Origin of the sequence: Corynebacterium sanguinis (genome assembly GCF_007641235.1) — a bacterium.
Taxonomy (GTDB): domain Bacteria; phylum Actinomycetota; class Actinomycetes; order Mycobacteriales; family Mycobacteriaceae; genus Corynebacterium; species Corynebacterium sanguinis.
Genome location: NZ_CP038157.1, coordinates 1366961 through 1596029, shown reverse-complemented (window position 1 = coordinate 1596029; position 229069 = coordinate 1366961). Strand labels below are relative to the sequence as shown.

General features: G+C 65.4%; 209 protein-coding genes, 3 tRNA genes, 1 other RNA gene, 6 pseudogenes and 1 riboswitch (2 of these 220 cut by a window edge). Of the genes and pseudogenes, 82 read left to right on the top strand and 137 right to left on the bottom strand.

Going from position 1 to position 229069, the window contains the following annotated elements:
* Positions 1–954, top strand: partial view of a GTP pyrophosphokinase gene (locus E3227_RS07725; RefSeq protein WP_144318092.1) — the 3' portion only. It extends 84 nt beyond the left edge of the window; 954 of the gene's 1038 nt are visible here — the last part of the coding sequence; the start codon falls outside the window, past its left edge; the stop codon is at positions 952–954.
* Between the two features lie 97 nt (positions 955–1051).
* Here E3227_RS07725 and E3227_RS07720 read toward each other — a convergent pair whose 3' ends face one another.
* Genes E3227_RS07720 through E3227_RS07710 form a run of 3 tightly spaced genes read right to left on the bottom strand, consistent with a single transcriptional unit; the run spans position 1052 to position 2351 of the window.
* Positions 1052–1429 carry an RNA-binding S4 domain-containing protein gene (locus tag E3227_RS07720; protein ID WP_136651534.1) on the bottom strand — a complete coding sequence of 126 codons (378 nt, stop codon included), beginning with the start codon at positions 1427–1429 and terminating at the stop codon, positions 1052–1054.
* An 8-nt stretch (positions 1430–1437) separates the two neighbouring features.
* Positions 1438–1680, bottom strand: a complete 243-nt coding sequence (locus E3227_RS07715) for a hypothetical protein (protein ID WP_136651533.1) — start codon at positions 1678–1680, stop codon at positions 1438–1440.
* A gap of 11 nt (positions 1681–1691) precedes the next feature.
* A complete protein-coding gene (locus E3227_RS07710; protein WP_144318091.1) occupies positions 1692–2351 on the bottom strand; it encodes an IMPACT family protein in 660 nt (219 codons plus the stop codon).
* 31 nt (positions 2352–2382) lie between these two features.
* Between E3227_RS07710 and treZ the strand changes: the two genes are divergently transcribed.
* Together treZ and E3227_RS07700 are read left to right on the top strand one after the other, a co-directional pair.
* Positions 2383–4134, top strand: a complete 1752-nt coding sequence (gene treZ, locus E3227_RS07705) for a malto-oligosyltrehalose trehalohydrolase (RefSeq protein WP_246062653.1) — start codon at positions 2383–2385, stop codon at positions 4132–4134.
* Between the two features lie 10 nt (positions 4135–4144).
* Positions 4145–4507 carry a hypothetical protein gene (locus tag E3227_RS07700; protein WP_144318089.1) on the top strand — a complete coding sequence of 121 codons (363 nt, stop codon included), beginning with the start codon at positions 4145–4147 and terminating at the stop codon, positions 4505–4507.
* 10 nt (positions 4508–4517) lie between these two features.
* On the opposite strand, the gene ilvA is transcribed toward E3227_RS07700, so the two are convergent.
* A complete protein-coding gene (gene ilvA / locus E3227_RS07695) occupies positions 4518–5801 on the bottom strand; it encodes a threonine ammonia-lyase IlvA (protein ID WP_136651529.1) in 1284 nt (427 codons plus the stop codon).
* 181 nt (positions 5802–5982) lie between these two features.
* On the opposite strand from ilvA, the gene E3227_RS07690 reads away from it, so the two are divergent.
* The gene (locus E3227_RS07690) at positions 5983–7779 is read left to right on the top strand and encodes a choice-of-anchor I family protein (RefSeq protein ID WP_144318088.1); all 1797 of its coding nucleotides are present in this window, start codon (positions 5983–5985) and stop codon (positions 7777–7779) included.
* Between the two features lie 52 nt (positions 7780–7831).
* Here the strand turns inward: E3227_RS07690 and dnaE are convergent, their stop codons facing one another.
* From dnaE to lspA, 7 genes are all read right to left on the bottom strand, one after another.
* Positions 7832–11392, bottom strand: coding sequence for a DNA polymerase III subunit alpha (dnaE, locus tag E3227_RS07685; RefSeq protein WP_144318087.1), 3561 nt, complete (start codon positions 11390–11392; stop codon positions 7832–7834).
* Between the two features lie 69 nt (positions 11393–11461).
* Positions 11462–12736, bottom strand: a complete 1275-nt coding sequence (locus tag E3227_RS07680; protein WP_144318086.1) for an ABC transporter permease — start codon at positions 12734–12736, stop codon at positions 11462–11464.
* Positions 12733–13449: an ABC transporter ATP-binding protein gene (locus tag E3227_RS07675; RefSeq protein WP_136651667.1), complete on the bottom strand. Its 717-nt coding sequence runs from the start codon at positions 13447–13449 to the stop codon at positions 12733–12735. The genes E3227_RS07680 and E3227_RS07675 overlap by 4 nt, the downstream gene beginning before the upstream one ends.
* A gap of 22 nt (positions 13450–13471) precedes the next feature.
* Complete coding sequence (locus E3227_RS07670; protein ID WP_144318085.1) at positions 13472–14992, bottom strand: efflux RND transporter periplasmic adaptor subunit; 1521 nt, start codon at positions 14990–14992, stop codon at positions 13472–13474.
* A gap of 184 nt (positions 14993–15176) precedes the next feature.
* Positions 15177–15749, bottom strand: coding sequence for a hypothetical protein (locus tag E3227_RS07665; RefSeq protein ID WP_144318084.1), 573 nt, complete (start codon positions 15747–15749; stop codon positions 15177–15179).
* Complete coding sequence (locus tag E3227_RS07660; RefSeq protein ID WP_136651523.1) at positions 15746–16672, bottom strand: RluA family pseudouridine synthase; 927 nt, start codon at positions 16670–16672, stop codon at positions 15746–15748. Before E3227_RS07660 ends, E3227_RS07665 begins: the two co-directional genes overlap by 4 nt.
* Positions 16662–17108, bottom strand: coding sequence for a signal peptidase II (gene lspA / locus E3227_RS07655; protein WP_425456919.1), 447 nt, complete (start codon positions 17106–17108; stop codon positions 16662–16664). The genes E3227_RS07660 and lspA overlap by 11 nt, the downstream gene beginning before the upstream one ends.
* A 166-nt stretch (positions 17109–17274) precedes the next feature.
* On the opposite strand from lspA, the gene E3227_RS07650 reads away from it, so the two are divergent.
* Positions 17275–18192, top strand: a complete 918-nt coding sequence (locus tag E3227_RS07650; RefSeq protein WP_144318083.1) for a DUF6263 family protein — start codon at positions 17275–17277, stop codon at positions 18190–18192.
* A 1-nt stretch (position 18193) separates the two neighbouring features.
* Positions 18194–19879, top strand: coding sequence for an ABC-F family ATP-binding cassette domain-containing protein (locus E3227_RS07645; RefSeq protein WP_144318082.1), 1686 nt, complete (start codon positions 18194–18196; stop codon positions 19877–19879).
* Positions 19880–20093: 214 nt separating this feature from the next.
* On the opposite strand, the gene E3227_RS07640 is transcribed toward E3227_RS07645, so the two are convergent.
* Complete coding sequence (locus E3227_RS07640; protein ID WP_136651519.1) at positions 20094–20696, bottom strand: WKL family lipoprotein; 603 nt, start codon at positions 20694–20696, stop codon at positions 20094–20096.
* Between the two features lie 86 nt (positions 20697–20782).
* Between E3227_RS07640 and E3227_RS07635 the strand changes: the two genes are divergently transcribed.
* Complete coding sequence (locus tag E3227_RS07635; protein ID WP_144318081.1) at positions 20783–21715, top strand: asparaginase; 933 nt, start codon at positions 20783–20785, stop codon at positions 21713–21715.
* Here E3227_RS07635 and E3227_RS07630 read toward each other — a convergent pair.
* The 22 genes from E3227_RS07630 to E3227_RS07525 form a co-directional block, all read right to left on the bottom strand.
* The gene (locus E3227_RS07630) at positions 21712–23085 is read right to left on the bottom strand and encodes a DNA polymerase IV (protein WP_144318080.1); all 1374 of its coding nucleotides are present in this window, start codon (positions 23083–23085) and stop codon (positions 21712–21714) included. The two genes, E3227_RS07635 and E3227_RS07630, sit on opposite strands and share 4 nt — an antisense overlap.
* 76 nt (positions 23086–23161) lie before the next feature.
* Positions 23162–26350, bottom strand: coding sequence for an isoleucine--tRNA ligase (ileS, locus tag E3227_RS07625; RefSeq protein WP_144318623.1), 3189 nt, complete (start codon positions 26348–26350; stop codon positions 23162–23164).
* A 327-nt stretch (positions 26351–26677) separates the two neighbouring features.
* On the bottom strand, positions 26678–27595 hold the full coding sequence (wag31, locus tag E3227_RS07620; protein ID WP_144318079.1) for a DivIVA-like cell division protein Wag31: 918 nt from the start codon (positions 27593–27595) through the stop codon (positions 26678–26680).
* A 222-nt stretch (positions 27596–27817) separates the two neighbouring features.
* Entirely contained in the window at positions 27818–28126 is a 309-nt protein-coding gene (locus tag E3227_RS07615; RefSeq protein WP_136651514.1) for a YggT family protein, read from the bottom strand.
* Positions 28127–28227: 101 nt separating this feature from the next.
* Positions 28228–28707 (bottom strand): cell division protein SepF, encoded by a 480-nt coding sequence (locus E3227_RS07610; RefSeq protein WP_136651513.1) that lies wholly within the window; start codon positions 28705–28707, stop codon positions 28228–28230.
* Between the two features lie 40 nt (positions 28708–28747).
* Complete coding sequence (locus E3227_RS07605; protein ID WP_144318078.1) at positions 28748–29464, bottom strand: YggS family pyridoxal phosphate-dependent enzyme; 717 nt, start codon at positions 29462–29464, stop codon at positions 28748–28750.
* Entirely contained in the window at positions 29457–30212 is a 756-nt protein-coding gene (pgeF, locus tag E3227_RS07600; protein WP_144318077.1) for a peptidoglycan editing factor PgeF, read from the bottom strand. Before pgeF ends, E3227_RS07605 begins: the two co-directional genes overlap by 8 nt.
* A gap of 205 nt (positions 30213–30417) precedes the next feature.
* Entirely contained in the window at positions 30418–31647 is a 1230-nt protein-coding gene (gene ftsZ / locus E3227_RS07595; RefSeq protein WP_136651510.1) for a cell division protein FtsZ, read from the bottom strand.
* Positions 31648–31800: 153 nt separating this feature from the next.
* Positions 31801–32466: a cell division protein FtsQ/DivIB gene (locus E3227_RS07590; RefSeq protein ID WP_144318076.1), complete on the bottom strand. Its 666-nt coding sequence runs from the start codon at positions 32464–32466 to the stop codon at positions 31801–31803.
* Between the two features lie 3 nt (positions 32467–32469).
* Positions 32470–33921 (bottom strand): UDP-N-acetylmuramate--L-alanine ligase, encoded by a 1452-nt coding sequence (murC, locus tag E3227_RS07585; RefSeq protein WP_144318075.1) that lies wholly within the window; start codon positions 33919–33921, stop codon positions 32470–32472.
* A gap of 49 nt (positions 33922–33970) precedes the next feature.
* Positions 33971–35050 (bottom strand): UDP-N-acetylglucosamine--N-acetylmuramyl-(pentapeptide) pyrophosphoryl-undecaprenol N-acetylglucosamine transferase, encoded by a 1080-nt coding sequence (locus E3227_RS07580; RefSeq protein WP_144318074.1) that lies wholly within the window; start codon positions 35048–35050, stop codon positions 33971–33973.
* An 18-nt stretch (positions 35051–35068) separates the two neighbouring features.
* On the bottom strand, positions 35069–36637 hold the full coding sequence (locus E3227_RS07575; protein WP_425456895.1) for an FtsW/RodA/SpoVE family cell cycle protein: 1569 nt from the start codon (positions 36635–36637) through the stop codon (positions 35069–35071).
* A 144-nt stretch (positions 36638–36781) separates the two neighbouring features.
* The gene (murD, locus tag E3227_RS07570) at positions 36782–38209 is read right to left on the bottom strand and encodes a UDP-N-acetylmuramoyl-L-alanine--D-glutamate ligase (protein WP_144318073.1); all 1428 of its coding nucleotides are present in this window, start codon (positions 38207–38209) and stop codon (positions 36782–36784) included.
* On the bottom strand, positions 38206–39315 hold the full coding sequence (gene mraY / locus E3227_RS07565) for a phospho-N-acetylmuramoyl-pentapeptide-transferase (protein WP_144318072.1): 1110 nt from the start codon (positions 39313–39315) through the stop codon (positions 38206–38208). The genes murD and mraY overlap by 4 nt, the downstream gene beginning before the upstream one ends.
* Positions 39316–39321: 6 nt before the next feature.
* On the bottom strand, positions 39322–40878 hold the full coding sequence (locus E3227_RS07560; protein WP_144318071.1) for a UDP-N-acetylmuramoyl-tripeptide--D-alanyl-D-alanine ligase: 1557 nt from the start codon (positions 40876–40878) through the stop codon (positions 39322–39324).
* A complete protein-coding gene (locus tag E3227_RS07555; RefSeq protein ID WP_144318070.1) occupies positions 40865–42481 on the bottom strand; it encodes a UDP-N-acetylmuramoyl-L-alanyl-D-glutamate--2,6-diaminopimelate ligase in 1617 nt (538 codons plus the stop codon). The genes E3227_RS07560 and E3227_RS07555 overlap by 14 nt, the downstream gene beginning before the upstream one ends.
* Positions 42482–42545: 64 nt before the next feature.
* Positions 42546–44555, bottom strand: a complete 2010-nt coding sequence (locus E3227_RS07550) for a peptidoglycan D,D-transpeptidase FtsI family protein (protein WP_144318069.1) — start codon at positions 44553–44555, stop codon at positions 42546–42548.
* 88 nt (positions 44556–44643) lie between these two features.
* Complete coding sequence (ftsL, locus tag E3227_RS07545; RefSeq protein ID WP_246062652.1) at positions 44644–45435, bottom strand: cell division protein FtsL; 792 nt, start codon at positions 45433–45435, stop codon at positions 44644–44646.
* Positions 45436–46437 carry a 16S rRNA (cytosine(1402)-N(4))-methyltransferase RsmH gene (rsmH, locus tag E3227_RS07540; RefSeq protein WP_144318620.1) on the bottom strand — a complete coding sequence of 334 codons (1002 nt, stop codon included), beginning with the start codon at positions 46435–46437 and terminating at the stop codon, positions 45436–45438.
* Between the two features lie 243 nt (positions 46438–46680).
* A complete protein-coding gene (gene mraZ / locus E3227_RS07535; protein WP_144318068.1) occupies positions 46681–47115 on the bottom strand; it encodes a division/cell wall cluster transcriptional repressor MraZ in 435 nt (144 codons plus the stop codon).
* 440 nt (positions 47116–47555) lie between these two features.
* Positions 47556–47939 carry a DUF3040 domain-containing protein gene (locus E3227_RS07530; RefSeq protein WP_136651500.1) on the bottom strand — a complete coding sequence of 128 codons (384 nt, stop codon included), beginning with the start codon at positions 47937–47939 and terminating at the stop codon, positions 47556–47558.
* A gap of 127 nt (positions 47940–48066) precedes the next feature.
* Positions 48067–48507, bottom strand: coding sequence for an SAV_6107 family HEPN domain-containing protein (locus tag E3227_RS07525; RefSeq protein WP_136651499.1), 441 nt, complete (start codon positions 48505–48507; stop codon positions 48067–48069).
* 159 nt (positions 48508–48666) lie between these two features.
* On the opposite strand from E3227_RS07525, the gene E3227_RS07520 reads away from it, so the two are divergent.
* Genes E3227_RS07520 through E3227_RS07510 form a run of 3 tightly spaced genes read left to right on the top strand, consistent with a single transcriptional unit; the run spans position 48667 to position 51877 of the window.
* Positions 48667–49266 carry a GNAT family N-acetyltransferase gene (locus E3227_RS07520; protein WP_144318067.1) on the top strand — a complete coding sequence of 200 codons (600 nt, stop codon included), beginning with the start codon at positions 48667–48669 and terminating at the stop codon, positions 49264–49266.
* Between the two features lie 45 nt (positions 49267–49311).
* The gene (locus E3227_RS07515) at positions 49312–50424 is read left to right on the top strand and encodes a polyprenyl synthetase family protein (RefSeq protein ID WP_281281329.1); all 1113 of its coding nucleotides are present in this window, start codon (positions 49312–49314) and stop codon (positions 50422–50424) included.
* The gene (locus E3227_RS07510; RefSeq protein WP_136651497.1) at positions 50417–51877 is read left to right on the top strand and encodes an alpha-(1->6)-mannopyranosyltransferase A; all 1461 of its coding nucleotides are present in this window, start codon (positions 50417–50419) and stop codon (positions 51875–51877) included. Before E3227_RS07515 ends, E3227_RS07510 begins: the two co-directional genes overlap by 8 nt.
* Here E3227_RS07510 and E3227_RS07505 read toward each other — a convergent pair.
* Entirely contained in the window at positions 51849–52289 is a 441-nt protein-coding gene (locus tag E3227_RS07505) for an Rv2175c family DNA-binding protein (protein ID WP_136651496.1), read from the bottom strand. The two genes, E3227_RS07510 and E3227_RS07505, sit on opposite strands and share 29 nt — an antisense overlap.
* On the opposite strand from E3227_RS07505, the pseudogene E3227_RS07500 reads away from it, so the two are divergent.
* Positions 52288–53529 (top strand): annotated as a pseudogene (locus E3227_RS07500) (protein kinase domain-containing protein); the annotation flags it as partial. The gene E3227_RS07505 and the pseudogene E3227_RS07500 overlap by 2 nt on opposite strands.
* Positions 53530–53564: 35 nt before the next feature.
* On the opposite strand, the gene E3227_RS07495 reads toward E3227_RS07500, so the two are convergent.
* The 14 genes from E3227_RS07495 to ctaC form a co-directional block, all read right to left on the bottom strand.
* On the bottom strand, positions 53565–54953 hold the full coding sequence (locus tag E3227_RS07495) for a class II 3-deoxy-7-phosphoheptulonate synthase (RefSeq protein ID WP_136651494.1): 1389 nt from the start codon (positions 54951–54953) through the stop codon (positions 53565–53567).
* A gap of 59 nt (positions 54954–55012) precedes the next feature.
* Complete coding sequence (locus E3227_RS07490) at positions 55013–55546, bottom strand: polyadenylate-specific 3'-exoribonuclease AS (protein WP_136651663.1); 534 nt, start codon at positions 55544–55546, stop codon at positions 55013–55015.
* Between the two features lie 5 nt (positions 55547–55551).
* Positions 55552–55743 carry a hypothetical protein gene (locus E3227_RS07485; protein WP_136651493.1) on the bottom strand — a complete coding sequence of 64 codons (192 nt, stop codon included), beginning with the start codon at positions 55741–55743 and terminating at the stop codon, positions 55552–55554.
* Between the two features lie 14 nt (positions 55744–55757).
* On the bottom strand, positions 55758–56495 hold the full coding sequence (locus E3227_RS07480; protein WP_136651492.1) for a lysophospholipid acyltransferase family protein: 738 nt from the start codon (positions 56493–56495) through the stop codon (positions 55758–55760).
* Between the two features lie 8 nt (positions 56496–56503).
* Positions 56504–57475, bottom strand: a complete 972-nt coding sequence (locus E3227_RS07475) for an ROK family protein (RefSeq protein ID WP_136651491.1) — start codon at positions 57473–57475, stop codon at positions 56504–56506.
* An 11-nt stretch (positions 57476–57486) separates the two neighbouring features.
* Positions 57487–58623 (bottom strand): glycosyltransferase family 4 protein, encoded by a 1137-nt coding sequence (locus tag E3227_RS07470; RefSeq protein ID WP_136651490.1) that lies wholly within the window; start codon positions 58621–58623, stop codon positions 57487–57489.
* A 1-nt stretch (position 58624) separates the two neighbouring features.
* The gene (locus tag E3227_RS07465) at positions 58625–59671 is read right to left on the bottom strand and encodes a C40 family peptidase (RefSeq protein WP_375543037.1); all 1047 of its coding nucleotides are present in this window, start codon (positions 59669–59671) and stop codon (positions 58625–58627) included.
* A gap of 222 nt (positions 59672–59893) precedes the next feature.
* Entirely contained in the window at positions 59894–60649 is a 756-nt protein-coding gene (locus tag E3227_RS07460; protein ID WP_136651488.1) for a C40 family peptidase, read from the bottom strand.
* 12 nt (positions 60650–60661) lie between these two features.
* Positions 60662–60870, bottom strand: a riboswitch (cyclic di-AMP (ydaO/yuaA leader).
* A gap of 370 nt (positions 60871–61240) precedes the next feature.
* Positions 61241–62872: a cytochrome bc1 complex cytochrome b subunit gene (qcrB, locus tag E3227_RS07455; protein ID WP_144318066.1), complete on the bottom strand. Its 1632-nt coding sequence runs from the start codon at positions 62870–62872 to the stop codon at positions 61241–61243.
* Positions 62872–64095 carry a cytochrome bc1 complex Rieske iron-sulfur subunit gene (qcrA, locus tag E3227_RS07450; RefSeq protein ID WP_144318065.1) on the bottom strand — a complete coding sequence of 408 codons (1224 nt, stop codon included), beginning with the start codon at positions 64093–64095 and terminating at the stop codon, positions 62872–62874. Before qcrA ends, qcrB begins: the two co-directional genes overlap by 1 nt.
* Complete coding sequence (gene qcrC, locus E3227_RS07445; protein WP_144318064.1) at positions 64092–64940, bottom strand: cytochrome bc1 complex diheme cytochrome c subunit; 849 nt, start codon at positions 64938–64940, stop codon at positions 64092–64094. Before qcrC ends, qcrA begins: the two co-directional genes overlap by 4 nt.
* Positions 64941–65008: 68 nt before the next feature.
* Positions 65009–65629, bottom strand: coding sequence for an aa3-type cytochrome oxidase subunit III (gene ctaE / locus E3227_RS07440; protein WP_186365960.1), 621 nt, complete (start codon positions 65627–65629; stop codon positions 65009–65011).
* A gap of 413 nt (positions 65630–66042) precedes the next feature.
* Positions 66043–66474 carry an aa3-type cytochrome oxidase subunit IV gene (ctaF, locus tag E3227_RS07430; RefSeq protein WP_136651483.1) on the bottom strand — a complete coding sequence of 144 codons (432 nt, stop codon included), beginning with the start codon at positions 66472–66474 and terminating at the stop codon, positions 66043–66045.
* Positions 66475–66488: 14 nt separating this feature from the next.
* On the bottom strand, positions 66489–67583 hold the full coding sequence (gene ctaC / locus E3227_RS07425; RefSeq protein WP_136651482.1) for an aa3-type cytochrome oxidase subunit II: 1095 nt from the start codon (positions 67581–67583) through the stop codon (positions 66489–66491).
* A gap of 431 nt (positions 67584–68014) precedes the next feature.
* Here ctaC and asnB point away from each other — a divergent pair, with 431 nt between their 5' ends.
* On the top strand, positions 68015–69937 hold the full coding sequence (gene asnB, locus E3227_RS07420; RefSeq protein WP_144318063.1) for an asparagine synthase (glutamine-hydrolyzing): 1923 nt from the start codon (positions 68015–68017) through the stop codon (positions 69935–69937).
* A gap of 327 nt (positions 69938–70264) precedes the next feature.
* Here asnB and E3227_RS07415 read toward each other — a convergent pair whose 3' ends face one another.
* Positions 70265–70609, bottom strand: a complete 345-nt coding sequence (locus E3227_RS07415) for a HesB/IscA family protein (protein WP_136651480.1) — start codon at positions 70607–70609, stop codon at positions 70265–70267.
* Between the two features lie 129 nt (positions 70610–70738).
* Here E3227_RS07415 and E3227_RS07410 point away from each other — a divergent pair, with 129 nt between their 5' ends.
* Both E3227_RS07410 and E3227_RS07405 read left to right on the top strand, forming a co-directional pair.
* Positions 70739–71476, top strand: coding sequence for a DUF3043 domain-containing protein (locus E3227_RS07410; protein ID WP_144318062.1), 738 nt, complete (start codon positions 70739–70741; stop codon positions 71474–71476).
* Between the two features lie 11 nt (positions 71477–71487).
* The gene (locus E3227_RS07405; RefSeq protein WP_311197364.1) at positions 71488–72450 is read left to right on the top strand and encodes a nicotinate-nucleotide--dimethylbenzimidazole phosphoribosyltransferase; all 963 of its coding nucleotides are present in this window, start codon (positions 71488–71490) and stop codon (positions 72448–72450) included.
* Positions 72451–72455: 5 nt separating this feature from the next.
* On the opposite strand, the gene E3227_RS07400 is transcribed toward E3227_RS07405, so the two are convergent.
* A complete protein-coding gene (locus E3227_RS07400; RefSeq protein ID WP_211346219.1) occupies positions 72456–73592 on the bottom strand; it encodes a branched-chain amino acid aminotransferase in 1137 nt (378 codons plus the stop codon).
* Between the two features lie 85 nt (positions 73593–73677).
* Here E3227_RS07400 and E3227_RS07395 point away from each other — a divergent pair, with 85 nt between their 5' ends.
* Positions 73678–75153, top strand: a complete 1476-nt coding sequence (locus E3227_RS07395; protein WP_144318060.1) for a leucyl aminopeptidase — start codon at positions 73678–73680, stop codon at positions 75151–75153.
* Here E3227_RS07395 and E3227_RS07390 read toward each other — a convergent pair whose 3' ends face one another.
* Positions 75154–75549 carry an oxidoreductase gene (locus tag E3227_RS07390; protein WP_136651476.1) on the bottom strand — a complete coding sequence of 132 codons (396 nt, stop codon included), beginning with the start codon at positions 75547–75549 and terminating at the stop codon, positions 75154–75156.
* A gap of 104 nt (positions 75550–75653) precedes the next feature.
* Between E3227_RS07390 and sucB the strand changes: the two genes are divergently transcribed.
* The 6 genes from sucB (at position 75654) to lipA (ending at position 84254) form a co-directional block, all read left to right on the top strand.
* Complete coding sequence (gene sucB / locus E3227_RS07385) at positions 75654–77849, top strand: 2-oxoglutarate dehydrogenase, E2 component, dihydrolipoamide succinyltransferase (protein ID WP_144318059.1); 2196 nt, start codon at positions 75654–75656, stop codon at positions 77847–77849.
* Between the two features lie 166 nt (positions 77850–78015).
* Positions 78016–80892, top strand: coding sequence for an aminomethyl-transferring glycine dehydrogenase (gene gcvP, locus E3227_RS07380; protein ID WP_144318058.1), 2877 nt, complete (start codon positions 78016–78018; stop codon positions 80890–80892).
* A gap of 14 nt (positions 80893–80906) precedes the next feature.
* Positions 80907–81986 carry a glycine cleavage system aminomethyltransferase GcvT gene (gene gcvT / locus E3227_RS07375; protein ID WP_136651473.1) on the top strand — a complete coding sequence of 360 codons (1080 nt, stop codon included), beginning with the start codon at positions 80907–80909 and terminating at the stop codon, positions 81984–81986.
* Between the two features lie 4 nt (positions 81987–81990).
* Complete coding sequence (gene gcvH, locus E3227_RS07370; protein ID WP_006839910.1) at positions 81991–82383, top strand: glycine cleavage system protein GcvH; 393 nt, start codon at positions 81991–81993, stop codon at positions 82381–82383.
* A gap of 21 nt (positions 82384–82404) precedes the next feature.
* A complete protein-coding gene (gene lipB, locus E3227_RS07365) occupies positions 82405–83181 on the top strand; it encodes a lipoyl(octanoyl) transferase LipB (protein WP_144318057.1) in 777 nt (258 codons plus the stop codon).
* A gap of 29 nt (positions 83182–83210) precedes the next feature.
* On the top strand, positions 83211–84254 hold the full coding sequence (lipA, locus tag E3227_RS07360) for a lipoyl synthase (protein ID WP_136651471.1): 1044 nt from the start codon (positions 83211–83213) through the stop codon (positions 84252–84254).
* Positions 84255–84339: 85 nt separating this feature from the next.
* Here lipA and E3227_RS07355 read toward each other — a convergent pair whose 3' ends face one another.
* The gene (locus E3227_RS07355; protein ID WP_136651470.1) at positions 84340–86415 is read right to left on the bottom strand and encodes an acyl-CoA dehydrogenase family protein; all 2076 of its coding nucleotides are present in this window, start codon (positions 86413–86415) and stop codon (positions 84340–84342) included.
* Positions 86416–86444: 29 nt separating this feature from the next.
* Positions 86445–87788: an acetyl-CoA C-acetyltransferase gene (locus E3227_RS07350; RefSeq protein ID WP_144318056.1), complete on the bottom strand. Its 1344-nt coding sequence runs from the start codon at positions 87786–87788 to the stop codon at positions 86445–86447.
* Positions 87789–87877: 89 nt separating this feature from the next.
* Here E3227_RS07350 and E3227_RS07345 point away from each other — a divergent pair, with 89 nt between their 5' ends.
* The 3 genes from E3227_RS07345 (at position 87878) to E3227_RS07335 (ending at position 91069) form a co-directional block, all read left to right on the top strand.
* Positions 87878–89212: a 3-oxoacyl-ACP reductase gene (locus tag E3227_RS07345; protein WP_144318055.1), complete on the top strand. Its 1335-nt coding sequence runs from the start codon at positions 87878–87880 to the stop codon at positions 89210–89212.
* A 4-nt stretch (positions 89213–89216) separates the two neighbouring features.
* Positions 89217–90182 carry a MaoC/PaaZ C-terminal domain-containing protein gene (locus tag E3227_RS07340; RefSeq protein WP_136651467.1) on the top strand — a complete coding sequence of 322 codons (966 nt, stop codon included), beginning with the start codon at positions 89217–89219 and terminating at the stop codon, positions 90180–90182.
* Positions 90183–90280: 98 nt separating this feature from the next.
* Positions 90281–91069: a DUF4191 domain-containing protein gene (locus E3227_RS07335; protein ID WP_144318054.1), complete on the top strand. Its 789-nt coding sequence runs from the start codon at positions 90281–90283 to the stop codon at positions 91067–91069.
* Positions 91070–91097: 28 nt separating this feature from the next.
* Here E3227_RS07335 and E3227_RS07330 read toward each other — a convergent pair whose 3' ends face one another.
* Positions 91098–91544, bottom strand: coding sequence for an RDD family protein (locus tag E3227_RS07330; protein WP_136651465.1), 447 nt, complete (start codon positions 91542–91544; stop codon positions 91098–91100).
* A 111-nt stretch (positions 91545–91655) separates the two neighbouring features.
* Between E3227_RS07330 and glnA (E3227_RS07325) the strand changes: the two genes are divergently transcribed.
* The gene (glnA, locus tag E3227_RS07325; protein WP_144318053.1) at positions 91656–93092 is read left to right on the top strand and encodes a type I glutamate--ammonia ligase; all 1437 of its coding nucleotides are present in this window, start codon (positions 91656–91658) and stop codon (positions 93090–93092) included.
* A 115-nt stretch (positions 93093–93207) separates the two neighbouring features.
* Here glnA (E3227_RS07325) and E3227_RS07320 read toward each other — a convergent pair whose 3' ends face one another.
* From E3227_RS07320 to E3227_RS07305, 4 genes are all read right to left on the bottom strand, one after another.
* Positions 93208–93744: an NADPH-dependent FMN reductase gene (locus E3227_RS07320; protein WP_144318052.1), complete on the bottom strand. Its 537-nt coding sequence runs from the start codon at positions 93742–93744 to the stop codon at positions 93208–93210.
* Positions 93745–93805: 61 nt separating this feature from the next.
* Positions 93806–94726 carry a 2-dehydropantoate 2-reductase gene (locus E3227_RS07315; protein ID WP_144318051.1) on the bottom strand — a complete coding sequence of 307 codons (921 nt, stop codon included), beginning with the start codon at positions 94724–94726 and terminating at the stop codon, positions 93806–93808.
* Positions 94727–94736: 10 nt separating this feature from the next.
* The gene (locus E3227_RS07310) at positions 94737–95309 is read right to left on the bottom strand and encodes a glycoside hydrolase family 25 protein (RefSeq protein WP_136651461.1); all 573 of its coding nucleotides are present in this window, start codon (positions 95307–95309) and stop codon (positions 94737–94739) included.
* Complete coding sequence (locus E3227_RS07305; RefSeq protein WP_144318050.1) at positions 95309–95833, bottom strand: NUDIX hydrolase; 525 nt, start codon at positions 95831–95833, stop codon at positions 95309–95311. Before E3227_RS07305 ends, E3227_RS07310 begins: the two co-directional genes overlap by 1 nt.
* A gap of 46 nt (positions 95834–95879) precedes the next feature.
* Between E3227_RS07305 and E3227_RS07300 the strand changes: the two genes are divergently transcribed.
* Positions 95880–96671: a hypothetical protein gene (locus tag E3227_RS07300; RefSeq protein ID WP_144318049.1), complete on the top strand. Its 792-nt coding sequence runs from the start codon at positions 95880–95882 to the stop codon at positions 96669–96671.
* On the opposite strand, the gene E3227_RS07295 is transcribed toward E3227_RS07300, so the two are convergent.
* The 3 genes from E3227_RS07295 to thrC are packed head-to-tail and all read right to left on the bottom strand — an operon-like array spanning position 96668 to position 99243.
* Positions 96668–97651 carry a trypsin-like serine protease gene (locus tag E3227_RS07295; RefSeq protein ID WP_246062651.1) on the bottom strand — a complete coding sequence of 328 codons (984 nt, stop codon included), beginning with the start codon at positions 97649–97651 and terminating at the stop codon, positions 96668–96670. The two genes, E3227_RS07300 and E3227_RS07295, sit on opposite strands and share 4 nt — an antisense overlap.
* Positions 97638–97766 carry a hypothetical protein gene (locus E3227_RS11820; RefSeq protein WP_258562603.1) on the bottom strand — a complete coding sequence of 43 codons (129 nt, stop codon included), beginning with the start codon at positions 97764–97766 and terminating at the stop codon, positions 97638–97640. The genes E3227_RS07295 and E3227_RS11820 overlap by 14 nt, the downstream gene beginning before the upstream one ends.
* Before the next feature lie 25 nt (positions 97767–97791).
* A complete protein-coding gene (gene thrC, locus E3227_RS07290; RefSeq protein WP_144318048.1) occupies positions 97792–99243 on the bottom strand; it encodes a threonine synthase in 1452 nt (483 codons plus the stop codon).
* 45 nt (positions 99244–99288) lie between these two features.
* Here thrC and E3227_RS07285 point away from each other — a divergent pair, with 45 nt between their 5' ends.
* Positions 99289–100551 (top strand): MFS transporter, encoded by a 1263-nt coding sequence (locus tag E3227_RS07285; RefSeq protein WP_246062650.1) that lies wholly within the window; start codon positions 99289–99291, stop codon positions 100549–100551.
* 291 nt (positions 100552–100842) lie between these two features.
* Here E3227_RS07285 and E3227_RS07280 read toward each other — a convergent pair whose 3' ends face one another.
* From E3227_RS07280 to glnA (E3227_RS07270), 3 genes are read right to left on the bottom strand one after another with little or no spacing between them, the layout of a single operon-like run.
* Positions 100843–101097 (bottom strand): hypothetical protein, encoded by a 255-nt coding sequence (locus tag E3227_RS07280; RefSeq protein ID WP_144318047.1) that lies wholly within the window; start codon positions 101095–101097, stop codon positions 100843–100845.
* 17 nt (positions 101098–101114) lie between these two features.
* Entirely contained in the window at positions 101115–104132 is a 3018-nt protein-coding gene (locus E3227_RS07275) for a bifunctional [glutamine synthetase] adenylyltransferase/[glutamine synthetase]-adenylyl-L-tyrosine phosphorylase (RefSeq protein WP_144318046.1), read from the bottom strand.
* Between the two features lies 1 nt (position 104133).
* Positions 104134–105468 carry a type I glutamate--ammonia ligase gene (gene glnA, locus E3227_RS07270; protein ID WP_144318045.1) on the bottom strand — a complete coding sequence of 445 codons (1335 nt, stop codon included), beginning with the start codon at positions 105466–105468 and terminating at the stop codon, positions 104134–104136.
* Between the two features lie 82 nt (positions 105469–105550).
* Between glnA (E3227_RS07270) and E3227_RS07265 the strand changes: the two genes are divergently transcribed.
* Positions 105551–107191, top strand: coding sequence for a CYTH and CHAD domain-containing protein (locus E3227_RS07265; protein WP_144318044.1), 1641 nt, complete (start codon positions 105551–105553; stop codon positions 107189–107191).
* A gap of 6 nt (positions 107192–107197) precedes the next feature.
* Here the strand turns inward: E3227_RS07265 and E3227_RS07260 are convergent, their stop codons facing one another.
* The gene (locus E3227_RS07260) at positions 107198–107404 is read right to left on the bottom strand and encodes a hypothetical protein (protein ID WP_136651453.1); all 207 of its coding nucleotides are present in this window, start codon (positions 107402–107404) and stop codon (positions 107198–107200) included.
* Positions 107405–107517: 113 nt separating this feature from the next.
* Here E3227_RS07260 and E3227_RS07255 point away from each other — a divergent pair, with 113 nt between their 5' ends.
* Positions 107518–108750: a galactokinase family protein gene (locus tag E3227_RS07255; protein WP_144318043.1), complete on the top strand. Its 1233-nt coding sequence runs from the start codon at positions 107518–107520 to the stop codon at positions 108748–108750.
* Here E3227_RS07255 and E3227_RS07250 read toward each other — a convergent pair.
* The 6 genes from E3227_RS07250 to E3227_RS07225 all read right to left on the bottom strand — a co-directional run bounded on the left by E3227_RS07250 (position 108747) and on the right by E3227_RS07225 (position 114729).
* On the bottom strand, positions 108747–110144 hold the full coding sequence (locus tag E3227_RS07250) for an RNB domain-containing ribonuclease (protein ID WP_144318042.1): 1398 nt from the start codon (positions 110142–110144) through the stop codon (positions 108747–108749). The genes E3227_RS07255 and E3227_RS07250 overlap by 4 nt on opposite strands.
* A 138-nt stretch (positions 110145–110282) precedes the next feature.
* Positions 110283–111194, bottom strand: a complete 912-nt coding sequence (locus E3227_RS07245; RefSeq protein WP_144318041.1) for an endonuclease domain-containing protein — start codon at positions 111192–111194, stop codon at positions 110283–110285.
* A 156-nt stretch (positions 111195–111350) separates the two neighbouring features.
* An RNA gene (gene rnpB, locus E3227_RS07240) (RNase P RNA component class A) lies at positions 111351–111756 on the bottom strand.
* Between the two features lie 21 nt (positions 111757–111777).
* On the bottom strand, positions 111778–112884 hold the full coding sequence (locus tag E3227_RS07235) for a bifunctional RNase H/acid phosphatase (protein WP_144318040.1): 1107 nt from the start codon (positions 112882–112884) through the stop codon (positions 111778–111780).
* 3 nt (positions 112885–112887) lie between these two features.
* The gene (locus E3227_RS07230) at positions 112888–113574 is read right to left on the bottom strand and encodes a zinc ribbon domain-containing protein (protein ID WP_170228652.1); all 687 of its coding nucleotides are present in this window, start codon (positions 113572–113574) and stop codon (positions 112888–112890) included.
* Between the two features lie 18 nt (positions 113575–113592).
* A complete protein-coding gene (locus E3227_RS07225; RefSeq protein WP_136651447.1) occupies positions 113593–114729 on the bottom strand; it encodes a Nif3-like dinuclear metal center hexameric protein in 1137 nt (378 codons plus the stop codon).
* 34 nt (positions 114730–114763) lie between these two features.
* Here E3227_RS07225 and E3227_RS07220 point away from each other — a divergent pair, with 34 nt between their 5' ends.
* The 4 genes from E3227_RS07220 to E3227_RS07205 are packed head-to-tail and all read left to right on the top strand — an operon-like array spanning position 114764 to position 117338.
* Positions 114764–115396, top strand: coding sequence for an HAD-IA family hydrolase (locus tag E3227_RS07220; RefSeq protein WP_136651446.1), 633 nt, complete (start codon positions 114764–114766; stop codon positions 115394–115396).
* Positions 115386–115865 carry a low molecular weight protein-tyrosine-phosphatase gene (locus E3227_RS07215; RefSeq protein ID WP_144318039.1) on the top strand — a complete coding sequence of 160 codons (480 nt, stop codon included), beginning with the start codon at positions 115386–115388 and terminating at the stop codon, positions 115863–115865. The genes E3227_RS07220 and E3227_RS07215 overlap by 11 nt, the downstream gene beginning before the upstream one ends.
* Before the next feature lie 6 nt (positions 115866–115871).
* Entirely contained in the window at positions 115872–116729 is an 858-nt protein-coding gene (locus E3227_RS07210) for an SURF1 family cytochrome oxidase biogenesis protein (RefSeq protein ID WP_136651444.1), read from the top strand.
* A 15-nt stretch (positions 116730–116744) separates the two neighbouring features.
* On the top strand, positions 116745–117338 hold the full coding sequence (locus E3227_RS07205; protein ID WP_144318038.1) for a hypothetical protein: 594 nt from the start codon (positions 116745–116747) through the stop codon (positions 117336–117338).
* 946 nt (positions 117339–118284) lie between these two features.
* Here the strand turns inward: E3227_RS07205 and E3227_RS07200 are convergent.
* Together E3227_RS07200 and E3227_RS07195 are read right to left on the bottom strand one after the other, a co-directional pair.
* A tRNA-Val gene (locus E3227_RS07200) sits at positions 118285–118357 on the bottom strand.
* Positions 118358–118399: 42 nt separating this feature from the next.
* Positions 118400–118810 (bottom strand): DUF3052 domain-containing protein, encoded by a 411-nt coding sequence (locus E3227_RS07195; protein ID WP_006839877.1) that lies wholly within the window; start codon positions 118808–118810, stop codon positions 118400–118402.
* A gap of 205 nt (positions 118811–119015) precedes the next feature.
* On the opposite strand from E3227_RS07195, the gene aceE reads away from it, so the two are divergent.
* Together aceE and E3227_RS07185 are read left to right on the top strand one after the other, a co-directional pair.
* The gene (gene aceE / locus E3227_RS07190) at positions 119016–121736 is read left to right on the top strand and encodes a pyruvate dehydrogenase (acetyl-transferring), homodimeric type (RefSeq protein WP_374058463.1); all 2721 of its coding nucleotides are present in this window, start codon (positions 119016–119018) and stop codon (positions 121734–121736) included.
* Positions 121737–121742: 6 nt separating this feature from the next.
* On the top strand, positions 121743–122267 hold the full coding sequence (locus E3227_RS07185; protein WP_144318036.1) for a hypothetical protein: 525 nt from the start codon (positions 121743–121745) through the stop codon (positions 122265–122267).
* A 562-nt stretch (positions 122268–122829) separates the two neighbouring features.
* Here the strand turns inward: E3227_RS07185 and E3227_RS07180 are convergent.
* Positions 122830–123777 carry an alpha/beta fold hydrolase gene (locus E3227_RS07180; RefSeq protein ID WP_144318035.1) on the bottom strand — a complete coding sequence of 316 codons (948 nt, stop codon included), beginning with the start codon at positions 123775–123777 and terminating at the stop codon, positions 122830–122832.
* Between the two features lie 23 nt (positions 123778–123800).
* Here E3227_RS07180 and E3227_RS07175 point away from each other — a divergent pair, with 23 nt between their 5' ends.
* Positions 123801–124085: an acyl carrier protein gene (locus E3227_RS07175; protein WP_144318034.1), complete on the top strand. Its 285-nt coding sequence runs from the start codon at positions 123801–123803 to the stop codon at positions 124083–124085.
* Positions 124086–124153: 68 nt separating this feature from the next.
* Here E3227_RS07175 and E3227_RS07170 read toward each other — a convergent pair whose 3' ends face one another.
* The 3 genes from E3227_RS07170 to E3227_RS07160 all read right to left on the bottom strand — a co-directional run bounded on the left by E3227_RS07170 (position 124154) and on the right by E3227_RS07160 (position 126952).
* The gene (locus E3227_RS07170; RefSeq protein WP_144318033.1) at positions 124154–125533 is read right to left on the bottom strand and encodes an NAD-dependent succinate-semialdehyde dehydrogenase; all 1380 of its coding nucleotides are present in this window, start codon (positions 125531–125533) and stop codon (positions 124154–124156) included.
* Positions 125534–125552: 19 nt separating this feature from the next.
* Positions 125553–125855 (bottom strand): hypothetical protein, encoded by a 303-nt coding sequence (locus tag E3227_RS07165; protein WP_144318032.1) that lies wholly within the window; start codon positions 125853–125855, stop codon positions 125553–125555.
* A 191-nt stretch (positions 125856–126046) separates the two neighbouring features.
* Positions 126047–126952, bottom strand: a complete 906-nt coding sequence (locus tag E3227_RS07160) for a DMT family transporter (RefSeq protein ID WP_144318031.1) — start codon at positions 126950–126952, stop codon at positions 126047–126049.
* A 160-nt stretch (positions 126953–127112) separates the two neighbouring features.
* Here E3227_RS07160 and E3227_RS07155 point away from each other — a divergent pair, with 160 nt between their 5' ends.
* Positions 127113–127937 (top strand): DUF4190 domain-containing protein, encoded by an 825-nt coding sequence (locus tag E3227_RS07155; protein WP_144318030.1) that lies wholly within the window; start codon positions 127113–127115, stop codon positions 127935–127937.
* Here the strand turns inward: E3227_RS07155 and E3227_RS11815 are convergent.
* The 6 genes from E3227_RS11815 to E3227_RS07125 all read right to left on the bottom strand — a co-directional run bounded on the left by E3227_RS11815 (position 127934) and on the right by E3227_RS07125 (position 134283).
* Entirely contained in the window at positions 127934–129598 is a 1665-nt protein-coding gene (locus tag E3227_RS11815; protein WP_144318029.1) for a hypothetical protein, read from the bottom strand. The two genes, E3227_RS07155 and E3227_RS11815, sit on opposite strands and share 4 nt — an antisense overlap.
* Positions 129599–129772: 174 nt before the next feature.
* Positions 129773–131122 (bottom strand): IS256 family transposase, encoded by a 1350-nt coding sequence (locus E3227_RS07145; protein ID WP_144317273.1) that lies wholly within the window; start codon positions 131120–131122, stop codon positions 129773–129775.
* A gap of 54 nt (positions 131123–131176) precedes the next feature.
* Entirely contained in the window at positions 131177–131716 is a 540-nt protein-coding gene (locus tag E3227_RS07140) for a DUF3558 family protein (RefSeq protein ID WP_170228651.1), read from the bottom strand.
* Positions 131717–131901: 185 nt separating this feature from the next.
* The gene (locus E3227_RS07135) at positions 131902–132726 is read right to left on the bottom strand and encodes a serine hydrolase domain-containing protein (RefSeq protein ID WP_144318027.1); all 825 of its coding nucleotides are present in this window, start codon (positions 132724–132726) and stop codon (positions 131902–131904) included.
* 10 nt (positions 132727–132736) lie between these two features.
* Positions 132737–133612, bottom strand: a complete 876-nt coding sequence (locus tag E3227_RS07130) for a trimeric intracellular cation channel family protein (protein ID WP_246062649.1) — start codon at positions 133610–133612, stop codon at positions 132737–132739.
* A gap of 41 nt (positions 133613–133653) precedes the next feature.
* Positions 133654–134283: a DUF4230 domain-containing protein gene (locus tag E3227_RS07125; protein ID WP_246062648.1), complete on the bottom strand. Its 630-nt coding sequence runs from the start codon at positions 134281–134283 to the stop codon at positions 133654–133656.
* 130 nt (positions 134284–134413) lie between these two features.
* On the opposite strand from E3227_RS07125, the gene E3227_RS07120 reads away from it, so the two are divergent.
* Positions 134414–136030 carry an AbgT family transporter gene (locus E3227_RS07120; RefSeq protein ID WP_246062647.1) on the top strand — a complete coding sequence of 539 codons (1617 nt, stop codon included), beginning with the start codon at positions 134414–134416 and terminating at the stop codon, positions 136028–136030.
* A gap of 106 nt (positions 136031–136136) precedes the next feature.
* On the opposite strand, the pseudogene E3227_RS11945 reads toward E3227_RS07120, so the two are convergent.
* From E3227_RS11945 to E3227_RS07105, 4 genes and pseudogenes are all read right to left on the bottom strand, one after another.
* Positions 136137–136352: pseudogene (locus E3227_RS11945) on the bottom strand (DUF6308 family protein); the annotation flags it as partial.
* 359 nt (positions 136353–136711) lie between these two features.
* Positions 136712–137260: a hypothetical protein gene (locus E3227_RS07115; protein WP_144318025.1), complete on the bottom strand. Its 549-nt coding sequence runs from the start codon at positions 137258–137260 to the stop codon at positions 136712–136714.
* A 47-nt stretch (positions 137261–137307) separates the two neighbouring features.
* Entirely contained in the window at positions 137308–138273 is a 966-nt protein-coding gene (locus tag E3227_RS07110; protein WP_170228650.1) for a thermonuclease family protein, read from the bottom strand.
* Between the two features lie 172 nt (positions 138274–138445).
* A tRNA-Asn gene (locus tag E3227_RS07105) sits at positions 138446–138518 on the bottom strand.
* Between the two features lie 159 nt (positions 138519–138677).
* On the opposite strand from E3227_RS07105, the gene E3227_RS07100 reads away from it, so the two are divergent.
* Positions 138678–138751: transfer RNA gene (locus E3227_RS07100), tRNA-Ile, on the top strand.
* Positions 138752–138812: 61 nt separating this feature from the next.
* On the top strand, positions 138813–139100 hold the full coding sequence (locus tag E3227_RS07095) for a hypothetical protein (RefSeq protein ID WP_006839857.1): 288 nt from the start codon (positions 138813–138815) through the stop codon (positions 139098–139100).
* On the opposite strand, the gene E3227_RS07090 is transcribed toward E3227_RS07095, so the two are convergent.
* Entirely contained in the window at positions 139097–140029 is a 933-nt protein-coding gene (locus tag E3227_RS07090; protein WP_144318023.1) for a Ppx/GppA phosphatase family protein, read from the bottom strand. The two genes, E3227_RS07095 and E3227_RS07090, sit on opposite strands and share 4 nt — an antisense overlap.
* The gene (locus E3227_RS07085; protein ID WP_144318022.1) at positions 140026–140571 is read right to left on the bottom strand and encodes a DUF501 domain-containing protein; all 546 of its coding nucleotides are present in this window, start codon (positions 140569–140571) and stop codon (positions 140026–140028) included. Before E3227_RS07085 ends, E3227_RS07090 begins: the two co-directional genes overlap by 4 nt.
* A 139-nt stretch (positions 140572–140710) precedes the next feature.
* Here E3227_RS07085 and E3227_RS07080 point away from each other — a divergent pair, with 139 nt between their 5' ends.
* Complete coding sequence (locus E3227_RS07080) at positions 140711–141220, top strand: acetamidase/formamidase family protein (protein ID WP_246062646.1); 510 nt, start codon at positions 140711–140713, stop codon at positions 141218–141220.
* Here E3227_RS07080 and E3227_RS07075 read toward each other — a convergent pair.
* Positions 141217–141795, bottom strand: coding sequence for an FtsB family cell division protein (locus tag E3227_RS07075; RefSeq protein WP_144318021.1), 579 nt, complete (start codon positions 141793–141795; stop codon positions 141217–141219). The genes E3227_RS07080 and E3227_RS07075 overlap by 4 nt on opposite strands.
* A gap of 359 nt (positions 141796–142154) precedes the next feature.
* Here E3227_RS07075 and E3227_RS07070 point away from each other — a divergent pair, with 359 nt between their 5' ends.
* Complete coding sequence (locus tag E3227_RS07070) at positions 142155–142604, top strand: NYN domain-containing protein (protein WP_342778819.1); 450 nt, start codon at positions 142155–142157, stop codon at positions 142602–142604.
* A 67-nt stretch (positions 142605–142671) separates the two neighbouring features.
* Here E3227_RS07070 and eno read toward each other — a convergent pair whose 3' ends face one another.
* A complete protein-coding gene (eno, locus tag E3227_RS07065; protein ID WP_144318019.1) occupies positions 142672–143946 on the bottom strand; it encodes a phosphopyruvate hydratase in 1275 nt (424 codons plus the stop codon).
* Between the two features lie 69 nt (positions 143947–144015).
* The gene (locus E3227_RS07060; protein WP_136652903.1) at positions 144016–144768 is read right to left on the bottom strand and encodes a lytic transglycosylase domain-containing protein; all 753 of its coding nucleotides are present in this window, start codon (positions 144766–144768) and stop codon (positions 144016–144018) included.
* A 227-nt stretch (positions 144769–144995) separates the two neighbouring features.
* Between E3227_RS07060 and E3227_RS07055 the strand changes: the two genes are divergently transcribed.
* On the top strand, positions 144996–145418 hold the full coding sequence (locus tag E3227_RS07055; protein WP_144318018.1) for a hypothetical protein: 423 nt from the start codon (positions 144996–144998) through the stop codon (positions 145416–145418).
* Here E3227_RS07055 and E3227_RS07050 read toward each other — a convergent pair.
* The gene (locus tag E3227_RS07050; protein ID WP_144318017.1) at positions 145407–146009 is read right to left on the bottom strand and encodes a MazG nucleotide pyrophosphohydrolase domain-containing protein; all 603 of its coding nucleotides are present in this window, start codon (positions 146007–146009) and stop codon (positions 145407–145409) included. The two genes, E3227_RS07055 and E3227_RS07050, sit on opposite strands and share 12 nt — an antisense overlap.
* 45 nt (positions 146010–146054) lie before the next feature.
* Here E3227_RS07050 and E3227_RS07045 point away from each other — a divergent pair, with 45 nt between their 5' ends.
* Positions 146055–146693 carry an 8-oxoguanine DNA glycosylase OGG fold protein gene (locus tag E3227_RS07045; protein ID WP_144318016.1) on the top strand — a complete coding sequence of 213 codons (639 nt, stop codon included), beginning with the start codon at positions 146055–146057 and terminating at the stop codon, positions 146691–146693.
* Between the two features lie 116 nt (positions 146694–146809).
* Here E3227_RS07045 and dnaG read toward each other — a convergent pair whose 3' ends face one another.
* The gene (gene dnaG, locus E3227_RS07040) at positions 146810–148705 is read right to left on the bottom strand and encodes a DNA primase (RefSeq protein WP_144318015.1); all 1896 of its coding nucleotides are present in this window, start codon (positions 148703–148705) and stop codon (positions 146810–146812) included.
* A 95-nt stretch (positions 148706–148800) separates the two neighbouring features.
* On the opposite strand from dnaG, the gene E3227_RS07035 reads away from it, so the two are divergent.
* Positions 148801–149217: a guanyl-specific ribonuclease gene (locus E3227_RS07035; RefSeq protein WP_246062645.1), complete on the top strand. Its 417-nt coding sequence runs from the start codon at positions 148801–148803 to the stop codon at positions 149215–149217.
* Positions 149218–149221: 4 nt separating this feature from the next.
* Here E3227_RS07035 and E3227_RS07030 read toward each other — a convergent pair whose 3' ends face one another.
* Positions 149222–150526 carry a deoxyguanosinetriphosphate triphosphohydrolase gene (locus tag E3227_RS07030; RefSeq protein ID WP_136652781.1) on the bottom strand — a complete coding sequence of 435 codons (1305 nt, stop codon included), beginning with the start codon at positions 150524–150526 and terminating at the stop codon, positions 149222–149224.
* Positions 150527–150584: 58 nt separating this feature from the next.
* Here E3227_RS07030 and E3227_RS07025 point away from each other — a divergent pair, with 58 nt between their 5' ends.
* Positions 150585–152588: a TPM domain-containing protein gene (locus E3227_RS07025; RefSeq protein WP_136652782.1), complete on the top strand. Its 2004-nt coding sequence runs from the start codon at positions 150585–150587 to the stop codon at positions 152586–152588.
* A 19-nt stretch (positions 152589–152607) separates the two neighbouring features.
* Here the strand turns inward: E3227_RS07025 and E3227_RS07020 are convergent, their stop codons facing one another.
* Genes E3227_RS07020 through E3227_RS07010 form a run of 3 tightly spaced genes read right to left on the bottom strand, consistent with a single transcriptional unit; the run spans position 152608 to position 154943 of the window.
* Positions 152608–153030, bottom strand: a complete 423-nt coding sequence (locus E3227_RS07020) for a hypothetical protein (protein WP_144318013.1) — start codon at positions 153028–153030, stop codon at positions 152608–152610.
* Positions 153027–153536: a hypothetical protein gene (locus tag E3227_RS07015; RefSeq protein ID WP_144318012.1), complete on the bottom strand. Its 510-nt coding sequence runs from the start codon at positions 153534–153536 to the stop codon at positions 153027–153029. The genes E3227_RS07020 and E3227_RS07015 overlap by 4 nt, the downstream gene beginning before the upstream one ends.
* 24 nt (positions 153537–153560) lie before the next feature.
* On the bottom strand, positions 153561–154943 hold the full coding sequence (locus E3227_RS07010; protein WP_136652784.1) for a glycine--tRNA ligase: 1383 nt from the start codon (positions 154941–154943) through the stop codon (positions 153561–153563).
* Positions 154944–155150: 207 nt separating this feature from the next.
* Here E3227_RS07010 and E3227_RS07005 point away from each other — a divergent pair, with 207 nt between their 5' ends.
* Positions 155151–155615 carry an ArsR/SmtB family transcription factor gene (locus tag E3227_RS07005; RefSeq protein WP_170228649.1) on the top strand — a complete coding sequence of 155 codons (465 nt, stop codon included), beginning with the start codon at positions 155151–155153 and terminating at the stop codon, positions 155613–155615.
* Positions 155616–155624: 9 nt separating this feature from the next.
* The gene (locus E3227_RS07000; protein ID WP_144318011.1) at positions 155625–156086 is read left to right on the top strand and encodes a Fur family transcriptional regulator; all 462 of its coding nucleotides are present in this window, start codon (positions 155625–155627) and stop codon (positions 156084–156086) included.
* Here the strand turns inward: E3227_RS07000 and E3227_RS06995 are convergent.
* From E3227_RS06995 to E3227_RS06980, 4 genes are read right to left on the bottom strand one after another with little or no spacing between them, the layout of a single operon-like run.
* Complete coding sequence (locus tag E3227_RS06995; RefSeq protein ID WP_144318010.1) at positions 156083–156823, bottom strand: isoprenyl transferase; 741 nt, start codon at positions 156821–156823, stop codon at positions 156083–156085. The two genes, E3227_RS07000 and E3227_RS06995, sit on opposite strands and share 4 nt — an antisense overlap.
* 7 nt (positions 156824–156830) lie before the next feature.
* Positions 156831–157556: a DNA repair protein RecO gene (gene recO / locus E3227_RS06990; RefSeq protein WP_136652788.1), complete on the bottom strand. Its 726-nt coding sequence runs from the start codon at positions 157554–157556 to the stop codon at positions 156831–156833.
* Positions 157546–158460, bottom strand: coding sequence for a GTPase Era (gene era / locus E3227_RS06985; protein WP_136652789.1), 915 nt, complete (start codon positions 158458–158460; stop codon positions 157546–157548). The genes recO and era overlap by 11 nt, the downstream gene beginning before the upstream one ends.
* A 9-nt stretch (positions 158461–158469) precedes the next feature.
* Positions 158470–158934, bottom strand: a complete 465-nt coding sequence (locus E3227_RS06980; protein ID WP_144318009.1) for a hypothetical protein — start codon at positions 158932–158934, stop codon at positions 158470–158472.
* A 160-nt stretch (positions 158935–159094) separates the two neighbouring features.
* Between E3227_RS06980 and E3227_RS11725 the strand changes: the two genes are divergently transcribed.
* The gene (locus tag E3227_RS11725; protein WP_246062644.1) at positions 159095–159607 is read left to right on the top strand and encodes a hypothetical protein; all 513 of its coding nucleotides are present in this window, start codon (positions 159095–159097) and stop codon (positions 159605–159607) included.
* A complete protein-coding gene (locus E3227_RS11720) occupies positions 159579–160529 on the top strand; it encodes an HNH endonuclease signature motif containing protein (protein WP_246062643.1) in 951 nt (316 codons plus the stop codon). The genes E3227_RS11725 and E3227_RS11720 overlap by 29 nt, the downstream gene beginning before the upstream one ends.
* 63 nt (positions 160530–160592) lie before the next feature.
* Here the strand turns inward: E3227_RS11720 and pdxY are convergent, their stop codons facing one another.
* The 10 genes from pdxY to E3227_RS06925 all read right to left on the bottom strand — a co-directional run bounded on the left by pdxY (position 160593) and on the right by E3227_RS06925 (position 170975).
* On the bottom strand, positions 160593–161444 hold the full coding sequence (pdxY, locus tag E3227_RS06970; protein ID WP_144318008.1) for a pyridoxal kinase PdxY: 852 nt from the start codon (positions 161442–161444) through the stop codon (positions 160593–160595).
* Between the two features lie 32 nt (positions 161445–161476).
* Positions 161477–162796 (bottom strand): hemolysin family protein, encoded by a 1320-nt coding sequence (locus tag E3227_RS06965; RefSeq protein ID WP_144318007.1) that lies wholly within the window; start codon positions 162794–162796, stop codon positions 161477–161479.
* Between the two features lie 5 nt (positions 162797–162801).
* On the bottom strand, positions 162802–163365 hold the full coding sequence (gene ybeY / locus E3227_RS06960) for an rRNA maturation RNase YbeY (RefSeq protein WP_136652793.1): 564 nt from the start codon (positions 163363–163365) through the stop codon (positions 162802–162804).
* Positions 163362–164369 carry a PhoH family protein gene (locus E3227_RS06955; RefSeq protein WP_144318006.1) on the bottom strand — a complete coding sequence of 336 codons (1008 nt, stop codon included), beginning with the start codon at positions 164367–164369 and terminating at the stop codon, positions 163362–163364. The genes ybeY and E3227_RS06955 overlap by 4 nt, the downstream gene beginning before the upstream one ends.
* Positions 164370–164380: 11 nt before the next feature.
* The gene (locus tag E3227_RS06950) at positions 164381–165085 is read right to left on the bottom strand and encodes a 16S rRNA (uracil(1498)-N(3))-methyltransferase (protein ID WP_136652795.1); all 705 of its coding nucleotides are present in this window, start codon (positions 165083–165085) and stop codon (positions 164381–164383) included.
* Positions 165082–166215 carry a molecular chaperone DnaJ gene (gene dnaJ / locus E3227_RS06945; protein WP_144318005.1) on the bottom strand — a complete coding sequence of 378 codons (1134 nt, stop codon included), beginning with the start codon at positions 166213–166215 and terminating at the stop codon, positions 165082–165084. Before dnaJ ends, E3227_RS06950 begins: the two co-directional genes overlap by 4 nt.
* 29 nt (positions 166216–166244) lie before the next feature.
* A complete protein-coding gene (hrcA, locus tag E3227_RS06940; RefSeq protein WP_144318004.1) occupies positions 166245–167264 on the bottom strand; it encodes a heat-inducible transcriptional repressor HrcA in 1020 nt (339 codons plus the stop codon).
* Positions 167265–167285: 21 nt separating this feature from the next.
* Positions 167286–168389 carry a radical SAM family heme chaperone HemW gene (hemW, locus tag E3227_RS06935; RefSeq protein WP_136652798.1) on the bottom strand — a complete coding sequence of 368 codons (1104 nt, stop codon included), beginning with the start codon at positions 168387–168389 and terminating at the stop codon, positions 167286–167288.
* Positions 168390–168392: 3 nt separating this feature from the next.
* Entirely contained in the window at positions 168393–169061 is a 669-nt protein-coding gene (locus tag E3227_RS06930; RefSeq protein ID WP_136652799.1) for a hypothetical protein, read from the bottom strand.
* A 96-nt stretch (positions 169062–169157) separates the two neighbouring features.
* Positions 169158–170975, bottom strand: a complete 1818-nt coding sequence (locus E3227_RS06925; RefSeq protein ID WP_136652800.1) for an AMP-dependent synthetase/ligase — start codon at positions 170973–170975, stop codon at positions 169158–169160.
* 91 nt (positions 170976–171066) lie between these two features.
* On the opposite strand from E3227_RS06925, the gene E3227_RS06920 reads away from it, so the two are divergent.
* Positions 171067–173181, top strand: coding sequence for a 4-alpha-glucanotransferase (locus E3227_RS06920; RefSeq protein WP_170228695.1), 2115 nt, complete (start codon positions 171067–171069; stop codon positions 173179–173181).
* A gap of 3 nt (positions 173182–173184) precedes the next feature.
* Here E3227_RS06920 and E3227_RS11555 read toward each other — a convergent pair whose 3' ends face one another.
* Genes E3227_RS11555 through E3227_RS06915 form a run of 3 tightly spaced genes read right to left on the bottom strand, consistent with a single transcriptional unit; the run spans position 173185 to position 175456 of the window.
* Entirely contained in the window at positions 173185–173325 is a 141-nt protein-coding gene (locus E3227_RS11555; protein WP_170228648.1) for a hypothetical protein, read from the bottom strand.
* A 6-nt stretch (positions 173326–173331) separates the two neighbouring features.
* Positions 173332–173466: a hypothetical protein gene (locus E3227_RS11810; RefSeq protein WP_258562676.1), complete on the bottom strand. Its 135-nt coding sequence runs from the start codon at positions 173464–173466 to the stop codon at positions 173332–173334.
* Complete coding sequence (locus E3227_RS06915) at positions 173459–175456, bottom strand: M3 family metallopeptidase (protein WP_144318002.1); 1998 nt, start codon at positions 175454–175456, stop codon at positions 173459–173461. Before E3227_RS06915 ends, E3227_RS11810 begins: the two co-directional genes overlap by 8 nt.
* Before the next feature lie 34 nt (positions 175457–175490).
* Here E3227_RS06915 and E3227_RS06910 point away from each other — a divergent pair, with 34 nt between their 5' ends.
* Positions 175491–176756 (top strand): carboxylesterase family protein, encoded by a 1266-nt coding sequence (locus E3227_RS06910; RefSeq protein WP_144318001.1) that lies wholly within the window; start codon positions 175491–175493, stop codon positions 176754–176756.
* Here E3227_RS06910 and E3227_RS06905 read toward each other — a convergent pair.
* Positions 176753–177301: a hypothetical protein gene (locus E3227_RS06905; RefSeq protein ID WP_144318000.1), complete on the bottom strand. Its 549-nt coding sequence runs from the start codon at positions 177299–177301 to the stop codon at positions 176753–176755. The two genes, E3227_RS06910 and E3227_RS06905, sit on opposite strands and share 4 nt — an antisense overlap.
* Before the next feature lie 75 nt (positions 177302–177376).
* On the opposite strand from E3227_RS06905, the gene E3227_RS06900 reads away from it, so the two are divergent.
* The 12 genes from E3227_RS06900 to E3227_RS06850 all read left to right on the top strand — a co-directional run bounded on the left by E3227_RS06900 (position 177377) and on the right by E3227_RS06850 (position 192281).
* Positions 177377–179263 (top strand): ABC transporter ATP-binding protein, encoded by a 1887-nt coding sequence (locus E3227_RS06900; protein WP_136652805.1) that lies wholly within the window; start codon positions 177377–177379, stop codon positions 179261–179263.
* Between the two features lie 85 nt (positions 179264–179348).
* Positions 179349–179540 (top strand): hypothetical protein, encoded by a 192-nt coding sequence (locus E3227_RS11715; protein WP_246062642.1) that lies wholly within the window; start codon positions 179349–179351, stop codon positions 179538–179540.
* A gap of 33 nt (positions 179541–179573) precedes the next feature.
* On the top strand, positions 179574–180254 hold the full coding sequence (locus E3227_RS06895) for an alpha/beta fold hydrolase (RefSeq protein ID WP_246062641.1): 681 nt from the start codon (positions 179574–179576) through the stop codon (positions 180252–180254).
* Positions 180255–180563: 309 nt separating this feature from the next.
* The gene (locus E3227_RS06890) at positions 180564–181691 is read left to right on the top strand and encodes a MalY/PatB family protein (RefSeq protein WP_144317999.1); all 1128 of its coding nucleotides are present in this window, start codon (positions 180564–180566) and stop codon (positions 181689–181691) included.
* An 11-nt stretch (positions 181692–181702) separates the two neighbouring features.
* Positions 181703–183409 (top strand): maltose alpha-D-glucosyltransferase, encoded by a 1707-nt coding sequence (treS, locus tag E3227_RS06885; protein ID WP_136652807.1) that lies wholly within the window; start codon positions 181703–181705, stop codon positions 183407–183409.
* Positions 183410–183413: 4 nt separating this feature from the next.
* Positions 183414–184514 (top strand): phosphotransferase, encoded by a 1101-nt coding sequence (locus E3227_RS06880; RefSeq protein ID WP_144317998.1) that lies wholly within the window; start codon positions 183414–183416, stop codon positions 184512–184514.
* A 67-nt stretch (positions 184515–184581) separates the two neighbouring features.
* On the top strand, positions 184582–185979 hold the full coding sequence (gene brnQ / locus E3227_RS06875) for a branched-chain amino acid transport system II carrier protein (protein WP_144317997.1): 1398 nt from the start codon (positions 184582–184584) through the stop codon (positions 185977–185979).
* 790 nt (positions 185980–186769) lie between these two features.
* Positions 186770–187756 (top strand): LLM class flavin-dependent oxidoreductase, encoded by a 987-nt coding sequence (locus E3227_RS06870; RefSeq protein ID WP_136652810.1) that lies wholly within the window; start codon positions 186770–186772, stop codon positions 187754–187756.
* 29 nt (positions 187757–187785) lie between these two features.
* On the top strand, positions 187786–189249 hold the full coding sequence (locus tag E3227_RS06865; RefSeq protein ID WP_144317996.1) for an ABC transporter substrate-binding protein: 1464 nt from the start codon (positions 187786–187788) through the stop codon (positions 189247–189249).
* Complete coding sequence (locus E3227_RS06860) at positions 189246–190163, top strand: ABC transporter permease (protein WP_144317995.1); 918 nt, start codon at positions 189246–189248, stop codon at positions 190161–190163. The genes E3227_RS06865 and E3227_RS06860 overlap by 4 nt, the downstream gene beginning before the upstream one ends.
* Positions 190160–190942 carry an ABC transporter permease gene (locus tag E3227_RS06855; RefSeq protein WP_136652813.1) on the top strand — a complete coding sequence of 261 codons (783 nt, stop codon included), beginning with the start codon at positions 190160–190162 and terminating at the stop codon, positions 190940–190942. The genes E3227_RS06860 and E3227_RS06855 overlap by 4 nt, the downstream gene beginning before the upstream one ends.
* Positions 190929–192281, top strand: coding sequence for an ATP-binding cassette domain-containing protein (locus E3227_RS06850; protein WP_144317994.1), 1353 nt, complete (start codon positions 190929–190931; stop codon positions 192279–192281). The genes E3227_RS06855 and E3227_RS06850 overlap by 14 nt, the downstream gene beginning before the upstream one ends.
* A 145-nt stretch (positions 192282–192426) precedes the next feature.
* On the opposite strand, the gene E3227_RS06845 is transcribed toward E3227_RS06850, so the two are convergent.
* The 3 genes from E3227_RS06845 to E3227_RS06840 are packed head-to-tail and all read right to left on the bottom strand — an operon-like array spanning position 192427 to position 195066.
* Positions 192427–193707, bottom strand: coding sequence for an acid phosphatase (locus tag E3227_RS06845; protein ID WP_246062640.1), 1281 nt, complete (start codon positions 193705–193707; stop codon positions 192427–192429).
* A 46-nt stretch (positions 193708–193753) separates the two neighbouring features.
* Positions 193754–193891 (bottom strand): hypothetical protein, encoded by a 138-nt coding sequence (locus E3227_RS11550; RefSeq protein WP_170228598.1) that lies wholly within the window; start codon positions 193889–193891, stop codon positions 193754–193756.
* An 8-nt stretch (positions 193892–193899) separates the two neighbouring features.
* A complete protein-coding gene (locus E3227_RS06840) occupies positions 193900–195066 on the bottom strand; it encodes an alpha/beta fold hydrolase (protein WP_144317993.1) in 1167 nt (388 codons plus the stop codon).
* Between the two features lie 26 nt (positions 195067–195092).
* On the opposite strand from E3227_RS06840, the gene E3227_RS06835 reads away from it, so the two are divergent.
* Positions 195093–196106 (top strand): CPBP family intramembrane glutamic endopeptidase, encoded by a 1014-nt coding sequence (locus E3227_RS06835; protein WP_144317992.1) that lies wholly within the window; start codon positions 195093–195095, stop codon positions 196104–196106.
* On the opposite strand, the gene E3227_RS06830 is transcribed toward E3227_RS06835, so the two are convergent.
* Entirely contained in the window at positions 196037–196702 is a 666-nt protein-coding gene (locus E3227_RS06830; RefSeq protein ID WP_006839797.1) for a TetR/AcrR family transcriptional regulator, read from the bottom strand. The two genes, E3227_RS06835 and E3227_RS06830, sit on opposite strands and share 70 nt — an antisense overlap.
* Before the next feature lie 109 nt (positions 196703–196811).
* Here E3227_RS06830 and E3227_RS06825 point away from each other — a divergent pair, with 109 nt between their 5' ends.
* Positions 196812–197708 carry an NAD-dependent epimerase/dehydratase family protein gene (locus tag E3227_RS06825; RefSeq protein ID WP_144317991.1) on the top strand — a complete coding sequence of 299 codons (897 nt, stop codon included), beginning with the start codon at positions 196812–196814 and terminating at the stop codon, positions 197706–197708.
* Positions 197709–197714: 6 nt separating this feature from the next.
* Here E3227_RS06825 and lepA read toward each other — a convergent pair whose 3' ends face one another.
* Positions 197715–199571 carry a translation elongation factor 4 gene (gene lepA / locus E3227_RS06820; protein WP_006839795.1) on the bottom strand — a complete coding sequence of 619 codons (1857 nt, stop codon included), beginning with the start codon at positions 199569–199571 and terminating at the stop codon, positions 197715–197717.
* A gap of 159 nt (positions 199572–199730) precedes the next feature.
* On the opposite strand from lepA, the gene E3227_RS06815 reads away from it, so the two are divergent.
* On the top strand, positions 199731–200213 hold the full coding sequence (locus E3227_RS06815; protein ID WP_246062639.1) for a type II toxin-antitoxin system PemK/MazF family toxin: 483 nt from the start codon (positions 199731–199733) through the stop codon (positions 200211–200213).
* 33 nt (positions 200214–200246) lie between these two features.
* On the opposite strand, the gene E3227_RS06810 is transcribed toward E3227_RS06815, so the two are convergent.
* The 4 genes from E3227_RS06810 to E3227_RS06795 form a co-directional block, all read right to left on the bottom strand.
* Positions 200247–201305, bottom strand: a complete 1059-nt coding sequence (locus E3227_RS06810) for a glycosyltransferase family 4 protein (RefSeq protein WP_144317990.1) — start codon at positions 201303–201305, stop codon at positions 200247–200249.
* A 1-nt stretch (position 201306) separates the two neighbouring features.
* Complete coding sequence (locus E3227_RS06805) at positions 201307–202632, bottom strand: sugar transferase (RefSeq protein WP_144317989.1); 1326 nt, start codon at positions 202630–202632, stop codon at positions 201307–201309.
* A 119-nt stretch (positions 202633–202751) separates the two neighbouring features.
* Positions 202752–202994 (bottom strand): phosphopantetheine-binding protein, encoded by a 243-nt coding sequence (locus E3227_RS06800; RefSeq protein ID WP_144317988.1) that lies wholly within the window; start codon positions 202992–202994, stop codon positions 202752–202754.
* An 18-nt stretch (positions 202995–203012) separates the two neighbouring features.
* A complete protein-coding gene (locus tag E3227_RS06795) occupies positions 203013–203516 on the bottom strand; it encodes a holo-ACP synthase (protein ID WP_144317987.1) in 504 nt (167 codons plus the stop codon).
* 308 nt (positions 203517–203824) lie between these two features.
* Between E3227_RS06795 and E3227_RS06790 the strand changes: the two genes are divergently transcribed.
* The 6 genes and pseudogenes from E3227_RS06790 (at position 203825) to E3227_RS06765 (ending at position 210793) form a co-directional block, all read left to right on the top strand.
* Positions 203825–204802 (top strand): class-II aminoacyl-tRNA synthetase family protein, encoded by a 978-nt coding sequence (locus tag E3227_RS06790; RefSeq protein ID WP_144317986.1) that lies wholly within the window; start codon positions 203825–203827, stop codon positions 204800–204802.
* A 42-nt stretch (positions 204803–204844) separates the two neighbouring features.
* Positions 204845–206689 carry an alpha/beta hydrolase family protein gene (locus E3227_RS06785; protein WP_144317985.1) on the top strand — a complete coding sequence of 615 codons (1845 nt, stop codon included), beginning with the start codon at positions 204845–204847 and terminating at the stop codon, positions 206687–206689.
* Positions 206682–206867, top strand: coding sequence for a hypothetical protein (locus tag E3227_RS06780; RefSeq protein ID WP_144317984.1), 186 nt, complete (start codon positions 206682–206684; stop codon positions 206865–206867). The genes E3227_RS06785 and E3227_RS06780 overlap by 8 nt, the downstream gene beginning before the upstream one ends.
* A gap of 16 nt (positions 206868–206883) precedes the next feature.
* Positions 206884–207380 (top strand): annotated as a pseudogene (locus E3227_RS06775) (helix-turn-helix domain-containing protein); the annotation flags it as partial.
* 114 nt (positions 207381–207494) lie between these two features.
* Positions 207495–208617: pseudogene (locus E3227_RS06770) on the top strand (IS256 family transposase); the annotation flags it as partial.
* Between the two features lie 328 nt (positions 208618–208945).
* On the top strand, positions 208946–210793 hold the full coding sequence (locus E3227_RS06765) for a condensation domain-containing protein (RefSeq protein ID WP_144317983.1): 1848 nt from the start codon (positions 208946–208948) through the stop codon (positions 210791–210793).
* A 1-nt stretch (position 210794) separates the two neighbouring features.
* Here E3227_RS06765 and E3227_RS06760 read toward each other — a convergent pair whose 3' ends face one another.
* Both E3227_RS06760 and E3227_RS06755 read right to left on the bottom strand, forming a co-directional pair.
* Positions 210795–211832 carry a cellulase family glycosylhydrolase gene (locus E3227_RS06760; RefSeq protein WP_144317982.1) on the bottom strand — a complete coding sequence of 346 codons (1038 nt, stop codon included), beginning with the start codon at positions 211830–211832 and terminating at the stop codon, positions 210795–210797.
* 28 nt (positions 211833–211860) lie between these two features.
* Positions 211861–212988 carry a glycosyltransferase family 4 protein gene (locus E3227_RS06755; RefSeq protein WP_144317981.1) on the bottom strand — a complete coding sequence of 376 codons (1128 nt, stop codon included), beginning with the start codon at positions 212986–212988 and terminating at the stop codon, positions 211861–211863.
* Between the two features lie 159 nt (positions 212989–213147).
* On the opposite strand from E3227_RS06755, the gene E3227_RS06750 reads away from it, so the two are divergent.
* On the top strand, positions 213148–214497 hold the full coding sequence (locus tag E3227_RS06750) for an IS256 family transposase (protein ID WP_144317273.1): 1350 nt from the start codon (positions 213148–213150) through the stop codon (positions 214495–214497).
* A gap of 314 nt (positions 214498–214811) precedes the next feature.
* Positions 214812–215075 (top strand): 30S ribosomal protein S20, encoded by a 264-nt coding sequence (rpsT, locus tag E3227_RS06745; protein ID WP_144317980.1) that lies wholly within the window; start codon positions 214812–214814, stop codon positions 215073–215075.
* A gap of 13 nt (positions 215076–215088) precedes the next feature.
* On the opposite strand, the gene E3227_RS06740 is transcribed toward rpsT, so the two are convergent.
* The 6 genes and pseudogenes from E3227_RS06740 to E3227_RS06715 all read right to left on the bottom strand — a co-directional run bounded on the left by E3227_RS06740 (position 215089) and on the right by E3227_RS06715 (position 218255).
* The gene (locus E3227_RS06740) at positions 215089–216135 is read right to left on the bottom strand and encodes a glycosyltransferase family 4 protein (protein ID WP_246062637.1); all 1047 of its coding nucleotides are present in this window, start codon (positions 216133–216135) and stop codon (positions 215089–215091) included.
* Position 216136: 1 nt separating this feature from the next.
* Positions 216137–216475 (bottom strand): annotated as a pseudogene (locus E3227_RS06735) (sugar transferase); the annotation flags it as partial.
* A 94-nt stretch (positions 216476–216569) separates the two neighbouring features.
* Positions 216570–216710, bottom strand: a pseudogene (locus tag E3227_RS06730) (IS256 family transposase); the annotation flags it as partial.
* Positions 216647–217393: a nucleoside-diphosphate sugar epimerase/dehydratase gene (locus E3227_RS06725; RefSeq protein WP_375545405.1), complete on the bottom strand. Its 747-nt coding sequence runs from the start codon at positions 217391–217393 to the stop codon at positions 216647–216649. The pseudogene E3227_RS06730 and the gene E3227_RS06725, both read right to left, overlap by 64 nt.
* Before the next feature lie 214 nt (positions 217394–217607).
* Positions 217608–217862, bottom strand: coding sequence for an acyl carrier protein (locus tag E3227_RS06720; RefSeq protein WP_144317978.1), 255 nt, complete (start codon positions 217860–217862; stop codon positions 217608–217610).
* On the bottom strand, positions 217863–218255 hold the full coding sequence (locus E3227_RS06715) for a holo-ACP synthase (protein WP_170228645.1): 393 nt from the start codon (positions 218253–218255) through the stop codon (positions 217863–217865).
* Positions 218256–218472: 217 nt separating this feature from the next.
* On the opposite strand from E3227_RS06715, the gene E3227_RS06710 reads away from it, so the two are divergent.
* The 4 genes from E3227_RS06710 to E3227_RS06695 all read left to right on the top strand — a co-directional run bounded on the left by E3227_RS06710 (position 218473) and on the right by E3227_RS06695 (position 224148).
* On the top strand, positions 218473–219417 hold the full coding sequence (locus E3227_RS06710) for a class-II aminoacyl-tRNA synthetase family protein (protein WP_144317976.1): 945 nt from the start codon (positions 218473–218475) through the stop codon (positions 219415–219417).
* 2 nt (positions 219418–219419) lie between these two features.
* The gene (locus tag E3227_RS06705) at positions 219420–221219 is read left to right on the top strand and encodes an alpha/beta hydrolase family protein (RefSeq protein ID WP_144317975.1); all 1800 of its coding nucleotides are present in this window, start codon (positions 219420–219422) and stop codon (positions 221217–221219) included.
* A gap of 83 nt (positions 221220–221302) precedes the next feature.
* Positions 221303–222742 (top strand): oligosaccharide flippase family protein, encoded by a 1440-nt coding sequence (locus tag E3227_RS06700; protein WP_170228644.1) that lies wholly within the window; start codon positions 221303–221305, stop codon positions 222740–222742.
* Positions 222743–222795: 53 nt separating this feature from the next.
* A complete protein-coding gene (locus E3227_RS06695) occupies positions 222796–224148 on the top strand; it encodes an O-antigen ligase family protein (RefSeq protein WP_144317973.1) in 1353 nt (450 codons plus the stop codon).
* Here E3227_RS06695 and E3227_RS06690 read toward each other — a convergent pair.
* Positions 224145–225296 (bottom strand): glycosyltransferase, encoded by a 1152-nt coding sequence (locus E3227_RS06690; protein ID WP_144317972.1) that lies wholly within the window; start codon positions 225294–225296, stop codon positions 224145–224147. The two genes, E3227_RS06695 and E3227_RS06690, sit on opposite strands and share 4 nt — an antisense overlap.
* A 24-nt stretch (positions 225297–225320) precedes the next feature.
* Positions 225321–226463: a YveK family protein gene (locus E3227_RS06685; RefSeq protein WP_144317971.1), complete on the bottom strand. Its 1143-nt coding sequence runs from the start codon at positions 226461–226463 to the stop codon at positions 225321–225323.
* 177 nt (positions 226464–226640) lie between these two features.
* On the opposite strand from E3227_RS06685, the gene E3227_RS06680 reads away from it, so the two are divergent.
* From E3227_RS06680 to E3227_RS06670, 3 genes are read left to right on the top strand one after another with little or no spacing between them, the layout of a single operon-like run.
* Complete coding sequence (locus E3227_RS06680; RefSeq protein ID WP_144317970.1) at positions 226641–226883, top strand: hypothetical protein; 243 nt, start codon at positions 226641–226643, stop codon at positions 226881–226883.
* 6 nt (positions 226884–226889) lie between these two features.
* On the top strand, positions 226890–228320 hold the full coding sequence (locus E3227_RS06675; protein ID WP_144317969.1) for a condensation domain-containing protein: 1431 nt from the start codon (positions 226890–226892) through the stop codon (positions 228318–228320).
* Positions 228301–228507 carry a hypothetical protein gene (locus E3227_RS06670; RefSeq protein WP_144317968.1) on the top strand — a complete coding sequence of 69 codons (207 nt, stop codon included), beginning with the start codon at positions 228301–228303 and terminating at the stop codon, positions 228505–228507. The genes E3227_RS06675 and E3227_RS06670 overlap by 20 nt, the downstream gene beginning before the upstream one ends.
* On the opposite strand, the gene E3227_RS06665 is transcribed toward E3227_RS06670, so the two are convergent.
* Positions 228504–229069: the end of a cellulase family glycosylhydrolase gene (locus E3227_RS06665; RefSeq protein ID WP_170228643.1), read on the bottom strand. Its footprint extends 571 nt past the window's final position; 566 of the gene's 1137 nt are visible here — the last part of the coding sequence; its start codon lies beyond the right edge, outside the window; the stop codon is at positions 228504–228506. The two genes, E3227_RS06670 and E3227_RS06665, sit on opposite strands and share 4 nt — an antisense overlap.

Below are 229069 nucleotides of genomic sequence, written 5' to 3'. Positions count from 1 at the left end.
GCCTGGGTCGCGGTACACCCGGACGCCGGCACCGCGTTCCAGCAGGCGCTCGTCGAGCTGCTTGGCGACGCCGGCGTCAACTTCGACCGCGTCGACGTCCGCATCAAGTCGTGGCCCTCGCTCAAGGCCAAGGCCCGCAAGCAGCGCGACGGCGCTTACGTCTACCCCGACCCGTGGAACGACATTCGCGACGTCGTCGGGGCGCGCATTACGGTGCTGCACTCCACGGAGATTCCGGCGGTGCTAACGCTGTTGGCGGACGAGTTTGAGGTGCTACGCAGCGTCGATAAGGCTCAGGAGACGCGCATTGCTGGTGGCTTCGGGTACGGCTCGCACCACGTTGTGCTGCGGGTGACGGACAATTCGGAGAACCTCGAGTCATACGCGGGCACCCAGTTTGAGGTGCAGATCCGCACCGTGCTGCAGCACGCGTGGGCGGAGTTCGAGCACGACATCCGCTACAAGCGCTCCGGGGAGGCCCCGGACCCGCAGATCGACCGCGCGTTCACGCTTGCCGCCGGCCTGATCGAGCTCGCCGACCAGCAGTTCGACCAGATCGCCAGCATCAACAACCCCCACCACTCCGTGGACACGGGCGTGGATGCCGAGCTCGCGCCGGAGACGCTGCCCGGCGTGCTCACGGTGCTTCTGGGCAGCCGCTTTCCGCTGTCGCGCCCGAGTGACTACCGCTTCCTCATGGAGCTTCTGCGCGCCCACGACATCGAGACGGTGTCGCAGCTGGCGGAGCTAGTCAACGCCGCCGACTTGGAAGCCGTGGGCAGCGCGATGAATTACGCCTTCGTGCCCGGGCAGGTGCGCATTATCGACGACGTCCTGCTGAACCGTTTTGCCACCGAGCACATCGAGCGCACCGCGGAGCTGGGCAACCGCCCGAAGCTGCGCCGCGACCGCTTGGGCACGCGTTTGGCGGCGTTGCGCGCCGGCCGCGGGTAGGCGCCGGGTTCCGCGTAAACCCGCTCGCTGCAACCTGCGCCGAGTTTAGGCTGAGCACCCGCACTCTTACCCGTGCGGGTTTGGGGTGAAGCGCGAGCTAGAACCCGCGCAGCCGATCGATGGCGCGGCGGTCCTTCTTCGTCGGGCGCCCGGCCCCCCGGTCGCGCACCGGCAGCGTGGCAAAGATGTCGCGCGGCGGCGGTGGCGGGGACTTATCGACGTACATCGTGCGCGCCACCGGAGCCCCCACGCGCTTGCGCACTGTGCCCGTGACCTCGAACTCTAGGTAGCGGTGGTCCTTCCAGACGCGGATGTGGTCGCCCGGCACCACCTGGGCGGCGGGCTTGGCGGACACCCCGCCGAGCTTGACGTGCCCGGCGCGCACCGCTTCAGCGGATTGCGAGCGGGTCTTGAAAATACGCACCGCCCACAGCCACACGTCGAGGCGGACGGGCGCGCCGTCGGGTTCAGTCATGGATGCCTTTAGTAGTTGTCCCTGTGGTTGACGATTTTCTGCACCTTGTTGTAGTTCACAAACCCGCCGACCACGCCGATGATCAGGCCGAGGATGAGGATGGTGAAGGAAAACGGCGAGCCGATAAGGAAACCGAGCGCAATGCCACCGACCACGCCGCCGCCGGCGAAGGCCACTGCGTTGCGGGAGTAGCGGCGCACGGCCTGCTTGCGCGCTTCGATCGGGTTGTTGGGGCGGGGCTGCATTGTCATGGCTCTAAAGTCTAGCCACGCGCGGCCACTTCCACCCACTGGTACCCGGCGCTGCGTGCGGTGGCGCTGCCGTGGGTGGCGGCGGCGAGGAGGGCGTCGACACGCTCGCGCTGCCCGGCGGGGAACGCGAGGGTGTACTCGGCCAGGCTGCCGTAGGTGATGTCGGCGATGTCGACGCCAGCGTTGCGCAGCTCGGCCTCTATGCGCCCGGCGTCGGCGTGCGGCAGCGCCACGGTGGCCAGCTCGGCGACGCGGCGCCGCACCCTGGGGACATAAATCAGCGCTTCCGAGACGGCGTTGGAGTACGCGTGAACGAGCCCGCCGGCGCCAAGCTTGACGCCTCCGAAGTACCTGGTCACCACAGCCGCGATGTCGCGCATTCCGGAGCCGCGCAGCACGTCGAGCATCGGGGTGCCCGCGGTGCCCGAGGGCTCACCGTCGTCGGAGGAGCGCTCGATCGGGTTAGCCGCCTCGCCGCTGACGATGCAGGCGAAGCAGTGGTGGCGGGCGTCGGGGTATGCGGCGCGGGCGGCGTCGACAAGCGAGCGGGCGGCGGCCTCGTCGTTGGCGCGGGCGATCCAGGCGATGAAGCGCGAGCGTTTGATCTCAAGCTCGGCAACGACCGGCTCGCCCGCAGCGGGCAGGTCGTAGGGCAGCGGAGTAGTTGACATGGTTGCCTTTGATGTTACTACTGTCGGTTATATGTCTTGCGTCGAAATGTTCGAGGTGTGGGCCCCGTTCGCCCACGATGCCCGCCTGCTTGTCGACGGCGCCGAGCATCCCATGTCAAGGGACGGCACGCGCACCGGGTGGTGGGTTCTCGACCCGGCCGTCGTGACCCCGCGCGATGGCCAACGGTACGCGTTTCGCCTGTTCGACGGCTCGGATTGGTCAAAGCCGCTGCCGGATCCGCGCAGCCGCGCCCAGCCCGACGGCGTGCACGGCACCTCCCAAGTCGTCGGCACCGACTTCGACTGGACGGACGAATCCTGGGCCGGACTGCACCTTCGCGGCCAGCTCATCTACGAGCTGCACGTCGGCACGTTTACGGACGCCGGGACGTTTGAGGGGGTCGTCGACAAGCTTGATTACCTGCTCGGCCTTGGCGTGACCACCATCGAGCTGATGCCGGTGCAGCCGTTCGGCGGAACGCGCAACTGGGGCTACGACGGGGTCGAGTGGTTCGCCGTGCAGGACTCCTACGGCGGGCCCAAGGGGCTAAAAAAGCTTGTCGACGCCGCCCACAACAAAGGCATCGCGGTGATCTTGGACGTGGTTTACAACCACTTCGGGCCCGAAGGGAACTACAACGGCTCCTTCGGCCCGTACACCACCGCCGGGCACACCGACTGGGGCGATGTGGTCAACCTCTCCGGCCCCGGCTCCGACGAGGTGCGCGCCTACATCCTCGACGCTGTGCGCCAGTGGCTCGACGAGTTCCACCTCGATGGGTTGCGCCTCGACGCCGTGCACGCCTACGACGACCGGCGCGCGTTTTCCATCATGGAGGAAATCCGCCGCGTCTCCGACTCGGTGGCGGAAGCAACCGGGGTGCCGCGCACGATCATCGGCGAAACGGATCAAAACGACCCGCGCATTGTCAACGACGAGTCCGTCGGCGGCTACGGCCTGAGCGCGCAATGGCTTGACGACGTCCACCACTGCATCCACACCCTGGTTAGCGGGGAGCGCCAGGCGTACTACGTGGACTTCGGCACCGTCGACATCCTCGCGGACACCCTGCGCCACGCCTACCGCTTCCGCGACACGTGGTCGGAGTACCGGCGGCGCACGCACGGGCGCCCCCTGGACCTCGACGCGATTGGGCCGTGGCGCATGATCACCTACACCACCACCCACGACCAAACAGGCAACCGGGCGGCAGGTGATCGCCCCTCGCAGTACCTCTCGCCTGCCCAGCAGGTGCTCAAAGCGGCGGTCGTTTTGTGCTCCCCGTTCACTCCGATGCTGTTCATGGGCGAGGAGTTCGGCGCCCGCACGCCGTTTCCCTTCTTCTGCTCGCACACTGACGAGGAGCTCAACCGGCTCACCCGCGAGGGCCGCTTCCACGAGTTCTCGCGCCTCGGCTGGGACCCCGACGACGTGCCCGACCCCTCCGCCCCGGCGACCTTCGAGTCGGCCCGATTGAAGTGGGAGTTCGACCGCGACCAGGACGAAGTCTTCGAGGCCTACCAGGCGCTCATCGGCCTGCGCGAGCGCTACGGCTTCGCCCGCGAGGACCTGCGCGATCTCCACGTGGACAACTCAGAGACCTGGCTGACCATGAGCTACGGCTCCCCCGAGCCTGTCACCCTCGCCTGCAACTTCAGCGACGCCCCCGTCACCGTGCCCGTCGGCGGCAACCTGGTGTACTCCTTTACCAACCCGGAGGTCACCGCGGACTCCACAACCTTGGAGCCCTGGGGGTTCGCGCTGATCGAGCGCACGGTATAGGCGGCGCGAGGTGCCCCTGACCAGCACGGAAAGACGCCTCAACCTCGCGTGGTTGCTCGTGGTCGCGCTGCCGTCGGTCGGGCTGTGCATCTCCTGCCTTCGCAGCGCGCACACCCCGTGGCAGTTCGCACTCGGGGTAGCCTCAGTGGCCTGTATCGCTGCCGCGCTGCTGCGCCACGTTCCCACGTACTCGGCGCTTGCCCCGAGGGATTTTATGAGCCGCTCGTTCCCGCTGCTCTTCGCCAGCTACGTGCCCAGCGTCATCGGGCACTGGCAGGGTGGGCTGGCGCTGGTAGCGCTTGTCCACCCGCTCATCTGCTACTTGTTCATCGCCAGCCGCGAGCGCCTGCACGAGTGGGCGCGGCGGCGCTAGGTAACCGCTCTTACCCGGAGACGATGAAGTCGTACTCCTGCGTGCCGGGCTGCAGCCGGCGGCAGTCGATCGGGGATGCGTCCATGCGCTCCATGAGCGGCTCCAGATCCCGCGCGCGGGTCAGCTCGAGGCCGACGAGCGCGGTGCCGGTTTCGCGGTTGTTCTTTTTCAGGTACTCGAACAAAACGATGTCGTCGTCAGGTCCGAGGATATCGGTGAGGAAGGTGCGCAGCTGGCCCGGCTCCTGCGGGAAGTTCACCAGGAAGTAGTGCTTGAGACCGCGGTGGATCAGCGAGCGCTCCATGATCTCGGCGTAGCGCAGCACGTCGTTATTGCCCCCGGAGATGATGCACACCACCGTGCTGCCCGGCTCGAACTTCACGCCGTTAAGTCCCGTGACCGCCAGCGCACCCGCCGGCTCGGCGATGATGCCCTCGTTTTGGTACAGGCTGAGCATCTCGGTGCACACGGCGCCCTCGTCGGCAATGACCATGTGGATGCGGCTTAGGTTGGCGTCGATGACCTGAAACGGCAGCGCGCCGATGCGCTTCACGGCCGCGCCGTCGACGAAGGGGTCGATCGACTCGAGCGTCACCGGCTCACCCTGGGCGAGCGCCGCGTGCAGCGATGCCGCCCCTTTCGGCTCCACGGCAATGATCGACGTCAGAGGCGACATGTCGGCGAGGTAGGACGCCACACCAGCAAGCAGCCCGCCGCCGCCGACGGGGACAGCGACGCTGCCGAGCTCGCGACCGAGCCCGGTGAGCTGGCTGAGGATCTCCGCGGCGACGGTCCCCTGCCCGACCATGGTGGCGCGGGCGTCGAAAGGCTCGACGACGGTTGCGCCGCGCGCGATCGCGTCGGCACGCGCAGCCTCAGCCGCCTCGTCGAAACTATTGCCCACGACGACGAGCTCGATCGCGTCGCCGCCATGGACGAGGATGCGGTCGCGCTTCTGCTTCGGCGTCGGCTTGGGCACGAAGATCTTGCCGCGAATGCCCATCGCACGGCAGGCGTACGCCACGCCTTGGGCATGGTTGCCTGCCGACGCCGCCACGACGCCCGCCGCCTTCTCCTCCGGCGTGAGGTTGGCGATGTTGTAGTAGGCGCCGCGGATCTTGTACGAGCGCACGTCCTGCAGGTCCTCGCGCTTGAGGTACACCTCCACCCCGTACTGCTGCGACAGGCGGGGGCAGTACTGCAACGGGGTGGGCTCGATGACGGACGAAATCCTCGCCTGCGCCGCCTGGATGTCGGCTGCGTGCACGGGCTGGAAGTTCGTTGTCTCGCTCATGGACAGCCAGTTTATCCGCAACGGTTCCGGCCCGAGGGCGCGAGGCACCCAAGAGGGGCCGTTTACCGGGCCTTAACCAGACCTTCACCCAAACCTGCCCCCGATTCCATCTCGGGGCCACACGGCTCAGTTAAGAATAACCTGTCAGTTACATCCATTATTCGTGAAAGGTGCCCCTTAAGTGAGCATCCCCCGCCCCGCAGCGCTCGGTGCTGCTGCGACCGCACTTGCCTCCGCATTCGCCCTCGCTACTCCTGCCCACGCGGCGATTGTCACTGACCCGGTCCACGACAGCGCTCCCGACGCCACCGTCTCGATTAAGCCAATCGGCTCCTACGACACCAAGGTGTTCGACAAATCCGCCGCTGAGATTGTCGCCTACCACGCCGCATCGAAGCGCCTGCTCACGGTCAACGCCAACGCGGGCGTCATCGACGTGCTCGATGTCAACAACCCGGCCAACCCAACCCGTATCGGCTCGGTGTCGGGCGGCGAGGGCACCACGATCAATTCCGTCGCCGTGCGCGCCGACGGCCTCGCGGTCGCCACCGTGGAGCCCGCCACCAAGACCGAGGAAGGGGAGCTGATCTTCTTCAACGCGGGTGCTAGCGAGTTGGCTTCTGAGCCGCTCGGCCGCGTCACCGTCGGCGCGTTGCCCGACATGGTCACCCTCACCGCGGACGGCAGCTACGCCTTGGTCGCGAACGAGGGTGAGCCCGCCAGCGACTACTCCGTCGACCCCGAGGGCTCCGTGTCCGTTATCGCGCTGCGCAGCGGCGTCGATGCATCCGAGCAAGAGGATGTGCGCACCGCGGACTTTTCTGCCTTCAACACCCCCGGCGCGCTGCCGGACGGTGTCCATGTCTTCGGCCAAGTCGGCGACTCCGCCACCGTCGCGCAGAACCTCGAGCCGGAATACATCACCGTCTCCGGCGGCACGGCATACGTCTCGCTCCAGGAGAACAACGCCATTGCGGTCGTCGACATCGCATCCGCCTCCGTGAAGCACATCTTCCCCCTCGGATACCAGGACCGCACAACCGTGGCGTTCGACGCCAGCGACAAAGACGATCGCATCAATTTATGGAATTGGCCCATCAAGGGCATCCTCCAGCCGGATGCCATCGCGTCGTACTCGTCAGCGGGCGAGACCTACATCGTCACCGCAAACGAAGGCGACTCCCGCGACTGGGACGCCTACTCCGAAGAAGAGCGCCTGAAGGACTTCGGCAAAAAGGGCATTGCCCCGGTCTGCGACAACATCGGCGGCCTGTCGCCTGAAGAGGTTGCCGCGATGCGCTCCGATGCCGGCGCCGGACGCCTCAACATGAGCACCGCCTTTGGCCTGAACGACGAGAGCGGCTGCTACGACGAGCTCTACGCTTTTGGTGGCCGCAGCTTCTCCATCTTCTCCGCCGACGGCACCCCCGTGTTCGATTCCGGCGAGGACTTTGAGCGCATCACCGCGCGAGTGCTCCCCGACTACTTCAACTCGAACCACACGAAGGCCGAGTTCGACGCACGTTCCGATGATAAGGGCCCCGAGCCCGAGGGCGTCACCCTGGGCACGATCGACGGCCGCACCTACGCCTTCATCGGCTTCGAGCGCGTCGGCGGTGTCATGGTCTACGACATCACCGATCCCTACAACGCGAAGTACCAGACCTACCTCAACAACCGCGACTTCGCGACCAACGCCGGCGACCTCGGCCCGGAGGGGCTGACCTTCATCCCGGCGAGCGACTCCCCCAACGGCAAGAACCTGCTCGCGGTGGGCAACGAAGTCTCCGGCACCACCACCGTCTACCAGGTGGATTCGCTCATCGCCCCGCCCGCCGCGGGTGAAACCTCGCCCGGTTCGTCGAGCTCGTTGAGCTCGTTCGGCCTGGTCGCTGGCATCCTCACCGCACTGCTCGGTGCGATCGCGGCTCTCGCCGGCGCCGTGATGGCGGGAATCCTGCCCAACCCGCTGGGCTAGGCGGCGTCAGCGCGGAGGCTTCCGGGGCGCGAGTGAGGGCGTCGATAAGCAGCTAACCCACAATCCCCGCGCCGAGGTTGGCCTTGAGGTCGCCCATCAGGCTGGCCGAGCGCTCCACGCGCAAGTGGTCGCCGAGAACCATCAGCTGCGACTGGTCGCCGTGGACGAGGTTGAGGTAGACGTCGGAATCGCCCGGGTTGGTCGACAGGACGTGCTTGAGCTTGCGGATGTTATCCAGGGTGCACTGCTCCGTGCGCATGGTCAGGCGCAGCGGTAGGCCGGCGCCGTTGCCCGGGCCAAGCTCAGGCACCTTGACGTCGTCGCCAAACAGGCTCATCCGCTCGTCGCGGATGGTCACGTGCGCCTTGACTAGGACAATGTTGTCTTCGACGATCTGCGGGGCAACCAACGAGTAGACCTTGTTGAACAACAGCACATCGACCTGGGCACCGTGGTGATCCTCGATGGTGACAATCGCCCAGGGCGAGCCGTCCTTCTTAGAGAACCTGCGGTCGACGCTCGAGATTAGACCGCCGATGGTGATTTCGGCGCCGTTGCGCAGCTCGCCCGACAAAATGTCCGTGAGCTGCGTGTCCGTCTGCGCATCGATGGCCTCCTCGTAACCGTCGAGCGGGTGGCCCGAGACGTAGAGCCCGAGCATCTCCCGCTCGAGCGCCAGGGTGTGCTTCCGGTCCCACTCGTCGTCAGGCACGTCGATGGTGAACACGGCCTGCTCCGCGCCGCCCTCGCCCGCGAAGCTGGCGAACAGGTCGAACTGGCCCTTGTCCGCGGCCCTCTTGGTGGTCAGCACCGAATCAACCGCGTCCTCCTGCACGAGCATCAGCCCCTTGCGCGGGTGGCCCAGCGAGTCGAACGCACCCGCCTTGATCAGGGACTCCGTGATGCGCTTGTTACAGGCGAGCAGCTCGATCTTGTCCAGGTAGTCGGAGAAGCTCGAAAACGCCCCCTTCGTGCGGCGGGTTTCCTTGATCGACTCCACCACTTCCACGCCCACGTTGCGCACCGCGGCGAGGCCGTAGCGGATGTCGCTGCCCACAGCCACGAAGTTCTCTTCGGACTCGTTAATGTCCGGCTGCAGCACGCTAATCCCGAGGTGGCGGCAATCCGCGAGGTAGATCGCCGACTTGTCCTTCTTATCGCCGACAGAGGTCAATAGCGCGGCCATGTACTCGGCGGTGTAGTTGGCCTTGAGGTAGGCCGTCCAGTAGGACACAAGCGCGTAACCGGCGGCGTGGGACTTGTTAAACGCATACGAGGCGAACGGCTCAATCGTGCCCCACAGCGCGTCGACGGCGTCCTTAGAGAACCCGTTGGAGAACATGCCCTCGGAGAACTTCGTGTACTCCTTGGCCAGCACCTCGGGCTTCTTCTTACCCATGGCCTTGCGGAAGCCGTCTGCTTCACCGGCGGTGTAGTTCGCCACCTTCTGCGAGATCCTCATGATCTGCTCCTGGTAGACGATTAGGCCGTAGGTCTCGTCGAGGATCTCCCTCAGCGGCTCCTCGAGCTCCGGGTGAATCGGCGTAATCGGCTTGCGGCCGTTCTTTCGGTCCGCGTACGCCTCGTGCGCCCTGACGCCCATCGGGCCCGGGCGATACAGCGCGAGGGAGGCGACGATATCGTTAAACCCGGTCGGCTTCATGCGCTTGAGCAGCTCCTGCATGCCAACGGAGTCGAGTTGGAACACGCCGAGGGTGTCGCCGCGCGAGAGCAACTCGTAGACGGCAGGGTCGTCGATGTCGAGGGTTTCCAGGTCGATCGTCTCGCCCCGGTTTTTCTCGATGTTGGCCATCGCGTCACCGATGACGGTGAGGTTACGCAGGCCGAGGAAGTCCATCTTCAGAAGGCCGATCGCCTCACACGCCGGGTAATCCCAGCCGGTGATCAGCGCGCCGTCCGCCGGGCGCTTCCACATCGGGATGTGGTCCATCAGCGGCACCCGGGACATGATCACCGCGCAGGCGTGCACGCCTGCCTGGCGCACCACGCCCTCGAGGCCGCGGGCGGTTTCGTAGATCTTGGCCACGTCCGGATCCGTCTCAATGAGCGAGCGGACCTCCGCGGCCTCTGGGTAGCGCTCGTGCTCCGGGTCCGTGATCCCCACCAGCGGAATGTCCTTGGCCATAATCGCGGGCGGCAGCGCGCCGTTGATGCGGTCGGCCATCTGGAAACCAGGCTGGCCAAACCACACCTTGGCCGCGTCCTTAATGGCCTGCTTCGTCTTCACGGTGCCGAAGGTGATCACCTGCGCGATCTTGTCCTCGCCCCAACGCTCGGCCGCGTAAGTGATCATCTCCCCGCGGCGGCGGTCGTCGAAGTCGATATCGATATCCGGCGCGGACGGGCGCTCCGGGTTCAGGAATCGCTCAAACAGCAACCCGTGTTCGATGGGATCGATGTTGGTAATCGTCAGCGCGTACGCGACCAGCGCGCCGGCGGCCGAGCCACGGCCAGGGCCGACGCGGATGCCGATTTCGCGGGCGTGCTTGATGATCTCCGCGACGATAAGGAAGTACGAGGGGTAGCCCTTCATGTCGATCACGTCGACCTCGTAATTCGCGCGGTCGATGTACTCCTGCGGGACCTCTTGGCCCGGGAAGCGTTCCTCCAGCCCGCGCATGACCTCCTTGCGCAGCCATGACGTCGGGGTCTCGCCCTCGGGCACGTCCGCTACCGGCATGCGGTCGTGCGGGTGCTCCTCCCACAGCTCGGAGTAGTCGCCGACGCGCTCGGCGATCCACAGCGTGTTGTCGCAGCCGTCGGGCACGGTCGAGTCCCAGAGCTCGCGCATCTGCGCCGCGGACTTGATGTAGTAACCGGTGCCGTCGAACTTGAAGCGGTCCTGGTCCATCATGGTCTTGCCGGTCTGGACGCACAGCATCGCCTCGTGCGCCGGGGCCTGCGACTCGAGCACGTAGTGGCAGTCGTTGGTCACCAGCGGCGGCAGCTCGAGGATCTCACCGATTTTGAGCAAGTCATCGCGCACCCTGCGCTCGATGTGCAGGCCGTGGTCCATCAGCTCGAGGAAGTAGTTGTCTTTGCCGTAGATGTCCTGCCACATCGCGGCGGCCTCCAGGGCCGCGTCGAACTGGCCGAGGCGCAGGCGCGTCTGCACATCACCCGAGGGGCACCCGGTCGTGGCGATGATGCCGTCGGCGTGCTCGGCGATCAGCTCCGCATCCATGCGCGGCCACTTGCCCAGCTGCCCCTCGTAGGACGCGAGCGTGGACAGCTTGAACAGGTTGCGCAGGCCTGTGGCGTTCTCCGCCAACATGGTCTGGTGGAGGTACGCGCCGGACGCGGAGACGTCGTCACGCTTCTGGTCCGGGGTTCCCCACAGCACGCGCTTTTTGTTAAAGCGCGACTCAGGCGCCATGTAGGCCTCGATGCCGATGATCGGTTTGACGCCCGACTCGACCATGCGGCGGTAAAACGCGTTGGAGCCGAACATGTTGCCGTGGTCGGTCATCCCCACCGCGGGCATGCCCTGGCGGATTACCTCGTCCGCGAGCAGGTCCACCTTTGCCATGCCGTCCAACATGGAAAATTCTGTGTGGTTATGCAGGTGGACGAACGAGGAGTTTTTAGCCATGCGGCTATCCTAACCCCCACGCCGACACAGCAAAACCACCCAAATCACAGGGGTGTAACCCGGACGGTTCTACTCGTAGCGCAGGGCGTCGATAGGCTGCATCTTGGCGGCCTTCGACGCCGGGTAGGCACCGAAAAACACGCCCGTGGCCAGGGAGAATGCCAGAGACATCAGCACGGCGCCGATGGGTGGCCAGACAAACGCGTTAAACGCCGAGGTGGCAATCATGCCGGTCGCGGAGCCCAGCACGATGCCGATGATGCCGCCGACGAGGCAGACCAAAATCGCCTCGACGATGAACTGTGTGCGGATGTCGCGTTGCGTCGCACCGAGCGCCTTGCGCACGCCAATCTCGCGGGTGCGCTCCGTGACGGTGATCAACATGATGTTCATCACGCCGATGCCGCCGACGACCAGGGAGATGCCACCGATCGAAGACAGCACCGTCGAGATGATCCCAAACACGTTGGTCAGCTCTTCGAGGCCCTTGGACAGATCAACCACCGTTATCTCATAGTTCGGGTTGCGCTCGTACCAGCGGTTGACGTAGCGCTGCAGCTCCGATTGGAACGCCGCCGTGTCTTCGCCCGCGCTCGACTGCACAGAGAACCCCGTAATAGCCGTTACTGGCGCGCCCACCCGCTCCGCCGCACCAATCGGGATGTACGACTCGGCCGTAGTAGTCCCACCGGAGAACATCCCGGCGTTGCCCTCGTCTTCCAACACGCCCACGACAGTGAAGACGGCCGTATGGCTGCCGACGGCAACGTCAATGCGCTCGCCGAGGGCCGACTGGGAGTCGCCGTTGAAAAGTGCGTCGATAAGCGGCTTCGACACCACGGTCACCGGCCGGCCCTGGGCGATGTCGTCGGCGTTGAGCGCCCGGCCGAACTGCACATTCTTGTTACGCATGGTCAGTGTGTCCGCCAGCGAGGGGTAAACGGTGATGGCTGTGTCGGTTTGCTCGCGCGTGACCTGGCCCGAGTTGGACACCGAGCTAACCACGTCAACGCCCTGGATGCGGGGGCCGAAGTGGGCGCGCATCTGCTCGAGCTCCTCGAACGAAATCTTGTCCTGGTCGTCCCTCGGTGGTGCTGAGCTCGGCCCGGCGACAGCCGCGTTCGGGTCAGTTTCCTCGGACCGTTCGTGCACCAACACCATGTGATTGGTCGCGCCGACGGCCTCGAGCGATGACATAACCTGCTTCTGCAGGCCGGCGCCAAGCGTCATGATGATGATCACCGCCATGATGCCGATGATGATGCCCAAAAGCGTCAGAAGCGAGCGCAACTTGTTGTTGTTCAGGCTGGACGCCGCCAGGCTGAGGGATTCGCGCAGGTTCATCGCACAACCCCTGCCTTGGGGCGGCGGATATTCGAGATGTTGCCGTCCTTCATCTCCACGATTCGCTCCGTCTCCTCGGCAAGGTCGGGGTTGTGGGTGATGAACACGATCGCTTTGCCCAGCTCCTGGTGAAGCTCGTGGAACAGGTCCATGACCATGCGCCCGGTCGAGGAATCCAGGGCGCCGGTTGGTTCGTCGGCAAGCAGCAGGTCTGGGTCGTTGGCGAGGCTGCGCGCGATGGCGACGCGCTGCTTCTGACCGCCCGAAAGCTCGTTTGGCAGGTGCTTGAGCCGGTCGCCCATCCCCATCTTCTTGAGCAGCTCGGCGGCGATTTCTTCGCGCTCTCGCTTATCGACGCCCGCGTACATCATGGGCATCGCAACATTCTGTAGCGCGTCAATGCGCCCGATCAAGTTGAAGTTCTGGAAGATGAAGCCGATGTTCTGGCTGCGGTAAGACGCCAACTCCTGGTCCTGCTTGGCGTAGACGGGCTCGCCGTTGAACGCGTAGGCGCCCTCTGTGGGGCGGTCGAGCATGCCGATCAGGTTCATCAATGTCGATTTGCCGCAGCCCGAGGGCCCGACGATAGAGACGAACTCGCTTTGCTCGGTGTAGAAGTCGATTCCGTGGAGGACCTTGACCTCGCTGGGCTCGTCGGGGTTGTAGGTTTTGACAATGCGGCGCATGTCAATCAACAGGCCGGATTCGGCCATGGAGGTAGGTTCGCTCACGGGCCTACCCCTTGTTCTGGGCGCTCGTGGTGGGAGCGGGCGCGGAGCTGGCTCGGGCCTGGGCGACCTCGTCGGGATTGAAGTTCGGGTCGACCACGGCGACGGTGTCGCCGAGCTTGTCGCGGTACTGATCGGGCCAGTTGATCACGATGTCACCCTGCTTCAGGTCGCCGCCGGTCACGGCGACGTCGACCTCGTTGGCCGCGCCGGTTTCCACCGTGCGCTCTTCGACGGTGCCGCGCTTGTCGCCCTCGTCAGTGCTCAGCACGAGGACCTTATTCGTCCCGGCGTCGTCGTAGACCGCGTCGAGGGGCACGGACAGCGAGTCTGGGGTTTCTTCCGTGATGATTTCCGCTCGCGTGCTGCCGCCGAGCAGCAGCCCTTCCTTATCACCCGTGACCTCGATGTCAACGGGGAACATCACGGAGGCGTTGGCCTGCTGGTCGCCCTCTCCCGGCGCGCCAACGGGCGAAATCCATGACACCCGGCCCGCGAATTCCTTGGGACCCGTCGCGGTGCTCGTGAACGTGACGCGGTTACCGGTCTTGATGTTGGGCATATCCACCTCTCGCACCTGGGTGCGGATCAGCAGCCGCGAATCATCGACGATGGTCAGCAGCTTGCCCTGGGGCACGTCGCCTTCTTTGACGTCAACGCTGGTGACCAGACCGCCCATCGGGGCGTAAACAGTTGCGGACTGCACCTGGTATTCCAGGGCACCGTCACCGGTTGCATTGCTCGCCATTTCGGCCTGACGCCACGCCGATTCGGCCTGACGCTTGAGCTGATCGCGCTCCTGGGCGGCCTGGGTGCGCGCGACGTCAAGCTGGGCGTAGGCCTCGCGCAGTGCGGCTTCGGCCTGGGCCACGCTGAGCTGGGTTGCCACCTGCTGCTGGGCCTGGGCGGCCTGCTCCTGCTCAACGATGCGCTGCTGGATCAACTGCTGCTGTTCAGGGGAAGGAACAGGCACCGGCACCGGGACTGGAACCGGCTGCGGCGCGGGGTGCGGCGCGCCACCGGAGCTGATGTCGCCGATAAAGCGCTTGATCTGGTTGACCGAGGCGTCCATGGCGACAGCGCCCTGGCCAGCGACGGCTGCGTCGTAAGCCGCCTGGGCCTGGTTCACGGCGGATTGCGCCTGGGCGATCGCGGGGTAGGTCCCGCGGTTGATCTGGTCCCGCACGGCGTTGAGCTGCGCCTGGGCCGCTTCCGCCGCCTGTACCGCATCCGCCTGCGCGTTGGCCTGCTGCTGCTGTTGCTGAGCAAGCTGGGCTTCCGCGGCGGTGGAGTTCATGTCCAGCAGGAACTGGTCCACGGCTACGCGGTCGCCGGCGGCCACAGCAACGTTTTCCACCTCTGTTTGCAGCGGGGTGGTCAAGTTCATCGTGCGGGCTGGTGAGATGTTGCCGTTGACAACGATGCTGTTGGTGACGTCGTCTTCGCGCACGACGGTGTAGTCACCGGCGGCCAAGCCGTTTTTCTTCTTCTCATCCCCACCAGCACCGCACGCCGTGGCGAAAAGCAATGAGGCGACCGCAAGTGCGGTCGCTGCTTTTGCCCTCCCGAGGCCCCGCTTCCGACCGGGCCGCGCGGTCGTGCGGTCACGGGATGTGTCGATTCCGGGGACGGAAACCAAAGCTGCTCCTCACAGGGCGTGTGAACTCCAACTCGAAAAACTATACACGCCAGCGCGACATGCTTCCTGGGCGTTAAGTAGACATTGGTGAAACGTAAGATGAAGGCGCTGCGTCGAAACTGTGAGGTCGCACGGGTGAAATCCCGAACGCGCCGACGCGCGCGTCCGGCGGCAGAGCTTCCACAGCGAAAACGCTGCTGTCCGCGGCGATGTCGCGCAGCACCGCGGGCGCATCCTTAACCAACACCGACTGCGGGGAGTCGGCCACGTCGAACCCCGCGGCGCGCGCCCGGTCGGCCTCGTGGGTAAACACCTCAGCGCGGCTGCGCCCCGCCACGGGCTCCGGTATTGGGCGCGGGGGCGCACCTGGAAACACCACCGCGCTGACGCGTCGCACAGGCTCCACCACGCCCGCCGCCTCGGCGGGGCTGAGCTCGCCTTGGAAGGACACAAGCGCCCACACAGCCTCCTCGCCCTCGCTTATCGACGCCCGCGCCCGCGCCACATACTCCTGAGGCGACTCCCTCTGCTCCATGCCCAGCTGGTCGCCCTGGTACGTCGGCGCGGGCTGCGCCGCAACCCCCAGCGCCCACAGCCCCGCCACTAGCGCAACGACCAGCAGGGCAACTATTGCGATGCGTCTCACGCGCGCAGCACCTCGAGCGCGTGGGCGAGATCGGCCGGGTACGGGGATTCAACCTCCATGAAGTCGCCGGTGCGGGGGTGGATGAACCCGAGCTTGGTGGCGTGCAGCCACTGGCGGATCAGCCCGACGCGCTTGGCCAGGTTTGGATCCGAGCCGTACATCGGGTCGCCAACGCACGGGTGGCCCACGGCGGACATGTGCACGCGGATCTGGTGAGTGCGGCCGGTTTCTAAGCTGATCTCCAGCAGGCTCGCCTCGCGAAACGCCTCGACGAGCTCGTAGTGCGTGACCGCGTGGCGCCCGTCCGAGGTTACGGCGAACTTCCACCCGGAGGAGGGGTGGCGCCCGATTGGGGCGTCGATGGTGCCCACGATCGGGTCAGGCAGGCCCTGGACCACGGCGTGGTAGGTCTTCGACACCGTGCGCTCCTTAAACGCGCGCTTGAGCACCGAGTAGCCCTGCACGCTGTTGGCCACCACCATGACCCCGGAGGTGCCCACGTCGAGGCGTTGGACGATTCCCTTGCGCTCGGGCGGGCCGGCGTCGGGAAGCGGAAAGCCCATCGCCGTGAGACCGCCGACGACGGTGGGGCCCTCCCAGCCCAGCGTGGGGTGCGCGGCGACGCCGACCGGTTTGTCCACCGCGATCACGTCGTCGTCGCTGTAGATGATGCTCAGCCCGTCGACGAGCTCGGCCTTCGGCGCCGGGGGCTTCTGCGGCTCGGGCAGCGTGACTTCGAGCAGTGCGCCGGCGCGCACGCGGTCTGACTTGGCGACCCGGGAGGCGTCGATAAGCACGCTGCCCTCGGCGACGAGCTCGGCGGCGACGCTGCGCGAGAGCCCAAACAGCTTCGACACCGCCTGGTCCACCCGCATCCCATCGAGCCCCTCCGGCACGGGTAGGGCGCGGAACTCACCGCCCATGCGCGTTCTTCCTCTCGGCGGCGAACACCGCCAGGACGAACACGATCACACCCACGGTGATCGAAGCGTCCGCGATGTTGAACACCGCGAAGCCGCCCACCGAGATGTAGTCCACAACGTGGCCGAACCAGAAGCCGGGCTCGCGCAGCAGGCGGTCGATGAGGTTGCCCAGGGCGCCGCCCGCGATCATGGCCAGCCCCAGGGCTTCCCATCGGTCCTTGATGCGCGGCGCGGCAATCAACGCGCCCACCACGAACGCCAACTGGATCGTGGTGAACAGCCAGGTTGAATCCTGCCCCATCGAAAACGCCGCGCCGGGGTTAAACAGCAGGTACAAACGGAACCAGTCGCCGATCACGGGCACGGGCTCGCCCGGGGTCAGCATGCTCAACATGAGCTGCTTGACCACCTGGTCGATCGAGGCGATCGCCAGCATGATGCCCACGATGTACCAGGTCCACCGCGCGCGGGGGCCACTTTGCACGTTCACGTTGTCCTCCATCGCCTGACAACTTTAGCCGTGCACGGTGCGGTAAGTTCAAAGGGTGATAGTAAAGCGTCGACTCCTCGCAGGGGCCCTCACCGGGATACTCGCCAGCACCGTGGCGCTGACGGGCTGCAGCCGAGGTGAGCCCGATCCCGTCGCTGACGTGCCCGCTTTCGCCCCGGATGCCCCCAGCGTCACCCTCGTCGAGGCCGGCGCCGACCCGCGCCCGCTGCGGTTCGACGACACGGGCGACACGGGCGACACCGAACCGTGGGAGACCGAGGTGCGCGTCTCCGGCGGAATCGACCAATCCGTGCAGGCCACCAGTGCTGTGGAGCAGCAGGCCCCGGCGGGCGGCGACGTCAACCGCGTGACGCTGCCGCTGAGCGTGACCGCGCAGCCCGCCCCGGCGCCAGGCAGCGGTGAGAACGACGCGGCGCGGCGCATCGACTTCACTGTCGGGTCCGGCTCGCACTCCGACCTCGCCTTCGGCCAGGAGGTCGCCACCGCGGAAGGGTTCCTCATGAGCTGGCGTGCCGACGCCGCGGGGCGCGTCGATACGCTCAAGCTCTTGGCCCCGCCGGAATCTTCGTCGACCGGCCGGCAGATCGTTGAGTCTTCCCTGCTCACCCTGGCCTCGACCAACGTGGTCTTCCCCGCCGAACCCGTCGGTGTGGGCGGGTCGTGGACGGTGACCAACCGCATCACGGGCGACGCCAGCATGCGGCGCACCACAACCTACACCGTCACCGCTCTTGACGGCGACACCGTCACCTTGGACGTGACTGTGGACGAGCGCCCCACGCAGCAGGAGGTCACCATCGACAACGAGGTCGCCGGCGAGCTCAACGGCGCGACCCTGACCGTCGACGCGGCGTCGACCACCTCCGAAGGCGAAATCACGGTCGACCTTCGCCGACCTCTGCCCGTGGCGGGCGCCGTCAAGGCCACCACCCGCGTCGTGTACGCCGGCCCCCAGGCCGAGACGCGCGTTGTCCAGGACATCACCAGCGCCGTCGAGTACGGGGGTTAACATGGTCGCGCCATTGCACATCGGCCTGGACGGCATCTCCTTTTCCTACCCCGGCGGCCACCGCGTGCTCACCGACATCTCGTTCGCTGTGCCCTCCGGCTCGGTCACCGGGCTCATCGGGGAAAACGGCGCGGGCAAATCGACGCTCCTCGGCGTGATCTCGGGCGAGCTTCACCCCGACGCAGGCACGCTGGTCACTCCGCCGCTGACAGGGTTCATCGCCCAGGAAACCTCCCTGCCGTTTACCGAGCCAGCTTCGTCGCTTATCGACGCCGCCGTCAACGAACTGCGCCTCATCGAACGCGACATCACGGAGTTCGCCGAGCGCATGGCCAGCGAGCCGGACAACGATTCACTCGCCGCCTCGTTCGACCGCGCCCTCGCCCGCGCCGAGAACTCCGGGGTGTGGGAGCTCGACGCGCGCATCGCGACCGTATTGGCTGGGCTGGGCCTTGCCAACGTTTCGTTGGCGACCCCGCTGGGTGAGATGTCCGGTGGCCAGCGTCGCCGCTTCGCCCTGGCGACGCTGCTGCTGCGCCCCGTTGACGCGATGGTGCTTGACGAGCCAACCAACCACCTCGACGACGAGGCCGTGGACTTTCTCATCGACGAGCTGCGCGCGTTTGACGGCCCCGTGCTCGCTGCCTCCCACGACCGCTTCTTTCTTGATGCCGCCTGCGACGGGCTCGTCGACCTCGACCCCTCGCTCGGGGCAGAGGGTGGCTTCGGTGAGAGCACGCGCCAAGGCGCGCGCTTTTCCGGATCCTTCAGCGACTACCTGGCGGCGCGCCACGCCCGCCGCGTGCGCTGGGCCAGCGACTACGCCGCCCAGGAGCAGGAAAGGACGAGGCTGGCGGCCGCGGCCCAGCAGAGTGCGGATGATGTCTTTCATTCCCACGAGAACAAAACGGAGTCGCGGATCGCGGCTAAGTTCTACGCCGACCGCGCGGCCAAAACGGTCGGCAACAGGCGTCGTTCCGCCGAAAACAGGCTCGAGGCCCTTGAGCGCTCCGAGATCCCCGCGCCCCCAGCGCGGCTTGAGTTTCGTGGCCTGCCGCCGCACACGGTGACCAGCCTCGGTCTGCCCGCGGTGGTGGCCAAGCAACTCAGTGTCGCCGACCGCCTCGCACCCCTGGATGTGAAGGTGCAGCCCGGCGACCAACTGCTGGTGGAGGGACCGAACGGGTCCGGTAAATCCACGCTGCTGAAGATCCTTGACGGCACCTTGTCCGACTACGGCGGCGAGCTAATCATGCCCGAGGAGATGACGATCGCGAGGCTTGAGCAGGACGACTCTTGGCCGGACCTGACGCGCAGCGCGGAGGACGTTTTCGATTCCCTCGTGCCCGACGGCACACCCTCGCTGGTCAGCCTCGGGCTGATGAACGAGGAGCAGGCGGCGACACCGCTCGAGGACCTTTCGTTGGGCCAGCGCCGCCGCGTCTCCCTCGGGGTCATCCTCGCCTCTCCTCCAGACTTGCTGCTGTTAGACGAGCCCACCAACCACCTCTCCCTGGTTCTCGCAGAAGAGCTCGAGGTCGCGCTCGCCGATTTTGAGGGCACAGTGATTATCACCAGCCACGATCGGTGGCTGCGCAGGCGGTGGCGCGAGCGCATTAGTAAGGGGGACTCGCGCGCTCGGGTGTTGACGCTGTCCACGATGTGGACGGATGAGGTGTGGCGTTAGTTTCTTGGGTGGTTGGTGACAAAAGTTGCAACCCCACTGCAGCATTTGCCATTTCCCAGGTCGCTTTTAGGGGCCGTGCAACATTTGTCACTCGTGGGCGCAGGGCCTCGCCCTAGACGCGAGGTAGTGACAAAAGTTGCAACCCCGCTGCAACATTTGTCATTTCCCCAGGTCGAATCTAAGGGTTGTGCAACATTTGTCACTCACATGCGCTCTACAGCGCCGGTGCCTCCGCAGGAGCAGGCGCTTCAGCAGGAGCAGGCGCTTCAGCCGGAGCCTCAGCAGGCGCCTGCGCCGGTGCCGCCTGGCACATCGCCGGGATCTGCTCCGGCGGCAAGGTGTGGGTCACCAGCGTGCAGGCCCAGGTCTGGGAGAGCTTCCAGTTGCCGTCCTCGAAGACGAACTCGACGTTGTCGGCAAGCTCGGTGGCCTGGTTCGGCTGGGTAAAGCTCACGCTCGCGAGCACGGTGTTCGGCTCGTAGCCAGGCAGGACGGGGTCGACGACCTGGAAGTTGGCGCCGGATTCCTGCTGCGACTGGGCCATGACGTCGAACAGTTCGGGCGCGGTCTGGCCACCCTGCACCGTGTTGACGCGCTCTTCCATCGGCAGGTTGGGGTCGGTTGCTCGCATGAGCACGCCGTTGAGCTCAGCGGCGGTGGGAAGCTGGGCCGCCGGAGCTGCTTCGGCGGATCCCGGGGCGGATGCCGTGGTGGCCTGGGTGGTGGTGGGGGCGGTTTCCCCGTCGGTTGAGCATGCTGCCAAGCTCAGGGCCGCGCCGAAAGCTGCGACAGCGGCGGTGAGTTTCCTTGCATTCACTTTGTCTCACGTCTCCTTCATACGGGTGTAACCTTGCCGAGGTTACCGTTTAATAACAACAAACCCCAACCGACACTCTGGTAAACATGACTCTTCCCCAGCCCGGCGAGCCCTTCGTCCTCGTCATCGCAACCGGCGGCACAATCGCTTGCACCACCGATTCCTCGGGCGCGCGCGTGCCCACGCTCTCCGCCGAAGAACTCGTCACCTCCTGCGACGCATCGGAACCCACCCGTGTCTACGACTCGGTGCTCCTTGACTCCTCTTCTATGGGGCTCGGGGACGTCGATACGCTCATTGCGCTCGTGAGCCTTGCGCTTGACGACGCGCTCATCTCCGGCATCGTGATCACCCATGGCACCGACTCCATGGCGGAAACGGCGCTCGCGCTCGACCTGGTCCAGCGCGACCCGCGGCCCGTGATCCTCACCGGCGCGCAGCTGCCCGCCGACCACCCGCACGCCGACGGGCCCGCCAACCTGCGTCGCGCCATCGAGATGGCCGCCGACCCCCTGGCCCGCGGTCGCGGCGTGACCGTGCATTTCGGCGGCGACAGCCTCGCCGCCCGCGGTCTGTACAAGCACGACACCGATAACCGGCGCGCCTTCGCGCTCACCGCCCCGATGACGCTGCCGCGCCCCGCCGCCGTCGACCCCGCTCCCCTGGCCAGGTTCAACGTGCCTATCCTGCGGGCGTGGCCCGGCGCGGGCCCCGAGCTCGTCGACTTCACCATCGACAGCGGCGTCGACGGCATCGTCGTCGAGGCGCTCGGCTCCGGCAACGTCTCCGAAGAGATGGGGCGCGCGCTGGTGCGCGCCGCCGAGGCGGACATTCCGGTGGTGATAAGCACCTCCGTGCCGTCCGGCGAAGTCAGCCTCGCCTACGGCGGCGGTGGCGGCGGTGCGACACTCGCGCAGCACGGGGTGCTCTCTGCCGGCTGGCTGCGCGCAGGCCAGGCGCGCATGGCACTGCTCACGGCGCTGGCCACGGGCACCGACCCGCGGGCGCTGCTGGACTAGCCGCCTTCCTGCCCCAGCCACTCGTCCCAGGCCAGGGAGTCGATGGGGTCGGCGGGCGTGAGGAGGGAGTCGTCGACACGCAGGCTCACCGCACGGCCCGGGCCCGTCGCCCTGGTCTCGAAACGCACGGTGACCCACCCGTGCCCGGTGCCCTGGATCCAGCCGTGGCCGTACTCGGGGTGGTAGACGTCTTGCGTGGCGCGCCAGCCTAAGGGGGCATCCGTCACCGTGGCGTGCACCGGCTCCGCGTAGTCGCTGACCCCGACCTCGACATCGGAGGTGACGCTGCCTGCGGAGATCACCTGGTCAAGCTCGGGGAACAGCACGTCTTGCAGCGCGTCCTCCAGCCCGGAGTATGAGACCCCGACGAGCCGGATCGGCCCAACTTCCTCGGGGTAGCGCACGAGTTTGAAGGCGGTGGCAAGAAGCGTTTCGGCGTCGTCGGTGGCGTACGGCAGCGTGGCCGAGCGCGACTCGATACGAAAGTCGGCCATGCGCAGCTTCACGCTGACGGTGCGCGCCCCGCGGCCGTCGTGAAGCAAGCGGCGATGCGACTCGGCCGCCGCGCGCTTGAGCGCCTCGTCCACCTGTGGCGGGGTGGTCAAATCCTGCGGGTAGGTGTGTTCCGAGGAGATCTGCTTCGCCTCGGCGCGCGGCGCGACCTCGCGGTTGTCGATGCCACGCGCCAGGCCCCACAGCTGCTTCGCCACCGCACCGCCGAGCGCGATCTCTACCTCGCGCTCGCTGAGCGCCGCGAAGTCGCCGATCGTCTCGATCCCCACCGACGCGAGCTTCGCCTCGGTCACGGGCCCCACGCCCCAGAGCTGGTTGACGGGCAGCGGGTGCAGGATTTCCAGCTGCTCCTCGCGCGGGATGACAAACACCCCATCCGGCTTCGCCAGCCCGGAGCCGATCTTGGCGTACTGCTTGCCGGAGCCCGCGCCTATCGACGACGGCAGCCCCGTCTCCTGTTTAATCTCCGCGCGCAGCCGGTTCGCCCATTCACGGATGTCGTCGGGGCTCGCGTCCGCGAGCTCGGCGGGTTCCATAAAAGCCTCGTCGATGGAGAGCTGCTCGACGACGTCCACGTGGCGCGCGATCACCTCGAACACCCGACGCGACGCCGTGGTGTACACCGCCCGGCGCGGGGCGACAAGCACGGCTTTTGGCCCGACGAGCCGGGCCGCGCGGTGGGTCGGCATCGCCGAGCGCGCGCCGTACTTGCGCGCCTCGTAGCTCGCGCCAGCGACCACTCCCCGACCGCTCACGCCGGCGACCAGCACCGGGCGCCCCTTGAGCGTCGGGCGGGTGAGCTGTTCGCAGGACGCGTAAAACGCATCCATATCGATATGCAACACCCAGCGCGACATGATCCCAGCTTAAACGCAGGCCTTCACCCTCAACCCGAAACGCTGCAACCTGCGCCGGGTTGAGGGGGAAGCGAACCTAAGCGTTCTTCGCCACCGTAGCGCTCACACCCGCGACGACCTCGTGCTCGAGCGCCTCACCCTCGACCACCTCGAAGGAGGTAGCCAGTGTCTCGGCGGCGATGTGCTCTGCGTGACGACGCGCCCACTCATGCTTGTCCCCTGGCACGCTGAGCACAACGGAGATGCGGTCGGAGACCTCGAAGCCGGAGGCCTTGCGCGCGTCCTGCAGGCCGCGGATGACGTCCGCCGCCCAGCCCTCGGCCTCGAGTTCCTCGGTGACGGTGGTGTCGAGCACCACGAGGCCGTCGACGCCGGTGAGGGCGTCGATACGCGCCGTGGACTCGGGGTTAACGGCGACGAGCCGCTCGGTGTAGAGCTCAGGGGTGAGCACGATGTCTCCGTCCACCACGACGTTGTCGCCCTGGCGTTCGTAGTTGCCCGCCTTGACGCCCTTGATCGCGCGCTGCACATCCTTGCCCAGCTTCGGACCCGCCACCTTCGCGTTGACAACAACCTCGAACGAACCGGCGGACGCGACGTCGTCGGTCAGCTCGACCTCCTTGACGTTGACCTCGTCGCGGATCGCGGCCGCGAAGTCGGCGAGCCGCGCCGACTCCGGCAGGGCGACGGTGAGCTTCGGCAGCGGCAGTCGGTTGCGAAGCTTGTTGGCCTTGCGTACCGACGACGCCGCGGAGCACACCGCGCGCGTCGCGTCCATCGCGGCCACAAGCGAAGCGTCGGCCGGGATCTCCTCGGCGCGCGGGTAATCCGCCAGGTGCACGGAACGCCCGCCCGTCAGGCCCCGCCAGATCACCTCGGTGATGTACGGCAGAAGCGGTGCGGTGACCCGCGTGAGTACCTCGAGCACCGTGTAGAGCGTGTCGAAGGCCTCCGGATGCGCCTCCTGGCCCTCCCAGAAGCGGTCGCGGGAGCGCCGCACGTACCAGTTGGTCAGCGTGTCGGCGAACTGGCGCACCTCGTCGCAGGCGTCGGCGATGCGGGTATCGCTCAGCGCCTGGGCGACACCCGCGACCAGGTCGTGGGTCTTGGCCAGGATGTAGCGGTCGAGCACGTTGTCGGAGTCGACGGACCAGCGCGCCTCATGCGAGGAGTAGAGCTGCAGGAAGCTGTACGCGTTCCAGATCGGCAGAAGCGCTTGGCGCACACCGTCGCGGATGCCCTGCTCGGTGACAACGAGGTTGCCGCCGCGCAGGATCGGGCTGGACATGAGGAACCAGCGCATCGCATCCGAGCCGTCGCGGTCAAAGACCTCGTTGACGTTCGGGTAATTGCCCTTCGACTTCGACATCTTCTGCCCGTCGGAGCCCAGCACGATGCCGTGCGCGACGACCTTCTTAAACGCCGGGCGGTCGAACAGCGCGGTGGACAGCACGTGCTGGACGTAGAACCAGCCGCGCGTCTGGCCCGAGTACTCGACGATGAAATCGGCGGGCTGGCGCGCGTCGTGCTCGGCGACGTTCTCAAACGGGTAGTGGTACTGGGCAAAAGGCATGGAGCCGGATTCGAACCAGCAGTCCAGCACATCCGGCACGCGGCGCATCGTGGACTTACCCGTCGGGTCATCCGGGTTGGGGCGGGTCAGCTCGTCGATGTAGGGGCGGTGCAGGCTTTCCGGGCGCACACCGAAGTCGCGCTCGAGCTCGTCGAGGGAGCCGTAGACGTCGACACGCGGGTACTCGGGGTTGTCGGAGACCCACGCCGGCACAGGCGAACCCCAGTAGCGGGTGCGCGAGATGTTCCAATCGCGCGCGCCCTCGAGCCACTTACCGAACTGCCCGTCGCGGATGTGCGCCGGGATCCATTCGATCTCCTGGTTCAGCTCCACCATGCGGTCACGGAACTGGGAGACCTTGACAAACCACGCGGGCAGCGCCATGTAGATCAGCGGCTCGCCCGAGCGCCACGAGTGCGGGTAGGAGTGCACGATGGTTTGGTCGCGCACGACGCGGCCCGCTGCCTTCAGGTCGCGGATGATGTCGCGGTTAGCGTCGAAAACGAGCTTGCCCTCGTATTCGGGCACCAGCGATGTGAACTTGCCGTCGGCATCGACGGGGATGACCAGCGGGATCGAGTACTTCTCCGTGGTGGCCATATCGTCCTCGCCGAACGCGGGAGCCTGGTGGACCACACCGGTGCCGTCTTCGGTGGTGACGTAGTCGGCGGTGAGCACCATGAACGCGTTGGCGGTGTCGGCGAAGTAGTCGAACACGGGCGTGTATTCAAGGCCTTCGAGCTGCGCGCCGCTAAACGTGGCCACGACTTCGGCGTCCTCGCCGAGCTCCTTCGAGTACGCGCCGACCAAGTTGCTGGCGAGCAGCAGCGTGGCGCCGACAAAGCCCTCCGCGCCCGTGGAGCCGACGCGCACGAGGGAGTACTCGACCTCGGGGCCCACAGCGAGCGCCAGGTTCGACGGTAGCGTCCACGGCGTGGTGGTCCAGGCGATGGCGGCGGCGTCGTGAAGCTCGGGGTGCTCGGCCCACGTCTTCTCGGCCTGGTAACCCGCGCGGGCGCCGGTAAACGGCATGGTCACGGTCACTGTGGGGTCTTGGCGTTCGCGGTAGGCGTCGTCAAGCCGCGTCTCCTGGTTCGACAGCGGCGTGTGCTCGGCCCAGGAGTACGGCAGGACGCGGAAGCCCTGGTAGATTAGGCCCTTGTCGTAGAGCTCCTTAAACGCCCACATGACGGACTCCATGAAGTCCAGGTCCATCGTTTTGTAGCCGTTTTCGAAGTCGACCCAGCGCGCTTGGCGGTTGACGTAGTCTTCCCACTCGCTGGCGTAGTTCATCACGGACTTGGCGCAGTACTCGTTGAACTTCTCCAGGCCCATGTCCTCGATCTGGGCCTTGTCCGTGATGCCGAGCTGCTTTTCCGCCTCCAGCTCGGCGGGCAGGCCGTGGCAGTCCCAGCCGAACACGCGCGGCACGTGGTGGCCGGTCATCGTGCGGTAACGCGGCACGATGTCCTTGACGTAACCCGTGAGCAGGTGCCCGTAGTGGGGCAGGCCGTTGGCGAACGGGGGCCCGTCGTTAAAGACGTATTCCTCGCAGCCTTCGCGGCCTGCTAACGACGCCTGAAACGTGCCATCCTCATCCCAATACGCACCAACGATGCGCTCCATCTCCGGGAAGCTACTGCTGCCGCCCGTCATATCGACCTTGGGGTACACCCCGCCGACGTCAACCATACGACCTACTCCTTCACTCACGTTTAATGCCTTGACGTTGCAGGGACGCGGGCAACCGCGCGGTACCACCCTGCTTGAGGCCAGCGAACTGACCCCCACTTCGTTTGTGGTGAAGGAAGTGACGTCTTCCCGGTGACGTCCGGTTCTACTGGGCCGACCCCGTAGGGTGCGGCTGTTCTTCCGGAAACGCTCCCCGGTGATGGCCGGATCAACGCGTGCGTTCGATGCGCGTTAAGTTCAACGCATCGGCGACGTGGTTTATTCTAGCGCAACGAAACGCACCCCCTGACCCGGGTGAGGGTCAAGGGGTGCGCGTGGGCGTAAGTCTTACTTCTCGCCAGCGTCGCCGCTCGGTGCGGAGGTCGAGCGCGACTCGAGCTCCTCGAGCTGGGACTGCAGCAGCGTCTTCAGGCGCGTGCGGTACTCGCGCTCGAAGGTGCGCAGTTCAGCGATGCGGTTTTCCAGAGCGGCCTGCTGCTGCTTCACCGTGTTCATGATCTCGGTGTGCTTGCGCTCGGCGTCAGCCTGCAGCTTCTGGGCCTTCTCCTCAGCCTGGCGGACCTGCGCCTCAGCACGGGAGTTGGCGTCGTTGGTGGTCTCGTCGGCCCTCTTCTCGGCCTCAGACACGAGCTGCAGGGCACGGGACTCAGCGGCGCGGGTGGTCTCGTTCGCCTTGGACTCGGCCTCCTGCAGCTGGCGCTCAGCGGCACCGCGGGCCTCGTCGAGCATGGAGCGTGCCTCAGCCTGCGCGTCGGAGGTGAGGCGGTCGGCCATCTCTTGGGCGAGGCCGAGGACCTTCGCAGCCTGAACATGGGTATCGGCAGAAGCCTCTGCCTTCGGCTCTGCAGTGGCAGCAACGGTGCTTGGCTGGCTGCGGTTGGAGCCAGCCTCCCCTGCCTGCTTGCGAGCGCGTTCAGCGTCCTCGCGGGCGGAGCGTGCCTCAGCCTCGGCGGCGCGGACCTTCTGCTCGTACTCGGCGCGAATCTCGGCCTCGATGTCGGCGCGGAGGGCCTTCTCATCGACCTGGGGGGCGGCAGCAACCGGCGCGGAGGGAGCCTGCGTGGCTCCACCGCGGCTGAGCTCCTCCACCTGGGCGCGCAGATCGTCGTTCTCGTCCAGAAGCTGGGCGAGAGTGTCCTCTACGAGGTCGAGGAACTGGTCAACCTCGTCCTCGTTGTAACCCCGCTTGCCGATCGGAGGCTTGTTGAAAGCGACTTTGTGCACGTCTGCTGGAGTCAGCGGCATTAGAGTTCCCTTCGCGTTAATGTCAGGCCCACAAGTGTGAGCGGGCGGGTGCTCCCCCAAAGAAAAGGAACGCCCTGAATAAAAGTACGTTTTGTATTGTGTTGACACGCTAAGTGTATCCGAAGCACACCCACGTCAATACATTTATACCCTCAATCTACCGTGGACGTTGACCTGTTGCACGCCAAGCGCCCCACAGCGCCCGAAAAAGTACCCCCACGCTTAGCGCAAGAACGGCATCACGAGCAGCGCCTGGACGCCAACCTGAAGCAGCATGAGGATGAGGAACAGGGCGATCACACTGATGTCGATGCCAATGCCGTTGCCCATCTGCAGCGGCGGGATGAGTCGGCGCAGCGCTTTGACCGGGGGATCCGTCGCCACGAAGATGTACTCGGCCGCGACCATGAACCAGCGCGGCGGATCGAAGTGCTTGGAAAACGACTGGATCATCTCCACGATGATGCGAATAACCACCATGAGGGAATAAAGCCCGATGAGCGCCACAAGAATTGATCCGAATAAAGCCACGTGTAGCAGCCTACCTGTGCTGCCCCGAGAGCACTAATGCCCCTTCCCTCACCCGTAACGGGTGTCAGAAGGGGCATTGACCTGCTAGCAGCGGGCGAACGCTAGCGCAGGTGCGCCGCGCGCTCGAGCTCGCCCTCGGAGATGTGCGAGCCTTCGGGAACGATGGCGAACACGCGGCGATCAGTCGCCATACCCTTGGTCAGGTTGTGCATCTTGCCGCGCAGCGCGAAGCACAGGCCAGCGGCGAAGTCGACGAGACGCTTGGCGTCGGCTGCGTCGAGGTCGGTCAGGTCCATGATCACGGCGTCGCCGTCACGGAAGGGCTCGCCGATCTCGCGGGCGTCGTTGTAGCTGCGGGGCACAGCGTTGACCAGCGCCGAGGTGTGGACGCGGGTGGAGCCGTACTCACGGGTGTGCGGGGCGTCGTAGGCGCGCGGCTCGCGCTCCACACTGGTCTCGCGGGCGTATCCGGCGCCCGCCGCAGCGTAGCGCGGCTCGTCGTAGTAGTAGGCCTCGTCTGCGTCGTTGACGTCCTGGACTCCGAGGCCGAAAAATTCCTTGGCGTTGCCGAGAATTGACATAGGTTTGGTGCTCCTGCAGGTAGTTGCCGTCCGTTGAGGGCTAGCCTACGGGCCGGGCGCCAAACACCCCGGTTCCGACACGCACGATGTCGGAACCGCAGGCGATCGCTGTCGCGAAGTCCCCGGACATGCCCGCGGACAGGTCCATGGGACGCCCGATGCGGTCACCCAGGGCGTCGGCACGCTCGCGCGCGCCCGTGAACACCGCGGTCTCGTCCGAACCGAGCGGCGGGACGACCATGAGCCCGCCGAGCTCGATGTGCGTCGCCGCCTCAATGGCGTCCGCCACCTCGTCGAGGCCCTCGTAGGCGACGCCGCCGCGGGCCGTGTCGCCGTCGGCGGAAACCTGCACCAGGCAGCGCAGCCGTGTGGATGTGCGGTCGCCGCGCTCGAGCGCCAGCTCCATGCCGCGGTCGAGCCCGGTGGCGAGTCTCACCGAGTCGACGGAATGCACCTCCGCCGCCCACCGCGCCACGGCGTTGGCCTTTTTCGACTGGATCTGGCCGATCATCGCGATCCGCACACCCGCACCCGCCTGCACCAACTCCTCGGCCTTGGCGCGCGCTTCCTGCTCGCGGTTCTCCCCCACGAGCTCCACGCCGAGCTCACCGAGCACCGCGATATCGGCCACCGGGTGAAACTTGGACACCGGGATCAGCCGCACGCTGCCCTCGGTGCGCCCAGCAGCCGTGACCGCCTCGCTGATCTGGGCGCGCACGCGCTCAAGGTTTGTGGCCAGCTCGTCTTTTCTATCCATCGCTTTCTCCCGTCAACCAGATCACACCGGCCTGGCGGCCTGTCGTGCCCTCGCGCCGGTACGAAAAGAAATCCTCATCGGCCACGGTATCGCGCGGGTCCGCGTCGATGTGGGTGACCCCCATCGACATCAGCTGGCGCACCAGCCCGGCGCGGATATCCAGCCCACTCGTTCCCTGTGGCGTTGTCACCCGAGAGCCAGGCAGCTGCTTCTCGACGTCCGCAGCCATGTCACCGGGCACCTCGTACGACTCCCCCGCCGCCGCGGGCCCCAGCAGCGCCTGGATGTTGCGCGGGGATGCGCCCAGCCCCACCATGGCGTCGACCGCCTTGCGCACAATGCCGTTGCGTGCCCCGACGCGGCCGGCGTGCACCGCGGCGATCACCCCCGCGGCGTGGTCGGATAAAAGCACGGGCACGCAGTCGGCGACCAGCACGCACAGGGCAAGGCCGGGCGTGATGGTGACCAGGGCATCGGTCGCCTCCACGGGCTGTGACTGCGGGCCATCGACGACGGTGACGGTGTTGGTGTGCAGCTGCTCCATCCAAACAAGTCGCTGCGGATCAAGCCCGAGGACGCGCGCTAAGCGCGCGCGGTTGTCGGCGACGGCGTCGGGGGCATCGCCAACGTGCTCAGCAAGGTTGAACGATGCGTACGGGGGCGCCGACGCCCCGCCAGCACGGGAGGTAAACACCATGCGGACGGGGCGCTCGCTCACGCTGTGGGGATCAGATGTGGCGTTTCGCATACGGTCCAGGCTAGTGGGACGCGGCGGGTAATGCCTGCGTGGCTGGTCGTCTCACCCGGTGCGCGGCAGCGCATGGGCCACTGCGCAATGTCTACTGCGCAATATGGCCACACAGGCCTGACGCGACCTGCGGGTTCGCCGGCCCGGCGTCGTAAAATGCGCAGTCCATACTGCGCGGAGGCCCCCCGAACCCGCAGCCGCCTACTTACTGCAGGAAGTCGGGGACGTCGACGTCGTCGTAACGCGGCGCGCGGCGCTCCTCGCGCTCGGTGAACAGGCCGGTGCGGCGCTCCTCGTAGCGGTGGCGCGGCTGGCGCGACTCGCTGGTGCGGTCGTAGTCACTGGTCGGGGCGTCGGCGCTGCGGTCGTCGAAAAGCGAGCCGCGCTGCGGCGCCGGTGTAGCAGTCTCGGAGGCGGGCTCCGGCTCAACGGTCACGGCGCGAGTCGAACCCTCCGACTGCGGCTGCTCGGCGTCGGGGCGCACGTTGGCCTTCTCGTCGAAGCCGGTCGCGATGATGGTCACGCGCACCTCGTCGCCGAGGTTGTCGTCGATGATCGTGCCGAAGATGATGTTGGCGTCATCGTCGGCCTTCTCCTCGACGATGGAGGCGGCGTTGTTGACCTCCATCAGTCCCAGGTCGGAACCGCCGGCCACCGAGATGAGAACGCCCTTCGCGCCCTCCATCGTCGCCTCCAGCAGCGGCGAGTTAATCGCCTGCTCCGTGGCCGCCATGACGCGGTTGTCGCCGCGGGCGGAGCCGACGCCCATGAGCGCGGAACCGGCGTCGGCCATGACGGAGCGCACGTCGGCAAAGTCGACGTTGATCATGCCGGGGATGGTGATCAGGTTGGTGATGCCCTGCACGCCGTTGTAGAGCACCTCGTCGGCGGCGCGGAAGGCTTCCATCATGGACAGTTCGGCGTCGCCAAGCTGGAGCAGGCGGTCGTTGGGGATGACGATGACGGTGTCGCAGACCTCTTTGAGGTTGGCGATGCCCTCCATGGCCTGGCGGGTGCGACGCTTGCCCTCAAACGAGAAGGGGCGGGTAACAACGCCGATGGTCAGCGCGCCCATCTTCTTAGCAATCCCAGCGACGACCGGGGCCGCGCCGGTGCCGGTGCCGCCGCCCTCGCCGGCGGTGACGAACACCATGTCGGAGCCCTTAAGCGACTCCTCGATCTCCTGCTTGTGATCCTCTGCGGAGGTGCGGCCGACCTCCGGGTTCGCGCCCGCGCCGAGTCCACGGGTAGCCTCGCGACCGATGTCGAGCTTGGTGTCGGCGTCGGTGAACAGCAGCGCCTGGGAGTCGGTGTTGACGGCGACGAATTCGACGCCTTTCAACCCTTCCTCGATCATCCGGTTGACGGCGTTGACGCCGCCGCCACCGACTCCGACGACGCGGATCATGGCGAGGTAGTTAGCGGGAGATGTCATGGGGGGTGTCTCGCCTTTCAGGTAACTCTTGGTTCATGGGCCTTACGTGGTCTCCATCATGGGCGAGAAATTGCACTTTTGATGTTTTTAGGCCGGCGTGTCACTACCCTAAACCTTTACTTTAGGGTTTTAACCTGGGGTTTTGCCGCGCCCCTAGCGCACCGTCACCTGCTGCGGGTTGGAAATGTTGAACTCCTGGCCCTCGCGCTGCAGCACGGTCTCCAGCGCCAGCGCCTTGTTGGCGTTGTTTTCGCTCGCCCCCCACACCACGGTGCGGCCGTCCTTGAGCTTGAGAACAAACGTGTTCGGGCTGCGCGCCTCAATCGAGGCGACTGCCTCGCGGCTCGGCCCGCTTATCGACGACACCACGCCCATCGCTCCGGACAGCGCGGCGCCGTCTCGAGCCGCCGCACCGGTGATCTCCACCGCCCCGGCGGGCGGGTCGTCCACGGCGAACACCTCCCCTTGTGCGTTGATCAGGTGGCTGCCGTCGGGCTCGGCGACAAAGGCCACCGCGGTATGCTCCACCAGCTCTATCTTGATCTTCGACGGCCACGACCTGGTGACCGTCACGCTTTCGACCCACGGGAGCCCCGCCACACCGACGGCCGCGTCGTGGGTGTTGACCGCCCCGATCGGGGTACCGTTGACAATCCCTGTTGCAGCTTCGACCTCCTCCGGGCTCAGCTGCACCGCGCCCTCAACGGCGATCTCTTCGACCGCGAATACCTGGGTGCGCGGCAGGACTACAGCGGCGATCGCAATGAGGATTGCCGCGACCACGGCCCCTATGAGAATGCGGCGTTGTAGGCGAGCCATTGTCTAGCCCTCCCCGAGCGTGGCGAGGATGTCGTCGCCAAGCAGCGTGACTGTGCCCGCGCCCATCGTCAGCACGAGGTCACCAGCCTGCGTGATCCCCGCGATCGTGGACGGGGCGTGGGAGAAGTTCGGTTCGTACACCGTTCTCGCTGAAACTTCCGGATCCATCTGGTCGATGATGATGCGCGAATCCACCCCCTCGACGGGTTCCTCGCGGGCGCCAAAGATGTCGAGGAGCACCACGGAGTCGGCCAGCGAGAGCGCGGCGGCGAACTGCTGCGCAAACGCGATGGTCCGCGAGTACAGGTGCGGCTGGAAGCACGCCACAACGCGGCCCCCCTGGCCCGCGGCGCGCACGGTGTCGCGCGCGGCGGTGAGCACCGCGGTGACCTCGGTGGGGTGATGCGCGTAATCGTCGTACACGCGCACTCCCGCGAAGCGCCCGCCCGTGATCTCGCCCTTGAGCTCGAAGCGGCGGCGCACGCCGGTAAAGCCAGTCAACCCCTCGGCCAGCTTGTCCGGGTCCGCCCCGACGAGCGTGCACGCCAGCAGCGCCCCGGCCGCATTGAGCACCATGTGGTGGCCCGGGATGCTCAACGTGTAGCGCACCGTGCGGCTGACACCCCCGACGCTGAGCTCAACCTCGGCCGAGGTCGCATCCGAGGTGGTGATCACGGCCGCCGCCTCGATATCCGGGTAGCGAGACGCCGCGGCGGCCGTGCCGTACCCGACCACGGTGACGCCGCGGGCGCGGGCGCGCTGCCCGCAGGCGGCCGCGTTGGCGTCATCCAGGCACACCACGAGGTGGCCGCCGGGCTGGATGCGGTCGGCGAAGCTGTCGAAAACCTCGAAGTACTTCTCCGCCGTGCCGAAGTAGTCCAGGTGATCCGGCTCGATGTTGGTGATCACGGCGACGTCCGGCTTGTAGCGCAGCAGGGAGGCGTCGGACTCGTCGGCCTCGGCCACGAACACCTCGCCCGCACCCTGGTGGGCGTTCGTGCCGGCGAGGTTGAGCTGGCCTCCGATGGCGAACGAGGGGTCCTCGCCCGCCGCCTGCAGCGCCACGACCGACATCGACGTCGTCGACGTTTTCCCGTGCGTCCCCGCGAGCAGCAGCTGGGTCGAGCCCTCCATCAGCTCCGCGAGCAGGTCAGAGCGCCGAATCACGGGGATCGACTCCTCGGCGGCGCGCATCAGTTCCGGGTTGTCCTTCGGGATCGCCGCGAAACTGGTCACCACCACCGTCGGCAGCTCCCCCGCGAGCTCGAGGTTGCGCCAGTCGTGGCCGACCGCAATCGTCGCGCCCTGGGTGCGCAGCGCCTGCACCGGGCGCGAGTCTTTCACATCCGACCCCGTGACCACCGAGCCGCGGCGCAGCGCGATGTGCGCGAGCCCGGACATGCCGGCGCCTCCGATTCCGATGAGATGGACGCGTGACAGGTCGATGCTGGGCATCGGCAACCTCCCGGGTAGGTAAACGTTAACGGTGCTGTGGGGGTGGTGGTTAGCGGGGTGATCTCGCGGAACGGACAGTGCGCAGCGCCAGCTCGCGCGCGACGTCGCCCGCGCCGGAATCCTTCAACGAGGCCCGCATTTGCTCCAAGCGCTGCGGATCGCCGAGGATGGCATCGACCTCGTGGATCAGCCGCTCGGCGCTGAGGTCGGCGTCGTCAATGCGCGCGGCGGCGCCCATGTCCACAAGGTGGGCGGAGTTGAGCCCCTGCTCACCGTTGCCGTGCGGCAACGGCACGTAGATCGCGGGAAGCCCGGCGGCGGAGTTTTCCGCCACGGTCATCGCCCCCGAGCGGCACACCACGAGGTCCGCGACGGCGTATGCCTGCTCCATCGCGTCAATGTAGGGCACGGCCGTGTAGTGCTCGTGCGCGGCGGGCGCGTCGTTCTTGCGCCCGTAGGCGTGAAGCACCTGCCACCCCTTCGCCGCGAGCGTATCGACGGCCCCCGCAAGAGCAGCGTTAATGCTTACCGCGCCCTGCGATCCCCCGGTGACCAAAATCGTCTTCCGGCCCGGGTCCAGGTTCCACATCTTGTAACCGTGCTCGGCCTTGGTGCCGTCCGGGTCGCTGCCCACGCCGGGGCGAACGGGAATGCCCACGACCTCGCCCGGCATCCCGGAACCCGCCACCGCGTTGAATCCGGTGCCGCCGAGGCGCACCCCGAGCTTGTTGGCCATCCCGGCCAGCGCGTTGGTCTCCAGTACAAAGAACGGCAGCCGCAGCGACGCCGCGGCCAGGTACGCGGAGGCGGCGACGTAGCCGCCGGTGCCGAAGACCACGTCCGCGCCGACGCGCTTGAGCGCGGACCGGGTCTGGTACACGGATTTGGCCAGCTTGAACGGCACCCCCGGCAGAAGCCACGGTGTGGAGCGCGGGATCGGCACCGGGTCGATCAGGTTGAGCTCGAAACCGCGCGACGGGACGATGGCCGTCTCCAGCCCTTTCTCCGTGCCGAGTGCGGTAACAAAGGCACCGAACTCATCGCGCAGCACCTCCCCCACCGCCAGGGCGGGTTCGATGTGTCCGGCGGTGCCGCCACCGGCGACGACGACGCTTAGCTTCTCAGCCATACGGCGGGGGACTCCCTTCTAGCTGGCGCGGCGGTCTCCGCGCCAGGAATTGTCTCTGCGGACATCGTAGCGCGGGCGCTCCGGGGCGCGGACACCCGCAGCGGGGCGCTGCACCGGGCGCTGCATCGGACGCCGTGACACCGGCGGGCGCGCGGTGACCGGGTCGCCGTAGCGCTCGCGGTGGCCGGCGCTAGCGCGCTGCTCGGGACGGCGCGCCTGGGGCTTGGCAAGCTGGCCTGGGGACTTCGGCTCGCCGATGCCCAGGATCCGGTCGAACGCGGGGCGGCCGTAGTTCTGCATGGATGAGACCGCGTCTGGCTCGTGGCGCGCCACCGAGGCGAGGATTCCCATCGCGGCCAGTGTGATCACCGCGGAGGTACCACCTGCCGAGAGCATGGGCAGCTGGATGCCGGTCACGGGCAGCAGACCCAGCACGTAGGCGATGTTGATAAACGCCTGGGACACCACGCCCGTTGTCAGCGCCGCGGCGAGCAGCGCCTGGAACTGGTTCTGGGCGCGGCGCGCGGCGCGCAGGCCGAAGAACGCCAGCAGGCCGAACAGGATGATTACCAGGGCGCCGCCCCACAGGCCCAGCTCCTCGCCGATGACGGCGAAGATGAAGTCGTTGCGCGCCTCGGGGAGGTAGAACCACTTGGCGCGTGATTGGCCGAGGCCGACGCCGAACAGGGAGCCGTCGGCAAGCGATAAGTAGCCCTGGTGGGACTGGAAGGCGGTGTCGCGCGTGTCCTCGAAGCGGCCGAAGAGCGCGTCGAAGTAGACGTGGAAGCGGTCGGAGCGGTAGCCGCCGGAGAGGAAGACGAACACCATGCCCACCATCGCCACCGCCGCGGCGGCGCCGATGAGGCGCCAGGAGATGCCAGCGAAGAGCAAGATGAAAGCGACGACGACGGAGAACGACACCGCCATGCCGTAGTCGCCCTGCAGCCCGATCAGCCCGACGCAGAGGATGGCTACGGCGATAAACGGCGCGAAGCCGTTGTCCAGCTTGGAGGGGCGGGTGTAATCCTTGTTCGCGAGCACGCTCGCACCCCAGATGGCGATGGCGACGCGCGCCAGCTCAGAGGGCTGAACGCTGATCGGGCCGAAGACCAGCCAGGACTGCGACCCCACCTCATCGCGGCCGGTGCCGATGGGGGTGAGCACGACGATCAGTAGCAGCACGGCGACAATCATGATCACGTGGGCCAGGCGGCGCAGCCGGTCCGGGGGCATCTTCAGCATGATCCAAAAAAGGAACAGGCCGCCGGCGACCATGACGGTCTGGCGCAGTGCCTGCGACCACACGGATGCGGACGAGGCGAACGACGATGCCATCGAGGAACTGAGCACCATGACCACGCCGAGGCCGGTCAGGACCAAAACGATCGTCCGGATCAGGGTGTAGTCCGTCAGCGCGCGCGAATCCATTGCCGCCTGGGTGCGGCGGATCAGTCGCGCCAGACCCGACTGCTGGCCGGGCTGGTCCGCCGAGGCGGGCTTGCGTTGCGTGGGGCGCTGGGACGTGCGCGGTCCCAGTGGCGCTGCCTCGCGTGGGTGCCGCGGGCGCCCGCCTCGAGTTGTCGTCATAAAAGCTGCCCCTTCGCCTTCTTGTGCTCTCCGTTGTCGCATCAGTTGCTGTCGTTTCCCGCCTTCGGCGGCGAGATATTCACTACAGTCACATTAGCCCCCCAAAGCACTCCAGCGACAGTAGCAACACGGGGTGCAAATGAATTACACGCAGTGTCTCATTGCAGCCGCGGCAAATTCGTCGCCACGCGCAGACATCCCGGAAAACATATCCAAGCTCGCCGCAGCCGGGGCCAGCAGCACCGTGTCCCCCGGCAGGGCCTGCTCGGCGGCGAAACGCACGCACTGATCCATCGCCTCGGCCGGGTCCGTGGACTCGCTCACGAACACCGGCACGCCGGGCGCGTGTCGACGCACGGCCTCCAGCACAATCTCCCGGTCCACGCCGAGCATCGCCACAGCCCGAAACAGGTGAGCGTGCGTTGCGACGAGCTCATCGACGCTCGCGCCTTTGAGCTGGCCACCCGCAACCCACACCACGGTGCCGGGCTCGCCGGCACCGGCAAGCGCGGAGTCCGCCGCGTGGGGGTTCGTCGCCTTGGAGTTATCCACCCACCTGACCCCGTTCGCCTCGTGCACGACCGCGCCGCGGTGGCCCTCGATGCGGTAGGACCGCAGGCCGTCGTCAATGCGTTGCGACGACACCCCCTGGGAGACCGCAACCGCCGCGGCCGCCAACGCATCGAGCACGCCAGCGATCCCGGCTGGCTCAATGCCCGTGACCGAGGCGAGGTCCTGCAGCTCGGCGCCGCTGTTGAAAACCAGCCTGTGGCCGATCACGCCCGCCTGGTTCGGGCCCGGCTCACCAAGGGTGAAACCAATCACGTCGTCCCTTCCGGTGCGCGCCGCGAGGCTCGCTACCTCCGCGTCATCGACGCCCGCGACAGCAACCCGAGCGCGCAGCACCTTTGCCTTCGCCTGCGCGTACGCGGCAAAGGAACCGTGCCAGTCGATGTGGTCATCGGCGAGGTTGAGCAGCACGCCCGCGTCCGGAACGAGCTGATGCGACCAGTAGAGCTGGAAGCTCGACAGCTCGGCGACGAGGACGTCGACCCGGTGGGCGTCGACAAGCGCATCGCTCACCGCGACCCCGATGTTGCCGCAGGCCTGGGCGCGCAGGCCCGAGTCCTTGCTGGCCTCGCCCATGATGGAGGCGAGCATGCCCGTCGTCGTGGTCTTGCCGTTTGTTCCCGTGACCACGAGCCAGGTGCGCGGGGACCCGAACACGCCGGCGCGGTCGAGGCGGAAGCACAGCTCAACGTCGCCGATGACCTCCAGGCCCGCGTCCTGCGCGGCGACGAGCAGCGGTGAATCCGGGCGCCACCCCGGCGACGTCACCACGATAGAGACCTCGTCGAAAAGCTCCGTTGCGTCGGCGGTACTGACCGCTCTCGCGGAGGTTTCCCCGGCGACTTTCTCGCGGTTGGCCGGGTTATCGTCGGCCACGACGCACGTCACGCCGACCGCATCCAGCAGTCGCGCGGCGCCGAGGCCCGAAACGCCAGCGCCGGCGACAAGGACACCGCCGCGCAGTGCTTCAGGGACCAACGCGGTCTCGACGGGTGCCGTCATGGCATGGTCACCCCGACCTTGGTCAACCACTCACCGTAGAACAGCGCCAAGCCGGTGGCCACGGACATCGCCGCAATCAGCCAAAAGCGAATCACCACGGTCTGCTCCGCCCAACCGCCGTTTTCAAAGTGGTGGTGGAACGGCGCCATGCGGAACACGCGCTTGCCTGTCGCCTTGAACGACACGACCTGGATCACCACAGAGGCGGCCTCCATGACGAACACCGAGCCGATGATAACCATGAGCAGCTCCGTCTTGGAGGTCACCGACAGGCCCGCGACCAAACCACCAAGCGCGAGCGATCCAGTATCGCCCATGAAGATCTTCGCGGGGGAGGCGTTCCACCACAGAAATCCCATGCAGGCGCCGAAGCCGGCCGCAGCCAGCACCGCCAAGTCGAGGGGGTCGCGCACGTCGTAGCAGCCGGGGCCCGGCGCGGCGGAGCAGGAGTTGCGGAACTGCCAGAACGTCACGCCCGTGTACGCAGCCATCACCAGCGACGTGGTTCCCGCGGCCAGGCCGTCGAGGCCGTCGGTGAGGTTGACGGCGTTGGACCAGGCCGCGAGCAGGAAGTAGATGAAGACCAGGAACATGATCACGCCCACGACGCCGCCGACGGCCGCGAAGTTAATGGTGTTCATGTCGCGGACGAAACTCAAGTTCGTTGACGCCGGGGTCTGGCCGTTCTCGTCGGGAAACTGCAGCACCAACAGGCCGAAAGCGAGCGCGATGCCCAACTGGGCGACGAGCTTCGCGGTCTTGTTCAGGCCGAGGTTGCGCTTGAAAAACAGCTTCATGCCATCGTCAGCGAACCCGACGGCGCCGAGTGCCAGGGTCAACCCCAGCACGATGAGGCCGGTGGCGGAGAACACGCGGTGGCCCGTGAACATCGACCACAGCCCCGACGCGACATAACCCAGGGTGATCGCCAGCAGGATGGCGATACCACCCATCGTCGGGGTGCCGCGCTTGCGCGCGTGCGACTTCGGGCCGTCCTCGCGGATCTCCTGGCCCATCGCGCGGCGGTTGAAGTAGCGGATCAGTAGCGGCGTGACAAAGATGGCCACAAGGAACGCGACGGCTCCCGCGATGAAAATCTGAACCATAGTGCTTTAGCGCTCCCCGTCTCCGAAATGTGTGTGGCCCCTCATGCTATGCCCTTGCAGCAGGGCGTTCGCCACCGCCCAGAGCCCGAGCGCGTTCGATGCCTTCACCAGCACCACGTCGCGCGTGTCGCGCTCGTACCAACCTTCCTCCCCCGCCGGCGGCACCGACAGGATCGCCTTCACTAGGGATGTGGCCTCGTCGACGTCCCGGGCGGAGTCGACGTGGATCCCGCGGTCGCGCGCCCGGTCCTTCAGCGCGTCCATCGCGGGGTTATCCCCGACCGCGACGAGGTGTGTGACGCGGTAGCGAGCCAGCTCGTTGCCGAGCTCGCGGTGCGCGCTGACCGAATCGCCTCCGAGCTCCCCCATCTCACCCAGCACCGCGATAGAGCGCACACCGGGGCGTGCGGCGGCCGTAAATCCCAGCGCCGCGATCCCGGCGCGCATCGAGTCCGGGTTGGCGTTGTACGCGTCGTTGATCACGGTGACCCCGTCGCTACGGGTTTGCACGTCCATGCGGTTGCCGGACACGCCGTGAGCATCGCTCAGGCAGCGCGCGACAGTGGCGGCGTCAATACCGCTTTCGATGCCGACGGCCGCGGCAGCGAGAGCGTTGGACACCTGGTGGGCGCCGAAGACGTTGAGCTCCACGCGCTGCGGATCGTTGCCCGGGGAGTGGAGCATGAAGCTGGCGCGGGTGACGTCGTCAAGCGAAATGTCCGTGGCGTAGTAGTCGGCGCGGCTGTGCTCGGCAGAGAAGGTGACCACCCGCGCGCTGGTGCGCGGCGCCATGCCGGCGACGAGGGGGTCGTCGGCGTTGAGGATGGCCACGCCACCCTCCGCCGCGTCCGGCAGCGCCTCGACGAGCTCGCCCTTGGCCACCGCGATGTTTTCCTTGGAACCGAACTCGCCCAAGTGGGCCGAGCCGATGTTGAGCACCACGCCAAACTTCGGCGGGGCGATCGTCGCCAAGTGCGCGATGTGGCCGATGCCGCGCGCGGACATTTCCGCGACGAGGAACTTCGTCGACTCAGTGCAGCGCAGCACCGTGTACGGATGGCCGAGCTCGTTGTTGAACGACCCGGGGGGCGCGACGGTCTGGCCGGCAGCGGAGAGCACCGACGCGACAAGGTCCTTCGTCGAGGTCTTGCCGGCGGAGCCCGTGATCCCCACGATCGAGAGGCCGTGCTCGTTAGTGAGCGTTGTGGCCACGTAGCTGGCTAGCTTGGACATGCCCGCGACGACACCGGCAGCGGAACCGTCGGGGTCGTTGGCGGCGAGCTCGGAGTTGTCGCCGTCGAGCTTGGCGGCCTTGGGCACGATCACCGCGTCCACACCCACATCCTTGGCAGCGAGCACACCGGCTGCGCCCTGCTCAATGGCGTTGCGCGCGAAGTTGTGACCGTCGACATGCTTGCCCGGCAAGGCGACGAACAGACCGCCAGAGGTGATCTTGCGCGAGTCGAACTCCACGAACCCATCGACGAGAGCGTGCGGGTTCGCGTTGTCGCTCAGCGTGCCGCCAGTGATCTTGGCAATCGTGGCCAACTCAAGTGGGATCATGTGAGAAGAAATCCTTACCGTCTGCAAGCTCCTGCGGCTGGTGGGTGCCGTGAGCGTCGTTTTCACCGTAGCCGTTCTCGGCCAAAGCCCTGCGCATCTCCTCGCGATCGTCGAAGTGGTGTGTCGTCTCCCCAATGATCTGGCCGACCTCGTGGCCCTTGCCCACGACCACCACCGCATCACCTGGCTGGGCCCAGGCTACGAGCTGGTCAATCGCCTCCGCGCGCGAGCCGCATTCCCTGATCTCTGCGTCGCTGCCCGCCTCGCGCGCCCCGTCGAGCACCGCGGCGCGGATCGACGCGGGGTCCTCGGTGCGCGGGTTGTCGTCGGTGACGATGACGAAGTCGGCGCGCGTGGCCGCCTCCCGGCCCATCACGGCGCGTTTGGTGGTGTCGCGATCACCACCGGCTCCGACGGCGATGCCGATCCTGCCGTCGACCTGTTCGCGCAGCGTCTCAAGCACCGCGGCGATCGCGGCGGGTTTATGCGCGTAATCGACCACGGCTACGAAGCCCTGGCCGGCGTCGATACGCTCCATGCGCCCCGGCACCGCGGCGTCTTCCAGCCCGCGAACAAACTGCGCGACGTCCGCGCCCACCACGCGCGCCAGCGCCGTCGCGAGCGCCGCGTTAGCCACGTTGAACGCCCCCGGCAGCTGCAGGGTGAACGCGTGGGTGTGGGCGTCGATACGCAGCTCAATGTCTTGGGCACCGTTGTCGCGGACGCGGATCAGCCGCGCGCTGCAATCGAGCCCGTCCTGGCCGTGCGTGCCCACGCGCAGCGGTCGCGACGCGAGCTGCGCCATCCGCTCGCCCCACTCGTCATCAACGCAGATCACGCTTGTCGACGCCGCGACCGACGATGCGGGATCAAAAAACGCCGCCTTCGCCTCGAAGTAGTCCTCCATTGTCGGGTGGAAGTCGAGGTGGTCCTGGCTGAGATTGGTAAATCCGGCCGCGTCGAACGAGGTGCCGCCCACGCGCCCCAGGCTCAGCGCGTGCGAGCTGACCTCCATGACCACGTGCGTCACGCCCTCAGCCGCCATGCGCGCAAACAGCGCTTGGAGGGTGGGCGCCTCCGGCGTGGTCAGCGAGGTGGGAACGTCGCGGCCGCGGATGCGCGTCCCCGTCGTGCCGATGAGCCCGACCTGGGCGCCGGCGGCGATCAGCCCGCGCTCCAGCAGGTAGGTGGTGGTCGTCTTGCCCGACGTGCCGGTGACCCCGATAAGTGTCATGCGGCGCGAGGGGTGCCCGTAGACGTGCGCCGAGACCTCGCCCAGCACCGCGCGGACGTCGTCGACGACGAGCACGGGGCGGCGATCCCCTGCCGCTTCGACGATGTCCAGGCCCTCGCGGTCGGTGAGGATGGCGCGCGCGGGAGACTCCGCGGCGAACTGCGCACCGTGGACACGCGTGCCCGGCAGGGCGGCGAACAGCCCTCCCGGCGCGACCTCGCGGGCGTTGAGCCCCACGGAGCTTACGGCGACGTCCGCCCAACCTTCAGCCGGTGATGGAACATCGGCTCCGGCGATGCGTGCGAGCTCTCCAAGCGACACCGGCGCTTGCGAGTCGCCCGCGGCGCTGTTTTGGTTGAGCTGGTCCACCTAGTCTCCTCCGCCCTCGGTTGTTGTCTTAAGTCTTTTATATGCCTCTTGCGTGAAAGAGGGGTCAACGCTGCTCCAGCACGTACGGCTCGGCTGGCGGGCTCTGCGCGATGTTCTCGCGGTTGAGCAGCCAGGATGCGATTTCGCGGAAGACCGGCGCGGCCGACTGGCCACCTGACCCGCCCTCAAGCGGGCCGCGCTGGGGCTCGTCCAGCATGACGGCGACGACGAAGCGGGGGTCGTCGGCGGGCGCGATGCCGGCGAAGGTGATCCAGAACTGGTTCTGCGAGTACGCCCCGGTATCCGGGTTGACCTTCTGGGCCGTGCCGGTCTTACCCGCCAACTGGTAGCCCTCGATGCCGCTGCCCTGGGCGGTACCGGAGTTCACGCCCATCGGGTCCTGCTGGAAGGTAGAGCGGAACATGTCCACCGTCGTCTTCGCCGTGGCCTCGCTGACCACGCGGGTGCGCTTCGGTGCTTGCGCCTCCGCCGGCTGGCCGTCGGGCCCAACCACCTCGGAGATGATGCGCGGCTCGATCCTTTCGCCACCGTTGGCCAGCGTTTGGTACACGCTGGCCATCTGCAGCGTGGTCCAGCTCATGCCCTGGCCAATCGGCAGGTTGGCAAAGGTGCCGCCCGACCACTGCTCGAGCACCGGAACCAGGCCCGCGGATTCGTTCGGCAGCTCGATGCCCGTTGTCTGCCCAATGCCGAAGCGCTGCAGGTAGTCCCAATACTTCTCCTCGCCGAGGCGCTGCGCGATCTGCAGCGTGCCCACGTTGGAGGACTTACCGAAGATCCCCGCCGTGGTGTAGGGGGCCACGCCGTGTGACCAGGCGTCGTTGACCGTCACGCCAGCCATGTCGATGGAGCCGGGCACCTGGTGCACCTCGGTCGGGTCCGTCAGCCCCTCCTCGATCGCGGCGGCGGCCGTGATCACCTTGGCCACGGATCCCGGCTCGTACGGGTGCGAGATGGAATAGTTGTCAAAGCTGCGGCCCTCGGCGAGCTGCTTTTGTACATCGCCATTCGGGTCGATCGTCCCGGTGTTCGCCATGGCGAGCACCTCGCCCGTGTGCGCGTCGAGCACGACGGCCTCGGCGTCCTTGGCCAGCGAATTCGCCTTCGCCTGCTCGAGGGTGCGCTGCACGAACGTCTGCAGATCAACGTCGATGGTCAGCTTGACCTGGGAGCCGTCGACGGGCGGGACGACGTCGCGAAGCGTGCCCGGGATCGACTGGCCCTGGACCGAGACGTCCTCGGTGGACCTACCGTTAATGCCGGTCAACACACTGTCGCTGGAAGCCTCGAGGCCGAACTGGCCCTGGCCGTCCATAGAGACCTTGCCGATGATGTTCTCCCCGACCGCCCCGTTGGGGTACTGGCGGATGTCCTGGTGATCCGCCGCGACGCCGTGGAACTCCTTGGCCACCTCGGCCGCGACATCGGGGTCGACGTTGCGCACGAGCACCTCGTAGTCGGACTCCGCGAGCAGCTTGTCCAGGATATCCTTCGAGCTCACGCGGGACTGCGCCTCGTCCTTCGCGTCCGCTGGGTCCTTAGCGTGCGCCCCCTCGATCATCCGGGGGATTTCGTTGGCCATGGTGCGCAGGACGTCCTCAACGCGGGCGTCGACTTGGGCCTGGATCGCCTCAGACGACAAGCCGTCGCGACGCATCTGCAGCTCCTGCTGCTCGCGCAGCTCCTTGCGCAGCATGACCGGGGAGACCGTCAGCGAGCGCGCCTGCATGGTGTAGGCGAGCTGGTTGCCCGAGCGGTCGATGATCTCGCCGCGGCGGGCCGGGTCGTCGTAGATGCGTTCGCGCTGTGCCTGGGCCTGCACCTGCAGGTTCGGCCCCCACACGACCTGCACCCACGCCAAGCGGCCGACGAGCAGCACAGCGGCGATAACGAATGCGGCCGCGATAAAGCTCGCGCGCTTGCGCGTGATCAGCTTCTGCGGCGCCACAGACTGGGGACCGGGCGCGCGAGGGCTCGGCTGCGGGCGGAGGTTGTCGACGCGGGTGCTCTCACCGCGATCCTCCGGCCGGCGGCGTGCGCTCGGGGTATTCACAGCGCTAAAGTCACCTGCCTCGTCGTTGTTTCAAATCGCACTTCATCTTGCCCGCCGCGCGGCTTTGTGTCCGTGACCGCCACGCCCGTTAGTTTCCGGCACTCACGCGCGGGGCGTACGGCGCGAGGTTGCTTGCCGGCGGGGCAGCCTCCGGCGCCGGCGGGGTGTTTTGGCCCAGGACGTTTCCGCCGGGCACCGAGGTCAGGCTGTCGCCGACGCGGGCCGTGGCGTCCCGGTCGCTCGTCGCCCGGTCTTCGGTGCCGCGCTGGCCGTCGGCGGAGGTCACGTCGGTCATCTTCTGCGTCGCATCAGGGTTGAACGGGCGGGTCTCCTCGACTGCGCCGTCGGCACCCACGGACAGGATTCCGGGCGCGTGCGAGACGACCATCCCGGCATCAGCTGCCTTGCGCGCGATCTCGGCCGAGGACTTGACGTTTTCCGCGTCGCGGTTGAGGGTCTCGACCTCGTTGCTCAGCGCGCGCTCGCGAGCCTGCAGCTCCTGGATGGTAAAAGACTGCGAGGTGGACACGCCCGAGAGGAACATCGCGATGAGCACCCCGAGGATGAGCAACGGCACCGCGATTACGGACATCGTGGAGAAGGTGCGCTTGACCTCTTTGACTTCGCCGACCCTGCGGCCGCGAACGGACACGACCTGCTTGGAGCCGAGCCGGCCAACACCCTGGGTGTTGCGCGGGTGCAGCGCGTGCGGCGCGTATCGACGCACCGGCTGCGGCGTCGCCGTCGTCCGCGACGTCGTCGTGCGCGGGCGGCGCACTGCCGGCCGCTCGAGGGTGGCTGTGCCCGAGCGGGCGGACGCGGTGAGGTCTCGGCTTGCTCCCATGGCGTTGTGGCCTTTCGTCTGGGTCATCATGGTCATCTACGGGTTGTCAGTGCGAAGCTTTTCGATGCCCCGGACACGCACCGGCGCGGCCCGGGAGTTCTGTTCGATCTCTGCCTCGGATGCTTTTTCCGCGCCTTGGGTAATCGAGCGGAATTTCGCGGCGGTGCCGGGCAGGTCCATCGGCAGACCGGTTGGCGTTGTGGAGGTGGCCAGGGAGGTCAGGGCGGTTTTGACGATCTTGTCCTCGAGCGACTGGTAGCTCATGAACACCACGCGCCCGCCCGGACCGAGCAGGTCAGTGATCACCGGGATCACCGCTCGCAGCGCGTCGAGCTCCCCGTTGACCTCGATGCGTAGCGCCTGGAACGTGCGCTTCGCCGGGTGCCCGCCGGTGCGCCGGGTGGCGGCCGGAATGGCCTGGTAGAGAAGCTCTACGAGGCGGCCGCTGCGCTCGAACGGGGCCTTCTCGCGCTCTTTCAAGATGTGGGAGGCTATCTTTCCCGCGAAGCGCTCGTCACCGTAGGTCTTCAAGATGCGCGCGAGCTCGCCGTGGCTGTACGTATTCAGCACATCCGCCGCGGTGAGCGTCGTCGTTGGGTCCATCCGCATGTCCAGCGGCGCGTCGACCTTGTACGCAAAACCGCGCTCCTCCTGGTCGAGCTGCATGGAGGACACGCCGAGGTCGAACAGGGCGCCCGCCACCCCGTGCGTGCGCGCAGCGTCGAAAATGGTGCCCTCGCGGTCGCGGATTGCGTTGCCGATGTCGTCGAAACGCGCCTGCACGCCCACGAAGCGATCGCCGAATGGGGCCAGCCGCTCAGACGCGTCGCGCAGGGCCGCGGGGTCGCGGTCAACGCCAATTACCGACGCCTCGGGGAAGCGCCGCAGGAAATGCTCTGTGTGGCCGCCCGCGCCGAGTGTCGCGTCGACGATGACCGCGCCCGCACCGAACTCCTCGACAGCCGGGGCGAGTAAGTCCGCCATGCGGTCTCGCATGACGGGAACATGGCCGTGGTTGGGATCCACTCGAAAGTCCATATCCGCGATGTGAGCAGCGTTGTCTTTGTGTGCCACTGGATCCACCCCCTTGGTTTGGCTGGCCGTCGTGCGCGCGGTTGTCGCGCGGTGTGTCGTGCTGTGTCTCGGTCGGGGAACGTATAGGGCCCTGCCCGGGCGGCTGTTCTGGTGTCGGGGAAGTACACCAGAACGCTCCACGCCACGGACAGAGTCCGTACACGCTCTCCGCTTGGAAGTCGGTGCCTGCCTGCGGGGTAGTCAGTCCTACAGGAGACCGGAGAGAATGTCGTCGTCATCGGCCGCCGCGAAGGCAGCCTCGGTTTCGTGCTGGTAGTTAGCCCAGGACTCGGCGTCCCAGATTTCGAGAAAATCGACCGAACCGATGACTACGCACTCCTTGGAAAGGTGCGCGTACTCGCGGTGCGCCGGCGACAGCGTGATGCGACCTGAACCGTCGAGCGTTTGCTCATCCGCGCTGGCAGCCAGGTTGCGGATAAATGCGCGCGCTTTCGGGTTCGTGCGTGAAGCTGCAGCTGCCTTGCGGGCGCGTGCTGCGAACTCCTCGCGGGGGTAGACCGCCAGAGAGTGGTCTTGCCCCTTGGTCACCATCAACCCGTCCGCCAGGTCCTCGCGGAACTTGGCGGGCAGCGTCAGGCGTCCCTTGTCGTCGAGCTTGGGAGTGTAGGTTCCCAGAAACATCCGAAAGCCCACCTTCCTTCACTCTGTGACTACGGCTGTTCAATTTTTCGAGCGGCGATTCGCAGTTGCACGTAGTCAAGATGCCACCACGGCCCTCCGCTGAGCCCCACTCTATCCCACTTTCCCCCACAAACGCCACACTCAGGGGCGAGTTGTCGCGAAACTTTAGGGAAAGCGCAGGTTAAAGGGAGAAAATTAGGTGGCGTAGTGGCCCGGAAGAAAGCGTGAAAGGGCCCAGAATAGCATTCACATGAGCAACTTTGGAGCTCTCTCACACTCCTGAGAACCACCTTCCCCACGCGTTTAGGCGGCTCATCACGGTGAATATCGAATCGTAGACAGCTAGTGGGAGAAAGTGGGAGGACAAGGTGGGGCACTGTGGGGACGACAAAGCCCGCCCCACGCTTGTGCGCGGGGCGGGCTTTGTGCCTGCCGGTTAATTACTGGCCTTCAAAACGGCGCTTGAAGTTCTCTTCCATCTTTGAGGTGCGCGCGGGGCGCTGTGCGGCGACGGCGCGAACCGGCACCGAAGACCCGCCCGACGGGGAGGTCAGGGCCATGACACCGCCGGCGAGCATGATGGCAAACCCAACGACGCTGATAGCGACTAACCACACGCTGACGGTGGCGAGGGCAACGCCACCGATGAGCAGGACCAGGCCAGTTACCATCAGCGCAGCGCTGCGCATGGTGAGTCGGCCGCCGCCCGGCTGGCCGGCGAAACCGGAACCCTGGGGCACCCTGTTGCCGAACTTAGGGTCCTCGGCGAGAAGCGATTGCTCGATCTCGCGAAGGGTGCGCTGTTCCTGCTCAGAAAGGGACACTGTCTACTCTCCAGCTCTACCGTTGGATGATTGTGGTTGGCTTACATCTACTACAACGGTAAGTGTATCCAGATTGTTCCTGCCCGAGGTGGGCTTTGCTCAACCCGGCTTGCCGTGCCCCTCCCCTTTACGCCACCAGCGGCGCCTTTGTGGCGCCGGGGATGGACTCCTCTAGAAACTCCTCCACCAGCGCAATGAGGCGCTGAACCACGCGAGGGTCGGGGTGTGGCTCGATACCGGTGATGACCCGACTGCGCTGGACGGAGAACGCGGTGAACGTCTCGGCCCACTCCTTGCCGCGCTCCGACGTCAGCCGGAGTTTGTCCCAGGCGCTTGCCGGTAGCCTTTTGCGCTTGCGTATGACTGGCGAGCCGGCGTTGACTGCCCCCGCCACCCTCAAGGCGGCACGGTACGCGTTTTCCATCGCCACATCGAGGGCGCCAGCTGCGTAGTCTGCCTGCGCCTGGGCGAGAAGCACATAGGCAGAGCGGAAGAATCGCTCACGCCTGGTTCCGTGCGCGGCAGATCCATAGGCGGCCTTGGTGGTGGCGGAGACGATGCTTGACATTTCTTACCTTCCGAGTGCGGGTCGTTTGATTACCTTGATTGCCATCACTCTAAAACGCACGTTCGACATCCCCCGCTCCTTTATAGTACATTTGTTCTAATTACGTAAATGTCTGCTGAACACTGCCATTTCCAGCACGCCGCGTGGTTCGATAGAAGGGTGACTGTGACATATCGTCGCCTCAGCGGCCCCGAGTTCGCGATCCTCGCCCCCGACCTCGTTGACATTTACATCACGGCGATGGGCTACGACCCCGCGATTCGCTCTGGGCGCATCGCGGTCTGGCAACGCGAGATCATCTGGCCCGGCTTCACTGCGGTCGCCGCCATCGAACGCACCGCGTCCAACACCTCCGGCGGCACGGTCGACGAACGGGTCGTCGGCATCGCCTATGGGTTTATCGGGAACCGCGAACGGTGGTGGGACCAACAACTCATGCGGGGCCTGCGCGAAAGCGGCGGGCTGAGCGCGCAGCACTCCGCGATGCTGCGCGACTACTTCGAGGTCGCCGAGATCCACGTCCACCCCTCCCGCCAAGGCGCGGGAATCGGGCGGGCCCTGTTGTCCCAGTTGTTGTGGAACGCCCCGGCGCGCTGGGCGTTGTTGTCCACACCCGAGGTGCCGAACGAATCCAATCACGCGTTCGGCCTATATCGTTCGATGGGCTTTCACGACATCCTGCGCGACTTTTACTACGCGGGCGACGATCGCCCCTTCGCAATTCTTGGCCGCACCCTTCCCCTGCCCGCCGGCGGGTAGTGTTAAAGCGAAATATCATCGCGGATTTATAAGGAGAGCGCAGTGGTGAGTGTGCCGAGCGAATTGGCCATCGACAAAGTAAGCCCGGCCGATTTCCCCTCCGCTGTAAAGGACGCTCTCGAGGAATTCCTCGACGAGCGCTACGCCGAGGTGGAGAAGATCGGCCCCCCGGTCACCCGCTCCGTTCAGCACCTGCGCGACTTCATCCTCGGCGGCGGCAAGCGGATCCGCCCCCTGTACGCCTGGACCGGCTTCTTCGGCGCGCGCGCCGCAGGCGGGGTTGGCTCCGAGGACCCGGAGGCTGTCCTGCGCGCCGTGAGCTCGCTCGAACTGATCCAGGCGTGCGCGCTGATTCACGACGACATCATCGACGCCTCCGATACCCGGCGCGGCAACCCCACAGTGCACCGCGCCGTGGAGGCCCGCCACAGTAAAGACGACCTGTTCGGCGACTCGGCGGACTACGGGCGCAACGAGGCCATCCTCATCGGCGACTTCGCACTGATCTGGGCGGAAGACATGTGGCGTTACTCGGGCCTCAGCGAGGCCGCGCTGACCCGCGCCGCCGAGCCGTGGCGCGGCATGCGCACCGAAGTCATCGGCGGCCAGCTGCTCGACATCGCGCTCGAGGCCGCCGTCAACGAGTCTGTCGAGATGGCCAACAACGTCAACCGCTACAAAACGGCCGCCTACACCATCGAGCGCCCGCTGCACCTCGGTGCCGCGATCGCCGGCGCGCCAGCGGACACGATAGAGGCGTTCCGCGGCTACGGCCGCGACATCGGGATCGCCTTCCAGCTTCGCGACGACCTACTCGGCGTCTTCGGCGACGAAGCCGTCACCGGCAAGCCGGCTGGCGACGACCTGCGCGAGGGCAAGCGGACGGTCCTGCTCGCCGCGGCGCTGAATCGTCTCGACGCCACCGACCCCGTCTCCGCCGCCCGCCTGCGCGATCGCGTGGGCCGCACGAGCGATCGCGACGAGCTCGCGGAGCTCGCGGCGATTGTGGAGTCCAGCGGAGCGATCGCGGACGTCGAAAAGCAAATTGCGGACTTAACTGAGTCCGGGCTTGCCCACTTGAGCAGGGCGGGTATTGATGGCGAGGTTGCGAACACGCTGCGTGATCTGGCGATTCGGGCGACGGAGCGCCGTGCCTAGATCGGTATGGCTCGGCCTCGCCGCGGGGATTGTTATCGCCCTCGGCAGCTACGGCGCTGGCGCCACCCGCAACCGCGGCGGCGTAATGCGCGAGCTCGGCTTGGGCCACCTCATGTACGGCCACGGCCGCTCCATCATGGACGCGCTGCTCACCGCCGGCATTATTGCCCTAGTGGTGGCGTGGGTCTGGTTTGGGCGCGACCTCACCCGCCAGCGCGCGGGTTTTGCGGAGACTCGGCGCGCGACCTGGCTATGGACCGCCGGGCTCGCCCTCGCCGCGCCGATCCTGTCGCGCGACGTCTACTCCTACCTCATGCAGGGCGCAATGCTTCGCGACGGCTTCGACCCCTACACCGAAGGCGCCGCGGTCAATCCGGGCCCCTACCTCTACGAAGTCAGCCACGACTGGCGCAACACGACCACCCCCTACGGGCCGCTGCACCTGTGGATTGGCGAGCGGATTACCACCCTCGTCGGCGACAACGTCACCTTGGGGATCGTGGCGTACAAGCTGCTTACCCTCGCCGGGTTCGCGGCGATCGTCTGGGCCGTGCCCCGCATCGCCGCAGAACTCGGCGGCAACCCCGCCCTCGCGCTCTGGCTCGGCGTGGCCAACCCGGTGATGCTGCTGCACATGGTCGGCGGGATGCACAACGAAGCGATTATGGTCGGGCTCGTCAGCGTGGGCCTGCTCGCCTGCCTGCGCAACCGTTTCGTGCTCGGCACCGTGGTGATTAGCCTCGCGGTGTCGCTCAAAGCCACCGCCGCGATCGCCCTGCCGTTCGTGGTGTGGATGGCCTACAACCGCCGCCGCAGTGACACCGCCACCCTCGCGCGCAACGCCGTCGATTTCGTGCTGGTCGGCGCGGTGTCGGTCGTGCTGACCATGGCCGTGCTGTGGGCCGTTACTGTGCTCTCCGGCTCCTCCTTCGGCTGGGTCGCCGAGATCTCCGGGAACTCAAAGGTGGTCAACCCGCTCGCCGGCCCCACCTTGGTCGCCGACGCGTTCACTCCCCTCGCCCAGCTTTTCGACGAGCACTTCCGCTACAACGCGGCACTCGCACTCGCGCGCCGGATCGGCGCGGTGCTGATGCTCGTCGGCCTGGCTCTGACGTGGTTTATCTTCCGCCGCAACGACCGCGAGGCGGTGGCGGGCATCGCGTGTGCCTACGCAGTGGCGTTTGTCGCCAACGCGGTGACCTTCCCGTGGTACTACGCCTCGCTGCTCTCCCTGCTGGGCACGGTGAGTACGCCGCTGTGGGTGCGGCGCGCCACGGTCTTCTTCTCCGTCGTGGTCGCTCTCGCCTTCACCGGCAGCGGCAACCACCGCTTTTACGACGGCTGGTTCATCGTCGTGTCCTTCGCCGCCGCCTGGATCGCCGCCGAGGTGGTCTACCCGCGGGCGCCGACAACGCCGGCTGAGGCTAGAACGCCATCGCCTGCGCTCGCCTGATCACCTCACGTGCGCCGTGGCCGTGCAGGGCGTCGACGGGCCGGCCGGGCAGCGACTCGTCGTCGGTGAACAGGTAGTGGAGGATCTCGTCGGCGCTGTAGCCGCCGTCGTGAAGCACCATGATGGCGCCGCCGACGAACTTGGATAGCTCCCCGTCCTCGCCTAAGAGGCGCTCGGGGACGTACTTCACCCCGTCTTTGCGGTAGACGAGCAGCTTGTGCGCGCCAACAAGGTCGTGCACTTTGGTCACGGGGACGCCAAGGTACTCGGCAACATCTGGCAGGGGTAGCAGCGTCTCGTTGGCGAGCAATCCGTCGAGGTCAATATTCGGCGTATTCACGTGAGATACCTTACCCGCGCGACGGCTGTGGGTTGGCTGTTGGAGGCGCTTGTCGGCCATACTGGAATGCATGACTGAGCTTGCCGTGGGTGACTATCTGGACAACCGCTACGTCATCGATCGCCCCATCGCCCGCGGCGGCATGTCCACGGTGTACCGCTGCGTCGATGTCCGCCTCGGCAGGGAAGTCGCCGCGAAGGTGATGGATAACCGCTACGTCGACGATCATCTCTTTCTCACCCGCTTCCGGCGCGAAGCCCGCGCCATGGCTCAGCTGTCGCACCCCAACCTGGTCAACGTCTACGACTTCTCCCACGAGGGCGACCACGTTTTCCTCATCATGGAGCTGATCCGCGGCGGCACACTGCGCGAGCTGCTGGCCGAGCGCGGCCCGATGCCCCCGCACGCGGCCGCCGCGGTGATGCGCGCGACGCTGACCGGGCTCTCGATCGCCCACCGCAAGGAGATGGTGCACCGCGACATCAAACCGGACAACATTCTGATCAACTCTGACCACCGCGTGAAGCTCGCCGACTTCGGCCTCGTGCGCGCGGCCGCCGATTCAACCCATTCAACCGACCAGATAGTGGGCACCGTCAGCTACCTCTCGCCCGAGCAGGTTGACGGCTCCCCGATGGGCCCGGCCTCCGATGTCTACTCCGCCGGCATCGTGTTATTTGAGCTGCTCACGGGCACCGTCCCGTTCTCCGGCGACACGCCGCTCGCCCACGCGTACGCGCGGCTGAACAGGGACGTCCCGGCGGCGTCGTCACGCATTGAGGGCGTGCCCAAGCTTGTCGACGAGCTCGTGGCGACAGCCACCGCCCGCCACCCCGAGGACCGCTTCGTCGACGCCGCCGAGTTCCTCGCCGCGCTTGACGACGTCGCCGCAGCGCTCGACCTGCCCGACTACGTGGTGCCCGTGCCGCGCGACTCCGCCGCGAACCGCGCCGCGGCCCACCCCACGGCCGTGACCCTGCTGAACACCCCGCAGCCCAAACCTGCGGCCCCCGCGCTTGAGCAGCGGCTATTTCCTGAGTCGAGCAGCACCCGCGTGATTGGCGCGGCGCCGCCAGTTGCCCCCGTACCCGCTGTGCCGCCAGCGCCCGCCCCGGTTCCGGTGCCCGCCACCCCGCGCCCGCCGGAGCAGCAGGCGCCAGCGCCCGTCGCCCCGCCACCGGAGCCGCTGACCAACCGCAGCGTGCTCGGCACCGCGTTCTTTGCGGTGCTGTCGCTGCTGGTCATCGCGCTAGTGGCCATCGGCGCGTGGTGGTTCGGCTCGGGCATGTACGGCGAACTCCCCGCCCTTATTCGCTAGGACGGGGAGACGATGTTCGAAGACTGCGCTTAGTAGCGCAGCATCTCCGCGACGAGGAAGGCCAGCTCGAGGGCCTGCTCGGTGTTCAGGCGCGGGTCGCAAGCGGACTCGTAGCGACCCGGCAGGTCCAGGTCGGTAATGTCCTGCGCGCCGCCGAGGCACTCGGTGACGTTCTCGCCGGTCAGCTCGATGTGGATGCCGCCCGGGTGGGTGCCCAGCTCGCGGTGCACCTCGAAGAAGCCCTGCGCCTCGTCGATGATCTTGTCGAAGTGGCGCGTCTTGTACCCATTGGAGGCGGTGAACGTGTTGCCGTGCATCGGGTCGGACTGCCAGACCACCTTGTGGCCGGAGGCCTCGACGGCCTTGACAATCCCGGGCAGCACGTTGCGGACGTTCTCATGGCCCATGCGGATGACCATGGTGAGGCGGCCGGGCTCGCGGTTCGGGTCCAGCTTCTCGGCGTAGGCCACGGCCTCCTCAGGCGTAACCTTCGGGCCGAGCTTGATCCCGATCGGGTTGTTGATCATCGCGGCGAAGTTGACGTGGAAGTCCTCCATGCCGCGGGTGCGCTCACCGATCCAGAGCTGGTGCGCGGACAAATCGTAGAGCTTGGTCTCACCCGAGCTGTCCTCGGCCAGGCGCAGCATGGCGCGCTCGTAGTCCACCAGCAGCGCCTCGTGCGAGGCGTAGATCTCGCTGGTGCGCAGGAGCTCGTCGTTAACGCCGCAGGCACGCATGAAATCGAGCGAGCGGGTGATCTCACGCGCCAGCGCCTCGTAGCGCGCGCCTGCCGGCGACGCCGCCACGAACTGGCGGTTCCAATCGTGGATGTGGTTGAGATCCGCGGTGCCGGACGAGGTCAGCGCGCGTACCAGGTTCATCGCGGCGGAGGCGTTTGCGTAAGCGCGGACCATGCGGGCCGGGTCGTGGCGGCGGGCCTCCGGCGTGGGCTCCACGCCGTTGACAATGTCGCCGCGGTAGTTCGGCAGGCCGTTTTCGTCCAGGTCGGAAGAGCGCGGCTTCGCGTACTGGCCAGCGATGCGGCCAAGCTTGACGACAGGCACCGACGCGCCGTACGTCAGCACCGCCGCCATCTGCAGCAGGGTGCGCACGTTAGCGCGGATGTGCGGCTCGGTGTTGGACTCAAATGTCTCGGCGCAGTCACCGCCCTGCAGGAGGAACGCCTTGCCCAGTGCGACGTCGGCAAGCTGAGTCTTCAGCGTCTCGATCTCGGGCGCGAGCACCACGGGCGGGACCGACTCGAGGAGCTTGCGCACGTTGCTGGCCTCATCCGCATCCCACGACGGCTGCTGCTTGGCATCGCGGGAGATGACGTCCAAAAACGTCTCGTTCAAGTCTCCCGGCAAGGGGGGAAGATCGGGTAGCGCCTCTTTGGGGATGTCAATTGTCCAACTCACCCCTTAAGTTCTATCACGCCGCCGCTAGTTTTGAAACCCCAGGTCACACCAAGTGCAATTCACCTGGTGGAACGGTGCTCCCGCAGCGTGGAAATGGCTCCGCTGTCCTCGAGGGGTAAAACCTCCCTGCAGGCGTTGAACTTAGCCACGTTGTGGCGGGCGTCGACAAGCGCATTGTGATTGCCCTTCGGCAGGCTCGGCAGCTTCGGCCGCCCGGCCATCTCCCAATACTGCTTCAGCTCGCGGGTAAAGCGCGGCAGCGTGCGCGGCAACCCGCTCATATCGCCCCACAGCTGCGCCAGCACCACATGGTCGTAGGCGCCGACCCACGCCCACAGCTCGGGCTGGGTGTCGGAGGCGGTGAGAAACGCGGCGACCTCGCGGCGGATCTGCGCCTTCGTCTTCCACTCCTCGCCTCCCGGGCTCGGCAGCTTGTCCAACACGTTGTCGCGCACCCAGCGGTTGGCCCGATCGGCGCGAAATTCCGTGGACACGGCGTAGTACTCGCGCCCGTCCTCGGCGACGATTCCGATGGAGACCAGCTCGATGGTCACGCCGTCTTCGATGAACTCGGTGTCGTAGAAGTAGCGCACCCGGCTCACGCTCGGTCGCCCGGCTCGGCAGGCGGGGCGTCGTGCGCACCGCGGCGCGGCCAGAACATCACGAGCCCCACCCCCACTACCGACAGCGGTGCAACAATGTTGATGCCGCGCCCGGTCTGGGTTGCAATCAGCACCGCAATCACGAAAACGCAGCACAGCGCAATGCGGATGATGAGGTCTCGGTCCATGGGTTCAATCCTATTTACCTGGCTTTGGGCTCGGCGCCCTCGGGGTAGCCGTTGCCCTCTTCGAGCGACTTCTTCACGTCGGCGGCGTACATGTCCACGTACTCAAATCCGGACAGCTGCTGGATCTGCGCCATCACGTAATCCGAGAAGGGGCGCATCACCTCGCGCGACTGCGGGTCGAACCCGTTCTCGCGCGCCCACTCGTGCGGGTTGATCGGGGTGCCAATCTTCATGCTCACCTTTTTCGGCCGCGGGATCACGGTGCCGATCGGGTTGGCGTCGCGCGTGCCGAACATCGCCACGGGGATCACGTCGACGTTGTTGGTCATGGCGATGCGCGCCATGCCCGTCTTCGCCTTGTACAGGCGCCCGTCCGGGGAGCGGGTGCCCTCCGGGTAGAAACCGAGCAGCCTGCCCTCGTCGAAGACTCCCTTTGCGGCGCGCTGCAGGTCCTCTGCGGCACCCGCGGACGTGCGGTCCACCGGGATCTGACCCACCGAGCTGAAAAAGAAGCGCTGGATCGCGCCGGAAAGCCCGGGAGAGGTGAAGTACTCCTTCTTCGCGGGGAAGGTCAGCTCGCGCCACACCATCAGCGGCAGATAGAAGGAATCCATCACTGCCTGGTGGTTTGATGCCAGGATCGCTGATCCCTTACGCGGGATGTTGTTGGAGCCCTCAATCTTCGGGCGGTTCCAGAACAACAGCGGGATCCCGATGAAGATCCTGAAAATCATGTACCAGACGCTGACCATTTCCCCTCCTACACCAGTTCGCGGGCCAAATCGGCCACTCCGAGCATACCCGCTTCGGGGCCTCGTTCGGCGCACGTTACGTGCGGAAGCGGACGATACCCCGCCCCCACCATGTCGTGCGCCATCGCCTCGCGCGCGGTTCCTAAGAAAAGGTCCGCGTCACTGCTGACTCCCCCGCCGAGCACGATCAGCTCGGGATCCAGGACGTCAGCGACGATGGAGAGGCCCATGCCCAGCCAGCGGGCGAACTTATCGACGGCCGCCTTGCCCAGGGCGTCGCCACGCCGCGCCGCGCGCATCACATCGTGGCCCGTGGCGCGCTTGTCCACCACCGCGCGGTAGAGCCCGCAGCCCTTGTAGCCGCCTGCCGACGCCACCTCGACGGCCGTGTCGACGAGCGCCGTGCCCGAGGCGTAGCGCTCCAGGCAGCCGTGCTTGCCGCAGGAGCACACCCGCCCGCCCGGCACTACCGTGATGTGTCCGAACTCGGGCGCGGTGCCGAACGAGCCGCGGTAGATCTCGCCGCGGTGCATCAGCGTCGCGCCGATTCCCGTGCCCACGGCGAAAAACACCCACGTCTCAGCGTCGCGGGCGGCGCCGAAGCGGTACTCGCCCCACGCCGCCGAGTTCGCATCGTGCTCGAGGCGCACCGGCAGGCCGATGGACTCTTCAAGGATGGCCTTCACGGGGGCGTCGTTACGCCACGGCAAGTGCGGGGCGAAGCGCACCTTCTCGCAGGCCGGGTCCAAAAAGCCGGCGATCGCCGCGCCGACCGCCGCGATGTCGTGGTCGCGGCGTACCTCGGCGACGAGCCGGGTGATCGCGGCGGTGAGCTCCTCCGCGTCGTGCGGCGTAGCGATCGAGCGCGAGTCGATGATTTCCCCGGCGCCCGTGACCACGCCCGCGCGCGTGTTCGTGCCGCCAATATCGAAGCCGATGGTCAACGGCGCGGCGTTCGCGCTTCGGGTTTCGGAGAGCATAGCCAACTATGTTAACCCGCCAGGCACAGAAGGCTGTAGAGCCTATCGCCCAAGGCCTCCCAAGAAAAGGCGCGCTCCACGTGGGCGCGGCCTCGCCGGCCCATCTCGCGGCGGCGCGCGGGGTCATCCAGCAGTGAGACGATCGCGGCGGCCACCGCGTTTGCATCCCGGCCGTCGACCACGATGCCGGTCTGATCCGTCACCGTCTCCGGCGCCCCGCCCGAATCCCCCACCACAACGGGCACGGCGCACGCCTGGGCCTCGAGGTAGACAATGCCGAGCCCCTCGACGTCGAGGCCCGCGCCGCGCGTGCGCGCGGGCATGGCAAACACATCCGCCGCGGCCACGATGTCGCGCAGGCGCGTGCGATCCACGGCGCCGGTAAACACCACGGCATCGCCGAGACCCTTCGCGCGCTCTTTCAAAGCTCGCTCGTAGGGGCCCGTGCCGACGATGACGAGGCGCGCGCCCGGGTGGGCGGAGAGGACGTTGGGGAGGGCATCGAGAAGCGTGTCTTGGCCCTTGCGGCGCACCAGCCGCGACGCGCAGACGATCAGCGGCCCGCGGACGCCCAGCTCGGCGCGCACAGCGGCGCGCTCAGCCTCGCTTGCGGGGCGAAAAAACTGCTTATCGACGCCCGACGGCAACGCCACGAACCTCGGCGAGGACCCAACCGCGCTGCGGAAGCGCCCGAGCGCGTACTCGGAGATGTACGTGACCACGTCGGCTCGCCGCCCAATTGCCGTGAGCACTTGCCGCGCGCCCGGCAGCATCGACCACCCGACCTCGTGGCCGTGGGTCGAGGCGACTACGCGCTTCGCCCCGGCGGACTTTGCCGCCGCCCCCATGAGCGCCAGCGGCGCGGCGGCACCGAACCACACCGTCGCCACACCGTGGGCGCGGATGAGGCGGCGCATCTCGCGGGCCGTCGCCGGGGTGGGCAGCATGACGCGGCGCGGCCAGCGCACCACGGTGTAGTCCACCTCCGCATCCCAGCAGCGCGCCGCGTCGGCGTCCTGAGTGGAGGCGAACACAATGAGCTCGTTGGGGCCGGCGCGGCGTACAAATTCGTCAGCAAAGTCCCGCAAATACGACTGAATCCCACCGACAGTGGGTGGGAAGTCATTGGCGACCAGCAGCACCGGCATTCTAGTAGCGGACCGCTCCCTGGACCGGCATCGAGTTCAGCGGCACGACCTGGACGGGGATGCCGTAGTCAGAGGCGTGGACGACCTGGCCGTTGCCGATGTACATGCCCACGTGCGTGACACCCGGGTAGTAGCCAATAATGTCGCCCGGCTGCAGGTCCGACATGGACACCGGGGTGCCGCCGGCCAGCTGCGCCTGGGAGGTGCGCGGGATCGACTTGCCGTTCTGGGAGTACGCCCACACCATCAGCCCGGAGCAGTCGAAGGCATCGGGGCCGGACGCGCCCCAGCCGTAGGGCTTGCCCAGCTGCGCGAGCGCCGCGGCCGTGATCGCGTTGCCGAACGCGCCCGGGTTGAGCAGGTCCACCGGCACCGGGTTGGACTGGTTCATCCATGCCTGGCGCGCCTCGGGCGTCAGCGCATCCACGCGGGCCTCAACCTCTTTAATGCGGGCCTCGATGTCGGCTCGCTCCTTCTCCAGCTGAGCCTTCTGCGCGTCAAGTTTGACGCGGTTGTACTGCGCCGTCGCCTTAGCGACGTCCGCCTCACGCGCAGCCTGAATGGCTTCTTCGCTCGCGGCGCGCAGGCCTTCAAGCTGCTCCTGGCGCTTGCGTGAAATGGATCCGAGGTAGGTGGTCCTGTCAATGACTTCCTGCGGAGTCGCGGAACCCAGGGTGTTCACCACGCTGTCGACCTGCAGCGTTCGGTAGGTCGAGGTGGCAACGGCGTTGACGTCGCCCTGCTGCAGCGCGCGGGCACCGCGCACCTCCATCGCCCTAGCTTGGGCGTCAGCGGCGACGCGAGCGCTCTCATCGAGCTCCGCGCGCGCCTGGTCGAGCTGAACCTCGAGGGCCTTGATCTCCTCCATCTTTGCGGTCGCTTCGTCAGAGACGGTGCCCAGTTCCGCGATGAGGGTGTCCAGGTCCTCAGCGTGCGCGGGAGAAACGAGTCCCGCCACGGCAGCGCCCGCTGTGGCAAGCGAGATAGATGTGTATGCAATTGTTCCGGCGCTTCGGCGAGCGCGCGGAGGAAGAGAGTGCTTTCCCACGGTGACTTCCTCGAAACCTTCCTTGTTAAACCCTAAGCAGGATATGGGCCACATCCAGCGTGAATGCGGCGCTGGAGACGCAGCAACGCGGCCCGAGCTTTATAGAACTGTTACACACTATAGCGCCCCGCTCCCGAGAATCAATCTATTACGGAGCAATTGTTTTAAGACGCGAAACCGGCCTCGCGCAGCGATCACGCGAGGCCGGTGGAAGCGAGCGGGTTAGAAGCGAACCACGGAGTGGATCGGCATCATGTTTAGCGGGCGCTCTGCAACCGGAGCACCGGAGTTCAGGGCGTCGATGATGGTGCCGTTGCCCGCGTAGATAGCAACGTGGGAGGCGCCACCATAGTAGACCACGACGTCGCCCGGCTGGATGTTGTCCAGGCTGACGGGGGTGCCACCGGAAGCCTGGGCCTGGGACGTGCGCGGGATGGACTTGCCAGCCTGGGCGTGGACCCAGGAGGTGAAACCGGAGCAGTCGAAAGCGTTGGGGCCCGCTGCGCCGTAGACGTACGGGGAGCCGATCTTGGAGCGGGCGATATCGACGATCTGCTGGCCGGCGGACGGCGCCGGAGCGATGACAGCCGGAGCCTCGGCAGCCGCGGCCGCAACGGTCTGCGTGGAGGTCTCGACCGGGGCGGAGACGTAGCGGGTCTCAGCGTCCGCGAGGAAGGCGGAGAAGCCCGGGATGTTGGTGACGCCAGGGACAGCCTTCACTGCGGCGATCGCAGCGGCAACGTCGCCGCCCGATGCCTGGCCACCGAGGGAGGGGATCCACATCTCGATACCGGGGATGGCCGCGATGCCGGGCACGTTCTCAATACCCGGGACCTGGACGCTGACGGGGCTGTTGGGGACGCGAACCTCGGCCGCGTCTGCGGTGGCGGGTGCCAGAAGGGTTGCGCCCGTAACGAGGGCGGAAACGGCAGCAATGTTGCGCGCTGCGGACGAGTTCTGGCGAAGGTGCTGTGCCACGTGAATTACTCCATATCTTCTCTTGCCTACCGGGTTAGCTGACGGGTTGGACTTGAGAAAAGTCCTGCGCCGCTCCGTCTCCTACCTAACAAGTTGGGTGAAGATCCTTGCGCGCATTAACCCCAGGTGAGGCCCGCGGGCCCTGTGGTGGGTCCCCGGCTCCCCTACAACCGCAGGCGCCTTGTGCGCTGCCGTTGCCGAGGATTCGGCGTTATATGTTTGTTGTTGTCGTAACTTGCATCCAACGTTCGTTGCCGCAAAGTCTCGAGTAGGTTACGAAACCGCAACGGGGATTGTCCAATGCGACATCCGTTATCACGCCGTTATTTTCCGAGATCCGCGACATCGCTCGGCCCGGTGCGGTCAATTCAGAGCCGCGCCCGTTTCTACTAAAGTAGAAATTACTGCCCCTAGCAGGCTCTTCTCCCGTCTCAACCACCTCGGAAACCCGGCTCGGCGCCGTGCCCGGATTCTCTATAGTTCCTTTATGTGGCGTTCGTCACGTCCCCTTTGTTATCGGGTTGTAACAAATAATGGACCTCCCCTTCGGAAGGTCCATTCTTCGTACTTTTATCGAGCTCGGTGAAGCGACTACTTGTCGTCTCGCGGAGTCGCGTCGCGGTCGGACAGATGCTTCGTTTCCTCCAGAGCGCGCAGCGTCTCGATCTCGTCGTGATGGTTGCTCTCCGCCGCATCGCGGACACGCTCGGTGACATCGAGCTCTGCGGGGGAGAACGTACCGATCGTCTCGGAGTCTGCGTAGCCGAGCTGGTTCATCTGCTTCGGCACGCGGGCGCCTGCGTACTCGAGCGGCACCGGGTGACCATGCTCGTCGACCGGGCCGAGCGGCTGGTGGATCTCGACGAAGGCACCGTTCGGCAGCCTCTTGATGATGCCTGTCTCGATACCGTGCTCCAGCACCTCACGGTCGGAGCGCTGCAGACCGACACAGATGCGGTAGGTGATGAAGTACACCAGCGGCGGCAACACGATCAGGCCGATACGACCGAACCACGTCATCGCGTTCAGCGAGATCTCGAAGAAGTGCGCAACGTGGTCGTTACCACCGGAGATGGTCAGCAGCAGGAAGAAGGTTACAGCCATGACGCCGATCCCGGTACGCACCGGAACGTCGCGCGGGCGCTGCAGGAGGTTGTGGTGGGCGCGGTCGCCGGTCACAGCCTGCTCGATGAACGGGTAGGCGAAGAGGAGTGCCACCAGGATGCCACACATCAGCGCCACCCAGAACGCACCCGGGATGGTGTAGTTGCCCAAGTAGAGCTCCCACGCCGGCATGACACGCGCCGCGCCGTCCGTCCACAGCATGTAGACGTCAGGCTGGGAGCCAGCGGAAACCTGCGAGGGGTTGTAGGGGCCCAGGTTCCAGATCGCGTTGATGGTGGTCAGACCCGCCATGCCGGAGAGCACGGCGAAAACAACGAACATGAACCCGATGGCCTTGACGGCGAACACCGGCATGATGCGGATGCCCACGACGTTGTTCTCCGTGCGGCCCGGGCCAGGGAACTGAGTGTGCTTCTGGAACCACACGAGCAGCAGGTGAGCCGCGACGAGCGCGAGGATCAGGCCCGGCAGGATCAGAACGTGGAGGATGTAGAAGCGGTTCAGCATGAGGTCCGACGGGAAGTCGCCGCCGAAGATCGCCCAGTGCATCCAGGTACCGATGATCGGGATGCCCACGATGATGGCGGACATGATGCGCAGGCCCACGCCGGAGAGCAGGTCGTCCGGCAGGGAGTAGCCCATGAAGCCCTCGATCATGCCGACGAGGATCAGGGTGACGCCGATGATCCAGTTCGCTTCACGCGGGCGTCGGAACGCACCGGTGAAGAAGATGCGCAGCATGTGCGCGAACATGGACATCATGAACATCAGGGCGGCCCAGTGGTGCATCTGGCGGACGAAGAGGCCGCCGCGCACCTCGAACGAGATGTCCAGAGCAGTGGCGTAGGCGCGCGACATCTCGACACCATTGAGCGGCAGGTAGCCGCCGTCGTAGATGACCTTGGTAATCGACGGGTCGAAGAACAGGGCCAGGTAGATACCGGTCAGCAGCAGGATGATGAAGCTGTACAGCGCCATCTCGCCGAGCATGAACGACCAGTGGGTCGGGAAGACCTTGTTCAGCTGGGGTCGTAGGAAACCAGAGACTGTGTAGCGCGAATCAATATTGTCCGCGGCTTGTGCGAGTTTAGTGCTCATTAGGACTTACGCTCCCAGAATGCCGGGCCAACGGGCTCAATGAAGTTTCCGCTGGCAACGAGGTAACCTTCTTCGTCAACTGTCACAGGAAGCTGCGGCAGGGCACGCGCGGCCGGGCCGAAGATCGGCTTGCCGTAGTGCAGCGCATCAAACTGCGACTGGTGGCACGGGCACAGGATGCGGTTGGTTTGAGCCTCGTACAGAGACGTCGGGCAACCAATGTGCGTGCAGATCTTGGAGTAGGCGTAGTAGTCGCCGTAGTGGAACGTCTCCTGACCCTCGCGCTCGACGACGCGGTTGGCGTCCTCGGAGCGAAGGCGGATCAACATGACCGCGTTACGCGGACCGTGGATGGAGTGCATGTGGTTTTCGTACACATCGCGCTCCGGGTTGTAGGTAGCGCCGTCGTTGACGTCTTCCTCGTAGAGCGGGAAGACCGTCTCCATCGACGCGGCAGCCAGATCCTCCGGTCGCATGCGCACGAGGCGCGAGACACCAGCCGTGGTGTAGTGCTTGCCAGCCTGGCCCTCGTGCAGCTCGGCAATCGCACCAGTGTCGCGACCGAGGTAGATTTTCACGCCCTCCTCGAAATTGGTCCAGCCGTGGGTCCACAGGGTGCCATCGCCGTGGTAGTTGAGTTCGTGGCGCGGACGCCACGGGTTTTTGATCAGGCCACCCAGCGGGGCGATGATGACCAGGCCGGCCATCAGGCCAGCGCCGCCGAGGAGGCCCATCATCACTTTACGACGACCGAGGGTCGACGTCTCCCAGGCGTCGTTAAGCAATGCGGTGGTCGTGCGGCGGTCGAGCTCGCTGGAGCGGCCATCGTGACGGCGCTGCACCGAGATCTCCTCCGGCACGAACTTTTTGACGTATTGGATGATCGCGATGCCGAGAGCCCCCAGGCCGAGCATCGACGTCAGGCCGAGCAGCGGGGTGTAGAGGGTGTACATCCACAAGCCCTCGTCGCCGTGGAACTTCGGCTCCCACGGCCAGAACAGGTAGACGCCGAGGAACGCGATGCCCATCACGATCGAGATGGCCAGCCACACGTTGATACCGGTTGCAGCGGCCTTCTCGCGCGGATCGCCCTCGACCGGGAAGCGCTCCTTGCGGTAGGCAACGGTGACGTCGTCAAGCTCAGTTCCCAAAGCGGCGAGCTCGGCGTTGTTCATGCGGTCGAGTTCCGCGTCAGTGTAATTCTTCTTCACTTCATTGCTCATGAGCGCGATCCAATCCACATAGCAGCAGCGGCGACAAGAGTGACGCCGATGATCCACATAGCCATACCCTCAGACACCGGGCCGAGGCCGCCCAGGCCCCAGCCACCCGGGGACGGGGTCTCCTTGGTGGACTTAATGAAGGCGATGATGTCCTTCTTCTCGTCCGCCGTCAGCTGGCGGTCGGAGAACTTCGGCATGTTCTGCGGTCCGGTCAGCATCGCCTGGTAGATCTCCTGCTCGTTCGCCGGGTCCAGTGCAGGCGCGTACTTACCCGACGACAGCGCGCCGCCGCGGCCGGTGAAGTTATGGCAGGACGCGCAGTTAAGGCGGAAGAGCTCGCCACCGCGGGCGACGTCCTCGGCCTGAATCTGGCCGTCGAAGTTCCTGCCGCGCAGCTCATCCATCGCAATGGTGCCGTCTGGGTTTCTGACGAGCTCCGGGCCACCGCCGTTGGCCGCGACGTAGGCGGCCATGGCGAGTGCCTGCGACTCGCTGTAGCGCGGGCGCTTGCGCTCCGCCTGGGCGTCGTTCGACATCATGGGCATACGTCCAGAGTTGACCTGGAAGTAGACAGCGCCCTCTCCGGTGCCGATCAGGGACGGACCGCGGTCCTGAACGCCTTGGAGGTTAGCGCCGTGGCAGGTGATGCAGGCGACGTCGTAGAGGTCTTTGCCCTCCTGGATCAGCGCCTGGTCATCGCGCTGAGCCGTCGCCACCTGGGCGTTGGGGGTCAGAGCGGTGGCCAAGAAGCCAGCACCGGTGAGCCCGAGCGTTAAAGCTGCAGCGCCCGCGACAGTGCGCCGCGTCTTGCGGCGGCTCCGCGTCTTCTTTGGGGTGTTATCCATCGTGTTCCCTTAAGCGACTGTGAGTCTTATACGTGGCGTCTTCCCGCGAGGTCCGCGGGCAAGGCGCATTACTGAACGAGGTACAGGGTGACAAAGACGCCAATCCAGATGACGTCGACGAAGTGCCAGTAGTAGGACGTCGCCATCGCGGCGGTGGCCTGAGCCGGTGTGAACTTCGACTTGGCAACTCGCATCATCACCACAATGAAGGCGATGATGCCGGCCGTCACGTGGGCCATGTGGAAGCCGGTGATGATGTAGAACACCGAGCCGTACACGGAAGCCTGCGGGGTCACGCCGTGGCTGACCATCTCATACCACTCGAAAGCGACGAGACCGAGGAACACGACGCCGAGAGCGATGGTGATGCCAAACCACCTGCGCAGCCCGTAGACATCACCCCGCTCTGCGGCGAACACGCCCATCTGAGAGGTCACGGAGGACAGCACGAGAACGATGGTGATGATCAGGCCGAACATCACGTTCAGGTGCTCAGTCTGGTTCTCCCAGTCCCCGGCGGTCATGCCGTTTGCGCGCGACGTGAAGTACATCGCGAACAACCCAGCGAAGAACATCAACTCTTGGGCGAGGAACGCGATCGTTCCCACGCTGACCATGTTCGGCCGGTTCAGCACGGGGACACGATTCGGCGGTGTCGCCATCTCTTGGTTAGTAATTGCGGTCGTCACGCATGTGATTATCGCCCTTTTTCGCCTGAAAGTCACCTCGTATACCCCCGAAAAGCAACTGACAGAAAGGCTCCAACCTGCCCTTATTTTCACGCGACTTGTGCTAAGGAAAATTTCTTGTGCAAGGCGGGAACTTTCACACCCGTCTATCCGACTCGGATTACTGCAGGTCATCCCCTTAGGCGCGCACGTTGCTTATCGGCGCCCCCACTAACCGCCCCGACATTTCTCGCGCTTTCCCCCCTCCAGGTGGGCCCACCCTCCCCGGCTAGTGACAGTTCTCACATCTTGACCACCGTGCGCCGCGCGCTCCCCCAACTTTCGGTTGACCCCTTGGGTCTAGTGGCCTCGGTCGCCGCAATGCAAAACCCCCCTCACCTTTCGGTTTGGGGGGGTGTGTGCGGCGAGGCTAGTTAGTGCTTCTCGCGCGGGATTCCGTACTGCAGGTTGAGCTGCGTGGTGGTCCAAATCAACAGCACCGCACCGATGGCGACGAGCCACAGCTGCCAGAAGGCAATGCCGAGGCCAAGGAAGAAGATCGCGGCCGCCATCGCGAACGGCCAGATGGAGTTGGGCGAGAAGAAGCCGAGCACGCCGGCGCCGTCCTCGATCTCGGCTTCCTCCCAATCCTCCGGGACGATGTCCATGCGGCGCTCAGTGAAGTCGAGGTAGACGGCGAGCATGAAGGAGAGAGCGGTGGCGAGCACGAGGCCCACGCTGCCGACCCACTCGATTCCGAACAGGTACGCGTCATCGCCGACCCAGGTGGTAGCCAGGATGTAGAAGAGGGCAATCAGGGCAAGGAAGGTGCCCATTGCGTAGAAAACTTTGGATCCAGGTCCCATTGATCTTCGCTTTCTTAGACGTTCTGGTTAGGGTCGGTGTAATTCTGGCCGTCGCGGGTACCGGTGCGGTCAGAGTTGAACGGGCGGGTGGTCGTCGCGTACGGATCCTGCCCGATCGACTCAAGTGCCTGGGCGTTAGATGCGTCCGGGTTGTCGTTGCGGAACTGGATGTATGCGCGGAAGTCCTCCGGCGACACGGCGCGAACCTCGAAGTTCATCATGGCGTGGTAGGTACCGCACATCTCGGCACAGCGGCCAACGAAGGCTCCTTCGCGGTCGATGCGCTCAATCTGGAACGAACGCTGCTGCTGGTTCGACTCCGGGTGAGCGTAGACGTCGCGCTTGAACAGGAACTCCGGAACCCAGAATGCGTGGCTCACGTCGCCGGAGGCGAGGCGGAACTCGATCGGGGTTTCGGTCGGTAGCACGAGCACCGGGACCTCGTCGGTCGTGCCGGTGGTCTCAATGACGTTGTAGTTGAGGTAGGACATGTCGCCCGTGGAGGTGCCGTGGATCGGGTTGGCGTTCGGCAAGTCCTCTGCGTCGAACTTCGTATCCTCAGCCTGTGCTTGGCGGGCCTCGTCGACACCGTTGTAGAGCTGGCCCGTCGGGGAAAGGTCCGCGCCAATCTGGGAGTAGCCGAACTTCCAGTTCCACTGGAATGCGGTGACGTCGACGGTCACCTCGGGGTCCTTATCCAGGGCGACTGCCTTGGTCTGCGCCTGAACGGTGAAGAAGAACAGAACGAAGACGATGATGATCGGGAGGATCGTCAGGCCGAGCTCGAGCGGCACGTTGTACTGCAGCTGCTTCGGGAACTCGTCGTCAGTCTTCTTCGCCTGCGCCTTGGCGTTCCACTTGAAGATGGCGACGAGGAACAGCACCCACATGATGATGCCGATGGTCCAGGCGGCAACCCAGACCCACACCCAGAAGTTGTACATCTGGACACCCTCGGGGGTGATCGGGTCGGGCCAGCCCATGTCGAGCACGTTGGCCAGCGCTGCCGGCGGAGCTACCTCGCAACCAGCCAGAGCGAAGCTGCCGAGCAGGAGCGAGCCCGCGACTGCGACCTTTTTGGCCAAGCTGCGGTTCTTTTCCTTTTCCACGTGTGTCTGCCTTCCTGTCCACACTTCAACAATTGAACGCCCATGACTAGATAGCCCTATAGATACGGCTGAGCATTCCTACGCAATCAGAATAGATCATCGTGCCTTTTCTTTAAGAAAACACAGGCAAGCCCACAACTTTCGGGGGCGGCCCAGAATGTCGGAAGGAGGTCCGCACCATCTTTGCGCTGGTGGGACCCGTGATTTAGCGCGCTTCCTGCCACGCAAGACCGCCGGTGTAGTCCAATTCACAAAACCGCGGGGAACAATCAACCTAAAGTTGGCCCCCGTCCGGGGACGCGCCAAAGGATGAACCACGATTGCCGCCATCACCGGCCAGGTCGGTTCACACTGCGCGGCGGGGAAACTCTATTCTTGGGACGATGGCGTCGCTCAAGCGGCGCGACCTTATATATAGGAGGCATTGACGCATGTGCGGTCTCGTCGGTTTTCTCGCCGCGAACAATGACGCATCTCACTTCGTAGGGGCAGTGGAAAGGGCTTTGCCCTGCATGTACCACCGCGGTCCGGATGCCGCAGGTACGTGGAACGACGACGACGCGGTGTTCGGTTTCAACCGACTGGCGATCATCGACATTGAACACTCCGACCAGCCGTTGCGCTGGGGCCCCGCCGAAAACCCAGGCCGCTACGCGCTCGTGTTTAACGGTGAGATCTACAACTACCTCGAGCTGCGAGACGAGCTCGCGGCCGAGGGCTACACCTTCAACACCGAGGGCGACGGCGAGCCGATCGTGGTTGGCTTCCACCGCTGGGGCGCCGACGTGGTCAACCACCTGCGCGGCATGTTCGGCTTTGTCATCTGGGACACCGAGACGCGCACGATGTTCGCCGCGCGCGACCAGTTCGGCATCAAGCCGCTGTACTTCGCCTCCACCGACAAGGGCACCGTGTTCGCCTCCGAGAAGAAGTCCATCCTCGAGATGGCCAATGAGCTGGGCCTGGGGCTGGAGCTGGACCGCCGCGCGATCGTCCACTACACCGACCTGCAGTACGTGCCGGAGCCGGAGAGCCTGCACGCGCAGATCCGCCGCGTCGAATCCGGCAGCACCGTCACCATTCGCCCGGGCGGCACTGTCGACGCCAAGCGCTACTTCACCCCCGAGTTCAAGGCGTCGCCCGTGGCCAAGGGCAGTGAGCAATCGCTTTACGACGCCATCGCCCGCGCGTTGGAGGACAGCGTCGAAAAGCACATGCGAGCTGACGTGACCGTGGGCTCCTTCCTCTCGGGCGGGATCGACTCCACGGCGATCGCCGCGCTGGCCAAGCGGCACAACCCGAACCTGTTGACGTTCACGACCGGGTTCGAGCGGGAGGGCTACTCCGAGGTCGACGTCGCCGCTGAATCCGCTGCGGCGATCGGCGTCGAGCACATCGTGAAGATCGTCTCCCCCGAGGAGTACGCCGCGGCGATCCCGAAGATCATGTGGTACCTCGACGACCCGGTGGCCGACCCCTCGCTCGTGCCGCTGTACTTCGTGGCGCAAGAGGCGCGCAAGCACGTCAAGGTCGTGCTCTCCGGCGAGGGCGCCGACGAGCTGTTCGGCGGCTACACCATTTACAAGGAGCCGCTGTCGCTCGCGCCGTTTGAGAAGCTGCCCACTCCTCTTGCGCGCGGGCTCAACCGGCTCAGCCGCGTCCTGCCGGACGGCATGAAGGGAAAGAGCCTGCTCGAGCGCGGCACCACCCCTATGGAGGAGCGCTACTACGGCAACGCGCGGTCGTTTAACTTCGAGCAGCTCCAGCGCGTTCTGCCGTGGGCCAAGCGTGAGTGGGATCACCGCGAGGTCACCGCGCCGATCTACGCTGCCTCCCGCGAGATGGACCCGGTGGCGCGCATGCAGAACCTCGACCTGTTCACCTGGATGCGCGGCGACATCCTAGTCAAGGCCGACAAGATGAACATGGCGAACTCGCTGGAGCTGCGCGTGCCGTTTTTGGACAAGGAAGTGTTCAAGGTCGCCCAGACGATCCCGTTCGACCAGAAGATTGCCCACGGCACGACCAAGTACGCGCTGCGCAAGGCGATGGAGCAGATTGTTCCGGCACACGTGCTGCACCGCAAGAAGCTTGGCTTCCCGGTGCCGATGCGCCACTGGCTCGCCGGCGACGAGCTCTTCGGCTGGGCCCAGGACACCATCCGCGAGTCCGCGACCGACGACATCCTCAATAAGGCCGAGGTCTTGGAGATGCTCAAGGAGCACCGCGACGGGGTAGCCGACCACTCCCGGCGTCTGTGGACGGTGCTGGCGTTCATGGTCTGGCACGGCATCTTCATCGAGCACCGCATCGACCCGGACATCGAGCACAAGGACTACCCGGTCACGTTGTAGGTGAGTGCTGTGCTGGCGTCTTCATCGCTGAGGTATAGCTACTAGACCTCAACGCAGCGCGCTCCGAAAAACCCCAGTTCACGTGTGACGCATGTGGCACCAAACCCGCTGAGGTATAGCAGCTAGACCTCAGCGGCCCCCAACAACCCACAACCCCCAGCCTCAAACGCCCCCGCCCCCAAAAAACCGAGTGCCAGAAGTTCCCTCCCGCCTGCAACGTTTGTCTTTTCCCCAGGACACGCAACGGCCCGATGTAAAACTTGTCACACCAGCCCACGCGAAAAGACGCCCCGAGCGTTGCTGGGGGCGTCGAGAAGCGAGCACGACTTAGTTGAACGAGTCGCCGCAGGCGCAGGACCCGCCAGCGTTGGGGTTGTCGATGGTGAAGCCCTGCTGCTCGATGGTGTCGGCGAAGTCAATGGTCGCGCCCATCAGGTAGGGCACGCTCATCTTGTCTACGACGAGACGGACGCCGCCGATCTCGTCGGCCTTGTCGCCGTCGAGATCGCGGTCGTCGAAGTACAGCTGGTAGCGCAGGCCAGCGCAGCCGCCCGGCTGAACGGCAATGCGCAGCGCGAGGTCGTTGCGTCCTTCCTGGTCGAGGAGGGCCTTGGCCTTAGCCGCGGCAGCGTCGGTCAGCGTGACGCCGGTGGTGGAGGTGGGTGCAGTCATGTGATGCTCCTTGACAAACTGTGAAAGATCTTGCGAGCCAGCCTACCTACTGCCCGCTTCTTGGGGTACAACGCCAACGCGGCAAGCCATATTCCCGTAACGTCAGCGAGGCCTTGTAGCCTTAAGGGCGTGAAACTTCCGTGGCAGAAAACCGAGAACACCAAGGCGGCTGCCGGCTCCACCAAAATTGAGCTGCCGCAGTCCACTGCAGGCCCAAGCGAGCCTGTCGACGCCGCCACAACGCGGGAGGAAAAGAAGCTCCCCAAGGGCTACACCCCGCCGAAGGGCCGCCCGACCCCGAAGCGCATTGAGCAGGAGGTCAAGCGCGGTGTCGTGCGCGACCCCAACGCGCTGACGCCCGCGCAGCAGAACCAGCGCAACAAGGAACTGCGCAAGTCCATGTCCAAAGAGGAGTGGAAGGCCTACAAGAAGAAGCAGCGCGATGAGCGCCGCGCCTCCAACCGCGAGATGCAGGCCCGGATGGACCAGGGCGACGAGCGCTACCTGATGGACCGCGATAAGGGCGAGGTGCGCCGCTACGTGCGCGATTGGATCGATTCGCGCTACTTCATCAACAACTGGGTCATGCCCATCGCGCTGGTGATCCTGGTACTAACGTTCCTGGTGTCGTTTGCCAGCCCGCAGGTGGCCAACATCATTACGTTTATCTCCATGGCGTTTATGCTGACGATTATCGCCGAGGGCTTCATCATCGGCCGATCCGCGAACAAGGCCGTGCGCGCCAAGTTCCCCGACACGGATGAAACCGGCTTCCCGCTAGGCATGTACGCCTTCTCTCGCGCCACCCAGCCGCGCAAGTGGCGCACGCCGAAGCCGCAGGTCGCAGCCGGATCGAAGGTTCAGTAGTGTTCGCCGCGGTGGATGTACCCGACGAGGCCGCAGCGGCCCGCGTGCTCGAAGGCCTTTCCGTCTCCGTGCGGGGGCGTTCCCTAGGCCGCCTGGGAGAGATCGCCGCCTGGGTCGCGTCCGTGACCTCGTCTGCTACCCCGGAACCGTTCGACCGGGCGCGCGCGATCATAGTCGCGGGTAACCACGCCGTGGCGCAGCGCGGCATTTCGGCGCTGCTGCCGGAGGCAACGGCCGTACAGGTCGAGGAGATCCGCACCGGCGGCGGCCCCGCCAACACCGCGGCGCGCATGGCCAACTGCACGCTGCGGCTTGTCGACGACTTCGCCGACGCCCCGCACGGCTCCATCGACGTCGAGGACGCGATAAGCCAGGACGTCTTCAACCAGGCGCTGGCCTTAGGCACCCAGATCGCCGACAACGAGGTCGACGCCGGCACGGACCTGATCATCCCCGGCGACCTCGGCGTGGGTAACACCACGGTCGCCGCGGCGGTGTTCGGCGCACTCACCCGCACGGAGCCCGCTGTGGCAATCGGGCGCGGCAGCGGCATCAACGACGAGGTGTGGAAGGTCAAGGTCGTCGCCGTGCGCGACGCCATGTTCCGCGTCCGCGGGTTCCGCGACGACGTCCCCGCGGTGCTGCGCTCAATATCGGGGCCGGACTTCGTCACGCTCGTCGCGTTGATCGCCCAGGCCGCGGTTCGCCGCACGCCCGTGCTTATCGACGGCGCGTACGTCGCCGTCGCCGCCTTCGTCGCAGAAAAACTCGCCCCGGGCACCAAGCGGTGGCTGATCGCCGGGCAGCTCAGCCCAGAGCCCTGCCACGCGGTATGCGTCCAGGCGCTCGAGCTCACCCCGGTGCTGGCGCTCGACATGTCCACCGGCCAGGCCGCCGGCGCGATGCTCGCCCTGCCCGTTATCAACGCGGCCGCCGAGCTCGCTGGTGAGGAGCTCGGCGGCCAGGAGGGCTAAGGCAGCTACGCGGTGGCGGGCGCCTCGACGAGCACATGGTTCCACCCGTGGGTGTCCTCGACCTCGCCTTCCTGGATGGCGCGCAGCTGCTTGCGCAGCTTCATGCTCACATCGCCCGCCTCGTTGCCGCCGATGGTGAACTCGCCGGAGTTGGACAACACCTTGCCCACAGGCGTGATCACGGCCGCGGTGCCGCAAGCCAGCGTCTCGGTGATCTCGCCGGAGGCGACACCGTCGCGCCACTGATCGACAGTGATGCGACGCTCCTCGGTGCCGTAGCCGAGGTCCTTTGCCACCTGCAGGATGGAGTCGCGGGTGATACCCGGCAACAGCGAGCCAGACAGCGACGGGGTGACGATGGTGACGCCCTCGGCAGAGTCCTCGGACCCGTAGACGAACATCAGGTTCATGCCGCCCATCTCTTCGATGTAGGAGCGCTCGATGGCGTCGAGCCACACGACCTGGTCGCAGCCCTTCTGCTCCGCCTGGGCCTGCGCGAGCAGGGACGCGGCGTAGTTGCCGGCGAACTTCGCGTCGCCGGTGCCGCCCGGCGCGGCGCGCACGTAGTCCTCGGAGATCCACACCGACACCGGCTTCACGCCGCCGCGGAAGTACGCGCCAACCGGCGAGGCAATGACGTAGAAGGTGTAGGACGAGGACGGCTTGACACCAAGGGATGCCTCGTTAGCGATCATGAACGGGCGCAGGTACAGAGACGATTCCCCGCCGGCTTCGGGGACCCACGCTTCGTCGATGGTGACGAGCTGACGCAGCGACTCCAGAAACAGCTCGTCGGGAAGCTCCGGCATGGCGAGTCGGCGCGCGGACGAGCGCATGCGCGCGGCGTTCTGCTCGGGGCGGAACGTAGTGATCCCACCGCCGCGGTTACGATACGCCTTCAAGCCCTCGAAGATCGCCTGGCCGTAGTGCAGCACGCTCGCCGCGGGGTCGAGCGAGATCGGCCCGTAGCGGCGGACCTGCGGATCGTGCCAACCGCGTTCCCTGCTCCAATCAATGGAGACCATGTGGTCGGTGAATACCTGCCCGAACTTCGGCTCCCGCAAAACCTCGGCGCGCTCGGCGTCCGGAGTTGGGTTGGGGTTGTTCGTGACAGTGAATTCAGTGGAGTTCAGGGTGGTCATGCGAACATACTCTACTCCTTTGACACGGTACGGTTGATTAGAAATAAACTTTCCGATTTCCCCAGGAAGAAAGGATTGGTTGTAAATGACGTTCGAGGTTTCGCTGCCGGCACGCGGCACCACCGTTGAGCTGGAATTCGCCACGGAGGTTCCGGCTGATCCGGGTGTTGCGCTCGTGCCCGTATCCACTAGCGACGGTCTGGAGCTGCCGGTCACGGCGCTCGCCGCCCAGGGACTGCTGGAGAGCCTCGAGGCCGTCGGCGCGCGAGGCAAGCAGGGCGAAGTGAGCCGCTTGCTTATCGACGACCACCTGACGCTGTCCTTCGGCCTCGGCGACTCCGATGAGATCGACGAAGACGCCGTGCGCCGCGCCGCCGGCGCTCTCGCACGCAACCTCACCGGCGTCGAGCGCGCCACGATCACCACCGAGCTGGGCATCCGCCCCATCGTCGAGGGGCTCCTACTCGGCGGCTACAGCTACACGGGGCTGAAGGCCCAGCCGGAGGAGGAGACCGCGCCGACGCGCATCACCGTCGTCGGTAGCGACTCCGCCGAGTCCCGCGCGGAGTTCGACCGCGCCCTCATCATCGCCGAATCCGCGCTGCTCGCCCGCGACTTGGTCAACACCCCCGGCAACTTCCTCTACCCGGAGACCTACGCGCGCATCATGGAGGAAGTCGCCGGCCAGTGCGGGCTTGACGTGGAGGTCTACGACGAGGAGTACCTCGCGGCCAACGGGTTCGGCGGCATCGTCGCCGTGGGCCAGGGCTCCGCGCGCCCGCCGCGGCTCGTTCATCTGGTGTGGGACGGCACCGAGGGGGCGTCGTCACGCGCGATTGCTCTGGTGGGCAAGGGCATCACGTTCGATACTGGCGGGATTTCGCTGAAGCCCGCGCCGCAGATGGAGGACATGATTTCCGACATGGGCGGCTCGGCCGCTCAGCTGGCCTCCATCGCCGCCGCCGCGCGCCTCGGCGTCAACGCGCGCATCGAAGCATGGCTGCCGCTGGCGGAGAACATGCCCTCGGGCAGCGCCACGCGCCCCGGTGACGTGATCACCCACTACGGTGGGCTGACCAGCGAGGTTCTCAACACCGATGCCGAGGGGCGCCTCGTGCTTGCCGACGCCCTCGCCCGCGCTTCCGAAGATGCCCCCGACTACCTTATCGAGGTCGCCACGCTGACCGGCGCGCAAATGGTGGCGCTGGGCACCCGCACCACCGCGGTCATGGGCAGCGACGAATTCCGCGACCGCGTCGCCGAGATCGGCCGCGAAGTCGGCGAGAACGCCTGGGCCATGCCGCTGCTAGTGGAGCAGGAGGGGGAGCTGCGCTCCCCGATCGCCGATATGCGCAACGTGCACAATTCCCGCAACGGCGGCATGCTCTACGCTGGGCTCTACCTGTCCCGATTCATCCACGATGACACGCAGTGGGTGCACATGGACATCGCCGGGCCGTCCTGGAACACCGGGAGTGTGCACGGCTACACGCCGAAGCGCGCCACGGGCACGCCGGTGCGCACCATCGTGGAGGCGCTGAGCGAGCTGGCTGGCAAGTAGTTAGCTGAAAGGGTCTTCGCCGCGCTCGAACTTCGCGCGGCGTTGCCTTTGCTCGGCGCGCCGGCGCAGGATGCGCTCCTGCTCCATCTTCTTGCGCATGCGCTCCGGGTAGCCCGTCTCCTCGACGTCGTAAAGCGTGATGCCCAGAAGCTTGGCTACGGCGTCGATGCCTTTCGGGCCGCCGATGCGGCGGCGGGTGAAGTTGCCGGCTTCGTCGACAAGCACGACGGACATTTCGTTGACCACGGTCTCCGGCTCTACGAAACCCTCGACGTAGGCGCGACCCGCGACCCACTGGCGCAGGTACTGCGCGTCGTCCGGGCGGATCGTCTCCCCGGGAGCGCGCGGGGGCTTGAGCGGCGAGGAGGATTTCCGCTTGCCGAATAGGTTGAACACGCAACTCATCATACGACCCCCCGTGACCAACAGCACACCCGGGAAACGGGTACTCTAAAGCCTTGAAGATGACGTCGTAAATTACCTGCGAGGAGACAGAAACCATGGCGCACTCAGTAGAGATGCCCGAGCTGGGCGAATCGGTAACCGAAGGCACAATCACCACGTGGCTGAAGGAGGTCGGCGACACCGTTGACGTCGACGAGCCGCTGCTCGAGGTCTCCACGGACAAGGTCGACACCGAAATCCCGTCACCCGTCGCAGGTGTGATCCTTGAGATCAAGGCGCAGGAAGACGACACCGTCGAGGTCGGCGAGACCATCGCAATAATTGGTGAAGAGGGCGAGGCGCCGTCTGGCGATTCCGCCGACGATTCTGACGAGTCCGAGGCTCCTGCCCAGGAGGAAGAAAAGGAAGAGCAGGCTCCGGCCAAGAAGGCCGACAAGCCCGCATCCGGTTCCGCCACCGACGTCGAGATGCCGGAGCTGGGCGAGTCCGTCACCGAGGGCACCATCACCACCTGGCTGAAGCAGGTCGGCGACATCGTCGAGGTCGACGAGCCACTGCTCGAGGTCTCCACCGACAAGGTTGACACCGAGATCCCCTCGCCGGTTTCGGGCACACTCGTTGAGATCCTCGCTGAGGAAGACGACACCGTCGAGGTCGGCGCCGTCATCGCCCGCGTCGGCGACGCAGATGCCGGTGCCTCCGCAGCATCCGACGAGCCCGAGCAGACCAACCGCGGTGAGGACAACGTCGCAGACGCCGACGAAGAGGTCACCGAGGACAACTCCGCCGCAGGTGAGGGCACCAACCCGGAGGACGCGCCGAAGAAGGACGAGAAGAACTCCTCCGCAACCAACCTGAAGGGCTCCGGCGAGTCCACCAAGGTCGAGATGCCCGAGCTCGGCGAGTCCGTCACTGAGGGCACCATCACCACTTGGCTGAAGCAGGTCGGTGACATCGTCGAGGTCGACGAGCCGCTGCTCGAGGTTTCCACCGACAAGGTTGACACCGAGATTCCCTCCCCTGTCGAGGGCACCATCCTGGAGATCCTCGCCAAGGAGGACGACACCGTCGAGGTCGGCGAGACAATCGCCATTATCGGCGACGCGGAAGCCGCCGCGGGCGACTCCAGCGAGGACACCCCAGAGTCCGAGGCTGCGGCTGAGGAGCCTGCCGAGGAAGATGAGAAGGAAGAGCCCAAGCAGGACGACAAGGCCGCTGCTGGTTCCGCCGCCAACGAGCGCTCTGAGCAGGACGCCAAGAAGGACAGCGCCGACGAGGAGGCCACCAACGCGTCTGCCGCGTCGACGAAGCTGGACAACCGCGGCGACAAGGTTCCGTATGTCACCCCGCTGGTGCGCAAGCTCGCCGACAAGCACGGCATCGACCTGAACTCGATCGAGGGCACCGGCGTGGGCGGGCGCATCCGCAAGCAGGACGTCCTCGCCGCCGCTGAGGCCGCGAGCGGCGCCTCGAGCGACTCCTCCAGCGAGGCGGCCGCCGATAAGGCGCCGGCTTCCAAGGACCCGCGCTCGAACTGGTCCACCGCTGGTGTCGACTCCTCCAAGCAGGAGCTCATTGGCACCACGCAGAAGGTCTCGCGTATCCGCCAGATCACGGCGACGAAGATGGTCGAGTCGCTGCAGACCACCGCGCAGCTCACCCACGTCCAGGAAGTCGACGTCACCGCTGTCGCTGCCCTGCGCAAGAAGGTGAAGCCGAAGTTCGTGGAGAAGTACGGCGTCAATATCACCTACCTGGCGTTCTTCGTCAAAGCTGCCGCCGAGGCCCTGGTCTCCCACCCCAACGTCAACGCGTCCTACAACGCCGAGGCCAAGGAGATCACCTACCACGCGGACGTCAACATCGGTATCGCCGTGGACACCCCGCAGGGGCTGCTCGTGCCGGTGCTGAAGAACGTCGAGAAGATGAACCTGGCCGACATCGCCAAGGGCATCGCCGATCTGGCTGAGCGCGCGCGCAACAAGAAGCTGCGCCCGGATGACCTCTCCGGTGCAACGTTTACGGTGACCAACATCGGCTCGTCCGGCGCGATGCTAGACACGCCGATCCTCACCCCGCCGCAGGCCGGAATCTTGGGCACCGCCGCGATTGAGAAGCGCCCGGTTGTTGTCACCGACAACGGCGTGGACGCTATCGCGATCCGTCAGATGACCTACCTGCCGTTCACCTACGACCACCAGCTTGTCGACGGCGCCGACGCCGGACGCTTCGTCACCACGATCCGCGACCGCATCGAAACCGCCGCGTTCGAAGACGATCTGGGGCTCTAAGCTCAACCCCGCGTCACCTTGGCCTCCCCGGTTTTCACACCGGGGAGGCCATTGTTTTCCCAGTACAGAGGCCTAGGTGTGGCTTATGCCACCAACCGCACGCGACTGTGTCGGAGGACTCGTTAAACTGTTGGTAACACTGCACCCCCGATTCAAGGAGAACGCGTTGGATTTCATTTCCCGTCACATCGGGCCCGACCAAGCTGAAGAGCAGGAGATGCTCGCAGCCTTGGGATACGACAGCGTCGAAGCTCTCGTTGACACGGCCATGCCGCCCGGCATCAAGGCGAGAAAAGAGATCACCCTTCCGCCGGCGTTGAGTGAGCAGCAGGCGCAGACCCGCCTGCGTGAACTGGCCGACAAAAACGTCGTTCTCAAGGCCTTCTACGGCCAGGGGTTCTCCTCCACCCTGACCCCGCCGGTGATCCGCCGCGGTGTCGTGGAGGACGCCGGCTGGTACACCGCCTACACCCCCTACCAGCCCGAGATTTCCCAGGGACGCCTCGAGGCGCTGCTGAACTTCCAGACCATGGTGCAAGACCTCACCGGCCTGCCCGTGTCTAACGCCTCGCTTCTCGACGAAGCCTCCGCCGCCGGCGAGGCCATCGGCCTGATGTCGCGCGCGGTGAAGAAGGGCCGCCGAGTGCTTCTCGACGCCCGCCTGCACCCGCAGGTCATCGCCGTCGCCTCCGAGCGCGCCCGAGCCATCGACCTCGAAGTCGAGGTCGCTGACCTTTCCCAGGGCATCGTCGGCGAGGATCTCGTTGGCGTCGTGCTAGCCTACCCGGGCACCGAGGGCGACATCCTCGACCCGCGCCCGATCATCGAGGCCATCCACGAGCGCGGTGGCCTCGCCGCCGTCGACGCCGACATCCTCGCGCTCACGCTTCTCGAGTCCCCGGGCAAGCTCGGCGCCGACATCGCCATCGGCACCACCCAGCGCTTCGGCGTGCCGCTGTTCTACGGCGGCCCGCACGCCGCGTACATGGCGGTGTCCGACAAGCTCAAGCGCCAGATGCCTGGCCGCCTCGTAGGCGTGTCCGTCGACGCTGAGGGCTATCCGGCTTACCGCCTGGCGCTGCAGACACGCGAGCAGCACATTCGCCGCGAGCGCGCGACGTCCAACATCTGCACCGCCCAGGCCCTGCTCGCGGTGACGGCGTCGATGTACGCCGTCTACCACGGGCCCCAGGGGCTCACCGAGATCGCTAAGGCCGTTCATGACCGGGCTGCGAGCTTTGCGGCGTCGATTAGCGAAGGCACCGTGCGCCACGCGCACTTCTTCGACACCGTCGCCGTGGACGTGCCTGGCCGGGCCGCGGAAATCAAGCAGTCGCTGGCCGACAAGGGCTACCTCGTGCGCACCATCGGCGCCGACACCGTCGTGGTCAGCTTCGGCGAGGACACCGAGGACGAGGACCTGCGTGTGCTCGTCGAGGCGTTCGGCGGCACCGTTACCGTCGGCGACAGCACGTTGCCGGAGGAGCTCGCACGCACCACCGACTTCCTGACGCACGAGACGTTCAACGCCATCCACTCCGAGACCCAGATGATGCGCTACATCCGCACCCTGGGCGATAAGGATCTTGCGCTGGATCGCACCATGATCCCGCTGGGGTCGTGCACGATGAAGCTCAATCCCACCGCGGGCCTGGAGTCCATCACTTGGCCGGGTTTCGCCAACGTGCACCCGTTCACCCCCGACGAGTACACCGAGGGCTGGCGCGAGCTGATCACCGAGCTGTCCGACTGGCTCGTTGAACTCACCGGCTACGCGGCCGTGAGTGTCCAGCCGAACTCCGGCGCCACGGGCGAACTGGCCGGCCTGTTGGCCATCCGCCGCTACCACGTCGCCAACGGCGATTCCGAACGCGACATCTGCCTCATCCCGGCCTCCGCGCACGGCACGAACGCCGCCTCGGCGACGCTGGCCAACCTGCGCGTCGCCGTCATTAAGACTGCCGCCGACGGCTCCATCGACATCGCGGATCTCGACGCCAAGCTGGAGCAGCACGCCGGACGCGTCGCGGCGATCATGCTGACCTACCCCTCGACGCACGGCGTGTACGAAGACACGGTCCAGACCGTCGCCGACAAGGTCCACGCCGCCGGCGGGCAGGTCTACATCGACGGCGCCAACATGAACGCCCTGACCGGCATCGGCCGCCCGGGGGACTTCGGCGGCGATGTCAGCCACCTGAATCTGCACAAGACGTTCACCATCCCGCACGGTGGCGGCGGCCCGGGCGTCGGCCCGATCGGCGTGGCGGAGCACCTCGTGCCCTTCCTGCCGGCCGACCCCCAGGTCTCCCGCGAGCACGCATCCACCGACGTGCCGGAAGGCGCGGGAGTGCCGATCTCGTCGACCACCTACGGCTCGGCCGGCGTTTTGCCGATCTCGTGGGCGTATATCGCTATGTCGGGCGCCGAGGGGCTGAAGAAGGCCACCCAGAACGCAGTCTTGGCGGCGAACTACCTCGTCAACGAGCTCAAAGACTCCTACCCGATCCTCTACACCGGCAACGCCGGACTGGTCGGCCATGAGTGCATCCTCGACCTCAACGGCATCGCCGCCGAATCCGGCGTCACCGCCACCGACGTGGCCAAGCGCCTGGTGGACTACGGCTTCCACGCCCCGACCCTGGCCTTCCCCGTGGCGGGAACGCTCATGGTCGAACCCACCGAGTCCGAGGACCTCGCCGAGCTGAAACGCTTCATCGAAGCGATGCGCAGCATCCGCGCCGAGATCCAGGAGATCGTCGACGGCACCATCGAGTACGAGAAGTCCGTCGTGCACAACTCCCCGTACACCGCCTATAGCGTCGCGCGCAGCGAGTGGCCGTACGAGTTCTCGCGCGAGCAGGCGGCCTACCCTGTGCCGAACCTGATCCACAACAAGTACTTCCCGCCGGTGCGCCGCATCGACGAGGCCTACGGCGACCGCAACCTGCAGTGCGCCTGCCCGCCGCCCGAGGCCTTCGACATCGAGCCCGATGCCGTCGAAGAGGTCGACGTGGTAGTCACCGAAGAAAACTCCAAGTAGGAAAGGCTTATACCATGCCAGAATCACCCCTGAAAAGCACGCACGAGGCGCTCAACGCCTCCTTCACGGACTTCGGCGGCTGGACCATGCCGCTAAAATACGGCAGTGAGCTCGAGGAGCACCGCGCGGTGCGTTCCGACGTCGGCATCTTCGACCTGTCCCACATGGGCGAGATCGACGTCATCGGCCCTGACGCTGGCGCATTTTTGGACTACGCGCTGATTTCCTCCCTGTCCAACCTGAAGGTGGGCAAGGCGAAGTACTCCATGATCGTCGCCGAGGACGGCGGCATCCTGGATGACCTAATTAGCTACAAGCTCGCCGAGGACCGCTACCTAGTGGTGCCCAACGCGGCCAACACGGATGCCGTCTGGCTGGCGTTTCAGTCGCGCGTCGGCGACTTCGATGTCGAGCTGACCAACCGCAGCGAGGAGATCGCCCTCATCGCCGTCCAGGGCCCGCGCGCGCTCGAGGTGCTCGAGCCGCTTGTCGACGGCGCCCCTGGCGACCTGCCCTACTACTCCGCCGGCGAAATGAAGCTCGGCGAGGGCGCTGACACCATCGACGTCATCGTCGCCCGCACCGGCTACACCGGCGAGGACGGCTTCGAGATCTACTCCAGCTTCGACAACGCGCCCTCTGTGTGGGAGGCCGTTATCGGCCACGGCACCCCGTGCGGCCTCGCCGCGCGCGACTCGCTGCGCCTGGAGGCCTCCATGCCGCTCTACGGCCACGAGCTGACCGCGGACATCACCCCGGTGGAGGCGGGCATGGGCCGCGCCTTCGCAAAGAAGGAGGCCGACTTCGTGGGCAAGGAGGCCCTGACCGGCCGCGAGCCCTCCGTGGTCATCGCGGGTTTGACCTCGCAGGATCGCCGCGCCGCGCGCGAGGGCGCCGAGGTATACATCGGCGACGAGAAGATCGGCGTGGTCACCTCCGGCCAGCCGTCGCCGACGCTGGGCTACCCGGTCGCGCTCGCCCACCTCGACCCGCAGCGCGCAGAAATTGGCACCGACGTCGAAATTGACATCCGCGGGCGCCGTTACCCGTTTACTATCGTTGAGACACCGTTCTACTCCCGAAAGGACTCCTAAGCTCATGGCACACTCCCTGCCCCAAGAATTCTCCTACTCCGAAGACCACGAGTGGATCAACGCTCCGCAGGACGTTGCCGAGGGCACCGTCGTGCGCGTCGGCATCACCTCGGTGGCCACCGACCGCCTCGGCGAGATCGTCTTCGCTGACCTGCCCCAGGTGGGCGACGAGGTCACCGCGGGCGAGACCTGCGGCGAGGTCGAGTCCACCAAGTCCGTCTCCGACCTCTACTCCCCCGTCAGCGGCACCGTCGCCGCCGTCAACGAGGAGATCGACGGCAACTTCGAGATCATCAACAAGGACCCGTTCGGCGAGGGGTGGCTCTTCGAGGTCACCATCTCGGCCGCCGGCCCGCTGATGACCGCCGACGAGTACGCCTCTTCCAACGGCGTCTAAAACGCGACTAAAGTGTGGAGCATGAGTGCTCCGCGCGAACCCTTCTTTCCCGCCAACGAGCCCATCCGATCTTCTGGTGGGCCTTTGGACGTGCGCCACCTCGGCCTGATCGACTACACCAACGCCTGGGAACTCCAGGCCGATCTTGCGGCCCAGCGCGCCAAGGACGACATCGGCGACACCGTCTTGGTCCTGGAACACCCGTACACCTACACCGCGGGCAAGCGCACGCAGCCTGCGGACATGCCCGACGATGACGCCCCGGTGGTGCAGGTCGACCGCGGCGGGCGCATCACGTGGCACGGTGAGGGCCAGCTTGTGGTCTACCCCATCGTCAAGCTCGCCGACCCGGTCGACGTCGTCGACTACGTGCGCCGGCTCGAAGAGGCCATCATCCACGCCGTGCGCGAAGCGGGAGTGACCACCGCTGGGCGTATCGACGGCCGCTCCGGCGTCTGGGTCCCCCACAGCACCCGCGCTGCCAACCCGGAAGCGCCGACGCGCGACCGCAAGATCGCCGCTCTCGGCATCCGCGTCACCCGCGGGGTGACCATGCACGGGCTGTCTCTCAACTGCAACAACACTCTCGACGCCTACCGCCACATCGTCGCCTGCGGCATCAACGACGCCGACGTGACCACCCTGAGCCTCGAACTCGGCCGCGATGTCACCACCGACGAGTTGAGCACCCCGCTTCTCGACGCCCTCGACCGCGCCCTGTCCGGCGAGCTCGCGGTGGAGAACCACACGTTCGCTTCCGCCCCCGACCCGTCGAAAGGATTAACCCGCATTCTCTAGTGGCTTGACATACGGGATACCCTTAAGGGGTGACTGTTGCACCTGAAGGCCGTAAGCTGCTGCGCGTCGAGAAGCGAAACGCGCAGACCCCAATCGAGGCGAAGCCGCGGTGGATCCGCAACGCCGTGAAAACTGGCCCTGAGTACGAGGACATGAAGAAGAAGGTGGCGGGAGCGTCCCTTCACACGGTGTGCCAAGAGGCGGGTTGCCCCAACATCCACGAATGTTGGGAATCGCGCGAGGCAACCTTCCTCATCGGTGGGGCGAACTGCTCGCGCCGCTGCGACTTCTGCCAGATCAACTCCGCGAAGCCGGACCCGCTTGACCGCGGTGAGCCACTGCGCGTCGCGGAGTCGGTCCGCGAAATGAACCTCAACTACTCCACCATTACGGGCGTGACCCGCGACGATCTCGAGGACGAGGGCGCCTGGCTCTACGCCGAGGTCGTGCGCAAGATCCACGAGCTCAACCCGCACACCGGCGTGGAGAACCTCACCCCCGACTTCTCGGGCAAACCCGACCTGCTGCAGGAGGTCTTCGAGGCCCGTCCTGAGGTGTTCGCGCACAACATCGAGACCGTGCCGCGCATCTTCCGCCGCATCCGCCCCGCGTTCCGCTACGACCGCTCCCTCGACGTGATCCGCCAGGCACGCGACTTCGGGCTCATCACCAAGTCCAACCTGATCCTGGGTATGGGAGAGACCCGCGAGGAGGTCATGGAGGCGCTCCACGACCTTGTCGACGCCGGCACCGACATCATCACGATCACCCAGTACCTACGCCCGGGCCCGCAATTCCACCCTATTGAGCGCTGGGTGAAGCCGGAGGAGTTCATCGAGTACCGCGACGCGGCCTACGAGATGGGCTTCGGGGCCGTCATGTCTGGTCCCCTGGTGCGTTCGTCGTACCGCGCGGGCAAGCTCTACGTCGAGGCGATGAAGCACCGCGAGCGCGAGCTGCCGGTGAACCTGCGCCACTTGGCGGAAACCTCGCAGGGCGATACCGCCCAGGAGGCGTCGACGCTGTTGAGCAAGTACGGCCCGTCGAAGGACACCCCCGTGGTGACCCGCTAGAACCCAGTAGACGCAACGAAAGCGCCGCGGTCCTAACCCCCATCTAGGGGAAGGGCCGCGGCGCTTTAGCGTGCGCGCTGGGGCGCTAGCTGAGGTCGGTGCCGCCGTTGGACATCATCGGGCGGTCGAGGACGACCTGCGGGATCTTGAAGGCATCCACAAGTACCTCGGACCACGGGGCAAGGGAGTCAACGAGGTCGTTGACAGCGGCCTTTGCAGCCTTGACGCGGCCGCTCGGCAGCACACCGTGCTCCTGGTACCAATCGGCCTTCTCAACGATGGTGTTGAGCACGAACAGGTGGCGCAGCTGCTCGTAGACGGAGCGTGCGGAGGAGTTCTCCGGAAGCGCCTCCTCGGCCTCAATCATCGCCTGCACCAGCATGCGGTCGCCATATGCGACGGCAGCCTCGAGCAGGTGGTCCTGGGCGCGGTTGATGACCTCAGCGGCCTCCTTGCGCTCCATCTTGCGGGCGACCTGCACGCGGCGCACCAGGGAGTTGAGCACGTGCTCCTCGCGGGCCTGGACGATGCGCAGCTGGGTGTCGGCGTCGAAAAGCGAGCCGGTGCCGGTAACGCGGTCGGACAGGGACTGAACGCTGGCGGCGATGCCGGAGCGGCGGGTCAGGATGTCGCCGATGTTGGAGACGACGAACTTGGCCATGCCGAACGGGGACATCTCGGAAACTTCCCAGCCGTAGGCGGTCAGGAGGTTCTTGCCCACGAGCTGGCGCAGAATGGTGTCGTCACCCTCGAAGGTGGTGAAGATGTCCACGTCAGCGCGGAAGGTCGTCAGCAGGTTCTCGGACATGTAGCCAGCACCACCGCAGGCCTCGCGGCACTCCTGGAGCGTCGCGTTGGCGTGGGTTGCGGCGGTGGCCTTAAAGATGGCCGCCAGGGACTCCATCTCGCGGCCCGCGCGGTCCTGCTCGCGGGTCGGGTTAGCCGGATCCCAGTCACCGGCCATGATGGCGTCGGTCTGCTCCTGGAAGCGATCCAGCAGCTTGTTCTGGAACATGGCCAGCGCGTAGGACTTCGCCAGCGGGATCAGCAGGCGGCGACGGTGCACGCGGTAGTCGATCAGACGGGACTCCTCGCCGACCTCGCCCGCCTCGAACTGGCGGCGGATGTTGGCGTACTTCACGGCGATGGCCAGGCCCGCGCGGGTTGCGCCGGCAGCGGATGCGCCGACACCAAGACGGCCGCGCACGAGGGTGGCGAGCATGGTGAAGAAGCGGCGGTTCTTCGACTCGATCGAGGAGGTGTAGGTGCCGTCCTCGGCGACGTCGGCAAACTTATTCAGGAGGTGCTCGCGCGGGATGCGCACGTTGTTGAATACGAGCATGCCGTTGTCAACGCCGAGCAGGCCGCCCTTGTGGCCGTGGTCGGAGGTGGTCACGCCCTCGGCGTCGGTGCCGTCCTCCTCGCGGATGCGCACGATGAAGCAGTGCACGCCCTTGGACTCCTCAGAGTCCGGGGTGATCAGCTGGGCGAACACGGCGGCCCAGCGGCCGTCACGGGCAGCGTTACCGATGTAAGCCTTCTTTGCGCCCGGGGTCGGAGTGTTGATCACAAACTCCTGAGTCTCCGGGTCGTAGGTGGCGGTGGTCTCGATCTCCTGGACGTTGGAGCCGTGGCCCATCTCGGTCATGGCGAAGCAGCCGAGCATGGACAGGTCCATCGCTCCTTGGGCGAACTTCACGTGGCGCTCGGTGCCGAGGGCGTCAATCGCGCCGCCCCACAGGCCGAACTGGACGCCGGACTTGACGCAGGCCGAGTTGTTGATCTGAGCGATCAGCTCGAGCGAGGACACGCCCGCCGCGACCTGCCCTTCGCCGCCGTTGAGCGGGGAGAAGGAAGGCTGGATACGGCCACTGGAGGCGACCTTCTTGACGTTCTCCAGGTTGTTGGCGCGGATCTCGTCGAGGGTGCCGTCGAGCTTCGGCAGGATCTCCGGGTCATTCAGCAGCGGGCGCAGCGAATCCTTGCGCTCCTTGTACTTGCCGTCAAGGACGTCAGCGAGGTCCTGGACCGCGTTGGAGTCCGGGGTCGCCGGCAGGCGTTCCGGCTGGTTCTTCTCCGGGTGGCCGCTCGCCTTGGTGGTGTCGGTGGCGAGGTGCTTGGCGTCTTTAAAGTCTTCCTTCGGGGGGTTAGGAAGGGGCATGGTTGGACCTTTCAGATGAGGTAGGGATTTTAGCGTTCGATGATTGCGACGACGCCCTGGCCGCCTGCGGCACACACGGAGATAAGCGTGCGGCCGCCGCCGTTTTCAACGAGGGTCTTCGCGGCGGAAGCGAGGATGCGTGCGCCGGTAGCAGCGAACGGGTGGCCGGCTGCCAGCGAGGAGCCCTTGACGTTGAGCTTGGAGCGGTCGATCGAGCCCAGCGGGGCGTCGAGGCCGAGGCGCTCGCGGCAGTAGGTCTCGTCTTCCCAGGCCTTGAGCGTGGCCAGAACCTGCGAGGCGAACGCCTCGTGGATCTCGTAGAAGTCGAAGTCCTGCAGGGTCAGGCCCTGGCGCTCGAGCAGGCGCGGCACGGCGTAGGTCGGGGCCATTAGCAGGCCGTCCTTGCCGTGGACGAAGTCGACAGCGGCGACCTCGGAGTCAACGATGAAGGCCTGAGCCTCGAGGCCGTGCTCGCTGGCCCACTCTTCGGTGCCGAGCAGCACGGCAGCGGCACCGTCGGTCAGCGGGGTGGAGTTGCCGGCGGTCATGGTTGCGGTGCCGCCGTGCTGGATTGCGTCCTGCTTGCCAAAGACCGGCTTGAGCGCAGCGAGCTTCTCCGCGGTGGAGTCGGGGCGCAGGTTGGTGTCGCGCTGCACGCCGAGGAACGGGGTGATCAGGTCGCTGAAGAAGCCAGCGTCGTACGCCTTCGCCAGGTTCTGGTGCGACGCTGCGGCGAGCTCGTCCTGAGCCTCGCGGGAGATCTCCATCTCACGGGCGGTGATGGCGGCGTGCTCACCCATCGACAGGCCGGTGCGGGGCTCGCCGTTCTGCGGCTGCTCCGGTGCCAGCTGGCTCGGACGGATGGAGCCGAACAGCTTGAGCTGGTCGGCCGGCTTCTTCGCGTTGGACGCCTTGATCAGGGTCTTGCGCAGGGTGTCGTTGACGGCCAGGGGCGCGTCCGAGGTGGTGTCGGTGCCGCAGCCGATGCCCGCGTCGATGCGACCCATTGCGATGGCGTCGGCGACCTGGATTGCGGACGTCAGCGAGGTGCCACAGGCGTGCTGGACGTCGACGGCCGGGGTGGTCGGCGCAAGAGCGGAACCAAGCACGCACTCGCGAACGAGGTTAAAGTCGCGAGCGTGCTTGAGGACGGCACCGCCGGAGACGAGTCCGAGGCGCTCATCCTGCAGGCCGTAGCGGGCGACGAGGCCGTCGATCGCGGCGGTGAGCATGTCCTGGTTGGACGCGTTTGCGTATTCCTTGTTGGAACGTGCAAAGGGGATGCGGTTGCCGCCGAGGATGGCGACCTTGCGAGGCTGATTCACTGTACTTTCCCTGCTTTCAACTGGTGGAAGTTCGGAGTTGAAGTTCATTCTCGTTGTACTATACAACACAAAAGAGTAGTGCTGTAAGGTAAATCACGAACACAAACGGCACGACCCCAATTAACAAGGAGCACACCGTGGCCAAGAAGGGCTTTCTCGAACAACTCATTAACTCTCCGCTAGCGGCTAAGGCTGGAGTCCCGCAAGGCTACCCGCTGCGCCGCTACAAGGCTGGCGAGCCGCTGCTGCACGCCCCCGTCGTCGTTGGTGGCCGGGGTCGACTGGTCGAGGCTCTCACCACCACCCTCGAGGGCCCCTACAAGCTTCTCAAGGCAGAGGCAGACACCCCCCGCGCCGGCATCGTCTTCGACGCCACGGAGATTGCCCGCCCCGAGGATCTCAAGCAGCTGTTCGACTTCTTCAACCCGCAGATGCGCAAGATTGCGGACAACGCCCGTATCGTCGTCATCGGCACGACCCCGGAGCTGATCGAGGACGCCGACGCCCGCATCGCCGCTCGCGCTCTGGAGGGCTTCTCCCGCTCCGTGGCCAAGGAGCTGCGCAAGGGCGCCACCGCCCAGCTCGTCTACGTCGATCCTGCCATCGACTCCAACAACTTCAGCCAGGTCGAATCCACCCTGCGCTTCCTGCTCTCCGGCAAGTCCGCCTACGTGGACGGCCAAGTCATCCGCATCACCGACGTAGCCGCCGACGCCCCGGCCGACTGGGAGCAGCCGTTGGCAGGCCGCCTCGCCGTGGTCACCGGTGCCGCCCGCGGTATCGGCGCGGTGATCGCTGAGACGCTCGCACGCGACGGCGCCAAGGTCATCTGCGTTGACATCCCGCAGGCTGGAGAGGGCCTGACCCAGACCGCGAACAAGGTCAAGGGCACCGCGCTTCCGCTCGACGTGACCGACCCTGCGGCCGCCGACAAGCTCGCAGCGCACGCTGAGGAGCGCTACGGCCGCAAGATCGACATCTTGGTCCACAACGCTGGTGTCACCCGCGACAAGCTGCTCGCCAACATGGACGACAGCCGCTGGAACATGGTCCAGAACATCAACCTGGTCGCCCCCGTGCGCATCACCGAGAAGCTGCTCGAGGCCAACGCTCTCGGCGACTCCCCGGCTGTCATCGGTGTTTCCTCCATCGCCGGTATCGCGGGCAACCGCGGCCAGACCAACTACGGCACCACCAAGGCCGGCGTGATCGGCTTCGTCGACGCGCTGCACGACCGCCTCGCTGACCTCGGCGGCAACATCAACGCCGTGGCCCCGGGCTTCATCGAGACGGACATGACCGCCGCTATGCCGACCGGCCCGCGCGAGGTTGGCCGCCGCATGAGCTCGCTGCAGCAGGGTGGCCAGACCATCGACGTTGCCGAGACCGTCGCATACTTCGCTGCTGCTTCCTCCAAGGCTGTCAACGGCAACATCGTGCGCGTGTGCGGCCAGAGCCTGCTGGGGGCGTAAGTCTATGACCACCCGCATTTCTTCCTCCCAGCCGGACAAGACTCCGGAGGCACCCTACAAGGTTCTCAAGGCCGTTCCGGACCTGGACAAGGTGATGAACGACATCAAGCGCGGCATGCTGCCGGTCGTGGGCACCAAGCACTCCGCTGATGCCGATCCGACCTCGCGATCCGAGGTGCGCGGCGTCAAGGTGGATGTGGCCAAGCTCGCCGCCTACACCCAGGCCACCGGCCTGCGCCTGTCCAACGAGCTGCCGCCGACCTACTTCTTCGTCGTCGCGTTCCCGCTGACAATGGACCTCATGGCGCGCGAGGACTTCCCCTTCGCCGCCACCGGCGCGGTTCACATCGCCAACGAGATCACCCAGAAGCGCGCTTTGCGTGTCGACGAGTCCTACACCGTGCGCGCCCACGGCGAGAAGCTGCGCCCGCACCGCAAGGGCCTGCTCATCGACATGGTCACCCAGGTCTTCCTCGACGGTGAGACCGATGGGGAGCCGCTGTGGACCCAGGTGTCGACCTTCCTCGCCCAGGGCCAGAAGTTTGCCAAGGACGCCCCGGTCTCGGTGACCACCCGCGGCGCGGACAACGGCCGCCGCCTGGACTCCCCGGAGTTGCCCGAGTACGCCGCCAACGGCCATATCAAGGTCACCGGCGAGACGGTGAGCAACTATGTGGAGGCCTCGGGCGACAAGAACCCGATTCACACCTCCAACATCGGTGCGAAGCTGTTCGGCTTCCCGGGGATCATCGCCCACGGCATGTACTCCGCGGCCGCTGCGCTGCGCTTCCTTGAGGGCAAGCTCGGCGGTGCGCTGCGCTACCGCGTGGAGTTCTACAAGCCCGTGGTCATCCCGACCCGCGTAGCGGAGTGGGTTGTGCCGGAGGGTGACGAAAGCGTCAACATCCAGCTGCGCAGCACCTCCAAGCCGGAGAAGCTGCACCTCAACGCGCGGGTCGATTACCTGTAGCGTTTTTGAAAGGTTGAGCGTCGATAAGCGCCTCGCTGCCCTGCACGGGACAGTGGGGCGCTTTCCGCTTCCCAATCCCGTGGAATAGAGTAGGAGCCATGGCAGATCCAAAGAACAAGGCAGCTTCGAAGGCTGCGAAGAGTGAAGAACGCGCCGCGAAACGCGCCAAGCGCAAGAACACCCGCGGCCAGATCTGGCAGGCGTTCAAGATGCAGCGCGAGCGCGACAACAAGCTCATCCCGCTGATGATCTTGTGCGTGCTCGGCGTGGGCCTGCTGTTCTTCCTCATCGGCCTTCTGTTCAACGCCGAGTGGTTCATGCTGATCCCGGGCCTGCTGCTCGGCGCGGTGCTGGCGATGTTCGTCTTCTCGCGCCGCCTCGAGGCCTCAATGTACGCCGAGGTTTCTGACACCCCGGGTGCCGCCGCGTGGTCGTTGGAGAACATGCGCAACACCATGGGCATCGTGTGGCTGACCAAGACTGCGGTGGCCTCGAACACGCAGATGGACACGGTTCACCGCGTCGTCGGCAACCCGGGCGTTGTCTTAGTTGGCGAGGGCAACGCGAACCGTCTCAAGCCGCTGATGGCGAAAGAGCGCAAGCGCGTCGACCGCCTGCTGGCCGGTGTGCCCATCCACGAGGTCTACGTCGGCGAGGCCGAGGGCCAGACCAGCATCCGCGACCTGCAGAAGACGCTGCTGAAGCTGCCCAAGAACTACAAGAAGGACGAGGTTTACGCCCTGTCCACCAAGCTCGACGCGATGGATGCGCGCTCGCGCCCGGGTCAGCCCGCTGGCCTGCCCGGTGGTCCGCTGCCGAAGGGCGCGCAGTCGATGTCGGGGATGAACCGCAAGATGCGCCGCATGCAGCAGCGCCAGGGCAAGTAACGCATAACGCGCCCGCTTATCGACGCCCTCAGCTACGAATCACAGTCGTACCCGTGGCGCGGTCGTGCATGCCGCGTCCGTTGGCATCGACCATGGCGGCGGGCAGGATGAACCCGGTGAGAAGCGTGCGCACTGCCGCGCGCCAGAAGCCGACGCGCTTACCGGGGGCGTCAACACGCGCCACGCCCATGCCCAGCGCCATCATGCCCGGGGTGCGGGCCAGCAGCCAGCCGCAGAGGATGCCCAGCGCCAGCCACAGCAGGTAGGTCAGGGTTGCGGTGTCCCCGAGTGCGTCGGTGTTGAAGCGGATGAACGCGGCCGCTGCCCAGCAGATGCCCCAGTCGATGGCGACCGCCCCGGCGCGGCGCGCCACGGAGGCTTGCGCACCCGGCCCGGTTTCGGGGAGGCCGAGGTCTTGCCCGGCGTAGGTTCCAAACTCAGCGAACTCGGCATCGCGGCCTCGGGAATTTGCCATGCACCTAGAGTACTTGGGCGCGCATTGGCCGCGGCAATCGCTCGGGGCACCCGTGGCGCGTCGTCTGTAGGATGGTCTTGTTAGCATTCAACCCCATCAAGGAGTGAAAAAATGGCCTTCGACAATATCGAGGACGCCAAAAATTTCATTGCAGACGAGGATGTCGAGTTCGTCGACGTCCGCTTCACCGACGTTCCCGGAACGGAGCACCACTTCTCCATCCCGGCGTCGATGTTTGACGAAGACGTCGTTGAGGAGGGATTGGCGTTCGACGGGTCGTCGATACGCGGCTTCACCACCATCGAAGAGTCCGACATGACGCTCATGCCGGACCTCGCCACCGCGAAGGTTGACCCCTTCCGTGCGGAGAAGACGCTGAACGTGAAGTTCTTCGTCAACGATCCGTTCACGCACGAGCCCTTCTCGCGCGACCCGCGCAACGTTGCCCGGAAGGCGGAGGACTACCTCGCGTCGACAGGCATTGCGGATACCTGCTTCTTCGGGGCCGAGGCCGAGTTCTACCTGTTCGACGCCGTTCGCTACGAGGTCACCGGCAACAACCAGTTCTTCGAGTTCGATTCCGAGGAAGGCTGGTGGAACCGCGGCGCGGAGTCCGAGATCGACGGCTCCCCCAACCTGGGCTACAAGAACCGCGTCAAGGGCGGCTACTTCCCCGTGCCGCCGTACGACAAGACGGTGGATGTGCGCGACGCGATGGTCAAAAACCTCGCTGCCTCCGGCTTCGACGTGGAGCGCTTCCACCGCGAGGTAGGCAACGGCGGCCAGCAGGAGATCAACTACAAGTTCAACACGATGCTGCACGCCGCCGACGACCTGCAGGATTTCAAGTATATCGTGAAGAACACCGCCACCCAGTTCGGCAAAACGGCGACGTTTATGCCGAAGCCGCTGGCCGGCGACAACGGCTCCGGCATGCACGCCCACCAGTCGCTGTGGAAGGACGGCAAGCCGCTGTTCTACGACGAGGCTGGCTACGGCGGCCTGTCCGACATTGCGCGCTACTACATCGGCGGCATCCTCGAGCACGCCGGCGCGGTGCTGGCGTTTACAAACCCGACGCTGAATTCCTACCACCGCCTCGTGCCAGGCTTCGAGGCTCCGATCAACCTGGTGTACTCGCAGCGCAACCGCTCGGCCGCGATCCGCATCCCGATCACCGGCTCCAACCCCAAGGCCAAGCGCATCGAGTTCCGCGCCCCGGACCCCTCGGGCAACCCCTACTTCGGGTTCGCCGCGATGATGATGGCGGGCCTCGACGGCATCAAGAACCGCATCGAGCCGCACGCCCCGGTGGATAAGGACCTCTACGAGCTCCCGCCGGAGGAGGCCAAGGAGATCCCGCAGGCCCCGACCTCGCTTGAGGCGGCGCTGGTGGCGCTGGAGCGCGATCACGACTTCCTCACCGAGGGCGACGTGTTCACCGAGGACCTTATTGAGTCCTATATCAAGCTCAAGTACGACCGCGAGATCACACCCTCGCGCCTGCACCCGACCCCGCTCGAGTTCGAGATGTACTACGACTGCTAATCGACGCCCATTAGCAGGATAACGCGCAGGAGCCCCGATGCCCCTGCGCGTTTTTTTCATCTGCTTACGCAGTAACTACCGTGCCACCTCACCAACTGCGTGGCCCGACAGCGCTCTAGACCGCGGCAGTAAGCGCGTCGGCGATAGCGTTCACCCGGGCCGTATCCTCGTCGCCCGGGGTGAACGTCGCCTCCGGGAAGTGTTCCTTGAATGAGAAACCGGCCTGCGTGGAAACGAGCTTCATCCCCACGCGGTTGAGCATGTCGGACCAGTGCGAGCGCGAGGTGGACGCGCCGTCGGAGCCGTAGCCGACGAGGGCGACTGGTTTGCCCGTCCACTCGGCGTAAAGAAGGTCGAAGGCGTCCTTCATCGGGCCGGGGACGGAGGCGTTGTACTCGGCGGTGACGAAGATGAATGCGTCGAAGCCATCGATCAGTTTGGCCCAGGCACGGGTCTTCTCATCGGCGTAGGCACCGTCTTTGACCCCCTTCGGCGGAGCGGCGGTGTTCGGGTTGAGATCCTGCTCCACCAGGTCGATTAAGTGGTAGGTGTGGCCGTCGGCACGCGCCTGACGCTGTTGCATCACCCACGTTGCTACGTCGATTCCCGTGCGCCCTTCGCGAATGGATCCGAGAAAGACTCCGATGTTCATTGTTGCTTCTCTTCTTTTGATGACGTATCACTGATGTTATAGCCCGGCGGCAGGCAAACATCTAGCGCGTCAGGGCCAGCGCGTACACCATGTCCAAAAGCGGGGTCTGAACACCGCCCCGCTGCGCCATCCGCCGCAGCGCCCCCACCTGCGCGTCCAGCTCATTGGGCAAGCCCGCCGCAATATCGCGGTGCATGGAGCTCGTCGCCTGCTCGTACTGCGCGTCGCAGATGGCGAGGTTTGTCTCTACGGCGTCGTCACTAAGCTCCACCCCCAGCGCGCGGCCCGCGGCGAAGACTTCCTCCATCAGGCCCCTGAGTTGCGGCCGCAGCTCGGTACGCAGGTAGCCGAGCGGCCGTTGCGCCACCGCCCCGAGCACGCCCGTGGTGGCGACGAACATCGCCTTCATCCACACATCGGTCAACACGACCCCGTCAGCACCGTGGTACGTCGAACCGATCCCGGCGTTCTTCAGGGCGTCGACAAGCAACGGCGCAACTTCCGGCGTCTCGGTGACCCCAGGAAGCAACCCGAAGCTAAGCGAGAGCGGCCCAGGGTTGAGCGTGATCTTCGCTGGCGCGGTGCGGGTCATGTAACCGCGCACGACCCCGGCGAGCACGCGCTCGGCCCCGAACACTTCCGCGGCGTCAAAGTGCACCTCCACGGAGTTGTGCGTGGTTACCACCGGTACGTCAGGCACGGTGTTCACGTCCGCGAAGGTGGCGTTGCCGGGCAGCGCCTTGGACGCGACGATGACCACATCGACGCCGCCTAGCTTGTCGACGACCTCCTCAGCGCCCTGACCCGCCACGAAATCCGTCACGGTGGTTGCACCCTCCGGGCTAGTCAACCGCAGCCCGGAGCCGCGCAATGCGTCAAGCGTCTCCCCGCGAGCAATGAAACCGACATCTTGTCCCGCCTTCGCGAGCAGCCCGCCGAAATACCCGCCGACGCCACCGGCACCCACAATCAGAATCCTCATGCCTTGCACTCTAGCGCCGCGCATTCACATCGACGTCGCCCCCGTATCCGGGCACACGGCCGCGCGAGGTGAACTGCCACATCGCGGGCACCTGCTTGCCCACCGCCTTCGGCCACGCGGAATCGCCAGGGTAGCTTCCGTCGTCGGCTCCGTACTCAGCTAACCACAGCTTCCCGAAAGGCCGGGTGTCAGCTCCGAGCATGCGCCAACGCCACCAGCGACGCGAGGTGTAGATGCCGGCAACGTCAACGCCCGCAGAGGTGAAGAGGGAGTGCGCGCGGGCGACGTCGTCAAGCGCTAAACCCGCCGGGGTCTCGCAGTCGAGCCACATGGGCACACGCAGGTCCTGTAACACGGCGAGACTGGCCTCGACCTGCTCTCCCACGCTCGTGCCCTCGGAAGGGCTACGCAGGTAATGATAGGTTTCCACCTCAATACCGGCACTGCGCGCGTCGTCGAGGTGGGAGGCGAAAACGTGGTCGCGGTAGGTGCCGTCCGTCGTGCGCAGCACCACGAATGATGCGCCCGAGGCGGCCAGTGACAACCCGTCCTGGTGCTCGGAGACGTCGATACCGAAACGCATCAGCGCTTGGTCAGCCCCAGCCGGGGCACGAACTGCCCGGGGTGGCGGCGTTGCGAAGCAGCGTCCGCGATCACCAGGCGCCATCTCGGGTCCGTCACCGGCATCGAGGAGATCGGAAACCACCCGACGTCGACGGACTCATCGTCGCCCACCACGGGCTGCGCGGCCGGGTCGTCCGCCTCCAGGCGCAGCTGCACCGACATGTACGAGGCGCGATCGCCATTGACGTGGGTGATCGGCCCCACCGACCCCACGCCAAGCAGCGCCACCGACCGCGCGGCGACACCGGTCTCCTCGAACACCTCACGCTCGGCGGCGTGGTGCGGCTCCTCGCCCGGATCGCAGATCCCCGTCACCGGCGTCCACTCACCGTTATCGGAGCGCTTCACCAGCAGCACATCGGGCACCGCCCAGGGCGAATCGGTGGTCGAGTCGCGCAACACAATCGCTGTCACCGACGGCAGCCACATCAGATCCGTGCCGATCTTTTCGCGCATGGCAACGATGAACTCGGGAATGGGCATGGCTCAAGTGTATCGCTGCAACCGTGGGCTAGAATTGCCAACCATCATGACCGAGCCCCAGCTTGCCGATGCCCCAGCTAACGAGCCCGTCGACGCCAACATCCGGATGCTGCGTGCGCTGCCCGCGCCGGTGTTCACCGTCGCTTACGGCGCCGTGCTCATCGGGCTGATCGCCGGCGGCATTGTCCTGGCAGACACGGCGAGCTCTCACGAGGACGCTCCCCCGAGCGTCGGCAAGCCGCTGCGGCCGTTCAACCCAGTGGAAACGAGCGTGGACAACGTCGACGCCTCCGTGCGCGCTTACCTGATCGCGGACGCCGCCACCGCGCGAACGTCGACGGGCGTGACACTCACCGGCACGATGACCGACACTGCGGAAGCCAGTCTGGCGGAATTCTCAGGCCACGTCTCGCGGCTCCTCGAGCAAAACTGCGTCGACAACATGACGGTGCGCACGCAGGACAACCTGCGGATCAACCTCTGGGGATACTGCTACAACTCCCCCGGCCCGGCGACCATTGAGAGCTACGTCACCGACGCGTTGGCCGGCACGACCGACTCCGTGTCCTTCTACTTCTACCCCGGCCGCCCCGTTGAGCACATGGTGGCCATGACCTGGTTCAGCAATTCCACCTCCGCAGCCGATGCGATCGTCGACAGCTGGGATGACCGTGAACCGGTAGCCCCCACCGACCAGCTCGTTCTCACTGCCTACGACCCCGAGAAGGTCCGCGTGCAGGAAAAGTACGGTCCGCGCGTTGATCGGTCGGACGCACATTTCGAGGATCCCACCGGGGAGGCATTCCGCGAAAAGTGGGACGCGCAGCAACGCGGTTAGACGCTGCGAATCTCCCACAACGCGTCCGGCACAACCGCGTTGATGACCTGCATCGTCTGATCCACGTTCGAGTACGACATCAGCCTCGGGTTGTCCATCCCCTCGTAGCACTCCTCCGCTGAACGGCCTGCCTCGGTGCCGGAAACGACGCCGATGATGGTGGCGCGCCCGTTGACGTCCTGGAACACCGGCCCGCCTGAATCCCCCTTGGCTGCGCAGACCGCGGCGATATCGCCCTTTGTCTCGCGGGTGACATCGGAATCGGTCGTGATGATCTGCACGCGGCCCGTCTCCTGGAACTGCCCACAGGTGTAACCGGTGGTGCCTCCCGTTTTGCAGATGTAGCCCGGCGGGGTAGCCAAATCTTGCGCGATCCCGGTCTCGATCGGGTCGCCCACCAGCGACATGTACCGCTGCGGGTCCGTGATCTCGATCACGGCAACGTCAATATCCGGCGCGCCCTCGCTGTAGAGGCCCGAGTAAATGAAGTGGCCCACCTCGGTCGCGTAGTCCTGCGCCGTGGTCGCGTTTGTCGGCCACACCAGATCCCCCTCGCGACCGCAGTGGCCAGCCGTGACGGCGAAGTTCCGGCCCTCGGCGTTGCTGAAAGAAAACGCGACGGTGCACGACTGCGCGGTAAAGGCCTCGCCGGGGCGCGGGTAGTGATCCGTGGATTGGATCAGCGTGCCCGGCGCCCACAGGGCGAAGCTGGGCATGCGAACGACGTTGACCACCTCGCCCGGAGCGACCTCCGCCGGGGCCGCTGGCGGGGCGCCGGCGTTGTCGCCCGGGGTCTGCACGGCCTCGAGCGCCTGGCGCTGTTGGATGGTGGCGGTCGGAAACTGCGACGCGTTGATCCCCGCCCACACGATCATCGCAACCGTGAACAGGGTGATGACCAGGATCGTCGTCCAAGCTCCAATCCCGACGCCCCGCACGGGGGCCGCGTGCCGCGCCGATTGCGGATTAGGACTGCTCACTGAGGCTGTCCTGGGTGTCGTCGTTCTCAGCCTGGTTATTCTTCAGGTCGTTGATGAACTTCTCCGGGTCGAATTCCGCGAAGTACTCCTTGCCCGCGAACTGCTCCTGTGCCATAACTTGCCCCCTTGAAACTCAAGCGCTAAACGTCCGTGCTCTGGATCGAGTCGATAATGTAGTCCTTCACCTTATCGGCATCGTTGGGCAGGTCCACAACGTGGCGCTCGGCATCCAAGATGTGTGCGAACCTCTCAGGCACATCCGGGGCGAAGCCCAGCGCCTCGGTGATCGTCTCCGAGAACTTCACCGGCAGCGCAGTCTCCAACACCACGATCGGGGTATCAACCTGCTGCGCGACACCTCGCGCGACAAACATGCCGTCAGCGGTGTGCGGGTCGATCAGGTAGTCGTACTTCTCGTGGACAGCCTTGATCGTGGCCACCCTGTCGGCGTGGGTGGACGTGCCTGAAAGAAAACCAAAGTCCTCGCGGATGCGCTCCATGCACTCTGGGTCACCGAGATCGTCCGCGGAGAAGCCGCCCTGCTTCGCTTTCACTGCGAACAGCTCCGCGGTCACGGCGGCGTTGCGCCCGGTGGCATCGAAAATGAAACGCTCGAAGTTCGAGGCTCGCGAGATGTCCATCGACGGACTAGAGGTTGCATGGGTCTCGGCCGCCGAGCGCGGGCGGTAGTTGCCGCCGGAGAAAAAGTCGTGCAGCACGTCGTTTTCGTTGGTGGCCACGATAAGCTTGTCAATCGGCAGCCCCATCTGCTTGACCACATGGCCTGCACAGATGTCACCGAAGTTGCCGGTGGGCACGCAGAAGGAAAGCTGCTCGTCGTTGGACTCGGTGACGCGCAGGTAAGTGGAAATGTAGTACACCGTCTGGGCCACAAGCCGCGCCCAGTTAATGGAGTTGACTGCTCCAATGCGGTACTTAGCCTTAAACGCCGCGTCCGCGGACACCTCCTTGACCACGTCCTGGCAGTCGTCGAAGACACCATCGAGGGCGATGTTGAAGATGTTGGGATCGTCAAGGCCGAACATTTGTGCCTGCTGGAACGCGGTCATGCGCCCGGCTGGGGTCAGCATAAACACGCGGATGTTGTCGCGCCCACGCATTGCGTGCTCAGCGGAAGATCCGGTGTCGCCTGAGGTGGCGCCGAGGATGTTGAGCTCCTCGCCGCGGCGGGCCAGCTCGTACTCGAACAGCTCGCCGAGCAACTGCATCGCGATGTCCTTGAACGCCGCGGTTGGCCCTTCGGACAAGTGCGCGATGTAGAGAGCTTCGTCGAGCTTTGTTACCGGGACGATCTCCTCGGTGGAAAACACCGGGGTGCGGTAGGCACGCGCGGTGATCTCCTCGATCTGCGCCGGCGGGATGTCGTCGACGAAGAGCTTAACCACCTCGGCGGCGAGGGCTGCGTAGCCTTGGGCGTCGAGAAGCGTGCGCCACGCGTCGAGAAGATCGGGCGTAATGCGCGGGTAGACGGCCGGAAGATAAAGACCACCGTCGGGGGCGAGGCCCATCAAGAGGATGTCGGTGAACTTGGCGGCCGCGACCTTGGAATCGCGCGTTGAAATGTAATCCACGGTCTACCACTGTACAAGGCGGGGCCCTGGAGTACGTTCACTCACATGTCCTCTTTCCACCCCCGTGACCGCGTAACCCCCCGAGCTGTAGTGATCTGGCTTGCGGCGGTGGCCGTCTACGTCGTGGCGGTGACGGGGCGAACCTCCTTCGGGGTGGCGGGGCTCGCCGCAATGGACCGCTTCGACGTCGACGCCTCGCGCATCGCATTGTTTACTTCCGTGCAGGTCGGCGTGTACGCGCTGGCGCAGATCCCGGTGGGACTACTCATCGACCGCCGCGGCCCGCGATTCATGCTCGTGACAGGAGCGCTGGTCATGGCCACCGGCCAGGTCATCCTCGGATTCACTGACTCCTACCCGCTGGCCATTGCCGCGCGCGTGCTCATCGGCGCGGGCGACGCCACCGCGTTCCTCTCCGCGCTGCGCCTGTTGTCCTACTGGTTTCCGATGCGCCGCACGCCGCTGTTTACGCAACTGACCTCGGCAACCGGCCAACTCGGACAATTCCTGTCGGCGATCCCGTTTCTCCACCTGCTTCAAGCCCGGGGCTGGACGGTTGCCTTTGTCTCACTCGGCGCGGTGGGGACACTCGTCGCGCTCGCGGCGTTTGTCGCCGTGGCGGATTCGCCCGACGCGCTGGTGAAAACAGAGACGACAACGCGAATTCCGGTGCGCGAGATCGTCGCTCGCGTGTTGCGTTCGCCACTGTGCTGGGAGGCGTTCACCATCCACGGCCTGGGCATGTTCTTCATGATCAACTTCGCACTGCTCTGGGGCATGCCGCTGATGATCCAGGGCATGGGCTTAAGCGCCGCCCAGGCGGGGACGGTGCTGACGGCGTTTACGGTGACCACGATGCTCGGCGGGCCGTGCCTCGCACCACTGTCGGGGCGCACGGGCGAAAACCGCGACCTCGCCGCAGCGCTGGTCGCATCGCTGCACTGCGTCGCCTGGATCATCTTCTTCGCCTCCCCCACTTCCCGCGGCTTCGGTGCGCTCATCGTGCTCGCCGTGATTATGGGCCTGGCCACGCCGGTGTCGAACTTCGGGTTCGACACCATCCGCGAGGAAATGCCGCGCAGCATCGTCGCCTCCGGCACGGGCCTGGGCAACATGGGAGGCTTTTTCACCGGCATGATTTCCGCGCAACTCATCGGCCTGCTTCTCGACGCCGCAGCGCCCGAAGGCAACTACACCTGGGGCGACTTCCGCTACGCCTGGGTTGCCGCATTCATCCTCTGGGGCATGCTGCTCGCCGGGTTGTTCACCTCGCGTTACTACGTGGTCCGTGGCAGGCGCGCGCGGTAGCTCGGGGTCCGGGTGCTGAAGTATAGCTGCTAGACCTCAAGCGTTCGGGTTTTGGGAAAGTGCAGGTCGCGTGTTGCTGAGGTGGCGGCCTGGGCGCTGAGGTATAGCTCCTAGACCTCAACGCGGGGCACTTTGAAAAAGTGCAAGTCGCATGTGACTAGTGTGACACCCCACGCGCTGAGGTATAGCTGCTCGACCTCAAGCCCCAGCACCCCGGAAAACCCCAGGTCGCCTGTGACAAATGTGACACCCCACGAGCTGAGGTATAGCTGCTAGACCTCAAGCACTCCCCTACGCGCGCGGCGGCTCGAGGCGCCCGTTGAGGATGTCGATGACGGACCGGATTGCGGCGTCGCCAAGCGGCGCGGACCCCGTCTCACGCTTCGCCGGCGTCGCAACCGGCGACTCCGCCCGCACAACAAGCGTCGTGCCGTCGAGCTCGAGAGCAGCTCGCTTATCGACGCCCGCCGCACGCGCCGCCTCCACCAACGCAGCCAGGTCCGCGAACGTCGCCGAACTCACGTCAACACTCAAATTGATAGCCATACCCGCCCAGTGTATGGCTAATTGAACTCCAGCGACGGGACCTCACCCCAGAACACCTCTTCGACAACCTGGTGTGCCCGGCGCGTATCGCGCAGGTAGTCCTCCAGGAACTGCTGCTGGTCCTCCGGGTCGTAGCCCGCGGAGCCTGCAACCTGCGCGAGCTGCGGGCCCGGCGCGGGCAACTGATCCGTGCGCTTGCCCGAGACCAGCACCAGCGCGTTTCGCGCGTTCGTCGCCGCGAGCCACGCGGTGCGCAGCGTGCGGGCCTGGGCGCCGCGGATCACCTCCGGATCGTCGAGCTCGTCGAGGTAATCGAGCACCTGCAGCGTTGAGGTGTTGTGCAACCGCGGGTGGTTGTGGGCGTGCATCATCGTCAGAAGCTGCACGGTCCACTCGACGTCGCTAAGCGCGCCGCGGCCAAGCTTCGTGTGGGTGGCGCGGTCCGCGCCGCGGGGCAGGCGCTCGTCGTCCACGCGCGCCTTGATGCGCCGGATTTCGCGGATGTCTGCCTTCGACGCCCCGGACTCCGGGTAGCGGAACGGGTCGATCGCGCGCAGAAATGCCTTGCCTACCTCTTCGTCACCAGCGATCTCGGTGGCGCGAAGCAGGGCTTGCTTCTCCCACACCTCGCCCCACTCTCGGTAGTAGCGCTCGTAGGAGGCGATGGTGCGCGCCACCGCCCCCGAGCGCCCCTCCGGGCGCAGGCCCAGATCCACCTCCAGGGGCGGGTCGCCCGAGGGGGTGGACAGGCGCGTGCGCATCTGATCGATGATGCGAACAGCCCAGGCCACCGCCTCGGATTCCTCCACCCCGTCCGCAGGCTCAGCGACGATCATCACATCGGCGTCGGAACCGTAACCAAGCTCGGCGCCGCCGAGGCGACCCATGCCGATCACCGCGATGCGTGCGGGCGGATCCTGCTTGCCCGAAGCCTGCAGGTCAGCGCGAATTTCCGCGCGCAGCGCGGCCTCAAGCACCGCCTCCCACACCCAGGTCAACTCGATGCACACCTGGCGCACATCCATGAAGCCAAGCAGGTCGGCGGCGGCGATGCGTGCGAGGTCCGCGCGGCGCAGCGAGCGCGCAATCCCCACCGCGCGGACCGGGTCCTCATGGCGCTTCGTGGCGGCGAGGATCGCCTTGTACACCTGGTCGGGAGCGACGTCGAGGAGCTTCGGCCCGCTCGCACCGTCGCCGAGCAACTGCACCACGTCCGGAGACGCAATGATGAGGTCCGCGATGTAGGGAGAGGTCCCCAGAATGTGCATGAGGCGCTGGCCGACCACGCCCTCGTCGCGAAGCATGCGCAGGAACCAGCTTTTGTCCTCCGCCGCCTCGGAGAGCTTGCGGTAGTTGAGCAGGCCGGCGCCCGGGTCGGCGGTGTCGCCGAGCCACTTCATCAGCGTCGGCAGCAAAATCGCCTGCAGCTTCGCCTTGCGCGAGCTGCCCTTAACCAGCGCACTCAAGTGCTCGTAGGCGCGGGCCGGGTGGCGGTAGCCCAGCGCCTTGAGCTGGGCCTTGACCGTATCGGCCGACAGCGTCGCTTCGCCGACGGACAGGTCCACCACGGCGGACAGGAGCGGGCGGTAGAACAGCCTCTCGTGAAGCTGAGAGACGGATTTGCGTACCGTGCGTAGCTTCTCATCCATTCGCTCCACGGCGCTTTTCTGGCGGTACGGGGTGAAACCGGCGGAGCGGGCAAGCCAGCGCCGGGCAGCATCATCGTCGTTGGCCGGGAGTGTGTGCGTGCGTTTGAAGCGGTGCAGCTGCAGACGGTGCTCGAGCAGCCGCAGGAACCCATAGGCGTCGATGAGCTGGCGCGCGTCCTCGCGGCCGATGTAACCGCCCTTGGTGAGAGCTTCGAGCGCGACGACGGTGTTGGGGTTGCGCAGCGTTTCATCGAAACGCCCGTGAACAAGCTGCAGCAACTGGACCGCGAACTCAACGTCGCGCAACCCCCCGTGGCCCAGCTTCAGCTCGCGTAGGCGCATATCCTTCGGCACATTTTCCAACACGCGCCGACGCATCGCCTGAATGTCATCGACGAACGACTCGCGCTGGCTCGCCTCCCACACCAGCGGGGCGAGCGCGTCGACGTAGTGCTGCCCGAGCTCTATGTCGCCCGTCATTGGGCGGGCCTTGAGCAGCGCCTGGAACTCCCAGGTCTCCGCCCACCTTTTGTAATAGGCCAGGTGTGAATCCAGCGTGCGCACCAGCGCACCGGATTTGCCCTCCGGGCGCAAGTTGGCGTCGACGTCGAAGAAGCAGGCCGAACCCAGCTTGATGAACTCCGAGGCCAGCTTGGTCGCGTTAGCGTTCGCGGGCTCGGCGACGAAGATGACGTCCACATCGGAGATGTAGTTCAGCTCGCCGGCGCCGCACTTGCCCATTGCCAGCACGGCGAGGCTACAGTCCGCCTCGTCGTCGTTGAAGACCACGCGCATCGCCACCGCCAGCGCCGCCGTGAGCGCGGCGTCCGCGCACACGGTCAGCATGTGGGTAATCGCCCGGTAGCCCATCATGGGCTGGGCGTCGCCGCCCCGATTCGTAGATGCGAAGGTGCCCGCCAGGTCAGCCGCCGCGAAACGCATGATCAGGGTGCGGTACGCGTAGCGCAGCGCGTTGCGCGCGTTCGTACCGTCGAAGTACGTCTCACCAGCGCGGTAGGTGCCCGCGGCGGTACGCGCCTCATTCGCCGTTGAGCCGGGCTCCGGCACCGCTTCGACAGCGTCGAGCATGGTGCGCATTACCTCGTCGGGCTCGGGCAGCGTCTTTTCCAACAGGCGCCACTGCTCGGGGTGCGCCACCAAGTGATCCCCCAACGCGGTCGACCCACCGAGCAGGGCAAACAGTCGGGTGCGTAGCACCGTGTTGGAACTAAGCGACGACCGCAGGTCCGCGACATCGTCGCCGAGGGCTTCGGCCAAGCGCGACAAGGTGTGCGCGGCGAGCTCCGGGTCGGCGGCGCCGGCCACGGCGGAGCGCATGGCGACCAGGTCATCGCCGGAAAAACCGAGATCTTCTACAACGCCCATGTCAGAGGTCTAGGTGGTTGTCGATCTCCCAGCGGGTGATCTGGGAGGTGTAGTTGTGCCACTCGTCCCACTTCGAGCGCAGGAAGAACTCGTAGACCTGCTCACCGAGCACCTCGGCCATGAACTCCGACTTCTCCATGTGCCGCAGCGCCTGGTCCAGCGAGTTCGGCAGATCCCGGTAGCCCATCGCGCGGCGCTCCCGGCGCGTCAAGGAGAAGACGTCGTCACGCGCTGGCTCATCGAGCTCGTAGCCCTCGTTGATTCCCTTCAAGCCCGCGGCGAGCACCGCGGCGAACGCGAGGTAAGGGTTGCAGGCGGAGTCGAGCGACCGCACCTCGATGCGGCGCGAATCCGCCTTGTGCAGCCGGTAGGTGGGAACGCGCACCATCGCTGAGCGGTTGGACACGCCCCACGTCGCGGCGGTGGGCGCCTCGGAGCCGAACTGCAGGCGCTTGTAGGAATTGACCCACTGGTTGGTCACTGCCGAGATTTCGTTGGCGTGCTCGATGATGCCGGCGATGAACTGGCGGCCCGTCTTGGACAGGGAAAACTCATCGTCGGGGTCGTGGAACGCGTTGGTTTCGCCCTCGAACAGCGAGAAATGGGTGTGCATCGCGGAGCCGTCCCTATCCGCGAACGGCTTGGGCATGAACGTCGCGTGGATGCCGTTGGCCTCCGCGATGGTTTTGACGATGTAGCGGAAGGTGACAATGTTGTCCGCCATCGTCAGGGCGTTGGTGTGGCGCAGGTCGATCTCCTGCTGCCCCGGCGAGGCCTCATGGTGGGAGAACTCGGTGACAATACCCATGTACTCGAGCGCGGAGATGGACATGCGGCGAAACTTCGGTGCCACGTTGCGCTTGGCCTGATCGAAGTAACCACCGTAGTCCGCCGGGCGCGGCATCTCTCCGGGCTGCACCGGCTTGACCGCGTAGAACTCAATTTCGGGGCTGGCCATAAACTCGAAGCCGGCGTCGCGCGCCTCCTGGATTTGCCGGCGCAAAACCTGGCGCGGATCCGCGAACAGCGGCTCACCGTCGGGCATGGTGATGTCGCAGAACATCCGGGCCGTTTGCAGGCCAACTTCCTCGTCGAAGGGCAGCGCCTGGTAGGTCGACGGGTCGGGGCGCAACAGCGTATCGGATTCGGAGATCCGCGAAAACCCTTCAATGGAGGAGCCGTCGAAGCCGACGCCCTCATCGAAGGCCGCCTCAAGCTCCGCTGGCGACATCATAATCGTCTTCAGAGAGCCCAAAATATCCGTAAACCACAGCCGGATAAACGAAATGTCCTGTTCATCGACCTTTTGAAGCACGTTTTCCTGTTGGCTGTTCATACCCGCCTACTCTAGCGCCGTTTACGTGTTCATCCCGGTAAAGTCGTATGTACCGATGTGTTAACAGAAAGGCCGGTGACCCATGTCTGAGAAAACAGGCAACGCGGAATCTGACGTAGAGACTTTCCTCGAAGTGGAGGTCAAGCTAGCGGTCGACGAGACCACCGGCATTCCCGACCTGACACAACTGCCGGGGGTGGATGAGATCTTGTCCACCGAGGAGCACAACCTGACCGCGATTTACTACGACACGGACGATCTGCGCCTGACGCGGGCGAAGATCACTCTGCGCCGCCGCACGGGCGGCGACGACGACGGCTGGCACCTGAAGCTTCCGGCCGGCTCCGCCCGCACCGAGATGCGCGCCGAATTGGGTAACCCCTCCGAAATTCCGGCGGAGCTGACCGACAACGTCCGCGCCATCGTGCGCAACGCCCAACTCTCACCTATTGCCCAGGTGGATAACCGCCGCGTCGTCATCTCGCTCGGATCCCCGACGGGTGAGAAAGTCGCCGAGTTTTGCGACGACCACGTCACCGCGTGGTCGCTCCTGCCAGGCGGCGAGCGCTCGTCGTGGCGCGAATGGGAAGTCGAACTCGGGGCGTTCACCGCCGGCACCGAGGCCGGTGCCGAGCTGATCCACCAAGCGACTAGCTTTTTGATCTCCTCCGGCGCGCGCAAGTCCTCCTCGCCCTCGAAGCTGTTTACCGCTCTCGGCGACTCGTTGCACTCCGCTCCCCTGCCGCCGCACATGACAGAGACGGGGCTCGACCCTCAGTCCCCGGAGGGCGCTGTGGTCGAAGCGCTGCGTGGCCACCGTGACTCCATCGTGAGCTGGGACCCGCGCGTGCGTGCCGACGAGTGGGACTCGGTGCACCAGATGCGCGTGTCCACGCGTGAGATGCGTTCGCTTTTGGAAACCTTCGAGGGAATCTTGGAAGGCGAGCAACTCGGACACCTCGAGACCGAGCTGAAAGACACCGCCGCAACCTTGGGTGTCGCGCGCGACGCGGAGGTTGTGGAGGAGCGCTTCATCGAGCTGCTCGACTCCGACGAGTCCGGGCTTATCGACGACGCCGCGGCAGAACACATCCGCGACGACATGCGCGCCGACTACGAGGCCGCGCACGAGGAGATCGTCGGCATGCTCAACTCCGAGCGCTTCTTGACGCTTCTCGACGACATCGACGCCCTGCTGGCCAACCCGCCGGTCAGCTCCGAGATCGCCGCCGAGATCGAGGGCGACAAGGGTAAGGACTCGGGCAGAAACGACAAGTCGACCAAGGGCGCGTCTAAGGCAATCCTTTACGACCACCTCGCCGAGGGCTTCAAGAAAGTTACCAAGCGTGACGCGAAGGTGCAGAAGTACTACCATGACACCGATTTGCCGCTGCACGACCGCGAGGAGTACGTCCACGACGTGCGCAAGGCAGCCAAGAAACTTCGGTATGCGGCTGTGGCCGCCCAGGGTGCGGGCGTGAAATCGGAGCGCCTCGCCAAGGCCTGCAAAGCGCTGCAGTCGCTGCTCGGCGACTTCCAGGACGCGGTGACCTCGCGCGATCGCATCCAGCGCCTCGCCGAAGAGGCTCGGGGCCGCGGCGAGGACACCTTCGCCTACGGCATGCTGTACCAGCGCGAGCTGGCCCGTGGTGAGGAGGCGCTCGAGGGCTACGAGGCCGCGATCCGCGAGGTGAAGAAAGCCTTTTCCAAGATCAAGGTGTAAGCGTTTTTACTTCTCCCAGGAGGCCGGCTTGCCCCAGTTCTCGTCGGCCTCCTCGATTGCGTCGGCTTCCTTGTTGCGCGCGTTGGCGGTCTGCAGCGCCGCCTCTGCTTCCTCGCGGGTGGCGTAGGGGCCCATGCGCTCATCCCAGGCGGATTCCTTGCCCTGGGTGACTTCGCCGGTGGTGGGGTTGTAGTAGAACTGTTCGTCAGCCATTGTCGACTCCTCCGTTTCGGTTACTGTAAGTAGGCCCAGACTACCTGTCGCGACGGGTTGGTAATCTGGGCTCAACGATTGCTCGCAAAATTTCTCCAAAAGGGTGTGTGCTCATGGCCGTGTGGTCCGACCAGTCCCCGTCTAGCGTTGAGCGCGCCGCGCAGCTGCACGAGTCGGCGACGGGTGCTACGGCCAAGCACGTGGCGTCCGCTCCGGCAACGTGGGTGCTGATCGGTGAAAACGTCGATCACTTCGGGGGCGTGACCGTGGTGGGTTTGTCGCATCAGAGTGTCTCGGCGGCCGTGTCGCCGCGCAGCGACGGCGTTCTCGGCGTCACCGTGGATGCTGCCGGCGGCTTTTCCATGGCAACGCAGGTCCCGTTCGCCTCGCTTCTCGACGCCCCCCTGCCCGACGCCTCCGCCTCCCTCGAGGCCCGCGCGTTGCGGCGCATCGCCGGGCTTATCCAGGCCATGGGCGCGCGCCAGATCCTCTCGCGCGACATCACCGGCCTAGACATCTCGATCGCCTCCGACATCACCGCCGGCGGCGGCCTCGGCGCGCTCTACGCGGGAGACGCGGCGCTCGCCCTGGCGCTGGCCGACCTCGCGGGCACCGCCGAGCTCGACGAGGCCCCCACCCGCGCACGCCTCGCCGAGATCTGCTCGGCGGCCGCATCCGCGAACTCCTCCCTGTCCATCCTGCGCGCCCGCCACACAGCCGCGCTGCGCGGCGCAGGCGACACGGTCTCCGTAATTGATTACGCCGACGGCTCCGTCACCCACGCCCCGCACCCGAGCCGACTGGGCGTGCGCATCTTCTCCGTCGCGCGCTCCCTGGGCACCCCGCACGTTGAGCAGGCGCAGCGTATCACCGCCCGCCGCGAATTCATCGACGAGGCCTGCACCAACTTCGGCATCACCTCGCTGCGCCAGCTTCCCGGCGCGGCCGAACGCGTTGTGGAGTGGGTCCAGGCGCGCCGCGATGTCGCCGGCGTTGACACCGCCCCGGACCCGCAGACGGCGCGCGAGTGGGTGCGCTACTGCGAGACGGAGACGCTGCGCTCTCTGGCCGCGGTGAAGGCGCTGCGTTCGCGCCGCACCGACGAGCTGTTTACCCTGCTTAACTCCCCGTCGGAGGCCCACGACATTGTCACCCCCGACGACCTGGTGGCATTAGCCCACGCCCGCGGCGCGGTGTCCGCGCGCCCGGCGGCGGCTGGGATGTCGCAGGCCGTGATCGCGTTCGTTCCGCTGGTCAAAGCGCAAGAGTTTCTCTCTGCAATGGGCGCGGACCACGAGGTTGTGGAGATTTTACCGGGCGCTGTGGCGAGCGTCGATAAGCTTTAGTCCGCCGGCCAGGCGAAGGTGACCTCGCGCTCGGCAATGCTCGCGCGTACCAGGCTCACGCTCGTTTCCACGCCTTCCTCAGGCTGGCCCAGGCACGGCGCGAGCACGGGCGGGTCAATGACGAAGATGCGCGATGCGTCGCGCTCGGCTTCCGTCTTCAACACGACCGCCTGGAAGTTCTGCCCCACCCACGGCTTGAGCACGGTCGCCTCGGTGAGGTTCAGGCACGCCCGATCCACCGTGTTGGCCAGCTGGGAGGTGCGTCCCATCGTCTTAACCACCTGATTCGCCCCCTCTGCCACCCAGGCTGGGGGCTCTGTGCCGGCGCAGATGGCGAGGCAGACCTCGGTGGCGTAGCGGTCAATCAGCCGCCGCAGCGGGGCTGTAACGTGCGAGTAGTAGCCGCCGATGCCCGCGTGCACCTCCGGCTCCTTCTCCTCGAGGTTGATGTAGCCCGCGCCGCGCAGCAGCTTCTGGGCCTCGCGCATCACGGCCATGCCGCGTGGGGTGTCGGCGTTGACGCTGGCCAGGAACTCGCCGATCGGCTCGTCGCCGATCTGGAAACCCAGGTTGCGCATTTCCTGGCGAAACTCCTTCTCCGCGCCGTTGGTGGCGGGGCTCAACGTGCGCAGGAAACCCTTGCCAGCCTGAACCATCATCTGGCCCGCGGCCATGCCGGTGAGCAGCGAGATCTCGGAGTTGTAGTCCATCACGGGGTGGCGCGGCTCGATGACCAGCTCGAAGCGCCCCTGATCGGTCTCCACGACGCGCACGCTCGGCAGGCGCAGGTTGATCGCCTCGCGCCGCAGCGAACTCTCCTGCCGCAGGGTGCCTACCTCCGCGAGCAAGCTTATCGACGCGTGCACCACGCCCCGGTCCATCCCCTCCTGCACCTCGTCGTAGTCGAACCGCGCGCGGCTGCGCACGAGCGCACGCTCGACGAAGGTGTCGGTGACCTCGCCGCGGGAGTCGAGCTGGAAGGTCCACAGCACGGCGGGGCGGTCGACGTCGGGAAGCAGAGATGCCGAGCCCTCACTCAGCTCCGGCGGGTGCAGGCGCGCGGGCTCGTCGGGCAGGTAGATCGTTTGGCCGCGCTTGAGCGACTCCTCACGCACCGGGTTGTCAGTTCCCACCACGAACGCGGCGACGTCCGCGATGGCGTAATGCACCGTGTATCCGCTGGCAGAGCGCTCAATGCACACGGCCTGGTCCAGGTCCATCGAGCCGGGCGGGTCAATGGTGACGAACTCGATGTCGCGGGCGTCCCGACGCGTGGCTGCCAGGGAGTCCGTCAGGCGCTGCGCGGCCTCGTGCTGCTGCGCGGAGAACTCCGTGGGCACATTGAATTCGCGCGCGATGTCTCGAAAGTTCAGGGGCGCCGCATACAGCTTCATAACCCGCCATTGTTGCAAAGATCCCGGCGGGGCGCAGGGCGCGGGCGCCGCTTACCCTAAACCCGGCCGCGTAGGAATGGGAGTGCTCCGCCTCAACTCAGAGCAGGTAGGGGGCGTCCGGTTTTAGGGTGGAGAGGATCACGCCCCCGGCCGCCGAGTGCGCGCCACCCGCGCCTTGTCGATCTGCTCCAGCACGTCGTCAAGCCGCCCCATCACGTCCTCGGGGTACACACGGAAGAACACGTAGCCCATGTTCGTCAGCTCCCGTTCTCGATCACGCTCGCGCAGGAGCACCGCGGCGGTGTGCTCGGCGTACTTGGATTTGCCGTCGATCTCGACGATGAGGAAATCGTCGAAGAGGAAGTCCGGTCGATACTTCCCAATCACGGGCTGGAAGCGCCACCCGCGCACTCCCCGCTCGATGAGCCCGGCGCGGAACCAGCTCTCGAAAGGCGAATCGGACAGGCTCGTCGCCCACTCCGCGCAGCGCAGCACCGTGGCCTTGCCAACGAACCTGCCCATCCGGTGCACCTCCCGTTTCAGCTGCTCAGTGGTGTAGCCGCGCACGGAAAGCAGCCAGTCCGCGGCGACTAGGCCGTCTGCGAAGATGTTGTAGCGCGCAACGTCGATGAAGGTGCGCAGCGCGGTTGTCGTGCGCACGCCGAGAAGGACTTCGACCTCGTCGTCCCTGAACGTCGCCTCGCGGTAGCGCACCAGCGGCATGCGCTTGCTTTTCGACGGCGTGCCACCACTCGGCAACGCCACCTCCACTTCCCGGGCCCTGCCGATTGTCCACATCCCGTGCAACGCCGCCGCGGCGCGCGAGATGACAATTCCTTTGCGCATGCTGCGCCCCGCCGCCACAGCGCGCAGGAAGAAGACCTGCCACGGTTCGAGCGCAGAGTGCACCTGAATGGGAATGACTTGAGTAGGCGCAAGGAAGGCGTACTTGCCGTCGGCAATGTCTTTGCGGATGTAGACGTCGTTGCGTTTGAGCAGGCGAGTGTCCAGGATGGTGTGCAAAAGTGCGTGTAGTTCGTGTTCCCCCATGGGCACACCTTGGCACGGATTTCACACCATGTCATTCGACGTCGCCCGGCCTGTGGATAACTCCCTCAGGGTAAACTCGGACACCCCCTACTCGCCCCGAGTTTAGGAGTAATATCCCCACCTTTACGCGTCTGAGTTTAGGACGAGCGGGCAACGCGAATGAGCCGGCCTATAAGCCGGATTCTGTGCCTGGCAACCAGGCGGTGATCATCCATCTGGGCCTCCCATCGCTGGGGACCTCAAGCAGCTACCTTCGGACATGGGCGGGCAGCCTCGTCGCGTCCGACAACCCCCGCTTCGTCACGAAGCGGGGGCTCTTGCCTTGCTCCCGGTGGGGTTTACCTGGCCACGCGTGTCACCACGCATGCCGGTGCGCTCTTACCGCACCCTTTCACCCTTACCTGCCCGAAGGCAGGCGGTCTACTCTCTGTTGCACTTTCCCGCGGATCACTCCGGGTTGCTGTTAGCAACCACCGTGCCCGTATGGAGTCCGGACTTTCCTCGACCCCCGCCTACCCGTGTACACGGTGGTTCGGGGAGCCGCGATCACCCGGCCGACTCATTCGCGTTTAGAAACTATACTCTACCGGTGGTGCGCAACATCGTTTACGCAGCGTACGACCCCATAATCGCCATAGAATTCCACTACGGAAATACTCGCCAGATCAAGATAGATGTGCTTGAACGCCTCCGCGCCCACACCGAGTGCCTGGCGGATAATCGACTTGATCGGCGTCATGTGCGTGACCACCAGAATCGTCGCACCTTCGTGCCTCTCCTGCAGCGCCAGGCGCGCCCTCGTGATGCGTCGATGCAGCGCGGTGAGCGATTCCCCGCCGGGGGGAGCATTGCTTGACGACGCCTGCCACACGTCAAACTCCTCCGCAAAACGCTCCATGCACTCCTCGCGCGACAGGCCATCGAACTCGCCGTAGTCCATCTCGCGCAGCTGCTCGTCGACAACCACGTCCGTGATGCCCAGGGCTTCGCCGCAGGCATCGGCGGTTTGCCGGGCGCGGGTTTGCGGGGAGGTGACAATGAGGTCGACCCCGCCAAGCGCGGTTACGGCGCGAGCGGCGCGCTGGGCCTGCTCGTGTCCGATGTCGGTGAGCTCCGGATCGGAGGAGCCGGAGTACAGACGGGCCGCGGAGTGCGCGGTCTGGCCGTGGCGCAGCAGGATAAACCGGGTGCGTGGCGCGTTCGTGCCCGACCAGTGCGCGGGGCTGGCGACCTCGTGCTGCGCGCTGGCCTCCTTTTTCGCCCCGACGATGCCCGGCTTCGCCCCGGCGGCAGCGGCGTCCATGGCCACGTTGGACAGCTCGTCGGCCTTTTTGTTCTTCGCGCGCGGCACCCAGGTGTAGGTCACCGACGCAAACCCGGCGGCCAGCGATCGGGCCTGGCGGGCGAGATCGGCCATGTCGGGATGCTTGATTTTCCAGCGCCCAGACATCTGCTCGACCACGAGCTTGGAGTCCATAAAGACCTCCACCTCGGTAGCGCCGAACTCTCGCGCGGCCTCCAGACCGCGCAGCAGACCGTGGTATTCGGCGACGTTGTTGGAGGATTTCTGCCCGACAACGTAAGCCACCTCCGCGAGCGTCTCGCCACCCGAGCCGTAAACAACAGACCCGGACCCGGCCACGCCGGGGTTACCGCGCGAGCCGCCGTCGGTGTACACGCTGACCTTCATCGCTTACTCCCCCGCCGGCGAGACGCGCACGAGCAGCGTGCCGCAGTTGGGGCACAGCGGCACCTCGTCGGCGTCAGCGCTTAAGACTTCGGTGCGCTCTGCTTGCGGCAGTGTGATGAAGCAGGAGTTGCAGGTGCGGCCGTTGAAGGCGGCCGCCCCGACGTCGTCGTAAAGCGAGAGCAGCTCGGCGGGGAGCTGGCCGCGCAGCGCGTCGGTATCGACAACCTCGCGCGGGGGAAGCGCGTCGACGGCACGGCGGGCGGCCTCGACCTTGCGGTCCATCTCGTCGAGGCGAGCGCCGTGGATGTCGCGGTTGTTGCGCAGCGCCTTGACCTCACCGTGGGCCTCCTTGAGCTCGTAGTACAGATCGGCCAGGCGGGATTTCGCCGCGTAGCGGTCGTGCTCGAGGTCCTTGCGGCGCTCCGGGTCGGTCTCTGCGGTGAGCTGGCGCTTGTTGTCCAGGTCGCGCTTCTTCAGCTTGCGCTCGTCCTCCTGGATGCGCAGGATGTCCAGCTCAAGGTCGTCCACCGCCATCTGCGCCGCGGCCGCGGCGGAGGCGAGGCGCTCACGTTGCGTGGTGAGGTCGGCGAGCTCCTTCTCCTCCGCACTCAGGCGCGTGGGGTGGCGCTGGGCGCGGTCGGCGTCGGCAAGCTCGAGCAGCACCATCTGCTTGTCGGGAGAGAGGTTCACGAATGTAGCCCTTCTTTCTTAAGTTCGCGGGTGGGCGGAGACGGTCCACGGGTCCGTGCGGATGGGGATGATCTCGGTGTTAACGTCCAAAGTGTCAACGATACCTTTCGCCTGGGTCGTCCACGGAAACTCCGAGGCCCAGTGCGCTGTATCGATCACCGCTGGCCCGCCGGCGCGCAGGTGCTCGTCCACCGGGTGGTGGCGCAGGTCCGAGGTGACGTAGACGTCGACGCCGAGCGCTGCGACATCAGAAAGGAAGCCGTCGCCGGAGCCGGAGGACACCGCCACCGTGCGCATCATCTGCTCCGGGTCGCCCGCGGCGCGCACGCCCCAGGCGGTTTCCGGAAGCGCGTCGGCGACCTGCTGTGTGAACTCACGAAGCGTAATCGGCTCGGGCAGGGTGCCCACCCGGCCCAGGCCGGGGGCGCGGTCCAGCGGGGTGTCGTCGGCGATTGCCACGATGTCGAAGGCGGGTTCTTCGTAGGGGTGGGCGTTGCGCAGGGCGTCGATAAGCGAGGTGCGCAAGCGCGAGGGCGCGACGAACTCGACTTTGACCTCGGGGGCCGAGTAGTGCTGACCGACCGTGCCTTCGGTCGGGTTGGCGCCGGCGCGGGGGATGAACCCGCCGGTGCCGTCGATACGGAAGGAGCAGCGCTCGTAGTCGCCGATCGCCCCGGCGCCGGCTGCGAACATCGCGTCCATGACACTGTCCGCGTGCTCCGGTGGCACGTTGACGCCCCACTTGTCCACTCTGCCGCGCCGAATCGGCTTGATCGGGCGGCCCGGGGTGATGCCGACGAGCTCGGCGAGCAGGTCGGACACGCCCGGGCGCGCCGAATCCGCGTTGGTGTGCGCCGCGAAGAGCGCGACCCCGCCGCGCAGCAGCGTGTGGATGACCTTGCCCTTCGGGGTGTTCGCGGCCACCGAGGACACCCCGCGCAGCAACAGGGGGTGGTGCACGACGAGCATCTGCGCGCCGATCTCCACCGCGCGCTGCGCCACCTCGAGGGTGCAGTCGAGGGCGAAGGCGACATTGGACACCTCGTCGTCAGGGTCGCCGCAGATCAGCCCCACCTTGTCCCAGTCCTCGGCCAGCGCCGGCGGGTACGCCGCCTCCAGCGCTGCTACAACATCGGCCACCGTCGTTTTGCTCATGCGTCCAGCCTACAAAGCTGCCATGCTTTAAGGCATGCGCACCACTTTGCTTCTCGACGTCGACGGCACCCTCATCGACTCCTACCCCGGCATCCGCACGGGCTTCCTCATCGGCCTCGACGCGGTTGGCTTCGAGCACCCCGGCGAGGAGTTCATCCGGCGCATCCCCGGCCCGCCGATGACGGAGACGTACGCCAGTCTCGGGATGACCCCGGAGCAGAACACGCGCGCCATGGCGGCGTACTCCGACTACATGGCGGGCGACGGGTGGAGCAACTTCACTGTGTTCGATGGCATGGCTGAGCTCGTTGCCGAGTGGAAGGCCGAGGGTTACGAGGTGGTCACGGCGACGTCGAAAGGCGAAGGCTTCGCGCGCAAGGCGCTTAAGCGCGCCGGAATCTACCAACACATCGACTTCCTCGGAGCCGCGCAGGAGCACGGCCCACGCAAGCGCAAAGTCGATGTGATCGAATACGTGCTGGATCACGTCTCACCCGAAAAACCGCTGATGATCGGGGACCGCCACCACGACTTCGAGGGGGCAGCGCACTTCGATATTGCCTCCGTGGCCGTCACTTGGGGCTACGCTGATGCCCGAGAGTACGACCTTGCCACCTACATCGCCCACACCGCGGAAGAGTTAAAGGACATTATCAATGGCTTCTGACCCACTCCACATCGACTTCGTCTGCACCGGCAACATCTGCCGCTCCCCAATGGCGGAGGTGATCGTGCGCGACAAGCTTGAACGGACCGGGCTCGGCGACCGGGTCCGCGTCAGCTCCTCGGGCATCGGCGGATGGCACGTGGGCAACCCCGCGGACGAGCGCGCGCTGCAGGAACTCGAGGCCAACGGCTACGACGGCTCCCGCCACCGCGCCCAGCAGTTCGGCGCCGCGCAGCAGGGGGCGGACCTGTTTATCGCGCTCGACCCGCGCCACGTCTCTGAACTGGTCGCCAGCGGAGTGGACGAGGACAAAATCCGCCTGATCCGCTCCTTCGACCCCGCCTCGCCCGAAGGCGCCGGCGTCGAGGACCCGTACTACGGCGGCATGGAGGGCTTCACCACCACGCGCGAGCAGATCGAGGCCAGCGCCGACGGCATTATCGAATGGGTGCGCGACCAGCTAGACTAGGTGCCTATGAGGAAGACTTTTCTCACCCCCGGTTGGGCGATCGCGGCTATTTTGATCGCGCTGTTCTCCTACTTCGCGTTTACCTTCCTCGCGCCCTGGCAGCTCGGCAAAAACGAGCGCCTCGTCGAGCGCAACGAGCACATCGTCGAGGCCTTCGACAACGATCCGGTCCCGTACTCGGCTGTCGCCCCCGATGGCGAGGTCGCGCCCGCAGACGAGTGGTCGCGCGTGACCATGACCGGCCGCTACGTACCCGAGGACGAGGTTCTGCTGCGCCTGCGTCCGGTGGATAAAACCCCCGCCTTCCAGGTGCTCACCCCGTTTCGCATCGATAACGGCCCAACCATGCTGGTCAACCGCGGCTGGGTCCCCGCCACCGACGGCGGCACCACCGTGCCTCCCATCGACCCCGCCCCCACCAGCCAGGTCACCATCACGGGGCTTTTGCGTCTCGACGAAGGCCCGCACCCCTCAGCGCCCGTACTCGACCAGGGCCACGCGATGGTGTACTCCATCAGCTCCGCGCAGGCCTCCGAGATCACGGGTGCCGACCTCGCGCCGTCGTACCTGCAGCTCTCCCCCGGTGAGTCCGGCGTGCTTGAACCCATCCCGCTGCCGATGCTGGAAACCGGCAACCACCTCTCCTACGGCCTGCAGTGGATCGCCTTCGGCATCATGGCCCCGGCGGGCCTGATTTACTTTCTGTGGGCCGAGGTGCGCGAGCGGCGGCGCTTCAAGCAGGAGCAAGAAGAGCTGCTTGTCGACGCCCCCACCACCGCGTCCACCCCCGCCCCGCGCGGGCGCTACGGCCACACCAAGCGCAACCCCTGGGCCTCGGCTTACGATAGGGAGCAAGAACGCTAGCGTAAGGGGACCGCTGTGAACACCGCTTTGACCGAATCCGATGAGCTGCTCGTTGAATTAACCCTGCTCCAACTGAACGGCGTCGGCGTGCGCCCCGCCAGCGAGGTGGAGGCCGACGACATTGAGGACGCGGTCTTAGACGAGCTGGGGTCGTTCCGCATCCGCCCCCTGGCCACCCTCATCGGGCTCCGCGATCCGGAGGACACCCCGCTGTTCGACAACGTCTGGTGCGATACCTGCGCTGAGCCGCGCACCACACTTGCCCAGCTTGAGACGTGCGCAGAGCAATTGTGCAGCGCCACCGGGACGCAGCTTGTGGAATGCGTCGCCTTTGCAGACCCTGGCTCCGACACCTCCGGATCCGTACGGCTGCGCGTCGGGCAGTGGGACGTTGTCGACATGGACTACGACCTGACTAACGAAAGTCCCGAGCTCGACCTCATCGCCGCGATCGTGCCCTCGGGCGTGACCGCCGTGACGTTTGACCACGACGACCTCGACGCGCACTCGGTGACGGTGTTTCTGCGGTCCGGGGAGGAAGCTGCCAACGTAACGAACTCCCTCGAAGGGGAGCTCAGTGGAGTCGGTGCGTCATCCCAGGGACAGTAAGACAGCCGTTGAAGGAGACCCCCAGATGACATCTCCGTGTCCGGGATCACCGACGATCCATCCTGTCTCTAACTAACGTCGATTCTGCACTCTCTTGATTGACCGACTCGACCATCAGCCTTGACGGTAATTCGGATATGGTCTCGTTGGGAACACCCGTAGGCAGCTGCATCTCGGTTTGCATGCGCGACATTTCAAAACTTTGAACAACAGGAGGTTCCGATTCAGCGGTTCTCTTTAACGTGATTTCCACCCGATCTCCCGGTTGCCCCACGTACGTAATGTCTGCAGTAGGCCTTCCGCGATCGATTTTCACAACCGATTCGTCGCAGAGCCCGTCTGCAGAACCGGTCCCAAGGATCGGATCTTCTGGACCCCGACCTGCAACCTCAGGTGCCGGACTGCCTCCTGAGGCAGTGACCTGATCGGAATCAGCTTGCATTGGTCCCATGTCGTTCGAGCATCCGGATAGAACCATTGCTGAAGCCGCCGCCAGCGGAATCGTACAATTGTGCATTTTGAACATCGGGCCTCTTTTCACACTCGATTCCGTTTGGGAAGGAAGGCACAGCGGAGCTGTCTCACACTGGAACACAATTTCCGGGAGCAGAAAACCCTAGAGTCGGCAACAACGCGAAACTTGGCATCGTTTACTGGTTGTGGCTGGCTGCACTGAATCAAACTCGTTTCCAAAGGCCCCAGGGGCTCGCTTAATCTGTAGCGGCTCACATAGGGGATGCCAGCGAGCCACTGCTTACCACTGTCCTCTCACAGACACCATGTCTAACACGGAAGCTACCTGCGACTCAACGGTCCGCGCTCATCGCGGAATAACCCGCGACAACTACAACTGGCTCAATCTGAACCTGCGCTCCGGTCCCCAGGCCGAGATCACTGTCACTGCTCGAAGCGTCGGTCAGCGAATGACTGAGCTTGGCAGATTTTGTGCGCCATGAGGGGCTCGAACCCCCGACCTACTGGGTGTAAACCAGTTGCTCTTCCAGCTGAGCTAACGGCGCGTGCCCCAGCACTCTAGCACGGGTGCGACTGGGGGCCAAAAGCTACTTCTTGATGCTCGCGCCGGTGAGGCAGGCGCCCTGCCAGTCGCCGAAGCGGTCGGACTTGGTCTGCACCAGGCCCGCAAGCTGGGCGGACTCGGACACCTCGCCGGGCTGCACGCCGCCGGGTGTGCGGGGAGCCGGGGTGAGCAGCCAGATCTTGCCGCCGGTGGTGAGGTTGCGGGCGGCGTCGACAAGCGAGTCGACGAGGTCGCCGTCTGAGGCGCGGAACCAGAGAAGCACGACATCGCACAGCTCGTCGGTGTCCTCGTCGAGAAGCGGCTGCCCGATGGCGTCTTCGATGTCCTCGGAGATAGTTGTGTCGGCGTCCTCGTCCCAACCGATTTCTTGGACGATGACATCGCCGCTAATTCCAAGCTGTTCCGCGTAACTGACAGCACCAGGGGCGCCCACCTTGCGAGTCCTCCTTCTAGTTCCTTTTCCAGATACACGCAGAGTACCCGCTTGCGCTCGCTTTTGCGCCATGCTCGGGGGAATTTCGCGGGTAGGATCAGGGGCGTAATCACAAAAAGTGACCAGGAGGTTTGACGTGGCCGACAACCCGCGCGGGACGGAACCCGTAAGTGACCCGTACGCAGACGAGTCAAGCAACTCGAACATCGAACTGATCCGCGAGGGAGTCGCCTCGTACCTGCACGATCACGACCCAGAGGAAACGAAGGAGTGGATGGACTCCTTCGATGGGCTGTTGGAGTCCTCCTCCCCCGAACGTGCGCGCTACCTCATGCTGCGCCTTTTGGAGCGCGCGTCCGCCAAGCGCGTGCCGCTGCCCGCGCTGTCGTCGACGGACTTCGTCAACACCATTCCGACCGAGCTCGAGCCGGAGTTCCCCGGTGATGAGAAGGTGGAAAAGCGCTACCGCCGCTGGATGCGCTGGAACGCCGCGATCATGGTGCACCGCGCGCAGCGCCCGGGCATCAAGGTGGGTGGCCACATCTCCACCTACGCCTCCGCGGCCGCGCTCTACGAGGTCGGCTTCAACCACTTCTTCCGCGGCAAGGACGCCCCCGGCGGCGGTGACCAGATCTTCATCCAGGGCCACGCCTCCCCCGGCATCTACGCCCGCGCGTTCCTCGAAGGCCGCCTGAGCGAAGACGACCTCGACGGGTTCCGCCAGGAGCACTCCCGCCCGCAGGGCGGCCTGCCCGCCTACCCGCACCCCCACGGCATGCCGGAGTTCTGGGAATTCCCGACCGTGTCCATGGGCCTCGGCCCGATGAACGCGATCTACCAGGCGCGATTCAACAAGTATCTGCAGGATCGCGGGATCAAGGACACCAGCGAGCAGCACGTGTGGGCGTTTCTAGGCGACGGCGAGATGGACGAGCCGGAATCGCGCGGCCTGATCCAGATGGCGCCGCTGTACGGGCTGGACAACCTAACGTTCGTAATCAACTGCAACCTGCAGCGTCTCGACGGCCCCGTGCGCGGTAACGGGCAGATCATCCAGGAGCTCGAGGCCTTCTTTATCGGCGCCGGATGGAACGTAATCAAGATTGCCTGGGGCCGCGAGTGGGACCCGCTGTTTGAAAAGGACGAGGACGGCGCGCTGGTCAACCTCATGAACTCCACGCGCGACGGCGACTTCCAGACGTTCAAGGCCAACGACGGCGCCTACGTGCGCGAGCACTTCTTCGGGCGCGACCCGCGCACCGCGAAGCTGGTCGGGGACATGACGGACGACGAAATCTGGGCGCTGCGCCGCGGCGGCCACGACTACCGCAAGGTCTACGCAGCCTACAAGCGCGCGATGGAAACCAAGGGCAAGCCGACGGTGATCCTGGCCCACACGGTGAAGGGCTACGGACTCGGCCACAGCTTCGAGGGCCGCAACGCCACCCACCAGATGAAGAGCCTGACGCTCGATGACCTGAAGCTCTTCCGCGACACCCAGCAGATCCCGATTTCTGATGAGGATCTTGAGCGCGACCCCTACCTGCCGCCTTACTACCACCCGGGTGAGGATGCGGACGAGATCAAGTACCTGAAGAAGCGCCGCGAGGAGCTCGGCGGGTTCCTGCCGCAGCGCCGCACGACGTACACCCCGCTTGAGCTGCCCGACTTCGAGAAGACGTTCAAGGCCAGCTTCAAGGATTCCGGCAAGCAGCAGGTTGCTTCGACCATGGCGCTGGTGCGCACGTTTAAGGCGCTGACCCGCGATAGGGAGCTGGGCAAGCGCCTCGTGCCGATCATCCCGGACGAGGCCCGGACCTTCGGCCTCGACTCGTGGTTCCCGACGCTGAAGATCTACAACCCGGTGGGCCAGAACTACACCCCGGTCGACCACGACCTGCAGCTGTCCTACCGCGAGGCCACCGACGGCCAGATCCTGCACGAAGGCATCAACGAGGACGGCTCTTCGGCGTCGTTCATCGCGGCCGGCACGTCGTACGCGACGCACGGCGAGCCGATGATCCCAATGTACATCTTCTACTCCATGTTCGGCTTCCAGCGCACGGGCGATAACTTCTGGGCCGCCGGCGACCAGCACGCGCGCGGTTTCATCATCGGCGCCACCGCTGGTCGCACCACGCTGTTTGGCGAGGGCCTGCAGCACATGGACGGCCACTCGCACGTGCTCGCGTCGACCAACCCCGCGGTTGCCTGCTACGACCCGGCGTTCGCCTACGAGATGCCCTACCTCATCACCAAGGGCATCGAGCGCATGTACGGGCCCGACGGCGGCGAGAACGTCATGTACTACATCACCGTGTACAACCAGCCGACGCACCAGCCCGCGCGTCCGGACGACCTCGATGTCGACGGGCTGCACAAGGGCATCTACCTGTTTGATCGCGGCGCGGAGAAGACCAACCGTGTCTCGCTGCTCGCCTCCGGTGTGGGAATGCAGCAGGCGCTGCGGGCGCAGGAAATTTTGCAGGAGCGTTACGACGTCGGCGCGGCCGTCTACTCCGTCACCTCCTGGGTCGAGCTCGCCCGGGACGGGGCGGCGCTTGCCAAGCAGCAGTTGCTGCACCCGGGCGAGGACGTCGGCGAGCCCTTCGCCACCACTGCGCTCAAGCAGACCGAGGGGCCCTACGTCGCCACCTCCGACTTCGCCACGGCGCTGCAGGAGCAGATCCGCCCGTACGTCCCTGGCCAGTACATCGTGCTCGGTGCCGACGGCTTCGGTTTCTCCGACACCCGCGAGGCGGCGCGACGCTACTTCAACATCGATGCCGAGTCGATGGTCGTCGCTGCACTGATGGGCCTGGCCAACGAGGGCAAGATCGAGATGCCGGTTGCCGCGCAGGCCGCCAAGGACCTGCACATCAGTGACCCCACGGAACCGAACCCCAACGGCGACGCGGATGAGTAATCACGGATGAGTAGTGAGGTCTACGTCGCTCTCACCCTCGTCCCGATGGTGCTAGCGGGAATTGCCTTGGTGTTCGCGTTCCTGCGCTACTCCAAAATGGGCGGCGATCTCAAACTCCTCGGGATCTCCATCGCGGTTTCCGCGTTGATCGCGGGGGCGGTGCTGTATTACCTCGCCGCCGTGAGTGATATGTTCGCGTCGGAAGTGCTTTTCGTGTTCGCGCTCGTCGGAGCTGGCGCATCGGCCATTCTCGGCTGGTTCTTTACTAGCGCGGGCAGGACCTGGTCCCTGGCGTTGGCGATCGCGGCGTCAACGATGCTGGGCTCGGCTCTTGGAGCTTCTTTGAAGCTAAGCCAGGCATACGGGAGTACGCCGACCCCGGAGACCGTAGGACCGGAGCTCTCTGTGTGGTTCGTAGTCATTCCCGCGATCGTGTTCTGGGTTCCGCTTGCGTCCTTCTTTGCGGCCGCGATCGCCGCTCTGTGGCGGGATTCCCGTGAAAAATCGGCGGTTGCGGAGGGTTCTGTCTAGTGGTGGGTATATTTTTCACGTTCCCACTCGTGGTGCTGATCTTCGTCCTAGGTGCGGCGATGGAGCGCTAAGCGTCAAGGAAGTTCCCATTTCACGTTTGCTTGTACCGTCGGGGCTTTCACTGGGCGCGGGGATCTTGGTCAGCTTAGCTTTAGGTGTCTTTTCTCGCCTCGCCTCCAGTCAGGCTCAGTGGCTCATTACTCCATTGGGCAGCACCGTACTGGGGCTCGGGATGCTCGGGCTCTGCGTCATCGCCGGCGTCCTCGGGTGGAAGTACGCAGACGGTGGGCGCCGCTGGTCTCTCGCGGGTGCGATCGCGGCCAGTGTGACTTTCGGTGCGAACGCTGCGTTATTGCCCACACTGAACGATCAGACGCGGGGCCTAAGCGGCGCGGAAGCCGCCGGAGCTGGGCTCTGGATTTTCTTTCTTGTGCTCCCTCTCACACTTCTGATGCTGCCGCTGGTATCGTTCGCTGCCGCGGAAAGTGCCATTCGCATTCGTCGCTCCCACTCGACCTCGGTGGCACAGCCGGTACGGAAAGAGTCTAAGGCGGCTTCTGATCTAGCTGAGCAACCGGTCGACGAGCCGGATGATGGCCGTACTCACGGCACCGGGAGCGTCTAGCGGAGGCATATGTCCGCTTTCGGGCAGCACCTGGACGTGCGCACGGGGCCAGATGTCGTGGAGGCGCTCGGACTGGGAGACCGGCGCGACGGTATCGCGCTCCCCCACCAGGATGTAGCCGGGAATGTCCGCGAGGACTGCCGCGGCGTCGAGCTCGGAGTGCTCAAGCAAGTCGTCGAAGAAGCCAGCGTAGGTGGCCAGGGGCGTCTTCTGAATCATGTCGGCATGGAAACGCACGAGGTCAAAATCCATGGGGCGGAAGTAAAACCCCAAGGCCAGGAACGGAGCGATCATGCTGGTAACAGCCTTCCTGATACCCTCCGCAAAGCCTGGAGTGTGGTCTAGCACTCCCTCCAGAACATCTCCCATCGGGCCCGCCAAGATCTGTGGCAAGCCTTGCACCGCGAAAGGCTCTACGGTCGACGAGATTTGCACACTCCCAGCGACGTTGAGGTTGTAGCGGCGCATTAGCGACAGTGAGACGGGTCCGCCGAGTGAATGGCCGACGATAATCAGGGGGCCGCGAAGGCCCAACCGCTCCACCACCGCGTAGACATCATCAGCCGCGTCGTCGATGGTGCACTGCTCAGGATGGACGAACGTCGTGCGCCCGTGCCCGCGGTAATCAAGTAGAACCTGGCGCACAGGTAGGGCATCGAGCTCTGCGACTTGCATGTAGAACGACTCGGAGGAGATGTTGAAACCGTGGACGTAGAGCACGGTCAGCTCCGCGTCTTCGGGGCCGCGGTCGTAGTAGCGCACATTCACGTCGCCGTTTTCGACCGTCCCAGTGCGGTCATACTGCAGGCCAATATGAGAGATGCCGCAGTGGAGGCGGTGCCGAGAAGCAAGGAGTGTGCGCGCCGCTGCGAACCGTTGGTGCATGTTGCCAGTGTATATATGGGTGCATGAAGCTTTCGCAACGGCTGGACCTGGGCGCACTGAACCTCGAGGCGGAGGAGCCGACCGACCGCAGCCTCGAGGCGCGGCTGATCGACCTCGTTTCCCGCATCACCGGCGACGAAGTCGACCCCGCAAAGACGCTCGCCGAGCTGGGCATCAGCTCACTCGACCGGATCGAGCTTGCGGTGCGCGCGGAGGAGGAGTTCGGCGTGCTTGTCGACGACTCCCTCTATACAGATTCCCTCACAGTCAACGAATTGGCCGACAGTCTCGCTCAGGCGTCCGAGTGAGTGGACACGAAAACACTAAATGCGCCCCGCCGGGTTGAGGTGGGGCGCATTCGGGTTAGTGGAGGAGTTTAGCTCTCGTCGGCGACGAAGAAGCGCTGGCGGTTGACGAACTCGTCGATGCCCAGGGGGCCGAGCTCGCGGCCGAAACCGGAGTTCTTCACGCCACCGAACGGCAGCTCGGCGCCGCGGGCCTGCGGGATGTTGACGTGGATCATGCCGGTAACCACCTGGTTGGCCACGCGCTTTGCACGCTCTTCGTCGGTGGAGAAGACCGCACCGCCGAGGCCGTACTGGGAGTCGTTGGCAAGTTTGATGGCCTCCTCCTCATCGGCCACGGAGTAGATCTCTGCCACGGGGCCGAAGAACTCCTCGTAGTAGGACTCGGAGCCGACGGGAATGCCGGTGATGACTGCCGGGGAGTAGTAAGCGCTGCCCTCGGCCAGCTCGCCGCCGGTGTGCAGGGTCGCGCCTTCCTCGACGGCTTTCTTCACCTGCTCGTCGAGGGTCTCCGCGGCGTCACGCGAGGACATCGGATAATACTCGCCCTTCTGCGGGTTCATCGGATCGCCTTGGTCGAATGACTCCGCAATGCGGACCATCTCGGCGACGAAATCGTCGTAGATATCTTCCATCACGATGATGCGCTTGTTGGACGTGCAGGCCTGACCGACGTTGCTCATGCGCTTTTTCCACGCGGTCTTCGCCGCCGCGGCAACGTCGTCGGTGTCGAGGATGATGTAGGGGTCGGTGCCGCCGAGCTCGAGGAGGCTCTTCTTCAGGTTCTTGCCGGCGGTAGCGGCAACGGCGCGGCCGGCTGCCTCGGAACCGGTGAGCGAGACGCCCTGAACGCGGGGGTCCTCAATCAGCGTGGTGATCTGGTCGTGGGAGGCGTACACGTTGGTGAACACGCCCGCGGGAGCGCCGGCTTCCTCGAGGATCTCCTGGATCTTCTGGGACGAGCGCGCGCAGATCTCGGCGTGCTTGAGCAGCACGGTGTTGCCGGCCATAAGGGTCGGCGCGGCAAAGCGCGCGACCTGGTAGTACGGGTAATTCCACGGCATCACGCCGACGATGACACCCAGCGGTACCTTGCGCATCACGGCGGAACCGCCCTCGGTCTCTAGCGGCTCGTCCGCGAGCAGCTCCGCGCCGTGGTCGGCGTAGTAGCCGAAGATGTCGACGACGTCGTCGACCTCGTTGTCGCCCTCGCGCAGGGACTTGCCCATCTCCTCGGCGATGATCTTCGAAAGCTCGTCGCGTTGGGCGTCGAAAAGCGATGCGACCTTGCGCAGGATCTGGGCCCGCTCCTCGAGCGGCGTCTCGCGCCACGTGCTAAACGCCTCGTCGGCTGTGGTGAGGGCGCGCTTGAGGTCGGCGTCGCTGATGGTCTCGAAGGTCTCGACGACCTCGTTGGTTTTCGGATTTTGGACTCGGTAGGTGTTTGACATAGTCCCCATCGTAGGGAAACTATGCGACACGGGTTGTCAGTTGCGCCGCGAAACCAGCCCGCTGTGCCAGCGTAGTGAGGTTTTCGCGGAAGCGCGCCAGGTCCGCAGCGGGGGCGTACACCAGTTCGCGGCAGCCGATCGTGCCGTCGGGGTTGCGGTGCCAGCGGGTGAACCAGGCTGTGTCCCAGACGTCGAAAAGCGAGTAGTCGGCTCGGTCCTGGGGCAGTTCGCACAATAGCTTCTCGACGTCCCCCCGCAGGCGCGCGGGCATCCCGTCAATGTCGATGACGGCGGACGTGGTGGCGGCGAGTGTCGTTGTCATGGGGTGTCCTCCAATGCGTGGCGGCGCCGCGCCCCCCTACCGCTGCTGCGAGCGGTGGGTGCGCGACGAGACGAGGTTCGTCTTCCCCAACGGCCTCAAAAATCTCTTGACCGATGTTGCGTCACACAGCCACCACGAGCAACCCTCAACCGCAGCTTTACACCCCTATTTAGTGAAGCTTTTGTTGAGGGTTAGAGAGTGCGCACCGCGACCACGCCCGCGAAAATGAGCACCAGCCCCACCACGCGCAGGGGGTCGACACGCAGCCGCTTCGCCCCAAACCACCCCATCGACTCAATCACCTGGCCGCCCGCGATCGTGCCTGCGTTGATCCCAATCACTGTCGTCGCCGTGCCCAGCACCGGGGCGAGCGTCGCACCACCTGCGACAAAGATCGCGCCGATCACACCGCCGGACCACATCCACCACGGCCCCGGCTCAGGCCGCGTGACCAGCTGCCGCGGCGATGTCACCAGCGCAATGGCGAACAGCAGCAGCGCCCCGACGGCAAGGTTGATCTCCGCAGCATGCAGCGACGACCCCGCGACCGTGCCCAGGTGCCCGTTGATCGTCGTCTGAACCGCCGACGCCATACCAATCCCCACCCCAACCGCGCGCCACGCCCACGAACCGCTCACCACCGCGCCTTGCTTGCCGACGCCCACCACAAGCGCAATCCCCACCACGACCACGATCGCACCCAGAATCCGTCCTAACCCGACGTCGAGCTGAGGCGCACGGAACAACCCGAACTGGTCGATGGTCAGGCCCATCACTACCTGCCCGAGGATCGGCAGCACCACCGTGGCCACGGCCCCGATGCGGGGAAACAGCAGAATGTTGCCCATCACGAACATCACGCCCAACGCGCCTCCGGACCACACCCACCACGGCTCGCGCACCGCAGCAGCAAAGTCCGGCACGGGGTGGCCGACGAGAATTGCTGTCGCGATGACGGAAACGAGAAACGCGACCGTGAAGGAAATCAGCGCCGAGACGACGGGGAACCCTCCCACGCTCAAGCGCAATCGCGAATTGGCGGCCGTTTGAATCGGAATGATCGAGCCGATAGCGAGAGCTGCGAGGATGGCGAGCATGACGGTGAGGTTACCCCGAATCGACCGATTTCCCAGCCCCCACCCAGCGGCTTAGGACATTCTGTCGAGGTCCTGTGAGGTGGTGTCTGGGGCGGATTCTACTCTTCCTCCCACCAGTCCACCACTAGCGGGGGCTTGCGCCCTCGAAGGGAGTTTTCCTATGTCAACCTTGTACACCGCCCCCGTCGGGCCAGCCCAGCCGATCGCACCGGTGGAGCCACCTCAGCGCAACACCGTTGGAATCATCGCGCTCGTCTGCGCGATTGCCGGCTTCATTTTCGGCTGCATCCCTGGCGCATTCATCCTCGGTTGGATCCTTCTGCCGATCGGCTTCATCCTCGGCATCATTGGCTTGTTCATGAAGGCTAAGAAGGGCACCGCCGTGGCCGCCGTCATCGTCTCGATCGTCGGAACCATCGTTTCGGTAATTGTTTTCCTGTTCGCCGTCGGACGGGCCTTCGACGAGAGCTTCAACCAGGACGTATCCGTAGCAGGACCGGAAAGTGCGGTCGCCCCGGTCGCGGAGGGCTCCGCCGCTCAGGGAGGGTCAACCGCAGGGTCCACGCGCGACAACCCGCTGCCGATCGGCGCCACTGTGGAAAACGAAGAATGGTCCGTCACCCTCAACAGCGTCGACCTCGATGCAACAGATGCGGTGACCGCCGAAAACCCGGTCAACGATCAGCCGGGCCCAGACCAGACCTACGCGCTGGCGAACGTCACCATCACCTACAAGGGTGACAATCCGCAGGGCTCGATGCCCATGCCTCTCATCGAGTACGTCACCCCCGACGGCCGCAGCGTGACGTCTTTCGACACGCTTGTCGTCGCCCCCGACGCCCTGGACACGCTGACGTCGCTCTACAGTGGCGCGTCGGTAAGCGGCAACGAGGCGTTCCTGATTCCCGCCGGCACTGCTGGTGAGGGCGTTCTCGCGATCCAGCCGGACCTCTTGAGCAAGAAGGCGTTCTTCGCTGTGCGTTAGGTTTTGCGTCGTGGGGTGCGGACGTCGTCGCCGATGACGTCGGGCAGTACTGCGGGGGCATCACCGAGCAGGGCGCGCAGGTTGCCGTTGCGTTCCACCGCGCTGGTTACCGCCCGCACGCGACGCTTCCTCGACCCGCCACCGCCTGCGTGGGCGCTTGGGCTCATCGGGCCACCGACCGCCACGGAACGATTCGCGGTGTGCGCACTCGTTGCGGTCGATGCGGTAGTGGACCCCGGTGCCAGCGGTGCGCCAACACCAGGGCCCGTGAGCCCCGGGCCCGTGAGACCGGGTGGGATCGTACCCACACCCGCACCGCCGCGGCCGATAAGGCCCACCGCGGACCCAGCACCCGCACCCACAGCAGAACCCACACCCTGCCTGCCACCTACACGGCCACCCGGCACAGCACCGCGGGCACCGCTATGAGCACCACCTGTGCCCAACACAGGACTTACCCCCGGGGTGACACCAAACGGTGAACCACCAAACCCGGCATGTCCCGCACCCACAGGCACCACCGGGGCAGACCCAGCCGGAGCTGCCGTAACCGGTGGCAGCGTCGCCACCGATGCCGCCTGCGTCGCACCCGCAACCGGTGACAGGCCACCCGCACCAACACCCGCGCCACCTGCGGGTGCAGCCGCCAACACGTCCTGCGGAGTAGTCGCATACGCCACATCCGAAAACCCGTTAGCCACCAACGCATCTTTGACCACCTGCGGCAACACACGGCTCTCAAACGCTGGTGCGGCAGGCACCACCACCGCCTCCGGTGAAAACGGTGCCGCAGGCATCGCATCCAACGCCGGCAACAACTGATTAAAAGGCGGCACCGTCGGCACCAACCCTGCCGTCAACCGCGGCGGAAACGCCGCCATATACGCCTGCTCCACCACCGGCTTAACCTCCACCGGCGCCGCCAACCACGACGCATACGCCGCTGCCGCAGTCGCCTTCTCCGCACCAGCAACCGCCGCCAAATTACCCGCATGCACCCCCATCGCCGAAGCATGCGCCGCAAACTGGCCACCCGCCCACTGAATCCGCCGCACCCGCTCAATCGCCTTATCCACCCACGACGTCTCCGCAGACGACCCCAACGCCGCCACCACCGCATCCAACCGAGACACCACCTCAGAAACCTTGACCGCCGTCGACTCCCACGCCGCCGCCTCCGACAGCGCACGTGATGGATCAGTGGCCTGGAACTGGCCATGCAACACCGGCAACGACGCCACAAACCCAGCCACCGGACGGCCGAACACAAACGGATTCGTCGACGGGTTCTCCACCTGCGCCAACTTCATATCCACATCCACCGCCGACGCCGACGCACCCCACACATTGGCTAACCCAATGGAACCCACCATGTGGGAAAACGCCCCATCAGCACCAACAACACTATCCAAATTCGCCTCCAGCAACACCGCAGCATCCAGCACATGCGCCGCCAACGCCTTCAACGCCTCCGGACGACTCACCGACGACACACGACCATGCGACACCCCCGACTCATCAAGACCCGACACAGGAGAAAAACCCGCAAGATCTCCGCGCCCGAAACCCTGGCGATCGAGTAGAGCGTCGCTCGCTATAGAGCGCAGCTGGGAAATCGCACCTTCAATCTCCCCAACATTCACCTGCATTTTCTGATTCATTCCCCCACCTAGATGAACTTCTTGAAAGCGAGCCAGGGAGCACGCTTCCAGGATCTGATCGGACAGCTCGAATTCTAAAGCTGCTTTTTCGGGAAAGGATCAAATGCGATGCACACTTTAGTGATCAACGGAGTGCTGCGAGGGTGTCCGATTCTTTGTGTGCGGGGGCTTGGTTTACAAGTAGTCCGCGAATCGGTCGGGGTATGCCACGGCTAGTTGGTTGATGGCTTGTTTCCACCCGGTGGCTTTCGCTCCTTCAATATAGCCGCTGCATTCGATGGCGCGCTTCGCTTTCTTCGCTCGCTGGGCAGCGCGCTTGTCCTCGATGTTGCAGATCATCAGCCACAGCGTTTTCAGCGCCGCAGTATCGTTCGGGAACTGGCCGCGGTTGCGGGTGGCTTTCCGCAGCTCAGCATTCAGCGATTCGATCGAATTCGTGGTGTAGAGTACCCGCCGTGCCGCAGGCGGGAACTGCAAAAACGGCACAAACCGGTCCCAGGCGTCGCGCCAGACTTTGACCGATTGCGGATACTTCCGTCCCAGCTCGGACGCCTCGAACGCGTCCAGGGCGGCGCGGGCGGTGTCCTCATTCGGCGCGGTGTAGACCTCCCGCAACGCGCTGGATACGGGTTTGCGGTCTTGGTAAGACACCCACCTATTTGCCGCCCGGATCAGATGCACGATGCAGGTCTGCACCATGGAATTCGGCCAGGTTGCCTCCACGGCGTCCGGCAGGCCTTTGAGCCCGTCGCAACAGACGATGAACACGTCTTGGACCCCACGGTTGGCAAGGTCAGCGCACACGGATGCCCAAAAACTGGCGCCTTCATTGTCTGCGATCCACAATCCCAGGATGTGCTTGATGCCGTCCATGTCGACGCCTACCGCCATGTAGCAAGACTTGTTGACCACGCGGTGGCCATCGCGGATTTTTACGCGTAGCGCGTCGAGGAAGATCACCGGGTAGAACTCGTCCAACTGGCGGTTCTGCCACAGCATCACCTCATCAAGCACCGCGTCAGTAATCGTGCTGATGGTATCCGGGCTCATGTCCACCCCGAGGGTGGTGGCGAGGTGGTGCTGAATATCGCGCACGGTCATCCCACCGGCGTACAGCGAGATGATCATGTCGTCGAGCTCGGTCAAACGGCGCGACCCCTTCGGCACCATCTGCGGGGTGAACGTGCCGGCACGATCCCTGGGCATGGTGACCTCTAGTCGGCCGTAGCCGGAATCGACGGTCTTGGTGTACGACCCGTTGCGGTGATTGCTCTCCTGTGCGGTTTCCAACCGGGCTTTCGCCTTACGGTCGGCATGGCCGTAGCCCAAATGTGCATCCATCTCCGCCTGCAGACCGGCGTTGATCGATGCCTGCAACAGGCCTTTGACCAGATCGCTTGCATCATCTGCAGAGGTCGACAGTTCGCTGATCAAGCTGGCGAGCTCAGGATTTTCCATCAGCTTCTCGCTGATCTCATTGACCCTTGCCGGGTCGTGGCCTTTCTTCGGTGACACCTTAGTCATTATCGGTGAAACTCCTTCTAGATCAGAGCCTCACACACAAACTTCCTGACACCCTCAGTGCTGCTCGTAAAGAGCGTTCATCAGTTCCTCCGCCTGCGAACATAGAGTTGACGGATCGTTAAGCATTCGTGCCGACCCCACGCTCACGGACAGCGTTCCTCTATCCGTCTCCACCGCTACATCGCACGAGTCTCCCAAACCACTTGGAGCCCCAAAAGCGAACGCGCCCGGTGGAACAAGCGAGCTCACAGTATAAGAAGGAGAGGAACTGAGAATAATGTTTCTGTCGGCGGCGTTAGCGACGACAAGCACCACTCCGTAGTCGTCATCGTCGTCTAAAGCGCAAGTACTGATATACCGATCATTAAGCGCGGATTGCTCAGGCTGCACCTCGCTCTTCACCATCCCCGCCGCCGCGAACTCCGCATCGGAGATTTCCGTGCACGGGTCGAAAAGATTGTGCTTGACCTCCTCGGGATCAAACGGCCCGATCACCAAGTCCCCGCTGTCAAAGTGAAACGCAGCCGGCTCCGGAGAAACAGCCGCCTCCGAAGAAGCAGGCCCAGCAGCACCCGTCTGACCCAGAACACCCACATCCGCACCCGACGCACACCCCGACACTAAACCGACAACCCCGACCAAGCCAACAAACACACCGAACCGACGCACCGACAAACCCCCACATTGTCGCAAACCTAAGAACACCGCCGATTCTGCCTGCCCACACCCCCGCCAGCAACAGCACAACACTCAGCCACGGCAGAGTTCAGCTCCACGCCCTAGCCGGAAAGCTCCTCAAACACCGCCGCGTTCGTCTCCTGCCACAAAGGTTTCGCCCAATCGCCGAAATCGCGGTCGGTGAGAACGACCATCGCGGTCCCCGCTGCCGGTGAATCTGACCACGCCGGCACGACCCAGAGGTAGGTTCCGGACATTCCGAAGTGCCCCACAGTGTCTGCGGGCATGTTGTCACCGGTCCAGTGCGGCGATTTCTCGCCCCGGATCTCAAATCCCAGACCCCACGGGCAGGGCTTCTGCATCCCGTATCCGGGGACGATCCCGCGCAGCTCACCGAATTGGTTGGCGAAGGCGTCGATAAGCGTCTGCTCGCTCAGCAGCGTGGGCGCCGTCAACTCGCGAGCGAAGGCGCGCATATCGCTTAGCGACGCCCTCCCGCCGTGCCCCGCAGACCCATAAATCTCCGCGCTGTCCATGCCGAGTGGCTCGAAAACGCCGAGGCGCGCGTACTCCCCAAGGTGCATCCCACTGCGCTCGTGGAGAAAGTCGTCGAGAATTTCGAAGCCGGCGGACGAGTAAATGCGCCGCTCACCGACCGGTTTCTGGGCCTTGCGCGAATCAAGCCCTACTCCGGAGGCGTGCGACAGCAGATGGCGTACGGTCGACCCGGTGGGCCCGCAGGCGCTATCGAGCGAGAATGCTCCCTCTTCGACGGCCATGAGGAAGCTGTATGCGGCGAGTAGCTTGGTCACGCTCATGAGCTCGTAGATGACGTGCTGGTCGCCGTAGGTCGCGTCCTGCTTTCCGACGAGCGCGGCCGAGACGTTGTCCACCGGCCACCCAGAGAGGTGCTTGGCTAGGTCCATGAACCCGATGTTACGTGCGCCGCACCCACCCGGTGTCCCCGTCGTCGCCTGATCGGCTGTACGCGCGGTAGAGCATGTCGATGAACTCGTCGCGGGTGAGACCATCTTCCTCGTCCTCGATCTCCTCCATTTTCTCGTGCCGCCACGATCGGACATCTGTGGGCTCCACCTTCCGCGCGGCGGTGCGCAACTGCTGTTCCACTCCGCTGAAGGAGCGGCGCAGGCTCAGCGCGATGTCGTTGACCGGGGCGAAATCTTGGCGCGCCGGGACGTACCAGCCCTTCCAATACACGAGCATGGCCAGCAAGAACGCCACGATCGGGGAGACGATCATTCCCCAGGCGTCGTACCCCGCGTGGTAAAGCCCCACGTTGAGGGTTCCTGCGACGACAGCCGGGATGACCGTCATCTGCTGGTTTTTCAGCACGGAGGGCACCTGGCCGCACATCATGTCCCGCAGAATGCCGCCACCCGTGGCCGTGACAACACCCATGAGGACACACCCGAGGGGAGAAACGCCGTTGAGCAGCGCTTTGGTTGAACCGGTCACCGCCCACACACCGAGGATCGCCATGTCCGCGTGGTAGTGGAAGATTGTCCAGAAGAATCCGTGCAGTCGAGTGACAAACGCCACCGCGGCGCCGGCCATGGCCGTCCACACATATTCCGGGCTGTCTAGGGCGGCGACGAGTCCGGAGTTAATAAGGGTATCTCTGAGCGCACCTCCCGCAAGCGCCGACACAACGGCGATGATGAGAAAGCCCACGATGTCGAACTTCATTGTGCGTGCAACCGTGCCGCCAACCAGCGCGGCAAGGAACACGCCGATCAATTCGAGGACGCGGTAGACGGTTAGGAGCATCGGTTCCAGTTCTTCTGCACTCACCCGCGCGAGTGTAACCGCAGACAACAACCGCCCGGTGGAGTTTAGCTCCAGCGCACCTCCACCTGATACCCCGCCATGTTGGTGCCCTCAATCAACGCACTGGCGTGGCTGCGCATGAGTTCCTCAGTGCGCTGCTCGGCGCGCTTGAGAAGACCCTCCTCTATAGCCTTTTCCTCCGCACGTTTTTCTTGCTCAGCGAGGAAACCGGCAACGTCGTCCACCCTGATCTGGTTCAAGGGATTCATCGACTGGTCGTACACGGTGATGCTTGCTGGGTTGACGGAGTTTTCGGTGATGGCCACGCGCGGCACGCGCACGGTGAGTTTCTCGGCGTCCTCGTCGATGTCCACCACGACTTGCTCGGCGTCGCGAAGCCCCGCCTTGACGGATCCATCGAATGTCACCAGGAAGTTGCGTCCGGTAAAGGGGACGGCGCGCCCCGCGACGGTGAAGCCCTCCTGCTCGAACGAGCCCACCGTTGAATACGCGTACTCCTCCACTGACAGCTCAGCGATCTCCTTGAAGGATGCCCCGATTTGCTCGTCGGTGATGCTCTCGCGCCCGAGGCCGAACAACACAGGACGAATCATCACGAGCACCACCGCGGCGATGGCGACCAACGCGACAACGGCAGCCGCCGCGGCCGCGCATCCGCTCCCGCGGTTTCTCATCGCAACTGTAGACACTTTCATTCGCTCCTTCCGGCCCAGTTCACCGCACCGTCTCGGCGACATCTTCGCCACCCTATACTAAGTGTGCGTTAAGGTGTTTCACATCAAATCCCGACCAGGAAACGACGCCATGACAGGATCACACACTCAAGGGTCGACGACGACCAAGGAACCCGAAGAGAAGGACACCGGTGGGGGCGGTTTCCTCGGAGTCATCGAGAAGGTCGGCAACAAGCTGCCCAATCCGTTCTGGCTGTTTGTCATCCTTTCTGGCGTCGTTGTGGCGCTGTCGTGGATTGGCAACCGGATCGGCATGAGCGCCACAGACCCCGGCAGCGGTGACACCATCGCGGTCGAATCCCTGTTGACCACCGAGAATCTCTCACGGATGGTGACGGATGCGGTGAAGAACTTCGTCTCCTTCCCGCCGCTGGGTGTGGTTCTCGCGGTCATGCTGGGTGTCGCGGTCGCCGAATACACCGGCCTGCTTTCCACGATGGTGCGCGCCATGGTCGGTTACGTCAACCCGAAGATTCTCACGTTCATGATCGCTCTAGCAGGCGTCACGGGCTCCGTCGCCTCCGACGCGATCTACGTCATCATCATCCCGCTCGGCGCGATGGCCTTCCATGCCGTCGGCCGCTCCCCGATCGTCGGTGCAATGGTCGCGTTCGCGGCGTCGAGCGCGGGTTTCAACGCCTCACTCGTTCTCAACATCACCGACCTTCTGCTCGCGGGAATTTCGACATCGGCAGCCCAAATGGTCGACGAGAACTACGTAGTTTCGCCGCTGGCCAATATTTTCTTCGTCATCCCCTCGGCCGTGTTCCTCTCCCTGCTCATCACGGCAGTGACGGAATTCTTTGTGGATAAGAAGGCGCACGAGCTCATCGACCACAGCGAGGTTTCTTTCGAGCAATCGCGTGACGACGCCCCCTCCAACGACCCCGAAGATTCCGAGGAGATTTCCCTGACCCTTACACCGGTCGAGTCGAAGGGCTTGGTCTCCGCGCTCATCACCTTGCTGGTGTTCCTCGCCATCTACTTCGCGCTGCTGTTCATCCCTGCCTCCCCGTTTGCCCGCCCCGAGGAAGGGTTCATGCAGTCGCCGCTGATTCAGGCGGTGGCGGTGCCGATCACGCTGGGGTTCTTCTTCGTCGGTCTCGCCTACGGCCTGACCACAGGCAGCATCAAGAGCTCCGGCGACATTCCCGACATGATGGCCAAGGGGCTTGAGACGATGCTGCCCATGTTGGTTCTGTTCTTTGCCGTGTCCCAGTTCCTGGCCTGGTTCCAGTGGTCGAACTTGGGGCCCTGGACAGCAATTAAGGGCGCGGAGCTGCTGCAGCAGTGGGACCTTCCCCCGGCGCTGCTTTTCGCGGGCCTCGTCGCCATGGTCGCCGTGCTCAACATGCTGATTACCTCAGGGTCCGCGCAGTGGGCTCTCATGGCCCCGGTTGTGGTCCCGATGATGATGTACGTCGGAGTCGCGCCCGAGGTGGCGCAGATGCTCTTCCGTATCGGTGACTCCCCGACCAACATCATCACCCCGATGTCACCGTTCTTCGGCCTTGCACTGGTGTTGCTGCAGCGCTACTACAAGAAGGCGGGAGTGGGCACCCTGATGTCCCTCGCCCTTCCTTACTCGATCTCGATCTTGGTCGGCTGGTTCCTCTTCTTCCTGCTGTGGTACTTCCTCGGCCTCCCGCTGGGCCCGGGCTCGCCGATGAAGTACCCGGCGACGTAAGCATCCGAGGCGTTCGTCGTGCCCTCCATGACTGGGAGTAAATAGATTCCGCTGGAAGACCGGCGCGGGCGCCGAGCGCCGCCAGCTCGGCAACAAGCGCGCAATTGTCCTCCCGGAGGGCTTGCGCGAAAGGAACGGTAAATTCGCTTCTCGACGTCCCAGTAACCGCGCGCACCACCCGATCCACTACGGGGTAGATCTCAGGGCGCTTGCGCGCAATGAGCTTGGTGGCGCGCACTTCCCCTATCCCGGGGAGCTCTCTGAGGTAGCGTTCGAGCGCGAAATCACCGAGTTGACTACGAGGGTCGTCTAGTTCCCACAGTCCGACATCTCTCGGGATCTGTTCAAGAAGTACAGCAACCTTTTCTCTGACTGCACCGTCGCGCCGCGAGCGGATCCCAGCCTAAGCTGGGATAGGGGTGCTTAGGCACGAGACCGCGAACAAGTCCTCCGGCGTGAACCAGTGCGGGGAGGGGTCATCGCCACAGGGGTCGAAGTATTCGCCCGAGTACACCCCGGGCGCGCCCGCAGCCTCCAGACCCAGAGTTCGCGAGTAGCAGGCGCGCAGATAGCTAACGCCCTGAGCCGTGTCCCGCTCTCGAAAGGTTCGGGGGAGCCAGAAGTCATCCCCTTAACGGTTATCTCTTCCGTATCATGAGCAGCCACGGCGCCTGGTTTCGTTTACCGCGGGAAGTACCCGATTTCCTCCGGCGTGCAGATCGGGGTGCGGTCGAGGAACTCTTGCGGAGCGCCCTGTTCGCGCAGCTTAATGCCGTTGAAGCAGCCCTGCTGCAAACCGGTTTTCTTTGACCCATCCGGCGCGAGCCCCACCCAGTTCTGCCCGTCGTGGTGGAAGAAGACCTTCCAGTCCGTCTGGTTGGCACCGGCGACGGCCCACTCACCGTTGCACCATTCGACGATCGTGCCTGCAACGCCCGGCCACCCGTCCACGACGGCGTCGAACTCCTGCGGAGCGCATTCGCCCGCTGGGACAGGCGCGGGGAGGATTCCGGGGAAGAGTCCTTCGGCGGATCCAAGCTGGGTGCTCCAGGCGGCCACAGCGTTGGAGCTGGTTTCGGTCAGGGACGCGAGCGCCTCGTCGATGGCCGATGTGTCCACCGAGGATGCGAACGGGTCGAACGGTGCAACCTCCTCCGCCTGAGCGGTAGCGGGCAATGCCGTCAGCGCGAGTGCGCCGGCGGCTCCGATAGCAGCAAGTGAACGTTTCATGCTTTCCACTGTAACCGGATTTTTGATCCATATTGAGGCGCCGGAGCTCAGCCGATTTGTGCCTTGGTAGCGCAGTCGATCTTCGCGTATCGCCGACCCTCGTCGTCTACGGAGGTAAACGCGTAGTTTCCTCCGTATGCGCGGCACCCGGTGTAGGTATCTCCCCCGCCTCCCGAGTGCAAAGCGGCAGCAGGGGGCGCGGAACTGCTCGGTGCTGACGACTCCATCCGAGGTTGATTCTCCGTGTCTTTCCGCGCGGCGTCGATGTCGTCGCCGTTGCGCTGTTCCTCGGCGCGCTCCTGCGCATCGCGACGTTCCTGTTCGCGTGCGATAGCCTCGTCGATCCTGGATTCGGCGCGCTGGAGCCTATCTTCGAGCGTGTTCACCGTGTCCTTGTAGCTGTCGCCATAGGCGCTCTTTTGAAACTCGGATTGTCTTTCCCCTGCGGTGTGTACTGTAGCCAGTGTCGCCCTCGCCTCCGCGATTCGTCGTGCGCTGCGCTGTACCTGCGCGAGGTTGCCGTCATCGTTCAGGTAAGGCAAGAGCAGGATCAAGTTCTGCGCCTCCTGTTGAGCTTGTTCAGCCTCGCGGATCGCCTCCGCGTCTTGCTGTGCGACGAAGCACTCCGGGCCCAGCGTTGATAACCCGCGTTTAGCTTCGTTTGCTTCCCTTTCCGCCTCGGCTACTTCGGAGTAGAAGCGGTGGTTGGGGGCGATGTCCACGGCGCGGCCCAGGCCTTCCCGGGCAATTTCCGCATTGATCAGCGAATCGTCGACAAAGACCCCTGCCAAGCTCCGCCCGTACTTATCCAGTCTCTCCTGGTCAAATTCAAGCTCCACCACAGAGCCAATGGGAAGGCGATCTGCGAGGTACTGGCGGGCTTCTTCGGCAAGGCATTCAGCGGGTGCCCCGTCACGACCGATTTCGGGGGTGTCCACGTTGAGGAACCGGATGCGTGTCGTCTCGCCGTCGAGACGCACGTCGATCGTGTCACCGTCGACAATTTTCTCCACAGTTACCGGGCTTGCTCCAAGGAGTTCGACGGCTAAGGCACCCGTCAGACCGATCGCCGCGATCCAACCCACTGTCTTTAACAGGCTCAATGAATCCTCACGTTTCCCCATCACCTTTTCCGGTGCGCCCAAGCACCAGAAAAGCCAGCCATCTCTGGCTGGCTTCGTTTTGCTCCTCCAACTGGGCTCGAACCAGTGACCCTTCGATTAACAGTCGAATGCTCTGCCAACTGAGCTATGGAGGAAAATCGCACGGAAAGCGTATCCGCAACGAGTTATAACTATAGACAGCGCCCCCAAAGTAGCCAAATCGCAAGCTTAGGCGTGGTTTGGCACCTAGTTTCGGCCACCCGGATTTCAATTGGTTTCGGTGGCTCGGGTAAGGTGTGTCGGGATTTACCAATGGGGCTATAGCTCAGTCGGTTAGAGCCGCGGACTCATAATCCGCTGGTCGCGGGTTCGAGCCCCGCTGGCCCCACGTTCACACGCCAACCGGATCGATGCAGGCTTGTGCATCCAATCATGGGTACTATGGCCCCATGATTCAATTCGTTGTCGGAGCAGCCGCCGGGTACGTGTTCGGCACGAAGGCGGGCAGGAAGCGCTACCACCAGATTGTCGATGCTTCGCGCGCGGTTGCCAATTCGCCCATCACCAAGCAGGTGGTCACCTCGACCCGTAAGGCACTGGCAAATCAGCTCGATCCTGAGCCACGCATGCGCGAGGTGGAAGATCTCAAGAGCAAGCGTCGCCTACGCGGCCGCAAGAACGATAGCGCCGGCTCCTCCAACCCCGAGGACAAGATCTACGAACCCGACGAGGACTAGATCAGGCCCGCGACAATCCCGTCGAGGATGTCTTTCTCACTGATTACGAACGAGCGATGATTGGTCAGCCGCTCCGCGGCATCCATGATTTCTTCCACAATGACGCAGCCGGCGGCAATGACATCGGCGCGCCCTTCGCTAATGGCGGGGTGTGCCGCGCGCTGCTGCGAGGTCTGGCGGAGATGCTCCGCCGCGACTTGCCTGACGCTGTCGAACGACACTTCGGCCATGTGAATGCGCTCAGGGTCGTATGTTTCCAACCCCTGAGCTAGGGCGCAGAGGGTGGTGAAGGTACCCGCGCAGCCCACGAAGCCTTGCGCGCGCGAGAGATCGACTGCGGCAACTGCTTCTGCGATCCGCTCGCGCACGAAAGCGCGTGCGGCATCCACCTCCTGCTCTGCAGGAGGGTTAGAGCGCATCAGCCTTTCGGTGACGCGGACGCACCCCATTTGAGTCGAGATCGACGAGTCCGAGGTGATGAACTCCGTCGATCCCCCGCCCAAGTCGATGACGCACACGTTGCCCGCCTGCTTGAGATCCGCGGTGGCGCCGGCGTAGGAGAGCGCGGCTTCTTCATCACCTGAAATTACTTCCGCTTCAGCACCCGGCTGGATCCGCCCGAGCAGTTCGCGGGTCATGGCGAAGAAATCTTCGCGGTTCGACGCGTCGCGAGTTGCCGAGGTGGCGACCATGCGCACGCGGGTTACGCCGGCGGCCTCCATTTCCTCGACATAGGCGGCCAAAGCCGCGCGGGTACGTTCCACGGCGCGGGGGTCGAGCGTACCCGTCTTATCGACGCCCTGGCCAAGCCGGACAATCGTGTTACGACGCGCAATCTCAACACTCGTGCCGTCTTCGTTGCGACGACTGATCAACAGGCGGATGGAGTTCGTACCGCAGTCGACGGCGGCGACGGTCACCGGATTCACGCGAGGCCCTCCCCTGCTTCTTCCAGGTCGATGCCCAAATCGTCCACGGTGGGCCAGTCCGCGGGGATAGCTGTGCCACGCAGATTGCCGTGTTCGGCGGCGAGCGCGACCGCTTCCGTGCCGAGGCGGATGTGCTGCGGGCCTTCGGCGAGCGCGTAGGCGATGAGCACATGCAGGCACTTGACTCGGTCCGGCATTCCGCCGCCGGAGAACGTGGTTCCGAGGTCCTCGATGGCATTGCGCTTAGCCAAGTAGTATTCGTGCGCAGCGCGGTAGTCTCGGGCTAGCTCGGCGTCCTCACCGAGGCGCTGCTCCATCCACTTCATCACCTGGGCAACCTCAAGGCGGCTCGCCTCGGCGGTGAGACGCGGGTCGGTGAGGTAGTAGAGGGTGGGAAACGGTGTCCCGTCGTCAAGCTTTGGCGCGGTCATGACCACCGCGGGCTGGCCGTCTGGCGTGCGGTAGGAAATGTCGAGCACGCCGCGGGGCGCGCGGCCGAGCTGCTCGGCGACGATGTCGAGGTCCTCAGGGGTGGGCGTCATGGTTCGAGATGTTACCCCCAGGGGTCGAGGCGCTATTCATCTTCCTTGGCGGTGCCGGGGGCGTCGGAACGCTTCTGCGTCCTAAACGGAAGGCGGGGGCCGGTTCTTCAACGAGATCACCCTCTGCGGGGCCATTGAAATGGGTGGCTACGTCGAGTTTTCCGTCGACATCGTCCCCAGCGACCAGGGGCCGAAGTACACGGACTGGCTCACCTTCACGGGCCTGTCCATCACAAACGAAGGCGAGCAGCGCCACCTCGATGCGACACTGGCGTACCAGAACGCTGTCAAGCACTGCATCGATTACCTCACCGTTTTCGGGTACTCCAAGGAGCAGGCCTTCCTCATCCTCGGCGCGGCCCCCATCGAGGCGCACTTCTCCGCGGTGGTGGATTACCCCAACGCCTGCGCCACGCTGTATCTGCCCACGGAGATTTTCGATTTCGACGTCCGCCCGTCCACATCCAGCCCGTACCGGCTAGAGGGCAACCTACAGGCGCCCTTCGCCTCGGCGTCATCGCTTGACAACACCGAGGTCGTCCGGGCCGTACCCACGGGCGACGACGAGCGCATGGCGTTGGTCAAGAAGCTCGCCGGCTCAGATGCGGTGCTCAAGGGCACCGCCTTCGGCGACTGGCACCGCCACTAGGGTGCAGGCTGCTCCGCAGGAGCACTGGCAGCCGGTGCTTCTGCGGCCTGGTCAGCGGGCGGCGCAGGCGCTTCAGGTGCCGGAACTTCCCGCAGACTGTCCCACAGCACCTCCGGCCAGGAGCGGTCGTCGGGGGCCTGGTCCGTGGTGATGTTCTCGCCCTGGGTCATCCGCGGGTCCATGATTCGCCACGCTGTTTCCCCTGGCTCCATGACACCGAGGCGGCGTCGCGCCTCCTGCTTGACGTATTCCGGGTCGTTGTATTTCGCGATGTCTGATTCCAGGTCCGCCTTTCGCTGCTCGAGAGCTGCGATGGAATCGTTGAGCCGGGCAATCTCGCTTCGCCCCTCGTAGTAGTTGCGCAGAGGAACCGCAATGGCCAGAAGGACCGCAATAAGGACGGCTATGAGAATCGCCCAGCTGGTGAGGTCCTGCTTGACCAGCGGTTTCTTCTGCTTGAGGGCGCGCGCCTGCTGCCGCTCCCGCCGCGCGCGTTCACGCGACGCCACGGGCACCGTCGTCGCCTTGGGTCGGCGGCGCGGCTGGTTCTCCGGGGGTGTGGCGCGTGTGGTCATAGTGATTTAGAAGTGTAGTCGGTTGGGGGTGTAAATTGCGATGGCACAGCGACGTGATGGTGGTTAGAATTGCGCCCCAGATATCCATCACATATGATTGTTGCTATTGCTCCTCGTCTTCCCCTTTGCGGGGAATGGCGAGGATTTTTTAACTGAGGAGCTGCGCGAATGAAGCCATCGGACATGCCACAGCAACAGCGCGAACAAGTAGACGTATTTCTCGATTACGAAAACGTTCGTCGAACTGGACGAGAAGTATTCCTTTAAGCAACTCGGCACCCCACGAAGGTATGGTCGACCCACTCGCTCTAGCGCAAACAGTAGTCTCCAAGAGGAAGCGGGACTCAATTCTAAGGAAGGTGCATGTTTTCCGCGGTCGTCCGAATCCCCTACGACAACCCAAGCCCCATTCAGCGTTCGAGCACTTTGCGGCCCGATGGTCACAGAACGAGTCAGTCGTTACCCATTTCCGCGATCTCAAATACGTCGATCACGACCCAGGCTTTTTCACTGCAATGGAGAAAGGGGTCGACGTCGCGCTGGCAGTGCAGCTTATTAATTCGGCCCTCAGCCCGAATTCCCCCGACGCAATCATTCTGATGTCGAACGACACTGACCTTGAACCTGCGGTGGAGTTTGTGCTCGAACAGACATCCACCCACATTGAAATTGCCGCTTGGAGCGGTGAGGGAAGTTACCCGCTCTATCTGAGAAAGTATATAAGCCAGAACCCGCCACGATACCTGCCCTATTGCCACTTTCTGACAAAAGCGGACTTTGATCGCCTTCGCTGCGACTACGAGCTGTAGCACAACTTAAGCCCCCATCGCGCTGCCGACGAACGGGCGCGTGGCGGGGGCGTCGATAAGCGGGCTGCTACTTGGAGCGCGGGAAGGCGCTGCGGCCGGCGTACACGGCGGCGTCGCCAAGCTGCTGCTCAATGCGCAGGAGCTGGTTGTACTTGGCCACGCGCTCGGAACGCGCCGGCGCGCCGGTCTTGATCTGGCCGCAGCCCAGGGCGACGGCGAGATCGGCGATGGTGGTGTCCTCGGTCTCGCCGGAGCGGTGCGACATCATCGTGCGGTAGCCGTTGCGGTGCGCGAGGTCGACAGCGTCGAAGGTCTCGGTCAGGGTGCCGATCTGGTTGACCTTGACCAGCAGGGCGTTGGCGGCCTTCTTCTCAATGCCCTCCGCGAGGCGCTTCGGGTTGGTCACGAAGAAGTCGTCGCCGACGATCTGAACCTTGTCGCCGATCTGGGCGGTGAGCTCGACATAGCCGTCCCAGTCGTCCTCGTCTAGCGGGTCCTCGATGGACACGATCGGGTACTGCTCCACGAGATCCGCGTAGACCTTGATCATCTCCGCCGAGCTGTGCTTGCCACCCTCGAAGTTGTAGACGCCGTCCTCGTAGAACTCGGAGGACGCGACGTCGAGGGCGAGAGCGATGTCGTCGCCCAAGGTGTAGCCGGCCTTCTCAACGGCCTCGACAATGACGTCAAGCGCGGCCTTGGTGGAGTCGACGGAGGGGGCGAACCCGCCCTCGTCGCCAAGCCCGGTGGACAGGCCCTTGGCCTTGAGCACGGATTTGAGCGCGTGGTAGACCTCCGCGCCCATGCGCAGCGCCTCCTCGAAGGTCTCGGCGCCGAGCGGGGCGATCATGAACTCTTGGACGTCCACGCCGGAGTCCGCGTGCGCGCCGCCGTTGAGGATGTTCATCATCGGCACCGGCAGGATGTGCGCGTTCGGGCCGCCGATGTAGCGGTACAGAGGCAGGCCAGCGGACTCCGCGGCTGCCTTAGCGACGGCCATCGAAACGCCAAGGATCGCGTTCGCGCCAAGACGCGACTTGTTGTCGGTGCCGTCGAGCTCAATCATAGTTTGGTCGATGAGGCGCTGGTCGTCCGCCTCGATGCCGGCAATCGCATCGGCGATTTCCTCGTTGACGTTGTCGACTGCCTTGCGTACGCCCTTGCCCTCGTAGCGCTCGTCGCCATCACGCAGCTCGTGGGCCTCGTGGACGCCCGTGGAAGCACCGGAAGGAACACCGGCGATGCCGCGCGCCCCGTCGTCGAGGAAGACCTCCGCCTCGACGGTCGGGTTGCCGCGGGAATCCATGATCTCTCGTGCGAATGCGTGAATGATGTCAGCCACTGTTTCTCCTTAGGTGAGTCAAGCGTTTGTGGCTCCAATTGTTGCAGAGTTTTCCCGCTTTGTGTCGCCCTAGCGGTGCGCCGGTTGCGACAGCGCGTAGTTCGCCGCTGCGTCGCGGACTTTTACCACGTAGTCGTTAGAGTTGTTGTAGCTAAAGATCGCATCGCGCCACCCCTCCGGGGTTGACAGGTCGCGGTTGTTCGCGCAGAGGAGGTTCGCGGAGGCGAGCGCGGCGTCGTCGATCTGCTGCGGGTCCGCCACCCCGTCGCCGTTGGCGTCGCGGCCGTAGATTTTCCAGGAGCCGGGCAGGAACTGCATCGGCCCAACCGCGCGGTCGTAGGTGGTGTCGCCGTCGAGCGCGCCGGCGTCGGTATCACGGATTTCCGCGAAGTTGCCGCTGCCGTCAAGCGCCGGGCCGACGATCGGGGGCTCGGCGAATCCAGCCTCGTTGAGCCGGCCGCCGTCAAACGTGCGACCGGTATACGTGCCGTGGCGCGTTTCCACCCAGCCGATCCCGGCAAGCGTGTTCCAGGCAAGGTTGCAGGTCGGCCACGCCTCCCGAGCGATCAGCGCGGCGTTGCCGTAGGCGCGCACGGCCTGCGGGTCAATCCCCGTCTGCTCCGCGATCGGGGTGGCCCACTCCGCGAGGTTGTCGGAGGTGCGACCGGGCGCGTGGACGTCGATAAGCGGCGGCGCCTCAGCCGCAGCTGGCGGCACGTCGGCGGGCACCGGCTGCCTGCTTGGCGACGGGCTGACGTTGGTGAAAATCGAGAAGACCCAGCCAGTGAGCGCGATGATCAAGACAATCGCCGTGATCACCATGACAACGCCAGCACAGCCGCACCCGGCGGCAACTTTGCCGGGGCGGTTGTCATCTTGCTGGTGCCGAGTCGGGCGATAAGTCATGACGGCCCATCCTACCGGCACGCGGTGAGGCGCTGCGATGGGGCACATTTTGACAACAATGGTCACTTTGTTCACTCCATTCACATGTGCCACGTGTAAAGTCGCCGGCGACACCACTTTTCCTACGACAGAAGGACAACGCCATGCGCCGTCTCTCCACTTCCCTCGCGGCCGGCCTTCTCTCCGCCGCCACTGTTGTCAGCGTCTCCCCCGCCCACGCTCAGACCGCGAACGTGGTCGAAATCGCCAAGCTCGTCAACGGCGGCATCGCCACCGCCGACTGCGGGGCCGTCTCCACTGGGCTGAAGTCCACCGGTTTCGTCGGCCCGGAAACCACCCGCGGCGAGCTAGTCGCCAGCCTGACCAAGGCAGTCGGCGACGACGCAACCCTGCGCCTGGTCTCCGCCTCCACCATCAACACCATTGGCGACCGCGCCCTCGAGTGCGGCGTGGTCAAGCCGGACCCGGTCACCCCGCTCAACCAGGCGATCGCGTTCGCCTCCCAGCTGTCCTCCCAGGCGGGGCTGCCTGAGCTGCGCAACGTACTGCCCGCGCTACAACTCTAACCCGGCGCGTTTTCCCCGCTCGCGCGCCTTACCCTCCGCCCACAGGCGGTCCTGCTCCTCGATTCCGACGACGCCGGTCGAGCCGTCGAAAAGATAGGGCGCGCGCGAGCGCATCTTATCCACGAACGCCTGGGCGACATCCGGAAAGTCAAAGCCGGCGGCGATTTCGGAATGGAACAGGACCTGCAGGAAAAGGTCGCTGAGCTCCTTTTTTAACTCCGCGCCATCGCCACGGCGCACTGCCTCGGCGAACTCACCGGCCTCCTCCTCCAAGAACGGCAGGAGGCTCTCGTGCGTCATTGAGCTCTCCCACTCCCCGCGGCGGCGCGCGACGCGCATCGTGCGCGTCGCCGCCAGCACCGGGTCGGACAGGCTCGCTACCTCGATAACCTCTTCACCGCCGGCGATACGCGCCGCGGCCTCCGCGTCGGAAGGGTCGGTGGTCAGCAGCCAGCTCTCACCATCAGCCGTATTCTCGATCGCCCAGCGCACTGACACGGGCACCTCGGACGTAAACGCCACGGTGCCGCGAATCCGAACACCGATGGGAATCATGTCGGGCCAACGGGGGTCGAGAACCAGGACGGTCATGTGCCCCATCTTATTGGGGCCCGGGGATCTGGAACAATAGGTGCCATGACTGACCACAAAACCGCCCTGTCCGTTCTGGCGGAACTCTCCCCGACCGCCGAGGACGTCTTGAACGAATCCTCATCGTTCTCCCCGCGCCGCTGGAAGACCGGCTGGCCGCACCACCTCGGCCACGTCCCCCCGTACAAGGACGATGCCTTTGCCTCGCTCACGCGTGGCGACGTCTACCAGTTCGCCGCCGACGCCACCGCCACCGGCTACAACCGCGACGCTGTGATCGACTTCATCGGCGCGGCCTTTGCTTTCGGCGCCGGAAAGTCCCCGCAAACGCAGCTGAAGCTGCAGCAGTTCCTGCGCAACAAAGGCCAGGCGCAGCAGCTCCTCCAGGCGCTGCGCTCCCTCGACGGGTTGGACCCTGTCGCGCAGTTCGCGCGCGTGCGCGCCACCGGCCTGCCCGGCCGCTACGCCTCCATCCTGGTGTACTTTTTGGCGGGTCCGCAAAGCGGCGATCAGCCCGGGCCGGTCATCGTCTCCGATGCCGCGGCTGAGGCGCTCGGAGTCAGCAGTTCTGAATGGGACGCCGAAGCCTACGGCGACTACCTCGCTGCGCTCACCGCGGTGCGCGACGAATGGGATTCCTCGGCTCCCCTCGACGCCGTCGAGTACGCGCTGTCGCGCAGCTAGGTCGCTCTTTTGGGGGGGCTGCGCACTGTGGACTGCGCAATGTAGCGCGTCGTGATTCTTAAACCCCAGGTCGCGAGTGACCCGCGCGCCTATATTGCGCAGTGCATAGTGCGCAGCTAGTGGCCGGGGCGAAACGCCCGGATATTCAGCTCCCGGCGCGCCGTCTCCAGGGCCAGTAGGTCCGAGAACAGGGCGTTGTAGGCGCGCTCGTCGTCAGCCGGGCGCATGCGCTCCAACTGGGCCTTGAGCTGCGCGATCTGATCGCCCACGCGGGCTTCCTGCAAACGCGAGAGCACAGAATCGGCATAGGCCTCTATGTCGTCGGCGTGGATCTCCTCCACCGCGAGCTCGGAGACGAAGTTGCGCCCCGCCAAGTCGCGCATCTGCCCGGCGACATCGCTGATCCACTCGACCCCGCTGCTCACAGCGGCCACGCTGCCCACCGCGTCCATTGCGTCGCGCACCTGGCGGTACGCGTCGTTGGTGAACGCGTCCGGGTTGATCCCGTCAAAGTAGTCTCCGGCGACATCGGGGTACTGCAGCGCGATTTTTAACGCCTCGCGCTGCGGCCACAGCAACGAGTCGTCCGGTGCCGGCGCGACCAGAAGGGGCGCATCGGTGTTCGTCGGCTGGGTGGACTGCGCCCTGGGGCTAAAGGAGCGCTTGGACTTCTTCGGTTTCTTCGCCTCATCGCGTACCTGGGATATCACCTCGCCCGGGTTCGGCCAACCGACCCATCCGGCGAGGCGGCGCGCGTACTCAGTTTGCAGAACCGGGTCGGAGATCTCGGCGACGACCGGGACTGTGCGCCGCAGCGCTTGGAGGCGACCCTCCGCGGTATCCAGGGAGTAGTTCTGAAGCAGCGTCCCGAGCACAAACTCGTACATGGGCACGCGGCTCGCAACGAGGTCACGCACCGCGGAATCGCCCTTGCCCAGCCGCAGATCGCACGGGTCCATCCCCTCCGGGGCGACGGCCACGAAGCTCTGGCCGGTAAAAGCCTGATCCCCCTCGAACGCGCGCATCGCGGCCTTTTGGCCCGCCTCGTCGCCGTCGAACGTGTAGATCAGCTCGCCGCGGAAGTAGCTGTCGTCGAGCATCAGCCGGCGGATAATCGACATGTGGTCCTTGCCAAACGCCGTGCCGCACGCCGCGACGGCGGTGGTCACGCCCGCGGCGTGCATCGCCATGACGTCCGTGTAGCCCTCCACAACCACTGCCTGGTGCTCGGTGGCGATGCTTTTTTTCGCCAGGTCCAGCCCGAAGAGCACCTTCGACTTGTGGTAGAGCATCGTGTCGGAGGTGTTCATGTACTTGCCCATCGGGTCGTCGTCGAAAAGCTTGCGGGCGCCGAACCCGATGACGTTGCCCGCGACGTCCTTGATCGGCCACAACAGGCGGCGCCGGAACTTGTCGATGGGCCCGCGGCGTCCCATCGTCGATAAGCCTGCGTCCTGCAGCTCTTGGACGTCGAAGCCCTTGCGAAGCAGGTGCTTGGTCAGCGTGTCCCAGCCGTCGGGCGCGTAACCGCACTCGAAGTGGTAGATCGTGTCCTGGTCGAAACCGCGGTCGAGGAGGAACTGGCGGCCGACTTCCGCCTCGGGCGTCTCGAGCTGCTGGCGGTAGAACTCGTGCGCCGCTTTGTTCGCCGCCAGCAGGCGCGCCCTGGTCCCCGGCTTGACGTCGCGCGCGCCCGTGGACCCGCCCTGGTAATTGATGTGGTAGCCGATCTGCTCCGCGACCGCCTCGACGGCCTCGGGGAAGGTCAGCTGCTCCATCTCCATGAGGAAAGAAAAGACGTCGCCGCCCTTGCCCGTGGAAAAGCAGTGGTAGTAGCCGCGGGCGGGGCGGACGTGGAACGACGGGGTCTTTTCATCCTTGAACGGGCTCAGCCCCTTGAGCGAATCGTGGCCCGCGGGCTTGAGCTGCACGTATTCACCGACGATTTCGTCGATGGGCGCGCGCTCGCGGATTGCTTGGATGTCACTATCCGGAATCCTGCCCTTAGCCATGAGCTACATCGTAGCCGCTTCGCAGACAACCACGGACCGCGCAGGTGAGCCGGGTTTCCGCCCGCCGCACGGGGCCGTGGGTGATAATGGAGCGCATGGCAGATAACTCTGGGCTTAAAAACCGCTACCTCGGTGTGCTGCTCATCGGGCTCGTCGGCGCGTCTTTGGGCATGTTCGGGATCAGGAACGTCGCCGAGGGCGGGCCCTCGGGAGTTGAGTTCTGCTCCCCCGATGAGGTGCCCGCCCAGGCGTGGGACACCATCGACACCGTCGAAAACGACGGCCCCTACCCCCACCCCGAGTTCGACGACCGGCGCTTTGGCAACTACGAGGGCGTCCTTCCCGAAGAGGAGCTCGGCTACTACCAGGAGTACACCGTGGAAACGCCCGGGCTGGGCCACCGCGGGGAGCGGCGGATTGTCACCGGCGGCGGTGCCGACGGCGAGGTCGACGAGTGGTACTACACGGGTGACCATTACGAAAGCTTCTGCGAAGTACCGGGGGTTAGGTAGAGCCCTAGCCTATAAACCCCTCGAGGCTGGCGGAGCGCTTCGCCAACCGCTCCAGGCGCGACTCGGTAAGTGACGCGATCTGGTCAATAATGACGCGCTCGCGCTCCTGCTCGGATGAGGCGGTGAGCCACCACTGCTGGAACATGGTGTCCAAGGTGCCGGGGGCGCCGTGGGAGAGGTAGTCATAGACGCGGTAGATGCGGTCGCGCTGGCGGTCCTGGCGCTTAAGGTGGGTGGGCATGTCCATGACGTAGAGCACCGCGACTGTTTTGAGCAGGCGCACCTCTGCCTCGGCCTCGGCGGGGATGATCAGCCGGCCGTGTTGTCTGCCCAGCGCGCCGTCGGGGTTGAGGTCGCTGCGCAGCGCGTCGGGCTGGTTGACATCAGCGGACCTCGTCGCCGAGGTCACCGCGCCAACGTAGCGCCCCACGAGTTCCGAGGTGAGCTGCTTGAGCCCCGCCCAGGCCGACAGCGAGTAGTTGAAATCCGCCGCGGACGCGATCGCCGGCAGCGCCCGGAGGCGATCGGCCGCCGCAATGAGCTTGTCGGCGGTGCCGCCGAAGGCCTGCGCGCCCTTGTCGGCCAGCGCCGCGAGTTCAACGAAGTCCCACAGCACCTTCAGCGAGACGCGCCCGGAGACGATGCCGTCTTCGACGTCGTGCACGGAGTACGCAATGTCGTCGGCGGTATCCATCACCTGCGCCTCGATCGGAGGGGCGTCAGTGGTGTGGCCCGCGCGCAGCCATTCCAGGATGTGGCGATCGGAGTCGTAGGCGGAGTACTTGCGCGCCGTTGAGCCGTCGTCAAGCGTGCGCGTGCGCGGGTACTTGCAGGCGGCGTCGAGGGCGGCGCGGGTGAGGTTGAGCCCGAAGGACTCCTCACCGTCAATCACTTTCGGCTCGAGGCGAGTCAGGATGCGCAGGGTTTGCGCGTTGCCTTCGAAACCGCCGGCTGTGGCAGCGAGCTCGTTGAGCGCGACCTCGCCGTTGTGCCCGTAGGGCGGATGGCCAATGTCGTGGGTCAGCCCGGCCATGTCGCACAGGTCGGGGTTGAGGCCGAGGCCTAGGCCGATGTCTCGGGAAATCTGCGCGACCTCGATCGAGTGCGTCAACCGGGTGCGCGGGGTATCACCGTCGCGGGGGCCGACGACCTGGGTTTTGTCGGCGAGGCGTCGGAAGGCGGCCGAGTGCAGAACCCGTGCGCGGTCCCGGGAGAACGCGCCACGCTGGTCCATCGACTCGGGCATCTGCGAACCCTTCGGGCCCTCGGGCGCACGGCGCTCGACGTCGACATCACTGTATGGGTACACGTTGCCCAAGCTTAAAGCGTCGCAGTGCAATGTCGCGGTTGCGACTACCCTAGAACACATGAATCCACGCTATCTTCGCATCCTGCTCGCCGGCCCGCTGCTCGCAGCGGGACTCGGCACCGCCGCCGCACCCGCCGCACTCGCGCTGAGCACCTCGGTCCAGGCACAGGCGACCTCACTTGCGCCCGGCCGGCTTAGCGACGTCGTCACCGACGAAGCCGGAGTCTTAAGCCCCGGGGAGATCAGCCAGATCGAATCCGCCGTCACGCAGGTCGCGGCGGAGAAACAAAAGACCGTCCGCGTGGTCTACCTCGACTCCTTCGGATCCATGAGCGCGGAGCAGTGGGCTCAGGAGGCGGTTAACCAAAATGGATCCAACACCGCGGTCATTGCGATCTCCCCGCAGGAACGCTCATTTGCCGTCGACGCGGGCCAGATGTGGTCCCAGGGCGAGGTCGACGCGATGTACGACGCGGCGTACGCGCGCCTGACCCAAAACGACTGGGCCGGCGCGGCGTTGGCTGCCGTGGATGCAGCAGCGGGCGGCGGCGCAGGCGACGGGCAGGGCGGCCTCTTGGTCGCGGGCGGGCTCGGCGTGGCCGCTGTTGCGGGCGGCGGAATCTGGGCCGCATCGCGGCGCAACACGAAGAAAACCAAGCAGGCCCAGGTCGCCGCCGCGCGCGAGCTGGGCCCGGGAGACACCGATTCCCTGTCGCGCCTGCCCACGCCAGCGCTCGAAGAGCTCGCCCGTGACGCCCTTGTCCACTCCGACGAGTCCATCCGCCAGGGCAAGGAGGAGCTGTCCCTGGCCACCGCGGAGTTCGGCCCCGAGCGCGTGCGGCCCTTTACGTCCGCGATGAACACGGCGAATTCCACCCTGCAGCGCGCGTTCGCCACCCACCAGCGCCTGTACGACGCCATCCCCGAAACCGAGCCGGAAAAGCGCGCGATGCTGATCGACATCATCTCGTCGGCCGGCAAGGCAAACGAAGCTCTGCAGGCCAAGTCGGCCGAGTTCAACGAGATGCGTAGCACGCTCATGCGCGCGGACGAGGAGATCGACAAGATTGTCCAGCGCACGATCGACCTCCGCGCCCGCCTCGAGCCAGCGGAGGCCACACTGGAAGACCTGCGTGCCCGCTACTCAGAGGAGATACTCGCCTCAATCGCCCCGAACGTCGGTGTGGCCAGGGACTCCCTCGATGAGGCCGAGAGGCTGCTGACCGAGGCGCGCAGCGTCGCGTCCCAGCCCGCCGGGCGCCAGGGCGCACTGGTGGACCTGCTGGCCTCCGCTTCCCACGCGGTCGAAGTCTCCGACACCAACCTCGCCGCCATCGAGCACGCCGACACCAACATCCGCGACTCCAGGGCAAACCTTCCCGCCCTGATCACCGAGATCGAGGGCGAACTGCGAGAGATCGAGTCGCTCAAGGGTGCGAGCAAGCAGGGCGCGCAGATCGATGTCGCCGCGCTGGACGCCATTGCCGCCGAGGCTCGCCAGAGTCTGGCTTCGATGGGCAACCGCGCCGAGACTGACCCGCTCTCCCTGTACACGGATCTGACCGATCTGGACTCGCGTATCGACGCCCACATCGACGCCGCCCGCGGCGCCGCCGCCGACCAGAACCGCCAACTGACCGTGCTCCAGCAGCAGCTTCAGGTCGCCGGGGCGCAGATCCAGTCGGCTGAGGACCTGATCAACTCTCGTGGTCGCATTATCAGTTCCCACGCCCGCTCCCTTCTGGCCGAAGCGAAGCGCCAGTTCAACGAGGCGCGCAACCGGGCGACGAGCGACACCCGCGGCGCCATCGACTTCGCGCGCACCGCGACCGAGACCGCGCGCCGCGCCTCCAGCTCCGCGAACGACGACATCAACCGCTACCAGCAGCAGCGCAACCAGCAGATGGCAGGCGGTGTGGCGGGCAACATGGCCAACGCGATCATCTGGGGCTCGATCCTCTCCGGCGGCTTCGGCGGCGGGGGCGGCGGCTTTGGCGGCGGCTTCGGCGGCGGCGGAGGGTTCTCCGGGGGCGGGCCCGTCGGCCGCGGCGGCATGTTCTAGGCCGTAGTACTTCTGGGCCCTAGTACAGGGTGCGTCTGGTGGGCGCGTCGATAAACGTCAGCGCCCACGACATAAACACCACATCCAGCATCGCGCCAGCCCCACGTTCCTGCGCCTTAGCTGCCCAGTCGACCTCGAGGTCGCCGTTGGGCAAGCCCCGGGTGCGCGCGATGACGCGGCCTTCGGCGTCGAGGATCTCGCGCCGCTTTCCGCTGGTGCGGTTGAGAGCGTAAGAGCGCCCGTCGCAGTGTGCGCGGTAGCGCGACACTGTCAGCCCCGCTTTTTCAACCCGGTAGGTGGAGCCGTCGGGTGCCGTGGCGAGAAAATTGCTCGGAGCGGTCGAGCACACCTTCAGGGTCACCGCGCCGCACACCACGGCATCCGCGGTGGCTTCGGCGACGGTGGTGGGGCCGTCGAGAAGCGAGCTGCCCTGCCAGATCATTGGATGAGGAAGACCACGACGACGAAGATGGAGAGGAAGACCAGGAAGGCGATCAGCACGGTCGAGTTGATCATCTTCTTCGTCTCCAGCACCTCGCGCGAGACCCACGCCAGCGCGGCGATGTCGGTCGCGGGGAGCTGGGTTTCACCCTCGAACTCGAGGATCGCGCGGCGCACGCCGTTGTGGTCCTGGGTGAACTGCGCGACCTTGTTGCCAGCGGCGTCGTCGACGATCCAGTTCTTCGACCACTCGTTCACCAGCGCGTAACCGCGGCCCTCGACGGTAACCGGGATGTTCTTGTCGCGCTTGAGGCTGCCGGTGGCGCGCACAATCTCCTCGCCGGCGCGCGTCGCGACCGCGCCGGATTCCGGCGAGGTGACCAGCTCCCACTCTTGGTCGCCGACTGTGGCGCGCTCGTGGGTGAACACCCCGAGCACCTCGGGGCCGTTTTCCGCGAGCAGCTTCGGGTTGTCCTTGTCGCTGCGATCCCAACTGACGTAGTGCATGGGCTTATCTTTCTTCGCGCGCCTCTAGGCGCCGATGAGTTGTGCGGCCAGGTAGGATTCGAGCTCGTCAAGCTTGACGCGCTCCTGCTGCATCGTGTCGCGCTCACGCACCGTGACGGCGTTGTCCTCGAGGGAATCGAAGTCGAAGGTGACGCAGAACGGGGTGCCGATCTCGTCCTGGCGGCGGTAGCGGCGCCCGATCGCACCTGAGGTATCAAAGTCGACGTTCCAGTGCTGGCGCAGCGTCTGCGCGAGCTCCTCCGCCGGGCCGGACAGCTCCGGCTTCTTCGACAGCGGCAGCACCGCGACCTTGATCGGCGCGAGGCGGCGATCCAGCTTGAGCACGACGCGGGTGTCCACCCCGCCCTTCGCGTTCGGGGCCTCGTCCTCGTGGTAGGCGTCGATGAGGAAGGCCATCATCGCGCGGCCCAGGCCGGCTGCCGGCTCGATGCAATACGGAATCCAGCGCTCGCCCGAGTCCTGCTCGAAGAAGCTCAAGTCCTCGCCCGAGGCCTCGGCGTGGGTCTTCAGGTCGTAGTCGGTGCGGTTGGCCACGCCCTCGAGCTCACCCCACTTCGACCCGGTGAAGTTGTAGGCGTACTCCACGTCGACGGTGCGCTTGGAGTAGTGCGACAGCTTCTCCTTCGGGTGCTCGTACAGGCGCAGGTTGTCCGGGTTGATGCCGAGGTCGATGTACCACTGCAGGCGGTTGTCAATCCAGTACTGGTGCCACTGCTCGTCCTCGCCGGGCTTGACAAAGAACTCCATCTCCATCTGCTCGAACTCACGGGTGCGGAAGATGAAGTTGCCCGGGGTGATCTCGTTGCGGAAGGACTTGCCCATGTTCGCGATGCCGAACGGCGGCTTCATGCGCGCGGACGTCATCACGTTCTTGAAGTTGACGAAGATGCCCTGGGCCGTCTCCGGGCGCAGGTAGTGCAGGCCCTCGGAGTCGTCGACGGGGCCGAGGAAGGTCTTCATCAGGCCGGAGAAGGCGCGCGGCTCGGTCCAGTTGCCCGGCTGGCCGGTCTCGGGGTCGTTGATGTCCGCGAGCCCGTTGGCCGGCGGGTGTCCGTGCTTCTCCTCGTAGGCCTCGAGCAGGTGGTCGGCGCGGTAGCGCTTGTGGGTGTGCAGGGACTCCACCAGTGGGTCGGTGAACACCTCGACGTGGCCCGAGGCGACCCACACCTGGCGAGGCAGGATGATCGAGGTGTCCACGCCGACGGTGTCCTTGCGCGACTGCACCATGTGGCGCCACCACTGGCGCTTGATGTTCTCCTTCAACTCCACGCCGAGCGGGCCATAGTCCCACGCGGAGCGGGTACCGCCGTAGATCTCTCCCGCCGGGTACACCAACCCACGACGCTTGCAGAGATTGACGACGGTATCGATGTTGCTGGAGGCCATGGACAACTCCTGTAGAAATCAGACGGCGGTTTTAAGAACAGTGACAAAGCTAGTTTCCCAGTGTAGCGGGTCGCCAATTTCAATCGGTGTCGACGCCAAGCGGAGCGTTTCGCCCCACTCCGCGGACAGTCGTCTATCATATTCGGAAAAATATCTCTCCAAGTGCGACCAGCGCTTAGAATAGGTAATAGAAAGGGGCTGAGGGTCGTGAATGGTCTGCAACCGCGGGACGTCGAGCGAACGGCCGCGCTTGTGAGCGCTCTTGACTCCCCTCTGCGACTACAAATCCTCCTCCTCTTGCACACATCCCCGCACGTTGTGCACCAGATTGTGTTCACGTTGGACAAGTCGCAGCCCCTGATCAGCCAGCACCTGCGCGTGCTGAAGAAGTCCGGCCTCGTGGATGCGGTGAGGGCGGGTCGCGAGGTCGTGTACACGCTCGCTGAGCCCGCCGTTATTGACATCATTTTTCAGCTCGCTGACCTCACAACGGTTCGTAACACCGGCACGGGCGAAGACGAGCTTGCTTCTCGACGCCTCTCCGACGCCACCTCGACTACCGAGAATGGCCCGTCCGCGGGCGCGGTAGCGATCATCGATCCCCCTTCTGACATTCGGCCCTCGCGCGACCCCGGCCTGGTGCCATTCACACCGGGGCCTACTCGGGAATAGAATGGGGACATGTCTCGCACACCGTCGGCCACCCCTGCCCCCAAACGTCACACTCCCACGCCCAAGCTAGGCGTCCGCAATACATGGCAGCGCACCGCGGTCGTCGAAGCGCTGCGCGACATCGACAAGTTCGTCTCCGCTCGCCAAATCCACGACGCGCTTGAGCAGCGCGGCGAAAAGGTGGGCCTGACCACCGTCTACCGCACTCTGCAGTCGCTGGCCCAGGTGGAGGCCGTGGATGTACTGCAGAACAAGGACGGCGAGTCTCTCTACCGCCACTGCCTCACCGAGCATCACCACCACCACTTAATGTGCACCCAGTGCGGCCGCAGCGAAGAGATCGAAGGCGGCCCGGTGGAGCAGTGGGCGCAGCTCGTCGCACAGCGCTACGGCTACGAGTTGGTCGGGCACGACGCCGAGGTCTTCGGCGTGTGCCGCACCTGCCAGGAAGAACGCGGCAACAACGCTTAGGCGTTGTGCTCAATCGCGCCGCCGAAGCGGCGGTCGCGCTTGGCGTACTCCAGCACGGCAGCGAAAAGATCCTCGCGGGTGAAATCGGGCCACAACTTCTCCTGGTACACCATCTCCGCGTAGGCCGACTGCCACAAAAGGAAGTTCGAGGTGCGCTGCTCTCCTGAGGGGCGCAGGAAAAGGTCCACGTCCGGCATATCCGGCTGGTACAGCCACTGGTCGAAGGTGTCCTCGGTAATCTCGCTGGGGCGGATCTGGCCGTTGGCTGCGGCGTCGAGAAGCGAGCGCACTCCGTCGACGATCTCCGCGCGGCCACCGTAGTTGACGCACATCACCAGTGTCAGCCCGGTGTTGTCTTGGGTGAGCTCCTCGGCTTTTTCCAGCTCGCGGATCACGCTGCGCCACAGCCGCGGACGTCGACCGGCCCAGCGAATGCGCACGTTTTTGTCGTTTAGCTCGTCGCGGCGGTTGCGCAGCACGTCGCGGGAAAAGCCCATGAGGAAACGCACCTCCTCTGCGCTGCGGCGCCAGTTCTCCGTGGAAAACGCGTACGCCGATAGCCACTGCACAGTGCCGAGCTCGATGCAGGCATCGACGCAATCCATAAGCACGGCCTCGCCCCGCTTGTGGCCCTCCGTGCGCTTCAACCCGCGCTGCTGGGCCCACCTGCCGTTGCCGTCCATCACCACGGCGATGTGGCGAGGAATGAACTCGGGGGCAATGTCGGGTCTGGCCATTGCTCTATTATGCCTGCTCCATAATCTTCAAACTCTTCACGGCCGTCTCCAGATGCCAGTGCAGGTGGGCCGTGGTCAGCCGGTGCACCTGCTCCACCATGTCGGTGGCGGCCGGGTGGCCGTTTTGGATCAGCCACATCACGTGCAGGGTCTCCGGGTCGACGTCGGCCGAGCCGGGCGGGCGGCAGTTGTTGCACACCGCCCCGCCCGTCGGGGCGCTAAACGCCTTGTGCGGGCCCGGGGCCTGGCAGTTCGCGCAGTGAAACAGGCTCAGGCCCCAGCCGGCGTGCTCGGTCGCGCGCAGGATGAACGCGTCGAGGACGAGCGTGGGGTGCTGCTCGGGGTCTTGAAGTTGCTCCAGGGCGTCGCGGGTGGCGTCGAAAAGCGAGCTGCCCCGCTCGGCGTCAGAGTAGCTGAGCTTCTCCGCGGCCTCCAGGATCGCGCAGCCGGCGGCGTAGCGGTCAAAGTCCTCGATGATGCGGCCCGCGAAGTAGGCGACGGTGTCGGCGGCCGTGATAGTGGCCAGGTTGCGGCCCGGGTAGAGCTGGACGTCGATGTCCACGAAGGGCTGGATCCGTGATCCGAAGCGCGAGCGGGACTTGCGCACGCCCTTGGCCACGCTGCGCACGAGACCGTGGTGCCGAGTCAGCAGCACCACGACGCGATCGGCCTCGCCGAAATCGTAGGTACGCACCACGAATGCGCGGTCGCGGTAGCTCTCCCTAGAAGCCAAGACGCCCCAGCGCCTTCGGGTCCGACTGCCAGTTCTTCAGCACCTTGATGCGCAGGTCAAGGAAGACGTTCTGGCCGAGCAGCTCAATGATCTGCTTGCGCGCGCGGTGCACGATGCCAGAGAGCCGCCGCCCGTCCGGGCCCTCGATAATCTTCTTCTGCCCCGGGCGCTCGAGGAACATCACGGCGTAAATCCGCAGGCGCTCGGGGTTGTCCGGGTCCGGGTGCATCTCATCGATCTGCACCGCCACCGAGTGCGGCAGCTCCTCGCGCAACCCCTGGAGCGCTTCCTCGCGGATCAGCTCGGAGATCCGCGTCTCCGTGTCCTCGTCGGTGACGTGGCCTTCCGGGTAGAACTGCGGGCCCTCGGGCAGGTGGTCGACAAGGATGTCCAGCAGCACGTCGAGCTGCACGGCCTCGGTCGCGGAGACGGGCACGACCTCGCAGTCTTCACCGAGCAGGTCGTGCAGCTCCACGAGCCGCTCGCCCACGGTGTCCTTGTTGGCCTTGTCCAACTTTGTCACGATGCCGACGATCGGGGCGTTGGGCTTGATCGTGCGGATCTGCTCCAGGATGAAGCGGTCGCCGGGGCCGATCTTCTCATCCGCCGGGACGGTGAAACCGATGACATCGACGTCGGCGAAGGTGTCGCGGACGACGTCGTTAAGCCGCTCGCCGAGCAGCGTGCGCGGGCGGTGCACGCCAGGCGTATCGACGACGATGACCTGCGCATCCTCACGGTTGATGATGCCGCGGATCGGGTGGCGCGTCGTCTCCGGCTGGTCCGCCATGATGGCGATTTTCTCCCCCACCAGCGCGTTCGTCAGCGTCGACTTACCCGTGTTCGGGCGACCGACGAAGCTGACGAAGCCGGAGCGGAAGCCCTCAGGCGTATTTAGGTCCATGGGGCCATCTTAGCGGCGGGGGCGTCGCTTCCAGAACGCCACGATGGCTACCCACAGGCCGATCGGCCACAACGGCCACCACATGTAATGGGCCAGCAAGAACGCGCGGTGCCACCCGTGGGTCTCGAGGATGGGATTGTCCTCCCCATTGAGCGTCATCACTGTAAAGCGAATCATGGTGTCGCCGACAAGGAGCGTGAGCAGAGCCGCACCTATCGACGCCACGCCAGCCACCAGCCACAGCGGGAACTTCTCACCCCACGGTCTAACGAGCGCGAACATGAGCGCCGCAGCGATCGTTTCGGCGACGATCAGGCCGACGACGTACCACGTTAGATCCCGTTGGTACTCGGGAGCGAGCTCCCAGCCCGCTCCCCACACGAGCATGTGGATACGCCACAGCACCGGAAGGAGGGCTGCGACGAATGCTATCCACGTCCATCGCACAGCCCATTTCTGTGGCGGTCGTTGCATGCCGGCAACCTACCACAGCCATTGTCAGGTTGCGCACTTTAGTGCCATTTTAGCACCTGTGTTCGTCAGGATGTTGGCTATAATTGGACACGCACATTCGAAACCAGAGGGAGGGGCAGTGAGCTAGCTCGCATCGCTTATCGACGTTTACGCCGACGTTTTGGAGCAGTTCTGTGCACTTTTCGAGGCCCCGTCCACCCTCCCCCTGTCCGAGATTCACGCCGATATGGAACGGCTGGAGAAGGTATCCTCCAAGAAAGCGTTCCTCGACGCATCTTTCGCCCATGTGCGCGTCCGCGACAATGCCGGTGCGCTCGTCGGCGGCACGTGGGCGAGCGACTACTTGGAGAAGGCTCTGGACATTTCGCGCGCGGAGGCGTTCCGGCGCATCGACCGGGGCAGGGACCTGTTCGATCCACCGGCGGGTTCTTCGGATTTGTCGGATGAGGCTGCGGATCCCGCGGGAGAGGATGGTGTCCCAGATGCAGATGCCCCTCCCCTGTTCCCTCCCGGCGCCGGGTCGCGCGACGACACTCGCTCAGACTTTCAGGAGGTCTCTGCCGAGAAGCAAGCCATCATCAACTGTGAGCTGCGTCAGCTGACCAAACACGCTGCGTGCGAGCGCCCCGGCATCTTTGCGCGCGATGAAGCAAGTGAAGACGCGCACTCCTGACGACCTGCGCGCCGTGGTGCGCCGCATGGTGGACCGCGCCAACCGCAAACACAAGCCCACCGACGACCCGAACGCCGGTTTTAATAAACGCAACGTGCATTTTTCTCCGAAGAAGTCGGACGGAACGCGCACAATGAGCGTTTCTCTGACCGAAGCCCACTACGCGCTCGTCAAGGCCCTGCTGGACCAGAATTCCGGGCCCGGTTCCAACGTCGGCGAGGAGTCCGCCGAGGATTCGCGTCTACCGGGGCAGCGCAAGTTTGACCAGCTGTGGAACATCATGATGCAGTACGAGCACGGCCGGCAGGCGAAAAACAAGGGCGCCGCGTCCGTGGTCGTGTCGATCACGTTGGACGACCTTGCCAACGCGGACTACACCACCACGTTCATGAACAACACCGGTGTGGAGCTGACGTGCTTCGACCTGGTGCGCCTGGGAATGGGTGGGACCGAGGACTTCATTCTGCAGATCGACCGCGCCACAGGCGTGCCGCTCTCGCTTGGCCGGACCCGCCTGGCCAGTGTGGAGCAGCGCATCGGGGCACTGGCCATCCAAGGCGTCTGCGCCTGGACCGGCTGCTCGGTGCCCACGTTCGAGGCCGAAATCCACCACATCCTGTCCTACATTCGCGGCGGGAACACGGATATGCAGAATCTAGCCGCTATGTGTCGCCGCCACCACCGGTTCAACAACGACGCCCGAGACGGCTCGCACGGCAGATCCCACGTCGAGAGAAACCCCGCGACGGGCAGAATCGGCGTGGTCAACCCCGATGGCAGCATCGAGTACAACGACACGCAAGGGTTCCACGACTCAGCCTGGGCGAAGCTTTTCCGGCGCGGACGCATCAGCGGCCTCAGCGCCCCCGGCCTGCCACCGGCCCCGCCTGTCTTTCCCGCCGAGCCCAAAGCCAGCGCCTAACGCCCACACGCCCCGCTTTCCCTCGACGGGAACCGGGCGGCTTGGCGCGTGTTAGCACACCGTTTACAGTGCCTCTACCTCAAACTGCAGCCGCGGCTGCGCGTAGGCGTCCTGCGCCTCCACCAGCAGCAGCTCCCCTGCCCCCGCCTCATAGGTCGTCGACAGCAAATCAAACACCGACGAGGCCGTGCGCGCCAACGCGTCCGCGGCATCACCGCTGCGGATGTAGTGGCCGGTAAACAGCGCCGAGGCCACATCACCCGACCCGTTGCGCTTAAACGGCAACCGTGGCGTGCGCACAATCCACGACCCCTTGTCGTCGACCACGATCATTTCGAGGAAGTTCTCGGGATCCGCCTCGGGGCGCTCGACGGACGTGACCAGCACGGTCCGCGGCCCCATCTCGCGGGCCGCCGCAACCGCGTCCAGCGTCGAGTCCAGGTCCGTCGCCTCCCGGCTGGTCAGGTACCCCAGCTCGAACTGGTTCGGGGTGATGATGTCGGCCACCGGCACCACGCGGTCGCGCAGCAGCGGCGGGATGGTGTCGGCGACGAAGCAACCCGACTTCGCGTTGCCCATCACCGGGTCGCACGCGTAGACGGCCGCGGGGTTGAGCTCCTTGACGCGAGCAACGGCGTCGATGATCACCCCCGCGATGTCGTCGCCGCCCTGGTAGCCGGACAGCACCGCGTCGACCTGACCCAGCGCCCCGCGCTCGTCTATACCGGCGATCACGTCCGCGACGTCCGCAGCCGGGATCATCGGGCCCCGCCACGCGCCGTAGCCGGTGTGGTTAGAGAAGTTGACGGTGTAGACCGGCCACACCTCGTGCCCGATGCGCTGCAGCGGGAACACTGCCGCCGAGTTGCCCACGTGGCCGTAAGCGACGGCCGACTGGATGGAGAGGATGTTCATAGTCCCCTATTGTGCACCACGCCCGCTGGCGGCTACTGAGCGGACTGGTACTCGTCGACCACGTCGGGCAACTCGATGAGCACGCTGCGCACCTTGATGCGGCCGCGGCGGTCGCGCCCACCCTCGGCGGTGAAGCGCAGCTCGGAAACTTCCACCGAGGACCCGGGCAACGGAACGCGGCCGAGCTCGAAGGACAGCAGTCCGGCGACAGTGTCCACCGAGTCGACGATCTCGTCGTCGAAGGACAGCTCGTAGCCGACGTTGTCCTGCAGATAGTCCACCAGGTCGTCGAGAGGCAGGCGCGCCTGCGCGCGGTAGCGCGGCCCTTCAAGCGGCTCGATCGGCGCCATCTCCGCCTCGTCGTACTCGTCGGTGATCTCGCCGACGATCTCCTCCAGCAGGTCCTCCATGGTCAACAGGCCGGCGACGCCACCGTACTCGTCGATAAGCATGGCGATGTGCGTGCCTCGCTGCTGCATCTCGTGGAGCAGTACGTCGAGCGGCTTCGACTCGGGGATGAACAGCGGCTCGCGCATCACGTCCGCGATTGAGGTCGCCGGGTCGAGGGGGCGGCCGTCCGGAGTGAACATGTCCTTGAGGTAGACAACGCCCACGATGTCGTCGGCGTTCTCCCCGATCGCGGGTACGCGCGAGTGCCCGGAGCGCACCATCAGGCGCGTGGCCTGCCCCACGGTCTTTTCCGCCTCGATCCAGATCATCTCCGGGCGCGGCACCATGACCTGCTTGGCGTAGGTGGAGGCTAAGTCGAAGATGTTCTGGATCATGCGGTGCTCGGTGGTCTCCACCACCCCGCGCTCCTGGGCGATGTCCACCATCTCGCGCAGCTCGATCTCCGTGGCGTAGGGGCCCTCGCGGAAGTCGCGGCCCGGGTGGAAGAGGTTGCCCACCCAGATCAAAAGCCGCGCCACCGGGCCAAGGACCACGTTGAACGCCACGAGCCACTGGGCGGCGCGCAGCGAGATCGAGTACGGGTTGCGCCGCCCCGCCGTGCGGGCGAACACGCCGATGATGCCGAACTGCAGCAGCGTCACACCGGCGACCGCGACGAAAATCGCCCAGGAGACAGCCCCAAACAGATCCAGCGTGAACATGGCGGCGAAGACGGCGGCGGTGACGTCCAGCACCGTACGCACCATGACCAGCATGTTGACCTGATTCGCCCGCGAATCGACGACCCGCATCAGCGCCCGGGAGCCCGGGACGTCGTCCTTGAGCATGCTCTCCACGCGCGCCCGCGAGATCGGGGCGAGCGCCGATTCCACGGACCCGAGCAGGCCCGAGGCGAGCAGCGCGGCGAGCGCGACCACCGCGTATGTGACGGTGAACTCCACGAGCGCTACTGCTCCTTCATCCGGCGGTCGAGGTCGTCGCGGTCGGCGGCGGAGGGAAACGCCTGGGCCCCGGTGGGCTTCGGCTGGTACTGCACCCCGCGCGCGGCGAGGTTGTCGTACCAGTCGGCGAGGATCTCGTTTTGCAACGAGAACATCTCGCGCTCGTCCTCGGGCGCGATGTGGTCGTAACCGAGCAGGTGCAGCACGCCGTGGACGGTCAGCAGCGCCAGCTCGTGGCCGAGGTCGTGGCCCGCGAGCTCCGCTTGCCTACGATCAAAGGCCGGGCACAAAATGATGTCGCCAAGCATCGCCGGGCCGGGCTGCGCCGCATCCGGGCGGCCGCCGCCGGGGGTGAGCTCGTCCATGGGGAAGCTCATCACGTCGGTGGGCCCCTCGAGGTCCATCCAGCGGACGTGGAGGTCCGCCATCGTGGGCTCGTCGACGAGCGTGATGGTCACCTCGGTCTCAGGGTGGACGTCCATGGCGGCCAGTGCGAAGGAGGAGACGTCGACGAGCATCTCTTCGTTGATGTCGCCCTCGCCGGACTCGTTTAGCACCTCGATGCTCATGGCAGCGCCCTTTCTCGCTCCGCCTGCTTCTTCTCGTAGCGCGCCGCGTTGGTGGCGTCGTGGCGATCGTAGGCCTCGACGATGCGCGAGATCAGGTGGTGGCGCACCACGTCCTCCGCGCTGAGCTCCTCGATGTAAATGTCGTCGATGCCACCGAGGATGCGCCGCGCCACGCGCAGCCCGGAGACCGTGCCACTGGGCAGGTCCACTTGGGAGACGTCACCGGTGACCACCATCTTCGAGCCGAAGCCGAGGCGGGTCAAAAACATCTTCATCTGGCTGCCCGTGGTGTTCTGCGCCTCGTCGAGGATGACGAAGGCGTCGTTGAGCGTGCGCCCGCGCATGTACGCCAGCGGGGCGACCTCGATGATGCCGGCATCGAGCAGCTTCGGGATCATCTCGGGGTCCAGCATGTCGCGCAGAGCGTCGTAAAGCGGGCGCAGGTACGGGTCGATCTTGTCGTTGAGCGTGCCGGGCAGGAAGCCGAGCTTCTCGCCGGCCTCGACGGCCGGGCGGGTCAGGATGATGCGTTTGACCTGCTTGGATTGCAGCGCTTGGACCGCCTTCGCAACCGCGAGGTAGGTCTTGCCCGAACCCGCAGGCCCGATGCCGAACGTGATGGTGTTCTCGTCGATCGCGTCGACGTAGCGGCGCTGGCCTGCGGTTTTCGGCCGAATCACCTTGCCGCGGCGCGCCACGATCTCGGCGCCGAGGATCTCCGCGACCGACTCCGGCGCCTCGGTCTCCATAATCCGAGTGGCGTGGACCACGGTGTCGGGCCCGACAGGCACCCCGCGGCGCGCCATCGATTCAATCTCGTCGAGGACCCGGGTGGCGTGGGCCACCGCGGCGACGGGCCCGCGCAGCGTGACCGTGGTGCCGCGGGCGTGGATGTCCGCGCCGAGCTGCTGGTTCAGCACCCGCAGGTTGTCGTCGTTGATACCGAGCACCGCCTGGGCGTAGGTCGAGTCGAGCTCAACCTTGCGCGTCACCAGTTCTTCCATAATGTGAAACCCTACCAGCGCCCCGTGACAGCGCCGATCGCGCACAGCGCCGCGAGCCCCGCCGAGGCTGTGCGCAACACCTCCGGGCCGAGTTTGACGGCCTCGGCGCCCAGGCTCTCGAGCTCCTCGGGCCCGATGCCGCCCTCCGGCCCGACGATGACAAAGACCTCGTCGGCGAACTCGATGTCCGTGATCGACCGCTTCGCGTCCTCGTGCAGAACGAGCGCCTGCTTGCCGACAACCCGCTCGCGCAGCTGGTTCGTCGTCACAGGCTCCGCCACCTGAGGCACCCACGCCCGGCGCGACTGCTTGGCTGCCTCGCGCGCCACCGCCTGCCACTTGGCCACTTGCTTGGCCTGCTTGTCCGCGGGCCAGCGCGCGATGGTGCGCTGCGAGATCCACGGCACGATCGCGTCGGCGCCGCCTTGTACGGCCAAGTCGACGGCGAGCTCGGCGCGGTCCGCCTTCGGGATGGCTTGGACGACGGTGACGCGCGGGGTTGGCTTCGGCACCTGGGTGAGCCCCAGCACCTCGCCGCGCAGGAGGTCCTTACCGCGGATCTCGGTCACCGTGACCTCGGCGGCGGTGCCGGCGCCGTCGACAAGCATGATGCGCTCGCCCACGGCAATGCGCTTGACCGTGACCGCGTGGCGGCCCTCCGCCCCGTCGAGCTCGCCGCGGGCGGGGTCCGGGGTGATGAAGACCGGCAGGCTCATCGGCGGAAGCGGCCGCGCATCCGGCCGAAGAAGGACTCGTTGTGGCCGGCGTCCTCGCTGGCCACCGACGCGGAGTGGGCGTGGCCGTCGCGCAGGCCCTCGAGCGCCTCGCGCTCCTCGGGGCGAAGCTCCGTGGGCACGACTACCTCAATGTGCGCGATCATGTCGCCGGCCTCCTGGCTGCGCAGCCGCGGCATGCCAGCGCCGGTGAGCACGACGCGCTCGTTCGGCTGGGTGCCTGCCGGCACCTCAATCGAGGCCTCGCCGCCGCTGAGAGTATCCACCGTTAACGAGGTGCCCAGGGCCGCCTCGTACATCGGCACCGTCACGCGCAGATGCAGGTTGTCGCCCTCACGCGCGAAAACTGGGTGCGGCTGCGTGTGAACCTCGACGTACAGATCGCCTGCGGGCCCGCCGCCGTGGCCGACCTCACCCTGGCCCGCCATGCGGATCCGCATGCCGTCGGCGATACCGGCCGGGATGTTCACAGTCAAATCGCGGCGCGAGCGCACCCGGCCATCTCCCGCGCACTGGCGGCAGGGATCCTTGATCAGCTCGCCGAACCCGCGGCACTTGGGGCAGTCGCGGGTGGTCATGATGTTGCCGAGGAAAGACTGCTGGACCTCCTCAACCGAGCCAGTGCCGTGGCAGTGGTCGCAGGTCACCGGCTTCGACTTCGATTCGGACCCGGTGCCGGTGCAGGCGTCGCACAAGACGGCGGTGTCGACGGTGACTTCCTTCTTTACGCCGGTGAAGGCGTCGTCAAGCGTAATGGCGGTGCGCAGCAGGGCGTTATTGCCGGGCTGCACGCGCGAACGCGGCTCACGGCCCTGGCCTGCGCCTCCGAAGAAGGCCTCGAAAATGTCGCCGAAGCCACCAAACCCGCCTGCCCCGCCCGGCCCGGCGGCGCCTTGCTCCATCGGGTCGCCGCCGCGGTCAACGATGTGGCGCTTGGAGGGGTCGAGCAACACCTCCTGCGCCATGGAGATCTCGCGGAACTTCTCCGCGGCCTCCTCGGACGGGTTGACATCCGGGTGGTACGTGCGCGCCAGCTTGCGGTACGCCCTCTTAATCTCCTGCTCGGTCGCCTCGCGGTCGACGCCGAGGATCCCGTAATAGTCACGAGCCACTGTCTCAGATACGCCTTTCTAAAAAGCTTCTACTCTCCACGCAGGATCCCGCTAATGTAGCGGGCCACCGTGGCAACCTTTTGAATCGTACCGGGGTAGTCCATGTAAGTGGGACCCACCACCCCTAGACCGCCGAGGGCTTCCCCGGTGCCGTATGCAGTTGTAACAATCGAGGCGCGGGAAAATTCCTCGTCCTCGTTCTCGCGGCCGATGCGCACGCTGACGCGCTCGAGCTCCTGGGCACTGGCGAGCAACTTGAGCACCACAACCTGCTCCTCGAGCGCGGCGATGACGCTATGCAGATCGCCCCCGGAGGCGGAGACGTGGGTGAGGTTGGCGGCACCCGCGATGAGCAGCCGGTCGCTCGGGGTGTCCACGAGCGTTTCAATGAGCACCGCGGTGGCGCGCTCGACGGCGTCCGCAATCCGCGCGTCGGCGAGCTCCGCCAGCTTCGCCAGCGACGTCGAGGCCTCCGACATCGTGGCCCCGACCAGCACGGTGTTGAGGGCGTCGCGGAGCAGGCGCACGTCCTCGACGGCGAGTGCGGTGGCGAGCTCGACGTTGCGCTGGTCCACCCGGCCCGAGTCGGTGATGACCACCAGGAGCAGACGCGTCGGCGCCAACGCCACCACCTCGCAGTGCTTCACCCGCGACACCTCGAGGGTGGGCAGCTGCACTACGGCGGCCTGGTTGGTAATCTGCGCGAGCAGCTGCACCGAGCGGCGCAGCACGTCCTCAAGGTCGGTGCCGTTTTCCAAAAAGTCCAAGATCGCGTGGCGCTCCGGCGCCGAGAGCGGCTTGACCCCGTGCAGCGCGTCGACGAAGGCGCGGTAACCCTTCTCCGTGGGCACACGGCCAGAACTGGAGTGCTGCTGGGCGATGAAGCCCTCCTTTTCCAGCACCGACATGTCGTTGCGGATCGTCGCGGAGGAAACGCTCAGGTTGTGCCGCTGCACGAGCGACTTCGAGCCCACCGGCTCCTGCAGGGCGATGTAGTCGGCCACGATGGCGCGAAGCACCGCCTGCCTGCGATCTTCTGCCCCACTCATGCCCACCACCTTACCCGCGCGCTATTCCGCCGCCAGAATGTCGGTGATGATGCCGTCGGCAAACAGGCGCCCCGCGTCCGTGACCGCGACCCGCTCGCCCACGGAGAGCAGACCCGCGCGCGCATGCTTGTCGACGACCCCCCACGCGCTCTCGCCTATCCACTCGCGCGGGATTCCCTCCTTCAACCGCAACCCCAGCATGATCGCCTCGAAGTGTTGCTCCTGCGCGGTCAAAGATTCCTGATCCGCGATAGGCAGCGATCCGCCGGCGAGCAGCTCGCTGTAGCGTTCGGGGCGCTTGACGTTGTGGAATCTCGTGGTGCCGATGAAGCTGTGGGCGCCGGGGCCAGCTCCCCACCACTGCCCCCCGCGCCAGTATAGGAGGTTGTGCCGGCACTGCCCGCCTTCACGCGCCCAGTTAGACACCTCGTACCAGCCGAAGCCAGCGTCCTCGAGGGTGCCCGAGATGATCTCGTAGCGGTCGGCGTAGACGTCCTCGCTCGGTTCCGGCAGCTCCCCGCGACGGACCTTCCGAGCCATCGCGGTGCCGTCCTCGACGATCAGCGAGTACGCGCTGACGTGGTCGACGCCCGTTGAGAGCACCGCATCGAGGGTTGCCCGCACATCGTCATCCGTTTCCGTCGGGGTGCCGTAGATCATATCGAGGTTGACGTGCTCGAACCCGGCGTCCAGCGCCTCTTTCGCCGCCGAGACGGCGCGGCCCGGGGTGTGCATACGGTCGAGCACCTTGAGAACAGGTGTCGAGGCGGACTGCATCCCCAGCGACACCCGGGTGAACCCGGCTTCAAGCAGGCCCTCGAAATACTCCGGGCTGGTGGACTCCGGGTTCGACTCCGTGGTCACCTCCGCGCCAGGTTTCAGGCCGACGTGGGTGTGCACCATCTCCATGATGCGACCCAACCCCGCCGCCCCGAGCAGCGAGGGCGTTCCGCCTCCGATGAACACGGTGTCCGCGGGGGAAGTATCCGCCTTCGCCAACTCGGCTTCTAGCGCGCGCAGGTACGTTTCGTGCGAGGTTTCGACCTCGGTGGGCGTGTAGGTGTTGAAATCGCAGTAGCCACAGCGGGTCGCGCAGAACGGCACGTGGATGTACAGGCCGAACAAGATCTAGGCACCCCGGCGTGAGCGCTTCGCGGCGACCTTGGCCACGATCGCGTCAATCCGCGCGCGCTCCGCCAAAAACGTCGGCGGGTTCGAACCGCGCATCGTGCGGGTGAACGCGGGGTGGTCGACGCAGACGGTTTCCATCCACCCTTCGACAGCAGCCTCGACGAGCTCGCCGACGCGGGCATAAAGGTGCGGCAGGCTCACCGCACCGAGTTCGCGGGCGACCATGTCGGTTTGCTCGAGGGTGAAGCTGACGATTTCGGTCAGATGCTGCACAGTCAGCTCGGTACGGCCGGTCAGCGCGTCGTTCATCGTGCGCACCGAAAACGGCGCGGTAAGCGGGTAGAGGTCTTCCAGGCCGATCGCGTCGAGGAACTCCGGTTCAGGGATGCGCTCCTCGGCGGACGCCGAGGCGGAAAGCACGCCGGCGCGCATCCCCGAGGTCAACGCTTGCCGCAACCCGATCAGCTCGCCGACGACGCGGCGCGCGTCCTGGCGGGCGTCATCGATGATTTCCGAGAACTCTGCGAGGCAGTCGTCAGTGAGCTCGCCGTCGTAATCGGCAATCGATTCCGCGATGTGCTCGATATACTCCGCGACCTCGTCACCGATGTTGTAGATTTCCTGGGTCAGCTCACGATGGCGCAGCACCGCGGCGGTTTTCTGCACGATCCATCCCCCTTCAATCTACCTTTGCAACATGTGACGATTCGCTGGGGAAATGGTAGCGCCCGCGCGGTGAGAATCCGCGCGGCGCGCCGAGACTTAGCGTTGGTAGAGCGCTTCGATCTCGTCGGCGAAGCGCTTGACGACGACGTTGCGCTTGACCTTCATCGTCGGGGTGATCTCGTCCTCTTCCTCGCGCAGGTCGCGCTCGAGGATGCGGAACTTCCTGATTCCCTCCGCCTTGGACACGGTCTTGTTTGCCGTGTCCACGGCGGACTGCACGGCCGCGATCAACTTGTCGTTGTTCTTCAGCTCGCTGAGCGGAGCGTTCTCGTCGATGCCGTTCTTCGCCTTCCACCGCTTCAGCTCAGCCTCGTCGATGGTGACCAGCAAGCCGACGAACGGCCTGCCATCGCCGACCACGATGGCATTCGCGATCAGCTCGTCCTGGGTAAGGACCTCTTCGAGCGGGCCCGGGGAAACATTCTTGCCTCCAGCGGTAACGATGAGATCCTTCTTACGTCCCGTGATGCGGATGAAGCCGTCGTCGTCAATCTCGCCGAGGTCTCCGGTGGAGAACCAGCCGTCCTTCATGGACGCCTCGGTGGCCTCGGGGTTATTCCAATACGACTTCGATACACCGTCACCGCTGAACTGAATTTCGCCTTCCTCGGTCACACGCGCCTTAAAGCCCGCCACCGGGCGACCGACGGTGCCGATGCGCATCTGGCCGGGCTCGTTCACGGAGGCAGCGGCAGTCGTTTCGGTCAGACCGTAACCTTCGTAAATGGTGATCCCCATGCCACGGAAGAAGTGCAACAGGTCGGCGCCGATCGCCGAGCCGCCGGAGATCGCGACCTGCACCTGCCCGCCCATCGCAGCCTTCACCTTGGAGTAGACGAGCTTGTCAAACAACGTGGCTTTTGCTTTAAGCAGCAAGCCGGGGCCCTTGGTAGTATCCAGCGCCTTGGAATACTCCACGGCCGTCTTGTCTGCAGCCAGGAAGATTCGCTTCGCCACGTCGGAACTGTCGGCCGCCTGGTTGTAAGCCCCCGCACGAACTTTCTCGAACACTCGTGGCACGCCGAGCACCAGGGCGGGCTTGGAGCGCTGGAATTCCTTGGTGATGGTTGAGGTGTCGCCCCAGTGAGACTGGGTCGCCCCCGCGATCATGAGGGTGAAGGTCACGGCACGCTGGAGGACGTGGGCCAGCGGCAGGAATATCACGGCGTGCTTGCCCACAGGGTCACCGAGCGAGGTGACAATCTTGCTCGACAGCAGGCCGCGAGCCTCGTGGTACCAGTTGATGTGAGTCAGGTTGACTCCCTTGGGGCGCCCGGTCGTACCTGAGGTGTACACGATGGACGCGAGGCTGTCGTGGGTGATGTTGGCGACCCGGTCGTCGACAAGCGCCTGCTCCACATCTGTGCCGTCCGAGGTGATCTGTTCGATGCCTTCGGACTCGAATTCCACGACGCGCACACCCTCCTTGCCTGAGGCGGCGAGGACGTTGTTCACGGCTTCGGCGTGCGCGGCAGTCTCGGCAAAAACGAGCTTCGCGCCGGAGTCCTCGAGAATCCACTCGATCTGGTTCTCGGAGCTCGACGGATAAATCGGCACAGTTACCGCACCCGCGGTGAGGATGGCAAAGTCTGCCAGGGACCATTCGTAACGCGAATCCGAAAGAACCACGACGCGGTCCCCCGGCTCAATGCCGTTGGCGATCAACCCCTTGGCCAACGCGTATGCGCTGGCGACGAAGTCATCGGCGGTGATATCGACCCATCCCGCACCGTTCGGCCTTTGGAACAAGACGACCTCCGGGCGGGACTCGCTCAGCTGAATAACGTCGCTGACGACATTCTCTTCTGGCTGGATGGTGAAATCAGGTTCAACGGTAAACGTGGCACTAGTCATAATCGACAACACTACCCTTACGTGTCACTCCAATGACGACGCCGGGTGACTTTTGGCACAATTGCTTGATGTGACGCACCCAGACCACCTCATGGCCCTTGCTACCGCCTACGGGCTCGGATCTCACTACCGGGCGTCGAACGGTCTGATCACCGAGCCCCCTGCTTCCTCCTACATACAGCTGCTCCGCGCCCTCGGGGTGGAACTTACCGACACTCCCGGCGCCGAGGAGTTGCAGTTCTTCCTCGAAGCCAAGCGCGAGCGCGAAGCCACCCGGCCGCTGCCCGCGTGCGTGGTGGCCACGGCGGGAAGCGAAAAGCACTTCAACGCCCACGTGCACGACGGCCATCCCGCCCACTGCTGGATCCGGCTCGAGGACGGCTCCAGCCGCGACGCCTACCAGGATGAGAACTGGACCGCGCCCTACACCGCCGCCGACGGGACCACGTGGGGGGAGGCCACCTTCCACGTTCCCGGTGACCTTCCCGTCGGGTGGCACGAGCTGAACTTAGAGTCCGACAACGTGGAGGCGACCTGCACCCTCATCGTCGTGCCAGGCGCGCTTGAGACGAACCAGCGCTTCATCGCCAGCCCGACCTGGGGCGTGATGGCGCAGCTGTACTCGGCGCGCTCGAAGCGCTCCTGGGGCATCGGCGACTTAGGCGACCTCGGGCTGCTCGCCGAGATTGTGGGTGCCGAAGGTGCGGATTACCTGCTGATCAACCCGGTCCACGCCGCCGAGCCGGAACCTCCCGTGGAGGATTCGCCGTACCTGCCCACCTCGCGGCGCTTCATCAACCCCATCTACATCGCGGTGGAGGACGTGGCCGAATGGGACACGGTGGACGCGGACATCCGCGAGGACATAACCGCGACTGCGGCGCCGCTGAAGGAATCGAACTCCTCCGCGAAGCCGATCAACCGCAACGACATCTTCGCCGTCAAGCTCGCCGCGTTGCGGGAACTGTTCTACGTTGCCGAGCAGGACGCGCGTCGCCGGGAAGCCTTTGCGGCGTTCATCGCAGATGAAGGCGAAGGGCTCGTCGAGTTTGCACGGTGGTGCGCCGCCCAGGCCGCCGCCCCCGGGCGCCATGCCGGACGCGGCGGCGCGCACGACGAGGAGACGGTGCGCTTCTACATGTGGCTGCAGTTCGTCGCCGACGAGCAGCGCCGCGCCGCCCAGCAGCGGGCGAAGGGCGCCGGGATGGACATCGGCATCGTCACCGACCTCGCCGTCGGCGTCCACCCCGGCGGCGCGGATGCCGCCACGTTGAGCGACGTGCTTGTCCAGGACGCCTCCGTCGGCGCCCCGCCGGACCAGTACTCGCAGCAGGGCCAGGACTGGTCCCAGCCGCCGTGGGACCCCACCGCCCTGGCCGAGGCGGGGTACGCACCGTGGCGCGACCTGCTGCGCACCGTCCTGCGCCACTCCGGCGGCGTGCGCGTCGACCACATCCTGGGGCTGTTCCGCCTGTTCTGGATCCCGCGCATGGAGTCGCCGACCGAGGGCGCGTACATGAACTACGACCACGAAGCCATGATCGGCGTGCTCGCGCTGGAGGCGCAGCGCGCCGGCGCGATCGTCGTCGGCGAGGACCTGGGCACCTTCGAGCCGTGGGTCCAGGACGTGCTGCGGGACAAGGGAATCCTGGGCACCTCGGTGCTGTGGTTTGAGTCCACCCAGCCCGGGGGCTCCCCGAAGCACCCGGGCCAGTACCGCAACCTGTGTTTAACGTCCGTGGGCACCCACGACCTGCCGCCGACCGCGGGCTACCTCAAGGGCGCCCACAACGAGCTGCGCGTCGAGCTCGGCCTGGTGGAGGAGACGCTCGAGGAGCTCAACGCCACCGACGCGGTGTGGATGGGCGCGGTGCTCGACGTCGTGCGCGAGGCCGGGGCCTTCGAGGGCACCGATTTAACCGAGCGCGAGTTCGCCGGGCTGGCACCGTCCGAGTTCGGCGACGTTGAGGACCTGCTCGTCGGGCTCAACCGCTTCGTCGCCTCCACGCCGTCGGCGCTGACCTGCACGAACCTGGTGGACATGGTGGGCGACGTGCGGATCCAGAACCAGCCCGGCACCAACGCCGAGCAGTACTCCAACTGGTGCATCCCGCTTGCCGACGCCACGGGCACGGCAGTGCTTATCGACGACCTCCCTGACAACGCGTTGTTCCGGCGCGTCGCCAAGGCGTCGAAAAGAAGCTAGCTCTTAGATCAGCCCCGCGATCGCGGCGATGACCACGAGCGCGAGCATGACGTAGAGCACCTGCGTGACGCGCGACTGGGGGTACTTCCGGCGCGCCTTCGGCAGCTGGGCGTCCTGCCTGCGCAGTTCTTCGGGGTTGGCCATAATGGGCTAGCTTACTTCCCTCGCACGCGGGGTAGCCAACCAATCAACCACGCGCAGGATTACCGCCGCCGCCACGGACGCCAGCGGCAGCACAACGACCAGCACGATGGGAAGCTGCAGCCAGGGCGAAAGGTCAAACACCGCGCACCCCTGTGCCCTCGAGCCCACGGCGTGCAAGCAGCGGGCGGGTGTCCTTGTCGCGGCCGCGGAACGCGCGGTAGGCCTCGGCGTAATCGCTGGCAGCACCGCGCGACAGGATCGCCTCGCGGAACTTCTCGCCCGTCTTCCGGTTGATGCCCTCCTCGGCCACCAGGCCGTACCCGTCGGCGTCGAGCGCCTCGGCCCACAGGTAGGAGTAGTAACCCGCGGAGTAGCCGCCGGCGAAGATGTGGTTGAACCAGGTCGAGCGGTAGCGCGGCTCGAGTCCCTCGATGCCCAGGCCGTAGCTTGCCAGCACGCCGCGCTCGAAGTCGGCGATGTCCGACGCGGTGCCCTGCGGGATGGCGGCGGAATCATCAATCGAGTGCCACGCCAGATCGATCGCGGCGGCGGCGAGGTACTCGGAGGTGTCGAAACCCTGCCCGAACTGCCTAGATGCGCGCACAGCCTCCAGCAGCTGCTCGGGGATCACGTCCCCGGTGTCAACGTGGCGGGCGTAGTTGCGCACGATCTCGGGCGCGAACGCGTAGTTCTCGTTGATCTGGGAGGGAAACTCGACCCAGTCGCGGGGCACGTTCGTGCCGGACAGCGAGGGGTAGCGCACATCCGAGAGCAGCCCGTGCAGGGCGTGGCCGAACTCGTGGAACACGGTGGTGACCTCGTCGATGCTCAAGCGCGTCGAGGCCAGCGACATCACGTTAACGACCACGGCCTTCTTGCCGGTCAGGCGCGACTGGTCGACGAACGAGCTCATCCACGCCCCGCCGCGTTTCGACGGCCGCGCCGCGTAGTCCGTCAGCAGCAGGCCGAGGCCCTCGCCACCGCGCTCGGGGGCGTCGCGCACCTCCCACACGGCGACGTCGTCGCGGTAGCCGCGCAGGTCCTCGCGCTTGGTCACGGTGATGCCGTAGAGGAGCTCGGCGGCGTAGAAGACGCCGTCGACAAGCACCTGCTCAAGCGGGAAGTAGTTGCGCAGCTCGGCCTCGTTGAGCTCAAGCTCCTCCTCGCGGCGCCGCGCCTGGTAGAAAGGCCAGTCCGCGCCGTCGAGTTCACAGCCGGCGAGCTCGGAAGCGAGCTTGAGCTCGGCCGCGGCGTTCGCGGCGGCGGCAGGGGCCAGGTCGGCGATGAGCTGGCGCGCCGCGGACGCCGTCTCCGCCGTCTCTTCGGCGATGACGTAGTCGGCGTGGGTGTCAAAGCCCAGCAGCCGCGCGCGCTCGAGGCGCAGGCGCGCCGACTCGGCGACCAGCGGGGCGTTGGAGGTTGCGCCGCGGGCCCGGGAGGCGTCGAAAAGCGCGCGCCGCGCCGCAGGCGATGTCAGCTCGGACTGCAGCGACTGGGTGGTCGGCAGCTCGAGGGCGATGGTGTAGCCCTCGCCGTCGCGGTAGGAGCTTTTCTGCTCCTCGCTCAAACCATCGAGCTCGGCCTCGGGCAGCGAGACCGCGAGCGAACGGGTGTCGGCGAGCAGGTTGCGGCCGAACTCCTCGGACAGCTGGCTTAGGCGCTGGTTGATCTCCAGCAGCCGGGTCTTGCCGGCGGCGTCGAGGCCCGCGCCGCGGCGGGTGAAGCGGCGCAGCAGGATGTCGTGCAGGCGCTTCGACTCCTCGTCTTGCGGCACCTCAACCTCCTTGAGGCGCGCAAACAGCTGGTCGTTTTGGTAGATCGAGTCCATGTGCGCCGACAGCTTCGGCACGATGCGATCGGCCACCGCGTCGAATTCCTCGGTGCTGTCGGTGCCCTGCAGGTTGAAAAACCAGGCGGCGACCCGGTCTAGGTCCGCACCCGAGCGCTCGAACGCCTCGACGGTGTTTTCCCACGTCGGTGCCTCCTGCATCGAAATCTCCGTGATCTCGCGTGCGTGCCGAGCCACCGCCTCCTCGAAGGCAGGTTCGACGTGCTCAAGCGAGATCGCCGCGAAATCCGGCAGGTTGTAGGGCAGCGTGGACTCTACGAGCAACGGGTTCATGGGCGCCATCCTAGACGCGCCCGCATTCGTTAGACTCGCCCCCATGAAAACCGCGGAGGTAACCTGCCCGGCCGGCACGGTCGTCGGAGTCGTCGACGGCGCCGCGCGACACTTCCACTCGATCGAGTACTCCCACATCAGCTCCCCTTTTAGCGATGCGGTGCCCGCCGCCCGGGGCTTGCTTATCGACGCCACCACCCCACGCCCCGAGAAAACCGCCCTGTCCATCACCACCCCAGCGTCCGCGACCGACGCCGACGACCTGCCCGTGATGGTGTGGATCCACGGCGGGCGCTTCGAAATCGGCAGCCACGCCGACCCAGACACCGGCGCGGGCGCCTTCGCGGCCCAGGGCGTGATCCAGGTGCGCCTCGGTTATCGCCTCGACCTCGCCGGGCTGGTGCAATTCCCCGACGACGACCCAGCCCACTTCCGCGCCGCCCACGACTGCCAGCTCGGGCTCGAGTGGGTGCAGAAAAACATCGAAGCCTTCGGCGGGGATCCGACCAACATCACGCTGGTCGGCCAGTCCGCCGGGGCGAACCTAGTTCTGTGGCTTACCCGGCGCGACCACTACCGCGGCGCGTTTCGCCGGGCGGTGGCGCTCTCGCCCGCGTTTCCCCGGCAGACGTTCGGGCAGCGCAAGGCGTCGCTGCGGGCGTCGCTAAGCATGCCGATTACCCGCGAGAAGCTGAGCGCCGCTGACCCGCGCCGGCTCGCGCGCGGCTACCGGCGCTTTCGCACCCGGCACGTCACCGACCTCGCGCTCGGGCCGGGCCCGCTCGACCCGGCCGAGCTCGCCGAGGTGGACATCGTTGTCACCTCCACCCGCGACGAGTTTTACCGCTCCGGCGCGCGAACCGACGCGATGGGCCTCGGCGCGGCGACCGTGAGCACAATCGGGCGGTTCATGGGGCTCGCCCCCGGCGCAGCTAGCGCCTACCTCGAGGCGTGCCGCGCGATCGACCCGAAGCATACGATGGGCCGCTTCCTATCCGACTCGCTGATCCGGCGCTTCGTGGACCGCGTCGCCGAGGGCGCGCCGGGGCGCGTGTGGCAGGCGGAGTTCGTCAGCGAATCGGGCGCGCCCGCCCACCATTGCGACGAGCTGCCCTCCCTCTTCGCGCAGGGCCCGTACGAACCAGGGACGGGCCTAAACGCCGCGATGGCGCGCTACTGCGCCACGGGCGAGCCCGGTTGGCCGCCGTATCAGCCGGGCCGCAGCGTGCTGCGCACAGACTTTTCCTGCACCGCGCCCAAGCTTGTCGACGACCCCCTGGGCTACGTGCGCAAGGCGTTTAACGCTTAGCCGTTGAGGTTGCCGGAGAAGGTGACGTTGCCGATGGTGAAGTCGGCGTCCCACAGCCGACCCGGCGTGACGTCAAAGGCATACTTAGCGTTAACGGTCGCGCCGGCGCGCAGCGGCTGATCGAGGCCGATGATGTCCACGCCGGATGCCTCGGCACTGAGCGGCGCCGCGTTTTCCTTGTTGTTGCCGCCGGTGGTGTAGCTCAGCGTCGGCTGCGCCAACGCGTCCGCCGGCATCGGGACCTCAGAATTGTTGGTCACGGCGACAACCAGCACGGACCCGCCGTTGGGCGCGCTCGAGGCGCCCTGCCACTTGTAGGACAGCTCCATCGCGGGGTCGTCGACACGCTCGCCAGTCAGCTCCTCGGAGACGATGTTGTCCACATCTTCGACCTTGAACTCCTCCTGCGGCGGCGCGGTCGGGGTGGTGACCTCCAGCGGGGCCTGGGCGCCCGCCGTGTCGTCCTCCGTGGGCCCACCGCACGCGGACAGTGGCAGCGCGCAGGCGAGCGCGACGGCGGCGAAGCGGGCGGACCTAGAGGTCATGGGGACGTCTCCTTGGGTGGGGGAATTTCTCGTAAATTCCTCCCTACTCTACAACCCCGGTAGCATCCATTGACCGTGCAACCTTTCTTTCGCGTCCTGCGCAGTGCGTCCGCGTTGTGGCCCTTCTACCTTCTCGTTGTCGTGCTCTCCTCGATCGTGGCGGGACTCGGGCTTGTCGCGCCGTTCATTCTGAAACGCGCCACCGACACCATCGTGGACACCCTCGGCGCCGGCGACATCACCGCGGGCGTGCCCCGGACGCTGGTCTGGCTGGCCATAGCGCTGTTTCTCGCGGAGGCGGCGGCGTGGGTGCTGCGCAACGTCAGCGGCTACATCGGCGACGTCATGGTCGCGCGCATCCGCCAGATACTGTCCACCCGCTACTTCGCCAAGCTGCTGTCACTGCCGCAGAGCTACTTCGACAGCCAGGTCACCGGCACGATCATCGCGCGGCTGGATCGCTCGATCGCGAACATCACCATGTTCATCCAGTCGTTCGCCAACAGCTTCCTACCCATGCTGCTGCAGGTCGCGGCGATTTTGGTGATTACCGCGACGTACTACTGGCCGCTAACTGTCCTGCTCGCCGCACTGTTCCCCCTCTACGTGTGGCTCACGGCGCTGACGTCGACACGCTGGCAAAAGTGGGAGAAGGCGAAAAACGCCGAGATCGACGAGGGCAACGGCCGCTTCGCCGAGGTCGTCGGCCAGGTCAAGGTGACGAAGTCCTTCCTCGCGGAGACCCGCGAGCTGAACAAGTTCGCCACCCACTACGGCAACACCGTCGATCTGACCCGGCCGCAGTCGCGGTGGTGGCACTCCATGGACGCCGTGCGCGGCATCGCGATGAACCTGATCTTCTTGGGCATCTACCTCATCCTTTTCGAGCGCACCCTGGGCGGCCACTTCACCATCGGCGATATGGTCATGCTCGTGCAGTTGGTCACCATGGCGCGCCAGCCGGTGTCCATGATGAGCTGGGTGGTCGACTCCGCGCAGCGCGCCGTCGCTGGCTCGCGCGACTACTTCAAAGTGATGGACGAGGATGTAGAGCCCACCGCCAACAAAGACATCGTCGCCGCCACCAGCGCCTCCAACGTCCCGCGCGTGCGCGAGGTCGCCCACGCCCCGCTGCCGCCGGCGGAACCGACGATCGCCTTCGACAACGTCAGCTTCGCCTACAGCCCGGGAGAGCCCGTGCTGTCCGAAATCACATTTACCGCCCGCCGTGGCGAGAAGATCGCGCTGGTCGGCGAATCCGGTGGCGGCAAGTCCACGCTGGTCAACCTGCTACTCGGGCTCTATCCCATCCAGCAGGGCACGATGACGCTGTGCGGGCGCGACATCGCTGCGCTCGGCGTGGAGACCTTGCGGGCCTCGACAGGCGTGGTGTTCCAGGAGCCGGCGCTGTTCTCCGGTTCCGTGCGCGACAACATCGCCTACGGCAAGCCCGACGCCACCTTCGAGGAAATCGTCGCGGTGGCCAAGCGCGCCGGCGCCCACGGATTCATCACCGGGTTCAAGGGCGGCTACGACACCATCATCGGCGAGCGCGGCCTACGCCTGTCCGGCGGGCAGAAGCAGCGCGTCGCCGTCGCGCGCGCCATGCTCAAAGACGCCCCCGTGCTCATCCTCGACGAGGCGACCTCCGCGCTCGACACAAAATCAGAGCGCGCCGTCCAGGCGGGACTCGACGAGCTGATGAAGGACCGCACCACCATCATGATCGCACACCGGTTGTCCACCATCGCCGACGTGGACACGATTATCACGCTTGCCGACGGTCGCATTGACGAGATCGGCTCGCCGGCTGAGCTGGCGGTCTCGGGTGGCATCTACTCGGAGCTGTTACAACTTACTGCTTCATCGAGCGCATCCGACCGCGCCCGATTGAAGAAGTTCGGTTTCAAGATTGACGGCGACGATCAGGAAGAGAATACCGAGGAAAACCCTTTGACTTAAGCCTATGGTGACCTCGCGCAGGTGGTTGAGAATACTCGAAGCGGTTGTTGCGGTTGTCCTGGTTCTGAATCTTGCGATCGCTGGTGTGAGATTGTTCACCTCCCGATATTACGCTGTGCCGGAAGTTAAGACTTCCGCCAAGGACCAGTTAGCCGGCCCCGGGGTCAACCCCGTCGAGGGTGACTACCTGCGTGGGTACCGGTTAGCCGGCCAGGGCGAGGCTCGGCCGGGCACCGTAATTGTTTTCGGCGGGTCCGAGGGGTCGGAGAACCCGTGACAAGCGCTTGAGCTGCAGGAGGCCGGCCACAACGTGTTAGCACTGTACTTCTTCGGGCAGGGCGGGCAGCAGAAGCTGCTCTCGGAGGTGTCCCTTGATTTCTTCTCCGAGGTGTTGTCTAAGATGAATGCCTCCGGCCCGTTGACGGTGATCGGTGTCTCCAAGGGCGCAGAGCTCGCCGCTAATCTTGCGATCCGCTACCCCGAAATCGACAACGTCGTGCTTTACGCGCCGGCCGATTACACCTACGCCGGCCTGGACTTTTCCCGCGACGCGAGCAGCTTCACCTGGCACGAGGATCCGGTGCCCTTTGCGTCTCTGCGAGTCAACCACGACAACTCCATGCGCGACTTCGCACGGATGATTATCGGCTTGCCGGTGTCCTGCCGCAGCTCTTATGAAGCCGCCGCGGTCGCTGCCGGGCAGGATGCGCGGATTGAGAGCGCTGCCTTCGACGGCAACGATCTCGCTTTCGCCGGGGGCCAGGACCGCATGTGGCAAAGCGAGGTCGCAGCGCGCGCCATGGCGGAGGCCAACCCCGGCATCGAGGCCGTGGTCTTCGACGATACCGGCCACCTGTTCAGCGAGGACATCGAGAAGGCCATCGGTCGGTCGTGGGAGTATATGATGGGCGGCACCATAGAGGGCAACCGTGAGGCGAAGCGCGAATCTGACGAGATCCTCTACGACCGGCTCGCGCGCTGGCACGGTTAGATCTCCCCCCAAATCTTGGCGAGATGGGCTGTCTCGGGCACGTGCTGCGTTAAACCCGTCCACGGGCGTGAAATTGTTTTCCTTGAAAAGCCCAACGATGATCAGTCCTCCGTCACCGTTGAAAAAGCACTGAGGACACAACTTCCCGCTCAACTTCCCAGTCAACATAGCAACACTGTGGGAAATTGAGGGGGAAGTTAAGTGGGAAGTTCGGGGATCACCCCAATCGGGCGTCGATAAGCGGAAGGCGCAGGCGCACCAAGAATAGAAAATCACCGCGTGTCCGGGCAGTGACTACGGTGTAAAGGCATGGAGTATCCCAACCTCGACACGTTGAAAACCCGCGGCACCCGTAAGTGGACGCAGTACGACGACGATGTGCTGCCCCTATGGGTCGCCGAGAGTGACTTCCCCACCGCGCCAGTTGTCAAGGCCGCGCTTCAGCAGGCAGTAGAGGCCGAGACTTTCGGCTACACCCCGGCCCCGCAGGCCCAGGAGTTGCCAAAGGTCCTTGCAGATTTTTACGAGTCACGTTACGGCTGGCGCCCGGACGAGGACAAGATCTTCCCCGTCCCCGATGTCGTGCGCGGCTTGCTGCTAGCGATCATGTACTTCACCGAGGGCGACGTGATCGTACCCGTGCCCGCCTACCACCCGTTCCTCGAGATCGCGGAGACCGCAGGGCGCAACAGGGTCGAGGTCTCCAGTACCGGCGGGCTGGATCTGATGGAGGTCGAAGCGGCGTTTCGCAACGGCGCCGGCTCGATCATCCTGACCAATCCCTTCAACCCGGGCGGTTGGATCTTCGAGGAAGAAGAGCTCGACCAAATCTGCGCGATCGCCAGGAGGTACGGCGGACGCGTGCTTGTCGACGAAATCCATGCCCCGCTTGTCTACGACGGCCACCATGTGTGTGCCGCGAAGGACAACCCAGACGTGTGCATCACTGTCACTGCAACCTCCAAGGCGTTCAACGTCGCCGGTCTAAAGTGCGCGCAGATGATTTTTTCCAACGCGGACGACGTCACGGTGTTTCAGGGGTTGACCGGGGTAGCAAAGGATGGCACCGGAACCCTGGGCATTGTTGCCGCCGAAGCATGTTATCGCGACGGCGCGGAGTTTCTCGACGAGGAGATCGAGCTTTTGCGCCTCAACCGTGACTGGCTCGTTGAGAACCTGCCAGAAAAGATCCCCGGCATTACCTTCGAGGTGCCCAAGGCGACCTACCTGATGTTCCTCGACTTCTCCGGCACCAAGCTCAACTCCCCCCGTCCTGCCGCCTACCTGCTCAAACACGCCAAGGTTGCGCTCAACGAGGGTGCGTCGTTCGGCCCCGGCGGCGAGCACAAAGCGCGGCTGAACTTCGCCACCAGCCCCGCGATCTTGGAAGAGGCCGTCGACCGCATCGCCGAAGCGGTCAACGCCATTAGCCGTTAAAGTTGGTCGTCATGGAGATCAGGACCGAGACCCCGCAGGCCACCGACTTCGTCCGTCCCGCCCCCGCGGAGCAGCCGTGGGAGCGCCCCGACCCCGAGTGGTACAAGGACGCGGTGTTCTACGAGGTTCTCGTCCGCGCGTTCTACGACCCGGACAACACCGGCTCCGGCACACTGAAGGGCCTGGAGGAAAAACTCGACTACCTCCAATGGCTCGGCGTGGACTGCCTCTGGCTGCCACCGTTCTATGACTCTCCCTTGCGCGACGGCGGATACGACATTCGCGATTTCCGCAAGGTTCTGCCCGAGTTCGGCACCGTGGAGGACTTCATTTCCCTGGTCGATAGCGCCCACAAGCGCGGGATCCGCATCATCACGGACTTCCCCATCAACCACACCTCGGATTCGCACCACTGGTTCCAGCAGTCGCGCATGGATCCCGGCGGGCCCTACGGCGATTACTACGTCTGGTCTGATGATCCCACCAAGTACGACGAGGCCCGCATCATCTTCATCGACACCGAGGAATCGAACTGGTCTTTCGACCCGGTGCGCAAGCAGTACTACTGGCACCGTTTCTTCTCCCACCAGCCGGACTTGAATTACGACAACCCGGCCGTGCAGGAGGAAATCCTCGACGTCATCCGCTTCTGGCTCGACCTCGGCATGGACGGCATCCGTCTCGACGCCATCCCCTACCTCTTCGAGCGAGAGGGCACCAACTGCGAAAACCTGCCGGAGACCCACGGCTTTATCAAGCGCGTGCGCGCGCTTTTCGACGACGAGTACCCCGGCCGCTTCCTGCTCGCCGAGGCCAACCAGATGCCCAATGAGGTCGTCGCCTACTTCGGCGAGGGAGACGGCGACGAGTGCCAGATGGCGTTCCACTTCCCCGTCATGCCGCGCATCTTCATGGGCATCCACCGCGAGTCCGCGCAGCCCATCATCGACATCCTGCGCGACACCCCACCGATCCCCGAGTCGGCACAATGGGGCATCTTCCTGCGCAACCACGACGAGCTCACGCTCGAAATGGTGACCGACGAAGAGCGCGACTACATGTACAAGAACTACGCCACGGACCCGCGGATGAAGGCCAACGTCGGCATCAGGCGTCGATTAGCGCCGTTGCTCGGCGGGCACCGCGACCGCCTCGAGCTGGCCCACGCGCTGCTGTTGTCACTGCCGGGCTCGCCGTTCCTCTACTACGGTGACGAGATCGGGATGGGCGACAACATCTGGCTGCAGGACCGCGACGGGGTACGCACCCCCATGCAGTGGTCGAACGACCGCAACGGCGGGTTCTCCAAGGCCGAGCCGGAGCGGCTCTACCTCCCGCCGATCCGCAACGACCAGTACGGCTTCCACATCGTCAACGTGGACTCGCAGATGCAGCGCGACAATTCGCTGCTGCACTGGGTGCGCCAGCTCGTGCACATCCGCAAGCAGTACCGCGCTTTCGGCCGCGGTTCCTACATCGAGGTCGAGCAGAACAACCCGCACGTTCTGGCATTTATCCGCGAGTACAACGGCGAGCGCATTCTGTGCGTCAACAACATGTCGTCGCGCCCCCAGCCAGTGGAAATGCACCTCGAGCACTACAATGGCGCGCATCCGCGCGAGCTCTCCGGCGGCGTCGAATTCCCGGCCATCGGCGAGCTACCGTGGTTTGTCACGCTACCGCCGCACGGTTTTTTGTGGTTCGACATTTCGGAGTAGTTCGGTGATTGATTTAACGCGGGAGCGCTTCTACGGCGCAAAGTCCGAGGCGATCGACGCGGTCGAGGTCGCCGCTTCGCTTGAGCTCGACGGGTTTAGCTGGCAGATACTGCACGTCACCCATGGCGACGTGACCGATTCCTACCAGGTGCTCGTCGCCCCCGGCGCCGAGCGCGACGCGCTGGCCACCGAAGAAGGTGCGACCGCCTACGTGCGTGGTGCAGCCGAGCTGGGCGAGGTGCACGGAGACATCGGCGGCACATCCGCGCGGCCGATGGGAGCCGAACAGTCAAACACCTCACTCGTGGTGGATGACGAGTGGGTGCTCAAGGTGTTCCGCAAGCTGGAAAACGGCACCAACCCGGATGTGGAGCTGCTCAGCGCGATCGGCGACTGCCCGCACGTCGCCGGTGTGCGTGGCCACATCACCCGCGACGGCGCGACGCTGGCGATGCAGCAGCAGCTTATCGACGGCGGCGAGGACGGTTTCGACCTCGCCGTCGCGGACGCGCTCGGCGACGCCGGCGAGCTCGGCCACGCGATCGGCGCCGTGCACACCGCGCTGGCCCAGGCCTTCGGCACCTCCGAGGTCAGCGGAGAGACCCTCCGCGCCGCGCTCAACACCCACCTCGACGAGCTGGTTGTGCAGGCACCCCAGCTCAAAGAGTTCGAGTCGGCGATGCGCCAACTCTACGGCTCCATCGATGACGGCCCCCACGAAATTCAGCGCATCCACGGCGACCTGCACCTCGGGCAGACGATGAAGACGGTCAACGCGACAGAACCTCGCTTCTACCTCATCGACTTCGAGGGAGAACCCGCCCGGCCGCTGTCGCAGCGCCTCGCCCCCGATCACGCGCTTCGCGACGTCGCCGGCATGATCCGCTCCTTCGGCTACGCGCGCGGCATGGGCTCGCACAGCGCGGACTGGGAGAAGGCCAACGTCGCTGCGCTGATCGATGCTTACGGCGCCACGGCCGACGACACCGTACTCGCTGCCTATGTGGTGGATAAGGCCGCCTACGAGGTCGCCTACGAAGCAAACAACCGTCCAGAGTGGGTCGACATCCCGCTTTCTGCCATCGCGGACCTGACCCAGAGCTAAAAAATTACACAGCAGGTCCCTCACGGGGTATTCTTTGGAAATTCTACGAATCTCCAAGGAGTGAAACATGGGCTCGACTGCTGCACAGGCCGACACCAGCACGAAGACACAAGGATCAACCACCGCGATCGTAGTCACTGCGCTCGCCTTGTTCTCGATGTTCTTCGGCGCCGGAAACCTGATCTTCCCGCCGATGATTGCCGTCCAAGCCGGCGACAACTTCTGGCCGGCGATCTTGGGCTTTTTGGGCACTGGCGCACTGTTGCCGCTGCTTGCCGTGATCGCCATTGCGCTTTCCGGCGCCAATGTCCGTGACCTCGCGCAGCGCGCCGGCACAGTCTTCGGCGTGGTCTTCCCGATCCTGGCGTACCTGTCGATTGGTGCGTTCTACGCACTGCCGCGCACGGGTGCCGTGTCCATGGAAACAGCGATCACCCCGCTGTTCGGTGTTGAGGGGATCGTCGCCTCCGCGATCTTCAACATCATTTTCTTCGGCATCGCGCTCGCACTGTCGTGGAACCCGAACACGATCATGGAAAAGCTGGGTAAATTCCTCACCCCTGCGCTGCTCATCCTTTTGGTTGTCATGATCGTCGTCGCGTTGACGAAGTGGACCGCCTCTCCCAGCGAGCCGGCCGAGGAGTTCGCTGCGCGGCCGTTCACCGGGGGCCTGCTGCAGGGCTACCTGACCATGGACTCGATCGCGGCACTCGCCTTTTCCATCGTGGTGATCTCCACGCTGCGCTTCCGCGGCTTCCAGGAAGGCCCTGCCCTGGTGCGTGGCACCATCTACGCCGGCGCTGGCGCGGGCCTGCTGCTCGCCCTGATCTACCTCGGTTTGGGCACGATCGGGCGGATCATCCCCAACCCCGCCCAGTACGACAACGGTGCGGCACTGCTTTCCGACGCCTCCAACCTCACCCTCGGAACCGCCGGCCAGATCATCTTCGCGCTGATTGTTCTGCTCGCCTGCATAACCACCGCAGTCGGCCTGATCACGGCCACGGCTGAATACTTCTCCGAGCAGTTCCCCGGCTCCTACAAGACGTGGGCGATCATCTTCACCATCATGTCCACGCTGATCGCCACCCAGGGACTCGAGTTCGTCATGGCGATTGCCGCCCCGGTCATCGGATTCCTGTACCCGCCCGCCATCACGCTGATCTTTGTCACCCTCATCGAGCCACTGTTCCGCTCCCGCACCCGGTTTACCTGGGCGTTCTTCCTGCCGATTTGGGTTGCCGTGATCTGGTCGGCCATCGAGACCGCCATTTCTTTGGGTTGGGCGGCCGACGTTTTGACCCCGCTCGTCGCCTGGGCGCCGCTGCAGGACGCCGGACTGGGCTGGGTTGTTCCGGTCGCAGTCGCTTTCGCCATCGGCCTGGCCATCGACCTGGCGCGCCCCAAATCCCCGCTCAAGCTCGGCACGGTGGAGACCGTCGAAGGAGATCACGTCAACGCGTAAATCGGCGTGGTGGATGTCACTGCCCGAGCTGTTCGGTGTCCCTGGGGTCTTGCGCGGCCGGAGTGGTTGAGTGTGACATTGCGGCGGGTCAGATGTCACGGTCAAACTCTCGGCCCGGTTGGCGACCTGGGGTTTTGTGCCGCCACTCTGGTTGAGTGTGACATTGCGGCAGGTCAGATGTCACGGTCAGACTCTCGGCCCGGTTGGCGACCTGGGGTTTTGCGCCGGAGCACCGGTTGAGTGTGACATTGCGGCAGGTCAGATGTCACGGTCAAACTCTCGGCCCGGTTGGCGACCAGGGGTTTTGCGCCGGAGCACCGGTTGAGTGTGACTTTGCGGCAGGTCAGATGTCACGGTCAAACTCTCGGCCCGGTTGGCGACCAGGGGTTTTGCGCCGGAGCACCGGATGAGTGTGACTTTGCGGCAGGTCAGATGTCACGGTCAAACTCTCGGCCCGGTTGGCGACCAGGGGTTTTGCGCCGGAGCACCGGATGAGTGTGACACCACGGCAGGTCAGATGTCACGGTCAGACTCTCGGCCCGGTTGGCGTCCTGGGGTTTTGCGCCGCCACTCTGGTTGAGTGTGACATTGCGGCTGGTCAGATGTCACGGTCAGACTCTCGGCCCGGTTGGCGACCTGGGGTTTTGCGCCGCCACTCTGGTTGAGTGTGACATTGCGGCCGATCAAATGTCACGGTCACGCCATCAACTACCCACCCCACCAGCGGTTTTACACCCCCTCGCCCACTGACCGTGACATCCCATCGAACGCGAAAGCGTAGCATGACACTATGAACATCCCGTTGGCGCTGCTTGACTTTTGCACTATCTACCCCGGCGAATCTGTCCGAGCCTCCATGGCCCGCTCCGTCGAGTTTGCTCAGAAGGCGGAATCACTGGGGTACTCGCGCGTCTGGTACGCCGAGCACCACAACATGACGTCGATCGCGTCATCGTCACCGGCGGTGCTCATTTCCCACATCGGCGCGCAGACTTCCAGCATCCGGCTCGGTTCCGGTGGCGTGATGCTGCCCAACCACGCCCCGTACGTTATCGCGGAGCAGTTCGGTATGCTCGCCGAGCTCTACCCCGATCGCATTGACCTCGGGCTGGGGCGTGCTCCGGGCACTGACCAGCAGACGCTGGGCCGTGCGCTGCGCCGCGACCCGCGAGCCGCGGAGGCATTCCCCGATGACGTGCGCGAGCTTGAGGCGTGGTTGTCGGATCAAAGCCCGCTGCCGGGTGTCGTCGCGATGCCCGGCCAGGGCACGAACGTGCCACTTTATATCCTGGGTTCTTCCATGTTCGGTGCGTCGCTCGCCGCGAGCCTGGGCTTGCCCTACTCATTTGCGTCCCATTTCGCTCCTCAGCATCTTGTCGACGCCACCACCTACTACCGGGAGAACTACCAGCCCTCCGAGCGCCACCCCGAGCCCCACGTCATCGCGGCGGTCAACGTCACCGCAGCTGAGACCAGTGAGGATGCCGCGCGCCAGGAAAAGATCGTGCACCGCAACCGGGTGCGGGCGTTCATGGGCCGGCGCGGGCAAGTGCTTGACGACGCCCAACTCGACGCCATCATCAACTCTTTCCAGGGCCGGCAGATCATTGACATGATGCGCTACACCGCCCGCGGCACCGCGGACGAAGTCGCGGACTACCTGACGTGGTTTACGGAGCACGCGAAGGCCGACGAGCTCATGATTTCGCTGCAAAACGCGAGCCACGGCGAGGTCCTCGCAGGAATGGAGATTCTGGCAAAGCGCTGGATTGGGTAGCGACGTTCCAAACGGTACGCTTCTCACCCATGACCTTCCCCAAGGCTGCTGCGGCGCTGCTCTCGGTAGCCACCGTTGTCGCGCTGTCGGCCTGCGCCTCACCGGCAGGCGGGGCGCGTGACGGCGGTGTGGTCGTCGCCACGCAGGCGCCCCCGGCGGGGCTGGATTTCACCTCGATCGGCGGGGCCGCCGCGCCCCAAGCGCTCATGTCGAATGTTTACGAGACGCTCGTGCGTATCGACGCCTCCGGCACCCCGCAGCCCCTCCTCGCCGAGAGCTGGGAGGAAAGCCCCGACGCCACCGAGTACACCTTCCACCTGCGCGACGACGTGACGTTTTCCAACGGCAAGCCCTTTACCGCCGACGACGCCGCCTTTTCCATCGACTACGTGCGCACCAGGTGGACAAACGCGCTGAAGGCGCAGATGGATCCCGTTGCGCAGGTCGAGGTCGTTGACGAGCGGACGCTGCGGGTGCGTTTGGCACGGGCGTCGAATAGCTGGCTGTGGTCGATGGGGACGCTGACGGGCGCGATGATGACGCCGGACTCGATTCCGCGGCTGGCGACCGACCCGCTGGGCACCGGCCCGTACACGCTCGAGCGTTTCGACGTCGGCGAGGCCGTCTCGTTTCGCGCCCGCGACGATTACTGGGGCGGCGAGGTCGAGCACGACGCCACGATCCGCTACTTCGACGACTCCACCGCGGCGGTCAACGCGCTGCGCGTCGGCGACGCGGACGTGGTGTGGGCGATGCAGGCGCCGCAGCTTCTAGACACCCTGCCGCCGGACATCGCGGTGGAGGTCGGAACCACGAACGCCGAGGTGCTGCTGTCGATGAACAACCGCGAAGCACCCTTCGACGACCCTGCGGTGCGCCAGGCCGTGGCCCACGCCATCGACCGCGACGCGATCAACCAGGTCGTGTACAACTCGATGGGCACCGACACCGGCGGCGCCCCCGTCCCGCCGACGGACCCGTGGTTTACCGGCCGCGACTACTACCCCTTCGACCCGGCCAAAGCCCGCGAGCTACTCGCCGGGCGCACCCCGGAGGTGACCATCACGGTGCCGAACCTCCCGTACGCGCAGACCGCGAGCGAGCTGATCTTCTCGCAGCTTCGCGACACCGGCTTCCACGTCACCCTGGAAACGGTAGAGTTCCCCGCCGTGTGGCTGGGCCAGGTCCTGCGTGGCCACGCCTACCAGGCGTCGCTGGTCGCGCACGTTGAGCCGCGCGACATCCCGATGCTGTTCGGCAACCCCGACTACTACCTCGGTTACGACTCCGCGCAGGCCAGGGAGCTCATCGCCGCCGCCGAGGTCGGAGACCAGGCAGTCAACATGGAGGCCGCCGTGGACGTCATCATGGCCGATGCAGGCGCGTTGACTCTGCTCAACGCGCCGAACATTGTCCTGCTCGCCCCTGGGGTCAGCGGCGTCGACCCGAACGTGGTCACCGACGGCCTGGCGCTGGCGGAGGTCCAGAAATGACGGCCGCGCGCGCCCTCGCCCGCTTCGCCCTGCTCCTCGCCGTGGCGAGCGTGCTCATCTTCCTGCTGCTGCGCGCCGTGCCCGGCGACCCGGCGCGCGTCGCGCTCGGCGTGACCGCCACCGACGAGGCCGTCGCCGAGCTCTCCACCACCCTAGGGCTCGACCGGCCCTTGATAGTGCAGTACTTCGACTGGATCACCGGCCTGCTCACCGGTGATTTCGGGGGGTCGCTGGCGAGCCGCACCGACATCACGCAGGCGGTGGTAGAACGCGCCGGCGCGTCGCTCACGCTCACGGTTTTGGCCATGGTGCTGTCGCTGGCGATAGCGGTTCCGCTTGGGGTGTACTTGGCACTGCGCGGCGACCGCCCGGACGGCGCCGTCCTCGCGGGGCTGACACAGTTGGGTATCGTCGTGCCCAGCTTCCTCGTGGGCATCCTCGCTGTCGCGCTGTTTTCCGTGCGCCTCGGCTGGCTGCCCGCCAACGGGTGGGGCACCCCGGCCCACCTGGTGCTGCCCGTCGTAGCGTTAACGCTGGTGCAAGCGGCGATCCTGACGCGCTACGTGCGCCACGCGGTCGCCGACGAGATGGGCAAAGATTACACGCGCACGGCGCGGGCGCGGGGGGCGTCGACAAGCGGCGCGCTCTATGGCCACGCGCTGCGCAACGCGGCGCTGCCCGTGCTCACCGTCGCGGGCATCCAGCTCTCCAGCCTGATTGTCGGCGCGGTGGTCATCGAGCGGGTTTTCGCTATCCCTGGCCTGGGCACGATGCTTCTCGACGCCGTGGGCAACCGCGACCTCACTACCGTGCAGACCGTGCTCATGCTGCTGGTCGGATTCACGCTGGCGGTCAACCTCGTCGTGGACCTGCTGTACACGGTGATCGATCCGCGGATCCGGAGGCAACCGTGACCTTGACACGCAAAATCGGGCTCGGCATCGCCGCCGGCATCGTCCTCGTCGCCCTCATTGCCTTCTTCTGGACCCCCTACGACCCCCTGCAGGCCGCACCGCAGCACCGCCTCGAGGGCCCGTCGCTCGAGCACTGGATGGGCACAGACCAATTCGGCCGCGACATGCTGTCGCGCGTCATGGCGGGCGCGCGCCTCACACTCGTGGTCTCGCTCGGGGCGGTGGCACTATCCGCGCTGGTCGGGGTGCCGCTGGGCGTGTGGGCCGGGATGCGCCGCGGCGCGGTCGAGTCCGTGGTGATGCGCGCGAGCGACCTGCTGTTGGCGTTCCCGGCGCTGCTGCTGGCCATCGTGTTTACCGCCGTGTTCGGCGCCTCGGTATGGATCGTCGTCGCGGCGATCGGTATCGCCGGTATTCCCGGGTTTGCGCGGGTGGCGCGCGTGGGCACCCTGCAGGTGATGAGCCAGGAGTACATCCTCGCCGCGCGTGTGTCCAAGGTGGCGCCGCTTGCCATCGCACGCACCCACGTGCTGCCCAACATCCTGCCTATGACGGTGGTGCAGGTCTCGGTGGCGCTCGCCCTGGCGATCCTCGCCGAAGCCGGCCTGTCGTTTTTGGGCCTGGGCACGCCCGCACCTTATGCCTCGTGGGGCCGGATGCTGCAGTCCTCGCAGCCGTACTTGGCCACCGACCCGCACCTCGCGCTGTTTCCGGGCCTCGCCATCGCGATCACCGTGCTCGCGTTCAACCTGATCGGGGGCGGGCGTGATCCGCGTTAACAACCTAAGCATCGACGGCATCCTCGACGGCATCACGTTGAGCGTCGACCGCGGCGAGCGCGTCGGCATCATCGGCGAGTCGGGCTCGGGCAAGTCCATGACCGCGCTGGCGATCATGGGGCTCATCGACAATCTAACGCTGCGCGGCTCGGTCACCGTCGACGGAACCGAGATGGTCGGCGCGCCCGACCGGGTGCGGCGCCGGGTCCGCGGGAAGCGCGTCGGCATGGTCTTTCAGGAGCCGATGACTGCGCTGAACCCGCTGATGACGGTGGGCCGGCAGGTCTCACGCGACCGCGCCCGCGCCGCCGCGTTGCTCGCCGAGGTCGGCATCGAGCGGCCCGGCGCCTACCCGCACGAGCTGTCCGGCGGCCAACGCCAGCGCGTGCTCATCGCCGCCGCACTCGCGCGCGACCCGGAGGTTCTGATTTGCGACGAGCCCACCACCGCGCTCGACGTGACCGTGCAGAAGCAGATCCTCGAGCTCATTGACGCGCTCGTCACCGCGCGCGGCATGGGGTTGATCTTCATCTCCCACGACCTGGCCGTCGTGCGCCGCATGACGGACCGGGTGCTCGTGTTCAAGGACGGCAGCATTGTCGCCCCCGATTCGCCCTACGCCCGCTCGCTTGTCGACGCCTCCCGCCCCGGAACCCCAGCACAACATCGTCCGCTCGGCGCCCCGGTGGTCACGCTCACCAAAGTGAGCCTGACCCGCGGTTCCACCCGCGCTCTCGACGACGTCACGCTCATCGTGCGCCGCGGCGAGCGCATCGGCATCGTCGGCGGTTCCGGCTCCGGCAAAACGTCGCTGCTGCGCGTCATCGCCGGCCTGTCGCACCCTGAGGCGGGCGAGGTCGCTGTCGACGGCAGTGTACAGATGGTGTTCCAGGACCCGTACTCCTCGCTGGATCCGCGGATGCGGGTGGGGGCGTCGATACGCGAAACGGGCGTCGACAAGGCACGCGCCGCCGAGGTCCTCGACCAGGTTGGGCTCGGCGGGATGGGCGGCAGGTGGCCTCGCGAATTTTCCGGCGGTCAGCGCCAGCGCATCTCGATCGCGCGCGCCGCCGCGCCCCGGCCCGACATCCTGCTTGCCGACGAGCCCGTCTCCGCCCTCGACGTCACCGTGCGCCGCCGCGTGCTCGAGCTTATCGACGACGTCGTAGGCGACGGCACCCTCATCTTCATCTCCCACGACCTCGCAGTCGTGCGCGAGCTCTGCCCCACCGTCGCAGTGATTCACAACGGGCGCATCGTCGAGCACGGCGCCACCGAGCGCGTGTGGGCCGACCCGCAGCACCCGTACACGAAGACGCTGCTGGATTCGGTGATGTAATCGCTTAAGGACGCGGTGCCGGGATGTCACGGTGAAGCATTTTTGGACTGCCGCGACCTGAGAAAACGTGGCGTGAACGCCCTCGACCGTGACGTTTCGACGCCGTAGGTTTACCCGGAGGCCCTGATTCGGGTGGCGCTGTGGCCTACTGCACGTTCAGCGACCCATCCGGGTTGACGCTGACCTGCGCGGCCAGCGCCGCAACTAGGTCGATGCGCTGCCAGGACCCGCCCGGGCCCTGCCAATCCAAAGGCGCCCCGGCGGGTGCCGCGGTGCGACGCAGCACCTCCTCGCGCTGCTGCCACGAAAGCTCCGGGAAACGAGAGGCGAGCAGCACCGGAGCGGCCTGCGGCACCTCCATCGGCGCGTCCGTGTGGTAAACGCGCGGCAAGCCGTAGTCCATCCACTGCCCCATCGTGGCCACCGCATCCGGGGTGCTCACGTACGCTGCGTCGCTGGCGACGAGCTCCGGAATCGTCTTACCCGTGCGCCACTCAATCTCCGCGCGCAGCTCGGCGGCCGCCTGGTTGAGCGCGTCGCGCATCTTCGGGTCGTTGAGCCTGTCGGCGGCCGCCGCGTAACCCGACATACGCCCACCGATTACGTCCAGCGGGTAGTGCACGCCGAGCACAACGCGCGAGTTTCCGGCCTCGGCACCCCGGTAGGCCAGCTGCGGGCCAAGCTCCGGGACCATGTAGGCCAACAGAGTGGTTACCCACACCGCCTGGTTGGTGTGGCCCGAGGGAAACGCTGGGGAGGACAAGTAGAGGTCTTCCGCACCCGCGGTGTCGTAGCGCTTGATGCGATCCGGCGCGGCGATGTGCGGGCGAGGGTAGTCGTAGATTTCCTTCTCGATGAGCGTCGAGCTGGCCAGCCCGCCGGCGCGGGCGAGGTAGCCGTTGTCGAGCAGGTAGGCCGTCTTCGGCAGGCGGCCCTCGGCGAGCGCGTCGCGAAACGCGGTACCGAACTCCTCGCCCATCGCCGGCGACAGGGCCGTGAGCAGCCCGTCGGCGGATGCCACTGCATCGATCTGCGCCTGGGTGACCTGTTCCGGGGTGGCGTTGTTGTTGATCCGCACTACCGTGTCCAGGTTCGCGGCCATCGTCTCCGGCTGCGTGTCGCGCACCTGTGGGAACAGGCGGTTGACCTCGGCGTAGATGCCGTAGTCGTAGGAGGAGATGTCCGAGATGTAGCCCGCGAGGTAGTCCGGCGGGAAGGGCACCGGCACCGGGGCGCCGTCCTGCTCGGCGGGAATCGCGCCGGTTGAAGATCCGGTGATGTCGCTACGCAGCTGCGGCAGCGTCACCGGGGCGCCCGGAGGAAGCTGCAGGTTGACGTGATCGAGCGGCGCGGCGTTGGCTACCGGGGCTGCCGAAACGGCCAGCGCAAACGCCACTGCCAGTGGGGTTGTCCGATGTAGTTTCACACCTCGCAGGGTAGACCCCACCAGCCGCATCCGCAGCGTGTGCAGGCTAGCGCGTCACATACAGCATGAGCGCCGGGTTGAGCACATGCTCCTCCACGTACTCGAACGCGCTGGTCAGCTGGTCAAACTCGGCCAGCTCAGTGTGGCTGAGGTCTACCTGTTCGCGGAGAAAAGGTGTCTGCATGCCGCTCATCATAGCCCCACTGCGGACATCAGCACGCCAATGACGTCGCGGCCGTGCCGGCGCAGCCCGTCGTGCTGCCACGCCGCGGTTTCGTACACCGTCGCGCCGAGCGCATCGGCGGTCTCGAGGGAAAGCTCGCGGGGCACGAAAATGTCGTCCGTATAGACCACCGCAGCAGCGCTTGTCGACGCCCCTAGCCCCGCGTACAAGTTCCGCCAGTCGTCATTACGGGCCAGCTCCTCAGCGACCTCTTTAAACGGGCGCAGCGCCGGGTCTTCATCGAATTGGAAGGGGAAGATGTGCTCGCCGGTGAGGTAGAACTCGGCGTCATCGGGGGTTGCCTGCGGGGCGAAACCGTCGAGCGTCTCCGAAACGCGTTGCGCCGCCCACGCCGTCGCCCCCGGCACCGTGCCGCCGTAGACGGATTCGTGCACCGCGGCGTACAGCGGGGCGCGCTCGAAGCTGACCATGTCGCCCACGTCGGCGAGGAAATCCGTGCGCAGCCTGCCGTTGGGGTGGAACGGCTCCTCCAACAGGTTGGCAAGAGTCTCAAAGCCGCCCTCGCGCCCCAGCGTCACACCGACTGTGCGAAACCGCCGGGAACTGAGCCGCTCACCGGTGGGCAGGAGCTCCTCGGAGTTGTCCAGGTGGCGGCACACCTCGCGGACCATCGACTCCGCCCACGGGACCTCGCTGTAAAACTCCAGGTGGCGGGCCCGCAGCTTAGCGAAGGTGGCGCGGTAGACCTCGTCCACGCCGCGGGTGACGGTGGGCAAACCGCCCGTGAAAAACGCGTGGCGCACGCTTTCCGGGTGCGCTGCCAGGTAGTGCGCGAGGCAGAACCCGCCGAAGGATTGGCCGAGCACGTCCCAGCGCTTCACACCGAGCTCTTCGCGGACCGCCTCGGCGTCGGCGACGATCTCGTCGGCACGAAGCTGGGTCAGCGTGGGGGCGTCGATAAGCTGCGGCGTGGCGCGGTCAATGCGGGTGGAGCGGCCGGTGCCGCGCTGGTCGAGCAGCACCACCCGGTAGTGCTTCAAGGCCGTGTCAATCCACTCGAAGCGCTCGCGCGGGCTCGGGAAACCGGGTCCACCCTGCAGATATAGGAGTGCGGGCTTGGGGGCGTCGCCAAGCACGCGTGCGAATATAGTGAACCCGTCTCGCTCAATCTTCATGGGCTCGATGCTACAGGGTGGCGGGCGTGACCCCCTCGACCACGCTCGCCTACCACAGAGCGTCCCTCGAACCCGCGCTGCGCCGCAGGCCGTACCGGCGATGGAAGCCCGCCCTGGAGTTCGTGATCTCCTTAGTCCTCTTCTTCCTCATCCAGGCATTGTTTACTGCGGTGTTTCTGCTCACCAGCTGGGGAAGCGGCGCCGACATGGACTGGCTTTATAGCCGCATCATCGAAACTGAACTCGGTGCCAACCCGGTCAACATAGCCTTCTTCTACGGCGCGATCGGCATCTCGGGAGTCGGGGCCTTATTCGCAGCGTGGCTCGCAGGGCGGCGCCCGCGTGCGCTGTTGTCAGTCACCGGACGCATCCGCTGGCCGATCGTGAGACTGTCACTGCTGTTGATTGCCGTCCCACCGGCAATCACCTTCGTCATCGACGCGATCGTGCACCGCGGAATTCCCGCCCCGCTCGACGGTGCTTTCTGGGCCAGCATCGCACTCTGCCTGCTGCTCGTGCCGCTGCAGTCCACCGCTGAGGAACTGGTCTTCCGCGGCTCACTGCCCCAGGCGCTGGGCGCGTGGATCCGCTCGCCGTGGGTGGTCTACGCGCTCTCACTGCCGCCGTTCGTCTTCGGCCACACCTACGGCGCGAGTGGGCTGATTAGCGTCGCGGTATTCGCGGCGTTCGCCTCGCTACTTGTGCACCGCACCGGCGGGCTCGAGGCGGCGATCGTGCTGCACACGGTGAACAACATGTCGCTGGCCTACGCCGACGTCGCGGGGATCACCGAGCTCATCGACACCAACAATCGCCCACTCGTCAGCGGTGCCGCCTACCTGCTGCAGTACGCCGGCGCGCTCGTGGTACTCGCAATGCTGACCAGGTACGCCCCACGCACATCCGAACCACCACCCGGCTGGTTCCCCGGGTCCGGGTGGTACGCGGGCTGGCCGGCCGTCGTGGCGTCTCAGGCGCCAAGTCGCCCCAGACCGTTGGCGAGCCTCTCCACCGCGCGCCGAAATAGCACAGCGGGCTGACGAAACGCACCCTCGCCGAAATGCCCGAACACTTCGCTGGAAATCAAACCGATGATTCGTGACCACGCCTCCACGGCCAGCTCAACGGCACCCGCGCTGAGCTGCGGCGCCCATTCGCGCCTCAGCGCCTCAATATCTTCGCGCGTTGCCTCGTCGAGCGCCGTGCTGGGCGTATCGACGCTCGGATGCGCGTTATCCAAAGCCTCAAGCAGCATCCGCATCACGCGGGTTCCTTGACTGAGTGTGTCGCTGGGCGCCGCGTAACCAACAACTGGGGTGCCGTAAATAAGTCCCCACCTCCTCGGATGCGCGATCGCCCAGGCCCGCATCGCCTCCGCGATTCCCACGACCGAGGCAGGTTGCCCGTTGCGTTCCACTGAATCGGCGAGCTGCCGATAAGCGTCGGTGACCAGCAGCGTGAGAAATGCATCTCGGTCTGCAACATATCGGTATATCGCCGAGGACACCACACCCAGCTCACGGGCAACGGCGCGCAGGTTGAGCGCATGGGGTCCTCCGGCGTCTAGCTGTGCAAACCCGATCTCGCTGATGCGTCGCATCATCTCGTCGCGGGCGATCTGGCGGGGTGTCGGCATGAACCCATGCTACCAACTCGAGAGCACTGCTCTTGCGAGTAATCCCGACACGTGTTAGCGTAGCTGGAAAATAGAGAGCAGTGCTCACATTTTCACGCAAGGAGTCGTCATGTCCGATACAACGCTCGTCATTGGAGCCGGCCCAGTTGGAACGGCCGTCACCGATGAGCTGATCAAGCGCGGCCGCGAAGTGTTCGTCCTCACCCGGTCGGGCACTGCGGTCCGCGGAGCCCGGAGCCTAGCGGGCAGCGCCGCCGATCCGCGCGACCTGCAGGCCGCCTTTGACACAAGCGGCGCGAACCGGGTGATTGACTGCATGCACGCGCCTTACGACGCGGCAGTGTGGCGCAGCACCCTCATCCCAGCTGAGAAGACGGTTCTCGGCCTCGCGGCTGAACGCGAGATCCACGTGACCTTCCCCGAGTCCGTCTACGCTTTCGGTGAACGCGCGAACACGGTGACCGCCACTAGCGAAGTCGTAGCCACCACCGGCAAGCCGGGGATCAGGGCCCAACTCCTCATTGCCCGCACGCACGCAAACACCCCCGTGTGCTCCGTGGTGGCCTCCGACCTCTACGGACCAGGGTGCGGCCGAACGGCAGTGGCTCATGCTCTCATCGTGGAACCACTGCAACGCGCAACCCGCACGATGGCGCTCATCGACTCCTCGGCGCTTCACCCTTTCACGTACCTGCCCGATTACGCGCGGGCGCTCGTCGGTGCCTCACAGAACCAACTCACCGGGATCACAATCACGCCCACTGCGGACTCAGTCTGCCAGAGAGAGTTCGCCGAACGCGCAGCCTACGCAGGAAAACTCCGCGCGCACACACCGCTGGAACTAAAGAAGTGGACGCTTCAGTTCGCCGGGCTGTTCAACCGGGACATTCACGGTCTCGTCGAAATGACCTGGCTGTGGGACAGCCCCCGTTTCGTGCAGGGCACCTACGACTGGGCCCCGACCGATCTCGACGAGGGTCTCCACCGGACCTTCGAGGCCGCTTAACCGCGCCTACTCCTCGTCCGTCGACAGCGCCGCCACGAACGCCTCCTGCGGCACGGTGACCGAGCCGATGGACTTCATGCGCTTCTTGCCCGCCTTCTGCTTCTCCAACAGCTTGCGCTTGCGCGAAATGTCGCCGCCGTAGCACTTCGACAACACGTCCTTGCGCAGCGCGCGGATGTTCTCGCGGGCGATGATCTTCGCCCCGATGGCCGCCTGGATCGGCACCTCGAACTGCTGGCGCGGGATGAGCTCTTTGAGCTTCTTAGTCATCTTGTTGCCGTACCACTGGGCGGAGTCGCGGTGCACGATGGCGGAGAACGCGTCCACCGGTTCACCCTGCAGCAGAATGTCCACCTTCACCAGGTCGGCTTCCTGCTCGCCGGCCTCCTCGTAGTTCAGGGAGGCGTAACCCTTCGTGCGGGACTTGAGCATGTCGAAGAAGTCGAAGATGATCTCACCGAGCGGCATGATGTAGCGCAACTCCACGCGCTCCTCCGAGAGGTACTCCATGTTCTTCATCGTGCCGCGCTTCGACTGGCACAGCTCCATGGTCGTGCCCACGAACTCCTGCGGCACGATGATGGTCATGTTCACCACCGGCTCGTAGACCTCCTGCATCTTGCCGCCGGGCCAGTCCGAGGGGTTGTGCACGTACTGCTCAGTGCCGTCCTCGGCGACGACCCGGTACGTCACGGACGGGGCGGTGGAAATCAGATCGAGGTCGAACTCTCGCTCGAGGCGATCTCGCGTGATCTCCAAGTGGAGAAGGCCGAGGAAGCCACACCGGAAACCGAACCCGAGGGCGACAGAGGTTTCCGGCTCCCACGTCAGGGAGGCGTCGTTAAGCTGGAGCTTTTCCAGCGACTCGCGCAGGGCGGGGAAATCTTCCTGGGATACCGGAAACAGGCCCGAGTACACCATGGGCTTGACCTCGGCAAAACCGGCAAGCGGAGTTTCCGCACCCTTGCTCGCCCAGGTCACCGTGTCACCCACGCGGGTTTCACGCACGTCTTTCACACCTGTGATGAGGTAGCCCACCTCACCGGGGCCCAAGCCCTTGGTCTTCTTCATCGTCGGTGAGACGACGCCGATCTCCAGGATTTCGTGCGTGACGCCGGTGTTCATCATCTGCACCTGCTGGTTCGGCATCAGCTTGCCGTCCATCATGCGCACGTAGGTGACCACGCCGCGGTAGGTGTCGTACACGGAGTCGAAGATCAGCGCCCGAGCCGGGGCGTCCGCACCGCCTTCCGACGACGGCGGTGGCACGAGGTCTACTAGCCGATCCAGCAACTCCGGCACCCCGACGCCCGTCTTGCCCGAGACGCGCAGCACGTCTTCCGGCTCGCAGCCGATGATGTGGGCGAGCTCAAGCGCGTACTTGTCCGGATCGGCCGCGGGCAGGTCGATCTTGTTGAGCACCGGGATGATCTCGAGGTCCTTGTCCATCGCCATGTACAGGTTGGCCAAGGTCTGGGCCTCGATGCCCTGGGCGGCGTCGACAAGCAAAATCGCGCCCTCGCACGCCTCCAGCGCACGCGAGACCTCGTAGGAGAAGTCGACGTGGCCGGGCGTGTCAATCATCTGCAGGATCGTCTCCTGACCCACGAACTCGCCCGACAGCGGCGTCCACGGCAAGCGCACGTTCTGCGCCTTGATGGTGATGCCGCGCTCGCGCTCAATGTCCATATTGTCGAGATACTGGTCGCGCATGTCACGCGCATCGACGACCTTGGAGAGCTGGAGAATGCGATCGGCCAGGGTCGATTTACCGTGGTCGATGTGGGCGATGATGCAGAAGTTCCGGATCCTGGACGGGTCCGTAAACGTCGTCTCCGCAAAATTGGTTTTCGAGGCAGCCATGATTGGCCCCACTTTACCGTCTCACGTGGGCAAACCCAACACGCGACAAACTTGTTGTGAAGGCCACCAACACCCCTTAAAGTAGGTGCGAGAACCGCATCGACCAGCCAAAGGGGGTGAAGGGGCATCTTCGTCCGCAGGATCAAGCGCCGCAAAGCCGTGGGCCCGGGCCCACTAGAAGAAGGCCTCGCTCTGCTCAACGAACGCCTCGGCTCCTCACCCCGAGCCCCGCGCGAACGCAAGAAGGCCTCCGCAGCCAGGCTCATCGTCAAACCCACCTCGCGGATGGCGCGCAGCATCTACTACGCGCCCGACATGGACGGCCAAGCAGAACCGGGCGAGGTCGTCTGGGTCACCGTGCCGTCGACCCCGCCGCGTGAACGCTCACTGCTCATCGTCGGCCGCGAACACCACGATGTCCTCGGGCTGCTCATTTCTCCCGACAAGGAGCACGCCGCCCACCCCGACTGGCTCGACATCGGCTCCGGGGATTGGGATGCCTCCGGCGAGCCGTGCTGGGTGCGCATGGACAAAACCCTGCTGGTCTCCGAGACTGACGTCCATCGCCGCGGCGCCTCCGTTCCGCCGCGGCGCTTCGAGCGCGTTGCCAACCGGCTGCGGGACCACTTCGACTGGGTCTGAGCACCGGCGGTTTGATGCCGCGGGGTGCCCGGCTCAGAGAGAGAGCAGCCGCCCGTAGACCGCGATCGTCCTCTCCGCCACGCTCCCCCAGGTCAGCTCCGCACACCTGTAGGAGGCCGCGTCGCGCAAGCTCTGCCGGAAGGAACGGTCAAGGACGGACTCTTTGAGGGCGGTGACCCAGGCGTCCTCGCTCAGGTTTTCGACCAGTCGAGCGCCGTCGCCCACTGCCTCCCGGATCCCGCCGACGTCACTCGCCACCACGACCGCGCCGCACGCCATCGCCTCCACTGGGGGCAGGCCGAACCCCTCATAGACCGAGGCGTAGCACACTACGCTCGCCGCGCGGTAGAGTGCCGGGATGTCTTCGCGGTCGACGTACCCCAGGCCGCGGGCCGGAAACGGCAGCGGGCCGTCTGTCCCGGCGCCCGCCACGACCATGGGAATGCCCAGCTTGGCGGCGGCCACCGCTGGCACGTCCGGCCGCTTGCGTGGCTCCAGGGTGCCGAGCTGGAACACGAACCGCTCCGGCAGGCCGTACTTTCTCCTCACCTCGCCGACCTCGTTGTCCCCGGGAATCCGGGCCCAGGACGCGGGGGCAAGCGGGATCACGTGGGCTGTGCGCTTCAGCAGAGCTTCAATCCGCTGCGCGGTGAAAGCGGAAACTGCTATAAGCTCGTCGGCTTTCTGAAGAGAACGGCGAAGTAGAACCTGCTCGCCCCGCGCACGCACCCGACTCATCGCCCAAGGCGTGTCAAAGACCGACATATCGTGAACGGTGGCGACGAGCGCTCCCCCTTGCCCCAGGGGGAGGTCCACGTCGAGGGAATGGAACAGATCAGCGCCTCGCACCGGCTGGAGACCGTGTAACGCCCTCTTCACCCCGCCGCCGACCGGCCGCGGAATCGGAGCCACAGCATCCGGGAGCTCGCCGACGGTGTCGCGCTGGACGGTCGCGGACAGCTTCACCTTTCCTTCAAGCCGCATAGCAGCGGCGTTGAGGAGCTCCCTTTCGTAGGTCTGCACCCCGCTTCCACCGGGTCTCAAGGCCATCGCGCCGAGCACGACGCTGAGAGTGGATTCTGGCGAGTTCATTCTACGAACCACTCCCTCTGAATACAGCCCCCAAGGTCAGGACGATGATCTTGAAGTCGAGCCAGAGGGACCAGTTCTCGATGTAGAAATTGTCGAACTTCACCCGTTCACGGATACTGGTGTCGCCGCGGAGGCCGTTCGCCGCCGCCCAGCCAGTCAGACCAACGGGCACCCGGTGTCGGGCGCGATAACCCTCGTGCTCCTCGTTGAACTTCTCGACGAACGTCGGGCGCTCCGGGCGCGGCCCGACGAGAGCCATGTCCCCGCGCAGAACATTGTAGATCTGCGGGAACTCGTCTATGGAGTAGCGTCGCATAAACGCCCCGAGCCGCGTGATCCGCGGATCGCCTGCGATGTTCCACGTGGTGTCGCTTTCGTGAACGTTCTTCGGCGTCATTGAGCGGAACTTGAGCAGCTCAAACGGTTTCTCATCGACTCCAATCCTGGTCTGGCGGAACAAAACCGGCGCTCCACGATCCTCGAGTTTGATCAGGACCGCGAACACGAGAAGAACGGGAGACAGGAGGATGAGGGCAGTGGCGCTCAGCACCATATCGATCGGGCGCTTCAGACCCCAGGCGAAGGAGCGGTACGGGGCACGCCTCACCCGCGCCAAAGGGTAGGAGCGGACCCTGTCCATCGCGCCTTCCAGGCTGATGTAGTCCGACAGGGTGGGCAGAATGAAGATCTCGGTGTCGAGGCGAACGCAGTCGCGGAGCATCTCAAGGACCTGCCGGTCCTCGAATTGGGAGTCGGCGACGATAAGGACGCTCGCCCGCACGCGGACGAGAAAATCGGCCAAGCCGTCGGGTTCGACCACTTTGACTGGCACCGAGGAGCTCCGGGTGTATGCCACCCTCCGGGTCATGTCCACGACGACCACCGGCTGCAAACCAAGCTCCGGCTGCTCGAGCAAAATGTCGCACAGGTCGGCTCCACTCTGCCCGCCGCCGAGAATTGCCGTGCGTCGCCGGGTGGCCCTCCACCTACGCCGTGTCGCGCGAATCAGGACATTCGTCACTGCCCTACCCAGGAAGAGAGCAACCGTCACCAGAAACCAGAAGCGGACTATTCCCGTCTCGGTCCATTCCTGGTCCGTCAGCACGACTGCCACGAACGCCGAGATACCGCCCGCAACCAGCAGTCGTGGCGCCTCGTCCAGGGCCGACAGGGTCAGCCTGTGGCGGTACAGGTTCGGGATGAACTGGAGCGCCAGGACCATGGCTGCAGCCAGCAGCAGGGGGTGCCTACCGAACGACGCGAAACTGGCGAAAACCAGAATCAGCGTGTCACACGCTCGGTGAGCGGGATCGAGATCGAACGCCACGGTCCTGCTTCTGTTGACTGCGGTAGCAGCTGTTGTCTCTCTCACCCCCCCGGGCAAGCTCCCACGGTCCACGATCTGTTTGAATGCCAAGGATTCAGCTCCGTCGATCGCAACCGGTCCTACCGGACCTGTGTCTCCACGGCCCGGTGGACGGAAGAGATCGATGCGAACGTCTCCCGATTCAGCTGGTCGTCGGGAAATTCGATATCCAGAGCCTCCTCGATGCCGATCATCCACTGCACGATCTGGTGGGATGTCAAACCCATCTCCAGGAGGTTTTCGTCGACCGTCGTGACGCGGTCGCCCATCTTCCCGTGGGTAGCTTCTTTCAGTGCTTCCCTAATTTCGAAGAGAATGTCCATGTTCGCCTTCCTCTATTCCTAAACTTGCCTAAACTGACTGCTTTGCGTTTCCTGCGTCTGCCCCCCACGCCCCGCCAGGCCCGTAGCTACGGCGACCGCGAATGCGGTGTCCGCCTCGTGCGAGATCGAAACATCCCAGGCTTGCACGCCGAGAGCCCGTGCGACCTCGCTTGCCCGCCGATGCAGGACAACGCTGGGCCGTCCGGACGGGTTGTTCACAATCTCGATGTCGCCCAGCGGAACGGAGGTGGCCCGCACATCCAGAATCTTCGCGACCGCCTCCATGGCGGCGAATTTTCCGGCCAAGTGCTGAGGGCTCAATTCGTACCGGGACAAGGGCCCGGAAAGGCCGAACACCCGTGTCAGGTACCGGTCGCCGAAGCGGTCCATAGCCCACTGCACGTCTGAGATCGCGGCGACGTCGCACCCCACACGCACATAGGGCGCGGGGACTGGGCCAGCGGACTCGGCGCGCGGCCCGCGCAGCGCGGCAGGCAGGAAGCGCTCGAAGATTTTGTGCATTTATCAGACTTCCCCCTTTTCGCGGCTCCGGGGAGGGTGCGGGGCAGCCTCCCCGGGAGCGCACATCAGCGACTTCGACAGGCCGTTTCCCAACCCGGGCGGCAGCTCGCGCCGAGCAAAGCCGGGCTCGGTGAGCAATCCTAAGTAAGTAGTAAATAAACTTCAAGTAATTACCAACTTATTTCTTCTACGCTTTTCACACTATCCAGGTGGGTGTACAGTTTAGAACTTGATCTGCCCCCGTGCAGACACGTGAAAAAATCTCACAATACCGATGTAACAGCGAGTTTCCCGGCAAAGGAGCTGTGATGCCCAACGCACCAGACACCGACATGCACACCGTGGACACCGAGCAGCGTTCCGGGGCATATAAGGACTTCCTCAATAAACTTACAGCTGGCGGTATCCTGACCCCTGCCGGGGCCCCCGGCCTCTACGACCGGCACGAACCGTATCGTGCGGTAATCGAGCGGGTGTCGGCCCTCATCGAGAGGACGAGCCGTCGCGAGTCCCGTCTCGTCGCGAACGGCACCTGGGAGGTCCACAGGTTCGGCCCGATCCTGCCCTCCTCAACTTACGAGAAGACGGACTACGTGGAGTCCTTCCCCCACCTCACGGGGATCATCTCGGTGTTCACCGGCGGGAACAAGGAGCACAACCGCATCATCCAAGCGCGGTCCCGCAACGCGGAATGGAGGCACCACCTCGAACCAGGGGACTCGATGATGGTCTCGGCCGCGTGCCACCCTCTCTACGCCCAACTGCCCTCCACACTTCCCGCCGAAGGCGTGACCGCTGACGTGGAGGGCTGGTGCTTCCGCCACGAGCCCTCCACCGACCCATTCCGTCTCCAGTCCTTTCGGATGCGCGAGCTCGTCTACGCCGGGGACTCGGAGGGAGCACAGGGCTTCCGCGAGGGCTGGATACCCGTCGTCCGCGACATGCTGAAGTCACTGGGCCTGCCCGTCGACGCCGGCCCCGCCAACGACCCCTTCTTCGGGCGGGTGGGGAACCTGCTGGCTGGCGGCCAGCTCGAGAAGGACCTCAAGACCGAGTTCGTGGTTCCCGTCTACGGGCCGGAGCTCGAACCCGTCGCCATCGCCTCGTGCAACAACGCCGAAGATCACTTCGGGTCTCGCTTCAGCCTCACCACCAGCTCCGGCGAGGTTGCGAGCACCGCCTGCACCGCCTTCGGCCTCGATCGCATCACCCTCGCCCTTTTTGCAACCCACGGCACCGATCTCGGGGCCTGGCCGGCCGCCGCGAAGAGCGCGCTTGGGCTGTAACGCAGGTTGATAAAAATCGGCAGAGGAGAAGGCAGAAGCCCGTTGACGCACACGCCAGAAATCCGGTTGGAGAGCCCGCGGCACTTCACCTTTCCCCACTGGTTCGGGGAAGGCGAGGAGCCCCTGTTCGGGTGTCTCGACTTACCGCGGGATCGGGCGACGGACGAGGGTTTCATCATCGTCCCGCCCCTCGGGGAAGAAAAACTGACGACGCACCGCGGGCTGCGGTTCCTGGGCGGCGAGCTCGCCGCGCGGGGCTACGCGGTCCTGCGCTTTGACTTGGCGGGCACCGGCTCCTCCTTCGGCGACCACTCCCAGCTCACCGACCTCACCAGGTGGGTGGAGTCGATCTCGGCGGCGGTTTCCCACCTGAGGGGCTTGGGCGTCGCTCGCCTCCGTATTCTCGATTTCCGGATGAGCGCGTTTATCACGGAAGTGTGGGCGTCGCACGCGGGGGCGGGCCAGCTGTCCTGCGTCGAAAGCATCACGCACTGGGAGCCGGTCGCGTCGGGCAAGCGCTGGCTCCGCGAGCAGCAGGCGAAGTTCGCCGTGACCGTGGGCGCGATCGTCGACGAAGCCGCGTTTTCCGCGCTGGAGTTCCAGGTCCCCCGGTCTCTCGCCGACAACCTGGGGGCGCTGAACTGGCGGCAGCTCGGGACGGAACCCGGGCTGCGCCGGATCCTGGCGTGCTCGCCGGAGTCCCTCAACGACCGTTTTCTCGATCAGCTGCGGACGAACTCCGACCTGGTGATTCCCCTGTGCGAATCCGTCCCCTTCATCTCCCCCGCCACGCTTATTCACCACGTCCCCTACAACGACATCTCGAGGTTCGTCGACCTGGCGGTGCCGCCGAAGAGGGGCGCCGACGCCGGCCTGCACTCCTCGCACCCCTCGCTTACGACGCTACGCCGGGAGGTCCTCTTCACCTCGGCGCACGGCGAGCAGCTGCGCGAGACTATCGAGCTGCGCACGGAGCGGCGCCTCCTCACGTTCGTGACCAGCAGCGCCGCCACTCCCGCCAAGGGAATGGTCATCTTCGAGTCGACGGCCAACGAGCCCGCGTGGGGCCCGGCGTACCTCTGGGTCGCCTACGCGCGCCAGCACGCGGGGGGAGGCCTCGCCTTCGCCCGGCACGACAAGGACAACTACGGCGAATCCGGCGTCATCGAGCGAGGGACCATCCCCGTGCTGTACTCGAGCCAGTCGAGGGAGGACGCCGTCGAGCTTGCCCGAGAGCTCATGGGTGAGATTGAGGCGGGTGCGCATGGCGCCGATCCCGGCCGAACGCTCATGCTTATCGGCCTGTGTTCCGGCGCGTGGATGTCCGTCGAAACCGCCCTCGAGCTGGGCGCCGACTCCGTGGTGCTGATCAATTCGACGCAATGGTCACGCCGGAGAAAGCCCGTGGACAAGAAGTCGGCACGCAAGCACGGACTCGACCCGGACACCGGGGAATACATTCGCCCGGAGGCGCACCTGTCCACCGCGGGGGGAAGCGCGCGCCTGAGGAAGATCATCAAGTCCGCGACCCTGTGGGCCAGCAGGCGCGTGCCGCTGCGGCTGTGGGAGTGCGCCGCCCGGTTCGGGGTGGGCCAGTCCCCGGGGCAGGCGCTCAAATCGCTGGCGGACAAGGAGGTAAAGACCACGATCATCCTCTCCCCAGTGGATGAGGCGCACTTCCGCAAGCACCGCGGCCACGAGACTCTCGAATCCGTCGGCCCCGGGGCGTGGCCGACGGACGTCGAGGTTCTCGGCGTCCCGGAGGGAGACCACAGCTTGTACCGGCCGGACTCGCGGGAGCAGGTCTCCCGACTCCTCGACCGCAGCATCGGCCGTTTCCGATCGAAGTTTCCCGACGCACAACCGGGAAAGCCGGCCGATGAGTAACACCTCCCCGCACACGGACGCCGACGACAGACAGGTCCTGGGCAGCGGCAGCGCGATGATCGTCTCCCGGATCGTCTCGGCCGCCCTCGGCTGGCTCGGCAGCGTGTCGATAGCCCGGACCCTCTCCCCGATTGAACTGCTCCCCATTAGTTGGACTGAGAAATCAGTTACCGACTAGTGGGGAGCAGTTTTCGTTGAGAGCACGAAGTTCGCTGAGTGAACATCAGCGTGAGCAGTTGGTAGATCTTTTTGAGCAGGGTATGGGGTGCCGAGCTGCTGCGAGTGTCCTTGGGGTCTCAAGAGATGCCGTCCGTTGTCTCTACCGTCGGTTTGTCCTGCATGGCAGGCTATGTCTTGTGGAGAAACCGACAAAGCAGCAGCACTCGTTCGACATCAAGAAGGAAGTTGTCCAACGCCACCTTGCCGGCGAGACAAAGATGGATCTTGCACGTGAGTTTGGCCTGTCGTCAGACCAACTCGTCAAAGATTGGTCCCGGAAATGGCGTAAAGGTGGCGACGACGCGTTAAAACCGAAGCCGAAGGGCAGGCCCAAAGGCTCGTCCGCGCCGAAGAGGCTCACGGAAGAGGAGAAGCTGCGCCGCCAGATCGAGCGGTTGGAAGCGGAAAACGCCTACCTAAAAAAATTGCGGGACTTGAGGAACCAGGGACACGTCTGAAAGTCCAGGGGTTGCGTCCTTTAGTGTGGTGCATCTGTAGCTGCCGGTGACGACCTCATGAATGCGTGAGGCGACCACCGCAGTACCTTTCGAATCCGTAACCGCACTTCCTCGAAAGGGAAACCACGATGGCCGCTGGCCCCCATTCTATCGACCCGACCACCTACCTCGACGAACTACTGGCTCAAGCCTCCCCGGACCTGATGCGCGAGATGCTCCAAGGGTTCATCAACCAGATCCTCTCGACCCAGGCCGACCAAGCCTGCGGCGCCGACTACGCCACCGTCAGTGATGCGCGCACCAACGTCCGCAACGGCTACCGCCACCGAGACCTCGACACCCGGGTCGGCACCGTCGACGTCGCCGTGCCGAAACTACGCACCGGCTCGTTCTTCCCGGACTGGCTGCTGGAACGTCGCACCCGGGCCGAACGGGCCCTGACCACCGTGATCGCCACCTGCTACCTCAAGGGTGTCTCCACCCGCAGGATGAACGACCTCGTCGCCACCCTGGGGATCAACAATCTCTCGAAATCGCAGGTCTCCGAGATGGCCAAAGATCTCGATCAGATGGTGGAAGATTTCCGCACCCGACCCCTGGATACCGGCGCCTACCTCTATGTTTCCTGCGACGCGTTGACCATGAAGGTGCGTGAAGGCGGACGGGTCGTGAAAACCTCCGTGCTGCTGGCCACCGGCGTGAACGCGGAAGGCTACCGCGAACTACTCGGTATGCAGGTCGCCACATCCGAGTCCGTGGCCTCCTGGACCGGTTTCTTCCGCGACCTGAAAGCCCGCGGCCTAAACGACGTCTACCTGGTCACCAGCGACGCACACCTGGGGATCCAGCACGCCATCGGCGAGGGCTTGCCGAACGCCTCCTGGCAACGGTGTCGCACGCATTTCGCGAAGAACCTCTCCGGGCTGGTGCCCAAGACGCAATGGCCGACATTGTCGGCGATGTTCCACACGATCTTCCAGCAACCCGACTCGCAAGCGGTGTGGAACCAGGCCCGGGAGGTGGTGGGCTTCTGTGAGCAGAAGTTCCCCCATGTCGCGCACTCACCTCGAGGAAGCGCTCGACGAGCTGCTGGCGTTCACGAACACGCCAAGGACGGTGTGGACGAAGGTGTGGTCGAACAACCCCACCGAGCGGTTGAACCGGGAGATCCGCCGGCGCACCGACGTCGTGGGGATCTTCCCGAACCGAGATGCCGTCGTGCGCCTGGTCGGGGCGGTGCTGGCTGAGCAGCACGAGTGAGAAGGATCCAGCAGAAGCGCTACATGTCGCTGACGGCCCTGGACCAGACGAAGACCATGATGAACGCCAACGTCATCGACGCCGGCGAAGCCACTCAGGAGGTCGCATGAGCCAGTCGCAACAACGGGCTCGTGCCGGTCCCTGAGATCGTCATGCTGCCTGTTTTATCGAAAGGGCAGATACACCACTCGCGTGGACTTGACCCCACGAAGCTTAGCTCATCGCAAGATGTACCTCATGTTACACTCATCTTCATAAGGGAAAACACAGGTAATTTTCACCTCTACTGAGGTTGCGGATTGGCAAAGGAACCTAAGGCGTGCACCGAGGCCCCGAAACTCTCCATGACGGAGACCTACCTTCCGCTCGGCCGATTGCCCGGGCGCAGGAGCCGTTCGTCCTCGGGCAGCTCAACGACCTCTCCTCCGCCGCCCAGACTCAGATCCAGGTGGTCTGGTACGAGGCGGAGGGCCTGACGTCCCGGATCGTCCTCGACGCGGTGAAGCAGACCGTCGCGGAGGCGTCGTCGCTGCACTATTACATTGCCCGCGACGAGGCGGGCAACTGGTGGAACGTGCCGGTCTCGGAGGACGAGGACAGCCTGTTTCGTGTGATGGACCTCAGCGAATCCCCTGACCCCGACGCGGCTTTCCGCGAGTACTTCCTCGCGGACTTCGCCGGGGGCGCACCCATCTTCGGCCCCGGGGCTCCCTATCGCAGTTCCGTGGTCCAGGTGGGCCCCCAGCGGTTCGCGTGGTACATGGCTGTCCACCACGCGTCGACCGACGGGTGGGGTGGAACCCTCCTGCGCCGGCGGGCGGGCGAGCTCATCGTCGCCGCGCTGACGGGGGAACCCGCCCCGGACGCGACCACGGTGCCGTTCACGCAACTCCCGGCGGACGACCCCGAGGAGACTGCGGCCGCAGCTCAGTTCTGGCTCCACCAGCTCGAGGATGCACCGCGGCGCCTCAGCTTCTCCGAACGCGTGGCCCCGCCCGCGGATCTGCCCCACACGACCCGCTTCTCTCTCGACGGCGCCCGGGTGCGCGCGCTCGCACAGGAAGCGGGCCTGAAGTGGCACGACGTCATGGCCGGCCTGGCGTTCAGCTACCTCGCGGCCGTCACCCAGGAGGAGTCCGCCGTCGTCGGCTTCCCCGTCTCCCGCCGCCGGAGCAGCGAGGAGAAGACCTCCCATATGACGGCGATGGGCACCCTCCCGTTCCGGCTCGACATCGACTCCGGAGACTCGCTGCTCGACGTCGCGGCGCGCTTCCGCGCTAATCTCCGGGCCAGCTACGGGCACCAGGCGGTGCTGCTGAGCAACCTGCGCCAGTCGAGCCCGCACCTCTTCAAGAAGTCCCGCATCTTCGGCCCGCTGATCAACATCATCCCGTTCCACGACCCTACGACCGTCGGTCCCCTCCACACCTGGTACGAGATCCCGAGCTTCGGTCCCGTCGACGACTACTGGTTCCTTCTCGGACCGATGGTGGACGACACGCTCCAGATCGAGCTGTTTGCCAACCCCAACCTCTACCCGGAAAGCGAGTGCGAGCTCATCGCAGAGCGCTTCCAATCCTGGGTCGAGCAGCTGCTCGGGGATCCAACGGCCCCGCTGTCTCAGGCCCGGGCGCTCGCGCCTCGGGAAGAGGACGCTGTGGCACTGCTGCGTAATACGCCGTCCAGCAACCGGCCAACCCCCACCGCGCCGGCGTGGGGAGACACCCTCACGGCATCTCAGCTGGCCGAGGCAGCGAGCTCCGCGATCGGCACGCCCGTGACCGGGGTGTGGGTCTTGGGCACGCAGAGCAGGCCCACCGTCAGTGGAGAGGTCGGCGCACTTGTGGCGGTCACCGAGCGAGGAGAGGTGAACACCGGGCTTCTCGCCGAGGTGTCTCCGGAACGGATAGTGTTCCGCGGACCGGCTGAGGAGCGATTTGAGGTCGGCGAATATGGCGTGGAGAAAGGCATGATCCTGCGCGCGATGGAGGACTTCGCAGAAGATCAGGGCACCCGCCGGTTCGATTCCAGCGAACAGGTCGAGCTGGAGGTGGCGGGCGGCTCCGTCACCGCGCGCGGCCCGTGGGAGGACCTCTCCCCCACGGAGAAGAGGCGGCTGCGTGAGCTAACCCGCGCGTACACCCCGGCGCGGGTCAGGTTCGCCTGAGTCAGCGCTTCGGCCCGCGCCCCTCCTCCCGCAGGATCGAAGCGATCAACTTCGGCTGACCGCTGCTGGTGTAGAGGCCGAAGTAGCTCTCGGGGTTGAACAGGCCGAGGGGGTAATCGTGCAGGTCGTAGAGGAAGATCCCGCCGATCCGGGTGTTGGCCTCGGCCTCGTTGATCCCCCACTGGATCATCTCCGCCTGCTCCGACTGGGTGATCCCCCCGAGCCCGCCGGTCGGCGCCCCGTACTCCGTCATCCACACCGCGGAGTCCCCGTCGCCGAACTCAGCCATGATGGCCTCGACCTCCACGAGGTCACGGAACTGCAGCCGGGAACTGGGGGCCTCCCGCCAGGTGTACGGGTGCATCCCGAGAGCGTCGAACCATTCCTGCCCGCCGCGCTCGTACATGGCCCGGATGAACGTCACCGGGGCGATGGAGCCCGCTCGGTCCGGGGCGGGGGCCAGGCCGCCCGTGATAACGGTGGAAGACTCGTCGGCGGCGTGAATTTTCGGGTAGGCCGCGCGGAGGAGGGCCACGTACTCGTCGACGTCCGGGTTTTCCCAGAACCTCTCGACGTTCGGTTCGTTCCAGATCTCGTATGCCTCCACGCCGGAGCCGTAGCGGCGCGCCACCTCCGCGGCGAAATCGCCGAACGCAGCGGCCCGGCCCTCGAAGCCCGCCGCGGATTCGAGGATCCAGTCGGGGACGGAGTACAGCATGAGCATGGGGGCGACTCCGGCCTCCTGCGCCAGGCTCACCTGCTGGTCGAGGGTGCTCCAGTCGTAGACCCCCGGCGACTTTTCGATATTGCTCCAGATCACGCCCAGGCGCACCGCGCAGGCCCCCGTGGCCCGGGCAAGCGCGTAGCTCTCGCGCAGCTCGTCCCCGGACTTCTCCCACCACGCCGCGGAGGCGGCGATGCCGTATCCCCCGCACGCGGTATCTCCCCCGGCGGGCTCCCCGTAGGAGATGCGCGGCTGGAACGTCGCGGACATCATCACGGAGGCCGCAGCCGCAATCACCGCATAGGCCCCCGCCACACTCCACGAGCGGAACTGACCTGCCCTCCTAACTACGAACCGCCTCCCACATCTGCGGGATCGTCCGCGACAGATCGTGTTCCTCCACAACCGCCGCGAAAGCCTCCTCCTCGAGCGCCACGGCCCACGACGGGTCCGCCAGCAGCTGCCTCACCGCCAGGGCAAGGGCTTCTGGATGCTCTGGCGGCACGAGGACGCCCCGGCCGCCCCGGAGGTAGTCGGCGCTGCCGCCGTGGTTGGTCGCAATGACGGGGACACGGTGTGCCATCGCTTCGAGGACTCCGAGGGGGCCGGCCTCCGGGCGTCGTGAAGCGGAAATCAGGGCGTCCCAGCGCGCGAAGGCGGACTCCTTGGGCACGTGTCCGAGAAAACGCACATGGCCGTCGAGACCGAGCTCGCTCACTAGCGCGCTCAGCTCGGCGGCGTAGGTCTCGGAGCCGGGGAAGACGCCCCCGGCAATCTCCACGTCCACGTCGATGCCCTCCCGCCCCCGGAGAATCCCCAGTGCCCTGATGAGCACGTCCTGAGCCTTCCAGTGCTTGATCGCCGCCAGCATCCCGACAACGCGACCCTCGTTGTTCCGTCGGCGCTGCTGTGTGAAGAACTCGTCGGCCGGGATCTCCACCCCGTTTGGGCGGACCACCACCTCCCGGAAAAAGGGGCGGATCACCGCTGCCGTCGTCTCGGAGACGGCGACCGCGGTGTCGACGGCAACCGCTCCCATCCGTGCTGCCACCTTCTGCTTCCCGGCGGTGAGGGTGTCGTGGACGAGCCAGACCACCCGGGTCCGGGAAAATGCGGAGGCGAGCGCCACCGCCGGCAGGGCAAAGGTCGAATTCACCAGGACGGTGTCAGCCCGCCTCATCTCCGGGGCCAGCGCTGCGGCGGTCCGCAACCATAGGAGAGGAAGGGCGAGGGTCAGGGCCTTCTTGCGGAACGAGCCCGAGGCGGGGTTGGCGTTGGGAATCTGGTGAGGAATCTCGAGATGCCGGATCCCCGACGGCGTCGCGGTGGTGACAGGACCGCCCGGAGACGCGAGGACGACTTCCTCACCCTCCGCCAAGGCGTACGCGAGGAGATCACGGAGGACTTTCTCGGCACCCGATACCGCTGACCCTGCATTTATTGATAGTAGCTTCACGTCTTTCCGATCCATGTTGACAACGTTGATGACGTCGCATGTGGGCCAAATTTCGGCCGCGCGGCTGGCCCCCGTGGGCAGCCGCCACAGTCAGGTGCCAGCGCCGAGGGCACCACCGGAGGGTGTCAGGAAGTTTGTGTGTGAGGCTCTGATCTAGAAGGAGTTTCACCGATAATGACTAAGGTGTCACCGAAGAAAGGCCACGACCCGGCAAGGGTCAATGAGATCAGCGAGAAGCTGATGGAAAATCCTGAGCTCGCCAGCTTGATCAGCGAACTGTCGACCTCTGCAGATGATGCAAGCGATCTGGTCAAAGGCCTGTTGCAGGCATCGATCAACGCCGGTCTGCAGGCGGAGATGGATGCACATTTGGGCTACGGCCATGCCGACCGTAAGGCGAAAGCCCGGTTGGAAACCGCACAGGAGAGCAATCACCGCAACGGGTCGTACACCAAGACCGTCGATTCCGGCTACGGCCGACTAGAGGTCACCATGCCCAGGGATCGTGCCGGCACGTTCACCCCGCAGATGGTGCCGAAGGGGTCGCGCCGTTTGACCGAGCTCGACGACATGATCATCTCGCTGTACGCCGGTGGGATGACCGTGCGCGATATTCAGCACCACCTCGCCACCACCCTCGGGGTGGACATGAGCCCGGATACCATCAGCACGATTACTGACGCGGTGCTTGATGAGGTGATGCTGTGGCAGAACCGCCAGTTGGACGAGTTCTACCCGGTGATCTTCCTCGACGCGCTACGCGTAAAAATCCGCGATGGCCACCGCGTGGTCAACAAGTCTTGCTACATGGCGGTAGGCGTCGACATGGACGGCATCAAGCACATCCTGGGATTGTGGATCGCAGACAATGAAGGCGCCAGTTTTTGGGCATCCGTGTGCGCTGACCTTGCCAACCGTGGGGTCCAAGACGTGTTCATCGTCTGCTGCGACGGGCTCAAAGGCCTGCCGGACGCCGTGGAGGCAACCTGGCCGAATTCCATGGTGCAAACCTGTATCGTGCACCTGATCCGGGCGGCGAACAGGTGGGTGTCCTACCAAGACCGCAAACCCGTATCCAGCGCGTTGCGGGAGGTCTACACCGCACCGAACGAGGACACCGCCCGCGCCGCCCTGGACGCTTTCGAGGCGTCCGAGCTGGGACGGAAGTATCCGCAATCGGTCAAAGTCTGGCGCGACGCCTGGGACCGGTTTGTGCCGTTTCTGCAGTTCCCGCCGGCGGCCCGCAGGGTGCTCTACACCACGAATTCGATCGAATCGCTGAATGCTGAACTGCGGAAAGCCACCCGCAACCGCGGCCAGTTCCCGAACGATACCGCGGCGCTGAAAACGCTGTGGCTGATGATCTGCAACATCGAGGACAAGCGCGCTGCCCAGCGAGCGAAGAAAGCGAAGCGCGCCATCGAATGCAGCGGCTATATTGAAGGAGCGAAAGCCACCGGGTGGAAACAAGCCATCAACCAACTAGCCGTGGCATACCCCGACCGATTCGCGGACTACTTGTAAACCAAGCCCCCGCACACAAACAATCGGACACCCTCCACCACCGCCCTATGACACTAGCTGAGCGAGGCTGAGAAATGATGACTTAACAGGCAGAATTTTCTCATCGGCCCGTCTCCTCGCCCGTTCCTCGCCTCCCCGCTGCAGGCGACTTGGACCCCGCGCGGGGAAGTGTTACTGTTCAAAGGTTCTTCACCGCAGCGCAAACCGCATCCCGCAACACCTTGGGCGGGGTGTCAGAGAACGTTTCCGCTTTCCCGGGTGGGGAGCAGTGTGGATGCTTTCCGCGCTCAACCGATCAGAAGAGGTGTACACACATGGCAAACATCAAGCAGCAGAAGAAGCGCGTCCTCACCAACGAGAAGCGCCGCATGCGCAACAAGTCCATCCGCTCCGCCACCCGCACGGAGATGCGTAAGTTCCGCGAGGCTGTCGAGTCCGGCGACAAGGCTGCCGCCGAGGAGCAGCTGCGTGTCGCGTCCCGCAAGCTGGACAAGGCCGTGACCAAGGGCGTGTTCCACCGCAACGCCGCGGCGAACAAGAAGTCCAATATGGCACGTGCCCTGAACAAGATGGCGTAGAGCGAAAGCTCAGCTAGAGCACGCTTTGGTAGACCCCTAAGGTCGATCGGGCGACGTTTTCCCACCCCAGCTGCGCGCAGCGGTCTCGTGCCGCCGCGCGCAGTTGTTTTTGCGCGCCCTCATCGAACACGACACCGCGCATCGCGTCCGCCCACTCGTTGACGTCGAGAGCGCCGACGAGCAGCGCGCCCTCGCCCACCGCCGCGCGGATGCCGCCGACATCGCTGGCGACGACGACGGCGCCGCAGGCCATGGCCTCGACCGGGGGCAGACCGAAACCCTCGTACACTGACGCGTAGCACACGACGGACGCCGCCCGGTACAGGGCGGGAATGTCCTCCCGGTCCACGTAGCCGAGCCCCAATGCCGGAAAACCGAGATCCGGGTTGTCCGAGCCGGCGCCCGCGAGGACCATCGGAATTCCGATGAGCTCAGCGGCGTTCGCCGCGATGTCCGGGCGCTTGCGCGGCTCGACCGTGCCAAGCTGGAACGCGAAGCGATCGGGCAGGCCGTACTTGCTGCGCACCTTCTCCACCTCGTCGTCGCTCGGAACCCGAGCCCACGACGCCGGCGCTAGGGGCACCACGTGCGCGGAGCGACCCGTGAGCGCGTGAATGCGCTCCGCGGTGAACTCAGAGACTGCAATGAGCTCGTCGGCTGTTTTCAGGCTCCGGCGCAGAAGCGCTTGCTCTCCGCGTGCGCGCACCGCGCTCATCGCCCACGGCGTATCAAAGACGGACATGTCGTGGACCGTCGAGACGAGCACCCCGCGCTGCGCGAAGGGCAGATCCACGTCGAGCGAATGGAAAATCGACGCCTCTTTAACGGGGCGCAAACCCAGCAGCGCCCGCCGCATCCCACCCGACACCGGCATGGCGATCGGGGCAATCCGCTCCGGCAACTCCCCGACGCTGTCCTTTTGCACGGTGGCGGAAAGCGTGTACGTCTCGTCGGCCAGCCGCGCAATCCCGCGGAGCAGTTCGCGCTGGTAGGTCTGGACTCCGCTGCCGCCGGGACGAAGGGCAAGTGCCCCGTAAACGATATGATTTTGGTTTCCCACTTTAAGTTCCACTCCCTTTGAAGACCGCGCTGACGGTAAGCAGCATGATCTTGAAATCCAGCCACAGTGACCAGTTCTCGATGTAAAAATTGTCGAATTGGACGCGCTCGCGGATGCTCGTGTCGCCACGCAGCCCGTTCGCCGCAGCCCAGCCCGTCAGACCAACGGGCACGCGGTGGCGCGAGCGGTAGCCAACGTGCTCTCCCTTGAAACGCTCCACGAAGGCGGGGCGCTCAGGTCGAGGCCCCACCAGCGCCATATCGCCCTTGAACACGTTGACAATCTGCGGCAGCTCGTCGAGCGAATACTTGCGCATGAACGCCCCGAGCCGCGTGATCCTGGTCAAGTCCACGCGAGTGGTGTATCTGCCCTTTCGATAAAACAGGCAGCATGACGATCTCAGGGACCGGCACGAGCCCGGTGTTGCGACTGGCTCATGCGACCTCCTGAGTGGCTTCGCCGGCGTCGATGACGTTGGCGTTCATCATGGTCTTCGTCTGGTCCAGGGCCGTCAGCGACATGTAGCGCTTCTGCTGGATCCAGTCGTCATGTTGCTCGGCGAGGACTGCGCCAACCCGCTGAGGATCAAACCGATCGGCCGCTTCAGCTTCCACTCAAACGAGCGGTACGCGGCGCGGCGGACACGCAGAACCGGGTAGGAGTAAATCCTGTCCATTCTGCCGCCCATGCTGACGTACTCGGTCAAGATCGGGACGATGAGCACCTCAGTGTCAAGGCGGGCGCAGTCGCGCAGCATGTTGAGCAACTCTTCCCTGCTGTACACGCTGTCTGCCACGATCAGCGTTTGGGCACGGGCGCGCGTGAGCAGCGATTTCAATCCGCCCTTCTCAAGCACCTCGACGTCGACACCGTAGGGGTTGTCACCATTGTCTCTGCGCCTTTTGTCGGCCACGGCTACGGTCTCTAGGCCCAGCTCGGGATACGCATCCGCAATGCGCACGAGGTCCCACCCGGTTTCCCCGCTGCCGAGGATGACCGTGCGCTTACGCGCCCACCAATTGCGGATTCGCCAACGGCGAATGAACACGTTCGTGATCGCCCTGCCAAGGATGACCATCGCGGGGACAAAGAAGCAAAAACCCAGGATGCGGGTCGCGTCCCACCCCTGTTCAAAAACAACAAGACCGAGAAATGAGACCGTTCCCACAGCCACGATGAGCTTGGGCACGTCGTCAAGCGTGGAGACGACAATCCGGTTGCGGTAGATCGGCTTCCACAGCTGAATACCCAGCGCCATGAAAAGCCCGATCTGCAGCTCGTCGTCAAGCGGGAAGAGCAGTGCCGAGAGCAATAACATCAGGGCGTCGACGATTCGGTGCACCGGGTCCGCTTCGAACGCCGTGCGCACCCAGCGAATATCTTTCTGTTGATAGAATGTTTTCACCAGAGAGCCGTCACTTCCTCGTCCGCCCCTACGACGGCGTTTTTTAGTTTTCCACCAAACCTGAACGTTAGTCCGATAACGATTGGATCGCTTGTCGGACCGACTCCATCGAACGGAAAGTTTCCCTATTGAGCTGCGAATCTGTGGATTCGATATCAAGCGCTTTTTCAATGGCAAGCATCCATTGCACGATCTGATGAGACGTCAGACCGCGCTCGAGCAGGTTGTCCGTCTCGGACACCGACGCAGACGAGAGATAGCCCTCGGTTGCTTCCTCGAGCGCAGTAGCGATCACGTCATCAATGTTGCTCACAGAAGACATCTAAACACCACCACCCTGAACCGCGCCAGCGGAGGAAGATTGATCCCACCTCACGGCTGCCACCGCAACCGCGAAAGCGAAATGCCCGTCGTGACTAATGGACACGTCTAGAGATTGGGCCCCTAGGCTGCGGAAGCGCTCCTCAGCTCCTGCCGAGAGGTGCACTTCGGGCCGGCCCGTGGCGGAGGGGCGAACAACGATGTCTCGGAAAGAGAGGTCGTACGAACGGGCGTCGAGAAGCTTGTTCACTGCCTCGATCGCGGCGAACCGCCCCGCGAGTGACTCCGGTGTCACGGCCGCCTCGTCGGCGGCGCCGTCCATGTGGAGTACGCGCCGCAGGTAGTTACTACCGAACCGAGCGTGCGCTCGCGCAACCTCAGGAACGAATACCACATCACATCCGACTAACACCCCAGGCTGCGCGCCGTGATGTCCACTCGGCGGAGAAAACATACCGCCACCCCCTCCCTGCGTGAAGCCAACGACTCACTCTGTGCCCATCTGAACTTTCCATTATGATACACTTGTAGTTCTTAGGACAATCCTCACATCCCACCGCAACGCAGCTCCGAACGGGCTGGGTGAGACGTTCAACGATATCGGCGGCGCCATGACGGAAAAAGACATCTCTCAAGCTCACGAGGGGTTCCGACACGACCTGCAACGAGCTGGTGTTCTCAGCCCTGCGGGCGCCCCTGGGCTTTATGATCGCCACGAGCAGTACGAGAGGGTGATTGAGAAGGTCAACCAGCTCATCACTCGCACTCGGGAAGAAACGCGCTTTTTATTCAACGACAGTGCTTACACCGTGCACCGCTTCGGCCCAATTTTCCCTGCTGCTGTGTACGACAAGACCGACTACATCGCATCTTTTCCGCAGTTGACCGGAATAATCTCGACCTTTGAGGGCGGCGACCGCGAGCACAAACAGCTGCTGCGCGCCTACGCGGACGGATCGACGCTCAACCACCTCATGTCCACCAGCGAAGTACGCATGGTCTCGGCTGCCTGCCACCCGCTTTACGCGCGCCTTCCGCAGACGCTTCCCGCCGCAGGGGTCTTCTCCGACGTGGAGGGATGGTGTTTTAGAAACGAACCGTCGCATGACCCCATGCGCCAGCAGGCATTTCGCATGCGCGAACTCGTCTTCGCCGGCGATGCGTCTGCGGCGACCGTCTTTCGCGCGACTTGGATCCCCCACGTCACCCGCATGCTCTCCTCGATCGGGTTATCCAGCGCTCAGGTGTCGGCCAACGACCCCTTCTTCGGGCGTTTCGGCAAAATGCTCGTCGAAGGCCAGCTCGAGCACGACCTCAAGACCGAGTTCGTCGTAGACATCTACGGCGATGGATTTGAGCCCGTGGCTATCGCGTCGTGCAACGACGCGCAGGATCACTTTGGAACGCGTTTCGCGCTGCACGATGCGCAGGGCAACACCGCGCACACGGCGTGCACCGCGTTCGGCTTGGACCGCATCACCCTAGCCCTGTTCCGCACCTTCGGGATGTACCCCGACGAATGGCCGCTGCCGGTACAAAAGGCGCTGGCCCTGTAACCATGTCTCCACGCCACAGCCAGGTGCGCATCAACCACCGCGGGTACACGACGTTCCCACATTGGTTTGGCCCCGAGAACGCACCCCTGTTCGCGTGCCTGGATGTTCCCGAGCGCCCCGCAACTACGGCCGTGATCGTCGTCGCGCCCCTCGGCGAGGAAAAGCTGACCACCCACCGGGGGCTGCGTTACTTCGGCGCCGAACTAGCCCGCGACAGCTGCGCCGTACTGCGGCTCGACCTGCCCGGGACAGGCAATTCGTTCGGCCCCTCCCGCGAAATGCCCACGTGGCCCCAGTGGGAGCACTCCTTGACGGTCGCCTCACGCCACCTGCTCGAGCTGGGCGCCGACGAGCTGATCGTAGTGGGCGTCAAGATGACCAGTTTCCTCATCGAGTCGTGGTACGCGAGCGTCGATGCGGATCTGGCGCAGGCCGTCACGGGGATCGTTCATTGGGAACCCCCACTCTCTGGCAAGCGCTGGCTGCGCGAGCAGCAGGTGAAGTTCGCGATCACCGCGGGCCCCATCGATGAGGACATGACCACCTCAGCCCTGGACTTCCGACTGTTGGAAGAGATGGTGCCCACCCTGCAGGGCCTGGAGTGGAAATCCGCCCCGCTGAAACCAGGGGCGCAGCGCCAGGTCGCGCTGCAGGCGCGCAGCAACCACTCAGCTCAGTCGCCATTGCTCGCGGCATCGACGCGGCTCCCGCTCACCGAGTCCTCCCCTTTCTTCTCGCCGCCGTCTTTGATCCATCACGTTCCCGCCAGCGATGTTGACGCGCTGGTAGCGACAATCCGCGCGCTTCGCTCCCCGGCCGATTCACGCAGCGGGTCGGGCATTGCCCCGGAAGCCCTCGCGGACTTGCGCACCGCAGCCCACTTCGAGCTGGGCGGCGAGAGGATCGTTGAGACAATCAGCCTGACCACGCCACGGAATCTGCTCACCTTTACGACGCGTAGCGCAGAGCGCGCGTCCGAGGCGCTCGTCATCTTTGAGTCGACTGCCCTCGAACCGAGCTGGGGGCCCGCCTACCTATGGGTGGCGTACGCGCGCCACAACGCGGGGGACGGGATTTCATTCGTGCGCCACGACACCGATAACTGCGGCGAATCCGGGGAGGTTGAGCCCGACGACATCGCGATCCTCTACTCCTCCCAGTCCCGCGCCGACGCCATCGCGGTGGCCGAGGAGGTCGCGCACGCGCTTCCCGACCGCCCGCAAACGGACGCGCCCGGAGAGCGAGACGTCACCCTCGTCGGAATGTGCTCGGGCGCGTGGAAGGCAGCGGAAGCGGCCATCGAGCTGCAGGCTCGCTCCGTGGTGCTGATCAACCTCACGCAGTGGTCGCGTCGGCAACGCCCCGTTGATAAGCTGCTCGTGCGCGCGCACGGCCTCGATCCGCGGACCGGAAAACTCATCGCCCAGGATCAGCGGGCGCTGCGCTCGCTGCGGCGAGATCAGTGGAAACGTCACCTCGGTGGGGTTGGGCGGCGCCTGCCTCTGTTTATCTGGTCGCTCGGGGCGACCCTGGGGCTGATTCGATTCAGCGGCCCGATGCTGCGGGACCTGACCCGGCGCGGCGTTGACGTCAAGGTGTTGTTCTCGCCGGTCGATTTCGAACACTTCAACCGGCACCGCGGCCCTGAGCTTTTACGGGCGAAGCGCTCGGTGGCTCGCCGCACACATCTCAGGAGGTTAGAGGTACCATTCGGTGACCACAGCCTGCACCGAGCTGATTCCCGCAGGGAGACCGCCGAAGTCCTCGACTCGACGCTTGCTAAGATACGGGAATCTTATTGAACAACGGAAGCCGGCGCATGACCACCGATCAATCGCTCTCACACTCAAACGATGAACGCGCTGTATTCGCGAGCGGCAGTGCAATGATCGCCTCGCGGGCCATCTCCGCCGTCATCGGGTGGCTCGGGAGCGTGACCATGGCGCGCACCCTTTCCCCCACGGACTGGGGCGTCTACTCCTTCATCTTCGCGCTGCTCGGTCTCATGGCCGTGGTCACGGACCTCGGCGTTGGCCGCGCCGTGTTGGGGCGCATCACCACGGACAATAGCCGCGACAACCAGCTCGCGGCGGGCTCGTTTATCGTGCTCAGAATCATCATGGGGCTGATCGGCTACGCAATCGCGTTTGGCTATTCAGCGATCATCGGCCAGCCCCTGGCGGTGTCGGGCCTGGTGCTGTTCGCGGGAACCGTCATCATCTTGTCGACCCCGGCGAACGCACTGCTTGTCCTGTACCAGAGCCGCCTCCACCTCGCCTTTGTGGCCAAGTGGGACATTATCGCTCAGGTTGTGCAGCTCGCGCTCATCCTGCTGATCGCGGCAACGGCCCCGTCGGTCGCGGCGTTCATCGTCGCGCCGATCATTCGCGAGGTCATCGTCTTAGTCGCGAGATGGTGGGGTATCAAGGCCGGCAAACTACCGGAGCTCGCGCCCCTGTTCTCGCAGCCGACCTTTGGCTGGGCGGAGACGCTCAAAGAATCGATCCCGATCTCTATCGGCTACGCGCTTTTCCTTCTGCTGACCAAGGTCGACCAGTTGATGTTGGAGAGGATGATCGGCTACGAACCCGTGGGCATCTACGCGATCGCGTACAAGTTCTCCGACCTCCTCGGAATGACGATTACGGCCTTGGCCCTGCCGTTTACCACGGTGCTGGTCACGTCTTACGTCCGCGACCACGCTACCTATACCTCCCACACGCGGCGCGCATTCGTCGCCGCCGCGACGCTGAGCGCGCTCGCTGTCGTGGGGTTCCTCCCCACCGCCGACGGCCTGATCTCCCTTCTCTACGGCACCGACTTCGCCTCCGCCGGGCTGCCATCTCGCCTCCTCATCGTCGCCGCGGGCTTCAGCGGCGTATCGACGGTGGCGCTCGCGGTCCTGCTCGCCGCGAAAAAGTTGCGGGGTTTCTCCGTCGCAGCGCTCATCGCACTGGGAGTAAAGATCGCGCTCAACCTCGACTTCATCCCCCGCTGGGGGATGAACGGCGCGGCCGTTGCCACCGTGATCACTGAGGGAGCCCTGATGCTGGCAACCCTCGGTCTCGTCGTCACGCAAGTCAAAGTCCCCCGGCTTATTCCCGGTTCCGCGCTGGCCCAGCTCACCATCGTCGTCGCCTCGATCTCCTACCCGCTTCTGCTGCTGACGTTCGGAAACCACCTCAACTGGATCATCGCCGGATTCATCGCGGTCGCCCTCTTGAGTCTCTTTCTGTGGTTGTCAAAGAGCTGGCCGTTTGACTCCCGCGGCGGCGCACGCGCTGCCGGGGACGACAAGGTGCGCTACGTTGACAACAACGGGTGATTAAGGAGACCTCGGTCGCTGTTCATCGCACCGCAACCTAAGGAGAACACGCCGTGATCCAGCTTCTCACTGCAGTCGCGCTCGCCGGAGCGCTGTTCCTGGTGGCGCTGCGCCGCCCGCAAGACGCCGCCCTTATCCTGCTCTGTCTCGTCCCGTTCCACGGCCTTTTGAAGATCGCCCCGGTGACGATCTCCTTTTGGAAAGAGGGGGCAATCCTTGCCATCCTCGCGGCGTCTCTCCTGCCGCGCAATACCCCGAGCGCCGCGGGCTACCGCGCCCATCTGTCGTGGACGGCACCCCTGTTCATCCTCGTGCCCTTCGGTATCGCCTCGGCGCTGATCGCGCACGGCAGCGACAGCTTCTTCCCGATCAAGATCGCGTTTTTCTACCTGCTGATGATCTTCATCGTGTGGCGCCACCCGTTTACGGCGAAGGACAAAGACCGCCTGATCACGATTCTCATTGTCACAGGCACGATCGCCGCCCTCTATGGGCTCCTGCAGCAGGTGCTGCAGGGCGAGCGCCTTGTCGCGATGGGATACGAGTGGGCGAAAGAGGTCCGCACGACCGGCCCTCTGCTTCGCAGCTTTGGCACGTTTAACCAGCCGTTCCCGTTCGGGCTCTACCTGATGATTGCCCTGCTCGCCGGGGTCTCAGCGTCGCTGCTCGAACCCAACCGTCTGCGCTCGCGGCTCTTCTGGCCGCTTTCGGTGATCATGGTCGTGGGCCTGATTCTCTCCGTGGTGCGCGCCAGCTACATCGGTCTCGTCGTGGGGCTCATCGTGCTCGGCGTGACGCAGCACCGCCGCGTGCTCAAACTCGTGCTGGGGGTTTCGGCCGCCGCGGTCGGGGTCATCGTCGTCGCGGGTGTCGCTTTGAGCAACAGCCAGGCCGCCCAGGCACTGTTTTCTTCGTCCAGCCTGCAGCAGCGCCTCGGCCACTGGACGGACGCGCTTCGAATCGCGCTGACGCATCCGCTTGGCACCGGTCTCGGCAGCACGGGATCCTCCGCGTACCGCATCGGGCCCGGCCTCGACGTCCTGAACCCCCCGTACCAACCCGACAGCCAGTACTTAAAGATTGCGCTCGAGCTGGGCCCGATCGGAATGGCTCTCTACATCGCGGTAGTCGTCTTCATCGTGATCTCACTGCAGCAATTGCTGCACCGTCTGCCTACCCACAGCATTGACTTCTCGTTCGTCTGCATCTCGCTTGCGGCAACGATCGCCGCCTGCGTCTCCGCGGCCTTTGCCACCTACCTGGAGATCTTCCCGTTGGACATTCTGTTCTGGACCCTGCCCGCCATCGCCTGCTGCGTCCCCACCGCGGCGCGGACCATGTCCGAGCCGGCGCAGGAGCGCGTCGTTAACACGCGCGTCCCAGTGGAGGCGGCAGACGCCTCTTAGAGCAGCGCGCTGACGGCCGCCGCCATTTTCTCTTGAAACGCCTCGGGAGAAAACGTCGCAGCGTGCTCGATGAGCCGGTCGCGTTCGAAACGGGAGTCGGGGAAGTTCCTCAACGCGTCCGCGAAGTTGGCAACTGTTTCCGCGTCGTCGGCACCCGGCGGGACATGGATGCCCGTCACGCCGTCGATGACGCTGTCGAGCGCCCCGCCCTTCCCCAGGGCAACGACCGGCGTGCCGGCCGCGGTGGCTTCGACGGGGACGATGCCGAAGTCCTCCTCGCCCGGCATGAGCAGCGCTCGCGCACCCTGAATCAGATCGCGCGCCTCGGGCGTGGGCAGGAACCCCTTCAGATCGATTAGGTCTGGCGCCGTTGCAGCGATCTCCGATACCCGTTCAAAATCGCGGCCGGCGCCGATGACGACGAGCTTGACCTGCGCCTCGATCACGGCGCGCACCGCGATATCCACGCGCTTGTACGGCACCATGCGGCCCACAGCGATGAAGTAGTCACCCCGCTGCGGCGAATTTTCATCCGGGGCGAAGTAGTCGACGTTGACTGGAGGGTGGATCACCTCGGCCTCGCGGCCCCACCAGTCGTTGATGCGCTGGCGGACCGTGGTTGAGTTGCCCACGATCGCGTCAATCTGGGGCACGTGCCGCTTCTCGTTGGAACGCGCGAGCCGGCCGAGCGTGGTCAGCGCGGCCCGCCCTGGCACGGAGTTGGTTTCACCGGCGAGGAAGTTCGGGTCCCACGCCCAGCGGGCGGGGCTGTGCACGTACGCGAGGGTGGGGACGTCGTCACGCGCGGCTGCGACCGCGAAAGCGTGATGGCTGATCACGAGCGCGTCGAGCGGGCGGTCGCGGTGCTCCCGCGCCACCGCCGAACGCAGCGCCCTGGGCACGGCGGGAAGCAGCGGGGCGTAGGAAAGTTTCTGCACGGACTCGTAGGGCTTTTGCAGGTAGCCGGTGACCACCCGCTTGCGCTCAACATCCGGCACGCCCGATTCTCGCAGGAAAGGCACGATGATCGGCCCTTTAGGGAAGACCTCCGCTATCCGCTGCACCACCTGCTCACTGCCGGCGATGTCGGTGAAGCGCTCGTGAACGATGCCCACGCGGGGATGCTGCGATTGAGACGGTGTAGTCATGTGAAACTCTCCCTCGTTACTGCGTTACTCTTGGCGCTTATCTTCAACAGACAACCGCGCCGGAATGCCTAGCGACGCCAGCACGTCGAGGTTGCGCTCGACGAGCTGAGTTTCCTTCCCGCCGTGCTTTCCGCGCAGCACCGCGAGCGAGATTTCCTGCGTATCGACGTCATCCCACCACGCGCCCCTGAGGTCGCGTACGAAAGCTGGCGACACCGCGACGTCCCGGTCGGGTGCATCCTGCCTGGTCGCCCCTGGTTCGAGGAGAAGGACGTTTTCGCCTTCCCTGCGCAGCGCCGACATCAGCGCGGCCGTGCGCGGGGCGATGCCGTCCGCGGTCGCACCCGTTTCCACGGCCACGCCGTCGCGGGCGGCGATCTTTTGCAGCCACACTTGGTTGATACTGCGCGGGAAGAAGAACTTAACGGCCGCCACCACGGCAAAGACGATGAGGCCCACGACCAATCCGAGGACGATGCCCATCATCATCGGGCGGCTCTCCACGGCGTCGGGGGAATCGGTCTCCTGCGACAGGAGGGAAACCGTGAGGTGGTTCAGGCGGGGCTGCTGCTGTGCGGCGCGCAGCTCGTTGAGCGCGGTGTCGTAGCGGCTGATGTCGGCCGCTGGCGGATCCTGTGAGAGCGCGGCCTGCCGCTTCTGCTCCAAGTCGCCGATCAGGCCCTGGTAGGCCTGCTCGAAATCGCCCAGCGCCTGATCCCTAACCGTCTGCGCGCGGCCCCGGATCTCCTCAACGACAGCCTCGGACAACGCCTTCGACGCCTCCGGCGAATCAGCCTCGGTGGAGATGTTGAGCACACCCGGCATGTCTTCCGGCGCCGTTACTTTCACGTTCGGCGGGGACCCGACCTGGTTTACCGGGATGCCCGTCGCGCTCTCGATGTTGTTCTGAATGGCGTCGTCGTTGACGATTTCACCGAAGGCGCGGGCCTGGACCGCGAGCTGCTCCACGGTGGCCTCGTTGCGCGACGGCGAGGACACCATTACGGAGGTCTGCGTCCGAAACTGCGGGTCCTGGCTGCTGAAGTACGCAACGAACGCGAGCGCACCGATGATCGCCGCGAGCAGGCCGTAAACAATGCTCTCTTGCAGAGCGCGGAACACCGCCCCCAGTTCAACGCCCGCACCGCTCGGTGAGACTAGTTCCATTCTCGAACGTGTTGGCGAATGCCGCATAGCAATTCCTTCTTCCTCCCCGCAGACCAGCGCCAGACGCAACTGAGCGAATGTGAGGGACGGAAGATAGTGTATCTTAACAGCCGTCACGTTTCCTGGGATGCGGTACGGCAGAGTCTCGATATAACCTCTCTCCACCTCACATTTGCGATGACCGGAGCCTACAAAAATATGGACAAGTCGCGTTCTCCCATTCCCTTACGACCCGCTCAGGAACCCTACCTCCGAGGCCAGCTCGCCCACCCGGATTCCCTGGCCTACGCCGTCGCGAACCTCATGTTTTACGAGGCGGAGGGATTGACCTCCGACATGGTGTGGGACTGCATTACCCAGGCCATCGACGAGGCCACGTCAATCCACTACTACCTCACCCGCGACGACGACGGGAGCTGATGGAACGTGCTGGGCACATCTAGCGCGGAAAGTCACCAGTTTGTTGACCTCAGCGACAGCGATGACCCCGCAGCCGCGATGCGCGAGCTTGTCGACGCGCAGTGGCAGACCCCGATCCCCATCCTGGGTCCGGGGGTTTCGCACCGCAGTGTCGTCGCCAAGCTCGGCGAGGGGCGCTACGCATGGTTCGGCGGCTGCCACCACGCCGCGATTGACGGGTGGGGAGGCATGCTGCTTCGCCGCCGCGCGAGCGAACTCATCGCCGCCGCCGTCGCGGGTCTCGACGCGCCCCCGCGGCGCACCGGCACCTTCGAGCACTTCGCCGCGGAAACCTCGCGCAGCACAACTGACCCGGGATCCGTGCACTTTTGGCTCGCGCAGCTAGAAAACATGCCACGCACCCTGTCGTTTTCCGACCGCACCGCCCCGCCCGCCGACCTGCCCATCAGGCGCGTCGAAAGGCTACCGATTGCGACCCTCGACAACCTTGGCGCGGAGTCGGGCGCGTCGTGGCGCGACATCATCGCCGCGCTCGTGCTGTCCTACATCCGCGCAATGACACAGGAGAACGCTGTGATCGCGGGGTTCCCGGTGTCCGGGCGGCACACCCCGCTTGCGAAGGCGAACCACGCGACATCCAACACCACGCTGCCCCTGCGCGTCGCGTTCGAGCCCGGGGACACTATCTTCGACATCTCCCGCCGCTTTCGCGCCACGCTCAAGGCCAGCTACCAGCACCAGGACGTGCTGCTCAGCGACCTCACCAACACGGACCCCTCGCTGTTTCTCGCGCCGCGTCTCTTCGGCCCGCTGGTCAACATCATCCCCTTCCACGACGCGATTGAGTACGGCACGCTGGACCCCCAGTACGAGGTGTGGAGCTACGGGCCGATCGATGACTTCTCGCTGACGATTCAGCCAACCGACTCGCTGCACCTTGAGATCGAGATGCTCGCCAACCCCAGGGTCTACACCGCGGACGAGTGCGCCGCCCACGCCCGACGGTTTATGGACTGGTGCGGAGCAATCATCGCGGACCCGACTGCCCCGCTCGACTCGCTTGTGGCTCTGACCGCCGACGAGGCTGCCGCGCACGAGCTGCTGTCACGGGCGCGCGCCGACGCGGAGAAAGACTCGAGCGAATGGGGTGCCGTGCTCACGCCCCATGAGCTGGCGGGGTTTGCCCAGCACACGGTCAACGCCGACGTTTCCGGCCTGAAACTCGTCGGCCCCGCGGGGTTTGCCGTTCCAGCCGGCCGCGTCGGCCGCGTCATCGCTTTAACCGACCAGGGCGAGCGCGACACCGGGCTGCGAGCCTCGCTCGAGCTTGTCGATGCCCACCCGCCCGCGCTGCGCTACCACGGTCGCGCGACGGACGTCGTCCGCGCCAGGGAGTGCGACGTTGAAAAAAGGCGCGGTGGTCCAGGCAGTACGTGAATTCGCCCAGTCGCGCTACCCAGGCGAGCGTGTTGGGTACGACGACGTTGAGGTGGGCGTCGGTAAGCATGCGGTGACCGCTACCGTGCCCTGGGAGCTGACGGCGCAGGACACGCGGCAACTGCGTGAGCTTGTGGGGCGCTACACCCCGGCGCGGATCCGCTTCGCCACCGCCAGCCCCAGCTAGAGCGCGCTGCGGAGCTCGTTGGCGCCGACCTTCGCGCCGCCGTCGCTGGTGTAGATGCCGAAGTAGCTCTCAGGATCGGTCACTCCCAAGGGGTAGTCCTGGAGCGTGTAGAAGTAGAAGCGCTCGATCCGTGGGTTGCGGCGCGCCTCCTCGATGCCGAACATCAGCATCGCGGCCTGCTCGGATTGGGTCAGCCCGGACAGGCCCCCGGTGGGCGCGCCGTACTCGGTCACCCACATCTGCTTGCCCGCGTCACCGTTGCCATCCATGATGCGTTGTAGCTCGTCGATGTCGAGGAACTTCATCCTCTCCTCCGGCGGGTCGTTCCAGGTGTAGGGGTGCACGCCCAGCGCGTCGAAGGAATCCTTCGCACCCGCCTTGTACATCTCGCTGACGAACGTCGTGGGGGAAATCGACGTCTCCGTGTCAGCCGCCGGGGCGAGGCCCGCGCTGATGACCACGGCGCTCGGGTCAGCCTGATGGATCCGGGGGTACGTCAGCTTCAGCAGCTCCGCGTACTCTGCGGCGCTGGGGTTGGTCCAGAAGCGGGAAATATTCGGCT

What these genes read in the sequence shown, in the direction of transcription:
- E3227_RS07050 (WP_144318017.1), bottom strand. Translation starts at nt 146,009, where the DNA reads ATGACCGTCCTGGTTCTCGACCCCCGTTGGCCCGACATGATTCCCATC.
- E3227_RS06790 (WP_144317986.1), top strand. Translation starts at nt 203,825, where the DNA reads ATGCCCAACGCACCAGACACCGACATGCACACCGTGGACACCGAGCAG.
- E3227_RS07720 (WP_136651534.1), bottom strand. Translation starts at nt 1,429, where the DNA reads ATGACTGAACCCGACGGCGCGCCCGTCCGCCTCGACGTGTGGCTGTGG.
- E3227_RS06690 (WP_144317972.1), bottom strand. Translation starts at nt 225,296, where the DNA reads ATGACTACACCGTCTCAATCGCAGCATCCCCGCGTGGGCATCGTTCAC.
- E3227_RS07160 (WP_144318031.1), bottom strand. Translation starts at nt 126,952, where the DNA reads ATGCTCGCCATCCTCGCAGCTCTCGCTATCGGCTCGATCATTCCGATT.
- E3227_RS07610 (WP_136651513.1), bottom strand. Translation starts at nt 28,707, where the DNA reads ATGTCAATTCTCGGCAACGCCAAGGAATTTTTCGGCCTCGGAGTCCAG.
- mraZ (WP_144318068.1), bottom strand. Translation starts at nt 47,115, where the DNA reads ATGTTTCTGGGAACCTACACTCCCAAGCTCGACGACAAGGGACGCCTG.
- E3227_RS07125 (WP_246062648.1), bottom strand. Translation starts at nt 134,283, where the DNA reads ATGAGAAACCGCGGGAGCGGATGCGCGGCCGCGGCGGCTGCCGTTGTC.
- E3227_RS07590 (WP_144318076.1), bottom strand. Translation starts at nt 32,466, where the DNA reads ATGGCTCGCCTACAACGCCGCATTCTCATAGGGGCCGTGGTCGCGGCA.
- E3227_RS07180 (WP_144318035.1), bottom strand. Translation starts at nt 123,777, where the DNA reads ATGCACCAACGGTTCGCAGCGGCGCGCACACTCCTTGCTTCTCGGCAC.
- E3227_RS06865 (WP_144317996.1), top strand. Translation starts at nt 187,786, where the DNA reads ATGACCTTCCCCAAGGCTGCTGCGGCGCTGCTCTCGGTAGCCACCGTT.
- glnA (WP_144318045.1), bottom strand. Translation starts at nt 105,468, where the DNA reads ATGAACAGCCAACAGGAAAACGTGCTTCAAAAGGTCGATGAACAGGAC.
- treZ (WP_246062653.1), top strand. Translation starts at nt 2,383, where the DNA reads ATGTCTTGCGTCGAAATGTTCGAGGTGTGGGCCCCGTTCGCCCACGAT.
- E3227_RS07400 (WP_211346219.1), bottom strand. Translation starts at nt 73,592, where the DNA reads ATGACCACCCTGAACTCCACTGAATTCACTGTCACGAACAACCCCAAC.
- E3227_RS06915 (WP_144318002.1), bottom strand. Translation starts at nt 175,456, where the DNA reads ATGGCGCCCATGAACCCGTTGCTCGTAGAGTCCACGCTGCCCTACAAC.
- E3227_RS06750 (WP_144317273.1), top strand. Translation starts at nt 213,148, where the DNA reads ATGACTAAGGTGTCACCGAAGAAAGGCCACGACCCGGCAAGGGTCAAT.
- rsmH (WP_144318620.1), bottom strand. Translation starts at nt 46,437, where the DNA reads ATGGACTTTCGAGTGGATCCCAACCACGGCCATGTTCCCGTCATGCGA.
- E3227_RS07245 (WP_144318041.1), bottom strand. Translation starts at nt 111,194, where the DNA reads ATGGGGGAACACGAACTACACGCACTTTTGCACACCATCCTGGACACT.
- E3227_RS07145 (WP_144317273.1), bottom strand. Translation starts at nt 131,122, where the DNA reads ATGACTAAGGTGTCACCGAAGAAAGGCCACGACCCGGCAAGGGTCAAT.
- E3227_RS06995 (WP_144318010.1), bottom strand. Translation starts at nt 156,823, where the DNA reads ATGGCCAGACCCGACATTGCCCCCGAGTTCATTCCTCGCCACATCGCC.
- E3227_RS06910 (WP_144318001.1), top strand. Translation starts at nt 175,491, where the DNA reads ATGAAAACCGCGGAGGTAACCTGCCCGGCCGGCACGGTCGTCGGAGTC.
- E3227_RS07085 (WP_144318022.1), bottom strand. Translation starts at nt 140,571, where the DNA reads ATGACGCCCACCCCTGAGGACCTCGACATCGTCGCCGAGCAGCTCGGC.
- rpsT (WP_144317980.1), top strand. Translation starts at nt 214,812, where the DNA reads ATGGCAAACATCAAGCAGCAGAAGAAGCGCGTCCTCACCAACGAGAAG.
- E3227_RS06795 (WP_144317987.1), bottom strand. Translation starts at nt 203,516, where the DNA reads ATGCACAAAATCTTCGAGCGCTTCCTGCCTGCCGCGCTGCGCGGGCCG.
- E3227_RS07115 (WP_144318025.1), bottom strand. Translation starts at nt 137,260, where the DNA reads ATGAAACGTTCACTTGCTGCTATCGGAGCCGCCGGCGCACTCGCGCTG.
- E3227_RS07355 (WP_136651470.1), bottom strand. Translation starts at nt 86,415, where the DNA reads ATGCCCCTTCCTAACCCCCCGAAGGAAGACTTTAAAGACGCCAAGCAC.
- ctaF (WP_136651483.1), bottom strand. Translation starts at nt 66,474, where the DNA reads ATGGGACCTGGATCCAAAGTTTTCTACGCAATGGGCACCTTCCTTGCC.
- E3227_RS06925 (WP_136652800.1), bottom strand. Translation starts at nt 170,975, where the DNA reads ATGACTAGTGCCACGTTTACCGTTGAACCTGATTTCACCATCCAGCCA.
- ileS (WP_144318623.1), bottom strand. Translation starts at nt 26,350, where the DNA reads ATGGTTGACGTCGGCGGGGTGTACCCCAAGGTCGATATGACGGGCGGC.
- E3227_RS07260 (WP_136651453.1), bottom strand. Translation starts at nt 107,404, where the DNA reads ATGGCTGACGAACAGTTCTACTACAACCCCACCACCGGCGAAGTCACC.
- E3227_RS07475 (WP_136651491.1), bottom strand. Translation starts at nt 57,475, where the DNA reads ATGCTCTCCGAAACCCGAAGCGCGAACGCCGCGCCGTTGACCATCGGC.
- E3227_RS07275 (WP_144318046.1), bottom strand. Translation starts at nt 104,132, where the DNA reads ATGGGCGTTGTAGAAGATCTCGGTTTTTCCGGCGATGACCTGGTCGCC.
- E3227_RS07415 (WP_136651480.1), bottom strand. Translation starts at nt 70,609, where the DNA reads ATGACTGCACCCACCTCCACCACCGGCGTCACGCTGACCGACGCTGCC.
- E3227_RS06825 (WP_144317991.1), top strand. Translation starts at nt 196,812, where the DNA reads ATGTCCGATACAACGCTCGTCATTGGAGCCGGCCCAGTTGGAACGGCC.
- E3227_RS06890 (WP_144317999.1), top strand. Translation starts at nt 180,564, where the DNA reads ATGGAGTATCCCAACCTCGACACGTTGAAAACCCGCGGCACCCGTAAG.
- E3227_RS07075 (WP_144318021.1), bottom strand. Translation starts at nt 141,795, where the DNA reads ATGACCACACGCGCCACACCCCCGGAGAACCAGCCGCGCCGCCGACCC.
- E3227_RS07035 (WP_246062645.1), top strand. Translation starts at nt 148,801, where the DNA reads ATGGCAGATAACTCTGGGCTTAAAAACCGCTACCTCGGTGTGCTGCTC.
- E3227_RS07315 (WP_144318051.1), bottom strand. Translation starts at nt 94,726, where the DNA reads ATGAGGATTCTGATTGTGGGTGCCGGTGGCGTCGGCGGGTATTTCGGC.
- treS (WP_136652807.1), top strand. Translation starts at nt 181,703, where the DNA reads ATGGAGATCAGGACCGAGACCCCGCAGGCCACCGACTTCGTCCGTCCC.
- pgeF (WP_144318077.1), bottom strand. Translation starts at nt 30,212, where the DNA reads ATGCGAAACGCCACATCTGATCCCCACAGCGTGAGCGAGCGCCCCGTC.
- E3227_RS07255 (WP_144318043.1), top strand. Translation starts at nt 107,518, where the DNA reads ATGGCCGTGTGGTCCGACCAGTCCCCGTCTAGCGTTGAGCGCGCCGCG.
- E3227_RS07080 (WP_246062646.1), top strand. Translation starts at nt 140,711, where the DNA reads ATGGGTGGCTACGTCGAGTTTTCCGTCGACATCGTCCCCAGCGACCAG.
- E3227_RS06840 (WP_144317993.1), bottom strand. Translation starts at nt 195,066, where the DNA reads ATGAAGATTGAGCGAGACGGGTTCACTATATTCGCACGCGTGCTTGGC.
- E3227_RS11815 (WP_144318029.1), bottom strand. Translation starts at nt 129,598, where the DNA reads ATGAATCAGAAAATGCAGGTGAATGTTGGGGAGATTGAAGGTGCGATT.
- E3227_RS07580 (WP_144318074.1), bottom strand. Translation starts at nt 35,050, where the DNA reads ATGGCTGAGAAGCTAAGCGTCGTCGTCGCCGGTGGCGGCACCGCCGGA.
- E3227_RS07605 (WP_144318078.1), bottom strand. Translation starts at nt 29,464, where the DNA reads ATGGATAGAAAAGACGAGCTGGCCACAAACCTTGAGCGCGTGCGCGCC.
- E3227_RS07235 (WP_144318040.1), bottom strand. Translation starts at nt 112,884, where the DNA reads ATGAAGGTCAGCGTGTACACCGACGGCGGCTCGCGCGGTAACCCCGGC.
- E3227_RS06710 (WP_144317976.1), top strand. Translation starts at nt 218,473, where the DNA reads ATGACGGAAAAAGACATCTCTCAAGCTCACGAGGGGTTCCGACACGAC.
- E3227_RS06680 (WP_144317970.1), top strand. Translation starts at nt 226,641, where the DNA reads ATGACCGGAGCCTACAAAAATATGGACAAGTCGCGTTCTCCCATTCCC.
- hrcA (WP_144318004.1), bottom strand. Translation starts at nt 167,264, where the DNA reads ATGAGTGGGGCAGAAGATCGCAGGCAGGCGGTGCTTCGCGCCATCGTG.
- E3227_RS06685 (WP_144317971.1), bottom strand. Translation starts at nt 226,463, where the DNA reads ATGGAACTAGTCTCACCGAGCGGTGCGGGCGTTGAACTGGGGGCGGTG.
- E3227_RS06860 (WP_144317995.1), top strand. Translation starts at nt 189,246, where the DNA reads ATGACGGCCGCGCGCGCCCTCGCCCGCTTCGCCCTGCTCCTCGCCGTG.
- E3227_RS06725 (WP_375545405.1), bottom strand. Translation starts at nt 217,393, where the DNA reads ATGGCGCTGGGTATTCAGCTGTGGAAGCCGATCTACCGCAACCGGATT.
- gcvT (WP_136651473.1), top strand. Translation starts at nt 80,907, where the DNA reads ATGCCAGAATCACCCCTGAAAAGCACGCACGAGGCGCTCAACGCCTCC.
- E3227_RS11820 (WP_258562603.1), bottom strand. Translation starts at nt 97,766, where the DNA reads ATGGCACAGGAGCAGTTCGCGGGCAAGGAGTACTTCGCGGAATTCGAC.
- E3227_RS07340 (WP_136651467.1), top strand. Translation starts at nt 89,217, where the DNA reads ATGACCACCCGCATTTCTTCCTCCCAGCCGGACAAGACTCCGGAGGCA.
- asnB (WP_144318063.1), top strand. Translation starts at nt 68,015, where the DNA reads ATGTGCGGTCTCGTCGGTTTTCTCGCCGCGAACAATGACGCATCTCAC.
- E3227_RS06920 (WP_170228695.1), top strand. Translation starts at nt 171,067, where the DNA reads ATGGCCCTTGCTACCGCCTACGGGCTCGGATCTCACTACCGGGCGTCG.
- E3227_RS07305 (WP_144318050.1), bottom strand. Translation starts at nt 95,833, where the DNA reads ATGCCCATTCCCGAGTTCATCGTTGCCATGCGCGAAAAGATCGGCACG.
- ftsL (WP_246062652.1), bottom strand. Translation starts at nt 45,435, where the DNA reads ATGACCATGATGACCCAGACGAAAGGCCACAACGCCATGGGAGCAAGC.
- E3227_RS07660 (WP_136651523.1), bottom strand. Translation starts at nt 16,672, where the DNA reads ATGGGCGGTGAGTTCCGCGCCCTACCCGTGCCGGAGGGGCTCGATGGG.
- E3227_RS07010 (WP_136652784.1), bottom strand. Translation starts at nt 154,943, where the DNA reads ATGGCCTCCAGCAACATCGATACCGTCGTCAATCTCTGCAAGCGTCGT.
- E3227_RS06955 (WP_144318006.1), bottom strand. Translation starts at nt 164,369, where the DNA reads ATGGAAGAACTGGTGACGCGCAAGGTTGAGCTCGACTCGACCTACGCC.
- mraY (WP_144318072.1), bottom strand. Translation starts at nt 39,315, where the DNA reads ATGGTTCAGATTTTCATCGCGGGAGCCGTCGCGTTCCTTGTGGCCATC.
- E3227_RS06755 (WP_144317981.1), bottom strand. Translation starts at nt 212,988, where the DNA reads ATGGATCGGAAAGACGTGAAGCTACTATCAATAAATGCAGGGTCAGCG.
- E3227_RS07045 (WP_144318016.1), top strand. Translation starts at nt 146,055, where the DNA reads ATGACTGACCACAAAACCGCCCTGTCCGTTCTGGCGGAACTCTCCCCG.
- E3227_RS07060 (WP_136652903.1), bottom strand. Translation starts at nt 144,768, where the DNA reads ATGGTGATCACGGCGATTGTCTTGATCATCGCGCTCACTGGCTGGGTC.
- E3227_RS11720 (WP_246062643.1), top strand. Translation starts at nt 159,579, where the DNA reads ATGAAGCAAGTGAAGACGCGCACTCCTGACGACCTGCGCGCCGTGGTG.
- E3227_RS07025 (WP_136652782.1), top strand. Translation starts at nt 150,585, where the DNA reads ATGAATCCACGCTATCTTCGCATCCTGCTCGCCGGCCCGCTGCTCGCA.
- E3227_RS06980 (WP_144318009.1), bottom strand. Translation starts at nt 158,934, where the DNA reads ATGCAACGACCGCCACAGAAATGGGCTGTGCGATGGACGTGGATAGCA.
- E3227_RS07055 (WP_144318018.1), top strand. Translation starts at nt 144,996, where the DNA reads ATGCGCCGTCTCTCCACTTCCCTCGCGGCCGGCCTTCTCTCCGCCGCC.
- E3227_RS07225 (WP_136651447.1), bottom strand. Translation starts at nt 114,729, where the DNA reads ATGAGCAAAACGACGGTGGCCGATGTTGTAGCAGCGCTGGAGGCGGCG.
- E3227_RS07220 (WP_136651446.1), top strand. Translation starts at nt 114,764, where the DNA reads ATGCGCACCACTTTGCTTCTCGACGTCGACGGCACCCTCATCGACTCC.
- E3227_RS07310 (WP_136651461.1), bottom strand. Translation starts at nt 95,309, where the DNA reads ATGCGTTTCGGTATCGACGTCTCCGAGCACCAGGACGGGTTGTCACTG.
- E3227_RS07135 (WP_144318027.1), bottom strand. Translation starts at nt 132,726, where the DNA reads ATGGACCTAGCCAAGCACCTCTCTGGGTGGCCGGTGGACAACGTCTCG.
- murC (WP_144318075.1), bottom strand. Translation starts at nt 33,921, where the DNA reads ATGCCCAGCATCGACCTGTCACGCGTCCATCTCATCGGAATCGGAGGC.
- E3227_RS06705 (WP_144317975.1), top strand. Translation starts at nt 219,420, where the DNA reads ATGTCTCCACGCCACAGCCAGGTGCGCATCAACCACCGCGGGTACACG.
- E3227_RS07155 (WP_144318030.1), top strand. Translation starts at nt 127,113, where the DNA reads ATGTCAACCTTGTACACCGCCCCCGTCGGGCCAGCCCAGCCGATCGCA.
- E3227_RS06905 (WP_144318000.1), bottom strand. Translation starts at nt 177,301, where the DNA reads ATGACCTCTAGGTCCGCCCGCTTCGCCGCCGTCGCGCTCGCCTGCGCG.
- E3227_RS07215 (WP_144318039.1), top strand. Translation starts at nt 115,386, where the DNA reads ATGGCTTCTGACCCACTCCACATCGACTTCGTCTGCACCGGCAACATC.
- E3227_RS07265 (WP_144318044.1), top strand. Translation starts at nt 105,551, where the DNA reads ATGTCTGAGAAAACAGGCAACGCGGAATCTGACGTAGAGACTTTCCTC.
- murD (WP_144318073.1), bottom strand. Translation starts at nt 38,209, where the DNA reads ATGACGGCACCCGTCGAGACCGCGTTGGTCCCTGAAGCACTGCGCGGC.
- E3227_RS07480 (WP_136651492.1), bottom strand. Translation starts at nt 56,495, where the DNA reads ATGGTCAGCGTCTGGTACATGATTTTCAGGATCTTCATCGGGATCCCG.
- E3227_RS07320 (WP_144318052.1), bottom strand. Translation starts at nt 93,744, where the DNA reads ATGAACATCGGAGTCTTTCTCGGATCCATTCGCGAAGGGCGCACGGGA.
- E3227_RS11550 (WP_170228598.1), bottom strand. Translation starts at nt 193,891, where the DNA reads ATGCAGACACCTTTTCTCCGCGAACAGGTAGACCTCAGCCACACTGAG.
- E3227_RS07470 (WP_136651490.1), bottom strand. Translation starts at nt 58,623, where the DNA reads ATGCCGGTGCTGCTGGTCGCCAATGACTTCCCACCCACTGTCGGTGGG.
- era (WP_136652789.1), bottom strand. Translation starts at nt 158,460, where the DNA reads ATGGACCTAAATACGCCTGAGGGCTTCCGCTCCGGCTTCGTCAGCTTC.
- lepA (WP_006839795.1), bottom strand. Translation starts at nt 199,571, where the DNA reads ATGGCTGCCTCGAAAACCAATTTTGCGGAGACGACGTTTACGGACCCG.
- E3227_RS07210 (WP_136651444.1), top strand. Translation starts at nt 115,872, where the DNA reads ATGAGGAAGACTTTTCTCACCCCCGGTTGGGCGATCGCGGCTATTTTG.
- glnA (WP_144318053.1), top strand. Translation starts at nt 91,656, where the DNA reads ATGGCCTTCGACAATATCGAGGACGCCAAAAATTTCATTGCAGACGAG.
- E3227_RS06810 (WP_144317990.1), bottom strand. Translation starts at nt 201,305, where the DNA reads ATGAACTCGCCAGAATCCACTCTCAGCGTCGTGCTCGGCGCGATGGCC.
- gcvH (WP_006839910.1), top strand. Translation starts at nt 81,991, where the DNA reads ATGGCACACTCCCTGCCCCAAGAATTCTCCTACTCCGAAGACCACGAG.
- E3227_RS07330 (WP_136651465.1), bottom strand. Translation starts at nt 91,544, where the DNA reads ATGGCAAATTCCCGAGGCCGCGATGCCGAGTTCGCTGAGTTTGGAACC.
- ybeY (WP_136652793.1), bottom strand. Translation starts at nt 163,365, where the DNA reads ATGAGCATCGAGGTGCTAAACGAGTCCGGCGAGGGCGACATCAACGAA.
- E3227_RS07300 (WP_144318049.1), top strand. Translation starts at nt 95,880, where the DNA reads ATGACCGAGCCCCAGCTTGCCGATGCCCCAGCTAACGAGCCCGTCGAC.
- E3227_RS07170 (WP_144318033.1), bottom strand. Translation starts at nt 125,533, where the DNA reads ATGTCAAACACCTACCGAGTCCAAAATCCGAAAACCAACGAGGTCGTC.
- E3227_RS07250 (WP_144318042.1), bottom strand. Translation starts at nt 110,144, where the DNA reads ATGAAGCTGTATGCGGCGCCCCTGAACTTTCGAGACATCGCGCGCGAA.
- E3227_RS07280 (WP_144318047.1), bottom strand. Translation starts at nt 101,097, where the DNA reads ATGGCTATCAATTTGAGTGTTGACGTGAGTTCGGCGACGTTCGCGGAC.
- E3227_RS06700 (WP_170228644.1), top strand. Translation starts at nt 221,303, where the DNA reads ATGATCGCCTCGCGGGCCATCTCCGCCGTCATCGGGTGGCTCGGGAGC.
- E3227_RS06800 (WP_144317988.1), bottom strand. Translation starts at nt 202,994, where the DNA reads ATGGACATTCTCTTCGAAATTAGGGAAGCACTGAAAGAAGCTACCCAC.
- E3227_RS07560 (WP_144318071.1), bottom strand. Translation starts at nt 40,878, where the DNA reads ATGATCCCACTTGAGTTGGCCACGATTGCCAAGATCACTGGCGGCACG.
- dnaE (WP_144318087.1), bottom strand. Translation starts at nt 11,392, where the DNA reads ATGGCTAAAAACTCCTCGTTCGTCCACCTGCATAACCACACAGAATTT.
- qcrB (WP_144318066.1), bottom strand. Translation starts at nt 62,872, where the DNA reads ATGAGCACTAAACTCGCACAAGCCGCGGACAATATTGATTCGCGCTAC.
- E3227_RS07000 (WP_144318011.1), top strand. Translation starts at nt 155,625, where the DNA reads ATGTCTCGCACACCGTCGGCCACCCCTGCCCCCAAACGTCACACTCCC.
- E3227_RS06780 (WP_144317984.1), top strand. Translation starts at nt 206,682, where the DNA reads ATGAGTAACACCTCCCCGCACACGGACGCCGACGACAGACAGGTCCTG.
- E3227_RS07710 (WP_144318091.1), bottom strand. Translation starts at nt 2,351, where the DNA reads ATGTCAACTACTCCGCTGCCCTACGACCTGCCCGCTGCGGGCGAGCCG.
- brnQ (WP_144317997.1), top strand. Translation starts at nt 184,582, where the DNA reads ATGGGCTCGACTGCTGCACAGGCCGACACCAGCACGAAGACACAAGGA.
- E3227_RS07335 (WP_144318054.1), top strand. Translation starts at nt 90,281, where the DNA reads ATGGCAGATCCAAAGAACAAGGCAGCTTCGAAGGCTGCGAAGAGTGAA.
- E3227_RS07185 (WP_144318036.1), top strand. Translation starts at nt 121,743, where the DNA reads ATGAGTAGTGAGGTCTACGTCGCTCTCACCCTCGTCCCGATGGTGCTA.
- E3227_RS07120 (WP_246062647.1), top strand. Translation starts at nt 134,414, where the DNA reads ATGACAGGATCACACACTCAAGGGTCGACGACGACCAAGGAACCCGAA.
- E3227_RS07285 (WP_246062650.1), top strand. Translation starts at nt 99,289, where the DNA reads ATGTCCTCTTTCCACCCCCGTGACCGCGTAACCCCCCGAGCTGTAGTG.
- E3227_RS07350 (WP_144318056.1), bottom strand. Translation starts at nt 87,788, where the DNA reads ATGAACTTCAACTCCGAACTTCCACCAGTTGAAAGCAGGGAAAGTACA.
- E3227_RS07525 (WP_136651499.1), bottom strand. Translation starts at nt 48,507, where the DNA reads ATGTCAAGCATCGTCTCCGCCACCACCAAGGCCGCCTATGGATCTGCC.
- E3227_RS07680 (WP_144318086.1), bottom strand. Translation starts at nt 12,736, where the DNA reads ATGAACCTGCGCGAATCCCTCAGCCTGGCGGCGTCCAGCCTGAACAAC.
- dnaG (WP_144318015.1), bottom strand. Translation starts at nt 148,705, where the DNA reads ATGGCTAAGGGCAGGATTCCGGATAGTGACATCCAAGCAATCCGCGAG.
- E3227_RS07095 (WP_006839857.1), top strand. Translation starts at nt 138,813, where the DNA reads ATGATTCAATTCGTTGTCGGAGCAGCCGCCGGGTACGTGTTCGGCACG.
- E3227_RS07020 (WP_144318013.1), bottom strand. Translation starts at nt 153,030, where the DNA reads ATGATCTGGCAGGGCAGCTCGCTTCTCGACGGCCCCACCACCGTCGCC.
- E3227_RS07485 (WP_136651493.1), bottom strand. Translation starts at nt 55,743, where the DNA reads ATGGACCGAGACCTCATCATCCGCATTGCGCTGTGCTGCGTTTTCGTG.
- E3227_RS07505 (WP_136651496.1), bottom strand. Translation starts at nt 52,289, where the DNA reads ATGCATTCCAGTATGGCCGACAAGCGCCTCCAACAGCCAACCCACAGC.
- E3227_RS07635 (WP_144318081.1), top strand. Translation starts at nt 20,783, where the DNA reads ATGACTCTTCCCCAGCCCGGCGAGCCCTTCGTCCTCGTCATCGCAACC.
- E3227_RS06950 (WP_136652795.1), bottom strand. Translation starts at nt 165,085, where the DNA reads ATGAGCCTGCCGGTCTTCATCACCCCGGACCCCGCCCGCGGCGAGCTC.
- E3227_RS07165 (WP_144318032.1), bottom strand. Translation starts at nt 125,855, where the DNA reads ATGACAACGACACTCGCCGCCACCACGTCCGCCGTCATCGACATTGAC.
- lipB (WP_144318057.1), top strand. Translation starts at nt 82,405, where the DNA reads ATGAGTGCTCCGCGCGAACCCTTCTTTCCCGCCAACGAGCCCATCCGA.
- E3227_RS07175 (WP_144318034.1), top strand. Translation starts at nt 123,801, where the DNA reads ATGAAGCTTTCGCAACGGCTGGACCTGGGCGCACTGAACCTCGAGGCG.
- qcrC (WP_144318064.1), bottom strand. Translation starts at nt 64,940, where the DNA reads ATGGATAACACCCCAAAGAAGACGCGGAGCCGCCGCAAGACGCGGCGC.
- E3227_RS06720 (WP_144317978.1), bottom strand. Translation starts at nt 217,862, where the DNA reads ATGTCTTCTGTGAGCAACATTGATGACGTGATCGCTACTGCGCTCGAG.
- wag31 (WP_144318079.1), bottom strand. Translation starts at nt 27,595, where the DNA reads ATGCCGCTGACTCCAGCAGACGTGCACAAAGTCGCTTTCAACAAGCCT.
- E3227_RS07575 (WP_425456895.1), bottom strand. Translation starts at nt 36,637, where the DNA reads ATGACGACAACTCGAGGCGGGCGCCCGCGGCACCCACGCGAGGCAGCG.
- E3227_RS07015 (WP_144318012.1), bottom strand. Translation starts at nt 153,536, where the DNA reads ATGCACTACGTCAGTTGGGATCGCAGCGACAAGGACAACCCGAAGCTG.
- ilvA (WP_136651529.1), bottom strand. Translation starts at nt 5,801, where the DNA reads ATGAGCGAGACAACGAACTTCCAGCCCGTGCACGCAGCCGACATCCAG.
- ftsZ (WP_136651510.1), bottom strand. Translation starts at nt 31,647, where the DNA reads ATGACATCTCCCGCTAACTACCTCGCCATGATCCGCGTCGTCGGAGTC.
- E3227_RS07715 (WP_136651533.1), bottom strand. Translation starts at nt 1,680, where the DNA reads ATGACAATGCAGCCCCGCCCCAACAACCCGATCGAAGCGCGCAAGCAG.
- lspA (WP_425456919.1), bottom strand. Translation starts at nt 17,108, where the DNA reads ATGCTGGCGATCGCCTCGATCGACCAGGTGGTCAAGCAGCTCATGTTG.
- pdxY (WP_144318008.1), bottom strand. Translation starts at nt 161,444, where the DNA reads ATGAACATCCTCTCCATCCAGTCGGCCGTCGCTTACGGCCACGTGGGC.
- E3227_RS11555 (WP_170228648.1), bottom strand. Translation starts at nt 173,325, where the DNA reads ATGGCCAACCCCGAAGAACTGCGCAGGCAGGACGCCCAGCTGCCGAAG.
- E3227_RS07645 (WP_144318082.1), top strand. Translation starts at nt 18,194, where the DNA reads ATGGTCGCGCCATTGCACATCGGCCTGGACGGCATCTCCTTTTCCTAC.
- E3227_RS06870 (WP_136652810.1), top strand. Translation starts at nt 186,770, where the DNA reads ATGAACATCCCGTTGGCGCTGCTTGACTTTTGCACTATCTACCCCGGC.
- E3227_RS07395 (WP_144318060.1), top strand. Translation starts at nt 73,678, where the DNA reads ATGACGTTCGAGGTTTCGCTGCCGGCACGCGGCACCACCGTTGAGCTG.
- qcrA (WP_144318065.1), bottom strand. Translation starts at nt 64,095, where the DNA reads ATGAGCAATGAAGTGAAGAAGAATTACACTGACGCGGAACTCGACCGC.
- sucB (WP_144318059.1), top strand. Translation starts at nt 75,654, where the DNA reads ATGGCGCACTCAGTAGAGATGCCCGAGCTGGGCGAATCGGTAACCGAA.
- E3227_RS07630 (WP_144318080.1), bottom strand. Translation starts at nt 23,085, where the DNA reads ATGTCGCGCTGGGTGTTGCATATCGATATGGATGCGTTTTACGCGTCC.
- E3227_RS07675 (WP_136651667.1), bottom strand. Translation starts at nt 13,449, where the DNA reads ATGGCCGAATCCGGCCTGTTGATTGACATGCGCCGCATTGTCAAAACC.
- E3227_RS06830 (WP_006839797.1), bottom strand. Translation starts at nt 196,702, where the DNA reads ATGCCGACACCCCGCCAGATCGCCCGCGACGAGATGATGCGACGCATC.